Below are 183,318 nucleotides of genomic sequence, written 5' to 3'. Positions count from 1 at the left end.
TACTGGTCCTTGGCGTCGAAAACCATGCGCACGGCACGCTCGACGACCTCGGGGGAGAACTTGGGTGACTTCCTCATATGGCTCCATACTCTATCGAAGGAGCCTCCTCAAATCCCGGGGCGGTTCAAAGAGTCTGGCGCGCGACCTCCTTCGTGTCAGCTCCAAAATTTATGTCATCCATCCAGCGCACAAAGTGATTCGCTGTTCTCTTCTTCAGGACTTCATCAGCATCGAAGAGAAACACATGTGCAAGGAATCGGAATGACTCCAAATGAATCACAGGCAGTCCCATTTGGCGGCGAGGCAGGTAGTCAGGCATCCAACCCAAGTCGTCAACAATTGTCATCATCAGATCGATCAAAACCTCCGGGGCCTTTATCTTGTGGACGATTGCAGTACGAAGACTCTTAAGATCTAATGAGTCAAAATAGTTGCTGAGATCGGTGACTACCAAGTACTTTTTCGCTTGGCTAAACTTGTATATGTCTTTCTGAAACTTTGGCCAAAGTTGCCACCAAAGGTCATAGGGAGATTTCTTGATTTCGTGAGGCAGCTTCAGGTGGTGCTTGTCGCGACTGTAGTAGGCATTTCTTGAGGGTTGGGACTGCTCTAAACGGATTCGGACTGCCTCCACAATTGCTTGAAGCACCAGTGCGTCAAAAGGGGACGCAATTGTCATGTGACGCTTGATCCCGTGCTTCTTTTCCAGCCTGTAGATCAAAGGCTTGCTTGCACGGAAACGTCCCGCTAGAACAACGTCACAGATTTGCTTTGTCCGCGCGTCGATGGACCGTGTGAAGTCATAGTAGTCGTGCAAATCAACTAGGTCGAAGCTTCGCATCTGAGTCTTCACGACCGACTTCCAGAGAGTCTTCAATTTTTTCGGAGTGAACGCGCGCCGCAGTTCCTGGATGCGGTGTGCATGAAAATGGGCCGTAATATCACTCATGAAGCGCTCCGATTGGTGGTGATCATCCCAGCTTGCCGCTAGGAAGGCGAGCACTGGGTCTCGGCGCAGCACGTTCGTCCGGACGCCGCACATGTTCGGCTGTGGCAAGGCTACACGGCGAGGTCCAGGTTGTCTGCCGCCAGCCGCTTCATGCTCTCCTGTGACGTCAGCACCTGGACATGCACATCGACGCCCGGGTGGTCGCGCGCCAAGCGCTCCGGAGTCGTCGGCAGCAGGTGCCAGCGAAGCGGTGCTGGGCCGCGCCCGGCGCTTGCTGCCGCAGGCCGAGTTCACGCAGGCCTACGGCATGACGGAGATGGCGCCCACCATCCGGCAGCGCCCGGCCCAAGTTTGTTTTGCACAGAGTGAGGTCGCGCTAGAATCCAAACAAGGCGCCCGCCCTACTTGCACGCGAGTAGAAACAGGCAATCTCCCTTCACTGTCATCGATCAGCCTTCTGACCTCGTCGTCGGGGACTTAAACGCGTGCACTAACCCGATTCGGCGAGGCTGACTGAAGGAAGACTCATGACTGTGAAAGAACTTGCGCATGCTGCGCAGCAAACTCTCCAAACTCATGCCGGCTGCACCGTAAAGCGCAGCCATGTGCATGAACTTCTGGCCGCTGCGTTCGGCTTTTCCTCGTGGGCCGCATTTCTGTCGGCAGCGGTGCTGGCTGACGGTGGCGTGGGCGAGCCGCCATCGGCTGGATTGTCACAACTGAACGGCCGGGCTCTGCATCTCGGCTACGCGTCGGACACCGCATCAAGGCTGGCCAGCGCCATGCAAAAATTTATCGCTGAGCGGCAACTTTCGCTCATCCGGTGGGCGACTTTGGACGAGGTGCTCGCCTCCGCCGTGCGACCACCCGATGACGAGCAGCTGGACGACGAAGACGATTGGGACGACGACGAGAGGGCGCCTGCCAACGGGACGGTCGCTGTGGATCGGGATAGGCTGCTGCAGTCGAGGTTGCTTCTGGACACCTTGGAGGTCGCAGCGCAGGGGAAGGACGCGAAGGCGCATCACCGTCTGGCGGCGCTCTACCAATGCAAGCTCCCGAGCTCGTACCTCTATGAGGAGTCGCTGAAAGGCAGGACTCTCACAACCATGGAGAGGCGCTGGGCGGACGACTATCTGCGGTTGGAACTGCAGTTCCGGCGGTACGAGGCTCACCTCAAGGCGGCGGCTTTAGGCGGCATCCGAGCTGCTGCACTCGAGTATGCGAATGCATTCGACGATTGGGAATTCTTCCGACTCGCCGAGCGCTTGCTTGGTGATGTGGACGCGGAAGCGATGGCGGAAGCGGCCCCGACCTCGGAATCGCGAGCTTCATGGTTGCACACGGCAGCGAAGCAAGGGTCCATATGGGCGCTGGAGGAGCTGGCTCAGAGTGGCGATGCGTGGGCTGAAGAACGCTTGGCGGAATCAGGTGACGAGCAATGGCTGCGGTCTGCAGCGGAGCGGGCCTTGGCCAAGGGGGATTCCTTGAAGGCGTGGATCTGGCAGTACGTCGCGCTTTCGCACGGAGAAGATCTCACCCGCTCAACCATGGCTGCGTATCACGACGGAGGTCAACGCGACGGTGCGTTTTACGACAGCGACTTCGGTGGTGACATGCATGCGGCTGGCGACGAGGGGCTCAAGTTACCGGACTTGGGGCCCGGCGATCACCGGATCGCAAAGCGGATGGCTCGCGAGCTCGTCAACCGCGCGCAGTAGGGAGGGCCGGCTCGAGCCTACAGCCCGCGCACCCGGCAAGCCACCAGCAAGAGCCCGAACCCCAGGATCCAAGACCAGCTCGCAAACGGCTCCGGAATCCGGACGACGCCGAATTGGGCTACCACCGCGACGATGAACAGCACGAGCGAGATGACCCAGACCACCATCGTTGGAGCCTTGCCGGTATTGAAATTGCGCATTGCGGGTCCTTGGTAATTGCCGGGATGTTGACCGGACGAGGCGGCGCCGTCTGTGCGCTGCCGCTCAGTGGGTCCGCAGAAACGGGCATGAAAAAAGGGAGCCGCGGCTCCCTTCTGGCGCAAGGCGCATCAGCCCTGCATCTGCTCGCTGTCTTTCGGCGATTCCGGATCCGGCACCTTGTCCTCGACCACGGGTTCCAGGTGCGGCTTCTTCCCAGGCTGCACCGCGTGGGTCGCGCCGGGGGCGATCTCCTCGTGGCGGTGCTTCTTCTCCTGCTGCACCTTCTTGTCGTGCGCCACGTTGCGCGGGTCGGTCACTTCGTCGCGTCCTTGACGATTTCCTTGGCGTCGCCCAGCGTCTCCTGGGTCTTGCCTTCGACTTGCTTCAGGATGCCCTTGGCCTCCTGCTCGCGGTTGCCGGTGACCTGGCCCGCGGTTTCCTGCACCTTGCCGGCGATATCCTTGGCGATGCCCTGTGCCTGGTCCTTGTTCATTTTTTGACTTTCGTGGGTGTGGGCCGAAGCCGCCGGAGGCGTCCTAGGGCCCGCATCCGGATCGTGTCCCACGGCAGAGCCGCCCGGCGACAGGATCGCGCCCGGGTGATGGTGGGAGTAGTCCCACCTGTGCCGCTCGACGTTCTGGTCCTGGCCAGCCGGGTCGGTGGCGTCACTGCGGGTCGCGCACCGGCGACTGGTCTCCACCCAATCCGACATGAGCCGCGGGTCGTAGTGCCCGTCGACCTTGCTCGCCATCAGGCGTGCCCATGCATCTCGTTCGCGGGCGAAGAGCAGCGCGTAGTCGCACAATTCATGGCCCATGCCGGACCGTAGCAGCTTCGCTCATTCCGTGCGGGCAATCGCCAACTAAATCGTCGCGCCTCCGCCGCCCACGGATGAGGCAGCGACCTAGCGTGGTGGTGCCGCATCCGCCAGCAGCGCCTGCCGGACAAACGCGGTCGGCCCGCCAAGATCGTTCTCCCTGAGCGCCACCCCCAACTTCCGCCACAGCGCGGGCATCAATGGCCGCGTGACGATCCGCGCATCCAGCAGCGGCTCCCGCGCCTCCTGCGGCAACAACGCGGCCCCATACCCCGCAGCCACCAGCGTGCGGATCGCATCGTTGTAGTTCAACTCGATGCGCGGCCGGCAATGCTCGCCGGCGGCGGCGAACCACTCCGCGGTCAGGCGATACAGGCGCGTGGACGCATCGTTCAGGATCAGCGGCCGCTGCGCCAGCCAGGCCGGCGTCAGGCGCTTTGGCGCCTCCCAACTGGCCGGCAGGAACGCGAGCACCGGGTCCCGGCGCAAGGCCGTCACGCGCACACCGCGCATGTCCGGCTGGGGCAAGGCCACGATGGCCAGGTCCAGGCTGCCCGCCGCCAGCCGGTTCATGCTCTCCTGCGACGTCAGCACCTGCACATGCACTTCCACGCCGGGATGGTCGCGCGCCAGCCGCTCCAGGGCTTGCGGCAGCAGGTGGGCGATGACGCCGGTCGATGCGCCCACGCGCACGCGGCCGGTCTGGCCTGCCAGCTGCCGGCGCACGTCTTCGACCGCGTCGTCGGCGTCGGCCAGCAGGCGGCGGGCGCGCGCGATGAAGCGCTCGCCCAGCGCCGTGGGCACGGCGGGGCCGCGGCCGCGGACCAGCAGCTGGCCCGCCAGCCGCGACTCCAGGTCGGCGATGTGCACCGTGACGGTGGGCGGCGCCAGATGCAGGGCGCGGGCCGCGGCGGCGAGCGAGCCCAGATCCGCGATGGCGACGAGCGTCCGCAGGTGGTCCAGGCTGAGTTCACGCATGGCATCAAGTTTAAGGATTCTGAATCTGGCCTTCAGGATATTCAGCTTTGCCTTTGGTCGGGTGTTGCCTAAAGTCCCGCCATGGACCTCCAACTTTTCATCGACGGCGACCAGGGCACCACCGGCCTGGACTTGCGCAACCGGCTGCGCGATCGCGCCTTCCAGCTGCGCACCCTGCCTGCTGAATTGCGCAAGGATCCCGCTGCGCGCCGTGCGGCGCTGAACGACTGCGACATCGCCATCCTCTGCCTGCCCGATGCGGCGGCGCGCGAGGCCGTGGCCTGGATCGAGAATCCGGCGGTGCGCGTCATCGATGCGAGTTCGGCGCACCGGACGAGCCCCGGCTGGATCTATGGCCTGCCGGAGCTCGACGCCGGGCAGCCGCAGCGCATCGCCCAGGCGCAGCGGGTCACCAATCCCGGCTGCTATCCCACGGCGGCCGTTGCCTTGCTGCGGCCCCTGACCGATGCCGGCCTGCTGCCGCCCGACTATCCGCTGGCAATCCACGCGGTCTCGGGCTACTCGGGCAAGGGGCGCGCGGGCGCCGAAGAGATCGAGGCCACCGGCGGCGCCCCTTCACTGCAGGTGTACGGGCTGGACCTGCAGCACAAGCACGTGCCCGAGATCCAGGCCTATGCCGGGCTCACTGCGCCGCCGATCTTCGTGCCCGCCTATGGGAGCTACCGGCAAGGCATCGTGCTGACGATCGCGCTGCACCTGCGGCTGCTGGCGGCCGACGCCAGCCCGGCGCGCATTCACGAGTGCCTGAGCGAACGCTATCGCGCCAGTGAAGATGTGCACGTGCTGCCGCTGGCCGCGGAAGGCGCTGCGCCTGGACTCGACCCGCAGATCCACAACGGCACCAACGCCATGAGCCTGTCGGTGGCCGCGAACGCGCGCACGGGCCAGGTGCTGCTGTGCGCCGTGCTCGACAACCTCGGCAAGGGGGCCGCGGGGGCGGCGGTGCAGAACCTGGAGTTGATGGCGGGCGCGGAGGCGACGGCAAGCCAAACGTGAGGGACTGCCTCTCTGCGGCCCGACTCGCGCGAGCGTCAACGTTTCAGCCAGCGCGTGCCTTGGCCCGAATCTCCGCGATCGTGGCACGCATCTCCCGCTGCATCAGCTCGGGATCGGTCGCGTAGCGCTGCTCCCGTGCGGCGGCGTCTTCCGCCGAGCGGCGCTGAATCTCGTCGAAGATCGGCCTCATGCCTGCGGCCTCCGCGTCGGACATCTTTGCCAGCTGGGCGTCCATGAATTCGCGGGACTGTGCCTGCGCCGTGCGGTGGCCTTCGCGCACGGCCTCGAGCATCTGTTGCGTCGAGAGCTTGGGGCCATCGAACGCTGCCCCAAGGCGCGAAAGCACGTTGAACACCAACAGCGTGGGGATCAGGAAGATGGCGAACAGGGTGATCGCCTTCAGCACCATGGCGAAGCCGGCGGGGACCGTGACCAGGGCCGCGTCCAGGCGTGTGCGCAGCTGCACGTCCGCCACGAAGAGGTAGTAGCACCATGCGACGCTCAGGAGCAGGGCCAGCGCCAGCATGGCGCGGCGTCCTCCCGAACGTTGGACTTGTCCTGGGGCCTGATCGGGCGGTGGCGTCATCGGTGTCACCCTACTTCAAGTCACGGAGCAAGCGCTCCGCCAATTCCCGCACGCCACGCTTCTCCGCGTCCGTGAGGGCGGGGTCTGATGGCTTCAGCTGCGCCACTTTCGCCTCGAACAGCATGGCCTGCGAATGGCCGTAGTAGCCCAGGCCTTCCGCACCGTCGCCCGCCTCCGAGCCGAGCGTGCTGAAGCCGATGCGGCCGAGGCCGGGTTCGTCAGCGACGCGGAGCGTCTTGATCGCATCGAACAGCTTGCGGTACTTGGCCACTTCCGTCTCCGCATCGGGGTTGCGGCGTACAGCGAGCATGGCGATCCTGCCGCGGCTGGCGTCCGTGGCCGTGCATCCGAACACGTTGGCGTCCTGCTTGCTGCCGCCGCCCTTGAACACGGTCTGCGGCCCGCCCTGGATCAAGGGCTGCAGCAACGCTCGATAGCCGTCACAAATGTTGGGGCCCGGCGCGGCGCCTGCCTTGGCTTGTGCCTGCGGCACATTGGCGGCCGACTTGTTCTCCGCCTTGGCCATGTCCTGCCACTTGCCGTAGAGGAGGAAGCCCACGACGGCCACGGCCACCAGGATCTGCCAGCCCGAGATCTGTCCGGTGAAGAGGCCTTCGGGCTTCTTCTTCTCGGCTTGTGGTTCCTTCTTCTCTTCGCTCGCGTCTTCCATCGTGGTTCCCTCCTTTATCTGTCTTCGGCGGCCGGACTGCTCAGGTCTGGCAGTCCCGCCGCGTCCGCTTCCTCGAACGCCGGACCGAACCCGCGCTTCATCTTGACCTCCGCCCACTTCGCCAGCAGCGGGCCCAGCCAGCGCGCTTCTGCCTGGGAGTTCAAGCCATCGATCGCCAGCTCGCGCACCTTCCTCTCGCCGGGCAACGTGTAGACGACGAACGTCGTCCAGTCGCCAGGGTGGCCGGCGGGGTGCGAGTCACCGGGCGGCGAGTACTGCTGCGTGATGGCGGTGACGGTGTCGCGCGCGATCTCCGTGCGCTTGCGCTGGAACAGGGACTCGCGCGCGTGCGTCAGGGTCCTCGCTCCCAGTACATAGGTGGTGCGCGCCATCAGGGCGATGTCCAGCACATAGACGCCGAACACCGCCACGGCCGCGGGCACCAGCAGGAAGATGTAGCCGGCGACGGTCAGCTCGCCCGAACCTTCGAACAGCCAGTAGATGCCGTAGAGCCCGCCGCACACCAGGGCGCTGCCCAGGGCGACCAGCGCCCATTGCTTGGCGCCTCCGCGCACGGCGAAGGTCAGTTGCGTGCCTTTCACTGTGACATCGGTGGTCCAGCAGGGCGGCAAAGGTCCAGCATTCATTGGCGTCATGGTGACGACTGCCGCAGCGCGCGCAGCCACTCCTTGGTTTCTTCCGGATCACGCAGCAGCTTCGTCTGCTGGGCCAGCAACTCCAGGTCGCCGCGCAGCCGCTGCGCCTCGGCCGTGATCATGCGGTCGGCCTTGCGCGCCGGCATCCCCGATCCTGGCGATGCGCCCATCGCGGCGCGGAACCAGGTCTCGAGCTTGCGGGTTTCCTGTTGCAGCTCCGCCAGTTGCTCCTGCAGCACGGTGATGTAGTGCGCCAGGCGCCGCTGGTCGAGGGATGCGAGCCGCTCCATGTCGATCTGCTCGGCCTGCAGCTGCATTTCGAGCAGGGCCAGCAGGTTGTTGGCCGCGTACGCCTGGTTGGCGTGCTGCATCAGCACGGTCTTGCGTTCGCGCTCCTGGAGGTCGGGCTCGCGATCGGGATGCAGGGCGCTGGCGAGTTTGCGGTAGACGTCGCGCAGCGATTGCGAGGCTTCGGTGGTGGCCTGGGTGTGCTGCTTCTGTTTGCTGGCGGCGCGGCGGTGGGCGGCGCGGCGCTCGCGTTCGGCCGCCGCGGCTTCGCCGGCGGCGCGCCAGGGTTCGTCGTCGTCAGAGGTGAGGTTCGGCGGAGGTGCTGGCGCGTTGGCCGCGGGCGGTCCGGCGTCTCCTTCTTCCTCCTCGTCGCCCAACTCCGCCGTCGCTTCGCGGATCAGTTCGCCCAGTTGGCCACGGTCCCCGCGTGAGAGCCCCGGTTGGAGGCTGGCGGTATCCAGGGCCGCAACCCACCGGCGCAAGGCGACGTGGACTTCCTGCCGCAGAGGCGCCAGCTGCCGGTCGCTGCGGTCGATGCGTTCCTGCCAGGCGGCAAGGGTGGCTCGCGCCGCTGCCACGTCTTGCACGAGGGCGTTGAAGCGTTCCTGCTCCGGCGTCAGGCTGCCGGTCAGTGCCTGGGGCGAAATGCGCAGCGGCGTCGGCTTCATGGGCGGCAGTCTAGAGGCATTGCGCGTCCCGCAACGCACGGGTGCATTCTTTGCGATGGACGCCAGCGCGCCGGGATTCCACAGTCGCATCCACGACGGGCATCGGGTTCCCGCGATGCGCCCCGCCGCCGGCTGCGTGGGGGGGCGCGTTTACTTTCTGCGCGCAGCCATGGAGACCACGGAAATGAACCGACGCGACTTTGTGCTGGCAGCGGCTGCCGGCACCCTCGCCACCCCCTTGCTTGCGGCTCGCACCGAGCCTGGCGTCACCGACACCGAGATCCTGCTCGGCCAGTCGGCCGTGCTGACCGGGCCGCTCAGCCCCGGGGCGTTGGCCCTGCAGGGCGGTGCCCGCATCGCCTTCGAGGATGCGAATGCCAAGGGCATCCACGGCCGGCGGATCAAGCTTCTGGCGCTGGACGACGCCTTCGATCCGGCGCGCGCGCAGACGAACTACCGCGCGCTGGTGCAGGAGCACAAGGTGTTCGCCTGTGTCCTGGGCGTCGGTGGCCTCCCGACGCTGGCCGGCCTGCCTGTGCTGCGCGAAGCCAACGTGCCGCTCATCGCGCCGGCTGGCGTGGTGGACTCCGTGCGAGACAAGACGCAAGGCAGCGCCTACTACACGCGGGCCAGCCAGCAGCGCGAGGCCGATGCGCTGGTGTCGCACTTCGCGACGCTCGGCATGCAGAAGGTGGCCGTCGCCCACATCGCCACGCCCGGCGGGCAGGAGGTGCTGGGACAGGTGCAGGAGGCGATCACGCGGCGCGGCCTGCAGTTCGCGGGCTCCGCCGGTGTAGCGCCCGACGGCAGCAACACCGCCGAGGCCGGCAAGGCACTCGCCGCCGCCGGTGCGCAGGCCGTGATCCTGTTCCTGAGCGGCCCCTCCGCGGCCGCCGTGATGAAGGGCGTGTGGGCGTTGGGCGCCGCGCCCTCTTTCTACGGCATGTCGATCCTGGCCGGCGACGTCACGGCCAGGCTGCTCGGCGAGCAGTCGAAGGGCCTGGCGGTCTCGCAGGTGATGCCGTATCCGTGGGACGCGGCGAACGCCGATGCGAACGGCTACCGCAAGGCTTGCGAGAAGGCCGGCGTGCCCGTCGGCTACCACAGCTACGAAGGCTACCTGGCCGGCGGGGTCGTGGCCGAGGCATTGCGCAAGGCGGGGCGCGACCTGACGCGCGAGCGCCTGCATGCGAGCCTGCGCGCGCTCAAGATGCGCCTGGGCGGGGTGGACTACGACTTCACCAACGGCCGCCACACGGGGACGCAGTTCGTCGAGCTGGTGCGCGTGCGCGCTGACGGCAAGTTCGTGCGCTGAGTCAGCCGAGTGCGCGGACGATCTCGCGGATGCAGGCGATCGAGCGCATCGCCATCGGCGACGGCGTGCGATGGCCCAAGGTGACGATGCCCATTTCGGCGTAGACAGGGGGCAGGTCGGTCACGTCGAGACGCACCAGCGTGCCCGCGCGCAGGTCGTCGAGCACCGCGGCGTCTGCCATGGCGACCACCGCGTCGGTATGCAGCGCCAGGGTCCGCAGGATCGACAAATCGTCGCACTCGATGGCGGGTACCACCGGCTCCCCGGCGGGCCGGTCGAGCAGGCGGCGGATGAGGGCTTCGATCGGCGCCGGCATGCGCACCGTGGCGAAGCCGAAAGCCCAGGCCTGGGCGAAGCGGCAGCTCTTCCCGGCCAGCGGATGCCCAGCGTGCACGAACAGGTGCGCCGGCTGCCGGCCCAGCGGGCTCACATCGAGCTTCGGGTCCGGGGGGACGTCGCGCAGGTCGGCCACAAAGAATTCGATGTCCTCGGCCACCAGCCGCTCGTGCAGCAGCTGCCAGTTGTTCAACTCCAGGCGGATGTTCACCGAAGGGTATTCGCGCCGCAACGCCATCAGGGCGGCGGGCATGATCGTCGCGCCGGGGTAGGGCCCGGCGCCGAAAGCCGTGTCTCCGAGCTGGCTGTCGCGATAGAGCTGCGCATCGCGCTGCAGGCTGCGCGCGTCGAACAGCAGCCGGCGTGCGCGGTCGGTCATGAAATCGCCGGCCGGCGTGGTCTTGACGGGGCCGCTCTCGCGGTCGAACAGCCGCATCCCCAGATCCTGCTCGATCGACTGGATGCTGCGGCTGAACGCGGCCTGGCTCAAGTGCACCCGCTCCGCGGCCCGGGCGAAGTGCAGTTCTTCCGCGAGCGCGACGAGATGGGCGAGCCGCTTGAGGTTGAGCATGGTCCGATGCTCTCCGCGCAACAGGCCGTTGTCAACGTTGCATTGGACCCCGCCGGTGCGCCGGCCCAAGAATGCGGGTTGACCAGACAGGAGACAAGCGGATGAATCCGTTGCTGCAGAACACATTGATCCTGGCGCTCATCGCCGGCTTCGCGTGCATGGAATACGTGTCGCGCCGCTATCGCGATACCGTGCAGGCCACGGCCAACGACACCAGGCTTGAAGTGCTGATGTTCCTGAGCCTCATCGCCATCAGCCAGCCCCTGGCGCTGTTCGGCTCGAACGCGCTGTGTGCCTGGCTGATGCCGGCGCAGCGGAACGTGTTCGCGGACCTGCCCTGGTGGGCGATGGTGGCGGCTTTCCTGGTGGCCGACGACATGACGCAGTACTGGTGGCACCGGCTTTCGCACACGCCGCTGTTGTGGCCCCTGCACCGTGCGCACCACTCGGCCAATTACATGAGCATCCGCATCACCTATCGCAACAACTTCTTCTACTACCTGATGATGCCGGGCCTGTGGCTGGGCGGCGTGCTGCTGTACCTGGGCATGGGCCAGGTCTATGTGACCTACCTGGTGGTGAAGATCGCCGTCATCCTGGGTGCCCACAGCGCGTGGCGTTGGGACGAGCCGCTCTACCGCGTCAAGGCCCTTGCGCCCGTGATGTGGGTGGTGGAACGGACCATCTCGACGCCGGCCACGCATTGGGCCCACCATGCGCTGACCAACCGGGACGGCATCGGGCACTACAAGGGCAACTTCGGCAACCTGCTGTTCTTCTGGGACGTGCTGTTCGGCAGCGCCCACATCACGCGGCAGTATCCGCCGGCCGTGGGCCTGCAGGACGACCGTCTGTTCGGCGCTGAGCATTGGGCGCACCAGATGTTCTATCCACTCGCCCGGTCGAAGCGGGAGCACTCGGCCCTGCGGCCCGGCGGGCGGCCTTATGAAGACGGGCAGCAGGAAGTACAGGTCGAGGCGCACGACCTGGGCGGCCGCATGCAGTCAGGGGCGCAATAGCCGGAGGGGAAGCGTGTCCGAAAGCGGCCGGTCGATTCGGGGGGATCGCGCGATGATTCCCCGATGCCTTCGTTCCCCGCTTCCTTCCACCGCCTCGCCAGCGCCAACCTCGCCGCACAGTCCGCCGAACAACTGAGCCTCGCGGCCGTGCCGCTGGTCGCCGTGCTGGTGCTGAACGCGGGGCCGGGCGAGATCGGCTTGCTGGCGGCGGTGCAGACGCTGCCCTTCCTGCTGCTGTCGATTCCGCTGGGGCTGCTGGCCGACCGGCTGCCGCGCCGCTCGTTGATGGTGGCGGCCGAGGCGCTGCGGGCGCTCTCGCTGCTCGTGCTGCTGGCGATGCTGCTCACCGGCGCCCTGTCGATCGCCGGGCTGGCCATCGTCGGCTTCGCCGGCGCGGTGGGGACGGTCGCCTTCAGCGTGGCCGCCCCTGCGTTGGTCCCCGCGCTGGTGCCGCGCGAATCGCTCGGCCGTGCCAACGGCCGCATCGAGCTGGCGCGCAGCACGGCCTATGCGGCGGGCCCGGCGCTCGCCGGTGCGCTGGTCGCCTGGGCGGGTGGCGCCACGGTGTTCGTGCTCGGCGCCATCCTGTCGGCCGCGGCGGTGGTGCTGTTGTTCGGTATCGCGGAGCCCGCGCGGGCCGTCGGCCCCGCGCGCCATCCGCTGCTGGAGATGCGCGATGGCGCCCGCTTCGTCTGGCGCCACGAGCACCTGCGGCCGATGGTGCTGTGCGGCATCGCCTGGAACATTTCGTGGTTCGTCCTGCAGGCGGCGTATGTGCCGTATGCCGTGCGCACGCTGGGGCTGGGCTCCCAGGCCGTGGGGTTCACGCTGGGGTGCTATGGCGCGGGCATGGTGCTGGGCGCGTTGCTGGCGCCGCGCCTGGTGGGACGCATGGCATTCGGGCGTGCGATCCAGTTCGGGCCGGCGGTGTCGGTGCTGGCGGCGGGAGCGATGGCGGGGACGTTGTTCGTGCCCAGCGGGGTGCTGGCCGGCGTGTCGTTCTTCCTCTTCGGGGCGGGGCCGATCATCTGGACGATCACGACGACGACCCTGCGGCAGGCGGTGACGCCGGCGGGGATGCTGGGCCGGGTCGGCGCCGTGTTCTTGACGATCAATGCCGGGGCGCGGCCGGTGGGCGCGGCGCTCGGTGGAGCCGTCGGGGCCGCGTGGGGCGAGGCGGCTTGCCTCTGGCTGGCGTTCGGCGGATTCGTGCTGCAGGCCGCGGTGATCTTCGCGTCGCGGCTGAGTGGGCTGAGGGCGTTGCCGGAGGGGGAGGCGGCTTGAGCGGAACGGCTTCTAAGCTGGCAAAGGCAGAGCAGTCTTGTACCTCACCTGCTTCAACGCGAACGAACTCCGGATCTTCTCGATCCCCGGGATCGGCGTCAGTTGCTCCAGGATGAATTTCTCCAGCGCGCCCATGTCCGCCACGGCCACGCGGATCAGGTAGTCGCTGTCGCCGGTCATCAGGTAGCACTCCATCACTTCGTCGTGCTCCGCGATGCGGCGCTCGAACTCGGCCAGGGCGGCCTTTGACTGCTCTTTGAGGCTGATGTTGATGAAGACGTTGAGCCCGAGGCCCAGCGCCTTGGCGCTGGCGAGCGCGACGTAGCGCTCGATCACGCCGGCCGATTCGAGCGCCTTCACGCGCGCCAGGCAGGGGCTGGGGGAGAGATGGACGCGGCGCGCGAGCTCCACGTTGGTGAGGGCGCCGTCCTGCTGCAGTTCGGCCAGGATACGCAGATCGAGCGTGTCAAGTTGCATTTGGCGGCATTTTATGCTGCTGAACTTGCTCAACACGTTCTTTTCGACACCCTATTTCGCACCGCCGTGCCTACAGTCAGGCATGAGCGACCAAAGCCTGACCCGTTACCTCCAAGCCGAAACCGGCGACATCGACCCCGCCGAAACAGCCGAATGGCGCGAAGCCTTCCAGGCGCTGGTGGCCGCCCATGGGTCGGCGCGGGCTCGCTTCGTTCTGGATCAATTGGCGGTGCTCGCGCGCAGCCCGCAGGTGGGCTGGTCGCCGGAGCTGGTCACGCCTTACGTGAACACGATCGCGGTGGAGCAGCAGCCGCCGTTTCCTGGCGACCTGGCGATCGAAGAGAAGCTGGCTTCGCTGATGCGGTGGAATGCGCTGGCGATGGTGGCGAAGGCGAATGCGGCGTATGGGGAGCTGGGTGGGCACATCGCCTCGTACGCGAGCGCGGCGGATTTGTTCGAGGTGGGATTCAACCACTTCTTCAGGGGGCAGGGAGCCCTGGATTCCCGCCTTCGCGGGAATGACGGCGGAGGCGGCCGCGACGGGTCGCAGGGCGGCGACCTTGTTTTCTATCAGCCGCACAGCGCACCTGGCGTGTATGCCCGCGCTTACCTCGAAGGCCGGCTGACCGAGAACGACCTGGCCCACTACCGCCAGGAAATCACCGCGCCGGCCGACGGCGCGCGCGGCCTCTCCAGCTATCCGCACCCCTGGCTGATGCCGGACTTCTGGCAGTTCCCCACCGGCTCAATGGGCATCGGGCCCATCAGCTCGATCTACCACGCGCGCTTCATGCGTTACCTCACGCATCGGCGTTTGCTCGATTGCGGCGCACGCAAAGTGTGGGGCGTGTTCGGCGACGGCGAGATGGATGAACCCGAGAGCATGAGCGCGCTCACGCTGGCCTCGCGCGAAAAGCTCGACAACCTGGTGTGGGTCGTCAACTGCAACCTCCAGCGGCTGGACGGCCCGGTGCGCGGCAATGGCCGCATCGTCGACGAATTGGAGAAGCTGTTCCGCGGCGCCGGCTGGCACGTGATCAAGCTGCTGTGGGGCAGCGACTGGGACGGCCTGTTCGCGCGCGACACCACGGGTGCGCTGGCCAAGGCCTTCTCGAATACCGTCGACGGCCAGATGCAGACCTTCGCGGCCAAGGACGGCCGGTTCAACCGCGACACCTTCTTCGGCCAGAACGCCGAATTGAAAGCGCTGGCCCAGGGCATGACGGACGAACAGATCGACCGCTTGAAGCGCGGCGGCCACGACCTGGTGAAGATCCACGCGGCGTATACCGCGGCGGCGGCGCACACCGGGCAGCCCACGGTGATCCTCGCGCATACCAAGAAGGGCTACGGCATGGGTGCGGCTGGCCAGGGGAAGATGACGACGCACAGCCAGAAGAAGATGGACGAAGCGGCGCTGCTGGAATTCCGCAATCGGTTCAACCTGCCGCTGTCCGACGAGCAGGCGACCACGCTCGCATTCTTCAAGCCCGCGGAGGACAGCCCGGAGATGCGCTACCTGCACGCGCGGCGCGAGGCCTTGGGTGGTTATGTGCCGCAGCGGCAGACGGCGTGCGACGTGGTGCCGGTGCCGGAAGCGAGCGGCTACGCGCAGTTCGCGCTGCAGGCGGGCGGCAAGGAGATGTCGACCACCATGGCCTTCGTGCGGTTGCTGGGCAATCTCTTGAAGGACCCGGCGCTGGGCCCGCGCGTGGTGCCGATCGTGGCCGACGAGGCGCGCACCTTCGGCATGGCCAACCTGTTCAAGCAGGTGGGCATCTATTCGTCGGTGGGGCAGAAGTACGAGCCGGAAGACATCGGTTCGGTGCTGTCGTACCGCGAGGCGCTGGACGGGCAGATCCTGGAAGAGGGCATCTCGGAAGCTGGCGCCATCGCCAGCTGGACGGCTGCGGCCACCAGCTACAGCGTGCATGGCTTCGCGATGTTGCCTTTCTACATCTACTACTCGATGTTCGGCTTCCAGCGCGTGGGGGATGCGATCTGGGCGGCGGCGGACCAGCGGGCGCGCGGGTTCCTGCTGGGCGCGACGTCGGGCCGCACCACGCTCGGTGGCGAAGGTCTGCAACACCAGGACGGCACATCGCACCTGGTCGCCGCGACCATCCCCAACTGCAAGGCCTACGACCCGGCGTTCGCGGGCGAGATGGCGGTGATCGTCGACCGGGGCATGCGCGAGATGCTGGTGGAGCAGCGCGATGTCTTCTATTACGTGACGCTGATGAACGAGAACTACGCGCAGCCGGATTTGCCGGAGGGGGCGCGGGAAGGGGTGATTCGTGGAGGCTACCGGTTTGGTGTCTACGGATCGGGAGAACCGCGTGTGACGCTCATGGGCTCGGGCGCGATCCTCACAGAGGTGATTAAGGCGGCGGAGGTGCTGGCCACTGAAGGCATCACCAGCGAGGTGATCAGCGTGACGAGCTGGAGCGAACTCGCGCGTGGCGCTCAAAAAATGGATGTCATTCCTGCGAAGGCAGGAATCCAGGGCGCCCTGGATCCCAGCCTCCGCTGGGATGACAACCACTATTTGGGCCACCTTCTCGGCAACTCTTCCACTCCAATCGTTGCCGCCACCGACTACGTCCGCGCCGTGCCGGAATCCATTCGCGCCTTCCTTCCTGAAGGCCGCCGCTACACGACGCTTGGCACCGACGGCTTCGGCCGCAGCGACACACGGGCGGCCCTGCGCGCCTTCTTCCAGGTGGACGCCACCAGCATCGCGAACGCGGCGCGTCAGGCCCTCACCTGAACCGTCATTCCCCCGGAGGCGGGCATCCAGGGCTTCCTTTCCCCTACAACGCAATCCCCTCCACCAGCGCCTGGTACACCGTCGCGATCCGCCGCAGGTGCCGCGACTCCGGGTGCGCCAGGATCCACAGCTCCGACTCGCAGCCTTCCAGCGGGTCCGAGATCGGCTTCAACCGCGTGTCCGCAGCGGCCACGAAGAGCGGCACGATGCCGATGCCGACGCCCGCGGCGATGGCGTCGGCCACGCCGGTGATGCCGTCCGCCAGCAGCCGCGGCTGCAGCTTCGGCAGGTGACGGCGCCGCCATTGCACCGACGGGTGATCGGGCAGAGCCTCGTCGGGGGCGATCCAGTCCTGCTCCGCCAGTGCGGCGGTGCCGCCGCGCGTGCGCGAAGCGGTGCCGCGCTTCGCTGAAGCCGCGACGACGAAGCGCATCGTCCCCAGGTGCCGCCCGACCACGTGCTCCGGCGGCTTGCGCGTCGCGCGCAGCGCCAGGTCGGCGTCGCGCCGGGTCAGGCTGACCAGTTCGTTGCCGGTGCGTACTTCCAGGCGCAGTTGCGGATGCGCTTTCGCCAGCGCCGGCAGCAGCGGCAGCACCAGTCCGCGCATCACCGAGTCGGTGGTGGAGAGCTTGACGCGGCCCGTGACCGCGTCCGCCGGGCTGGAGAGCGCGGAGCGTGCGGCTTCGAGTTCCGCTTCGATGCGCTCGGCATGCTTCGCGACTTCCGCGGCCGGCTCCGACGGCAGGTAGCCCGCGCGGCCGCGCTCGAAGAGGCGCTGGCCCAGCGCCTTCTCGATGCGCTGCAGGCTGCGGAACACGGTCGACGGATCCGCGCCCAGCCGAGCGGCCGCCTCCGCCAGCGTGCGTCCGCGCACCAGGGCCAGCACCACCTCCATGTCACCCAGCGACAGGGCTTGGGCGTGCGACGCGGTGGCGCCCTGGGCTTGCGTTCGTGCAATCGGCATTTGTCTTCCTGCGTATTCCGTTGGCGGCAATGCAATCCTACATTCACGTCTCCCGTTCACCAAAGGAAACCCCATGAAGCTCTATTTCTCCCCCGGCGCCTGCTCCCTCGCCGTCCACATCGCCCTGCGCGAAGCGGGCCTGCCCTTCGACCTGGCCAAGGTCGACCTGGCCACGCACAAGCTGGCGGACGGCTCGGATTTTTTCGCCGTCAACCCGCGCGGTTACGTGCCGGTCCTGGAAACCGCCCCCGGCGAGCGCCGCACCGAAGTGACCGCGTTGCTGCTGAAGGTGGCTTCGCTGGCGCCAGCCAAGGCGCTGCTGCCGCCGGCGGGCTCGCCCCAGCACGACCAGGCCTTGCAGTGGCTGGTGTTCGTCGCGACCGAATTGCACAAGACGTTCAGCCCCTGGCTGTGGCACAAGGAGACGGCCGCCAGCACGCGCGATGCCGCCAAGCAGAAGCTGGCCGCCCGGTTCACCGACATGGATGCCCACCTCGCGCAAGCGCCCTGGCTGGCGGGCGAGGCCTTCAGCGTCGCCGACATCTACGGCTTCACGATCGTCAACTGGTCCAACTTCCTGGGCATCTCGCTGAAGCCGTATCCGGTGCTGTCGGCCTGGATGGACCGGGTTCGGGCCCGGCCGGCCGTGCAGGACGCCTTGGGCGCCGAGGGGCTGCTGTCATGAGCGGTCTGCGCCTGGTCAGCCACGTGCTGTGCCCCTACGTGCAGCGAGCCGCGATCGTGCTGCTGGAAAAGAACGTGCCGTTCACGCGGGTCGACGTCGACCTCGCCGCCAAGCCGGCCTGGTTCCTGTCGATCTCGCCGCTGGGGCGCACGCCGCTGCTTCTGGTCGACGAGACCGAGGCAACGCCCTACGCCCAGCCGTTGTTCGAATCGGCCGTGATCTGCGAGTACCTGGACGAAACCACGCTGCCTCGCCTGCACCCGGCCGCTCCGCTGGTGCGGGCCAGGCATCGGGCGTGGATCGAGTTCGGCTCGACGGTGCTGAATGACATCTGGGGGTTTTATACGGCGCCGGATGCCGCAGCCTATGAGGCAGCGCGCGACCGGCTGGCGGGGCGGTTCGCGATTCTGGAAGCTGCGCTGCACCCGCAAGGCCCCTGGTTCGCCGGCGAGACTTTCTCGATGGTGGATGCGGTGTTCGCGCCGGTGTTCCGCTACTTCGATGCCTTCGAGCGGCTGGGCGTGGATGGCTTCTTCGATGGCACGCCGCGCATCGCCCGCTGGCGCGCGGCGCTGGCCGACCGGCCTTCCGTCCGGCAGGCGGTCGCGCCGGATTTCGCCGAACGGCTGGATGCCTTCCTGCTGTCCCGCGAGTCCGAACTGGCGCGGCGCGCCCGCCAACCGGAGACAAGCCTCTAAGATGGCGCCATGAGCTTGCCCTCGCGCTTCTGGTCCGAGCTGACCACCACTGATTTCGCCGCGCTCGACCCGGCGGCGACGGTGGCGGTGCTTCCGGTCGGCGCGACGGAACAGCACGGCCCGCATCTCGCCCTGTCGGTGGACCAGGCACTGGTCGACGGCATCGTGGCGCAGGCCCTGCCGCAACTCCCGGTAGACCTGCCCGTGCTCGTGCTGCCCACCCAGCAGGTCGGCTACAGCCCCGAGCATTCCCAATTTGCCGGCACGCTCACGCTCTCGGTCAACACCGTGATCGCCACCTGGGTGGAGCTCGGGGAATGCGTGGCCCGCAGCGGCGTGAAGAAGCTCCTGCTGTTCAATTCCCACGGCGGGCAGGTGAGCCTGCTGGACATCGTGGCGCGTGAACTGCGCACGCGCTGCGGCCTGATCGTCTACAGCTGCAGCTGGTGGAACCTGCCGCTGGGCGACGCGGTCCATGGCCTGTTCGGCGCCGAGGAGCACCGCTTCGGCGTGCATGGCGGCGAGATCGAGACATCCATGATGCTGGCGCTGCGGCCGGAGGCGGTCCGCATGGCGGATGCCGCCAATTTCGCTTCCAGTTCGCAGGAGCGTGCGGCCAAGTACCCGATCCTCGGCAACGGCCGCAGCGCCAAGCTGGGTTGGCAGATGCAGGACTACAACCCGCACGGGGCAGCCGGCAATGCGGCAGGCGCCAGCGCGGACAAGGGCCGCGCCCTGCTGGACGCGGCGGGGCAGCAGCTCGCCTTGCTGCTGCAGGAAATCTCCTCACTGCCCCTTTCGACGCTGGTCGCCCGACCAGCACGCTGATCCGTCGTTCCCGCGAAGGCGGGACCAGGGCTTCCCCATCAGAGAAAGCTCTGGATTCCCGCCTCCGCGGGAATGACGGCGCGGTATCTAGACCAGTCTATATAATGGTCTCATGGACGCCCGCCTCCTCATGGACTCCCCCCGCGACCGCATGGTCACGGCGGCGATCCAGGGCATGCGCAGGAACGGCCTGGCCGGCGCCGGCATCAACCAGGTTGTCGCGGCCAGCGGCGCGCCGAAGGGTTCGCTGTACCACTACTTCCCCGGCGGCAAGAACCAGCTCGCGCAGGAAGCACTGGAGCGCTTCGGTGAGGAGCGCCGGGCCGCCCTGATGAAACTGGTGCAGGGCGCGGGCGATGCGCCAGCCCGGCTGCGGCGGCTGTTCGCCTCGCTCGCCAAAAGCCTGGAGAAGGAGGACTACGCCTTCGGCTGCGCCGTCGCGGGCGTCGCGCTCGACCTGCAGGCCGACTCCGCTCCGCTGGGGGCCGTCTGCACGGCCCAGCTCGACCTGTGGACGGAGGCGCTGGCGCCGGCCTTCGATCCGCTGCCACCCGCCCGGCGCCAGGCCTGGGCCCGATTGACCATCACCACGTTCGAAGGCGCCCTGATGCAAGCGCGCGCCCGCCGCAGCCGCGAGCCCCTGCTGGAAGCCGGGGAGTTGCTGGCCGAAGCCGTGCGCCACGAAATCTCATTGGCCTGAAGGAGGAACCCCCTTGTCCGCATACCGCCCCGAACTGACCCCCGATTTCTTCAACGGCCGCAGCCCCGGGCACCTGCCCGGGCTGCTGGGCATCCGCATCGTGGCGGTCGGCCAGGGCTTCCTGCAGGCGGAGCTGCCGGTGCGCAAGGACCTGATGGCGCCCAACGGCTTCCTGCACGCAGGCACTGTCGTCACCCTCGCCGATACGGCCTGCGGCTACGCGTGTTCCGCCCATCTGCCGGCCACCGCCAAGGGCTTCACCACGATCGAGCTGAAAAGCAACCACCTGGGCACCGCCCTCGAAGGCGTGATCGAGGTCGACGCGCGGGCCGTCCACCTGGGCCGGACCACCCACGTCTGGGACGCCACGGTCAAGCACCGCGACACCGGGAAGACGATCGCGCTGTTTCGCTGCACGCAGATGGTCCTTTGAAGTCGACGGCGGCGGCGTCCTACGTCCACCCGCGCGGCGGACCACAACGCGCGCCACCGGGCCGGCCGATAGTGGGCGGACCGCCGGCGCTTCGCCGCGCGGATCCCAAGGAGAGATGCGAATGACCACAGTGGCCGAAGTCATGACCCGGGGCGTCCGGACCCTGACCCCCAACGATTCCGTGGTTCAGGCTGCGCAGGCGATGGACGAGCTGAACGTCGGCGTGATCCCGGTTTGCGAAGGGGAGAAGCTGGTCGGCATGGTGACCGACCGCGACATCGTCGTGCGCGGCGTCGCGCAGGGGGGGGAGTTGAAGACGACCAAGCTGGCCGACGTGATGAGCGCCCATGTGCGCTGCGCGCAGGAGACCGACGACGTCGAGCAGGTGCTCAGCGAGATGGCCGAAGCGCAGATTCGCCGTCTGCCGGTGGTGGACGGCAACCAGCGGCTGGTGGGCATCGTCAGTCTGGGTGATATCGCAGCCAAGGGCGGCAGCATGGACGACACCGAGGTGGCCGCTTCGCTCGGCGACATCTCTTCGCCGGCGGAGCCCGATCGCGGCTAGCAGCTCGCGGATGCGAGGGAGCCGCGTTGGCGGCTCACCACAGGGCGCACGGTATTCGCGTGCGTTGTGTGGAACTTCACAGCACTGAAATACAGGCATGCCTAAAATTCAAGCATAGGCAAGCACATGCGTTTCTCCTCCATCTTCCATCTCCCCCTGACGCAGCGTCTGCCTGCGCAGGCGGCGCAGCATGCGTTGACGGAGCCGGTGCCTTCCGAATTCCGCACGTCCGACGCCGCGCCCCTGGGCGCCGACCTGCCGGACGACCTCGACCAGCGTGTTCGCCTCATTGGCGAATGGCAGCTGGGCGAGGGCTGATTCGCCTCCGTCCTCACTTCCCGCGTCTTCCGTTTTCTTGATCCCGCGCATGGGACCGGGTTTTCCCTGCATGGCACAGTCCGCGCATGGACACCAAACCCCCACTGCCGCCCTTCACCCCCGAAACCGCCGCCCGCAAGGCCCGCATGGCCGAGGACGCCTGGAACACGCGCGACCCCGACCGCGTGGTCCAGGTCTACACCGAGGACACGCGCTGGCGTAACCGAGCCGAGTTTCCGGTTGGCCGTGAGCAGGTGCGCGCCTTCCTGCAGCGCAAGTGGGCGAGGGAGCTGGACTATCGCCTGATCAAGGAGGTCTGGGCCTGCACCGGCAACCGGATCGCCGTGCGCTTCGCTTACGAGTGGCATGACGATTCGGGCCAGTGGTTCCGCAGCTACGGCAACGAGAACTGGGAGTTCACCGACGCCGGCTTCATGGCGCGGCGCTTCGCCAGCATCAACGACCTGCCCATCGCCGAAGCCGACCGCAAGTTCCATTGGCCGCTGGGCCCGCGCCCCGACGCCCACCCGGGTCTGAGCGAACTCGGGCTCTGAGCGGTGCGCGCCACCGCGGCGCGCACCAAACTGGCACAGGCCTTGCACGCCACGGCGGGATGACCGCCAGCGCCCAAGTGCTCGACCCTGCCACCGCCTTGCCGGTGCCGGCGGCGCAGCCGCTGTGGCAGCACCAGCTGGGCCTGTTGCTGGAGTCCACTGGCGAAGGCATCTTCGGCATCGACCTCGGCGGCCACTGCATGTTCATCAACCGCGCCGGCGCCCGGATGCTCGGCTACGAAGCGGCGCAGGTGCTTGGCCAGAACATGCACGAGCTCACCCACCATTCGCACGCCGACGGCTCGCACTACCCCGACACCGACTGCCCGATCTTCAACGCATTCCGGCGCGGTCTGCCCTGCCGCATCGACACCGAGGTGTTCTGGCGGCGCGACCACACGGCGTTCCCGGTGGAGTACTCCAGCCACCCCATCGTGGACGGCAGCGAGGTGCGCGGGGCCGTCATCACCTTCGTCGACATCACCGAGCGCAAGCGCGCCGCCGACGCCCTGCACCAGGTCAAGACCGAGCTGGAGCACCGGGTGGCCGAGCGGACGCGGGAGCTGTCGGCTGCGCTGGACCAGCAGCGGGAGCTGGCTGCCTACTCGGAAAAGGTACGCGAAGAGGAGCGCACCAGGATCGCCCGGGAAGTGCACGACGAACTGGGCAGCCTGCTGGTGGCGCTGAAGATGGACGTGAACTGGCTGGACAAGCGGCTGGCGGAACAGCAGGCGCGCGCCGCGGACGAAGCGCAGGCCATGCGCGAACGCATGCGCAGCAAGTGCCAGAACATGAGCCGGCTGATCGAGAACGCCGTCGACAACGTCGGCCGAATCATCACGGACCTGCGTCCCAGCATCCTGGACCACCAGGGCGTCTGGGCGGCGCTGGAGTGGCAGGCGCACGACTTCGTGCAGTCGGCCGAGTTGGCGCTGGACTGGGACATGCGCGTTCCCGAGGCGCCCGACCTGCCGGAGCCCATGGCCATGGCGGTGTTCCGCATCTTCCAGGAGATGCTGAGCAACGTCGGACGGCATGCCAGGGCGAACCGCGTCACGGTGCGGATCGCGGGTGACGCCGAGCTGTTGCGCATCACCGTGGAAGACGATGGTTGCGGCGCCGCGCCGGAAGCCTTCGAATCGCCCACGGCCTATGGCGTGATGGGCATGCGCGAGCGCGCCAGGCACTTCGGCGGCCACATCGCCATCGCCAGCGAAGTGGGCCAAGGCTCCACCTTCACCCTCGTGATGCCTTTGCCCCATGCCGCCTAAGCGAATCCGCGTCCTGCTGGGGGACGACCACCGCATCGTGCGCGAAGGCCTGAAGCAGGTGCTGGCGGACGCGCCGGACATCGACGTGTGCGCTGAAGCCGTGGACGGGGACGAGGTGCTTCGCCAGGTGGAGGCTCGCATCGGCGACGTGGGCCTGGACGTCGTGCTGCTGGACATCGCCATGCCCGGCCGCGATGGCCTGGAAGTGCTGCAGGCGCTGCGCAAGGCCTGGCCCCGGCTGCCGGTGCTGATGCTCTCCACCTACCCGGAGCGCCAGTACGCCGTGCGCTGCATCAAGCTGGGCGCGGCAGGCTACTTGAACAAGAGCGCCGACCCGGATGACATGGTCGCCGCCGTGCGCAAGGTGGCGGACGGTGGTGTCTATGTCACGCCGGCCACGGCCGAAGCCCTGGCCAGCGTGGTCGGCGGCGCGAGCGCCAAAACGGGGCCCGAAGCCTTGTCGCATCGGGAATACCAGGTGTTCCGGCTCCTCACTTCGGGGCACAGCGTGAGCGAAATTGGTGCGCAACTGCAGCTGGCGCCCAACACGGTGAGCACCTACCGGGCCCGCATCCTGGAAAAGACCGGGACCAAGAACGACGTGGAGCTGGCGCTGTATGCAGAACGCCACGGAAAGTAGTCCCCCGGGCCTGTCATTGCGGGCTTGACCCGCAATCCATCAGCGCACGCCACGATGGATCCCGGATCAAGTCCGGGATGACAGCCCCTTTGGACAGCCATTTTGTAGGGCTGCCACTACAAGCCCTCGTGCCGGCTTCCGCGATTTGCCGAATGGGGGCCGGGCAGGCGCAACGCTTGCAAGTGCTGGCACATCTTCTTCGAAAAGGTGCGCCCCATGTCCCAACGCTACGACGCCTACGACGCCGACCGTCCCCTGATGCTGCGCTGTGCCTGCGGCGAGGACCACGCGCCCACCGAGCACGGCGCCGCCGCTGCTGCGACGCCGGACCAGTTATCGGCCCAGTTCGTCGAGGCCAGCCTGATGAAAGCCATGTTCCCGGTCGATGCGGTCCGGCGCGGCTTCCTCAAGGCCGTCGGCGCGAACACCGCGCGCGCCGCCATCGCCTCCGTGCTGCCGATCGGCGCCTTGCAAGCCATGGCGCAGGACCGCGGCCCGCTGGAGAAGAAGGACCTGAAGATCGGCTTCATCGCCATCACCTGCGCCAGCCCGCTGATCATGGCCGACCCCCTGGGCTTCTACAAGAAGGAAGGCCTGAACGTCCAGCTGAACAAGACGGCGGGCTGGGCCCTGATCCGCGACAAGATGATCAACAAGGAGCATGACGCTTCGCACTTCCTGTCGCCGATGCCGCTGGCCATGACCATGGGCCTGGGCTCCAACCAGGTGGGCATGAACGTCGCCAGCATCCAGAACACCAATGGCCAGGCGATCACGCTGCACGTGAAGCACAAGGACAAGCGCGATCCCAAGTCCTGGAAGGGCTTCAAGTTCGCGGTGCCGTTCGAGTACTCGATGCACAACTTCCTGCTGCGCTATTACCTGGCGGAGCACGGCATCAACCCGGACACCGACGTGCAGATCCGCGTGACACCGCCGCCGGAGATGGTGGCCAACCTGCGCGCCGGCAACATCGACGGCTTCCTCGGCCCGGACCCGTTCAACCAGCGCGCCGTGTACGACGAAATCGGCTTCATCCACATCCTGTCCAAGGAGATCTGGGACGGGCACCCCTGCTGCGCCTTCGGCGTCAGCGACGAATTCATCAAGCAGAACCCGAACACCTTCGCGGCGCTGTACCGCGCGATCCTGACCTCGTCGTTCATGGCCAGCCAGCCCAAGGACCGCGACCTGATCGCCAAGGTGATCGCGCCGACGCAGTACCTGAACCAGCCTGAGACCGTCATCGCGCAGGTGCTGACCGGCAAGTTCGCCGATGGCCTGGGCAACATCAAGAACGTCCCGGACCGCGCGAACTTCGACCCGGTGCCGTGGCAGAGCATGGCCGTCTGGATGCTCACGCAGATGAAGCGCTGGGGCTACGTGAAAGGTGAGGTCAACTACAAGCAGATCGCCGAGAAGGTGTTCATGCTGACCGACGCCAAGAAGCAGATGGCTGTTGCCGGCTTCAAGCCGCCGGAAGGCGCGTACAAGAAGTTCAAGGTGATGGGCAAGGAGTTCGACCCGATGAAGCCCGAGGACTACGTCAAGAGCTTCGCCATCAGCAAGGCGAGCGCTGCGTGAAATCGATCAACGTGAAGGCGGCGCTGGTGTCGGTGCTGCTGTTCCTGGTGTTCCTCGGCATCTGGCATGTCGCGACGCGTTCGTCGGCCACCGCGGGCCCGGGCGCGGCCATGACGGCCGAGCAGATCGAGTACGCCAAGATGATGGGCAAGGACGTCGGCTCGCAGAAAACCACCGGCTTCCCGACGCCCGCGCAGATGGGCGGAACCTTCGTCAAGCAGCTGTCGGACCCGTTCTACGACAACGGACCCAACGACAAGGGCATCGCCATCCAGCTGGCGCATTCGCTGGGGCGCGTGGGCCTGGGCTTCCTGCTGGCGTGCCTGGTGGCGATCCCGCTCGGCTTCGTCATCGGCATGTCGCCGCTGCTGCAGAAGGCGTTCGACCCGTTCATCCAGGTGCTGAAGCCGATCTCGCCGCTCGCCTGGATGCCGCTGGCGCTGTACACGATCAAGGACTCCAACGTCTCCGGCGTGTTCGTGATCTTCATCTGCTCGGTGTGGCCGATGCTGATCAACACCGCATTCGGCGTGGCCTCGGTCAAGCGCGAATGGCTGAACGTGGCGCGCACGCTCGAAGTGCAGCCGCTGCGCAAGGCCTTCCTGGTGATCCTGCCGGCGGCGGCGCCGACCATCCTGACCGGCATGCGCATCAGCATGGGCATCGCCTGGCTGGTGATCGTGGCGGCCGAGATGCTGGTCGGCGGCACGGGCATCGGCTACTTCGTCTGGAACGAATGGAACAACCTCTCGCTCACCAACGTCATCTTCGCCATCCTGGTCATTGGGGTCGTGGGGATGCTGCTGGATCTTTCGTTCGCGCAACTGCAGAAGATGGTGACGTATGTGGAGTGAACGCAAAGAAGCGGCCGTCATCCCGCAAATGAATGTCATCCCGGGCTCGACCCGGGATCCATCGGGGAGTGTCGACATGCCACCATGGATTGCGGGTCAAGCCCGCAATGACAAGGTCTCGGGTTTCCTGAAGATCGAAGGCCTCGCCAAGACCTTCGTGCCGGGCAAGCCCGTGTTCGACAACGTCAGCTTCACGCTGGACCAGGGGGAGTTCGTCTGCATCATCGGCCACTCGGGCTGCGGCAAGACCACCATCCTGAACGTGCTGGCGGGGCTGGACCAGGCGAGTGCCGGCCACGTGTTCATGGACGGCCGTGAAGTCGTGGGCCCGGGCCTGGAGCGCGGCGTGGTGTTCCAGAGCCACGCGCTCATGCCGTGGCTCACCGTACGCAAGAACATCGCGTTCGCGGTGGAATCGCGCTGGCCCGAATGGACGCGCGACGCGGTCAAGACGCACGTCGAGAAGTTCGTCGCGATGGTCGGCCTCTCCGGCGCGATCGACAAGAAGCCGGCGCAGCTGTCGGGCGGCATGAAGCAGCGCGTGGGCATCGCCCGCGCCTTCGCCATCCAGCCCAAGATGCTGTTGCTCGATGAACCTTTCGGTGCGCTGGACGCGCTCACGCGCGGCACCATCCAGGACGAGCTGATGTCCATCGTGCGCGAAACGCACCAGACCGTCTTCATGATCACGCACGACGTGGACGAGGCCATCCTGCTGGCCGACCGCATCCTGCTGATGTCCAACGGCCGCGAAACCCCTTCGGGCTATGCGCCCGGCGGCATCGCCGAGACCGTCACCAACACGCTGCCGCGCTCACGCAACCGCGCGGGGCTGCACCACTTGCCCGGCTACTACGAGCTGCGCAACCACATCGTCGACTTCCTCGTTTCGCGTGCCAAGGCGGGCGAGGACCACTGAACCCCAGAAGGAGCCAACATGAACCGCAACGACGTCACCGAGAAGATCATCACCACCAAGGTGCAGAAAGGCATCAGCTGGGCCGACGTGGCCAGCAAGGTCGGCGAGTCCAAGGAATGGACGACGGCCTTGTGCCTGGGCCAGATGACGGCGAATGCCGAGCAGGCCAAAGTCCTCGGCGACATCTTCGGCCTGACCGAAGACGAGCAGAAGTGGCTGAAGGTGGTGCCTTACAAGGGCTCGCTGCCGACGTCCGTGCCGACCGACCCGCTGATCTACCGCTGGTACGAGATCGTCAACGTCTATGGCGCCACGATCAAGGAGTTGATCCACGAGGAGTTCGGCGACGGCATCATGAGCGCGATCGACTTCTCGATGGACATCAAGCGCGAACCCGATCCCAAGGGGGACCGGGTGCGCGTGGTCCTGTCCGGCAAGTTCCTGCCGTACAAGACCTACTAGCCTCAGTTCGAGCTGCTGCTGTCGCTGCCGTTCGACGAATTCGAACTGCCGCTGCTCGACGCATTCATCGCGTTGCGGCGGTTCTGGCTGCGTGCCTGGCCGCCCTTGCGTCCGGCTTCACGCGCCTCTTCGGACGTGAACTCATGGGCCGTGCCCTTCTCGTGCGCGGCGCGCCCGCCTTCGCTGGCGATTTCGCGCTGGCGCTGCGGGTCCATCGAGGCGAAGCCCCGGTTGGATTTGCCGCTCGAGCTGCCCTGGTTGTTGGAAGCCATGTGTGAATCTCCTTGAAAGCAAAAAAAAGTTGGAAACTGCATGTCCGGGCTCGGCCGGTCCATGGTCTGATTGAGCTTGCAAGTACGCACTGCGCTCGTCAGGCGCGTAAGCAGGCGCATGTAGGATCGCCCCTACCCCATCAGGTGGAAGTTCGGGGCAGTACTTCTGGTAACAGGCGTTCAAGCAGCGCCTGGGCGTCGCCCGGCAGTAGTGCCGGCTGGTTCTCGAGGGCGGAAGCGAGACGTTCCAGCGCCGCCTGCGATGGCCCGATCGCGCCGAAGAACAAGGCTTCTCGCCCGCGCGCGATCAGCACGGAAGGGAAGGTCGTGATGTCGACGCCGCCCATGGCTTCGTCCTCGTCCTCCACGTCCACCCAGGCGAAGCGCCATTCGGGATGCGCCCGCGCGGTGGCGAGGAAGGCAGGGCGCCAGTCACGGCAGACGCCGCACCATCCGGCGCACAGGGCGATCACCCAGAGCCGTGGCCCGATTTCCCGCGTTCCTTCGTCCATGCCGGCAGTTTGCCAGCGATCAATGGGACGCGCAGCCCGCGTACGCGTCCAGCGGCCTCCGGTAATCCGCCGTGCCCACCTGCACCAGGCCCAGGACGGAGTGGAAGTAGTGGTCGTGCGTCACGCGCGCGGCCGCGTGGGCGCGCAGGCACTCCGTGGTCATGCCGCTGCGCTGCTCGAAGGCCGGTGACAGCCAGGTGATCCAGGGGACGTGCTTCTGCACGTCCGGCGCGATCGCGTAGGGCATGCCGTGCAGGTAGAGGTTGTTTTCGCCCAGCGACTCGCCGTGGTCGGCGACGTAGACCATCGCGCCGGCGTAGTCGTCGCGGCGCTTCAGCCAGCGGATGGTGGTCCCGAGAACGTGGTCGGTGTAGGCGATCGAGTTGTCGTAGGCGTTGCGCAATTGGTCGCGCGTGCAGTCCTGCAACTGCACGCTCCGGCATTCGGGCAGGAACCGCTTGAAGGCCGTGGGTGACCGCGCCGCATAGTCCGGCCCGTGGCTGCCCATCTGGTGCAGCACCAGCACGACGCCGCGGGCGCTCCGTTCGGCCGGCAGGGCGGCCAGGCGTGCGTCCAGGCCATCCAGCAGGACCTCGTCGAGGCATTCGCCCTGGGGGCACAAGGTGGGGTGGGACGCGTGCGAGGTGTTCGCGCTGGCGACGCGATCGCAGACCCCTTTGCAGCCGGACTGGTTGTCCAGCCACAGCACGGCCAGGCCGGCGCGCTGCAGAACGTCGAGGAGGTTCTCGTGGTCGTTGTTCCGCGCCTCGAAGGCTTCCTTGCCCAGGTGGGAGAACATGCAGGGCACGGATTCGGCCGTGCTGGTGCCGCATGACCAGGCGTTACGCCAGCTCGCCACGCCGGCCGCCGCCAGTTCCGGTGTGGTGTCCCGGGCATAGCCGTTCACGCCGAAGTTGCCGCTGCGCCCCGTTTCACCGAGCACCAGCACCAGGAGCACCGGTGGCCCGGAGGCGTCCAGCAGCCGCGCGTCCGTGCCGATGGACTGGATTCGCGTCCGGTCGCGGCGCCACGGCTGCGCGGCCACATGGCCGAACGCATAGAGGGTGTTGAGCGGGTTCAGCAGGTAGCGCAGCGGCTTGTGGTTGCGCATGGTCGAAGCCAATGGCTGGAACGAGGCGAAAACGACCAGGGCTGCCACGAGCAAGCCGAGGGCCGCGACACCGAGGTTGCGCAGGGCCTGTTGGGGAACGGGCGCATAGGCGGCCGGGCGCCACAGGATCCAGGCCGCGGGAGTGCCGGCCAGCACGGCGAACGTCAGCAACAGCGCGGGCGTCCACAGCGCGCCGGCTTCGCCGCGGTCGGTTTCCAGGGCGCTGCGAACCATCCCGGCGTCGATGACGACGCCGTACGCCTGCATGAAGTACGCGCCCGCGGCGGCGGTGGCGAGCACCAGGAGCAGCGCGGGCTTCAGCGTCCAGCGCCAGGCCAGCAGACTGAGCAGCGCCACCAGCGTCCCGCCCATGGCAGCCGCGAAGGCCAGGGCCAGCCACCAGCCGCCCGGGCGTTCGAGCAGGCCGAGACGCGACAGCTCTGTCCAGAGCGGGACGTTGGCCGCGGTCGCGAGCCACGCGCTGGTGCCCAGGACGAGTTGCAGCGGCCGTCGGGGTCGGGGCTGCGTCATCTCAGTCCGCCTTGCGCGGGCGCGCGGGAGCCCACCTGGACGGCCCAGGTCACGCACCAGCAGATCCACGCCGTCCACAGCGTGTGGCTCAGAAAATGCGCGCCGCGCGCCTGTTGCGCCAATCCGAAGACCAGGCCGGTGCCCAGGGCGCCGGCCAGCCAGATGCGGGCGACGCGAGCGTCGAGGTCGCGGAAAGCGAACCAGCCCCCGACGAAGCTGAAGCCCGACGCCGCATGGCCCGCGGGGAAGCAATGCCCGCTGCCGCCGTCCGGCATCCACTGCCAGTGCGGGACGAAGTGCGCGACACCGCCGAAGGCGTTCAGGTCCCAGGGACAACTCGCCGGGCTGAGGCGCTTCAAGGCAGTGACGGTGAACGCCGCGGCCAGCGCCCCGCCGGCCAGGCGCAAGCGTTCGCCCGAACGCAGCCGGGTGAGCGGCCCGAGGGGCCACCACACCCCCACGCTCAAGACGACGGCCACGAGCCAGCCGAGGCGCCGTCCGCCGTCGTGCAACACGTCGACCAGCAGCCAATGGTCGCGCAGCGCGAAGCCGTCAACGCCGCTGGCCAGCCGGGCCACCGCCATGTCGAGGCCCGATGCATCCCAGGCCAGCAAGGCGGTCAACGCGGCCAGCGTCCACACGCCATCCCGATGCCGGTGCCCCGGCGCAAGTCTTCCTTCCGTCATGGGCGGGATGCTCGACAGGTCCGCTTAAGCCAGCCTTAAGGCGCTGCCGGACAATCGGCCCATGCGCGTGCTGGTGGTGGAAGACGATCCGGGCATTGCGGCGGGGCTGCAGGCACACCTGCGGGCGCAGGGCTGGGCGGTGGATACCGTGGAGGGCATCGCGCCGGCCTGGGCGGCGCTGCTCACGGAGGATTTCGACCTGATGCTGCTCGACCTGGGGCTCCCCGACGGCGACGGCCAGGACCTGTTGCGGCGCTTGCGGGCCAACCCGGCGGGCCGCCGCCCGGACAACGGCATGCCGGTTCTGATCATGACCGCACGCGACCAGGTCGCTTCGCGCATCGCTGGCCTGGACTCGGGCGCCGACGACTACCTCACCAAGCCGTTCGATGCCGACGAACTGGCGGCCCGCATGCGCGCGCTGCAGCGGCGCGCCGCCGGCCGGGCCCGGGCGACGATCACCTGCGGCGAACTCGAAATCGATCCGGCCGCCCGCAGCGTCCTGCGCGCGGGCGCGCCGGTGGACTTGTCGGCGCGTGAGTTCGCGGTCCTGCAGGCGCTACTGGAGGCGCGGCCGCGCGTGCTGTCGCGGGCGCAGATCGAAACCAAGCTCTATGACTGGGACCACGTGCTGGACAGCAATGCCATCGAGGTCCACGTGCACCACCTGCGCCGCAAACTGGGCGAACAGGTGATTCGCACCGTGCGCGGCGTCGGCTACTACGTGCCCGCGGAGGCCGCGTGAGCAACGCCCCCACGCTCACCCGGCACCTTCTCACGTGGACGCTGGGTGCGCTGGTCCTGGTCTGGGCAACCTTCATCGGCGTCGGCTACCTCACCGGCCAGCACGAGGCCGATGAACTGACGGACGGGCACCTGGCGAGCGCGTCCGCCTTGCTGCTGGCTTATGGCGGCAACGGTTTCGTTCCCACCACCCCGGTGCCGGCCACCACCCCGCCCGAGCTGAAGGCGCACGACTACCAGCAGTCGATGAGCGTGGTGGTCTGGGATGCGGCCGGCAAGGTGGTGACGCGATTCGGTGCGGCCCCGCTGCCGGACTTTTCGGCCGATGAGGGCTTCGCGACTTTGCCACTGGGCCGGCCGGCCGCGGACTGGCGCACCTTCTCGCGCTGGGACGCGCGGCACGACCGCAAGCTGATGGTGCTGCTCTCCCTGCGCGAGCGCGACGAACTCGCCGCCGACATCGCGGAGCAGGTCAGCGAGCCGGGGTTGTGGCTGCTGCCCGTCGTCGCGATCGTGCTGGGCCTGGCCATCCGGCGGGGACTGCGCCCACTGCACGACGTGACGAGCGCCATCCATGCACTGGATGTCCACCACGCGCAGCCACTGGCACTGCAGCCGCGGCACCGGGAACTGGCGGGCACGGTGGAGGCGATCAACCTGCTGGTGGAGCGCTACCACGCCGGCCTGGCGCGCGAGCGGGCGCTGGCGGGCGAGCTCGCCCATGAATTGCGCACGCCGCTGGCGGCGCTGGCCCTGCAGGCGCGCGCGTTGCGCGATGCGCCCTCCGGCCAGGTGTCGGCGCAGGACTTGGCGCGGCTGGAGGCGGAAGCGCTGCGCGCGGGCGACGTGCTGTCGCACCTGCTGGCGCTGGCGCGTGCCAGCCGCACCGAATTCGAGGAGGCGGCGCAGCCGGTGGACCTGGCGGCCTTGGCGGGACGGCTCGTGGCTGAATACGCGCCGCGCGCCCACGCGGGTGGGCGCGAACTGGCGTTGCTGGAGGGCGGCGCGCTGGAGGTCGACGGCCATGCGCTGTTGCTGGAACTGGCGCTGCGGAACCTGGTCGAGAACGCGCTGCACCATTCGCCCACCGGCAGCCTGGTGGAAGTGCAGGTCAACGGACCCGGGCGCTGGGTGCAGGTGAGCGATCAGGCCGCGGGTCCTTCGGCGCCGGCCCCCGGGGGCGGCGAGGCCGTCCAGGTGCTGGGAATGGGGCTCGGCCACCGCGTCGTCGAGAAGATCGCGGCCGTGCACGGCGCCCGCTTGGAACTCGACGACGGCACGCGTGGGCGCACCAGCTACCGGCTCGTCTTTGCCTGACGGCGGGCCGGGACCGCGAGGCACAACATCAGCCAGAGCGTTCCCAGCAGCATGCCCGCGAGCACATCGCTCACGAAATGCACACCCAGGTAGAGCCGCGACACGCTCACCCACAGAGTCATGAAGACGGCGGCCACCACGACGGCTGCGCGCCACGCGAGCGGCCTGCCGCGCAGCCGTGACAACAGCCAGGCCGCGGCGAAGCTGTAAAGGGCGGCGGTGCCAGCCGCATGGCCGCTGGGGAAGCCGTAGGTGTCCAGGACCAGCAGGGGCTGCTCCACGACCGGCCGCGCGCGCTGCACCACGTTCTTGACGCCGACGTTCAGCAGCATCGCTCCCGGCACGCCGGCGACCAGAATGGGGATCCAGCGCTTGTCCCCGGTGCGCCAGAGCACACCCGCCAGCGCCGTGACCATCGCCAGCAGGCCGAGCGTGCCATGCACGTACGTCACGAACAGCATCGCCTGCGTGGCCCACGGCACGCGGTGCGACTGGAACCAGGCGTGAACGATGTCGTCGATCATGGGCGCGCTTGCTGCGCCCATTCTGCCGCGCAGGTCCTAGGAGTATGTGACCCAGTCGTTGTATTTCGCGTCGTCCAGGTGCGGGATCCCGTTGTAGGTCAACAGCATGTGGCGCTTGGGCGTGAACGCGAACTCGGTGATCGAGGTGTTGCGGATGCGCAGGTTCAGCTCGATCGTCGTTTCCGCCGGCGTGCCCAGCACGTAGCCGACCGCCGTGGAGATCGGCCCGCCGCTGGTGACCACCAGCACGTTCTTGCCGTAGTGGTTGGCGCGCACGTGGTCGAGCGCGCTGGACACGCCGGTCACGAAATCGGTGTAGCTGGGCATGCCGCGCGGGCTGACCACGCCGGACATCCATTGCGACAAGCCGTCGCGCAGCAGGCGGAAGTGATGCCGGTACATCTCGGGCGAGGTCGGCTTCTCCAGCTTGTGCGGATGCACGGTCGCGATGACGGCCTCGCTGTCGTACTCGTTCAGGCCCTCCCACGAGAGGTGCTCGCCCGCGCGGTTCATGCCCTTCAGGATGCCTTCCAGCGTCTGCTTGTGGCGGCGCAAGGTACCGGCGATCAGGCCATCGAAGTGGATGCCCTTGTGCGCGAAGTATTCCCCCACGCGCACGCTCTGCTTGTGGCCGAGCTCGCTGAGGTTGTCGTAGTCGGCGGCGCCGAAGGACGCTTGGCCATGGCGGACGAGATAGAGGGTGCCCATGCGGCAAATTCTGGCAAACCTGCGCGCCGCCGCAGTCCCGGCCGCGACTGGTGAGGCGAAAAGGGCGTCCCGCCCGCGACTGTCCGGGATTCAGGCGCCGGGGGGCCGTGAAAGGAGCATGCGCAACCCCGCGTAACCGAAAATCAGCGCCAGCGCGCCCTCGAACCAGCGCCGCAGGCGGGCATAGACGCGTCGCGCCGGCGGTGCCGAGAACAGGAGCGCATAACCCATGAACACGCACAGGCCCAGCACGGCGCAACCGGCGACGACCCGCGCCGCATCACTCGCGCGCGCGCCGGCGGGCAACGCCATGGACACGATGGACATCCACACGAAGATGGCCTTGGGATTGGTCAGGTGCATGGCCGCGCCGCGCAGGAACTCGCGGCCCGGGCTCTCGCTGCCGGGTGCCTGCGCCGGCGCCGGCGCGTGCGAGGACCAGGCCGAGCGCGCCGATTTGAGCGCCAGCCACAGCAGGTAAAGCCCGCCAAGGATCTTGAGCGCGACCAGGGCCTGCGAGTACGCGGCCAGCAGCGCCGACAGGCCGAACAGGGCGGCCAGGCCCCAGAACCAGGAGCCCATGACCACGCCGGCTGCCAGGTACAGCGCCGGCCCGCGGCCGGCGTTCATCGCCGTCGCCATGATCGCCAGGTTGCTTGGCCCCGGGCTGGCGGTGCCGACCAGATAGGCCGACCAGGCCAGCAGCAGATGCGCGGGGAGCTCGGCCACCTTCAGCCGCCGGCCAGGACCTTGGCGAACACGGCGCTGTCCACGTTGCCGCCGGTCAGGGCGAAGCCGACGGCGCGGCCCTGCAGGCGCTCGCGTTGCTGCATCGCGGCCGCCAGCCCGGCGGCACCAGCGCCTTCGGCCACGTTGTGCGTGTCGGCGAACAGGATGCGCATGGCCTCGGCCACTTCGGCGTCGGTCACGGCCACGATCTCCTCGGCCTCGCGCAGCACGATGTCCAGCGCCTCCTGGTCGGCGATGCGGCAGGCCATGCCGTCGGCCAGCTCCGTGGTCACGGCGGCTTCAACGACGCGGCCGGCGCGGAAGGAATCCAGGAAGGTCGTCGCGTGGGCAGATACCACGCCCACCAGCTTGCTCTTGCGGCCGGTGGAGGCACGCGCGGCCGCGGCGGAACAGAAGCCGGAACCCTGGCCGAGCGGCACGTAGACGACTTCAGGCTCCTCGCCAGCCGGAAAGCTCTCGAAGAACTCGACCCAGTAGGTCATGACGCCTCGCACCAGCTCGCGGTGGAACGAGGGCACCATGTGCAGCCGCTGCTCTTCGGCCAGTGCGATGGCGAATTCGCGCGCCGCCTGGAAGTCGTCGCCGTGCTCGAGGAGCGTGACGCCGAGCGCACGCATGGCCGCGTTCTTCTCGACCGAGTTGCCGTATGGCACGACGATGGTGGCGTCCAGGCCGTAGCGGCGGGCGCCCCAGCCGACCGACTGGCCGTGGTTGCCGCGCGTGGCCGACACCACGCCGCGCAGCGTGGGCTGCTCGCGGGCCAGCCAATCGAAGTAGGTCATGCCGCCGCGCACCTTGAAGGCGCCGGCCGGCGTGTGGTTCTCGTGCTTCACCCAGACCTTCATGCCCAGGCGCTGGCGCAGCAGGGGCCAGGCGAACTGCGGGGTCGGCGGCACGAACGCGGCCACGGTGGCGCGGGCGGCCGCGACTTCCTCGCGGGTGAAGATCATGTTCATCGAGGCTCCAGCAAGGCCATGCGAACGGCGAGCACGCCCAACACGCTGCCCATCAGGTAGCGCTGGACCGCCAGCCAGCGGCTGCGGCGCGCCAGCACGTCCGCGATGCGCGCGGCGCCAAGCACCAGCAGCGCGTTGACGCTCCCGCTCACCAGCACCTGGATCATTCCGAGTTCCAGGCTCTGGACGAGCACGCTGCCACGCTCGGGGTGCAGGAACTGCGGGAAGAACGCCAGGTAGAACATCGCGACCTTTGGATTGAGCAGATTGGTGAGCAGGCCCATGCGGAACAGCCGCCCGGGCGAATCCAGGGCCAGCTTGCGTGCCTCGAAGGGCGTGCGGCCCCCGGGGCGCAGCGCTTCCCAGGCCAGCCAGAGCAGATAGGCGGCGCCCGCCAGCTTGATGGCGTCGAAGGCAATGGGCGCGGCGAGCAGCAGCGCGGTGAGGCCCAGCGACGCGGCCAGCAGGTGCACCACGAAACCGACCAGCACGCCGCCCAGCGAGATGAGGCCCGCTCTGCGGCCCTGGCTGAGTGAGCGAGACACGCAATAGACCATGTTGGGGCCGGGGGTCAGCACCATCACCAGCGCGGCCACGGCGAACCAGCTCAGTTCAGTCAACGTGAGCATCAGAGTCCCTTCGATTCGAGCTTGATGCGGCCGCGCGGCGTGTCGAGCGCGGCGCAGAGGTTGGGCGGGCCGTCGTGCACGGGGACGCCTTCGAGGCCGATGGCCGCGTAGGCGGCCCGCAGGCGCGCCGCGTCCGGATGGCTCACGCCCAGCGAGTGCAGGGTCACGCGCGATTCCGGCATGCCAGCGGCGGGATGGGCTTCGCCCCATTCGATCAAGGTCGGCAGCAGCCCTTGGCAGAGCCGCTGGCCGTCGTCACGCACCGTGATCTGCCACTCGAGCAGGCCGCGCGGTGTCATCCGCGATGCGCGCACCACCTCCCCGCGCTCGAAACCGGCTTGGCCGAACGCCTGCAGCGCTTGCGGCAGCTGCGGCACGTTGGCCACGAAGTGGATCAGCCGCGGACCATCCCGCTTCACGCTGTCGCGCAGCGACTCGTCGTCCAGGTCGAACCACCGGTGCGCGCGCTGTGGCTGCTTGCCGGGATGAACGGCGATGATCTCGAAGTAGGCCCGCGGGTAGTCCACTGTCGCGATGCGCAGCAGGCGGTTGTGCGTGCCCATCAGCGGGTGCTCGCCGCCTGGGCCGGGGGCGACACCCAGCGTGGCTTCGCACCACGCCGCGCCTTCGTCGAGGCTGGCCGCCGCGACCACCAGGTGATCGACGCGGGCGGTCATCTAGAGCTCCACCGTGCCGTCGATGCACGTGACGGAACTGCCGCCGATCCAGATGTCGCCGGCGGCATCCCTTTGCACGTGGACCCGGCCTGCGCGGCCGAGTGCCGTGCCCTGGCTCGCGATGTAGCTGGCCGGCGCGTGCCCCGCACCGATCAGCCATTGCGCCAGCGCGGCGTTCAGGCTGCCGGTGACGGGGTCCTCGGCCATGCCGTTGTTGCCGGGGAAGAAGGCGCGGACTTCGAAGGCGCATTCGTCCCCAGGGCTGCGGGACCCGACCACGCCGACCTTGCCGCGCGGGCCGACCACACCGATGTCCAGGCCGGCCAGCACCGTGGCGTCCGGCTGGAGGGCCAGCACCTGCTCCGCCGAGCGCAGCATCACGCCGCGCCAGTTCGGTCCGTTGTCGCACCAGGCGTGGTCGGTGATGTCGTCGCGCGCCACGCCGAGGCCTCTGGCGATCAGCGAGACATCGGCTTCGGGCAGGGGGCCGCTCTTGCGCAGCGGCGGCGCGGCGAAGGCCAGGCGGTCCCCGTCGCGCTGGAGCTTCACCAGGCCGATGCCGCATTCCTGCACGACGTGGCCGGCCTTCGGTCGCCCCCCTGCTTGCAGCCAGGCGTGGCAACTGCCCAGCGTGGGATGGCCGGCGAAGGGCAGTTCGCGGCCCGGGCAGAAGATGCGCACGCGGTAGTCGGCGCCCGCCTGGGTCGGCGGCAACAGGAACGTGGCTTCCGACAGGTTGGTCCAGTTCGTGAAGTGCTGCATGTCCTCCGTCGAGAGGCCCTGGCCGTCCAGCACCACCGCGAGCGGATTGCCCAGATAGGGCACCGCCGTGAACACGTCGACTTGCTTGAAGGGTCGTGTCGTCATGGTCAGCTCAGGGGAACGTCGAGGGCGCCGCGCGCGGCGGGCCGCCCGCACAGGCCTTCGTACCAGCGTTGGAGATACGGACGGTGCGGACGTTGGAGCGGCAGGCCCCACCAGCGGTGGATCTCGCAGGCGATGGGCACGTCGGCCATGGTCACCGCACCGCCGGCCATGTACGGCCGGCTGGCGAGAAGCGCTTCCAGCATGTCGAGAAGCGGCTCCGTCGCGGCAATGGACGCGTCGATCGCGGCCTGGTTGCGCTGCTCCGGCGCCACCCGGATCAACTGGATGAAGGCCTCACGCCCCGCCGGGTTCAGCGTGGTCTGCTGCCAGTCCATCCAGCGCTCGGCGTCGAAGCGCTGGCGCAGGTCCTGCGGGTAGAAACCGCTGGCGCCATGGCGCGCGGCCAGGTAGCGCACGATGACGTTGGACTCCCACAGCGTGAACTCGCCGTCTTCCAGGAGCGGCACCATCGCATTCGGGTTCTTCGTCAGGTACTCCGGCGTCTTGACGATGCCGAAGGTCGCGCCGGCATCGACGCGCTCGAACGGCACTTCGAGCAATTGCGCCGCGAGCACGACCTTGCGGACGTTGATGGAGGAGATGCGGCCCCAGATCTTCAGCATCCTCACGCTCCCTGCGCTTCGCGGATGGCCGCGGCGAGTGCCGCGATGCCGGTGGCGATCTGCTCTTCGCTGGCGGTCACGAACGACAGGCGCAGCGCGCGCGCGTCGGGCTCGTCGGCGTAGAAGGCGGCACCCGGGACGAAGGCCACGCCCCGGTCCACCGCCTCGGGCAGCAGGTCGACAGCGTTCATTCCGGCGGGCAGCCGCGCCCACAGGAACATGCCGCCGTCAGGCGTGTTCCATTGCACGTCCAGGCCGGCCATCTCACGCCTCAGGGCGGCCAGCATCGCGTCGCGCTGTGCCTTGTAGAGCGCACGGATGGTGGGCACGTGGCGGTCCAGGAAGCCGTCTTTCAGGACCTCGGCCACCATGCGCTGGTTGAAGCTGGGGCTGTGCAGGTCGGCGGCCTGCTTGGCCTGCAGCAGCTTCGGCAGGATGGCCGCGGGCGCGACGAGATAGCCGAGGCGCAGGCCCGGCGCCAGCACCTTGGAGAAGGAGCCGAGGTAGATCGAGCCCTCCGGATTGCGCGCGGTCAGGGGCGCCGCGGGCGGAGCGTCGAACCACAGGTCGCCGTAGGGGTTGTCTTCGATCAGTGGCAGGCCGAGCCGGGCCGCCGCGATGCTGAGCGCGGCGCGCCGGGCCTCGCTCATCGTGCGGCCGGTGGGGTTCTGGAAATTCGGCAGCACGTAGAGGAAGCGCGCGCCCGGTGCCTTGCGCTCCAGGTCGGCGACGTCCACGCCTTCGGCGTCACTCGCCACGGAAACCACCTTCGGCTCCATCGGCGTGAAGGCCTGCAGCGCGCCCAGGTAGGTGGGCGTCTCCACCAGGATGCGGCTGTCGGTATCGATCAGGACTTTGGCGACCAGGTCCAGGCCTTGTTGCGAGCCGGTGGTGATGAGCACCTGCGCCGGATCGACGTTCCAGGGCAATTGCGCGGCGACGGCTTCGCGCAGGGGCCCGTAGCCTTCGCTGGCGGCGTATTGCAGCGCAGAGCGGCCGTCTTCCCGCAGCACCTTGGCGCAGGCTTCGGCAAAGGCATCGACCGGGAAGGTCTTGGGCGAAGGCAGGCCGCCGGCGAAACTGATGATGCCGGGCCGCTCCGTGACCTTGAGGATCTCGCGGATGACCGAGGGGTTCATGCGCTCGGCGCGGCGGGCCAGCGTCCAGGTGGCGGAGGTGGTCATGGGCAGGTCGTTCAGTTTCATGGCAAGGCCTCAGTCGACGATGAAAAGCGTGGCGCCGCGGGGCGCGGTGGAACGGTGCGGCTCGGCGTGGTCGGCCACCTGGTAGCTCATGCCGGGCGTCAGGGTGAAGGTGCGGCCGTCAGCGAGTTCGGTGTGCAGTTCGCCGGCCAGGCAGAACAGCACGTGGCCCTTCTCGCACCAATGGTCGGACACGTAGCCCGGCGAATAATCCACCATCCGGACGCGGATGTCACCGAACTGCTGCGTGCGCCATTGGACAGCGCCGGCTTCCGCGCTCTTGGTCTCGCGCGGCACGGTTGACCAGTCGGTGGTGGCGAAAGGGAATCCGGTCATGTTCATGCGGGGGCTCCGGCGCGAACCGGCATTTTCTTGCCGAGGAAGACGACCGCGATGACGGCCAGGGCGAAGCCGAGGGTGACGGCGTCGAGCTGTTCGCCCAGCAACGGCACGGCGAAGAGCATGCTGAGGAACGGCTGCACCAGTTGCACCTGGCTCACGCGCACGGTACCGCCGAGCGCCAGGCCGCGGTACCAGGCGAAGAAGCCGATCCACATCGAGAACACCGCGACATAGCCGAAGGCCCACCAGGCGGAGGTGGCCAGCGCCACTTGCGGGCGTGCCCAGGCGGCCAGCGGCAAGGTGAGGGGCAGGGCCATCACGAGCGCCCAGCAAATCACGTGTTCGGCGCGCATGTGCTGCGACAGGCGTGCGCCGTAGCCGTAGCCGATGGCGGCGCAGGCCATCGCAGCCAGCAGCAGGGCGTCGGCCGCATGCAGGCTGAGGCCGCTGCTGGATTTGCTGATGGCGAAGGCCACCACCAGAGCGCTCCCGAGGCCGGCGCAGAGCCAGAAGCCCATCGACGGACGCTGGCGGTGCAGCAGTGCGCCGACCAGCGCCGTCGCCAGCGGCAGGACACCCACGATCACACTGGCATGCACCGCTTCGACGTAGCGCATGGCCACCGAGGTGAACAGCGGAAAGCCGAACACCACGCCGGCGGAGGTGAGCGCGAGCGGCACCCAGTCTTCGCGGCGCGGCCAAGGCGCCCGCGTCGCCACCAGGAAGGCGGCGGAGAGGACGGCCGCCACCACGGCGCGGCCCAAGGCGATGAAGACGCCGGACATCTGTGGCGCTTCGGGTGTGCCCACGGCCAGGCGCGTCATCGGCAAGGTCAGCGCGAAGATGACGACGCCGGCGAGGCCGAGCCACAGGCCCTTGATCTCTTGCGGCTTCATACGGTGAGCATCCAGCCGGCCGTCGCGACCAGGACCAGGGCCAGCAAGCGGTTGAACCAGAGCAGGCGCTTCCCTTCGGCCAGCCAACTCCGCAGCAGGGAACCGAGCACGGCGTAGGTCAGGTTGCTGCTGAAGGCGAACCCGATCATCACCACGCAGATGATGGCGAGGCGTTCTCCGGGGTTGGGCGCCGGCTGGCCGGCGGCATTCACCACCCAGCCGGCGGTGAGCGTCAGAGCCAGCATCCAGGCCTTGATGTTGAGGAACTGCAGGCCCACGCCCTGCAGGAAGGTGACGTCCAGCCGCTTCTCGTCCACCTGGGTCAGCTGGCCCGACCGCGAAAGTTTCCACGCGAGCCACAACATGTAGGCCACGCCGGCCAGCTTGACGCCCCAGCGCAATGCCGGCACGCCGAGCACCAGCGCGCCCAGGCCGAGGCCGCTGCCGATCATGAGGATGGTCCAGCCCGTGGGCACGGCAAAGCAGAAGCGCAGCGCGCGCCTCAGGCCAAGGTTGGCCGCCAGCGCGGTGGAGAGCGTAGTGTTCGGCCCCGGCGAAAAGCTCATGGCGGTGCAGAACACCAGCAGGGCGGTGAGCTCGGCGGCGGTCATCTGCAGCAGGGGACTTGCGGGAACATGCGCTCCACTGTAATGTCGCGCACCAGTACACAGCCAGTACAGTTGTCCAACTCACCCGGACATCTGTATCGGCCCTGATGCCAGTACACGAGGAGCACACCACCCATGTTGATGAAGGCTTCGGCCCAGTCCCTCACCGAGCAGCTGGCCGCGCGCTTTGCCGAGCGCATCCGCGACCGCCTGCTGGCGCCGGGCGCCCGGCTGCCCTCGGTGCGCCAGTGCGCGGAACTGCAAGGGGTGAGCCCGTCCACCGTGGTCGCGGCTTACGACCAGTTGCTGGCCCAGGGGCTGGTGGAGGCGCGGAAGAACCGCGGCTTCTTCGTGCGTGAGGCCGTGCCGGTGCGCGCGGAGGGCTCCGCCGAATCCGCCGGCGCATCCGGCGAAGCGATCCCGGCGGGCTGGAGCACGGCCCATTGGCTGGCCGCGCGCCGCAGCCAGGCACCCGTGAACGCGACGGCACTGATCCGCGGCATGTTCCACAAGATCAGCAACAAGCCGCAGCCGGGCATGGGCGTGTTCCCGCCCGACTGGCTGGAATCGACCTTCATGCCGGCGGCGGTGCGCAAGGTGACCAGCACCAAGGCGCTGCACGACTTTTCGCTGCAATACGGCGAGCCCATGGGCGACAGTGGCTTGCGGCGCTCGCTGGTGACCAAGCTGGCGGCGCTGAACGTGCCGGCCACCATGGACCAGATCATCACGTCGGTGGGCGCGACGCACGCGCTCGACATCGTGAGCCGCACGCTGTTGCGCCCCGGCGATCCGGTGATGGTGGAGGAACCCGGCTGGGCGGTCGAATTCGCGCGGCTCAACGCGCTGGGCATGCGCCTGCTGCCGGTGCCGCGGCGTGCCGACGGGCCGGACCTGGAAGTGATGGCGCAGTACTGCGCGCTGCACCGGCCCAAGCTCTATGTGAGCGTGAGCGTGTTCCACAACCCGACCAGCTACTGCCTCTCACCGGGCAGTGCGCACCGCATCCTGCAACTGGCCAACCAGTACGACTTCCACATCGTCGAGGACGACACCTACAGCCACATCGCGCCGCCCCACGCCAGCCGGCTGAGCGCCCTGGACGGCCTGCAGCGCACGATCTACGTGAGCGGCTTCGCGAAGATCCTCGCGCCCAATTGGCGCATCGGCTTCCTGGCGGCGCCCCCGGCGCTGGTGGAACAGTTCCTGGACACCAAGCTGCTGGCGACGCTGACCACCCCGGCGCTGCTGGAGAAGGCGTTGGCGCTGTGCATCGACCAGGGTCAGCTGCGGCGCCACAGCGAACGGATCCGCACGCGGCTGGACGTCGCCCGCAGCCGCAGCGTGAAACTGGCGCTGAACGCGGGCTGCCGCTTCGAGGCCGAACCGGCAGGCCTGTTCGGCTGGGTGGATACGGGGGTGGACACCGACGCGCTGTCGCAGCGCATGCTGGACGAGGGCTACCTGCTGGCGCCCGGCGCACTGTTCCATGCGGAGCACCGGCCCAGCACGCTGATGCGGATCAATTTCGCGACCACGCAGGACGCCGTCTTCTGGAAGAAGTACGCCGAAGTGGTCCGGCGCATGTGAGTGCGGTCAGAGCATCTCGTCGGGCGCGAACGGTGCGACCAGCCGGACGATCAGCCTGAGCTTGGCGCTCGCGCCGGGCTCCTTGTCCTCGTCACCGAAACTCGCTCCCTTCGGCGCGGCCCAGTGCAGTTTGCCTTGCCGCTGCTCCACGCGATAGGCGCCGCCTGCCAGCATGGCTTCGATCTGCCGCGTCAGTTCCTGCGCGACGGGGGACCCGCGGATCACCAACGCAACTTCGCTGTTCTTCAGCTGCGAGCGCAAGTCCAGGTTCATGGAACCGATGATGGACAGCCGGTTGTCGATGACGACCGCTTTCGAATGCAGGCTGGCCCGCGAGTCGGGCTCTTTGCCCGCATCGGATTTCGGCCGCTGGTCGCCCCCTGAACCCACGAGTTGCTTGGCGGACTCCGGGTCCGAGCGCATCTCGTACAGCTCCACACCCATCGCCAGGAGGTCCTTGCGATAGCGCTCATAACCCGCGTGGGCGGCCGGGGCGTCGTTGGACGCGAGCGAGTTGGTCAACACGCGGATTCGCACGCCGCGCTTGCGCAGCTCCTCGTACACGGCCATCATCTGCGTGCCGGGCACGAAGTAGGGCGAGATGATCAGCACGTCCTTCTGTGCAAGCCGCAGGGCGGACATCAGGCCGTCAATCACCGTGTCGCCGGCGTCGACCTCGTCGTCGCCGGGGCCGATCTTGCCGGGCTTGTCCACCAGCAGCGTGGACGGGGCCCAACGCAATTCGACTTTGCGCAGGTCCATCGAGGGGCGGTCGGCTTGCCTGACCTCGGCGGCGGTGACGCCGGGAAGCACGGCGCCCGGGGCGGGTGCCGCCGCTGCCGCCGGAATGACCCCGCCGGACTTCACGCTTTGCGCGCCGGGCACGGCCAGCTCGCGCAGCTTCTCCAGGTCTTCCTTGTCCAGCAGCGTCTGGACGGGATAGGCCAGCTCGTTGTTCCAGTAGCGATCGAAGCTGGCCGACATGTCGCGCACGATGCGGCCCGCGGCCAGGACGTCGAGATCGACGAAGTTCTGCTTTTCGCCGGCGCCGAAGTAGCGGTCGCCGAGGTTGCGCCCGCCCGTGATGCCCCAGGCGTTGTCGGCGATGAACACCTTGTTGTGCATGCGCTTCTGGATCCGCGGCACGTCATGCAGCGAGGTCAGGATGCGGCCCACCAAGGAGTTGCGCGAGCCGGGCAGCGGGTTGAAGAGGCGGATTTCGATGTTGGGCTCGAAGGCCAGGCGCAGCACCTGGGCATCCGGCCCGACGGAGTTGAAATCGTCGAGCAGGATGCGCACCCGCACGCCACGCCGCGCCGCATCGCGCAGGCGCTGCAGGATCACTTCGGTGCTCGCATCGGCGTGGATGGCGTAGTACTGCAGGTCGAGGCTGCGCTGGGCACCGTCGATCAGTGCCAGCCGGCTGGTCAGTGCGATCTCCACGCCGTCCAGCAGGTAGAAGCCGGAGTCGCTGCGCGCGCCGGCCTGCGCGCGCCGGGCGTGCACCAGTTGCCCGAGCGGTGTCTGGTCCGGGGCGTTGAAGGCCGTGGACGCCCGGCGGTCGGTGTTGGCCGGCAGGCTCGCACACCCGGTCGCCCAGGACAGGAGCGTGATCATGGCAAAGCAGCGCCAGAACGTATGCCAGGCGCCGGAGCGGGCGGTCGGGTGAGTGGCGTGGGAGGAGTGCATGGGCTGCAAGCAATGTAGCCCCGCACCCCGTGCCGCGGGGCGCGCGGAAGGTCAGCAGGAGCCGCCAACTGCTGACGGCGCCTGCCTACAGCCCAGGTTGCTTCAGGCGCCGCCCAGCGCTTCCCAGCGCTCCAGTGCCGCCATCAGTTCATCTTCGATGCGAGCGTTGCGAGCCGTCAAGTCGGCGGCGCGCTTCGGGTCGTCGCGGTACACCGCACCCGCGGCAAGTTCGGCCAGGATCGCCTTCTGTTCGGTTTCCAGTTCTTCGATCTTGGCTGGCAGGGCCTCGAGTTCGCGCTGTTCCTTGTAGCTGGGCTTTTTTCTTGGTGAGGCGCTGGGCGTGTCACTGCGCTTTGCTGCCGTCGGCGCTGGCACCGATGCAGCCGCCTGAGCCGCGGCGGCGATGGTCTTCGCGCGGGCCGACTGCGTGAGCCAGTCCTGCACGCCACCCTCGTACTCGCGCCACAGACCGTCGCCCTCGAAGGCGATGGTGCTGGTGACCACGTTGTCCAGGAACGTGCGGTCGTGGCTCACGAGGAACACGGTGCCCTCGTAGTCCTGCAGCAGTTCCTCGAGCAACTCCAGCGTTTCGATGTCGAGGTCGTTGGTGGGTTCGTCCAGCACCAGGACGTTGGCGGGCCGCGCGAACAGGCGGGCGAGCAGCAGGCGGTTCCGTTCGCCGCCCGAGAGCGAGCGCACGGGCGAGTTCGAACGCGCCGGGGAGAACAGGAAGTCGCCCAGGTAGCTCTTGACGTGCTTGCGCTGGCTGCCGATCTCGATCCATTCGCTGCCGGGGCTGATGAAGTCTTCCAGCGTGGCGTCGAGGTCGAGCGCCTCGCGCATCTGGTCGAAGTAGGCCACCTGCAGGTTGCTGCCCAGGCGCACACGGCCGCTGTCTGGTTGGAGTTCGCCCAGGATCAGTTTCAGCAGCGTCGTCTTGCCCGCGCCGTTGGGGCCGATCAGCCCGACCTTGTCGCCGCGCAGGATGGTGGAAGTGAAGTCGCGCACGATGACGCGCCGGCTGCCGTCGGCGGCCGGATAGGACTTGCCGACCTTCACCAGCTCCGCGACGATCTTGCCGCTGGGCTGGCCGGTGGCGAGGTCGAGGTTCACGTTGCCGAGGGCGTCGCGCCGGGCCGCACGCCGCGCCCGCAGTTGCTGCAGGCGGACGACGCGGCTTTGCGAGCGGGTGCGCCGGGCTTCCACACCTTTGCGCACCCAAACTTCCTCCTGCGCCAGCAGCTTGTCGGCCTTGGCCTGGATCACGGCTTCCTGCGCCAGCTGGTCCTGCTTCAGGGTCTGGAACTGCGTGAAGTTGCCCGGGTAGGAGCGCAGGCGGCCGCGGTCCAGTTCGATGATGCGGGTCGCCACGCGATCGAGGAAGGCGCGATCGTGCGTGATGAGGACGACGCTGCCGCGGAAGTCGATCAGCAGGTTTTCCAGCCACTCGATGGAATCGAGGTCGAGGTGGTTGGTCGGTTCGTCCAGCAGCAGCACGTCGGGACGGCGCACCAGGGCCTGGGCCAGGGCGACGCGCTTGCGGTTGCCGCCGGAGAGGCTGGCCACCGGCGCGGCGGGATCGAGATGCAGCCGCTGCAGGGTTTCGTCCACGCGCTGGCGCCACATCCAGCCGTCCTGGGCCTCGATCTGCGCCTGCAGGGTGTCGAGGTCGCCGGTGCCGTGGCTGTAGCTTTCCACCAGGGCGATGACGTCGGCCAGGCCCTCCTGCACCGCGTCGAACACCGAGTCGGCTGGGCGCAATTGCGGTTCCTGGGCCACGTAGGCGATGCGCAAGCCCTGCTGGAATTGCAGGGTGCCATCGTCGGGGCGTTCCATGCCGGCAAGGATCTTCAGCATCGACGACTTGCCGGCGCCGTTGCGGCCGATGAGGCCGATGCGCTCGTTTTCCTCCAGCGAGAAATCGGCGTGGTCGAGAAGGGGGAAGTGGCCGTACGCGAGCTGCGCGTCGGCGAAGGTGATCAGGGCCATGGGGACTTCGAGTGAGGCGCCGAGGTTATCACCGGCCCCGCTTGGCTATAGTCGGGTTCCGAAGCAGCTAGGGGTGACCGTGGAGCTGAAGATCAACGGCAGGCCGCTGCAGGCGGACGTCGACGCGAACATGCCTTTGCTGTGGGTGCTGCGCGATGTCCTGAGCCTCACCGGCACCAAGTTCGGGTGTGGCGTGGCCGCCTGCGGTGCCTGCACCGTGCGGGTGGACGGGCAGGCGGTGCGTTCCTGCGTGACGCCAGCCTCGTCGGTCGCGGGCAAGAACATCCAGACCATCGAGGGGCTCGGCGCCCCCGGCAAGCCGCATGCGCTGCAGGCGGCCTGGATCGCCGAGCAGGTCCCGCAATGTGGCTATTGCCAGAGCGGCATGCTGATGGCGGCCGCGGCGCTGCTGGAGAAGAAGCCCAAGCCGAGCGATGCGGACATCGACGAAGCGATCACCAACATCTGCCGCTGCGGCACCTACCAGCGGGTGAAGCTGGCGATCAAGCGCGCCGCGGGAGTGAAGGCCGGAGCCACGACATGAGGCGCCGCACCTGGCTGCTGGGTGGCACTGCCGCGGCGGGCGCGCTGCTGGTGGGCTGGGGGGTGTTGCCGCAGCGCTCGCGCATGGGTGCGGCGGCCCTCCTGAAGGCCGCCAAGGGCGAAATTGCCCTGAACGGCTGGATCAAGATCGCGGAGGACGGGTCGGTCGTGCTGGCGATGCCGCGCAGCGAAATGGGGCAGGGCGTGCACACGGCGCTGCCGATGCTGGCGGCGGAGGAACTCGACGTGCCACTCACTTCGGTGCGGATCGAGCAGGCGGGCCCCGACACCATCTACGGGAACGTGGCGATGCTGGTGGCCAGCCTGCCGATCCATCCGCTCGACGAGGAGCACGAAGACGGTTTCGGCCGCGTCAAGGCGAGCCGCTGGGTGGTGGGCAAGGTCGCGCGGGAACTGGGGATCAATGCGACCGGGGGATCCTCGAGTGTTTCGGACGCCTGGGAAGTCGTCCGGATGGCTGCAGCGACCGCGCGGGCCTCGCTGCTGGGGGCGGCATCGCTGCAATGGAAACAGCCGATCGAGGAATTGACCGTGGTGGATGGCGTGGTCAAGCATGCCGGGTCGGCAAAGTCCGCCACTTATGGAGAGCTCGCCCGCTTCGCGGCCGCGACGCCGCCCGGCACGGTGACGTTGAAGTCGCGCAAGGACTGGAAACTGATTGGCCGCCCGGCGCCGCGGCTCGACATCCCCGCCAAGACGGACGGCAGCGCACGATTCGGGCTGGACGTGCGCCTGCCGGGCATGCGCTTCGCCGCACTGCGTCTTTGTCCCATGCTGGGCGGGTCACCGGGCCGAATCGACCCGGCCGCCGCCTTGGCCATGCCCGGCGTCGAACGGGTGGTGCAGATTCCTGCTTATGCAGGCTCGACGGCGGGGATCGCGGTCGTCGCGAACAGTACTTGGCTTGCTCGCCGGGCCGTGGATGCCGTCCACGTCGAATGGCAGGCGCGGCCGGGCGGAAACCTGGACAGCGAACGCATAGCGCAGGAATTGACGGCCAGCGTCAAGGACGGGTCGGGCTTCCGGTTCCATGAACGCGGCGACCTGGACGCTGCGGAGAAGTCGGCCCGCGTGATCGAAAGCTGGTACAGCGCCCCCTACCTGGCCCACGCGACGCTGGAGCCCATGAATTGCACGGCGCAGGTGCAAGACGGTCGCGTGCAGGTGTGGGCCCCGACCCAGGTGCCGGAAATGTGCCGGGCCATGGCGGCCCGTGTCGCCGGCGTGCCGCCTGCGGCGGTGGAAATGCATGTCACGCTCCTGGGCGGCGGTTTTGGCCGCCGGCTCGAGGTCGACTACGTGGCGCAGGCCGTGCGCGTGGCGATGGACTGCGGCGGCGCGCCCGTGCAGCTGGTCTGGTCCCGCGAAGAGGACACGCGGCATGATTTCTACCGGCCGATGCATGTGGCGCGCTTGCGAGCCACGGTGGATGCGGCTGGGCAGCCCCTCAGCCTGCATATCAAGTCGGCCGGGGATGCGATCTCGCCGCGCTGGATGGAACGCGGGATTCCCGCCTTGACCGGCCCGGTCGACCTGCCCGACAAGACCACGTCCGAAGGCCTGTTCGACCAACCCTATGGCGTGCCGGCCCAGCGCATGGAGCACGTGGCCACCCGCATGGGAGTGCCCGTGGGTTTCTGGCGCTCCGTCGGGCATTCGCACAACGCCTTCTTCTCGGAGTCGTTCATTGACGAGCTGGCCGTTGCAGGCAAGGCAGACCCGCTGGAGTTCCGGCGCAAGCTGCTGGGCAAGGCGCCACGTTACCTGGCCGTCCTCGACCTCGCCGCGGAGAAGGCGGGCTGGAAAAGTCCGGCGCCAGCCGGGCGGGCCCGCGGGCTGGCTCTCCATGAGTCATTCGGCTCCATCGTGGCGCAGGTGGCGGAGGTGTCGCTGGGGCCTGCGGGTCCGCGCGTGCACCGTGTGGTTTGCGCCATCGACTGCGGCACGGTCGTGAACCCGGGCATCGTGGCCCAGCAGATGGAAAGCTCGGTGGTGTTCGGGTTGACCGCTGTCCTGCACGGCCGGATCGACATTCACAACGGGGTCGTGCGCCAGGGGAACTTCGCGGACTATCCGATGGTCCGAATGGCCTCGACACCGCAGGTGGAGACCTGGATCGTGCCCAGTGAGCGCCCCCCGGGCGGCGTGGGCGAGCCGGGTGTTCCGCCTCTGGCGCCTGCGGTGGCCAATGCGCTGTTCGCCCTGACGGGCGAGCGGCACCGCAAGCTCCCATTGGGGAGTGTCTGAGTCTCAAGATTTTTTGAAGCCGCGTTTGCGGACCCCAAAAATCTCGTGCTATAGTCGATGGCTCTGCTGAACACAGCGGCAAACAAACCGAAAGGCAGTTTGCAGCCGGGGCAGCAGGGAGTCAAAGCCGGTGGCGGCTGACAGGGAAAAGAAAGCTTCGAAGTTTGACCAACGATCAAAAGTTGGTATAGAATTCAAGGCTCCGCTGAACACAGCAAAGCAAACGATCCGAACCACGGATCAGGCGCAAAGCGAATCAGCAAAAACCCTGGCAGTTGACAGGGATTTGAGAAAAGTCAGATAATTCAAGGCTTCGCTGATCGCAGCGAAAGCAGGCAAAAACAGAAGACGCAACGTCCGATGTGCTGCCAGGTTCCTTAAAAATATACAGCCGATAAGCGTGGGCGTTTGATGGCAATTGCCAAGTTCTTCGGAACAACAAACGCTCATGAGAATAGAAGTGAAGTTCACTTCAATTCCTTTTTTGTGAGTAGCCCCGCAAGGGGCAAATTATCAAGATCGAACTGTAGAGTTTGATCCTGGCTCAGATTGAACGCTGGCGGAATGCTTTACACATGCAAGTCGAACGGCAGCACGGGGGCAACCCTGGTGGCGAGTGGCGAACGGGTGAGTAATACATCGGAACGTGCCCAGTCGTGGGGGATAACGTAGCGAAAGCTACGCTAATACCGCATACGATCTACGGATGAAAGCGGGGGATCGCAAGACCTCGCGCGATTGGAGCGGCCGATGGCAGATTAGGTAGTTGGTGGGGTAAAGGCTCACCAAGCCGACGATCTGTAGCTGGTCTGAGAGGACGACCAGCCACACTGGGACTGAGACACGGCCCAGACTCCTACGGGAGGCAGCAGTGGGGAATTTTGGACAATGGGCGCAAGCCTGATCCAGCCATTCCGCGTGCAGGATGAAGGCCCTCGGGTTGTAAACTGCTTTTGTACGGAACGAAACGCGCTGTGCTAACACCACGGCGTAATGACGGTACCGTAAGAATAAGCACCGGCTAACTACGTGCCAGCAGCCGCGGTAATACGTAGGGTGCAAGCGTTAATCGGAATTACTGGGCGTAAAGCGTGCGCAGGCGGTTATGTAAGACAGGTGTGAAATCCCCGGGCTTAACCTGGGAACTGCATTTGTGACTGCATAGCTAGAGTACGGTAGAGGGGGATGGAATTCCGCGTGTAGCAGTGAAATGCGTAGATATGCGGAGGAACACCGATGGCGAAGGCAATCCCCTGGACCTGTACTGACGCTCATGCACGAAAGCGTGGGGAGCAAACAGGATTAGATACCCTGGTAGTCCACGCCCTAAACGATGTCAACTGGTTGTTGGGTCTTCACTGACTCAGTAACGAAGCTAACGCGTGAAGTTGACCGCCTGGGGAGTACGGCCGCAAGGTTGAAACTCAAAGGAATTGACGGGGACCCGCACAAGCGGTGGATGATGTGGTTTAATTCGATGCAACGCGAAAAACCTTACCTACCCTTGACATGTCTGGAATCCCGCAGAGATGCAGGAGTGCTCGAAAGAGAGCCAGAACACAGGTGCTGCATGGCTGTCGTCAGCTCGTGTCGTGAGATGTTGGGTTAAGTCCCGCAACGAGCGCAACCCTTGTCATTAGTTGCTACATTCAGTTGGGCACTCTAATGAGACTGCCGGTGACAAACCGGAGGAAGGTGGGGATGACGTCAAGTCCTCATGGCCCTTATGGGTAGGGCTACACACGTCATACAATGGCCGGTACAAAGGGTTGCCAACCCGCGAGGGGGAGCTAATCCCATAAAACCGGTCGTAGTCCGGATCGCAGTCTGCAACTCGACTGCGTGAAGTCGGAATCGCTAGTAATCGTGGATCAGCATGTCACGGTGAATACGTTCCCGGGTCTTGTACACACCGCCCGTCACACCATGGGAGCGGGTTCTGCCAGAAGTAGTTAGCCTAACCGCAAGGAGGGCGATTACCACGGCAGGGTTCGTGACTGGGGTGAAGTCGTAACAAGGTAGCCGTATCGGAAGGTGCGGCTGGATCACCTCCTTTCTGGAAACCGCAATTAAAGTTAAACGCCCACACTTATCGGTTGTTGGAAGATGTCGCCTACCGACGTTGGCCTCGGCCCGTGTCGTTCTGCGACCGGCTTGGGTCTGTAGCTCAGTTGGTTAGAGCACCGTCTTGATAAGGCGGGGGTCGGTGGTTCGAGACCACCCAGACCCACCATCCCACTCCAATTTCGGATCTGGGGGATTAGCTCAGCTGGGAGAGCACCTGCTTTGCAAGCAGGGGGTCGTCGGTTCGATCCCGTCATCCTCCACCATCGACACTTCGACAACAACAAATCAACACCTAAGCGGCTTGTTCTGAAAAGACCAGGCTGCTTAGTTGTTGACTCCGGGATCTCCCGGAATCAATCGGCTGTTCTTTAACAATTCATAGAGTTCGAATCAGCGTTGTTGGCGGAAACTGCTTCATGGCAGACCGTGCCGCCAATGACGATTTTTTGATTGCGTCAACCAGACTTCAATTTCGGATCAAACCGAAAGTATGAAGACGGCATAACGCGCGAGGTGAAAGACCTCGCGAACATTCCTTGATTGACTGAGATTTTCGCTGCCGGCCGTGAGGCTCGCTGCGAGAGGTCAAAGTTATAGGGTCAAGTGAATAAGAGCATGTGGTGGATGCCTTGGCGATTACAGGCGACGAAGGACGTGATAGCCTGCGATAAGCTTCGGGGAGCTGGCAAACAAGCTTTGATCCGGAGATTTCCGAATGGGGAAACCCACCTCGCAAGAGGTATCGCATGATGAATACATAGTCATGCGAGGCGAACCGGGTGAACTGAAACATCTCAGTAGCTCGAGGAATAGACATCAACCGAGATTCCGAAAGTAGTGGCGAGCGAAATCGGAACAGCCTGCTAGTGATAGCGCAGAACTTAGCGGAACGGCTTGGAAAGGCCGGCCATAGCGGGTGATAGCCCCGTACGCGAAAAGATCTGCGTGGTACTAAGCTAGCGAAAAGTAGGGCGGGACACGAGAAATCCTGTCTGAAGATGGGGGGACCATCCTCCAAGGCTAAATACTCGTAATCGACCGATAGTGAACTAGTACCGTGAGGGAAAGGCGAAAAGAACCCCGGGAGGGGAGTGAAATAGATCCTGAAACCGCATGCTTACAAAAAGTAGGAGCCCGCAAGGGTGACTGCGTACCTTTTGTATAATGGGTCAGCGACTTACATTCAGTGGCAAGGTTAACCGAATAGGGAAGCCGTAGAGAAATCGAGTCCGAATAGGGCGATCAGTCGCTGGGTGTAGACCCGAAACCAAGTGATCTATCCATGGCCAGGATGAAGGTGCCGTAACAGGTACTGGAGGTCCGAACCGACTAGTGTTGCAAAACTAGCGGATGAGCTGTGGATAGGGGTGAAAGGCTAAACAAACTTGGAAATAGCTGGTTCTCTCCGAAAACTATTTAGGTAGTGCCTCAAGTATTACCTGCGGGGGTAGAGCACTGTTTTGGCTAGGGGGTCATGGCGACTTACCAAACCAAGGCAAACTCCGAATACCGCAGAGTACAGCTTGGGAGACAGAGCACCGGGTGCTAACGTCCGGACTCAAGAGGGAAACAACCCAGACCGCCAGCTAAGGTCCCTAAAATTGGCTAAGTGGGAAACGAAGTGGGAAGGCTAAAACAGTCAGGATGTTGGCTTAGAAGCAGCCATCATTTAAAGAAAGCGTAATAGCTCACTGATCGAGTCGTCCTGCGCGGAAGATGTAACGGGGCTAAGCCAGTTACCGAAGCTGCGGATTTGCACGCAAGTGCAAGTGGTAGGAGAGCGTTCTGTAAGCCTGTGAAGGTGTCTCGAGAGGGATGCTGGAGGTATCAGAAGTGCGAATGCTGACATGAGTAGCGTTAAAGCGGGTGAAAAGCCCGCTCGCCGTAAGCGCAAGGTTTTCTACGCAACGTTCATCGGCGTAGAGTGAGTCGGCCCCTAAGGCGAGGCAGAGATGCGTAGCTGATGGGAAACAGGTCAATATTCCTGTACCGATGTGTAGTGCGATGTGGGGACGGAGAAGGTTAGCTCAGCAGACTGTTGGATGTGTCTGTTCAAGCCTGTAGTCGTGCCTGGTAGGTAAATCCGCCGGGCTTAGATGAGGGGTGATAACGAGGAGGCTTGCCTCCGAAGTGAGTGATACCCTGCTTCCAGGAAAAGCCACTAAGCTTCAGCTACACACGACCGTACCGCAAACCGACACTGGTGCGCGAGATGAGTATTCTCAGGCGCTTGAGAGAACTCGGGAGAAGGAACTCGGCAAATTGACACCGTAACTTCGGAAGAAGGTGTGCCTTTAGTAGGTGAACCTGTACAAGGGGAGCCCAATGAGGTTGCAAAAAATCGGTGGCTGCGACTGTTTAATAAAAACACAGCACTCTGCAAACACGAAAGTGGACGTATAGGGTGTGACGCCTGCCCGGTGCTGGAAGATTAAGTGATGGGGTGCAAGCTCTTGATCGAAGTCCCAGTAAACGGCGGCCGTAACTATAACGGTCCTAAGGTAGCGAAATTCCTTGTCGGGTAAGTTCCGACCTGCACGAATGGCGTAACGATGGCCACACTGTCTCCTCCCGAGACTCAGCGAAGTTGAAATGTTTGTGATGATGCAATCTCCCCGCGGAAAGACGGAAAGACCCCATGAACCTTTACTGTAGCTTTGTATTGGACTTTGAACGGATCTGTGTAGGATAGGTGGGAGGCTTTGAAGCCGGGTCGCTAGATCTGGTGGAGCCAACGTTGAAATACCACCCTGGTGCGTTTGAGGTTCTAACCTAGGCCCGTTATCCGGGCCGGGGACAGTGCATGGTAGGCAGTTTGACTGGGGCGGTCTCCTCCCAAAGCGTAACGGAGGAGTTCGAAGGTACGCTAGTTACGGTCGGACATCGTGACGATAGTGCAATGGCATAAGCGTGCTTAACTGCGAGACTGACAAGTCGAGCAGATGCGAAAGCAGGACATAGTGATCCGGTGGTTCTGTATGGAAGGGCCATCGCTCAACGGATAAAAGGTACTCTGGGGATAACAGGCTGATACCGCCCAAGAGTTCATATCGACGGCGGTGTTTGGCACCTCGATGTCGGCTCATCTCATCCTGGGGCTGTAGCCGGTCCCAAGGGTATGGCTGTTCGCCATTTAAAGAGGTACGTGAGCTGGGTTTAAAACGTCGTGAGACAGTTTGGTCCCTATCTTCCGTGGGCGCTGCAGATTTGAGGAAGCCTGCTCCTAGTACGAGAGGACCGGAGTGGACGCACCTCTGGTGTACCTGTTGTCACGCCAGTGGCATTGCAGGGTAGCTAAGTGCGGAAGAGATAACCGCTGAAAGCATCTAAGCGGGAAACTCGTTTCAAGATGAGATCTGCCGGGGCCTTGAGCCCCCTGAAGAGTCGTTCTAGACCAGGACGTTGATAGGTCAGGTGTGGAAGCGCAGTAATGCGTTAAGCTAACTGATACTAATTGCTCGTGCGGCTTGACCCTATAACTTTGATCGTCAGATCAGGGTGTTATGCCAGGGTTGAACGCAATCGAAAAGCGCATCGTGACCGCGATGCGTGCTGATTCAAAACTCTATGAATTGGTCGTCTAGTCCCATGGACTGGATGGCAAAAAGTTATGCCTGATGACCATAGCGAGGTGGTCCCACTCCTTCCCATCCCGAACAGGACAGTGAAACGCCTCTGCGCCGATGATAGTGCGGGTTCCCGTGTGAAAGTAGGACATCGTCAGGCTATTAAAGCGAGAAAAGCCCAGCAGAAATGCTGGGCTTTTTCTTTTGGCGCGCGCCTTTCATGCATTCAGCAGAATGCCGTTCTCCAGCTTGGCCGCCCCTGATCGAATCAGGTCGAGAGACAGCGACTCGATCCACGCGCCCATCCCCACATCGGCGAACCAGCGCTCGTGGACGACTCCGAAATACGCGGTTGAGGCCGCCCAGGCAACACATTCGGGCATGGTGACGGACTGCAGCTCCAGCAGCTTGAACTTCAACAGCACCTTCGCAGCGTGTGTCGCGTGCCTGACGGGATCCGACACATAGCCTTCGAGCCGCCGGCGCGCGCGGGCCAACGCCTTTGCAGCGTCGGAAAAGATGGCGCCGTGTCCGGGGATCACGCAGGTCGGGTCAAGACGTTCGATCAGATCGAGCGTTCGAGCGACTTCGTCGAACGCATCAACACCCTCCAGCTCGGGAAAAACGACGCCGAAACCGTTCTCCCACAGCGCATCCGCAGAAATCAGCACCCGCGAACCAGGTTCAAACAGCACGACGGAATGTGGATCGTGGCCCGGCGCCGCATGAACTTGCCAACGCATCCGGCCAAGCTGGACTTCCGAGCCGGGTGCGAGGACTCCATCGAAAGAAAACCTAGGGCACTGCTGCCCCGTCGGCTCGAACGTCAGTGCAACCGGATCCCATGCGCGCACCTGATCGGCCTGACCTGGCGGAATGAGCGTCCGCATCGCCGGATACTCTCGCTGCAACCCGGCATTGCCGCCGCAGTGATCGCTATGCAAGTGGGTGTTCACCAGCAGCGCCGGGCGCGTACTCCCGAAAGCGCGCCGCACCAGATCCAACGTCAACCCGGCATGCGTCGCGTACCCGCTATCGACGATGGCCGGTTGATCCCCATCGACAAACAGGATGTTGTTGGAGGAGAGCCATCCGCGCTCGAGCACCCGCACGCCCGCTGGCAGGACAGGCATGCGGCGTCCGCTACTTTCCGGCCCGCAACTCGCGGCGCAGGATCTTGCCGACGTTCGTCTTCGGCAGCTCGTCGCGAAACTCGATGTACTTCGGTACCTTGTAGCCGGTGAGGTTCTGCCGGCAGTGCGCGGCGACCTGCTCTTCCGATACGCCGTGATCGTTCCTCACGACAAAAACCTTGATCGCCTCGCCCTGCTTCTCGTCCGGGATGCCGATCGCCGCGCATTCCACGACGCCGGGGCAAAGCGAAATCACCTGTTCCAGTTCGTTCGGGAACACATTGAAGCCACTCACCAGGATCATGTCCTTCTTGCGGTCGACGATGCGGGTGTAGCCGCTCTCGTCCATGATGCCGATGTCGCCCGTGCGCATGAAGCCGTCGCTCGTGAACGCCTTGGCGTTCTCCTCCGGCTGCCGGTAATACCCGCTCATCACATTCGGGCCGCGGATGCAGATCTCCCCCGATTCACCGACGGGCAGCGACTTCCCATCGTCGTCCTTGATCGCGATGTCGATGCCAGGCAGAGGCAGCCCGATGTTGCCCGAGAACTCGCGGCTCGTGATCGGGTTGTTCGTGCCGATGGCGCAGGTCTCGCTCATGCCCCAGCCCTCCACCATCGCGCAGCCGGTCAGCTGCTGCCATTGGCGTGCCGTCCCTTCCGACGCCGCCATCCCGCCAGCCTGCGAGACGCACAACTGCGAAAAGTCGATGGTCTTGAACTGAGGATGCTGCATCAGCGCATTGAAAAGCGTATTCACAGCGGGCAACAGGTGGAATGGCCGCTTCTTGAGGACTTCGATGAACTTCCCGATGTCCCGCGGGTTCGGCACGAGCGTCAGGTGCGCTCCCCAGCGAATGGCCAGCAGCGAAAGCGTGAGCGCGAAGATGTGATACAGCGGCAGCGCCGCGATGCTGTTGGTCCGGCTCACGTCACCAATGCGCTTCAAGGCGGGCGAGAACCAGGCTTCCGCCTGCAGAATGGCGGCGACGATGTTCCGGTGCGACAGGACGGCACCCTTCGACAAGCCCGTCGTGCCGCCGGTGTACTGCAGGAAGGCGATCGAGTCCAGCGTTTGCGGCATCGGCTTCAGGCTCATGCCCGTCCCGTCCGCAATCGCGCGATTGAATGGCGTCACAGTGCGTCCACCATCCAGAGGCAGCTTGAACGGTGGCACCATCTTGGCCAGGTGGCGAACGGCGAACGTGATCCACTGGCCGTACCAGAAGCCCAGCTGGTCGCCCATGGACGCGAGCACGACATGCTTGATCTGCGTGCGGTCGATCACTTCCTCCAGCGTCTTGCCGAAATTCTCGAGTACGACGATCGCCGTGGCGCCGGAATCCTTGAGCTGGTGCTCGAGTTCGCGCGCGGTATAGAGCGGATTGACGTTGACGCAGGTGTATCCGGCCCGCAGCACCGCGGCCATCGTCACCGCAAACTGGGGAATGTTCGGCAGCATGATCGCAACGCGCGCTCCCGATTCCAGCCCTCGCGACTGCAGCCAGGCGCCCAGCGCCTTGGAGAGCGAGTCGAGCTGGCCGTAAGTCATCCATCGCTCCATGCACACGGAGAACGGACGCGATGCGTTCTTCCTGAAAGACTCCTCGAGCAGTTGGGTCAGAGACCCGTACTGCTGGGGATGGACGTCAGGCGGGACGCCCTCGGGATAGCTTTTCAGCCAATGCTTCTGCTCCATGCGTTCTCCTTGCCGGGCCATTGTGCGAATGGCCGCGCTCCGCAGCTAGCGGGCTTGTCCTAGGATGCGCGACAACTCCGTCCCGGCCGCGACAGGCTCCACATCGAAGAGCAAGGCGATCAAGGCCGATTCCCTTTCCCTGATGGTGTCCAGGAAGTTCTCCGCGCCGCGCGGCCGCCGCGCCATCGCGGCGAAGGTGTCGAACCCCGTCTCCAGGAAGCGCTGCAGCGAGCCGAGCCCGGCCGCCGACGCGGGGCCGCGCATCATCTTCAGCATGAAGCGCAAGCCCGGCGCGCGGGTCAGCCGCGCCATCTCGACCCCGATCGCCAGCACCATGACCAGCTGCCGGTCGCGGTCGACCCGCCGGCCCACGGCGCGCCAGGCCGAGACGTAGCGCTCGGTGTCCGGGTCCGGCTCCGCAGTCCGCAGCCACTCCACCGCCATGGCGTGATCGAGCGCTTCGGTGAGCGCGTGCAGTTGGGCGAGCGCGACGGCGGTGTGGGCCACATCGACGGGGAAGAATTTCTCGACCGCGCCGGCGATCCGGGCGAACTGGGAATCCCGCTCGGCGTAGTCCTTGTCGCTGTACAGCTCCTCCAGGAAGAAGCGGGCGGCCGAGACGTACGGGCCGGCGCTGAGCAGGTCGGCATACGATCCTGCGAAACGCCGCGCCTGCAACCGCTTGAGCCGGCGCACCGCTTCTCCGATCGCGGGCGTGGCCAGTCCCTCCTGACGCAGCAGCGCAACCTCGGCGACGGCCTGACGGATCTTCTGGGCAGTTTCCATGCTTACCACTAGTCTATCTAGGCGGCGGCCTCTACAGGCACGCGCCTCGCCCGTGCCATAGTGCCTGACATGCAAAGAAGAAGTCTGTTGAAGCTGGGAGCGGCTTCGGCGGCGCTCCTGCTCGTCGGCGGTGGAGCATTGGCCGTTTTCCAGCCCGGACTCGTCGACGGGCGTCTTTCCAGCGGTGCGCGCAAGGTGTTTCTGGCCCTCGGCGGCGCGATGCTCGACGGCCTGCTGCCTCCGGCCGACCGTGCGCGCGCGCTCGAAGCGCTGGTGCAGCGCGTGGATGCCCTCGTCGCCGGCTTGCCTCCGCATGCGCAAGCCGAGCTCTCGCAACTGCTGGCACTCCTCGAAAGTTCACCCGGGCGCCGATGGCTGGCCGGGCTGGAAGCAGACTGGCCGCAAGCGTCCGCCACCGAACTGCAGGCGGCCCTGCAATCGATGCGCTTTTCGGGCTTGTCCTTGCGCCAGCAGGCGTACCACGCGCTGCACGACATCGTGAATGGCGCCTATTTTTCGGAACAGGCGACGTGGGTCGCCCTGGGCTATCCCGGCCCGGCCGCGATCTGAGGCCCGGCATGAGCAAACTCCCCGATCCCATCCTGGACGGCCTGCGCCGCGGCTGGAAGGTGCTGGGCGGCCGGCACGGCGCCGCCCCCGCTGAAATCGCGTGCGACGTCGCAGTGATCGGCTCCGGCGCCGGCGCCGGCATCACCGCGGAATTGCTGGCGCATGCCGGCTTGTCGGTGGTCATCGTCGAGGAAGGGCCCCTGCGCAGCAGCACCGACTTCAACCAGAGCGAAGCCGTTGCCTACCCGACGCTCTACCAGGAGAGTGCGGCCCGCAAGACGGAAGACAAGGCCATCAACATCCTGCAGGGCCGCTGTGTGGGCGGATCCACGGTCGTGAACTGGACCAGTTCATTCCGCACGCCGGCGAGCACGCTGGCCTATTGGCAAGAGCACTACGGCCTCGCAGGTTACGGCAACGACGAGCTCGCTCCCTACTTCGCGCAGGCCGAAAGCCGCCTGAACATCGGTCCCTGGCTCACCGCGCCGAACGAGAACAACGACCTGCTGCGCCGTGGCGCGGCATCGCTCGGCATCCCCGCAGCCGCGATCGCGCGCAACGTCAAGGGCTGCTGGAACCTGGGCTCGTGCGGCATGGGCTGCCCGACGAATGCCAAGCAGTCGATGCTGGTGACGACCTTGCCGGCCGCGCTGGAGCGCGGGGCGACCCTGCTGGTCGAAACGCAGGCACGAAAGCTGGAAATCGCGAATGGCGAGATCCGCGCGCTGCACTGCCTGCCTTGCCGCCCCAACGGTGAAGTCCCCGACGCTGGAACGGGCGGAACCCGCATCACCGCCCGCCACTACGTGCTGGCCGCCGGCGCCATCAATTCGCCGGCCGTGCTGCTGCGTTCGGAGGCGCCCGACCCGCATGGGCGGCTGGGCCAGCGCACCTTCCTGCATCCGGTGGTGATGTCGGCCGCCGTGATGCCGCAGAAGGTCGAAGGCTGGCAAGGCGCACCGCAGACGATCTACACCGACCATTTCCTCGAGACGCAGGCGATCGATGGACCGATCGGGTTCAAGCTCGAGGCGCCCCCGCTGCATCCGGTGATCTTCGCCTCCACGGTCCCGGGCTTCGGCGCCGGGCAGGCCGGGCTGTTGCGTGGTTTTGCCCAGACCCACGTGTTGCTGGCCCTGCTGCGCGACGGCTTTCACGCCGAAGCGGCTGGCGGCCGCGTGAAGCTGCGCGGCGACGGCTCGCCCGTCCTCGACTACCCGTTGACCCCCTTCGTGATGGAGGGGGCGCGCCGCGCCTTGTTGGCCATGGCGGAGATCCAGTTCGCCGCCGGTGCGCGCCAGGTTCTGCCCGTCCATGAGAAGGCTGAGCCATACCGGAGCTGGCAGGAAGCCAAATCGGCCATCGCGGCGCTCCCCATGCAGCCCCTGCTCGCCAAGGTGGTGAGCGCGCACGTGATGGGTGGCTGCGCGATGGCGGGACAGCCGCAGCTGGGTGTGGTGCGGCCCGACGGCACGCATTGGCAGATCGGCAACCTCTCCGTGCATGACGGTTCCATCTTCCCCACCAGCATCGGCGCGAATCCGCAGCTCTCCATCTACGGCATCGTGAACCGGCTGGCGCAGGGCCTGGCGAAAAGGCTGAGCGGGCGCGATGTGATACTCGCCTGATGCCGGCCACCTCCAGCCTCGCGCGCCTGCAACAGGTCCTCTGCGCCCTGGTGGTGCTGGCGGCGGTCGGCTGGTGGACTTGGCGCTGGCCGGCATCGCCGCTTCAGGCCGTGACTGGAAGCCTGGCGATTCTGGGAGTCGCCGTGATCGTGCTGGCGGCGGAGTTCGTGCTGCTCGCATTCGTTGCCCGGACCGACACGGCGCCGGTCCCCACGACCCGCGAACTCGTGCGGGCTTGGATCGGCGAAACCCGGCAGTTCTTCCAGGTGTTCTGCTGGCGCCAGCCGTTCCGATGGCGCGAAGTGGACGATCATCTGGCACCCGAAACGCGCTCGAAGCGCGGCGTTGTGTTCATCCACGGGTTCGTGTGCAACCGCGGCTTCTGGACGCCGTGGATGCGGATGCTGCGGGCCCGCGGCCACGCGTATGTCGCGGTGAACCTGGAGCCGGTGTACGGGAGCATCGACGACTATGCGGCCACCGTCGACAGCGCGGTGGAACGCGTGATCCGCGCGACCGGCCTGCCGCCCTTGCTCGTGTGCCACAGCATGGGCGGCCTCGTGGCCCGGGCCTGGCTCCGCCATGCCGGATCGGCGGAGCGGGCATACGGCGTCGTCACCATGGGCTCACCGCACGGCGGGACCTGGCTGGGGCGGTTCAGCCGGCGGGCCAACGGGCTGCAGATGCGCCTGGCCAGTCCCTGGCTGGCCGAACTCGGCCGCTACGAATCCGGGCGGTCGATGCCGTTCTTCGTCTGCTGGTACACCCCATGCGACAACATCGTGTTTCCGGCTTCCACGGCCACGCTGCCCGGCGCGGACAATCGGCTGGTGCGCGGGGTCGCCCATGTCGACCTGGCCTTCCAGCCGGAAGTGATGGACCACACAATGTCTTTGCTGCAGGCGGCCAATTCCAAAAGTTGAACCTTCCTTACTACCGTGATAAAGTATTTCGAGGGAGGGGAGAGACATGCTGCACACGAGGAATGGCGTGGATTTCGAGAAACTCATCGGTGGGCTGGACCCGGCCATCGGGCGTCTGGCGGCGCGCGGGCTGGTCCGCAGTTACCGCAAGAACACGGTGCTCCTGAACGAGGGTGAGACAGGCGACTCGCTCTACGTCCTGCTGGAAGGCCAGGTCAAGGTCTATGCCATCGACCAGAACGGCCGCGAGATCACTTACGGCACCATCGACGCCGGCGACTACTTTGGCGAGATGTCCCTGGATGGTGGTCCGAGGTCGGCGTCGGTGATCTCGGTGGGCCCGGTGGTGTGCTCTCTGGTGTCGAAGCAGGCGGTCGAACAGCACATCGTCGACGAACCTGCGTTTGCGATGCGCCTGCTCAGCCAGGTGATCCGGCGCGCGCGCGGCGCCACCGACAAGGCCCGCCAGATGGCGCTGCTGGACGTGTATGGCCGCGTCGTCCAGACCCTGGAAAGCGACCGCGGCCCCGTGAACGGCCAGGGACCCATCGAACTCAAACCGATCACGCACCAGCAGATTGCCAGCCGGGTCGGCGCTTCTCGCGAGATGGTCAGCAGGTTGCTGAAGGATCTCGAGAAGGGCGGCTACCTCGAACTCGGCGTCAAGCGCATCACGCTGATGAAGAAGCTGCCGGCGCGCTGGTAGCGCCGAAAGTCAAACCGGGGAATCGAAAACGCCGGTCACGCCGGCGCGTCGAGCACGCCGCGCCGCATCTGGTCGAGCTCCATCGTCTCGAACAGCGCCTTGAAGTTGCCTTCGCCGAAGCCTTCGTTGCCCTTGCGCTGGATGAACTCGAAGAACACCGGGCCGAGCTGGTTCTCGCTGAAGATCTGCAGCAGCAATTCCCCCGGCCGCCCATCGACCAGGATGTTGCGCTGCTGCAGTTCCGAAACATTTTCCGTCAGGTCCGGGATCCGCCTGGGCAACAGCTCGTAGTAGGTTTCGCTGGTGGAGAGCAGCTTCACGCCGGCAAGCTGCAAGGCATCCACGGTGTCGTACAGGTTCGTGGAACCCAGCGCGATGTGCTGGATGCCCTCCCCGCGGTACTGGTCCAGGTATTCCTGGATCTGGCCGGACTTCTCGTTGCCCTCCTCATTGATCGGGATGCGGATCTTCCCGCAGGGGCTGGTCATCGCCTTGCTCTTCACGCCCGTGGCCTGGCCTTCGATGTCGAAGTAGCGCACTTCACGGAAGTTGAAGAGCCGCTCATAGAAGTCCGCCCATTCCTTCATCCGGCCGCGGTGCACGTTGTGCGTCAGGTGGTCGATGTAGGTGAGGCCGAATCCGGGAGGCGCCAGCGCTTCGCGCCCCGTGCCGCCCGGCAAGGGTTCGAAGTCGACGTCGTAGAAGCCGATGTTCCCGATCTCGCCTTCGGCCGCGCCGTTCTTGCCGCGCCAGCGGTCGATCAGGTAGATGACGCTGTCGCCGATGCCTTTGATGGCCGGGATGTTCAGCTCGCCCGGGCCCGCCTGCCCGGCATAGCCCCACGCCCCCAGTGCGATCGCGCGTTCGTAGGCTGCCTTGGCGTCCTGCACCCGGAATGCAATCGCACAGATGCTCGGTCCATGCATCCGCGCGAAGCGCTGCGCGAAGGAATCCGGTTCGGCGTTGACGATGAAGTTGATCCCGCCCTGTCGGTACAGGACCACGTTCTTGTGGCGATGCTTCGCGATGGGCCGGAAGCCCATGCGCTCGAACAGCGCGCCCATGGCTTGCGGATCGGGTGCGGCGTATTCGATGAACTCGAAGCCGTCGGTGCCCATGGGGTTGTCCCAGGCGGCGGGAGCTGCTGCGGTCGGCGTTTTGTGCATCGCGCCAGTCTACGACCGGGCGCGCGCAAGATGTTGCCGCAATGGCGCCGCCTCGTTCCGGCCGGCGCAGGAAAACTGCGCCACGAGGCGGTGGCTAGCGCGAAGCCGCGCCCGGGCCGCGGAGCGCGAGGGCGGCGTCGAGACGCAACTGTTCCTGCGGTGTGAAGAGGCGTTGCCGCGTTGCTTCCAGCTGCGGCTGCGACTGTGACTGGCGGGCCGCCGCGTACTCGCTCAGTCGGCCCTGCCATTCACGTTCCTCACGGTCCAGCTGCGCGAGGTTGTGGGCAGCGGCATCGCCGTACAAGGCGCGCCGTTGCGCGTGGCGTTCGACGTCGCCCGCACCCTGGGCGTCGAGGCTGGCCGTTTGGGCGGCTGCCGCGATGTGCTGGACCGCTTCGGCACGCACCGCCCGATGCTCGGCGCCCAGCTGCCGCTCGGCGTCGCGCAACGCAGTGTCTTTTTGCGCCGCGCCCAGCTGCGTGTTGCGTTCGATCTCGATGCGGGCCAGCGTGTACCGGTCGAGCTCCTCTTCCTGGGCGAACAGGGCGTCATGCTCCTCGGGCGTGAAATGGCGCGCGCGCACCTTCTGCCGCGCCTCCAGGGCCTGCCGCAAGGCGTGCGGATCGCTCCAGTCGGCCGGCGGCTTCAAGCCGCTCAAGGCGACGCGGTAGTCGACGTAGCGCTCGAGCAACTGCGCCGCACGGACGGCATCGTTGGCGCTGAAATGCCTGGGCACCAGCGCCAGCAGGCGTTGCTTCAAGGTCGCCGGGTCGCCCACCTCGCCCGCCTCCAGCCAGAGCGCTTCCAGTTGGAAGCGCAGGCCGGGCGCGAGGAAATGGTCCACCGGGCCGGATGCTGCCTGGCCACCGGAACGCGTTGCGATCGGCGTGCCCCGCATCGACGCATGCTCGCCTGAAATTTGCGGGCCACTCGCGGCAGCGTTCTGGCCACGATCGCCGGCCGAGAAAATGCCCTGGCCCGGCCACAAGGCAGCGCCAGCCAGCAACAGGGCGACAGACGCGACGGCTGCGGCGAGTGCAGCTTTCTTCACAGCCCGGCTTGCTTCAGGCGGTTGGCGTGCTGGCGGTACAGCGTGACCGGGTCCACCGAGAACCAGTCGCGCAGGCCGACGACCTGGTTGACTTCGTCGAGGTGGTTCTGGCGGTAATCGCCCAGGTGCGTGCCCAGGCGGGAGGAGCACGCCGACACCAGGCCGTCGTTGGCTTCACCGAACACCAGGCTCATGATGCCGAGCGGGCCGTCGCTCACGTCCAGCAGGTTGGTCACCGGCTGCGTGCCGGTCCATGAGTAGTAGCGAACACCGTTGACCATGGCGGCACCGCTGCCGCACCCGGCTGGCACCGCTTGGGGAAATCGCTGGTTGAAGGCTGCGGAGCCGGTGGTCGTCAGCGAGTTGAGCGCGGCGGTCGGCGTCTGCGGCAGGCTGGTGCCACCCGAGCCCAGGTTGATCAGGGCCACAAACGCCTTCGCGGCGTTGTTCACCAGCGTTTCGGACAGCGTGCCGGCCGGGACGGTGCCGCGCAGGATGTCGGCGACGCGCGAGCCCTTGTTGACGCCGCCGATGGAAGTCGCCGACGCCACCAGGTGCGGGGCCACGCCGGCGACGTAGCGGATGGTGGGGCCGCCATGCGAGTGGCCGACCAGGTTGACCTTGCTGGCGCCGGTCAGCGCCAGGATCGTTTTCACCTGCGCCAGCAACTGCTCGCCACGCACTTCCGTGCTGTTCGCGGCCGACACCTGCGCCACGAACACGCGGGCGCCGTCCTGGCGCAGCGCAGAGGGGATGCCGTAGAAGTAGTCCAGGCCGAGGAAGGAGTCGAATCCGAAGAGCCCGTGGACCAGCACGACGGGATAGCGGGTCTGGGTGTAGCCGCTTTGCGCCTGCGCGGGCAGGGCGGTCATCGCGAAGCTGGTCAGCGCCAGCAGCAGCCAGCGCCGCAGGAAGCGCAAGGAGTGGGAAAGAGCCATCGGAATCTCCTGGGTTAAAAAAGAACGGTCGTGCTTTTAACTGGAGTGCATTCTTACTACTCGTCGCAGGGGTGACATCAGGATTAACCCGGTACCTGTACGTACCAGTACCAGACTGGCGCGGGCCCGCAGCACACTAAGATTGCGCCATGCTTCCCCAGCACGCACTCGACAAGCTCGACAAATCCATACTGCGCTGCCTTCAGGACAACGGACGGGAAACCTACGAGGTGATCGGCGAGCGCATCGGCTTGTCGCCGAGCGCCGTTCTCCGGCGCGTCAAGCGGCTGGAGGAAGCGGGTGTCATCGCGCGCTACGTCGCGATCGTCAAGCCCGAATCGGTGGGCCTGGGCCTCACCGCCTACCTGAACGTGCGCCTGGAGAAGCAGACCGAACACCACAAGCGCAACCCCATGGACTTGTTCCGTGCCGCGGTTCAGACTTGGCCTGAGGTCGTGGAGTGCGCGGCCCTGACAGGCGACATGGACTTCCTGCTTTGCGTGCTGGTGGAGGACATGGCGCACTACAGCCGCTTCATCATGGAGACGCTGCTGAAGCATCCCAGCGTCCAGGATTGCAAGACCAGCTTCGTGCTGGACCGGGTGAAATCGACGACGGCCATTCCTGTGTGAACCAGGAAAGGCGAACTATGGTGTCGTTTTCCGGTAGGTAGAAGTACGTCAGGCTCGTCTTTAGAGTGCGCGCCCGCTTGGTAAGTAGGGGAAAACCCGTAAATTGAGTGCATGGCTGAAAACGCGAGCGGTCCGTCCGCTTTCTCCACGGTTCTCGTGCCCATCCGGTCTCTGGGCCCGGGCCACCGCGACCGCATCGCCACGCACCTGCTGGCGCTGGATGCGCACGACCGCTATCTGCGCTTCGGCTATGCCGCCACGGACGAACAGGTCGGAGCCTACGTCGCCGGCCTCGATTTCGACCGGGACGACATCTTCGGCATCTACAACCGCAAGCTCGAACTGATCGCGATGGCCCACCTGGCTTTCTTGCGCGAAGCAGACGCTCCGGCTGGCGCGGAATTCGGCGTCTCGGTGCTGAAGAAGGCCCGTGGCCGCGGCTACGGTGGCCGCCTCTTCGAGCGCGCGGTCATGCACGCACGCAACGAAGGCATCGAGTTGATGTTCATCCACGCGCTCTCCGAGAACACCGCGATGATCAAGATCGCCCGCAATGCCGGCGCGACGCTGGAACGCGCGGGCAGCGAAACCGATGCTTACCTGCGCCTGCCGCCGGCCACCCTCGACAGCCGGATGAGCGAAATGGTGGAAGAGCAGTTGGCGCAGACCGACTACCGGCTCAAGGTGCAGGCCCGCAATTTCCTCGACTTCCTGGGCCAGGTGCAGGAAATCCGCCAGGGCGTGCGGGACGCCCTCCGCAAATCAGGTCCTTGACCGCCTTGCGGCGCAAATCGGTGTCCTGAGCGGCCACCCGGCCGGCGGCGGCCCGCGGCACGGGCAATCCGCTATCCTATCGGTCCCCCCACTCGCCTCCCGGCTGTGTCAGAACCCCACCCAGCGCGCTCGCACGAAAAGCAGGACAAACGGACCTTCCTGCAAAAGGTCGCCGAGTTCATCCACCCCGGACCGGACTCCAAGGCGGAGCTGATCGAAACCCTCGCGGATGCCGAGGACAACGACATCATCGGCGCCGAGTCGCGGGTGATGCTCGAAGGCGTGATCCGGATGGCGGAACTCACCGCCGGCGACGTGATGGTGGCCGCGCCGCGCATGGACCTGGTCAACATCGACGCGCCCTACGACGACATCCTGCACGTCGTCATCGACACCGCGCACTCCCGTTTCCCGGTGTACGACTCCGACCGCGAGAACATCATCGGCATCCTGATGGCGAAGGACCTGCTCAAGCTGCAGCGCGCGCCCGAGCTGAACATTCGCGCGCTGCTGCGCCCGGCCGTGTTCGTGCCGGAGAGCAAAGGCCTCAACGACCTGTTGCGGGAGTTCCGGGGCAACCGCAACCACTTGGCCATCGTCATCGACGAGTTCGGCCGCGTGGCCGGCCTGATCACCATCGAGGACGTGCTGGAGCAGATCGTCGGCGAGATCGAGGACGAATTCGACATCGCCGAGGACGAGGGCGACATCTTCGGCCTCGCCGACCGCACCTACCGCGTGAGCGGCGACACGTCCATCGAACGCGTGGAGGAGGCCTTCGGCGTCAAGCTGGTGACCGATGAAGACCATGAGTTCGACACCATCGGCGGCTTGATCGCGCACGAGATGGGCCATGTGCCCAAGCGCAGCGAGCACACCACCCTGGCCGGCCTCGACTTCGTGGTGCTCCACACCAAGGGCGGCGCCGTCCGCTGGTTCAAGGTGTCTCCCACCCGGACCGAGGGCAGCAAGGCCTGATGCCGGCCGTGCGGCTGGCCGCCCTGGCCGCGGCCGTGCTGGCCGGCGTCCTGCAGGCTTTCGCGATCGCCTGGCCGTGGGGCGGGCAGCCCTTGTGGTGGTTGCAGATCGCCACGCTGGCCATCCTCTGCTTCGCGCTGCGGCGCGAGACATCGCCCTGGCATGGCGCGTTGCTGGGCTGGCTGTTCAGCATCGCCTGGCTGGCCGCCAATTGGTGGTGGCTCTACATCTCCATGCACGTTTACGGCGGCCTGCACCCCGCCGTGACCGTGGTCGCGGTGCTCGGGCTCGCCGCGTTCCTGGGGCTCTACTACGCGCTCGCGGCGGGACTGTTCGTGCGATGGGGTGCCGGCACTCCGACCTGGACCGCTGCCGGCCTGTTCGCCAGCGCCTGGTTGGCCGCGGAACTGATGCGCAACACCTTGTTCACCGGCTTTCCCTGGGGCGCTGGCGGCTATGCGCACGTCGATGGGCCACTTGCCTTCCTCGCGCCCTGGGTCGGGGTCTACGCGATGGGGGCGGTCGCCGCGTGGATTGCCGCCGCGACGGCCATGCTGCTGCTGGCGCGGCAGTTCAAGCGGCTGGCCGCCATGCTTGCGGGCGTCGCCGTGTTCGCGGCGGCAGGGCACCTCGCAAGCTCCACGCTCGACGCGCCCGGCGCCGGCCGGCTGAGCGTCGCGCTGCTCCAGGGCAACATCCCGCAGGACGAGAAGTTCCAGGGGGGCACCGGCATCCCGCTCGCGCTCGACTGGTATGCCGCCCAGATGCGTAGCGCCCGAGCGTCCCTGGTGGTCGCGCCCGAAACGGCCATCCCCCTGCTGCCCAAGCAACTGCCCGACGGGTACCTGCAGTCGCTGCGCGCCGAGTTCAGCCGCGGGGACCGGGCCGCGATCACCGGCATCCCGCTCGGTGGACTCGAAGAGGGCTACTCCAATTCCGTCATCGGCCTGCGGCCGGGTGGAGCGCCCTACCAGTACGACAAGCACCACCTGGTGCCTTTCGGCGAATTCATCCCGCCCTTCTTCAAGTGGTTCACGCGGATGATGAACATCCCGCTGGGCGACTTCAACCGCGGCGGCGTGGGCCAGGCGCCGTTCGAGTGGCAGGGCCAGCGGATCGCGCCCAACATCTGCTACGAAGACCTGTTCGGCGAAGAGCTGGGCGCCCGCTTCCGCGACCCGGCACAGGCGCCGACCATCTTCGTCAACGTGAGCAACATCGGCTGGTTCGGCAACACTGTGGCCATCGACCAGCACCTGCACATCAGCCGCATGCGGGCGCTTGAATTCCGCCGGCCCATGGTGCGCGCCACGAACACGGGCGCCACCGTGATCATCGACCGCCACGGTGTGGTCACGCACAGCCTGCCGCGGCACACCCGCGGCGTGCTCATGGGCGAGGTGGAGGGCGGCACCGGCCTCACGCCCTTCGCCTGGTGGGTCTCGCGCTTCGGCTTCTGGCCCTTGTGGCTGCTGGCGCTCGGCGTTCCGTTGCTGATCGTCCTGCGGCGCCGCCGCGCTAACGGCCCATCCGCACCAGGCGTCCCGGCCGGGCGGGGGTGACTGCGCCGTCGCGCGCCACCGCTTCGCCGCGCACCCAGGTCCCCACGTAGCCTTGCGCCTTCTGCAGGAAGCGCTTGCCGCCCGCCGGCAGGTCGTTCACCAGGCGCGGCGTGTCCAGCCGCAGCTGCGCCGGATCGATGAGGTTGAAGTCCGCGCGCAGTCCGGGTGCGATGCGGCCCCGGTCGTTCAGGCCGAGATAGCGGGCATTGCGGGCGCTCATCATCTCCACCGCCTGCTGCACCGGCAGGCGTTCTTTCGCCCGGCCCTGGACCCAGTGCGTCAGCATGAAGGTGGAGAAGCTGGCGTCGCACACCGTGCCCACGTGCGCGCCCGCGTCGCCCAGCCCGAAGAGGGCGCGCGGGTGATCCAGCATGGCACGCAGGGCGTCGAGAGAGCCGGCGTTGTAGTTGAAGATGGGGAAGTAGATCAGCCCACTGCCGTCGCCCGCCGCCAGATGGTCGTACAACGCTTCGAGCGGCCGGATGCCGCCCTGCTTGGCCCGCACCAGGAAGCTCTGCATGACGCCCGGCTCGTAGTCGAGCTTGCCCTCGAGAGGAAACATGCGGCCGCTGATCAGGTCGATCCGCAGCAGCAGCAGATCCACCAGGGGCGGAATCGCCGTCCCATCGCCCGCCAGCCGGTCCGACTGCTGCGAGAGGATGCGTGCCTTGCGCTCGGGTTCGCGCAGTGCCGCGGCCCGCTGCGCCAGCGGCAGGCCGGCCACTTCCTTGTAGCCAGGGAAGCCCATGAACGGGTGGAAGCTGGCCTCCAGCCCGATGATCACGCCGATGCCGCGTGCCGCCGCCTGCAGGTAGAGCGGGAGGCCCTCCGCGACGGCCTGGTCCGTGCGTGCCCGGATCGCTTCCATCTGCTCGCCGCCCGGGTCGCGCTGCAGCCAGGTCATCGACAACGGGCGGCCCGACGCGCGCGCCAGCTGCTCGACCAGGTCGAATTCGGCGTCGAACCGCTTCGCATCGCGCAGCAGGTCGAAATCGCTCACCAGCTGCACCACGCCATGCGCCAGGCCGGCGAAGGCTTCACCCAGGCCCACCAGTTCGGCGGCGCTGGCCTCCGCCGCCGGTGTTTCCTTGCCCTCGGCCGTCCGGTGGTTGTCGCTGCGGCCGGTGCTGAAGCCGGCGGCGCCGGCTTGCAGCGCTTCACGCAGCAAGGCGCGCATGGCGGCGATGTCGTCGGCGCTCGCGGGTTGCTGCGCCACCGCGCGCTCGCCCATCACGTACATGCGCAGGGGATCGTGCGGCACCTGCACCAGGTAGTCCAAGCTGCGCGGCGAGGCTTCCAGTGCATCCATGTATTGGGGAAAGCTTTCCCAGTTCCAGCGGATGCCTTCGTGCAAGGCCGCCCCGGGAATGTCCTCGACCCCCTCCATCAGCTTGATCAGCCCGTCCTGTCCCCCGGGACGCACCGGCGCGAAACCCACGCCGCAGTTGCCCATCACCAGCGTGGTGACGCCGTGATGGATGCTGGGCGAGAACGTGTCGTCCCAGGTGGCCTGGCCGTCGTAGTGGGTGTGGATGTCGATGAAGCCGGGCATCAGCCAGGCGCCGGCCGCGTTCAGCGTCTCGCGCGCCTGCGTGCGCAGAGGCTGCCGGCTGACCTCCAGGATGCGGCCGTCCCGCACCGCCACGTCCGCCGTGAACGGCGCGCCTCCGCCGCCGTCGACGACGGTGGCGCCTTCAATGAGCCAGTCGAGCATCCTTGCGTCTCCAATAAAGCGCCAGCGACAGGCCGCTCACGATGTGCCAGATGCCCCACAGGCTGGCGATGACGACCATGCCGAGATCGCTGCCGAACTGTAGCGCGACGATCCCCAGTGCGAGCCCCGAATTCTGCATGCCGCCTTCGATCATCACGGCGCGGCGGTCGCGTTCCGCCACACGCATGGCCGTCGCCGTGAGCCAGCCGAAGAGCAGGCCGCACGCGTTGTGCGCGATCACCAGGGCCAGCATGGGCAGCAGGCCGAGCGTGAGCATCTGGCGCTGCCGGAACAGACCCAGGACGATGAATGCCAGCAGCGCGAACAGTGCGAAATTGCCGAGCGGTTTGCGGATGCGTTCGGTGAGCGCCGGGAAGCGGTAGGCGACGCAGAGCCCAGCCGCCATCGGCGCCGCCAGCAAGGCCAGCAGGCTGACCCAGATGCCGGACGGGTCGATCTCCAGGGTACGCAACCACCCCGCGGTGGCTGGGTTGCTGGCCACCATCCAGGCGAAGTTGAAGGGCGTCGCGACCAGCGCGATCAAGCTGGCCACCGCGGAAATGCTGACCGACAGGGCCGTGTTGCCCCGGCCGAAGTGGGTGATGACGTTGCTCAGGCTGCCGCCGGGGCAGGAAGCCACCAGGATCATGGCCGCCTCCACGTTGGGCGGCAAGTCCAGCGCCAGGGTGGCCGCCCAGGTGCCCACGGGCAGCAGGATGAACTGCGGGATCAGCCCGCAGACCACCGCCCAGGGCGTCTGGCCGACCCGGCGGAAGTCGTCGAGCTTGAGTTCCAGCGCCACCGAAAACACCATGGTGGCCAGCACCAGGCTCAAGACCAGTTGTGAAATGCTCATCCCTGCTCCTCCTGGCGGAGCGTAGCCGGGCCTCACGCCCTAAAATCGAGGGTTTACGCGGCCTTCGCCGCGGCGCGGGCCCATGCTCACCTTCCAACAGATCATCCTCAAGCTGCAGTCGTACTGGGACGCCCAGGGCTGCGCGTTGCTGCAACCGTACGACATGGAAGTCGGGGCGGGTACCTCGCACACCGCCACTTTCCTGCGCGCGATCGGCCCCGAGCCCTGGAAAGCCGCCTACGTGCAGCCCAGCCGCCGCCCCAAGGACGGCCGCTATGGCGAGAACCCCAACCGGCTGCAGCACTACTACCAATACCAGGTCGTGCTGAAGCCGGCGCCGGCGAACATCCTGGAGCTCTACCTGGGGTCGCTGGAGGCGCTGGGCTTCGACCTGAAGAAGAACGACGTACGTTTCGTCGAAGACGATTGGGAGAACCCCACGCTGGGCGCCTGGGGCCTGGGCTGGGAGGTCTGGTTGAACGGCATGGAAGTCACGCAGTTCACCTACTTCCAGCAGGTGGGCGGCATCAACTGCAAACCCATCACCGGCGAGATCACCTATGGCCTGGAACGGCTGGCGATGTACCTGCAGGGCGTCGACAACGTCTACAACCTGACCTGGACGGACGGCCTGTCGTACGGCGACGTCTACAAGCAGAACGAAGTCGAGCAGTCCACGTACAACTTCGAGCACAGCGACGCCGAATTCCTGTTCACGGCCTTCGGGGCGCATGAAAAGCAGGCCAAGCACCTGATGGAGCAGCAGCTGGCGCTGCCGGCCTACGAGCAGGTGCTGAAAGCGGCCCATACGTTCAACCTGCTGGATGCGCGCGGCGCCATCAGCGTGACGGAGCGGGCCGCCTACATCGGGCGGATCCGGAATCTGGCGCGCAGCGTGGCGCAGAGCTACTACGAAAGCCGCGAGCGGCTCGGATTCCCGATGGCGCCACGCGAGTGGATCGACGATCTTGGCAAGAAGGCTGCGTAAGAGATGTCCGTGCAAAACCTTCTCGTCGAACTGTTCGTGGAAGAACTCCCGCCCAAGGCGCTGCGCAAGCTGGGCGACGCGTTCGGCAACGTGCTGCTGGAGCAGTTGCGAGCGCTTGGACTCGCCACGGGCGAATCCGTCCTGACCCCGTTCGCGTCCCCACGCCGGCTGGCCGCTCACGTCACGGCGGTCGCGCCGCAGGCCGCTGACAAATCTGTCTCGCAGAAGCTCATGCCCGTGAGCGTCGGTCTCGATGCGGCAGGCCAGCCCACGCCCGCCCTGCTGAAGAAGCTGCAGGCGCTGGGCGCCGACGCCTCCGCCGTGGCCGGCCTCCAGCGCGCGCCCGACGGCAAGGCGGAAGCCTTGTTCTACGACAGCAAGGTCAAGGGCGCCACGCTCGCCGATGGTCTGCAGAAGGCGCTGAACGAAAGCCTGGCCAGGCTGCCGATCCCGAAGGTGATGACCTACCAGCTGGCTGATGGCTGGAGCGACGTGAAGTTCGTGCGGCCGGCGCACGCGCTCGTGGCGTTGCATGGCTCCGAGGTGGTGCCCATCCAGGCGCTCGGCCTGCAGGCCGGCCGGACCACCCAGGGCCACCGCTTCGAAGCAGCCATGCCGAAAGTGAGCTTTGCCAACGCCGACAGTTACGCCGAGACGCTGGCGAAGGACGGTTCGGTCATCGCCGGCTTCGACGCCCGGCGCGCGGAGATCGCGCGCCAGTTGGCGGCTGCAGCCACCCAGGTCGGCGGCGGCGTCCAGCCCATCGAAGACGATGCACTCCTCGACGAAGTGACGGCGCTGGTCGAGCGCCCCAATGTCGTCACCTGCCAGTTCGAGCCCGAGTTCCTCGACGTGCCGCAGGAATGCCTGATCCTCACGATGAAGGCGAACCAGAAGTACTTCCCGCTGCTCGACCCGGCCGGCAAGCTGACGAACCGCTTCCTGGTGGTGAGCAACATCCGCCCGGACGACGCGAGCGCTGTCATCGGCGGCAACGAGCGGGTGGTGCGCCCGCGCCTCGCCGATGCCAAGTTCTTCTTCGACCAGGACCGCAAGAAGACGCTGGAGTCTCGGGTCGCCGGCCTGTCCAAGGTCGTCTATCACAACAAGCTGGGCACGCAAGGCGAGCGGATGGAACGCGTGCGGGCCATCGCCAAGGTGATCGGCGCGCAACTCGGCAGCGATGCACTGGCGCAGAACGCGGATCGCGCTGCGCGCCTGGCCAAGGCAGACCTGCTGACCGACATGGTGGGCGAGTTTCCGGAGCTGCAAGGCATCATGGGTGGCTACTACGCCCGTCATGACGGCCTGGGCGACGACGTCGCCTTCGCGATCGAAGACCACTACCGCCCGCGCTTCGCCGGCGATGCGCTGCCGCGCAACGATGTCGGCCTGGTCGTCGCGCTGGCCGACAAGCTGGAAACGCTGGCGGGGCTGTTCGCCATCGGGCAGCTGCCCTCCGGCGACAAGGATCCTTTCGCGCTGCGCCGCCATGCCCTCGGCATCATTCGCATGCTGATGGAAAAGGACCTGAAGCTCGACCTGGGCGCGCTGGTCACCGAGGCGCTCGGCCTGTTTCCCCAGGCGGGCGCCGAAACGGCGCAGCAGCTCACGGATTTCATCTACGACCGCCTCGCGGGCTCCCTGCGCGAACAAGGCTACAGCGCGCAGGAAGTCGATGCCGTGCTGGCGTTGCGTCCCCAGCGGCTGGGCGACGTCGCCAAGCGCCTGGCCGCCGTGCGCGCTTTCGCGGCCCTGCCCGAGGCACCCGCGCTGGCCGCGGCCAACAAACGCATCGGCAACATCCTGAAGAAGGCCGACCGCGCTGACGCACACGTCAACGAAGCCTTGCTGAAGGAAGTCGCCGAGAAGGCGCTCTTCGCGGCGATGCAGAAAACCGCGCCGCAGGCGGGCAAGCAGTTCGATGCCGGCGACTACACCGGCTCCTTGCAGACCTTGGCCGCACTGCGCGCGCCGGTGGATGCGTTCTTCGATGGCGTGATGGTCAATGCGGAGGAGGCCGATCTGCGCCTCAACCGCCTGGGGCTGCTGGCGACCCTGCACCAGGCGATGAATCGCGTGGCGGATCTTTCCCGCCTGGCCACATGAGGGGCCGCCCATGAAACTCGTCATCCTCGACCGCGACGGCACCATCAACGCCGACAGCGAAGAATTCATCAAGACCCCCGACGAGTGGCAGCCGCTGCCCGGCGCGCTGGAAGCCATCGCGCGCCTGAACCACGCCGGGTGGCACGTGGCGATCGCCTCCAACCAGTCCGGCCTCGGCCGCGGCCTGTTCGACGTGGCGTCGCTGAACGCCATCCACGTGAAGATGAACAAGTCGCTGGCCGCCGTCGGCGGCCGCGTCGATGCCGTGTTCTATTGCCCGCACAGCCCCGACGAGGGCTGCCAGTGCCGCAAGCCCCTGCCTGGCCTGTTCGAGCAGATCGGGGACCGCTTCGGTGTCGACCTGAAGCTCACGCCGGTGGTGGGGGATTCGCTGCGGGACCTGCAGGCGGGTGCTGCGGTCGGCTGCGCGCCGCACCTGGTGCTCACCGGCAAGGCGGGCGTGCTGCGCGGCCAGCCGCTGCCCGACACGTTCCCCGCGAACACGCAGGTGCATGAGGACCTGGCCGCTTTCGCCGACTGGCTGATCGCGCGTCCGCCCGCGCCCCGGCCGGCCTGAGATACTTCAGGCATGGCTTTCGTTCGTTCGGTCCTGCATGCCTTGCTCATGCTGGTGACGGTGGTGCCCTGGGGCATCTGGATGGTGACGGCGTCGCTGTGGGCCAGCGGCGAGGAGATGTACTGGAAGGCCGCGCGCTGGCTCGGATGGCAGATCGAGGGCGCGCGCGTGCTCTGCGGCATCCAGGTGCGGGTCACCGGCATGGAGAACCTGCCGACCGGCAAGACCAGCCCCGCCATCCTGCTGGTGAAGCACCAGTCGACCTTCGAGACCTTCCTGATGCCCACGCTGATGCCGCACCCGCTGGCCTACGTGTTCAAGCGCGAGCTGATCTACGTGCCTTTCTTCGGCTGGGCGATGGGCCGGATGGACATGATCCACATCGACCGCAGCGCCAAGGCCCAGGCCTTCAACAAGGTCGTGGAGCAGGGCAAGCGCCTGCTGGCGCAGGGCATCTGGGTGATCATGTTTCCCGAAGGCACGCGCATCCCGCGCGGCCAGAAGGGCAACTACAAGTCCGGCGGCACGCGGCTCGCCGTGGCCACCGGCGCGCCGGTGATCCCGGTCGCGGTGACCTCGGCCAAGTGCTGGCCGCGCAAGGCCTTCATCAAGCACCCGGGGATCGTCGATGTCTCCATCGGCAAGCCGATCCCGAGTGAAGGCCGCGAGGCCGACGAATTGATGCGGGAAGTGGAGGCCTGGATCGAAACCGAGATGCACCGGCTCGACCCGGAGGCTTACGCGAAGGAGCCCCAGCTCCCACCCACCGCCGGGTAAACTCGCGGCCCATGCAGTCCCCGTTTCAGCTCTTCCTCGACCTGTTCGACGAGCCGAAACCCCCCCTTCCTGAAGCCACTCCCGCCCAGCCTGCCCCCACGGCCGCGCCGCGCCGCGCCGGCCCGCCCGCGGAGCCCCTGGCCGACGTCATCGCGCCCCAGGTTTTCCGTCACCCCGAGGCCAACCGCGAGGCGCTGCTCGGCGACGTGCTGGTCGCCTACCTGTTCCGCCGCGGCAAGCGCAAGAGCATCGGCTTCGTCATCGGCCCCGAAGGCCTGGTCGTCAGCGCGCCGCGCTGGGTGACCATGGGTGACGTCGACCAGGCGGTGCGCGACAAGACCCGCTGGATCGTCAGCAAGCTGGGCCAGGCGCGCGAGCGCCAGGAGCGGCTGGCCTCGGCCCGCATCGAATGGAAGGACGGCACGACCATTCCTTTCCTCGGCGAGTCCGTCATCGTGGTGCTGGACCCGCGCCATGCGTTCCAGGAACAAAGCGCGGTGCTGAACACCGACGCCGAGGCGCTGCCCGGCGTGCCGCGCCTCACGCTGCACGTGGGGCTGGCGCACAACGCGCAGCCGGCGCAGATCCGCGATGCCGTCCAGGCCTGGCTGATGCGCCAGGCCCGGCGCATTTTCACCGAGCGCCTGGACCGCTACGCGCCCCAGCTGGGCGTGCAATGGCGCAAGCTGACACTCACCAGCGCCGGCACGCTCTGGGGCACGGCAAAGAGCGATGGCGCGATCCGTCTCAATTGGCGGCTGGTCCACTTCCGCCTGCCGGTGATCGACTACGTCGTGGCGCACGAACTGAGCCACCTGCGCGTGATGGACCACAGCCCGCGCTTCTGGGAGACCGTGGCTTCCGTGGTGCCGGACTATCCGCTGCTGCGCCGGCAGCTGAAGGACGAGGCGCTGCCGGTCTGGAACTAGGCGCTGAAACGCCAGACGCCTTCCGCATCCCGCGCGCGGTGCAGCGTGCCGGCATGCCACAGCTTGTGCAGGTGCGCGACCGCCTCCCCCATCGCAAAGGTCGTCTGGTGCAGATCCAGTCGGCGCTTGAACAGCACCGGCAGCACATCCGCCGCAGAACAGGGCTTCTCTGTGCAAGCGGTGACGACCTCGGCCAGCCGGTCGCGGTGGTGGTCGTGCAGCTGGCGGATGCGCGCATGCAGGCCGCGGAACGGCTTGCCGTGCGCGGGCAGCACCAGCGTGTCTTCGGGCAGCGGTGCGAACTTGTCGATGGAGGCCAGGAACAGCCTGAGCGAATCCGCCTCGGGCTCGATGTCGTACACGCTCACGTTGGTCGAGATGCGCGGCAGCATCATGTCGCCGCTCACCAGCACGCGCTGCTTCTCCGCGAACAGGGCGATGTGTTCCGGCGCATGGCCATACCCGCTGATGCAGCGCCAGGCGTGCCCGCCGATGTCGATGCGGTCGCCCTCCATCAGGCGGCGGAAACTGGGTGGCACCGCCGGCACCATGCTGGAGAAGTAGTTGACCCGCCCGCGGATCTTCTCCATGGATTCCGGGTCCACGAGGCCGTGCGACGCGAAGAAGCGCGCCGCGCCTTCACCGCCGAAGCCCGTGGTGCTCTGCGAGGCCAGCCGGGCCGCGTTGTAGTCGGTCGCGCTGATCCACAGCCGCGCGTCCCAGCGCTCGCACAGCCAATGGGCCAGGCCGATGTGGTCCGGGTGCATGTGGGTCACCAGCACGCGCAGGATGGGCAGCCCCTCCAACTGGGTGGCCATCACCGCTTCCCATTGCTCTCGCGACTCCGGCCGGTCGATGCAGCAGTCGACCACCGTCCAGCCCTCGCGGCCCTCGATGCGGTCGCGCAACAGCCAGAGGTTGATGTGGTCCAGCGCGAACGGCAGGGCCATGCGGATCCACTTCACGCCTTCGGCCACCGGCAGCGTCTCGCCGGGCGCGGGCAGGGTGTCGGCGAAGGGGTAGTCGAGCTCGTGTTCCAGGGTGTTCATGCGGCGCGCTCCGGATTGACGTTGACGTAAACGTCAGATGTAATCGGCCCATTCTAGGGAGGGCCCCCCGGGCTTTCCTGTCTCCAGGCATACAGCACACCCATGGCGCCGTCCGCATCCACTTTCACCATCAGCGACCTGGCCCGCGAGTTCGACCTCACCACGCGGGCCATCCGGTTCTATGAAGACATGGGGCTGCTGCAGCCCGAACGCTCCGGCCCGGGCGGGCGCAACCGGGTCTACAGCGCCCGCGACCGCACGCGGCTCAAGCTCACCCTGCGCGCCAAGCGGCTGGGCCTGTCGCTGACCGAGGCGCGCGACATCATCGACACCTACGACAGCCCGCGCGACACCGGCCCGCAGCTGCGCAAGTTCCTCGCCATCCTGTCGGCGCACCGGCAGCAGATCGAGGAGCAGATGGCCGAGCTGCAGGCCAACCTGGAAGAGGTGCGCACGCACGAAAAAGAGGCCAAGGCGCTGCTGGTGCGCGTGGAAAAAGGCGGGGCCAAGGAAGCGAAGGGGGATCGCGGGCATAATTGACGTTGACGTAAACGTCAATTGCCAGAGTTCTCAAGGAGTCGCACATGGACGCCCCGCGTTTCGAGCCTGCGGATGCCGGCTATGCCGCCCGCGTGCGTGCCAGTTTCGACCGCCAGCCGGCCATGGCCACCATCGGCGCGGCGCTCGCCGCCGTGGAGCCCGGCCGCGTCGTCATCGAACTGGCCTGGCAGCAAGCGCTCACCCAGCAGCATGGCTTCCTGCATGCGGGCATGGTCGCCACGGCGCTCGACTCGGCTTGCGGCTATGCCGGGTTCAGCCTGATGCCCGAAGAGGCCGCGGTGCTCACCATCGAATTCAAGATCAACCTGCTGGCGCCGGCGCAGGGCGAACGCTTCCGCATGGAAGGGCTGGTCATCAAGCCCGGCCGCACCGTGACCGTGACAGAAGGCCGCGCCTACGCGATCGCCGGCGGCCGCGAGAAGCTGGTCGCCACCATGGGCGCGACGCTGATGGCCGTGGTGGGCCGCGAAGGCATCAAGCACTGAAGAACGAGCAGAGAGCGACAAGGAGTTTTCCATGGACTTACCCGGCCTGAATTTCGCATTGGGCGACGACATCGACGCCCTGCGCGACGCCGTGCGCGGTTTCGCCGAAGCCGAGATCGCGCCGCGCGCCGCCGACATCGACCGCAACGACCTGTTCCCCGCCGACCTCTGGCGCAAGATGGGCGAACTGGGCGTGCTCGGCATCACGGTGCCCGAGGAATACGGCGGCGCCAACATGGGCTACCTCGCCCACATGGTGGCCATGGAGGAGATCTCGCGCGCCTCGGCGTCGGTCGGGCTCTCCTACGGCGCGCACAGCAACCTGTGCGTGAACCAGATCAAGCGCAACGGCAATGAGGCGCAGAAGCGGAAGTACCTGCCCAAGTTGGTCTCCGGCGAACACGTGGGCGCGCTCGCCATGAGCGAGCCGGGCGCCGGCAGCGATGTCATCTCGATGAAGCTGAAGGCGGAGGACAAGGGCGGCTATTACCTGCTGAACGGCAGCAAGATGTGGATCACCAACGGGCCGGACGCCGACACGCTGGTCGTCTATGCCAAGACCGAACCCGAACTGGGCGCCCGCGGCGTCACGGCATTCCTGATCGAAAAGGCCATGAAGGGCTTCTCGGTCGCGCAGAAGCTCGACAAGCTGGGCATGCGCGGCAGCCACACCGGCGAGCTCGTGTTCCAGAACGTCGAAGTGCCGGCCGAGAACGTGATGGGCACCCTCAACGGCGGCGCCAAGGTGCTGATGAGCGGGCTGGACTACGAGCGCGCCGTGCTGTCGGCGGGGCCGGTCGGCATCATGCAGGCAGTGATGGACAACGTCGTGCCCTACATCCACGACCGCAAGCAGTTCGGGCAGAGCATCGGCGAATTCCAGCTGATCCAGGGCAAGGTGGCGGACATGTACACCATGCTGCAGGCCTGCCGCGCCTACTGCTACACGGTCGGCAAGAACCTGGATGCGCTGGGCTATGAACACGTGCGCCAGGTCCGCAAGGACTGCGCCTCGGTGATCTTGATGACGGCGGAGAAGGCCACCTGGATGGCCGGCGAGGGCATCCAGATCTTCGGCGGCAACGGCTATATCAACGAATACCCGCTCGGGCGCCTGTGGCGCGACGCCAAGCTGTACGAGATCGGCGCCGGCACCAGCGAGATCCGCCGCATGCTGATCGGGCGGGAGCTGTTCGCGGAGACGATGTGACCTGGTCTGTCATCCCGGACTCGATTCGGAATCCACGTTGGCACGCCAACATGGATTGCGGGTCGAGCCCGCAATGACAGGGATGCCGGACAATCCTCCCATGAGCTCCATCCAAGACCTGTTCACCCACAACCGCGCCTGGGCCGCGGAGATGGAACGCACGCGCCCCGGGTTCTTCACCAGCCTCACGCAGCAGCAGAAGCCCAAGTACATGTGGATCGGCTGCTCCGACAGCCGGGTGCCGGCCAACCAGATCACCGGCCTCGAGCCCGGCGAGGTGTTCGTGCACCGCAACGTCGCCAACATCGTCGTGCACTCCGACCTGAACGCGCTCTCGGCCATCCAGTTCGCGGTGGAGATGCTCAAGGTCGAGCACATCATGGTCGTCGGCCACTACGGCTGCGGCGGCGTGATGGCGGCCCTGCACGGGGCGCGCATCGGCCTGGCCGACAACTGGATCCGCCACATCCAGGACGTGCGCGACCGGCACCGCCAGTTGCTGGACCACATCGCGCCGGAGAAGCGGGCCGACGCGCTGGTGGACCTGAACGTGATCGAGCAAGTGGTCAACGTGTGCGTCAGCACCGTGATGACGGACGCCTGGGCGCAGCGGCAGAATATCAGCGTGCATGGCTGGGCCTACGGTGTGCACGACGGCCTGCTGCAGGACCTGCACATGGCGGTGGGCAGCGCGGACGCGCTCGAGCCGTTGTACCGGTCCGCGGTGCAGGGCGTGATCGCTGCCCGCAGCTAGACACGAGCGGGCGCCCCAGCATGTTTCCGCAACGCCTCGATTCGCCGCTGGCCTACGACGTTGCCAAGGCCATGATGGATGGCTTCAACCGCCACTACCGGTTGTTCCGCACCGAATCGGCGCGCGCCAAGCACCGGTTCGAAACGGCGGACTGGCACGGCCAGCAGCGGGCGCAGCGCGAGCGCATCGAGTTCTACGACCTGCGCGTCAAGGAAGCCGTGACGCGGCTGGAGAAGGAATTCAAGGCCGGCGACCAGCCGATGGAGGTCTGGCAGCAGATCAAGCTGCACTACATCGGCCTCTTGATCGACCACCACCAGCCGGAGCTGGCGGAGACCTTCTTCAACTCGGTCACCACCAAGATCCTGCACCGCACCTACTTCCACAACGACTTCATCTTCGTCCGGCCGGCGGTGAGCACGGAGTACATCGAGAACGAGGAGCCGGCGGCGGCGCCGACCTACCGCGCCTACTACCCGGCGCGCGAAACCATGCACGAGAACATCGTGCGCCTGGTCGACAATTTCCGGCTGCAGAAGCCTTTCGAGGACCTGGACCGTGACGCGCAGCTGGTGGTCGAGGCCATCAGCGGCCGCCTGAACCAGGTGAAGCTGCGCGCCAATTTCCAGATCCAGGTGCTGTCGTCGCTCTTCTTCCGCAACAAGGGCGCCTACGTCGTCGGCAAGATCATCAATGGCTTCAATGAGCTGCCGTTCGCCTTGCCCATCCTGCACAACAAGAAAGAGAAGCTCTTCATCGACGCCTGCCTGTTCGGCGAGGACGACCTGCAGATGCTGTTCTCCTTCGCCCGGGCGTATTTCATGGTGGACATGGAAGTGCCCTCGGCCTTCGTGCAGTTCCTGCGCTCGCTCATGCCGCGCAAGCCGCGCGCCGAGATCTACAACGCCCTCGGACTGGCGAAGCAGGGCAAGACGCTGTTCTACCGGGATTTTCTCTACCACCTGCGCCACTCCAGCGACAAGTTCCGCATCGCCCCCGGCATCAAGGGCATGGTGATGCTGGTGTTCGACCTGCCGTCCTTCCCCTACGTATTCAAGGTCATCAAGGACTATTACCCGCCGCAGAAAGACACCACGCGCGAGCAGATCCAGGGCAAGTACCTGCTGGTGAAGCAGCACGACCGCGTGGGCCGCATGGCCGACACCCTGGAGTACAGCGAAGTCGCCTTCGCGCGTGACCGTTTCGAGGACGAGCTGATCGAGGAGATCCGCAAGTTCGCGCCGAGCCAGCTGGAGATTTCCGACCGCGACGGCGATGGTGTGGAGGAGGTGATCATCAAGCACCTCTACATCGAGCGGCGCATGATCCCGCTCAATATCTACCTGCAGGAAGCCTTCGACGCCAGCGCGCTGGAACAGATCGAGCGCGCGGTGCTGGAGTACGGCAACGCCATCAAGGACCTGGTGGCGGCCAACATCTTCCCGGGCGACATGCTGTGGAAGAACTTCGGCGTCACGCGCAACGGCAAGGTCGTGTTCTACGACTACGACGAGATCGAATACATCACCGACTGCAATTTCCGCAAGGTGCCCGAGGCTCGGAACGAAGAGGACGAGATGTCCGGCGAGGTCTGGTACAAGGTCGGCCCCAAGGACGTCTTCCCGGAGACCTTCGGCCCCTTCCTGCTCGGCAACGCCGCCGTGCGCGAGGTGTTCATGAAGCACCATGGCGATCTGCTGGATCCCGCGTTCTGGCAGTCGCACAAGGAGCGCATCGTGGCCGGCCACGTGCATGACGTCTTCCCCTACGAACGCGACAAGCGCTTCGGCCGCCGTCAGCAGGCGCATCATGCGTGACGCCTGGCGCACAGGAGGCTCCCATGCGTGACGCCTGGGAGCTCGCCAGCTACATCGTCACGGCGCTGGGCCTGCCCGTGGCCATCGCCTTCTTCGCCTGGGAACAGCGCAAGGAACGCGACAACGAAGAGGAAGAGGCGTACCAGCTGCTGTCCGACGCCTACAACGATTTCCTCAAGGTCGTGCTGGCCCACCCCGACCTCCACCTTCGAACCAACGAGCCGCTGCTGAATCCAACCACCGAGCAGAACGAGCGCATGCTGGTGATCTTCGACATGCTGATGTCGCTCTTCGAGCGCGCCTACCTCGTCGCCTACAAGCCCGTCATGACGGAAACCGAGCGGCGCCGCTGGAACAGCTGGGACGACTACATGCGCGAGTGGTGCCACCGCGAGGATTTCCACAACGCCCTGCCGCTGCTGCTGCGCGGCGAGGATCCCGAATTCCAGACCTACCTGCGCCGCATCGCCCAAGAGGAGCGCGGCACCCTCATCCTCCAGACCACCTAGCCAAGCAAGGAGCAAATACCATGGCTGATTCCATCGTCATCGTCGGCGCCGCCCGCACCCCCATGGGCGGCTTCCAGGGCGACTTCTCGTCGCTGGCCGCGCACGACCTCGGCGGCGCCGCCATCCGGGCGGCCATCGAGCGCGCCGGCGTTCCCGGCGACGCCGTCGGCGAACTGCTGTTCGGCAACTGCCTGATGGCGGGCCAGGGCCAGGCGCCGGCCCGCCAGGCCGGTTTCAAGGGCGGGCTGCCCAAGAGCACCGGCGCCGTCACGCTGTCCAAGATGTGCGGCTCCGGCATGAAGGCGGCCATGTTCGCCTACGACATGCTGCTGGCCGGCACACACGACGTGATGGTGGCAGGTGGCATGGAAAGCATGACCAACGCGCCGCACCTGCTGCTCAAGGGCCGCAGCGGCATCCGCATCGGCCACGACCGCATCTTCGACCACATGATGCTGGACGGCCTGGAAGACGCCTACGAGCCAGGCCGGGCCATGGGCACCTTCGGCGAGGACTGCGCCGCCAAGTACAACTTCAGCCGCGAGGCGCAGGACGCCTTCGCGGTCGCCTCTGTGCAGCGCGCCAAGAAGGCCACCGAGTCCGGCGGCTTCGCCGCCGAGATCACGCCGGTCACGGTGAAGGATCGCGCCGGTGAGCGCCTGGTGTCGATCGACGAAGGCCCGGGCAAGGTCAAGCTGGACAAGATCCCGACCCTCAAGCCCGCCTTCAAGAAGGACGGCACGATCACCGCGGCCTCGAGCTCGTCCATCAACGACGGCGCCGCGGCGCTGGTGATGATGAAGGAGAGCACGGCGGCGAAGATGGGCGCGAAGGCCATCGCGCGGATCGTCGGCCATGCCACCCATGCCCAGGAGCCGAACTGGTTCACCACCGCACCCGTGGGCGCGACGCAGAAGCTGTTCGCCAAGACCGGCTGGAAGGCCGCCGACGTCGACCTCTGGGAAGTGAACGAAGCCTTCGCCGTGGTGCCCATGGCGCTGATGGCCGAGATGAAGGTCGCGCACGAGATCGTCAACGTGAACGGCGGCGCCTGCGCGCTCGGCCACCCGATCGGCGCCTCGGGCGCGCGCATCATGGTCACGCTGATCCATGCGCTGCAGGCGCGCGGCGGCAAGCGCGGCGTCGCCACGCTGTGCATCGGCGGCGGCGAGGGCACGGCCGTGGCGCTGGAGCTGTTGTGATGACTTGGCTCCCTCTCCCTCTGGGAGGGGGCTGGGGTGAGGGCGCCGCATGCTGCTGACGCAAGACCAGGAAATGATCCGCGATGCCGTGCGCGATTTCGCGCGCGAGCAGCTGTGGCCGCACGCGGCCCAATGGGCCCGCGAGCGCACCTTCCCGCGCGAGGCGCACCGCGGCCTCGCGGCCCTCGGCGCCTACGGCATCTGCGTGCCGGAGGAGTACGGCGGCGCCAACCTGGACTACGTCACGCTGGCGCTGGTGCTGGAGGAAATCGCCGCCGGCGACGGCGGGACCAGCACGGCCATCAGCGTCACCAACTGCCCGGTCAATGCGATCCTCATGCGCTACGGCACCGAGGCGCAGAAGCAGCAATGGCTGACCAAGCTGGCGCAAGGCGAGATGCTGGGCGTGTTCTGCCTGACCGAGCCGCACGTGGGCAGTGACGCCTCGGCGTTGAAGGCGACCGCGCGCAAGGAGGGCGACAGCTACGTGATCAACGGCGTCAAGCAGTTCATCACCAGCGGCCGGAGCGGCCACCTGGCCGTGGTGATCGCCGTCACCGACAAGGGCGCGGGCAAGAAGGGCATGAGCGCCTTCCTGGTGCCGACCAACACGCCAGGCTACGTGGTGGCGCGGCTGGAGGACAAGATCGGCCAGCACTCGAGCGACACCGCGCAGATCAACTTCGAAGATTGCCGCATCCCCGCCGAAAACCGCATCGGCGAGGAGGGTGAGGGCTACAAGATCGCCTTGTCGGCGCTGGAGGGCGGGCGCATCGGCATCGCCGCGCAAAGCGTGGGCATGGCGCGCAGCGCCTTCGAAGTCGCGGTGGGTTACGCCAAGGAGCGGCAGAGCTTCGGCACCGCGATCTTCAACCACCAGGCCGTGGGCTTCCGCCTCGCGGAGTGCGCGACGCAGATCGAAGCCGCGCGGCAATTGATCTGGCACGCGGCCAGCCTGCGCGACGCCGGCCGGCCCTGCCTGAAGGAAGCCGCCATGGCCAAGCTGTTCGCCAGCGAAATGGCCGAACGCGTCTGCAGCGCGGCGATCCAGACGCTCGGCGGCTATGGCTACGTGAACGACTTCCCGGTGGAGCGGATCTGGCGGGATGTGCGGGTGTGCCAGATCTACGAAGGCACGTCGGACGTGCAGAAGATCATCATCCAGCGGGCGCTTTGACATGAGCGACACCCCCGACGAGGCCCTGCACGCCGCCGGCTACCGCTGCGGCAACCCCGCCTGCCGGGCGCCGCTGACGCTGGACACCCATCAGTTGGTGGCGCTCGGCGGCGACGGCAGCGGCGGTGCCATTTGCCTGTGCGCGGGCTGTCACGCGATGCAGTCCAGCGGCGCGATCCCGGTCCGGACGCTGCGCGCCTGGAAGCTCGTGCAGCAGTCGTTGACCGGCGCCTTCGGCGCGGGCGCACCCGACACCCTGCTGCTGCTGCGTGTCGTGGACGAAGTTTCCGTCGATGGTGATGGCTTGCTGCGCTCCGCGGGCCTGCTCAATTCCGGCCTGCTCGAGATCCGCCAGCGGGTGAGTGCGCTCGTCAGCGGCCAGGGCAGCGACACCTTCAAGCTGCGCCTGTCCACCAAAGGCCGGCAGTTCGTCGAGGCCTGGATCAACGGCCGCCAGGGCTCAGACACCTCGCTATGATGGCGGCGCGCCGGCCCGCCGGCGCACCAAACCATGCGAATCATCATCCTGGGAGCCGGCCGCGTCGGCGAGAGCGTCGCTGAAAGCCTGGTGTCGGAGCGCAACGACATCACGGTGATCGACCCCGACCCGCAGCGCCTGCGCGAGCTGGAGGAAAAGTTCGACTTGCGCGGCGTCCCCGGCAACGGCATCCACACCGAGGTGCTGCGGCGTGCCGGCGCCGAAGACGCGGACATGATGATCGCCTGCGCCTCGCTGGACGAAACCAACCTGGTCGCCTGCAAGCTGGCCCACGATGTCTTCAACGTGCCCTCCACCATCGCCCGGTTGCGCGCGACCGAGTTCAAGGAAGGCCACGCGCTGCTGGGCAAGGACGGCTTCGCCGTCGACCACGTGATCTGCCCCGAGGAATCGGTCGTCCAGTACATCCAGAAGCTGATCGACTACCCCGAGGCGCTGCAGGTGCTGGAGTTTTCCGGCGGCAAGGCCCTGCTGATCGCCGTGCGGGCGGCGGCGGGCAGCCCGGTGGTGAACCACACCATCGCGGAGTTCCGCACCCTGTTCCCGGACGCGCCCATGCGGCTGGTGGCGCTGTACCGCCAGGAGGCGCTGCTCAGCTGCGAAGGCGGCACGCGCATCCTGCCGGGAGACGAGATCTTCCTGCTCGCGGCGGGTGACAAGATCCGCCAGGTGCTGCGCGCCATGCACCGCTCCGACGCCCCGGTGCGCCGCGTGATGATCTCCGGTGGCGGCAAGGTCGGGCTCCGGCTCGCCCGGCGGCTGGCGGACCAGTACCAGGTGAAAGTGATCGAGCGCGACCTCAAGCGGTGCGAGTACCTGGCCGGCCAGTTGCCCGGCGAGATGCTGGTGCTGCAGGGCGACGGCACCGACGAGGAGTTGCTGGCCGACGAGAACGTGGACGACATGGACATGTTCCTCGCGCTCACCAGCGACGACGAGGACAACATCCTCTCGGCCATGCTGGCCAAGCGGCTGGGCGCGCGGCGCGTGCTGTCGCTGATCAACCGCCGGGCCTATGCGGACCTGATCCAGGGCAGCACCATCGACATCGCGCTGTCGCCCGCGCAGACGGTCATCGGCGAGCTGCTGGCGCATGTGCGCCGCGGTGATGTGGTGGCCGTGCACAGCCTGCGCCGCGGCGCCGCCGAGGCGCTGGAAGGCGTCGCCCGGGGTGACGCCAAGACGTCGCGCCTGGTGGGCCGCCGGGTCGAGCAGGTCTCCCTGCCCGCGGGCGTGACCATCGGCGCCATCGTGCGTGGCAGCGGCGAAGGCCAGCAGGTGGTGCTGCCCCACCATGACACCGAGATCCACGCCGACGACCACCTGGTGATGTTCATTCCACACAAGCGGCAGGTGCGCGAGGTGGAGCGCCTGTTCCAGGTGTCGGCCACCTTCTTCTGATGGACAGCCTGCAGCCCGTCCTGGCCGTGCTGGCCCGCGTGCTGGCGGGCTTCTCGATCGCCTTCCTCGTGCCCCTGCTGTGGGCTCTGGGCGATGGCGAGGACCGCTCCGCCCAGGTCTGGGCCACCGGCTTCGTGCTGACGCTTGCCGTGGGGTGGTCCATGGGCTGGGCCGTGCGCCGGCACCGGCGGGAACTCCAGCCGCGCGACGGTTTCCTGCTGGTCAGCATGGTCTGGATGGCGTTGCCGGCCTGCGCGGCCGCCCCCTTGATGTGGACCGTTCCCGGCATCGAATGGGCCGATGCCTATTTCGAGGCGATGAGCGCGCTCACCGCCACGGGAGCAACCGCGCTGAGTGGTCTCGACCGGCTGCCGCTGTCGGTGAACGTCTGGCGCTGCTTCCTGCAGTTCGTGGGCGGCCTCGGCATCATCCTGCTGGTGGTCGCCGTGCTGCCGCTGCTGGGGCTGGGCGGCATGCAGCTGTACCGCGCCGAGACGCCCGGGCCGCTGAAGGACGACAAGCTCACGCCACGCATCGCCGAAACCGCGCGGGGCCTGTGGACGGTGTACTTCGCCATGTCGGCCTTGTGCTTCCTCGCCTACAAGCTCGCCGGGATGGATTGGCCCGACGCCTTCATGCACATGTGCACCACCATGGGCCTGGGCGGCTTCTCGTCGCACGACGCCAGCTTTGCGCACTGGAACTCGCCGCTGCTGGAAGCGGTGGCCATCGTCTTCATGACGCTGGCCGGCGTCAGCTTCGCGCGCTACTTCGCGGTGTGGCACCACCGTTCGTGGCGCATCCTGCTGCGGGATGCGGAAGTCCAGGCCTATGCGCTGGTCCTGCTGGCATCCATCGGGGTCCTGAGCCTGGTGCTGGCTGCGCATGGCACGTACGCAAGCTACCTGGAAAGCCTGCGCGCCGCCGCGTTCAACGTGGTATCTCTCGCCACGACCACCGGCTACGCTTCCACCGACTATGCCTTGTGGCCGCCGTTCGCGCCGGTGCTGATGATCTTCCTGGGCTGCTTCGCGTCGTGCGCGGGTTCCACCGGCGGGGGCATCAAGATGGTCCGGATGATCCTGCTGCTCAAGCAGGCCCGGCGCGAGCTGGTGCGCATCATCCATCCGCGCGTCGTCAATCCCGTCACCCTCGGTGGCGGCACCGTGCCGGCCACCGTGCTGGCCGCGGTGCTGGCGTACATGCTGATCTACGGCGCCAGCATCGTCGGCCTGACGCTGCTCATGCTGCTGTCCGGACTCGACCTGATCACGGCCTTCTCCGCCGTGATCGTCTGCGTCAACAACATCGGCCCCGGGCTGGGCGCGGTCGGCCCGGCCAGCAACTTCGGCGTGCTGAACGATTTCCAGTTGTGGATCTGCTCCTTCGCCATGCTGATCGGCCGGCTGGAACTGCTGTCCGTGCTGGTGCTGTTCACGCCGCAGTTCTGGCGCAAGTAACCATGGCCAAGCCCGGCGAGAACTGCCTTTGCGGCCGCCCGGTGCCGCTGGCGCATTGCTGCGGCCGTTACCTGGCCGACTTCGCGGGCACGCCGGCGCCGGACGCCGAGGCGCTGATGCGTTCCCGCTACACGGCCTTTGTCGTGGAAGACGCGGCCTACCTGCTCGCGACCTGGCATTCGTCGCACCGACCCGTGCGGCTGCATTTCGAGCCCGGCGTGAAGTGGCTGGGGCTGGAGGTGCGGTCGCACCGCGTCGTCGACGCGGACCTGGCCGAGGTGGAGTTCGTGGCGCGCAGCCGCTGGGGCGGCCGGGCCACGCGGCTGCACGAGAGCAGCCGCTTCGTGCGCGAGAATGGCCGCTGGTTCTACCTGGATGGAGTGATGCTTTGACCCCGCGCTTCGACGCCGTGCTTTTCGACTGCGACGGCGTGCTCGTCGACAGCGAGCCCATCACCAACGGCGTGCTGCGCGACATGCTGGAAGAACTGGGCTGGAAGCTGACCCCGGCGGAATGCATGCACCTGTTCGTCGGCAAGGCCGTGAAGGACGAGATGGCCCTCATCGAGGCCCGCACCGGCCGGCCGCTGACCGACGACTGGCTCGCGCAGTTCCGCGAGCGGCGCAATGAGGGCCTGGTGCGGGGCTTGGCGGCCATTCGTCACGCCGACGTGGCGGTGAAGCAACTGCACGAACGCCTGCAGGGGCGGATCGCCTGCTGCTCCGGGGCGGACCGCTTCAAGGTGGAACTGCAGCTGGAAAAGTGCGGGCTCATGCCGTACTTCCAGGGGCGCATCTTCAGCGGCCACGAGATGCCGCGCTCCAAGCCGGCGCCGGATGTCTACCTGGCCGCCATCCGGCAGCTTGGCGTGCCCGCCGGCCGCTGCGCGGTGGTGGAGGACACCATCACGGGGGTGACCGCCGGCGTCGCGGCCGGCGCCACGGTGTTCGGGTACAGCCCGCCCGAGGCAGGGCACGATGCGCCGCTGGCGCTGCGCGCGGCCGGTGCGCAGGAGGTCTTCACGGACATGGCGGACCTGCCCACGCTGGTGCGTTGAGGCTTTGGGCGGCTGAACGCGCCGTCCGCCAAAAGTTGCAGACACCCACGAAAGTGCAACCGGTTGCTACCACGGCGGCCAACCCCATATCGCGCGGCGCCGCACCTCCCTAGAATTTCGGGCAGGGAGCTCCTTCCAACATGAGACGGCGACGCCGCCTGAGGAACACGCGAGATGGAAAGAATCACCGGCCCTTACCGTGGCTATTTCATCGCTGCCTACGCCGTGCCGCAGGAAAGCCGGTTCGCGGGCCATGCCTGGATCTGCACCGACAAGCCGGAGACGATCCGCGATGCGCATCGTGTCGAGCAGGTCTCCAGCGTGGGCGTCTACGCCGACCAGGAACGCGCCGTGCAGGCCGCCGAATACCAGGCGCGCTTCATCATCGACGGCCTCGATCCGAACTGGGAACCCTTCACCAATCCCGGCTTCCTGGTTTCGCGCTAGCGCGTAGCGGCGCCTCTCACAGAACGACCTCTTCCTGGTGGTTGCCGATGTGCATGCTGTGCGCCAGCGCATAGTCGGCCTTGCTCAGGTCGCCGTACGCGAAGTGCGGCTTCAGAACACCTCGATGCCCCTGGAACCTTGCGATCGCCGCGTGCAACCGGTTGATCGCCGCGGGCCGCTCCGACGATGCCATCAGGGCCGGCGCGCCCGGAATGGGTTCGTTCAACGCGTGGCTCATGCGGCCGCGCCATTTGAAGAAGGCGAAGGCGGCGCTGCCCGCCGTGTGCTGGAACACGGCGCTGCGCGGCGCCGGGTAGCCGTCGATGCTCATCTCGATGCTTTGGGCCAGGTGCTGCAGCACGGTGCCGATCGGCCAGGCGCCCGTCGTCCGGGCGTTCGGGCTGCGTTCGACCCGTTCCAGCCAGCGCAGGGCTGCGTCCAGCGAGCGGACGCGGGCATCGGCAGCCTGCGCGAAGGCCCAGGGAGCAGCCACAAGGGCGGGAACGGCGAGGACGAGGGAGCGGCGGCGCATGCGCCAATGGTAATCCGTTGGTATGCGGCGCATGCGGCGAGGGTGCGCGACACCCGTGAGGCTACAGCTTCGCGATCGACACCTCCGTCGATTTCACCAGGGCGACGACGTCCGAGCCCACCCGCAGCTGGAGCTCGTCGACCGAGCGGGTGGTGATGACGGAGGTGACGACGCCCCAGGGCGTCTGCACGTCGACTTCGGAGACGACGTCGCCGCGCAGGATCTCCTTGATCTGGCCCTTGAACTGGTTGCGCACGTTGATGGCTTGGATCGGCATGTCGATGTTTTCCTTGGGTTGAGAGAAGAGGGAAGAAGGGTCAGACGGCCCAGCGCAGCGCATGCGCCGCGGGCTGAAGCCAGCTGGTGTCCGGTTCGCCGTGCTCGCGGCCTGGCTGCCTCAACACGCGATCCAGGATGCGTTTTTCGACCGCCGCGAACGCCGCGTCGCCATGCGAGCGCGGCCGGGGCAGGGCGATCCGTTCGTCCAGCGCGATGCGGCCATCCTCGATCAGGATGACGCGGTCCGCCAGCGCCACGGCCTCCTGCACGTCGTGGGTGACCAGCAGCGCGGTGAAGCCGTTGCGCCGCCACAGGTCCTCGATCAGGCGGTGCATCTCGATGCGCGTCAGCGCGTCCAGCGCGCCCAGCGGTTCGTCGAGCAGCAGCAGCCGCGGGTTGTGCACCAGCGCTCGGGCCAGCGCCACGCGTTGCCGCTGGCCGCCTGAGAGTCGGGCCGGCCAGTCGTTCCCGCGGTCGCCCAGGCCGACTTGCTGCAGCACGGTCGTGGCGCGATGCTGTTGCGCGGCCGGCAGGCCCAGCGTCACGTTGTCCCAGACGCGGCGCCACGGCAGCAGGCGCGCCTCCTGGAACATGATGCGGGTGTCCGGCCGCAGGCCCTGGACCTCGGCGTCATCCACTTGCAGGGAGCCGCCGCTGGCGCCGTCCAGCCCTGCGATCAACCGCAGCAGCGTGCTCTTGCCGCAGCCGCTGCGCCCGACGATGGCGACGAATTCCCCGGGCCGCACGGTGAGCTGCGTGTCGCGCAGCACTTCCCGTGCGCCGAAGCGCTTGGTGAGGGAGCGGGCCGCGATGCGGGCGCCGTTGGTCGATTCGGTCATGTCCATGTCTCCGGGTTTCACGCGGCCTGGTAGCCGGGGTGCCAGCGCAGCCACCAGCTCTCCAGGCCGCGGGCGAACACGTCGGCCAATTTGCCGAGCAGCGCGTAGAGCAGGATGCCGACCAGGACCACGTCGGTCTGCAGGAACTCGCGCGCGTTCATCGTCAGGTAGCCGATGCCGGCCTGGGCCGAGATGGTTTCTGCCACGATCAGGATGACCCACATCAGCCCCAGCGAGAACCGCAGGCCGACCAGGATCGACGACAGCGCACCGGGCAGGACGACCTGCCGGTACAGCTGCCAGCGCGTCAGGCCGTAGGTGCGGCCCATCTCGATCAGCCCCGGGTCGACGTTGCGGATGCCGTGGAAGGTGTTGAGGTAGATCGGGAAGAACACCGACACCGAGATCAGGAATAGCTTGGCCGTCTCGTCGATGCCGAACCACAGGATGACCAGCGGGATCAGGGCCAGTGCCGGGATGTTGCGCAGCATCTGGAAGCTGGAATCGAGCAAGGTTTCGGCGAAGCGGAAGGAGCCGGTGAGCAGGCCGAACAGCAGGCCGAGGCTGCCGCCGATGGCCAGGCCCGCCAGGGCGCGGCCGGCGCTGACCTTGACGTGCGTCCAGAGTTCGCCGGAGGCGGCGAGCGTCCAGGTGGCCTTCACCACTTCGGCGGGGGCTGGCAGGACGCGGGTGGACAGCCAGCCGAGGGCGGAGGCGAGTTGCCAGATCGTGATCAAGGCGACTGGCACGAGCCACGGAAGCAGGCGCTGGCCGATGCCGCGCCACACGGACCATGGATCCCGGCCGACCTTGTCATTGCGGACTTGATCCGCAATCCATGCCTCGTTCGTGATCTCCTGCGTCATGACTGCGACACCCGCGGCACATAGCTGTTGGCCACCACCTCACCGAACGGCCCGTTGAGCGACCGGCCCGGCAGGCTGTCGCGCAACTGGCGCGGCAACAACGGGAACACCAGCTCGGCAAACCGGTAGGCTTCCTCCAGATGCGGGTACCCCGAGAGCACGAACGTGTCGAGCCCGATGTCCGCGTACTCCTGAATCCGCGCTGCCACCGTCTTCGGATCGCCGACGAGCGCCGTCCCGGCGCCGCCGCGCACCAGGCCCACCCCCGCCCACAGGTTGGGGCTGATCTCCAGGTCGGCGCGCGTGCGCTTCTTGCCGCCACCGTGCAGGGCCGCCATGCGGCGTTGCCCTTCCGAATCCATCTTCGCGAAGGCAGATTGCGCGCGCACCACCGTCGCGTCGTCGAGGCGGCTGATCAGGTCTTCGGCGGCGTTCCAGGCGGCGGCGTCGGTCTCGCGCACGATCACGTGCAGGCGGATGCCGAAGCGGACCGTCCGACCGCGCTTGGCCGCGCGGGCGCGGACGTCGGCGACCTTGCGAGCCACGTCAGCCGGCGGCTCGCCCCAGGTGAGATAGGTGTCGACCTGTTCGGCGGCAAGCTCGTGTGCCGCTTCCGAAGAGCCGCCGAAGTACACCGGTGGGTGCGGCCGTTGCACGGGCGGAAACAACAGCCTGGCGCCGCGGACGCTCAGGTGTTCGCCATCGTGGTCATAGGCATCCTGCGTGTGGCTGCGCGCCAGGATTTCGCGCCAGATGCGGATGAATTCCGCCGATTGCTCATAGCGCTTCGCGTGGTCCAGGAAGACGCCGTCGCCTTCCAGCTCCGCCTGGTCGCCACCGGTCACCAGGTTGATCAGCAGCCGGCCGCCCGAGAGGCGGTCGAAGCTCGCGGCCATGCGTGCGGCCAGGCTGGGCTGGTGCAGCCCGGGCCGCACCGCGACCAGGAACTTCAGCTTGCGCGTGACCGGCAACAGGCTGGAGGCGACCACCCACGGGTCTTCGCAGGAGCGGCCGGTGGGGATCAGAACGCCTTCGTAGCCGAGGCTGTCCGCGGCCTGCGCGATCTGCTTCAGGTAGTCGTGGTCCAGCTGGCGCGCGCCTTCGCTGGTGCCCAGGTAACGGCTGTCGCCATGGGTGGGGATGAACCAGAACACTTGCATGTTGCGCGCTTCCTATTTGTTGCCATCGGGGCGCCACACGATGTCGGCGACCTGGATGCGTTTGGGGATGAGGCCCAGCTGGTGGAAGGCATCTGCCACCCGTTGCTGGTCCGCGGTGATGGCGGCGGTGAGAGGGCCCACCGGCGACTTGGGGCGGCGCTGGATGAACAGGCTGACCACGCCGGCATCGAGCCCGCTGAAACCGGCGACCAGCTTGATCGCGGCGGGCCGGTCTTCCTGCACCAGGCGATCGGCCCGCGTCAGCTCCTCGAACAGCGTGGCCAGCACCTTCGGGTGCTGCGTCGTGAAAGCGCGGGAAGCCAGGTAGAAGGAGTTGTTGCTGGAGAGGTCCCGCCCCGTGGCCAGCACGCGCGGCTTGAGCGCGAGTTCGACGGCGGCGTAGAACGGGTCCCAGATGGCCCAGGCGTCCACGCTCCTGCGCTCGAAGGCGGCGCGCGCATCAGCCGGCGCCAGGTAGACCGGCTGGATGTCGGCCCATTGCAGGCCGGCCTTCTCCACCGCGCGCACCAGCAGGTAGTGCGCGCTGGATCCTTTCTGCAGCGCGACGCGCTTGCCTTTCAGGTCCGGCAGCCGGCGCAGCGGCGAATCGGGTAGAACCACAATGGCGGAACTGTCCGGCTTGGGCGGCTCCGCGCCCACGTAGAACAGGTCCTTGCCGGCCGCCTGGGCGAACACCGGTGGCGAATCGCCGGTGAGGCCGAACTCCAGGCTGCCTGCGGACAAGGCTTCCAGCAACTGTGGGCCGGCGGGAAATTCGACCCACTGCACGCGGGCCTGCGGAAAGCGCTTCTCCAGGATGCCCTGTTGCTTGATCAGCACCAGGTTGATGGCGGCCTTCTGGTAGCCGATGCGCAGCTCTTTCAGAGGTTCAGCGCCGGCTTGCGCGCGGGCGCCGACGCCCCAGAGCGCGGCGGTGGTCGCCAGCAGCCGGACGAAGTGGCGGCGGGCGATCATTGCGCGGCCTTCCACGATGCTTCCTTGACGGAGATCGCCTTCGGAATCAGCTTCAGCTCGAAGAAGGTGTCGGCGATCTTCTGCTGCTCGGCGATGACGCGATCGCTGAGCGGCTGCACGTTGAACTCGTAGCGGCGCAGGCTCAGTTCAGCCACGTCGACCGGCAGGCCCTGCAGTGGCGCGATGATCTCCGCGGCCTGGCGGAGGTTGGCTTTCACCCAGCGGCCTTTATCGACCGAATCGTCGAACACCGCGCGGACCACCTGCGGATGCTTTTCGACGAAGCCGCGCTCGCCCAGGTAGTACTGGTGGTTGTTGGCGATGCCGGTGGCGTCGGCCAGGATGCGGGCGCCGATCTGCTTCTCGGCCGCGGCGGTGAACGGGTCCCAGATCACCCAGGCGTCCACGTTCCTGCTCTCGAAGGCCGCGCGCGCGTCGGCCGGCGGCAGGTACACCGGGGTGACGTCCGTGAGCTTCAGGCCGTTCTTCTCCAGCAGCTTCACGAGCAGGTAATGCACGTTGCTGCCCTTGTTGAGCGCGACCTTCTTCCCCTTGAGTTCCGCCACCGACCTGATCGGAGAATCCTTGGGGACCACCAGCGCTTCCGCCTTCGGCGCCTGTGGGTCGTGACCGATGTAGTAGAAGCGCGCGCCGGCGGCCTGGGCAAAGATCGGCGGCGCTTCGCCGACGAAGCCGATGTCGACCGAGCCCACGTTCAGGCCTTCCAGCAGTTGCGGGCCGGCCGGGAATTCGACCCACTTGACGCCGAAGCCCAGCGGGGCGAGCTTCTTCTCCAGGCTGCCCTCGGCCTTCTGCAGCACCAGCAGGCTGGCGCCCTTCTGGAAGCCGATGCGCAGTTCGCCTTTGGCGGAGGATGGCGCTTGAGCCTGCGCGGCGGGCAGCAGCAACGCGGCAGCTGTGAGCAGCAAGGCGGTGCGGCGGGCGATGTGGTGGCGAAAACGGTTCATGGTGGTTTCCCTTCTTTCGTTGCTGTCTTGGGGCGCAGGCAAAGCGGTGCCGTCGCCGCCTGCGCGGGCGGTTTTCTGGTTGGAGGGTGATGGGGGGTCGGCGGTCCGCGTCAGACGCTACATCGCACCTGCGCGAACGGGACGGCCTCGAACGCCACGCTGGCGTGCGGTGCGCGCTGGCTCTCATGCAGCAGAGCCTCGACCGCCTCGTCCAGGCGGGCCGCGACTTCGGCGCCCAGGTGGTGCGCGCCTTCCGGCGCCAGCGTCACCTGCGAATCGGTGGCGTAAACGCCGGGCAGGATGTGGCGGGCGGAAAGCGACTGCAGCACCGGCCGCAGCGCGTAGTCGAGCGCCAGCATGTGGTGCGGGCTGCCGCCGGTGGCGAGCGGCAGCACGACCTTGCCTTTCAGCGCCGTCTGCGGCAGCAGGTCGAGGAAGACCTTGAGCACGCCGCTGTAGGCGGCCTTGTAGACCGGGGTGGCGACGACGATGGCGCGTGCGCGCACCACCTGGTCGACGGCGGCCGCGATGGTGCGGTGGGCGGTGTCGCCCAGCAGCAGCGCTTGCGGCGACAGGTCCCGGATGTGCAACCGTTCGACCGGCGCGCCGCGCCCCGCGAGACGCAGGCTGACCGAGTCGAGCAGCGCCGCCGAACGCGAGCGTTCGGACGGGCTGCCGGCGAGCAGGAGGATGGACATGGAGGAGCTTCCCTGGCTTCGATGTGTGACGGACGGACTCTAGGCGCGGCGCATGCGAATGTGAACGACGAAGAATTCACATGCATATCCGCATATGCTCACGCCCCCCGGCGCGCGCGGCGAGTGCACTGCTAATGCGCGGCTAAGCAATCCCGCCTATCCTGCGAACATCGAAGAGCGTGGGGAACAACAATGGATGGCAGAACCTGCGGGCGCCTGGCGGCCGTTTTCACGGCATTGGTCTCCGGTGGTGCGCAGGCGGCCGACTGCGATCCGCGCTTCGCGGCGTCGCCGCAATACGTGGCGGCGGAATGCAAGTTCCAGAACCCGCCCAATCCCAACCTCAAGCCGCAGCGCAGCACCTGGGACATCTGGTCGCGCCTGCTGACCGAGACGAAGGTAGGCACCGTGCCCGTCGACCCGATCCCGGTGCGCACGCTGGACCGGGCGGCGCTGGATGCGATCGACGTCAACGCCAACCACATCATCCGGCTCGGCCACTCGTCGCACCTGCTCAAGCTGCGCGGCAAGTGGTGGCTGATCGACCCCGTGTTCGGCCCGCGTGCCTCGCCCGTCAGCTGGGCCGGGCCGAAACGCTTCCACGCTTCACCGGTGGCGCTGGCGGACCTGCCTCCCATCGAGGGCCTGATCCTGTCGCACGACCACTACGACCACCTCGATGTGCCCACGATCGAAGCGCTGAAAGACCGGGTGCAACGCTACTTCGTGCCGCTCGGCGTGGGCAAGCGGCTGCGCGACTTCGGCGTTGCGGCCGACCGCATCGAGGAACTGGACTGGTGGCAGGAACGCAAGCACGGCGACGTGGTGGTCACGCCCGCGCCGGCGCAGCACTTCTCGGGCCGCACGCTCTGGGACCGCAACCGGACGCTCTGGGCTTCCTGGTTGATCCGCAGCGGCAACGAGCGCATCTTCTACAGCGGCGACACGGGCTATTTCCCGGGCTTCAAGGAAATCGGCCAGCGCCTGGGCCCCATCGACATCGCGCTGATGGAAAACGGCGCCTACGACGCGTATTGGCCCGCGGTGCACATGGCGCCCGAGGAAACGGTGCAGGCGTTCCAGGACCTGGGCGCCAAGACCCTGTTCCTGGTGCACAACAGCACCTTCGACCTGGCCTTCCATCCCTGGCAGGAGCCGCTGCAGCGCGTGGCCGACCTCACGGAGAAAGCGGGCATCACCCTCGCCACGCCCGAGATGGGCGAGGTGCTCACATTGGGCAAGGCCCGCGAGAACAAGCGCTGGTGGAAGGACCTGAAGTAAGGCATCCGCGCTCGCAGGGACAATGGCCGGATGCAATCCGGCATTCTTTACCTTGTCGGCGGCCTCTGGCTGCTGTCCACGCTGGACGCCTCCGGCAAGCTGCTGGTGATGGCGGGCGTGCCGGTGCTGATGGTCAGCTGGTTCCGCTACGCCGTGCACACGGCCCTGATGTCGGCGGTGCTGCTGCCGTCGCGCGGCAAGGCACTGCTGCACACGCGCTCGCTGCCGCGCCAGCTGGTCCGCGGCGCGCTCATGATCCTGAGTTCCGTGCTGTTCTTCAGCGTGCTCAAGCGCGTGCCGCTGGCCGAAGGCACGGCGATGAACTTCATGGCGCCTTTCTTCGTGATGGCGATGGCGCCGTGGCTGTTGGGGGAGCCGCACCGGCTGCATCGCTGGCTGGGCGTGGCGGTGGGGTTCGCCGGCATGCTGGTGGTGGTGCGCCCGGGCGGCCAGCTGGACCGCGTTGGCGTCCTGCTTGGCGTGTTGACCGCTTTCACTTTCGCGCTGTTCCAGATCAGCACGCGCCGGGTGGCGCATGACGACCCGCTCACCACCAACTTCTACGGCGGGCTGTCGGGCACCGTGGTGCTGACGCTGGCGCTGCCGCTGTACTGGGAGACGCCGCAGCTGGCGCCCTGGCAATGGGCCTTGCTGATTTCGACCGGGCTGACCGGTTTCCTGGGTCACTGGCTGCAAGCCGCCGCCTATGCGCGGGCACCGGCGACGCTGCTGGCGCCCTTCGTCTACCTGCAGATCATCTCGGCGGCCGGGCTGGGCTGGTTGATCTTCGGGCAATTGCCCGACCAGGTGACCTGGGCGGGTTTTGCGCTGATCGCGTCCGCGGGCCTCGGCGTCGCGTTGTGGGAGGCGAGGCTGGCGCGCGCCGCCGCGGCGCGCCAGTCCTGAAACATCACTTCCTGGTGTAAATCTGGTCGAAGCTGGCGTTGTCGGCGAAGTGTTCCTTGTCGGCCTTGGCCCAGCCCCCGAACGCCTGGTCGATGGTGAACAGGTCCAGCTTCGGGAACTGCTTGGCGTATTTCGCCTGGGCCTTGGCTGAAACGGCCGGCCGGTAGAAGTGCTTGCCGATGATGTCCTGGCCTTCTTCCGTGTACAGGAACTTGAGGTATTCCTCGGCGACGGCGCGGGTCTTCTTCTTGTCGACGTTCTTGTCCACCACCGCCACGGCCGGTTCGGCCAGGATGGACACGGAGGGCACGACCACATCGGTCTTCGAGCCGAATTCCTTGTCCAGCAGGTAGGCCTCGTTCTCCCACGCGATCAGCACATCGCCCTGGTTGCGCTGGGCGAAGGTGATGGTGGAACCACGCGCGCCGGTGTCCAGCACGGGCACGTTGCCGTAGATCTTGGCGACGAATTCCTTGGCCTTGGCATCGCTGCCGTACTTGCGCTTGCCGTATTCCCAGGCCGCGAGGTAGTTCCACCGCGCCCCACCCGAGGTCTTGGGGTTGGGCGTGATGACGCTGATGCCCGGCTTGGCCAGGTCCTCCCAGTCCTTGATCCCCTTGGGGTTGCCATTGCGCACCACGAAAACGATGGTCGAGGTGTAGGGCGATGCGTTGTGCGGCAGCTTCTTCTGCCAGTCGGGCGCGAGCCAGCCGCCATTCTTCACCAGTGCGTCGGTGTCGCCAGCCAGCGCCAGGGTCGCCACGTCGGCGTCCAGGCCATCGATGATGGACCTTGCCTGCTTGCCGGAGCCGCCGTGCGACTGCTTGATGCTGACGTCCTGGCCAGACTTCGCCTTCCAGTGCTTGGCGAAGGCCTGGTTGACGTCGACATAGAGTTCGCGCGTCGGGTCGTACGACACGTTGAGCAGCTGGACCGATTGGGCCTGCGAGGGCAGCACGGTGAGGGTGAGCATGGCGCCCAGGCCGGCAGCCAGGGAGAGCTTGACGAGGTCGCGGCGGGATTGCATGGGGAGAGTTCCTGTTCTTGAGGCGATGCAGGCATTCTGGGAGCCGCCCGCCGGAACGGGAACGACAGAGTTTTCATCTGCTTATGGCCATAAGCTCATTCGCGTGCCCGCCCCGGCCTGGTTGTTCCTATGATGGCGGCATGCTGACCCTCTACTACGCGCCCGCCACCTGCGCCCTGGCTTCCCACCTCGCCCTGGAATTCGCGGGCGCCGATTACCAGGCGGTGCGCCTGGATTTCAAGGCGCAGCAGCAGCGCTCGCCGGAGTACCTGGCCGTCAACCCGAAAGGCCGGGTGCCGGCCCTCGTGACGGAACGGGGCGTGCTCACCGAAACCCCGGCCTTGCTGCTCTACATCGCGCAGACTTTCCCGCAGGCCGGGTTGGCCCCGCTGGACGACCCCTTCGCGCTGGCCCGCGTCAACGAGTTCAACAGCTACCTGTGCGCCACCGTCCACGTCGCGCACGCCCACAAGGGCCGCGGCTACCGCTGGGTGGACGACGAAGCCGCCATCGAGGCCATGAAGAAGAAGGTCGCGCAGAACATGACCGACTGCTTCGCGCTGATCGAGTCGCGCATGCTCGCGGGGCCCTGGGTGCTGGGCGAACGATTCAGCATCTGCGATCTCTACCTGTTCACGCTCTCCACGTGGCTGCCGGGCGACGGCGTCGATCCAGGCCAGTTCGCCAAGGTGACAGCCTTGCGGGAGCGCCTGCAGCAGGAATCGGCGGTGCGCAAGGTGCTGGCCCTACACTAGGAAAATCATCTCGACGAGGAGCTGCGATGGGTGAGGAGAACCGCGACTACCTGGAGCTGGCCTACCGCTCCATCCAGTGCTTCTCGGACGACGGCAAGCTGCTGCTGCCCGAACTGAACCAGCTGATGGACATCGCGCTGAAGGACGGCGTGGTGGACGACAACGAGAAGCGCGTGCTGCGCGCCATCCTGCGCCGGCTGGTGCCTGCCGAGCTGACGCCGGAGATGCTGGCGCGGGTGAAGGAACTGCAGGCGAGGCACGGCCTGTGAGCGCGCCGGCCATTGCGCACCCACCGGCCCTCGCCGCCTGGCATCGCCTCGTCCAGTCGCAGGACGCCGCCGGGCTGAACACGCTCGTCGCCGACGACGCCGTCTTCCACTCGCCCGTGGTTCACACGCCGCAGCGCGGCAAGCCGCTGGTCGTCGCCTACCTGAGCGCGGCCTTCCAGGTGTTCTTCACCGACAACTTCCGCTATGTGCGCGAAGTGGTGGGCGCCAGCGATGCCGTGCTGGAGTTCGAGCTGGAGATCGATGGCACCCGAATCAATGGGGTCGACATGATCCGCTGGAACGAGGCGGGCCTGATCACGGACTTCAAGGTGATGCTGCGCCCGCTGAAGGCCGTGAACCTGATCCACCAGAAGATGGGGGAGATGCTGCAGCGGCACGCTGCACAGCAGCAGCAATAGAGAGAGCGCCTGCGCTCACGGCTGCCAGAGCTGCCGCGTGTCGAGCCACTCGCTCGAGCCCCCCTTGGCGCGCATTTTTTGCATCAGGTCCTCCGTGCCGCCTAGTCCGTCCGCTCCCTGGCCGTTCCACAGGCACAGGAAGGTCACGTTGCCGCCGCCCCAGCGCCACGCGGCCTCCAGCATCCACAGATTGACGCATTCGTAGGGGTCCTCGCCTTCGGCAAGCGGCCGCTCGCGCGGCATCAAGTGCACGTCGGCCCGGGCGCAGGCCGCCTCGAAGCGCGCGTGCCAGCCCTCACCGGCGAAGTCCACCGAGCCGCGGGCGAACTCTTCGGGCTCGAACGGCAGATAGATCTCCAGCCGCGCGCCGCGCGCCAGCACGGCCTCGGCGAACAGCAGGTCACCTCCGCAGGCGCCGCTGCTGATCGCCACGTCGTCCGGCCCGGCGCCATGTTGCGCAAGAATGTCCTGGATGGCTTCGCGCGCGATGGGCTCGCAGGCCGCCGGAAACCGCGGCTTCGGCCGGCCGGGCGCGTCGATCATGTGGCCGCTGAACAGGAACACCTTGCGCGGCGTCGGATCATCTTGCATCGCCCCATCTTGCCGGGGTTGGCGCCGGAACACAATCGCGCGCAGGACGCGCCGGTTTCCTACGCACGCGAGCCGGCAGCTTGCCTAGCATGCTGGCAGCAACAGGGAGAAGACGCATGGCCGACAACGTGCTGCAGGAGATCAAGCGGGCCGACGACGCGCGGCCCGGGTTTCCGGGCGAACACTGGCTGGTGCTGGCCGCCGGCATCGGCGCCTGGTGGCTGACGCGCAACCATCGTTCCGCCGTGGTGCGCACGCTCGGGATGGTGGCCGGCACCGCGCTGGTCGGCCGTGCGGCCAGCGGCCGCGACGGCCTGAGCCGCGTGCTGCGCTACACGCCGGTCGGCGGGCGGATCAAGCGCATCGCCCGGGCTTGATGGCGCCGGCGGCTCACCAGACCGCCATGGCGACCAGCACCACCCCCACAGCGGCCAGGACCGCATGGCCGAGGACGATGGGGATGGGCAGCGGGATCTCGTTCATGTGGTACCGCAGGTTCAGGAACACGCCGCCGAGCGCGGCCAGCGCGAGCAGTGCGAGCCCCAGCCAGGCCTGCCCCGAAAGCGTGCTGGTGAAGCCGGCATAGGCGATCAGGGTCAGCGCCGAGCCGGCCAGGAGCCCATGCAGCATGGCGAGCCAGTGCGGCGGCCGGGCCTTGCCGGCGAATCGCATGGCCGCCATCAACAGGCCGCCCCCCGCAGTCAGGACGAGCAGGACGACGGCGGTGCGAAGCATCAGGAACGGTTCGGTCATCCGGGTCTCCCGTGGTGGACAATGGCCCAGCTTAGGCGCTGCCCCGGCCTGCCGGCGTAGGAAAGATGCAGTTTCCGACGGACGCTCGGCAATCATGAATCCTTTTGCGCATTCCGCCCCTCCTTGTCTGCGATGCCCGCCGTGTCCGGGCAGCCACGAGGTGTCCCGATGCTTTACCGCAAGAATGTCAGTCCCCTGGAACGCGCCGCCCGCCTGCTGGGCGGTGCGCTGATCGTGGCCTGCGCACTCACCCAGGTTGGCTTCACGCCGCTCGGCCTGGTCTTGGCTGCCAGCGGGGTCGTCACTGCCCTCACGGGCCTGTTCGGCTTCTGCCCCGCCTGCGCGATGGCCGGGCGCCGCCCGCTGGAGGAACCGCGATGATCGCCGTGGACCGGGTGATGTTCGCGGCGGCGCAAGCCGGCGATGGCGCCGCCCTCGAACGCCTGCTGCGTGAGCTGCAGCCCGACATCCGCCGCTATGCGCGGCGCCAGTGCCACAAATCCTCCGCCATCGAAGATGTCGTGCAGGAGGCGCTGATCGTGCTCTACCGCCGCGTCGGGACCGTGCGCGATCCGCTCGCGCTGGCCGGCTGGATCCTCCGCATGGTCACGCGGCTGTGCATGCTGCCGGTGCTGGGCCTCATGCGCGGCGTGGAGGAGCTCACGGAACGGCATGAAGCCGAGTACTTCGCGCGCCTGCCACAGGACGAGCTGCGCATGGACCTGGCGCGCGCGCTGGAGTCGCTGCCGCCGATCTACCGCGAAGTCATCCTGTTGCGGGACATGGAGCAGCTGACCATCAGCGAAGTGGCGGCGCGCCTGGCCGTCACGCGCGAGGCGGCCAAGAGCCGCATCCATCGGGGACGCGTCCTCCTGCGTGAATACCTGCATCCACAAGGATCCACCGGGAGCGCACCGTGATGCGCTGGCTGGGCCGGAGCGACACCGGCCTGTTCGCCACGCGCACGCTGAGCGGGCACCTGCTGCGTGGCGCAGCCGCCTTCGCGTTGCTCTACCACGCCATCGCGCAGCAGCAGGCGCACCCGGGATGGGCCCTCGTGGCCGGGCTGGGAGCGCTGGTCGTCCTGCGCGGCTGCCCGATGTGCTGGACCATCGGTTTGGTCGAGACTGTTGGCGCGCGCTGGCGGCGCGGCACGCCGGTGAACGAGCCCTGACCGCCGCGCGCCGGCATCGCAGTTGCGCTAGAGTGGCAGGTGATGACCCCGTGCCCGCACTGCCGGCTTGCCACCATTTCCGATCGCGCCAAGGCGCGGTCCAGCCGCGAGACTCCCACCGAATGCGCGAAGTGCGGCGGCCTGTCGCACGTCATCACGAGCACGGGCAGCGGCATCCCGATGGCAACGCTCCTCATCCTGCTGGTCGGCGCCGTCGCGGGTGCCGGATCCGGGTCCTGGCTTTGGGCCTTCCCGGCCATCGCGGCGGCGGTCACCTACAACCGGTGGGCTTGGCGGCGCGCCGAATTGTTCCCGATCTTTCCGCGCAACGCAGCCAACGCGCGCAGGGCGAACTGGGCGGTCACGCTGGCCTGGATCGCCAGCTTCTTCGCCTCGTAGCGCGGCGTCTGCTCGCCGCAACACTTGCGGCGCATCCGGGCCGAACCCTCTTGCGCGCCGCGCGCGCTGCTCCCAGAATCGCGCCTTCGCCGGTTGAGAGCGCCACGCAACGAACACCCTTGCATGGCCAACCCCTTCGCCGGATGAACCCGATGATTTCCTTTGCCCTGACCTAAGTCCGCTCCATCTGCCGCCCCGGCTGGATGCGCGAGCGCCATCCAGCCAGCAAGCGCGGCAACGCAGCCCTGGCCCTGATTCGTTTCAGCCGGGGCTTTCGCTTTCTGGAGCCGCACATGAGTGCGAAGACAACGTCGCGCGATTTCGCGCAGGGGCGGGTGAAGAAGCTGCGGCGCATGCGCCCGCCCTTCGCCCAGCAGACACTGACCCAACTGCCGCCGCGCAACTTCGTCGCGCGCGCCGCCGCCTTGCGCGCCGTTTCCGGCGCGGCGGGTGCGCACGTGCGCAGCCAGGGCGCCGCGCGCCGCGCCGACAAGGTGGCGCTGGCGCGGCTGCTGCGCTCCGCGGACCTGGGCCGCGGTCACAACGATTGAAGAAAAGAAGAACGACATGAACAAGGAAAACGAGATCCAGACCCGCATCGCCCACCGCAGCGAGCAGCTGCGCGCCGTGCGCGAGGAACTGAAGGCCGAGCTGTTCGGCATCGACGACATCATCGACCGCGTCGTCGAAGCGGTGCGCGCGTGGTACGTGCTGCCCGAAATCGTCCAGCGGCCGGTCATCGTCTGCCTGTGGGGCCTCACCGGCACCGGCAAGACGCAACTGGTGCGGCTGCTGGCGCAGAAGCTCGGCTTCTACGACCGCTTCGTCGAAGTGCAGATGGACGGCTTCTCGCACGGCTCCGGCTACTGGGTGAGCAGCATCTCCGGCATGCTGGCCGAGTCGGGCGTCGAGGAAGGACAACCGGGCATCCTGCTGCTCGACGAGTTCCAGCGCTTCCGCACCATGAACGACAAGGGCGCCGACATCAAGGTCGAGCGCTACCAGGACGTGTGGGCGCTGCTCTCGGACGGCCGGTTGCCGCCGCAGCTGTCGTTCATGAACGACCTGGAGTCCTCGCTGGCGAGCGCGGAGTATGGGCGCGAGCCCGCCGACGATGAAGCGCCGGCGGAAGGGGAAGAGGCCGCACCGGCCAAGCCGCGCCGGCCGCCGCGCTTCGTCCTCACGCCCTACGAGGCGGCCGAGGTCAAGCGCAGCCTGAAGCGGCGTGAGTCGCTGCTGGAGATCATGCGGTGGACGCCGGCGCAGCTGCAGGAGCACCTGCAGGCCTTCCGCGAGCAGCCCGAGCGCTGGGGCACGGACTACAGCCGGCTGCTGGTCTTCGTCGCGGGCAACCTGGACGAGATGTACCAGGGCGTGGCGACGCGGGTGGAAGACTGCGACACCGACGCCGACATCTTCCACGCGTACACGCGCCGCCTGTCGGTGATCGACGTGAAGAAGGCCCTGGGCCACCGCTTCCGGCCCGAGCAGATCGCGCGTCTCGGCAACAACCACCTGGTCTATCCCAGCCTCGCTCGTGCCACGTACGAGCGGCTGATCACGGCGCTGTGTGCGCGCTACAGCGGCGAGCTGGAAGGCACGTGCGGCTTGCGGGTGGAGATCGACGCGGCGATCCGCGCGGAGATCTATGCCAACGCCGTGTTCCCGGCGCAGGGTACGCGGCCGCTGTTCTCGTCCGTGCAAGCCATGCTGAGCGCCAGCCTGGTCGCGGCGGCGCTGTGGGCGCTGGAGCAGGGTGCCGCCGCTGGCGACGTGGTGAGGCTGCGGCTGGATGCAGATCGCACGCAGTTTCGCGCGGAGTGGAACGGGCGCAGCCAGGCGCTGCCGGCCCGCTTCGAGCTGAACGGGCTGAAGCAGCGCACGCACGCGGACTTCCGCGCGCTGCTCGCCGTGCACGAGGCCGGCCACGCCCTCATCTATGCGCTGCTGCTCAAGCAGGTTCCGCTGGAAGTGAAGATCAACGTGGCCTCGTTCGACGGCGGCTACAACAGCTTCCAGCCCTTGCGCGCCAAGTCGCGCCAGGACACGCTGGACATGATCTGCGTCGGCCTGGGCGGGCGCGCCGCCGAGTCGCTGGTGTTCGGCCCGAACGCCTGCACCACCGGCGCGCAGAGCGACCTGAAGCAGGCGACCGCCGACGCCTCCGCGTTCGTGCGCAAGCACGCCTTCGCCGGCCGGCTGAGCCGCACCGACGTGGGCGTCGATTCGGATTGCGAGGTGAATACCGCGGTGGACGCCACCAATGAGCTGGTCGAGCAGATCCTGTCGTCGCAGTTCAGCCGCGCGCACGCGCTGCTGCAGGAGAACGCGGCACTGCTCTCCGAAGTGGCGGGGCTGCTGTCGCGCGACGGAGAAGTGTCGCGCGAACGCATGGCGGCGCTGTTCGGGCTGGCGGTGACGCAGGATCCGGCGGTGCTGGCGCCTTACGCGGCTCGGCTGGCGGAGTTCGGGCGGCGGTACGCGCCGCACGAGGAGGCGGTTGGCGCCTGATGGACGGACGCCAGTCGTCAGAGCGGCAACAGTCCCTGCTTCCAGGCGAGAGCGCCCGCCACGGCGACGCAGTGAAGGATGACCGTGGCCCAATAAGCGGTGCGGAATTCCGCCTTGCGCGACTTGTGCCGCAACACCTGTTGTGCGCACCACGCACCGGCCCAACCGCCTGCCAGGCTCCAGAGATGCAGCGTGGCTTCGCTGGTGCGCCATTGACGGGTGCCCGCCGCGTACTTGTCGAACCAATAGACCATGAAGGTCACCAGATTCACGGCGACCGAACCGGCAAGAACCCACCAGGGAAGTTGGCGCGTCCACGCGACCGCCCACGCCAGCAGACCGGCGTACGCCAGCATCAACGGCAGTGCGAACAGCGCGCCAGAGCCGACAGTTGCGCCGGTGTCGCCAGACTTGCGGCTGCGGGACGGAGTGCGACTGCGGGCGGACACCCGCCCCGCACCATCAGCTTGTCCAACAGGCCCGGAGGGTTGGACCGCCATGGCGCGTGGTCCCTTGCCCCCTACATGAATCTCTTCGAACGACACGGCCATGCCTTCGCGCGGCGCGCCCCCGGCTCTTCCACGGAAGTCTCGGATGTGAAAGAAGATGTCGGCGCTGGTGCCGGCACTTCGGATGAAGCCGAATGCGCGCACCTCGTCCCAGCGCACCACGCTCCCTTGCTTCCTCACTGGCGGCTCAAAGGCGGTAGGCCCGTCGATGTTCCTCGGCCACCAGGTCCAGGTACTCCGGATGCTTGCGGATGTAGCCGGCGATGAACTGGCACTGCGGGATCGCGTGCACGCCGCGCTTGCGCACCTCTTCCAGCGCGAACTTGGCGAGCTTGGAGCCGAGGCCCTGGCCTTCGTAGGCGGGCAGCACCTCGGTGTGCGTGAACAGCAGCGCGTTCTTCAGCACGTTGTATTCCGCGTAGGCGGCGACTTCGCCCGCTTTCTTCAATTCGAAGCGGTGCTGGCCGGGGTTGTCGCCGAGGGAGATATCGTCCATCGTGCTCATTCCGGCTTGACGTTCCGTTCCTTCACGATCTGCGCCCACTTGGTGGATTCCTTCTGCATGAAGTCGGTGAGTTCGGCGCGCGTTGTCGGGTGCGCCGACAGGCCGTGCTTGGTCAGCGCATCGCGAATCGCCGGGTCATTCAGCACCTTCACGATCTCCTGGTTGTACCGGTCGAGGATGGGTGCCGGCACTTTGGACGACGCCACGAAGGCATACCAGTTGAGCGCCTCGAAACCGGGCAGGCCGGACTCGGCGACGGTCGGGATGTTGGGCATGTAGGAGGGCCGGGTCAGCCCGGTCGTCGCCAGCGGGATCAGCTTGCCGGCTTCCACGTGCGGCAGCGAGGTGGGCGGGGCCGAGAAGTACCCGGTGAAGCGGCCGCCCAGCAGGTCGTTCATGGCCGGTGCGCCGCCCTTGTAGGGCACGTGCAGCATCTCGGTGCCGGTGCGCGCGGCGAACAGTTCGCCGGCCAGGTACGAAGCGGATCCGTTGCCGGTCGACGCATAGGACACGTTGTTCGGCGACTTCTTCGCGGCGGCCAGGAAGTCGGCCATGTTCTTGATGCCGGCACCCGGGTGCACCACCAGCAGGTTCGGGAAGTTCACGCCGCCGGAGATCGGCGCCAGGTCCTTGAAGGGGTCGTAGCCCACTTTCATCATGTGCGGCGCGATGGTCAACGGCCCGATGGAGCCCAGCAGCAACATGGTTCCGTCCACCGGCCCCTGGGCGACCTGCTGGTGCGCGATATTTCCGCCGGCGCCGGCCTTGTTCTCGACCAGCACGTTCTGCCCGATGTTCTCGCCCAGCTTCTTGGCGATCAGGCGGGCGGCCGCGTCCGCGGCGCCGCCGGGCGCGAAGCCGACGACGAGCGTGATCGGCTTGGCGGGGGGGAATGCCGGCGCCTGGGCCCAGCTGGCATGGGCCAGCAGCAGGCCGGGGAGGGCCAGCGCGCCGGCGCGCAGCAACTTGCGTTTGTTCATGGTGAGGGGGGCGCGATGGCCTGAAGCAGGTTGGGGAGGTTGTCGTTCCATTGGCGGCACCAGGGCATCACCTCGGCGGCGGGCATGGGGCGGGCGATGAAATAGCCCTGGCCCAGGTCGCAGCCCAGGCCGCGCAGCAGCATCCAGTCGTCGATGGTCTCCACGCCCTCGGCCACGGACACGATCTTCATGCGCTGGGCGGTCTCGAAACTGGAATGCAGGATGGCCAGGCGGGACGCGTTCTTGGACGCATTGCGCACGAACGACTGGTCGATCTTCAACTCGGTGAAGGCGATGCGCGTGAGCTGCTGCATCGACGAATAGCCGGTGCCGTAGTCGTCGAGCGACAGCCCGAAGCCTTTCAACCGCAGCCGCGAGAGGTTCTCGAGCACGTAGCCGAGCTCGGAGGTGACGGTGGCCGACTCGGTGACTTCCAGGGTGACGTAGCGGGGTTCGAGGCCGACCTCGTTCACCACGGCCGACAGCTCGTCGGCAAACTGCACATGCGCCAGCGACCGCACCGAGATGTTGACCGAGATGGAGAAACCGGCGCCGCCGGCCTGCCAGGTCTGCAGGGACGCGGCCGATTTGCGCAGCATCGAGCGCGTCAGGCCGTCGATCAGCCCGTGGCCTTCCATCAGGGGGATAAAGACATCCGGCGCGATCAGGCCCTGGCCGTCGCGGTACCAGCGCGCCATGGCCTCGAAGCCGATGATCCGGCCGGTCGCCAGCTCGACCTTGGGCTGGAAGAACGGCTGGAATTCATCGTCGCGCAGGGCGCGCACGATCTCCTCGACGAGCACCCGGGGCTTGTCCGGGTTGGCCGGAGGCCGCACGGCCGGCGGCGGCTGGTAGCGGCCGAGCAGCGCTTCCAGGTCTTCCGACCGGACCGGCTTGTGCAGGGTGCCGAGCAAGGTCACGCCGTAAGCCGCGGCGACGTTTTCCACGGCGGCCAGCACCGCTTCGTCGACCGCGCTCGCCAGCACGATGGAAACGGGCGTGCCGGTCTCGCCCACCCGGCGGATGAACTCGATGCCGTCCATGCCGGGCATCTGCAGGTCCGAAATGATGATGTCCACCGGCGGCGAGCAGCCGATGAAAGCGTCGAGCCCGGCCCGGCCGTCCACCGCCGCCTGGATGTGGCGGGCCTGCAGGTCTTCCAGCAGGATGGCCAGTGCTTCGCGCTGGAGCTCGTCGTCCTCGACGATCAGGAAGCGCAGGCTGGAGAGATCCATGGTGTCGCGGTAGGGCAGTGTCGACGCCGCCCGCGCAGGAGGCGGACGACGCGCCCATTGTGCCTTCTCGGCGCCCGGCCGGGCTGGGCTGGCCGGGCTCCAAAACCCGGGATTCACCCCTTGCGGGCCGTTCGTTCGGGGACAATCCGGCGATGAAACGCCGATCCGCTCTTCTTTTCGTGCTCCTGGCATGCTCCTTCGCGCACCGGGCAGCCGCCGACTGCATGCCCAACGGCAGCGGCAAGATGGTCTGCGGGCCGCCGGAGTCCAGCTGCATGCAAGACCGCTACCGCGAGGTCGTCTGCTCGCCCTCGGGCGGCGGGATCGCGCTGGACCGCTACCAGAACCCGGTCTGTGGCGCCGGCGCTTGCGTGCGCGACGTGCGCGGGGACATCCACTGCTCACGCACCGCCCGCGGATCCGCGGCCATCGACATGAACGCGGCCGCAGCCTGCACCGATGGTTGCGCGCCGGCCAGCGCGGCCATGTGCGTCAAGCCGGCGCCGTCGAACTGATGAACCTGCCCCGCCTCATCCTGACCCTGGCCGAGAGCCGCATCGAAGCCCTGGTCGCCCGGTCGGAGGAGGACCGGGAGCAGGGCTTGATGGAGTGCCGCTCCCTCGGGCCCGATGAAGGCATGCTCTTCGTGCAGGACGAAGCGAAGGAAGCCTGCTTCTGGATGAAGGACACGCCGCTGGACCTGTCCGTCGCCTTCATCGACGAGCAGGGGAGGATCCTGAATGTCGAGGACATGGAAGCAGATTCCCTGGAAAGCAAATGCGCGGCCGGGCCGGCACGCTACGTGCTGGAAATGCGCCTCGGCTGGTTCGGCGAGCACGGCATCCGGGCCGGCGACACGATCGAGGGGCTGCCACCCCTCGAGGGCGTCACGCCCCCGGCTTCGCCAGCTGCAGCCGCATGAAGCTGTAGATCAAGGCTTCCCGCAGCGCGTAGATGTTCGGGTCGCTGCGCCCGGAATGCCCGCCGCTGGTTTCCTCGTAGAGCCAGGTGCTGCCATGACCCAGGCTGCGCATCTGCGCCACCATCTTGCGCGCATGTGCCGGGTGCACGCGGTCGTCGTTGCGGTTGCCGATGAAGAGGGTGGGCGGGTAGGTCTTGCCGCCATCCGCCTTCGTGGCGTTCTGGTAGGGCGACCACTTCGCCAGCACCGCGCGGTCCGCGGGGCGCGCCGGGTCGCCGTATTCCTCGATCCACGAAGGCCCGGCGAAGAGCCGCGTGAAGCCGAGCATGTCGGTGAGCGGCACGCGCGACACGACGGCACCGAACAGCTCGGGCCGTTGCACCAGGACGGCCGTGACCAGCGCGCCGCCATTGCTGGCGCCGTAGATGCCCAGTTGCTTCGGCGTGGTGATGCCGCGCGTCACGGCGTCCTGTGCCACCGCGATGAAGTCGTCGAAGCCGACCTGGCGCAGCGGTCCCTTCGCGGCGTTGGTCCAGGCCTGGCCGAACTCACCGCCGCCGCGGATGTGGGCGAGCACCAGCGCCCCGCCGTATTGCAGCCAGTTGATGCCCGCCATGCGCTGGTATTCGAGGTCGACAGTGAGGCCGAAGCCGCCGTAGCCGTACAGCACGGCGGGCACGGGGCCGGTGCGGTTCTTCGGAGCGACCACGGTGTAGGGCACTGGCGTGCCGTCGGGCGCGCGCGCTTCGAACTGCTGCACGGCCAGCGCGGAGGCGTCGAAGGCGTGCGGGGCCGACTTGGCCAGCACGGGTGCCGCAGGCGCCTCCGCGTCCACCAGTGCATAGAGCTGCGGCGAGATCGGTGCCTGCGTCGTCATCCAGAAGCGATTGCTCTTGTCCGGCTGGTCGGCATTGATGTTGAGCACCCCGAATTCCGGGGCCGGCAGCGGCGTGGCGCGGAAGCCTTCCGCGGTGCGCCGATGGAACACGAGCTGCGGCCGCAGGTTGTCGCTGGCCGCCACCACGAAGCCGCTCTTCACCCGCTCGGTGCGCACCAGGCGCCGGCGCCCGGCCCCTTCGAACAGCAGGTGGATCTCGCGCTTCGCTTCCAGGGCCTGCGCCAGGGGAATGGTGAGCAGGCTGCCTTCCGGGTAGGTGCGTCCTGCGGTGGTCCAGGGGTTGCGCAGGCCCACCATCAGCCATTCGCCATCGAGCCAGGCGTTGCAATCCAGCGGCAGGTCGACTTGCCGCGCGGGCCCGTCGGCTTGCAGCAGGAACCGCTCGTTCTCGAAGAAGCGGATGCGCCGGTGCAGCAGCGCCGCGGGCGGCAGCTGTTCGCCGCGGCGGGCCCAGCCCCAGACCTGCACGTCACCCGGCGCGCAGCGCAGGACTTCAGGCGCGGCCAGCAGGTCGGTGCCGCGTTTCCAGCGGCGCAGCACCATCGCATAGCCGCTCGTGGTCTGGCTGTCCGGCGTGGCGCGGGCGATCAGCAGTTCGTCGGGGCCGAACCAGCTGATGGACTGCTTGGCCGTGGGCGCCTTGAAGCCATCGGCGACGAAGCCGCGCTGCTTCAGGTCGAATTCGCGGAGTTCCAGCTTGTCCTCGCCGCCCGAGGAGAAGTAGACCAGCGCGCGCTGGCTGCCGGCGTCGACGTTGGCACCTTCGTAGACCAGATTGCGGGCTTCCTCGCGCGCCAGGTCGTCGACGTTCAGCAGCGTCTGCCAGGACGGCTGTTCCCTGGCGTATTCCTCCAGCGTGGTGCGGCGCCACATGCCATGCGGCCGGCGCGCGCTGCGGAAGAAGTTGTAGAGATGCTCGCCCTGGCGCGAGACGAACTGGATGTTGCTGGACGACGAAAGCGCGGCCAGCGTCTCGCGGCGGCGCCGGGCGAAATCCGGATCCTTGGCGATCAGGGCCAGCGCATCGGCGTTCTGGCCGTTCACCCAACCGAGCGCTTCCGGGCTCTCGAGGGTTTCGAGCCAGGCATTCGGGTCGGGGTTGGCCTGGCCCCAGGTGCTGGAGACACCGGCAGTGAGGGACCATAGGAGAAGGTCGCGGCGTTGGATCATGCGGAATTCTCGCGCAACCATCCTTAAGGGAAGCCAAAGAATGGAAGCTCTGGATTCCCGCCTCCGCGGGAATGACGGCCTTTCGGTCTTTGGCTCCCGTTAAGGCGCGGCTTGCACAATCGTGCCATGCACATCCTCCTGATCGAAGACGACCTGGACCTCGGCGGCGCGCTGCAGTCCGCCCTGAAGGTGGAAGGCTTCAGCAGCGAATGGCGGCGCCGTGCCGCCGATGCGCCGGCCAGCGTGGATGCCGACACCGTCGACTGCGTCCTGCTCGACCTCATGCTGCCGGACGGCAACGGCTTCAACGTGCTCGCGCGCTGGCGCGCCCAGGGCAACAAGGTGCCGGTGATCGTGATCACGGCGCGCTGCGCCATCGAAGACCGGCTGCACGGCCTCGACGGCGGCGCCGACGACTTCGTGATCAAGCCCTTCGCCACGGCCGAACTGGTGTCGCGCATCCGCGCCGTCCTGCGGCGCAGCGCGCGCCAGGCGTGCGAGCGCTGGGCGCTGGGCGACCTGGTGATCGAGCCGCGCCGCCACCAGGCGACGCGTGGGGGGATGCCGCTGGAACTGTCGCCCCGCGAGTTCAATCTGTTGCTGGAACTCGCGCGTGACCCCGGCGCCGTGGTGCCGAAGGGCGTGCTGGCGCAGCGGCTCGACCCGTTGGGCGACCCGGTGGACTTCGGCGCCATCGAGGTCCATGTCTCGAACCTGCGCCGCAAGGTGGGTGCGGAATGCATCCGCACCGTGCGCGGCGTGGGCTACATGCTGGAGGCGACATGAATCGCGCAATGAATTTCCTGCAGGCGCTGCGCGCGCCGACCTTGCAGCGGCGCAGCGTCGGTGCCGTGCTGGCCGCATTCCTGCTCGTGTGGATCGTGCTGGTGGCCTACCAGTTCCACAAGTACCACCGCTTCCTCGAGGAAGACCAGCCGTACCAGAAGTTCGGCAATGCCGTCTTGCTGTCGGTGGACGACATCCCCGACGCCGCGCAGGCGGCCGCGGCACTGCGCGCGTCGGCGCGCTGGATCAACATCCGCCGCAAGGAGATCGGGCGCCTGCCGGGCGAGATCCAGTTCGAATTGCGGGACAAGCAGGGCCGCTTGGTCTACGGTTTCATCGACGCCGACCACGGGCCGCACCTCAGCTACCAGGGCACGGGCAAGCACTGGACGCTGCGTTCGGTGGAGCCGATGCGGACCGCCCAGCGCTTCATCACCTACAACACGCCCTTCATCGGCGAATACCTGCTGCTGGCCATGCCCTTCGTGTTGATTCCGGTGTGGCTGTCCGTGCGCACCGGCCTGAAGCCGCTGCAGCGCTTCGCGCAGGGCATCGCGTCGCGGCACCCGGACGACCTGCGTCCGCTGGCCGAGCAGCCGAAGCACCAGGAGCTGAAGCCGCTGGCCAGCGCGCTCGATGGCATGCTGGACCGGTTGCGGCATCGCTTCGACCGCGAGCGCCTGTTCGTGCAGGACGCCGCGCACGAAATCCGCACGCCGCTGGCCGTGGTGACGACGCAGGCGCACGTGATGGCGCATGCCGAAAGCGCCGAGGAGCGGGTGCGCGCCTACGGCCTGCTGAACCAGGCGATCGCCCGCGCGTCGCACCTGGCGCAGCAACTGCTGATGCTGGCCACGCTCGACGACTCGCAACGTCCGCCCGCGCGCCACATCGACGTGGCGCAAGCCGCGCGCGAGATCCTGGCGCAGGCGGTGCCGCAGGCGATGGCGCGGCGCATCGAGTTGTCGCTGGAAGCGCCGGACCACCTGCTGATCGCGATCGACGAGCCGGCCTTCACGTCGATCCTGCTCAACCTGGTGGACAACGCCATCCGCTATGGCCGCGAGGGCGGCAACGTGGTGGTCTCGTTGCGCGGCGACGAGGAGCGCATCCACCTGCAGGTGCAGGACGACGGTCCGGGCATTCCAGAGAGTGAGCAAGCGCTGGTGTTCGAACGGTTCTACCGGGGCGCGGGGCAGGAGGTGTCGGGTTCCGGCCTGGGGCTCGCGATCGTGAAGCAGGCGGCATTGCGAATGGGTGGACGGGCGCTGGTCACCGCGGGCCTGGCCCGGCAGGGGGTCGGCTTCCTGGTGAGCTTGCCGGTGCCGGGGTTCGTCGCGCGCTGAGCGGGTGCCCCTCAACCCGGCGTGGCGCTGCGTCCCAGCGACTGCGCCATGAAATCCACGAAGGCGCGGACGCGCGCCGTCGCCTGGTGGCGCTGCGGATAGACCGCGTAGATGTCGGCGTTGGGCGCGCTGTACTGGGGCAGCAGGGCCACAAGGCGGCCGTTGCGCAAGTACCGCTCGATGTCCCACTCGGCGCGCAGCAGGATCCCATGGCCGTCGAGGGCCCAGCTGACTGCGATCTCGCCGTCGTTCGTCGTCAGGCTGCCCCGGACCTTGATGTTCTCCGGCTTGCCCGCGCGTCCCCGCGTGAGGCGCAACACGCCGTAAGCCTCTTCGCCTTGCCGGATGCTGATGAAATTGTGGCCGGCGAGTTCGGTGGGTGACTTCGGTTCGCCGTGGCGCGCGAGGTAGGAAGGCGCGGCGCACAGCAAGCGCCGGTTGGGCGCGATCATGCGGGCGATCACGCGCGCGTCTGGCGGCGGCCCGAACCGGATGCACACATCGAAAGCGTCCTCCGTGAGCGGGGGCGGATCCACCGAAAGCTGCAGGCGAACTTCCACCCGCGGGTACTTGCGCCCGAATCGCGAAATCACCGGTCCCACGTGGATGCGCCCAAAGCCCAGGGTGGCGTTGACCCGCAACAGGCCGCTCGGGGTGGACTTCGACTGGCCCAGCAACTGGTCCATCTCATCGAGCTCGCCCAGGATGCGCTGCGCGTGTTCGAGGTAAATCTCCCCCTCGGCGGTCAGGCTCATCCGCCGCGTCGTGCGGTTGACGAGCGGCAACCCCAGCCGCGCCTCCATCTGCGAGAGGCGCTTGCTGACGGCGGCGGTCGTCAGGCCCTGCTCGCGCGCCGTCGCGCTCAGGCTGCCGGATGCGGCCAGCAGGGCAAAGAAGCCGAGGTCGGCCGGGAGAACGCGGGAGGGCATGGGCGAAACGATTATTGAATCAGATTTGACAATGGTTCAAATCTAGACGCGGTTGCAGCGTGTGTCCAGGCCCTACATTCGCAGCCACCTTTTCCCGGAATCGCAACCATGAAGACTTACGCAATCGCCACCATCCCCGGTGACGGCATCGGCAAGGAAGTCGTGCCGGCCGGCCAGGAAGTCATGCAGGCGCTGGCCTCCGGCAGCAGCCAGTTCCGCTTCGAGTTCGAGAACTTCGACTGGGGCGGCGACTGGTTTCGCGCCCACGGCGTGATGATGCCGGAGGACGGCCTGCAGGCGCTGCGCGGCAAGGACGCCATCCTGTTCGGCTCGGCCGGCGACCCGCACATCCCGGACCACGTCACGCTGTGGGGGCTGCGCCTGAAGATCTGCCAGGGCTTCGACCAGTACGCCAACGTGCGGCCCACGCGCATCCTTCCCGGCATCGACGGCCCGCTCAAGCGCTGCGGCCCCGACGACCTGAACTGGGTGATCGTGCGCGAGAACTCCGAAGGCGAATACGCCGGCGTGGGCGGGCGTGTTCACCAGGGCCATCCGATCGAGGCGGCCACCGATGTTTCGATGATGACCCGCGCCGGCGTCGAGCGGATCATGCGCTTCGCGTTCAAGCTGGCCCAGTCGCGACCGCGCAAATTGCTGACCGTCGTCACCAAGAGCAACGCACAGCGCCATGCCATGGTGATGTGGGACGAGATCGCCGTCCAGATCTCGAAGGAATTCCCGGACGTGACGTGGGACAAGGAACTGGTCGACGCCTGCACGGCACGAATGGTGAATCGCCCCGCCACGCTGGACACCATCGTCGCGACCAACCTGCACGCGGACATCCTGAGCGACCTGGCCGCGGCACTGGCCGGCAGCCTGGGCATCGCGCCCACCGGCAACATCGATCCCGAGCGCCGTTACCCGTCGATGTTCGAGCCGATCCACGGCTCGGCCTTCGACATCATGGGCCAGGGCCTGGCCAACCCGGTGGGCACCTTCTGGTCGGTCGTGATGCTGCTCGAGCACCTGGGCGAGCAGGAGGCCGCCGGCCGGCTGATGCGCGGGATCGAGCGGGTGACCGCGGACCGCTCATTGCACACCCGGGACCTGGGCGGCACGGCGACCACGGCGGACGTCACGCGCGCCGTCTGCGATGAACTTGTCGGTGCGCGGAAGTTGGCCGCGTGAACGCAGGAGACAAGAGCATGAAACCGTCCATCCCGTTCGCGCGTCGTGGTGTCTTCAAGGCTGCCTTCGGCGTCATCGCGGCGTTCGCCGCGCAGGCCGCATTCGCGCAGTCCTGGCCGGCGCGGCCCATCACCCTGGTGGTTCCGTTCGCCACCGGCGGGACCACCGACGTGCTCGCGCGCGCCGTGGGCCAGGAACTCTCGACCGCCCTGGGCCAGCCGGTCGTCATCGAAAGCAAGCCGGGAGCCGGCGCTACGCTGGGTGCCGACTACGTCGCCAAGGCCAGGCCCGACGGGTACACCTTCCTCATGGGCGCGGTCCACCACACGATCGCGACCAGCGTCTACAAGAAGCTGCCGTACGACTTCCAGAAGGACCTGGCGCCCGTCAGTGTCGTCGCCCTGGTGCCGAACGTGCTGGTCGTCCATCCCAACGTCGCGGCCAAGAGCGTCGCGGAGATCGTGGCGCTGGCCAAGGCCAGCCCGGGCAAGCTCACCTACGGTTCCAACGGCAACGGCACGGGCCAGCACCTGATCGGCGCGCAGTTCGAAGGCATGGCGGGGATCGATCTCCTTCATGTCCCGTACAAGGGCAGTGGCCCGCTCACCACCGATCTGCTGGGCGGCCAGATCGCCATGTCGTTCGACACCATCACGCCGGTGCTCCCGCACATCAAGGCCGGCAAGCTGCGCGCGCTCGCGATCACCACGAACAAGCGTTCGGTGGCACTGCCCGACGTCCCGACATTGGACGAGGCCGGCCTCAAGGGTTTCAATCTCGGCACGTGGTTTGGCGTTCTCGCGCCCGCGGCCACGCCGGCGCCGATCATCGATCGCGTCAGCAAGGAGATCCAGCGCATCGTGAACCAGCCGGAGTTCAAGAAGAAGATGGAAGAACTCGGCGCCGAGACCATCGGCAGCACGCCGGTCCAGATGGCCAGGCAGATCAAGGACGACACCGAACGCTTCGCCAGGCTGGTGAAGGATGCGAAGGTCACGATCGAGTAAAACGAACGTTGCGGTTCTCTTCAACGAGCCCGGCATCGAACCGCCATGGGAATACACAAATTGCAAATTCGTGCGGTGCGGTGTCGCGGCATCGCACAGCGCCCGTAACAAGCTGCATCTGACGCGTAACTTTCAGCTCCTCGCCCGCTTAGGGGAAACCGTGCTTTCCTGCTCTCCTTTTGAGAGCAGACGCAATCGCTAATCGCAACTCCTCGTAAGAGCCGTAACCCCGCGGTTTTGCGCTTGGCGTTACTCATCCGTTGGCAGAGACTTCGCTGCGTGCGCGAGAGGAGGAACGCGATGCGTTCCGCTCCGCACAGCACGGAGCAGTCCCCATGAAACGTCGTCACCTTCTTGTCCGCAGCGCCGCCTTGGGTGCCGCCACCGTCGCCGGCCCCTGGGCCACGGCGACCGCCGCCAGCCCCGTCGTCGTGGGGCAATCCGCCGCCCTCACCGGGCCCCAGGCAGGTTTCGGCACCGCGATGCGCGACGGCATCCTGGCCGCGTTCAACCGCTACAACCGGCAGGGCGGCTGGAACGGCCGCCCCGTGCACCTCGTCTCACTCGATGACAAAGGTGACAAGGCGCAGACGGAAGCCAACGTCACGGCGTTCGTGGGCAACAAGGACATCCTCGGCCTCACCGGCTTCACCACGCGGCCCTGTTCCGAGGCCGGTGCCGTGATGGCCGCGAAGGACGGCATCGCGCTGGTCGGCGCCTTCTCGGGCACGCCGCTGCTGTACGGCGAAAAGGCCGCGACGACCTTCACGACCCGCGCCAGCTACGAGCGGGAGCTCGAAGCCATCGTGCGCCACTACCGCTTCCTCGGCGCGACCAAGTTCGGTTTCGTTCACCTCGAGGACGCGCGCGCCACCAACGTGCCGCTGCTCGAATCCATCCTGGCGCGCAACGGCGGCCAGCTCACGGTGACAGCCGCGGTCGACCGCAAGGGGCCATCGCTGAACGCAGCCGCGATGAAGACGCTCGAGACCAACCGGCCTGAAGTGCTGATCATCCTGGCCAACAACGCGCCGCTCACCTCCTTCCTGCGCGAGTACGCGCCGCGCGAACTGGTGCTGCCCAAGATGGTCATCTCGTTCGTCGATCGCGAGAAGCTGCTCGGCGAACTGGGCAAGGACGCCGCGGGCGTCGGCTTCAGCGTCGTGGTTCCGGAATACACGAAGGAGAAATACTGGGTGGTGCGTGACTTCCTCGCGCAGGCGAAGGAGCAGAAGTTCACCATCACCCCGGTCGCGCTCGAAGGCTACGTCACGGGTCTCGCGGTGATCGAGGGCCTGCGCAAGTCGGGCAACGACAGCCGGCTGGGCTTCATCGACGGCATGGCGCGCGTCGGCGGGCTGGACCTGGGATACACCAACATGCGATTCGGCCGCACCGACCGTACCGGGTCGCGCTTCGTGGACCTGTCCCTCGCCTCGCGCGGATCCGGACTGGTCTAGAGTGGCGGGCATGACCCTCACGCATTCCCGCATCGCCCCCGCACTCGGAGTCCTGGTCGACGGCGTTGCCCTCGCCAGCCTCACCCCGCAGGAGTTCGATGCGCTCTACCGCCTCTGGGGCGAGCACCACGTGCTGGTGCTGCGCAACCAGGAACTGACCAACGCCGGGTTCGAGCGTTTTTCGGCCATGCTGGGCGAACTCGACCCGCCGCCCAACCAGGGCGCCGGGCGCAAGAGCGTTCCCGGCCATCCGAACCTCTATGTCGTGTCGAACCGCAAGTCGGAGCAGGGCGAGCCGCTGGGCGCGCTCGGCGACGGCGAGGCGCAGTGGCACACCGACATGTCGTACCTGGAGCGGCCGCCGTTCGCGTCGATGTTGTGGTCCATCGAACTGCCTTCGGAAGGCGGCGACACCTGGTTCGCGAGCATGCCGGCGGCGCTGCGTTCCATGCCGGCGGACCTGGTGCAGCGGATCGAGCGGCTGTCGATCAAGCACGACGGCACCTACGACAGTGGCGGCAACGTGCGCAAGGGCATGACCGCCAATGACGACCCCACCCAATCGGTCGGTACGCTGCATCCCATCGTGATCCGCCAGCCGGAGACTGGCGAGCGCACGCTCTACCTCGGCCGCCGCCGCAACGCCTACATCCCGGGCCTGTCTTTGCCGGAGTCCGATGAATTGCTGGACACCATCTGGGCGTACGCCACCGCGCCGGGCGTGACGCTGCGGCACCGCTGGCAGCTCGGTGACGTGGTGCTCTGGAACAACTTCACCACCATGCACCGGCGCGACGCCTTCCCGCCCGACCAGTTCCGCACCTTGCATCGCTCGCAGATCAAAGGCCGGAACATTCCCCAATCCGCCAGTTCCACCCCATCGCCCAAGGAGTTCGCATGATTTCGCGCCGCCACTTCACCCAGGGCCTCGCGGCTTCCGCCGTCCTGGCCGCGCCGGGCGTGCGCGCGCAGGATCCGTTTCCCAACCGGCCGATCCGGCTGGTGGTGGGGCTGGCTCCCGGCGGCATCGCCGACATCACCGCCCGCATCATCGCGCCGCGCCTGGGTGAAGTGCTCGGCCAGTCCGTCGTGGTCGAGAACCGCACGGGCGCCGGCGGCGCCATCGCCACACGCGCGGTGGCGGCGAGTGCCGCGGACGGCCACACGCTGCTGATGGCGTTCGACGGCACGCACGTCACCATTCCGGCCGCCAATCCGGCGATCGGATTCGACCCGATCGGCGAGTTCGCACCCATCGGCAAGGCGGTCGACGCGCCGGTGCTCATCACCTCGCACCCGACGTTGCCCGCGCGCGACTTCGCCGAGTTCGTCAAGCTGTCGCGCCAGATGCTCACCACCGGCAGCGCGATGGGCCGGCTGTACGACTACGGCACGGCCGGGGTCGGGAGCACGGGGCATCTCACCATGGAGTTGCTGAAGCAGCGCCTGGGCTTCTTCGCCGTGCACATCCCTTACCGTGGTGGTGGCGAAGCCCGGGGCCAGGTGCTGGGCCGGCAGATTCCGCTGATGCTCGCGGCCGTGCCCACGACGTCCGGCGACATCAAGCACGGCGCGCTGAAGGGCCTGGCCGTGACGAGTGCCAAGCGGTCGGCCGCGCTGCCCAACGTCCCGGCGCTGGCCGAGCTGATGCCGGAGCTGAAGGGCACCGACATCAATTCGTGGGTCGGTGTGGTGGCGCCCGCCAGGACGCCGTCCGCCGTGATCGCCCGGCTCGATGCCGCGCTGAAGCAGACCCTGGCGCACGACGACGTCCACTCGCGCCTGCTGAATGCGGGGTCGACACCGGTGCGCAGTTCGCCGGAGCTGTTCGCGTCGCAGATCGCGGAAGATTTCGCGCGCTGGAAGCGCGTGATTTCGGACGCCAAGCTGAAGCTCGATACGTGAACCAGCGGCCGCCGCGAACGATCACTGCGGCGGCCCGGCGCGCAGCAGACGAACCTGCTGCAGCACCTTCACCTTCTTCATCCTTCCCGCATCCGAAGCCTGCATGGCGCGCTGCACCTGCGCCTTCGGTGCGCCCGTGGCCGCCAGCGAAAACGCCGACCTCAGGCCTTCGGCCTCCTCGGCGAGTGCGGCTTCGAGCGCCATGCGCGCGGCATGAAGTTCCGCGGACAGGCATTGCTTCACGGGCTCCGGCGCGTGCTGCATGGGTCGATCCGATTGGGGCTTCATTGGTTTGTACCTTCAGCCCACCATGCCCCATCGCGGCTCACCTGTGCGTAGGACGCAACTGATCATGGGCATCCTCAGCAGGCTTGCATTGCAAAGCCGGCCGGATGCGTGCCACGGATGAGGACAGACTGCGTAAGATGCGCGCCGTGACCAACGCCGATCCACCCGAGGAGGCGCCGCCCGCCCCGCCAGGTTCCCGCACCGGCGAGGGCTCGGCCAGCGTGTTGCCGCATCTGCAGCGGCAGCAGACCGACGTGCCCGACGACAAGTTGCCGGACGGGGAACGCGAACGCGAGGGCCCGGGATGATGCGCCCTATCATCGCTGCCCATGTGCGCCAACTATGTCCCCGTCACCAGCGGCGACCACATGCTCACGTTCTTCGGGGTGGAGCGCGACTTCAAGAACGAACTGCCGCCAGAGGCCTGGCCGCTGGGCTTCGCGCCATTCATCCGCCGGGCGCCCCCGGGCAGTGAGACGAGGCGGGTCGCCGAGTCCGGCATGTTCGGCCTGCTGCCGGACTTCACCAAGGACCTCGCTTTCGGCCGCCGCACCTACAACGCCCGCTCCGAAACCGTGCACCAGCTTCCGAGCTTTCGCGAAGCCTGGCGCAAGGGCTGGCGCTGCATCATCCCGGCACTCGCCATCTACGAGCCCAACTACGAAAGCGGCAAGGCCGAGCGCTGGATGATCCACCAGCCCGGTGCGGTGCCCATGGGGCTGGCCGGCATCTACCGGGCCTGGCGCGGGCCGGACGGCCGCGAGATGTTCACCTTCGCGATGCTGACCGTGAACGCCGACGACCACCCGTTCTACCGCCGCTTCCACAAGCCCGGCGAGGAAAAGCGCATGGTCGTCATCCTGCATCCCGGCGACTACGACCGCTGGCTGGAATGCGAGGTGGAGGAGGCGCCGCAGTTCTTCCGGCAATGGCATGGCACGCTGGAAGGCTATGCCAAGCCCTTGCCCCCGCGGGCGCCGGCCCCCAAGCGCGGCAAGCCCGCCCCGCCCCAGGATCCGGGCCTGTTCTGAGAAGCCCGCACAATCCGCGCATGCAGCTCAAGGTCGGTGAACTCGCCCGCTCGTCCGGCCTCACGGTGCGGACGCTGCACCACTACGACGAGATCGGCCTGCTCAAACCGTCGGGCCGCTCCGATGCGGGCTACCGCCTGTACAGCCAGGAAGATGTCGCGCGCCTGCACGGCATCCAGGCGCTGCGGCACCTGGGCCTGGCGCTGAACGACATCGCTGGACTGCTCGATGGCCAGCAGGCGGCGCCTGATCTGATCCTCGAGCAGCAGATGCGCGCGCTCGACCGCGAGATCGCGCAGGCCACCGAACTGCGCGGCCGCCTGGCCCTGATCCGGGACGGCATCCGCGAGGGCACGGAACCGGCCATGCAGGACTGGTTGAAGGCGCTCTCCCTGATGGCGACCTACGGCAAGTACTTCAGCTCCGCCGAGCTGAAGGCCATCTTCAGCGGCTTCAAGAAAATCGAGCGCGAGTGGCACGCGTTGCTGGACGAGGTCCGCGTCGTGATGGATCGAGGCGCCGAGCCCGCCAGCGCCGACGTGCAGGTTCTGGCCCGCCGCTGGATGGGCCTGGTGCACTACTGGATGGAAGGGGACTTCGTGCTGATGGAGCGCTGGGGCGACATGTACCGGCGCGAGCCCTCGGCGCACGGCCACAAGGGGGGTCCGCCGACGGACATGTTCGCCTTCATGCAGGCCGCCATCGAGCTCCGCATGGGGCTGATGCTGCGCCACCTGACCAAGGAAGAACTGGGCCGCATCCGGCCCCTGCCGGAGGCGGAGTGGGCAGCCCTGAATGCCGACGGCCTGGCGCTGCTGGCCACGGGGGCGCTCACCGACAGCCCACAGGCCCAGGCCCTGCGTGACCGCTGGCTCGACTTGCAGAACCGCCTGGTGGGCGGCGACCAGGACATGCGCCGCAAGCTCCTGCTGGCGCAGCGCAGCGAGCCCCTGCTGCTGGCCGGCTCGCCGCTCGCCGCCAAAGTGCGCGATTTCCTGCTGCAAGGCGAAAAGACGCTTGACCCTCACGTGACGTGAGGCCCCACAGTCGGCGTCACCATGAACGACCGACCTGCTCCTTCCACGCGCGGTGCCGTGCTGCGCGACCGCAACTTCCTCTGGATGATGGTCGGCGGCGCCATCTCGCTGCTGGGCGACCAGTTCACGCTGATCGCGCTGCCGTGGCTGGTGCTCCGGATGACCGGCGACACCATGGTGCTGGGCACCGTGCTGGCGTTGATCGCCGTCCCGCGCGCCGTGTTCATCCTGGTGGGCGGCGCGATGGTGGACCGCTATTCGCCCAAGACGGTGCTGATGCTCACCAAGCACGCCAACACCCTGCTGCTCGGCGTGCTGGCCGTGGGCGTGTTCACCGGGGGCCTGAGCCTGCCCGTCATCTACCTGTTGTCGCTGGGCATCGGCGTGGCTTCGGCCTTCAGCATTCCCTCGGGCACGTCGATGCTGCCGCACGTGGTGCGGCCGGAGCACCTGGCCGCGGCCAACGGCGTGATGCTGGGGATGCGCCAGGTCAGCATGTTCCTGGGCCCGCTGGTGGCCGGCGTGCTGATCGCGGTGTTCGGCGACGGAGCGGGTGGCGACATGGCCAATGCGAAAGGCATCGCGATCGCGCTGGCCTTCGACGCTTTCAGCTTTGCCCTGTCGGCGTGGACGCTGTCCAAGGTGGTCACGATCGCCACGGCCCCGCGCCCTGACGGGCCGCAGCTGGGCGTGTGGAACTCGATCGCGCAGGGCCTGCGCCACGTGCGGGGCGACGCGGAGCTGTTCACCTGCTACTTGTACTGGGCGGCGGTGGCAGTGCTGGTGATGGGGCCGCTGCACATCGCCTTGCCGGTGCTGGCCAGCAGCCGGCCGGAGCTGGGCGCCTCCGCCCTGGGCCTGATGCTGGGCGCGCATGGCGCGGGCACCCTGGCGGGGATGATCCTGTCCGGCATGCGCCCCGACCTGCGGCTCGGTACCCTGGGCACGACCATGCTGGCGATCGACGTGGTCATCGGCCTGATCACGATCCCGTTCGGCTATGTCGAAGCCGCGTGGCAAGGCGCGTTGATCATGGGATCGATCGGCCTGCTGGCCGGCTTCATGCAGGTCGGCGTGTTCACCTGGCTGCAGAAGCGCGTTCCGCCGGCGCTGCTGGGCCGCGCCATGAGCCTGTTCATGTTCATCTTCATGGGCCTGGTCCCCATCGCCGCGGCCGCCACCGGCTGGCTGCTGCGTGCGATCACGCTCCCGCAGCTGTTCGCCGGCTGCGGTGTGTTGCTGGTGCTGGTGGCGGTGGCGGCGATGCTGGTGTCGCCGCTGCCGAGGATGCGCGACGCGCGGGGGCCGACCGCCGCGTGAGCGGTCAGGGGGCGAGCAGGCCCCGGGCGGCCAGCTCGCGCCGCACGTCCTCCGGCTCGCGAAACAGCACGGCCTGCAGCCCGCAGGCCGCGGCGCCCTCGACATTTTCGGCGAGGTCGTCGAAGAACAACACCTGTTCCGCCGGCCGGCCGATCTTTTCCAGCACGTACCGGAAGGCGGCCGCCTGCGGCTTGCGATGCCCGATCTCGTGGGAAGCGAAGACGTGTTCGAAGCGCTGCAGCACGTCCGCGAAGTTCTTCTGCATTTCGTCCATGTGCAGCTTGTTCGTGTTCGAAAAGGCGAAGCAGGGAACGCGCTCGCGCACCTGGTCGATCAGTGCCAGCGTGCCGGCCACCGGCGCCCCGAACGTCGCGTTCCAACCTGCCAGCACGGTGGCGTCGTCGCAGTCCAGCCGCAGCTGGCCGCGCAGGTGCGCGAAGTATTGCGGCGTGGCCAGCACGCCGACTTCATGCTGCCGGTACGGCTCGTCCATGCCGAACCTGGCCTTCAGCTCCGCCAGCGACAGCGCTGACGACTTCTGCCAGGCGGTCAGCGTGCGCGCGAAGTCCACATCGATGACGACATTGCCGATGTCGAACAGCAGGGCCGCGACGGGAGCCGCCATCAGGCCCGCCGCCGCTGCATGGTGCGCGCGGAGGCCGCGCCGGCCAGCATGGCTTCGGTGGCGGCCAGCGTCCGCTTCGCCTCGGCCACCAGCCAGTCGACGAAAGCATGGATGTCCGGGTCGTCGGCCTTGGCCGAGGGCCAGCGCGCCACATGCCGCTTGACCGAGGCCATGGGCGTGAAGTCCCGCACCGCCGGCACCAGCCGGCCTTGCGCCAATGCGTCGTGTGCGAGCAGCGACCGGGTGAGCGCCACGCCCGAGCCGTTGACGGCGGCCGACATCAGCAGGCCCATGTCGGCGAAACGCAGCTCGCTGTCACCTGCCGGTGCCGGCGTACCCAGGCGCTCCAGCCACAGCGTCCAACTCCATTCGCCGGTGGCGTGCACGGCCTTGTGCAGCAGCGGAAAGCGGCTGAGCGCCTTGGCATCCGGCAGCGGATGGCCGCCCGGCAGCAACTGCGGCGCGCAAACCGGGAACACCTGCTCGGCGAACAGCGGGGCCTGGGTGGGGCCTGGCGCATCCTCACCGGGCGCCACCCAGAGCACGCGCACGTCGACCACCGGGATGGGCGATTGCGGGCTGTCGATCGGTACCAGCTCCACCGACACGCCGGGCCGTTGGGCCATGAAGTCCGCGAGCCGCCCCGCCAGCCACCAGGTGCACAGCGCGGTCCCCGCGGCCACGCGCAACCTGCGCTCGCCCCGCTGGCCAAGCTGCGCCAAGCCGTCGAGCGCCGCGGCCAGCTGCGGCAGCAGCGCCGCGCCGGCCGGCGTGAGCGCGATGCCGGGGTTCAGGCGCTGGACGAGGGCCGTCCCGAAATGGCGCTCCAGCCGGCGGATGCGATGGCTGACGGCGCTCTGCGTCACGCACAGCTCTTCGGACGCGCGGGTGAAGCTCAGGTGGCGCGCCACGGCCTCGAAGGCCACGAGCTCGGCAAAGGGGGGAAGGCGGCGCATGCGGCCATTCTCCGTCAAGGCGCGGCATGACGCCACGTCATGCGGCCGCTGCATTCGTCATTCGCCAGCGGCGGGGCGCCCGCGGACACTCGGGTCCATGCCACGCCGCATCAAGCTTCAATTCAACGGCTGCCCTGTGCAGTGCGACGTTGCGGACCACACGACGTTGGCGGAACTGATCCGCGATGGACTCGGGGCCATGGGCACCAAGGTCGCCTGCAACCAGGCCGCCTGCGGCGCCTGCACGGTGGTGCTCGATGACGAGGCGGTGTTCGCCTGCCACACCCTGGCGGCACAAGCCGACGGCGGCGTCCTGCAGACGATCGAAGGGCTCGCGTCCGGTGGCACGCTGCATCCGCTGCAGCAGGCGTTCATCGAGCACGACGCTTTGCAGTGCGGCTTCTGCACGCCGGGCATGCTGATGACGCTGAAGGCCTCGTTCGATGCCGGCGTGCCGGCCGACCGCGACCGGATCGCCCGCGCGATCAGCGGGAACATCTGCCGCTGCGGCGCTTACCCCTCCATCCTGGACGCCGCCTGCGATGCCTTCGCCCAGCGCGCCTGATTTGCTTGATCCGTGGCCCGCCGGTCCCTTGGACACCGTCGGCCGGAACGCACCCCGCGCTTCGGCATGGGCCAAGGTCACCGGCGCCGCGGAATTCCCCTCGGATGTCGTACGGCCCGGCATGGCGCACGCCGTGCTCGTGCGCTCGACCATCGCACGTGGCCAGGTCGTCCGCTTCGATGCTTCCACGGCGCTGGCCGTGCCCGGCGTGCTCGCGGTGTTCGGCCCGCAAGATGGTCCCTGGCCTGCGTATCCCCCGCGCGTGCGCCGCGCGATCGCAGAGGACGTGCGCTTTGCCGGCGAGGAGATCGGCGCCGTCGTGGCCGAGACCGAACGGGCCGCGCGGGAAGCCCTGGCCCTGCTGCGGGTCGAGTACGAGCAAGCACCCGCGTGCATGACCCTGCACCAGGCGCAGCGTGACGGCGCCCCCGACCTGACCGGCAAGGGCAACCTCCCGCTGGGCATCGAGGTGCTGCAGCACGGCGACCTGCAGCAAGCCGAGGCCTCCGCCGACGTCATCGTCGAAGCCTCGTATTCGACGCCGGCGCAGCATCACAACCCGCTGGAGCCGCATGGCTGCGTGGCCGAATGGACGGGTGATGAACTGACGCTGTGGGACGGCAACCAGGGCGGCCACCTGATCCGCGAGTGGCTGGCGCGCGCGCTTTCGATCGACGTAGCGCGGGTGCGCGTGCACAGCCGCCACGTGGGCGGCGGCTTCGGCAGCAAAATCCACCTGAAGCCCCACCACGTGATCGCCGCCGAACTCGCGCGGCGCATCGGCCGCCCGGTACGGCTCTTCATGGGCCGGCGAGAGGAGTTCATCGCCAGCCACCAGCGCGCGGCGACGCAGCGCCGCATCCGCATCGGCGCGTCACGCGATGGCCGCCTGCGCTTCATCGATGAACAGGTGATGGGCCAGGCCGGTCCCTGCGCGTTCCTGGCCAGCGTCTCGGCCGGTGCCGCCAACGGCCTGCGGCTGCACCGCGTGGATGCCGTGCGCGCGGAAATCCGCCGGGTCGCGACCAACACGCAGGCGCCCATCCCCTTCCGCGGGCCGACGACCGCCGAAGACGTCTTCTGCCTGGAGCAGGCGGTGGATGAATTGGCACAGGCAATGGGCATGGACCCGCTGGTGCTGCGCCTGCGCAACCTGGCGGAGATCGACGTTTTCCAGCAATTGCCTTATGCGGGCAAGGCGCTGGAGCAGTGCTATGCGCAAGGGGCCGAAGCGTTCGGCTGGCGGCATCGCGCGGCCGGCAGCGAGCGCGCGGGCGATCTGGCGCGTGGCATCGGCCTGGGCGCGGCCGCGTACGACGCGACGTTGTACGAGCCCAGCCGCGCCGAGGTTGGTCGATTGGCCAACGGCCGCTTCGAAGTGCGCATCGGCATCACCGACATCGGGTGCGGCGCGGACACCGTCTTCGCGCAAATTGCCGCGGAAGAACTGGGCGTGCCGTTGCACCTGGTGGACACGCACTTCGGCGACACCGCGACGACGCCGCGCTCGATCGATGCCAGCAATCACAGCCGCACGAGCGCAGTGGTGGGACCCTCGGTCCGCGCAGCGGCACGCGCATTGAAGCAGCGGCTGGTGCAAGCGCCGGCAGGTGAAGTGATCACCTGCGGTGCCGACCGTGAGCAGGCCCCCGCTGGCGTGTTTCCCTGCATGTTCGCCGCGCATTTCGTCGAAGTCGAGGTCAACGTCCGGTCCGGCCGGGTGCGCGTGGTCCGCGCCGTCTGCGCGCACGACGCCGGCCGCATCCTCAACCCACTGCTGGCGCGCGGCCAGGTCGAAGGCGGCTTCCTGCAGGGCATGGGCATGGCGCTGCAGGAGGAGCGCCTGCTGGATCCGCGCACCGGCCAGATGCTGAACGCCACCATGTGGGCCTACCGCACCCCGGGTGTGCTGGAGGCGCCGGAACACATCCACTTCGTCGATGCGGGAGTGCCGGACGGCGCCAACAGCCTGGGCGTCAAGGGCATCGGCGAGCCGCCCCTCATCGCCAGCGGGGCGGCCATTGCCAATGCGGTGCACAACGCGATCGGTGTCCGGGTGCGGGACTATCCGATCACGCCGGCCAAGGTGCTGCGGGCGCTGGGGGAGCGCGGTGCATGACGCCGTTCCGGCTGATCGATGCGCGCAGCGCACCTGAGGCCGTGGCGCTGCTGCGTGCCCACGGTCCGCGCGCCCGGGTCATCGCGGCCGGTGCCGACCTGCTGGAGTTGTACAAGGAGGGCATCGCCGGGCCGGCGTTGCAGTCGCCCGAAGTCCTGGTGAACCTGGCGACCGTGCCCGAACTGGCCCGGCTCGCATGGGCCGACGACGGGCTGCACCTCGGCGCGATGGCCCGGCTCTCGCAGCTGCGGCGGTTCGCTGGCGCGCCGCCCATGCTGCACGAAGCCATTGACCACATTGCCTCGCCGCAGTTGCGCGCCCGCAGCACGCTAGGCGGCAACCTGCTGCAACGGCCACGCTGCCTCTACTTCCGGCATCCCGACATCTCCTGCTTCAAGAAAGGTGGCCAAGGTTGCCCGGCGGCGGCAGGACCGGCGGAGGCCTACCCTGGCGCGTTGTTCGGCGGCGCCTGCCACGCGGGACATCCCTCCGACCTCGCCCCAGTGCTGCTGGCGCTGGATGCGCAAGCCCGCATCGCGGGTCCGGATGGCGAACGCCGCGTCCCGCTGGCGCGGCTCTACGACGGCGCGGCCGACAACCCGCAGGGCGAGACCGTGCTGGCGCCGGACGACCTGCTGGTGGCGCTGGTCGTGCCGCGCTGGCCTGCCCGGCAGGCCTACGAGAAGGTCGCGCCGCGAGCCGCCAACGAGTTCGCCTGGGCGAGCGCCGCCGTGACGATCGACGAACGCGGCGCCGTCCGCATCGCACTGGGCGGCATCGCGCCCGGCCCGTTGCTGCTGCCCGCGGGCGCGGGGCTCGAATGGCTGGAAGGTGCTCGGCCGCCGCGCGCCGGGGCGCATCGGCTGCCGTTCGCGCGGCTGGCCCTGGAGCAAGCCCTGCGGCGTGCGCGGGCGAGCCACGCTTGATACCATGGAGGGCTATGACGACCTCCTACCCCTCCACCCAGCTCTTCATTTCCGGCGAATGGCAAGACGCCGCCGACGGCCGCACGCTCGCCGTCTTCAACCCGTCCTCGGGCAAGGAGATCGGCCGCGTCGCCCACGCCGGCAAGGCCGACCTGGACCGCGCGCTGGCCGCGGCGCAGAAGGGCTTCGAAACCTGGCGCGACATGACGGCCGCCGACCGCAGCAAGATCATGCGCAAGGCCGCCGGCCTGATGCGCGAGCGCGCGGCCGACATTGGCGCCCTGATCACGCAGGAACAGGGCAAGCCGCTGGTGGAAGCCAAGGGCGAGGCGATGGCCGCCGCCGACATCATCGAGTGGTTCGCCGAAGAGGGTTTCCGCGTCTACGGCCGCATCGTGCCTTCGCGCGGCAACCTGGCGCTGCGCCAGATGGTGCTGAAGGACCCGGTGGGCCCCGTCGCCGCGTTCACGCCCTGGAACTTCCCGATCAACCAGGTGGTGCGCAAGGTCGGCGCGGCACTGGCGGCCGGTTGCTCGATGTTGGTGAAAGCGCCGGAAGAAACCCCGGCGGGCCCCGCCGCGCTGATCCGCGCTTTCGCCGACGCCGGCATCCCGCCCGGCGTGCTGGGCCTGGTCTACGGCAACCCCGCCGAGATCTCCGAGTACCTCATTCCGCACCCGGTGATCCGCAAGATCACGTTCACCGGCTCCACGCCGGTGGGCAAGCAGCTGGCCGCGTTGGCCGGCAAGCACATGAAGCGCGTGACGATGGAACTCGGTGGCCACGCCCCGGTGATCGTCTGCGAGGACGCTGATATCGCGCTGGCCGTCAAGGCCGCGGGTGCCGCCAAGTTCCGCAACGCGGGCCAGGTCTGCATCTCGCCCACGCGTTTCCTGGTGCACGAGAGCATCAAAAATGAATTCGCCCAGGCGTTGTCCAAGCAGGCGCAAGGCCTGAAGGTGGGCGACGGCCTGGCCGAAGGCACGACGATGGGCCCGCTGGCGAACCCGCGCCGCCTGACCGCCATGGCGGAGTTCACCAAGGACGCCATCGAGAAGGGCGCCACGGTGCTGACCGGCGGCGCGCGCATCGGCGACACGGGTAACTTCTGGCAACCCACCATCCTGACCGACGTGCCGCTGGAAGCCAAGGTCTTCAACGACGAACCCTTCGGACCGATGGCCGGCATCCGCGGCTTCGAGAAGCTGGAAGACGCGATCGCCGAAGCCAACCGCCTGCCGTACGGCCTGGCTGGCTATGCCTTCACCAAGTCGCTGAAGAACGCTGACCTGCTGGCGCGCCGGGTGGAAGTGGGCATGCTGTGGATCAACATGCCGGCGATGCCTTCGGCCGAGATGCCGTTTGGTGGCGTCAAGGATTCGGGGTATGGGTCCGAAGGCGGGCCGGAGGCGGTGGAGGCGTATCTGAACGCGCGGGCTGTCGCGGTCATGAACGTCTAGTTCAGCCGTCATCCCCGCGTGAGGAGCGAAGCGTACGTGGGGATCCAGGGCTTTGAGGTTTGGCTGTCATCCCAGCGAAGGCTGGGATCCAGGAAAGCGCGCCGCGGCGCGCTTCTTTGTTTGCGCGCCACCTCTTGTAGCCACCCCTTCGCCCCATCCCACACCCACCCCCGCCTCATACTGTGGCGGCCTGCGCTACGCCTTCGGCTCGCTCCGGCTTCGCTGCGATGTTCGGCCTGAAGCCGGTCCGTCAGAACTCACTGCGTGCTTGCTGCGCAACCACTCCGTTCAAACAACTGACGGAAGTCAGATCACGATGCGCGCTACGCGCGCTCCGGCTTCAGGCCGAACATCGCAGCCGCCCCAGAAATCGGCGGGGACGGGTCGGGGATGGGGCGATGGGGAGAAGGGGAGGGGTTGCGGGACGGGTGACGGGCTGCAAGGCTGCCTTGGCCGAGAGCGGACATCCATACCCGCAGCCTGTCCAGCAATTGAATGACGCCTTCAGACTGATTGCAGGTGTTCGGCGACGTGTAGCTGGACGACCGCACTTTGGCCGGAAGCGGACCAGCACGGATCTATGGATGTGCGACCGCCCGAGCGGGACGAGCCGGGCGCGCTGCACCAAGACCATGGTTGGACGCCCGAAGGGGCGAGGGAGGAGTTGGAGAAGGGAGGCGTGGACTTCGACGAGGAAGTCGCAAGCTCCACCGGCTTGCGCGCAGCTGCGCGAGAAGCATCTAGACCGCGCCGGCGGCGCGCGGACGGCGCTCTTTCCCGCCGAGCCCGAGTCGACTTGAACGTCCTTCGGTTCGATGATCATCGCCTGCGCTCCTGTATTGGGTCTAGGAGCGGTTGCTCGCCGGTCGGCGACCCCGAAGTTATCCCTTTTGAAGGATGTGACCCTTGAGCAGAGGGCACGCGGGCCAATTGGGGTTCAAGATGATCAGGCCGTCGCGAGCTCGGGTGGCGGCGACGCGGACAAGCCTGCGGCTCTTCGGGTAGGGCGGCTGGTCGCCCCGCCAGATGAAGCTCGATTCGAGCCCCCCGTCGCCGAATCGGCCCTCCCGCAGCAGGATCACGGCGTCGAACTGCTTGCCTTTGGCCTTGTGCCAGTTCATCACCTGAACTCCACGCGGCGGCTCGGCTCCGTCGAGGATTTGCTCCTGCGCGAGCGCGCTGTCCAGAGCGGCCCGCGCGCGCGTGTAGGCGCCGTCGCGGAGCCACTCCGCGGAAAGGGCCGCTGAGATTCGGTGTCCGCGCTGAAAGGCCACCATGAAGTCGAGCTGTCGTGCCGCGCGCTGCAGCGCGGCTTCGCCGGACTCGCGCAGCGCGCGCTTGGCAGTGAGCCAGTCCGCCGGCGGGTCTCCGGTGAATGGCGAGCTCCGAAGCGCCGCGAGCGCCGCGCGGAAGGCTTTGACGATGTTCACCTTCGGAGGCTTACCCGCCCTGATCTGCTGCGCGCGCAGCAGATAGTTCGCGACCTCTGCCTTGCCGGTGCCGGTGGCGCGCCTCGCGTTGGCGAGCAGCTCAATGCACGTGGCCACGTCGTCGTCTTCCCGCGCTGGGTCCTTGGGCTCGAGCAGAAACGCCGCAAGCCTGGCGGTGAGCAGAGCCTCGGCCTCGTCGAAATGCAGCTTGTGCGGGACGCGCTTTCCGTCCGGCGCGTCGACGGCGTTGAGCGCGTTGGAGGCTTTCAAGGCGTTGCGAGTGGTGTCGGCGAGAACCGCGATCGTGTTGGGCCGCGCGCCCCTGGAAGACTCGGCCGCCTTGATCGCCGCGCCGATTGCCCGGCGCAGCAGCGCATTCCAGTTGACGGTCTTCGGCTCGTATCCGATCTGCGCCACTCCCTTGTAAGGCTTCCCTCGCGGGCGGGCGGTGAGGATGTCGTTGGCGAAGGCCAAGATCTCGGTGTCGGGGCTACGGCCGTTGTCGCTCCCGAGATCGACTTCGAACGGATCGAGCGCGGCGCGGATCTCGACCACGCGCTCGGGGCCGACGCCCGGCAGGAAGTCGGCGTAGATCTGCTGCTCGAGGTCCGCCAGGCACAGGATCTGCGCGTTGGGAGCGAGCAGCTCGACGCAGCGCCAGGCGTCGCTCCCCGTGTCCTGCGCTTCGTCGACGATGATGAGCGGATGGGCGGCGCCGAACAGGCTGGGAAGGTGCCGGCAGCGCGCCAGAAGCTCCGCGGCGTTGGGCGCGAAGAGGTCGAACGCCACGCGGCCGTCCTCGCGGAACATCCGCTCCCTCTCGGCCACCCACTCGTTCCAGCCCTCGTCGCCGCGCTTGATGCCGCCGCACATCGCCTTCTCGTCCTGCGGCAACAGGAGGTCCAGCCGCTTGGGCGCGCCCAGCAGGTATCCGTGGGTTTTGAGCACGCTCCAGAAGAACGCATGGAAGGTCTGCACCGAGAGCAGGGACAGTTGCTTCTTGGGCACTTCCAGCCGCGCGGCGTCGAGCACGCGCGTCACCGCCGCCCGCGAGAAGCTCAGGAACAGCACCTTCTGCCCCGGCCGCATGCCGATTTGGATCCGCGCCAGGGCCTTGCGCAAGGCGACGGTCGTCTTGCCGCTGCCCGGCCCTCCAAGCACGAGGGCGTGGCCAGGGCACGCGACGACGCTCGCGCGCTTGGGGCAGTTCGGATCGATGGCCACCGCCGCCCTTAGGCCGGGTCGCTCGCGTCCGCCGCGGTCGCGGCTTCGTCGTCGGGATCCGGCTTTTCCTTGATCTTGGGCATGGCGGAGAACACTTGGGACAGGAACTTCATGACCGACGTCGGCAAGTCCGCGTAGTCGCACTCCTCGAAGAGCCGCGCCGCCCAACCGGCGCCTTTCCCGCTGCGCAGGGCCACGGCCGCGAGCTTGCGCACGGCCGCGTCGTCGGCCGGCTTCGACGCCGGGATGCCAAGCTCCACCCCCTCGCCGCCGTCGCGCAGCTGGTCGAGAAAACTCCACAGCGTGCCGGCGGGCATCTCCTGGGCGACCAGGTTCTCGAAGCCCTTGTGTTCGGTCTCGAAGTCGACGTCGTAGCTCGCGGCGAGCGCGGCCTTCGTCTTCTCCGAGCGCTTCTTGTCCAGATCGTAGAAGCCGAACGTCTTGAGCCCCAACGTCTTGAAGAACTTGCCGAACTTGGGCATGTTCGACTCGCCGCCCGCGTGGAAGAACGTGGCTCCGAGGATGTCGAGAGGCTGGCCGCCGGTGGCGGCGGAGTCTTCGGCCTCCATGCGCGCGGCGGCCACCGGCAGCGCGTGGAACTCGGTGAGCCCTTCCACGACGATGGCGCCCTTGCCGAGCATGCATTCGCATAGGCCCCAGCGCGCGAACTGCTTGAACTCCTTGTCGGTGAGCCCGGAGGCGTCTGACACCTTCTGCGACGACACGACGCCCGCTTGTCGCGACAGCAGCAGCGTATGCGAGGGCTCGAAGCGCTCGATCACGAAGGGCGAATGCGAGGTGACGAAGGCCTGGCTCGTATTGGTGAGCAGGTAGTGCGCGATGCGCCGCTGGGTGGGCGGGGGCACGGCGATCTCCGGCTCCTCCATCGCGAAGATCACGCTGTCGGGTTTGAGCTCCGCGATGACCGACAGCAGCGCGAGGACGAGCGTGTTCAGGGTGCCCGTTCCGGCGTGCGCGAACGGGACGTGGTCCTGGTCGGCCGACAGCGCCAGGAAGAACGACATCGTCTTGCGCAGGTGGTCGCGCGTGAGCTCGGAGACGTGCAGCTTCGTGGCGTTGCCCGGCGCTTCGAGGGGGATGTAGCGCGCCAGGCGCTGCTCGATGTCGCGCAGCACCGGCGCGATCTCGGTGGCGTCGGACTCGACGTCGAGCTCGCGCAGGCGCCGGATGGACTTCTCCCAGAGCGTCGTCCGGATGCCTTTGGTGCGCAGGATGATGTCGAGAAGCGTCCCGCGCTCGAGGCTCAGCGCGCGCGAGCCGGTGCGCAGCGCGCGAAGGTAGAGAAACCCGAACTCCCGCTTGATCTTGCGTGAGACCGGCGTGAGCTCGCCTTCGTCGGCGTCGGGGCTGCGCGAGAAATACGTCTTCGCCTCGAACTCGTCCTCCTCCGGGTTGTAGGCGCCGATCGTCTCCAGGCGCAGGCAAGGGATCGACGTCGGCGGGTTGGCGAGGTCGGCCTCCGCCTCCCCGAGCACCCGTCGCTCCTCCACGTGCCAGAACTCCAGGTGCCCGCCGCACAGGTTCAGCACCGCCTCGCTGGGCTCGACCAACACGACCTCGATGCGGAGCGGGATGGGTTTGGGCTCCTCTCCCTCCGCCGCCGGCTCGAGGTATTGGGCGTTGTAGAAGTCGAACTCGTCGATCGCCGGAGTGCGGTTCAGCCTGTCCGGGCCCAGCGCCAAGTCGAGCGCTTCACAGATGGTGCTCTTGCCGACGTTGTTGGATCCGACGAACAGCGTGTGCCCCTCGAACAGGAGCTCGGCGGATTTGACGCCGCGATAGCTGGTGATCGAAAGTTTGACGACCTTCATGGACCCTCCCTTGGGCTACGGGCGCTCGCCGCGTTGTTCTGCGGTCCCAGCGGACATTCTGCCCCCGTTGCGGGCTGGTATCGGCCGAAAGGGGACATCCGGCGACTTGCCGCGACCGACTGCAACCGCTGCGAAGCAGTAACTGGAGACTTGGCGGCCCAATGTCCTCTTCCGACCCCCCAAGACGTCCGCGCTGCGTCGCCGAGGAGACGCGCGTCGCCGACAACTCCTAAGCAGCCTCACCTCCCGTGAGCCGCCCCACCAAAAACTCCACCGCCACCCTCACCTTGGGCACCTGATACCTCGCCTGCAAATACAGCAGATAAATCCCCGCCTCCCTCCCCCTCCCAACCGCCACCGGCTGCTCCAGCTCCACCCTCACCAGCTCCCCGCTCGCCAGCGCATCCCGCAACCCCCACTCCGACAACAGCGCCAGCCCCCTGTGCTTGCGCGCCATCGCCACCAGGCTCACCCCATCATTGCTGATGAACCCAGCCGGCACCGCCAGCTCGCGCCACGCGCCGTCTTCCTGCCCTTGCCACTTGATCACCGCATTCGGCCCGCGGTAGTACAGGGCGCTGTGCCCCTGCAGCTCCAGGTCCTCCAGCGTCTTCGGCGTCCCCCGCTCGGCCAGGTACTTCGGCGAAGCCACCAGGATGAACCGGTTCGGATCCAGCCTGCGCGCCACCACGCGGTCCTGCGGCTGGGGCCCGCCACGGATCGCCAGGTCGATCTGGTCGCGCCCCAGGTCCACCAGCGAATCGCTCAGGTGCAGGTCGATCACGATCCCGGGATAGCGGTCGCTGAAATCCTCCAGCGCCGGCAGCAGCAGCAACTGCCCGTACGAGGGCATGGTGCTGATGCGCAGCGTGCCGCTGGGCGTGCTGCTGCGCTGGCCGACCAGTTCTTCCGCGTCGTCCAGCCGCGAGACGCCGGCGCGCACCTGCTCCAGGTACAGCGCCCCCAGTTCGGTCAGGCGCACGGTGCGCGTCGTGCGATGCAGCAGCTCGACGCCCAGCTCCTCCTCCAGGTCGGAGATGCGCCGCGAGATCGACGAGGCCGGCACGCCGAAGGCCCGGGCCGCGCCCGAGAAGCTCAAGGTGTCGGCCACCTTGATCAGGTATTGCAAGGCCCTGAGTTTGTCCATGGCGCGCGGCCCTCCTGCGCGCATTGTTGCCGGATCGGCAAATGAATTTGCGCATTGCGATGGATTCACGCGGCAATGGGTTTTCCCTAGCATTCATGCATCCCAACCAGCGCCGGTGAACGGCGACGAAAGACAACGCGATGACCCGCATGCTCAAAGCCCAATACACCCAGCGCGGCCCGGTGCCGCAGGACGTGATTTCCGCCGTGCCGTTCGACCGCCCCGCGCTGGCCGAAGGCCAGGCCCTGGTGGCCGTGCTCGCCGCCCCCATCAACCCCGGCGACGTGCTCACGCTCACCGGCCATTACGGCATGCTGCCGCCGCTGCCCGCGGTGGGCGGCAGCGAAGGTGTGGGCCGCGTCGTCGAGCTCGCGCCCGGCACGCCCGGGCCGGCCGTCGGCCAGACCGTGCTGCTGCCCCCGGGCTCCGGCACCTGGTCCACGCACGTCGTGGTGCCGGCCGCGCGCCTGATCCCGTTGCCCAACGAGGCCGACGCGAAGCAGCTCGCCATGCTGACGGTGAACCCGCCCACGGCCTCGCTGCTGCTCAGCGACTTTCGTGAGCCTGCAGGCAGGCGACTGGGTGATCCAGAACAGCGCCAACTCCGGCGTCGGCAGCTATCTGGTGCAGCTGGCCAAGTTGCGCGGCTTCAAGACGGTGAACGTCGTGCGGCGCGAGTCAGCGGTGGCCAGCGTACAGGCGCAAGGCGGTGACGTCGTGCTGGTCGACGGCGACGATCTCGCCGAACGCGTGAAGGCCGCGACCGGCGGCGCCGCGATCAACCTGGGCGTCGACGCGGTCGGCGGCAAGGCCACGATGCGCCTGGCCGCGTGCCTGGCCGAAAGCGGCACGGTGGTGAACTACGGCGCGCTGAGCGGTGAGCCGTGCATGGTGTCGCCGCGCGAGCTGGTGTTCCGCGATGTCTCGCTCAAGGGGTTCTGGCTCGCCAAGTGGTTCCGCACCACGCCGCCGGCCAAGCAGGTCGCGCTGCTCACCGAACTGGCAGGCCTGATTGCCTCGGGCAAGCTGAGCACCGCCATCCAGGCGACCTACGACGTCGCGCGAATCAAAGAGGCAGTGGCTGCGGCGGCAGCCGGAGAGCGGCAGGGGAAGATCCTGGTCGAGCCTGCGCAGGCGTAGTTTCGCTACCTTGCGTACTGCAGCCGGCTCGCGGCATCCAGGGAGACCCGCTTCTGCTTCACCAGGGCGTCGATGTGCGGCTTCATCGGAAAGAAGTCGGGCGTCGGGGTCTGCCTGGAGCAGATCTGCTCCACCGCGCCCCAGTCGCCAGCCTGCAATGCCTGGGCAACCGTGGTCGTCCCCATCAAGGTCTCGTTCACCAGCGAGAACTGCTTGCCGTCCGTGTGCGCAACCAGGTCGAGGCGCACGATCCCGATGAGGCTGCCGGCCAGGACGGAACGGAAGGCGTCGCTGCCGCCGGACAATGCCAGGATGCGCTTGATGGTCCCGACGATGGAGCTGCCGTGCGTGGTCACCAGCATCAAGGCGCCGGACTCACCGCCCAGGATGGCGGTCTGGGCCGCGTCCTGGTCCCGCACTTCGCCGGCCAGGACGGCTTCCGGGGCCTGCCGCATGGCCGCCAGGAGGCCTTCATAGAAGGACACGGTGTCGTACCCCACCTCGCGCTGGGTCACGACGCACCCAGCGGACTTGATGTTGAGTTCGATCGGATCCTCGATCGTGAGGATGTGCCCTTGCGAATGGTGATTCAGGTACTGGAGGATCGAATAGGCTGTCCTCGTCTTGCCTGAGCCGGTGGCGCCCGTGATGATGATCAACCCTCTCGGGTTGGTCTTGATCCGGTCGACCAGCGGTTCCGGCAAGCCGACCGATTCCAGGTCGGTCGGTTGCGTCACCAGACGGATGGACATGGCCAGCCGGCCGCGAGCATGAAGGAAGAGGGAGATCCGCAGCTGGGCGGGTTCCTGGTTCTTGCTCGCCGGCGGAATCGGCAGCGACCGGTTGATCGACTCCTGGCGATCCAGCCGCGGCTGGATGTGGCGTTCCCAGTATTCGTTCGCGCTCGCCGTTGTCGGCATGTTGTCGACATAGCTGGCCAGGAAGTGCTTGATCTCGTCGGCGTGGATGACCAGGTCGGCGTTTGGCAGGTTCCCCACACGCGAAAGCGGGACGACGCCCGCGGCGGTTTTCGCGCGGATCACTTCCCCTTCGTGAACGAGCAGATCGGTGATGCCGGCGGCGAAGTGCTGGCATGCCCAGAGCGTCGTTGCGAGTGCGGAGCGCTTGTTCTGTGGCAGGGCGACTTCATTGACTTCAGTTGGCATGTTTGGCTTTTTCAGGGGAGGGATCGCATGGGCGCGAGGCACCATTCTCCCAGCACGCCGGCTCACCCCCCAGCCGGCACCGCTACAGAGTCGCTCCCCAGCGCATCCAGCAGATCAGGCAGCAACCCCGCCAATTCCCCCGTGAGGATGGCCGCGTCCGCGTCGAAGCCATCTTCGTCCTTCCCCGGCTTGTCCACGCCTTCCATCACCACGTCCAGCATCTTCATGCGGCGTACCTGGCCCGTGTCGCTCAACACGAACGAGACACGGTCGTTCCAGGTCATCGCGAGCTGCGTCGGCACCTTGCCGGCTGCGATGTGTTGCGCGACTTCGTCGATGTCGAGGGTGTGGCGCGCGTAGCGGACGCTGGATTTCTCGTCGTCCGGCGTCTTCAGCTCGCAGTCGCGGTCGATCGTGAAGTTGGAGGGGGCCTCGCGCGTGCTGAGCCAATGCGCCATCGCCGCCGATGGCGACAACTCGGTCTGGATCAGCTGCAAGTCCAGCGCGGAACCGACACCCGGGATCTCGAGCAACGCGGCCAGCAAGGCCGAGACGATCCGGTCGGCGCCGGCCAGGGTGCCGCTGTCGACCACCAGGAGCTTCTGCTCCGGCGCGAGCCAGAGCAAGGTGTTGGCGCGCTTGGTGAAGGCGCGCGGCAGCAGGTCCAGCAGCACCTCCTCCTTGAATTCCTTCTTGGCCCTGGCGCCCACGCGCTCCTGGCCCGTTTCCTTCTTGTAGCGCTCGATCTTCTCTTCGACGCCCGCCTTGATCGCCGACGAGGGCACGGCGCGCTTCTCCGTGCACAGCTTCAGGATCAGCTGGCCGCCGACCAGCTCTGCGAGGTGGGAGTGCTTCGCACCGCGTGGCGGCACCCAGCCACTGGACTCGGCTTGGGTCGGTCCGGTGGGAACGAAGCGGGTTTTCTGGAGCGCCTTTTCCAAGGCGGGAAGCGGGGGCAGCTCGAAGCCGTCCGCGATGCGGAAGTAGCAGGCGTTCTTGAACATGAGGGGCGCATTCTAGGGCCGGCGTCCGCCCTCGCCCCAAAGCCGACGAAACAGGTCTCCGCAGCTACCGGCCCGCGCCCGGGATGCCTTCGCTGATGTGACGCTCGGTCTCGACGCCGACCTCGGGCGCTGCCTCTGGATCCGACGCGTCCTGGCGGGGGCGATGGTCCCCGTCAGCCCGGTACTCGTGCTCCTTGCCGCTGATCGGTGTGGACTCCATGGCCTCGGTGGCCTCGGCACGTTCACCGGCCGGATCGAGCTTGTTGTCGCTGGGCATGTCGGGTCTCCCAAGAGTGTCGTTGGAGACTAGGGCCTGGGAGCCGGCGACATGTCGGACGCCGGCTCGAATACCGATCAGCGCGCGGCCCGAGAGGTCTCCGTCGACTGGTTCTCCGTGGGCCCCACTTCTCGTTCACGATTCAATGCACCCGCAGGACCTCGAACCGCTTTTGCAACGGCCCGATCTCGATCGACACCTCATCCCCCTCGAATTTGCCCAGCATGGCCCAGCCCAAAGGGGCTTCGCTGCTGATGACCTGGACGAGCTGAGTGCCGATGTCCAACTTCATGCTGCCCCCATCCGGGCCAAGAAAGAGGTATTGCCGCTGGCCGCCGGAATCCATCAGGCAGACCAGCGCGCCGAGCTGTACACCTTTGCGGGCATCGTAGGGATGCGGGCGGAATTTCCGCCAATCGGCCAGCGCCAGGCGGATGGCTTCGGTGCGCCGAACCAGGCCAGTGGCCAGGTAGGCGGCTTCGAGTCCCAATGTGTCGTACTTGTTTTCAGCGATGTTTTCTTCGTGGGTCGCCGTTTCATAGGCCGCCCGCACGGCCTGCTCGGCTTGCAGCAGGTCTTCGGCGAGCCGCTTCACCACCTGCTGATGCAGCAAGAATTTATCCATGACGGAAGGCAGGCATCACAGAAGCCGATCATCGCGCGAGCCGCGCGATCAGCGCCTCGAGTTCGTCCAGGTCGAAGGGCTTCATCAGCGGATGCACGGTCGGCCCGAGCGACCGGGCGACGTCCTTCAAGTCATTCCCGGAGCAGACGATCACCGGCAACGTCGGGTCCTGCTGGAGCGCCTCGCGCGCCACGTCGAGGCCCGAGCCGTCGGGCAGGTTGATGTCGGTCATCAGCAGGTCGACGTGCTGCTCGCGCAGCGCCGCGCGCGCGCCGGCGCCATCCGCCACACCTACGATCCGGCGATCGGCAGTGGCGAGCAACTCGGCGAACGACTCGCGGATCATGTCGTTGTCTTCGACGTAGAGGATGACGAAGGGGTTGGCGGTCATGGCTGGCGGGCTGCTCGATTCTGTGCGAAGGAACTATCTGGTTTCCGATGACCAGGGAAAATTGATGTAGTTTTCGCGCGTATCGAAACAGATATTGCCGTACATCTTCAGATAAGACGCGCGCCGCGCCGGGTCGGCATAGACCGGGCCAGGGTTGGCCGTATCGCGTTCATAGTCCGCGATGTTGCTGCTGGTGAGCGCCTTGGGCAGGATGTCCATGGCCTGGGGGATGGACTTCCCGTCCAGCCAATCTGCGGCCTGCTGGCCCATCGCATAACCGAAGATGGATGAAGCAAGGCTGATGCTCGCCTTGTAGGGGCTGTCGCCCTTCTTGATTTCGACGACCGCTTCCTGCTCGCCATCGATGCCGCCCAGGAACTGGTCCGACCGTGCCTTGCCCGCTTCGCGCAAGGCCCTGAGTGCTCCCAGCACCACCGTGTCCGCGCCGAGCACCACATCGATGTTCGGTTGCGCCAGCAGGATCGTCTTCATGGTGCGATACCCGCCCTCCTTGTCGACCGTGGCGGGCGAGATGTCGGCCACGATCGTCACGCCCGGCAGTGTCCGCAGGGTGTCGCGCATGGCGGTGAAACGCGGCGCCAGGAATTGCAGGTTGTCATGCGTCAGCAGAACCACCTTGGCTTTTCCGCCAAGCCGCGTGCGGATGTAATTGGCCGCCGCTTCCGCCAGGACCTTGCCGGTCAGATACTGCGGTGCGTTCAGCACCGTCGTCGCCGGCGGCGCCACGATGGCGCCCACATAGGTGCCCGCGCCGATGACCTTCTTCAAGGCCGGCGCCAGCGAAGGTGGATCGATCGGCGCGACCACGATCGCGCCCGTCTTGTCGGTGGCAATGCCGCCCACCTGTTTGACCATCAGCACAGGATCATTGTCGGCAAGGGCAACGCTGTAGCTGATGCCCCGCGCCCGCGCCGCGGCTTCCAGCCCGCGCCCGACGCCTTGCATGAATTCGCGCTTGTTGTCCTGCACGAAGACCAGCTTCTTCTGCAAACCAGGCGGCGCCCTGCAGGCGGCCCGTGCCGCGTCGTACGCGGGCAGCTTGACCGGCGTGGTCAGTCCCTCGCCACCGGCGGCCAAGGGCGCGATGAGACACGCCAGTGCAGCTACCGCGGACAGTCGAAATTTCATCGCGGATCCTAGGATGCAGTCGCCGTCGTCAGCACCAGACGCGCCACCGTCCCGGGCGCGCGATTGATGTATTCCACCTGGGTCTTCAGCGCGGACGCCATGGTCTGGATGATCTTGCTGCCCAGCCCCGTGCCGGCGCGCGGCGCGTTCGGCGCCATCCCCACGCCGTCGTCCTCCACCGTCAGTTCGGCCTTGCCGTCGTCCAATCGCTTCAGCCGCACCCGCACCTCGCCGGGCTTCTCGTCGGGATAGGCATATTTGAAGGCGTTGGTGACCAGTTCCTGGACGGCCACGCCCAGGCTGACGCTGGCGTCGGTGCTCAGCGAAATGGGCTCCAGATAGCATTTCAGGATGGCGGTGTGGCCGTCCTTCTTCATCGCCGTTTCCAGGTTGCCCAGCATGGCGCCCAGGTAGTCGTTCAGTGCGACGTTGGTCACGTCGCCTGACGTGTACAGGCTCTTGTGGATCAGCGAGATGGCATTGATGCGCGATTGCGTTTCGCGCAATGCATCCTTGGCCGCCGTGTCGGTGACGGAACGCATTTGCATCCCCACCAGCACCGCCACCAGCTGCAGGCTGTTGGCCACGCGGTGATTGACCTCGGTCAGCAGGACTTCCGCGCGTTCCCGGGCCATGGCCAGATCGGCCGTGCGGGTCTTCACACGTTCTTCCAGGGTCAGGTTGATGGCCTGCACTTCGTCGCGCGCCAGTTTCAGATCCTGCCCGTTGCGGTAGACGGTGAAGGCCACCACCAACACGACCAGGACGATGACCACGGCGGCGCCCGCCGAGATCCAGCGCAGCAACGATGCATTGCGTTGCTGTTCTGTGCTGTTGAGCGCGCCGCTCTCGTCGGCCGTCAAGATCGCGCCATAGAGAAAGACATTGATTTCATCCATCAGCGTCTTGCCGCGATTGCGCTGGATCAATGCCATGGCTTCGGCATCGCGGCCTGCGCTTTTCAGCGCTATGCTGTTGTCCATCTCGGCGATCTTTTCGCTCACCGCTTCCGACAACCTGGGCAGCATGGCCCGGTTCGGGGCATCCGGCGCAATCATCCGGCCCAGATCCTCCAGCTTCTGCCGAGCTCGCGTCTTGGCCGTGTCGTAGGGGGCCAGATAAATCTGGTTGCCGGTCAGGAGAAATCCGCGCTGGCTCGACTCCGCGGTGCGCAAATCATCGCGCAGATCCACCGCGATGATGCGGATCGAGCGCTGCAACGCCGATTGCTCGAACAGGCTGTTGCCGCGTTCCACCAGCCAGATGGTGGCGCCCACGATCACGATCAGGGCGAGAAAACCGATCGTCAGGCCCGCGCCAACGCCTAGCGCCCACCGGCTTCGTGCGAACATCAATCAACTTTCAAAGGGCTGGGTGTACAGAAAGGGCGCGCTTGCATGATGCCCGACCTTTGGGAGCCCCGTCTGCGATTGGGCCAGAAATACCCGGGCTGTGCAATCGCCGCCCAAGTTTCTTTGCTGATCATTCCATCAACGCCACCACCGGATAGCGCTGCCATTCCGGCTCGGCATGGCGCCGGCCCTGGGTGAACAGGAACCAGAGCACCGCTTGCGGGTCTGACAGCTGAGCTGGATGCGCGGCCTTCCATTCGGCGAACGCGTGCCGCAGCTGCGGCTCGTCGGCCAGCATCTGCAAGGCCGTGTCTTCGAAGGCATAGGCGGAGATGGAGGCCTGCTTCCGCTCCAGCACGCTGTTGAAGAACCCCCACCGGAAGAAGCTGTCGTGCGCTTCGGGCTCCAGGGTCTCGACCGCGTAGCGGGCCTTGGGCTGGTCGAGCGGCACGAGCACGTCGCCGGCACGCGCCTGGATGGCCTCGGTGTGCGTGCTCAGGACCACTCGGTCATGGAACATGTGGCCTTCGTAAGCCGTCGCGCGCGTGTCGACGTCCAACACCCGGTAGACGCGAGCATCGAACAGCCGGTCGGCCGCCAGGCGCTGCAGCGCGACGCCGTTCCATTCCAGCCGCTCGATCACCTCGCGCCAGGCCTGGGGCACCAGGTAGGCTTTCGGTGCGGTCACCACCAGTTCCTCCACGCACCGGTCGTAGTGGACGATGTCCTTCTCCCACGGCTGGCCGCGGTCGTAACTGAGCCTCAGATAGTCACCCAGTTGGCTGGGCGTACGCACCGCCGCGTAGCCCTTGAAGGAAAGGCGCGCCGGCCGGGCGTGGTCGTTGCGCCAGCGCAGCGGCCACTGCGTGCGGCGCCCGGCTTCCGCCCGCGCCTCGCGGCGCAGTTGCTGGATGCGCCCCGCCTGCGCCACGGCGAAATCCAGCACCACCTCGACCAGCGCGCGCGTCGCCGCCACGCGGTCGGCGAAGGGCTTGAGCATGTGGGTCTCGGGCATGAAGCCGATGGTGTGGTGCAGCGCGGCATACCCGGTGGAAAAGCGCGGCAGATCGAGAAAATCCTCGATGCCGTCGTCCGGCGTTTCGGCCAGCAGGTTGACGTAGGGGCAGGTCGGCCAGCCGCGCCGCTGCATGTCGCCGTAGATCGCGGGCAGCATACGCTCGCGCAGGAAGTCGCCGAGGCCCCCGCCCAGCTTGTCCGGCTGGGTCGGGATCAGGGTCATGGTGTACGCGTAGTCGGCACCGTTGGAAGTGTGGGTGTCGACCATCACATCCGGATCCCAGGTGGTGAAGAAACGGTTGAACACCTGGGCGGCCAGGCTGTCGCACTTGATGAAGTCGCGGTTCAGGTCGAGGTGCCGGCCGTTGCCCCGGAAGCCGAACGACTCGGGGCCGAGCTGGTTGGCACGCGACGTGGACTGGCGGTTCGCGCAGCCGTCGACGTTGTAGACGGGGATGAAAAGGAAGGCGGTGCCGCCGAGTCGCGCCAGCCGCTCGGGCTCGACGCAGAAGTCGCGCACCAGGGCCATGCAGGCATCGATGCCTTCGGGCTCGCCCGGATGGATGCCGTTGTTGTTGAAAAATACGGGACGCCCCTGCGCGCGCAAGGTGTCGCGGTCGAACACGCCGTCGGCCGTGACCAGGCCGGCGTGCATCGGCAGGCCGGTGTCGGACGTGCCGATCCGCCACCATCGCAGAACCCCCGGGAATCGCTCGGCCAACTGCTCATAGAAGGCGATGCACTCGGCCCAGGTGGTCGTCTGGTTGCCATTGCCGAGTTCGAAGGGCGTGCGATCAGCCAGGCTGGTCAAGGACGACATGGGTGACTCAGGGGGTCGCCACCGCGGTGGGCCGGGGCTGTGCGGGTTTCCACACCGCCGGCAGGACCAGCCGGCGGATGAACGCCGCGGTCCGCCCGCCCTCGTCCTGGTCGCTCAACGCCACCACCACCAGCGATTGCGCCGGCACCACAAAGATGTATTGGCCGCCGAAGCCCGCCGCGGAATAGGCAGGCGTGTCAGCGAGCGAGTGCGTGGGCCACCACAAGTAGCCGTAATCGGGGGCGTCGGCGAGGCCGGTCGGGACCAGTTTGCTGACCGCATCCGCCGCGTACCCGGCGTCCAGGATCCGACGGCCTTGCCAGACCCCACCTTGCAGGTAAAGCTGGCCGATCTTCGCCATGTCGCGTGGCTTCAGGTACAGGTCGTGCGAGCCATAGCTGTGGCCATCATCGTCACCGAACCAGTTGTAGCCCGAGATGCCCAGAGGGGCGAAGAGCTTGCGCTCCGCATACTGCCTGGCCGGCGCGCCGGTCTGCTGGGAGAGGATCACCGACAGCAGATGGTTGGCGGAGCTGTTGTAGTTGAAAGACGTGCCGGGCGCGGCGGTGAGTTGCTGCTTGAGCGTGAGCGCCGCGCTGCTCACGCCGCCGGGCCCTTTGCGGTGCAGGCCCGAGCGCATCGTCAGCAAGTGACGCACGGTGACCTCCTGGAAGCGCGCGTCCGCCGGCGGAAGGATGGCGGGTGGCAACAGCGCGACGGCCTTCTGGTCGAGGCCTTTCACGATGCCATCCTGGAGGGCCAGCCCGATGAGCGTCGCCATCACGCTCTTGGTGACGGATGCCACGTTGTGCAGGTCGTCGGGACCGTATCCGTCGCGGTGGTACTCGAACATCAGCTGGTTGTCGCGCACGACCAGGAGCACCTTCACTTGCGGAGTCTCGGACGTCAACAGCGCGGGCAGCGCCGCGACGCGTTCCCGGGAGAGCCCCAAGGCTTCGGGCCCGGCTTGCTGCCATTCAAAAGGCGCGACATCGGCCACGCTTCGCGCAGGAATCCTGAAGGGCTTCGGAGCACCCTGTGCATGCACCGTGCTGACCGCGACCACCAGGAGTGCCGCCAGCCAGGCGTTGCGCGCGCTCACGGCCGGCTCGCCTTCTCGAACGGCTCCAGATCCGGAATACCTTCCTCCACCGTCGCCGTGTAGTTCAGGTTCTGTGCCAGATCGATGATGCGGATCAGGTTGCGATTGTCCTTGTGGCGCTGGAAGCGGAAACACAGGGTTGGGCCGGAATCCAGCGTCGCGCAACCGAGGTCGTTGCCGCGAACGAACCATTTCCGGCCGAGGGGTTTCGTGTTCGGCACGATGAGAAAGCCGCGGCCGTCCCCACGGTAGTAGCCCACGAAGCCCAGGCTCCGGATCGTCTTGTTCGTGTAGAGGTCGGCGAGGTCCTTCGGATCCGTGACGGGGATCCAATCCTCGGCCTGGGCGAATGCGGGTCCCGCGGTCAGCAGGCAAGCCATGGCAAACATGCCGGCGCGAAGCTTCTTCATGGACTCCCCTGTTTGAGCACGCCCCATTCTTCCTGATCAGCAGGAGCTTGTCATCAGGCGCAAGCGGGTACCAGGACCGAACGCAGACAATGGCCTCTTTCACGAAAGAAACCTGCCATGAGCGCATTTGTGATCTTCGACGTCGAGATTCGCGATCCCGCCCGCTACAGGGAGTTCATGGAGGGCGTCAAGCCGGCGTTGGAACTCGCGGGCGCCCGCTACCTGGCCCGAGGTGGCGCGCACAAGGTTTACGAGGGCGACTGGGCGCCAAGGCGCATCGTCATCCTGGAGTTCCCCTCGGTCGCCGCGTGGGAAGCGTTTTATGAGGGCCCGGTCTACCAGGGCTTGAAATCGATGCGGGACGAATGCAGTTCGGCACGCCTCGTGAGCGTCGAAGGACTCGCGTCCTGAGCGCGTCACGTCCGCTTCCGGCGCCGCTCAACGCACCGTGAGGGAGGAGGCGCGTCGCTCAGATCAACTTGTCGGCCCGTACCAACAGCGACTGCGGCAGTTGCACGCGCAGCACCGATTCGACGCTGCGGTTGACCACCAGCACGTAGTCGGATGCCTGCTCCACGGGCAGGTCCTGCGGCTTGGCGCCGCGCAGCACACGGTCCGCGTATTCCGCGACTTTGCGAAACATGATGTGCTGGTCGGAGCCGAAGGTGAGTAGTGCCCCGTTGCGTGCCAGCTCCTCGTCGAAGCCGCCGACGGCCAGCCGGTGCCGCATCGCGAGTTCGCCGATCTGGCGGCTCTGCTGGATGAACAGGCCATCCCGCGGCACGACGGCGGCATCGACGCTGTCCTTGGCCATGGCGGAAAATGCCTGCTCGATCTCCTGTGGATTTGCCGCCTTGTAGGGCATCAGCCGAACCTGGCGCCGTTCCGCCATGGGCGAAAGGCTGGCGACAAAACCCGCATGCGAGACTTGCTGCGGATTCATCAGCAGCGCGAGGCGCGAGGCCTTCGGCATGGCTTCGAGCATCACCTCGACCAGTTTGGGCATCAGCACGGTGAGCTGGCTGGTCACGCCGGTCATGTTGGTGCCGGAGCGGTGGAAGGACTGCACCAGACCGAAGCCGACCGGGTCCGACACGTTGCCGAAGATGACGGGGATGGTGGTGGTCGCCTTGCGCATCGCGACGGCCGAGAGCGTTCCCGCGGCGATGACGATATCCGGGGTGCGGGCGACGATGTCACTGGCCAGGCGGGGCAGGCTGTCGACGTCCCCATTGGCGAAGCGCCATTCGATCGCCATGTTGCGGCCCTCCACGTGGCCCAGCTGGCGAAGTGACTTGGCGAGCGTGCCGAAGATGTGCGGCTCCATCGGCTCGGGCCGGGCGATCTGCGCCAGGAAGGCGGCGCGCGACACCCGCGCCGTCTGCGCGAGTGAGGGCAGCGTCACGAAAGAGGCCGTGGCCACAAAGGCGCGGCGGGTGATCGAGTGGGTCATGTGAACCTGTTTCATGCCTGCAGCATCGCTTCGTCGACGCTGCGGGCCAGCCTGCCGATGTCCGTGACCACCAGACCCTGCGCCGTCTTCTCCAGCAGCCCGGCCCGGCTGAGCGCCGACAGTTCGCGCGTGACCTGTTCACGCGTCGTGCTGATGCGCGCCGCGATGTCCGCGTGGCGCGGCGCCGGAGAGATGACACAGGCGCCGCCGTCGGTGGCCGTTGCGCGGGCCAGCCGCAGGATTTCACCGTGGATGCGATTGCGCACGCCAAGCGTGCTGAGCTCCACCACCTTGTCGGAGAGCAGCCGGATCAGTTGCACCAGGTGCTGCATGAATCGGTCGCCCACCTCGTCATGCTCCGCGAGCAAGCGCCGGAAGGCCGCTGGCGCGATGGCGGCGGCCAGGCCCTGCGTGAGGGCGGTGACGTCGGCCGAGTGGCGCCCGCCGTCGATGGCCGCGATCTCGCCCACGATGTCGCCTTCGCCCAGGTCGCGGAAGGCGACCTGGCGCCCGGCGGCCGTATAGATGTCGATGCGCACCTGCCCCTGCACGATCAGGAGAACCCCGCCGACCGGCGCATCCCGGCGCAGCAAGACCTGCCCCGCCGTGAAGCGCCGCCAACTGCAGTTGGCGGCGAGCCGCTCCAGCGACTCGGCGGGCAAGCCCTCGAGCAAGCGGATCCGCTGGAGCCCGAGGCCGGAAGGTGGGGCTGTCGCTGTTGCACGGGCCATGCGCCAATTCTCCGGCCTTGGCGGCAGCGCGCAGTACGAAAGCGCACATCGGGCATGAGAAACCGGCGCTACCTTCGGCATGCGCGCCACATCCGGGCACTGCCGGCTTGAGCGCACGTCACCGATTCATCCACACTCAGGGGATGCTGGGAATGCAGGGTTCGTTGGGGAGAAAGTATGCGGTCTACTTCGTGACCGTGGTCGGCCTCGCCCTTGTGGTCATGGGGCTCGTGCAGCTCACTTTTACCGAGCGCGAGAACCGCGAAGCGGTGCTGAACCTGCAGCAAGAGCAGGCGACGTTCGCGGCGGCCCGCATCGAGGCTTACGTCCGCGAGATCGAGCGCCAGCTCGGTTGGGTGCGTTTCGCCCGCCCGGGTGGCGCGCAGCCCGAACAGGTCCGCATCGACTTCCTCAAGCTGTTGCGGCAGGTCCCCGCGATCACGGACGTGGCCTACGCCGATGCGGGCGGCCGGGAAGTGGCGCGCGTCTCCCGGGTCACGCTCGACGCGGTCGCTTCGCGGGCCGACCTGTCCAGCCACCCCGGAATGAAGGCCTCCAACGCGCCCGAGGCGTGGTTCGGCCCGGTCGAATTCCGCAAGGACACCGAGCCCTACATGACCGTGGCCGTCTCGCAGATCGGCGGCCCGGAAGTCATCCTGGCCGATGTGAACCTGAAGTTCATCTGGGAGGTGGTTTCGCGGATCGCTGTGGGCGAAACGGGCGGAGCCTACGTGGTCGACGTCCAGGGCCGGCTCGTCGCCCACCCGGACATCGCCAACGTGCTGCGGCAACGCGACCTTTCCGCGTTGCCGCACGTGGAAGCCGCGATCACCGGGGCACCCCGGCAGGCCACGGTTGCCACCGGGCCCTCCGGCGCAAGCGTGCTGACGGCCCACGCCCGGATCCCTTCGCTCGGCTGGACGGTGTTCGTCGAACAGCCCGTCGCGGAGGCGCTGGCGCCGGTGGTCGCGGCGGTCCGCCGCACGGCCCTCCTGCTGTTGCTTGGCCTGGTCCTCGCGGTGCTGGCCAGCGCCTATGTGGCGCGGCGCATGGTGCGGCCGATCCGCGCGATCGGCAAAGGCGCGCTGACCCTGGCCGAGGGCAACCTGGCGCACCGCATCGACGTCCGTACGGGCGACGAGCTGCAGGACCTCGCGCAGCGCGTCAACCACCTGGCGGAGCGGTTGCAGGACATGACGGGCAACCTCGAGCGCAAGGTCGAGGAGCGCACGCGCGAGAGCGCACGCCTGGTCACCGAGATCGAGCACAAGAGCGCGCAGCTGGCGCTCGCCGGGCAGCACAAGAGCGAATTCCTGGCCAGCATGTCGCACGAACTGCGCACGCCGCTCAACGCGGTGATCGGGTTTTCCGAAGTGCTGCTGGAGCGCATGTTCGGCGAACTCAACGACAAGCAGGCTGAGTACCTGGTCGACATTCACGGTTCCGGCAAGCACCTGTTGTCCCTCATCAACGACATCCTCGACCTGTCGAAGATCGAGGCCGGCCGGATGGACCTGGAACTGGCGCGATTCAGCGTCCCCGACGTGCTCCAGGGAACGGTCTCGCTGCTGCGCGAGCGCGCCGGCAGGGGGCGGGTCGGGCTGACCCTGGTGTGCGATCCCGAATTGCACGAGTGGGTGGCGGACGAGCGCAAGTTCCGCCAGATCTTGCTGAACCTGCTGAGCAACGCGATCAAGTTCACACCGGCGGGGGGCAGCGTGCAGGTCGAAGCGCAGGAGGCGGACCGCGGATTGCAGGTGTCGGTGAAGGACAACGGAATCGGCATCCGCGCGGAGGACCGCGAGGTCGTTTTCGAGGAGTTCCGCCAGGCGAGTGGCAACCACCTGGCCAAGGCGGAGGGCACAGGCCTGGGCCTGGCCCTCACGCGGCGCCTCGTCGAGTTGCACGGGGGAACCATCACGCTGGCCAGCGAGCCCGGCCAGGGTTCGACTTTCGTGTTCAGGCTGCCGCAAAGGGAGGCCGCATGAAGCGCATCCTGGTGGTGGAAGACAATGAGCGAAACATGAAACTGTTCCGGGACATCCTGGGATTCGCGGGCTTCGAGGTGCTGGGCGCGGGGACCGGCCGCGAGGGCCTGGCGCTCGCGCTCGCGGCGCCGCCACCCGACCTGATCCTGCTGGACATCCGCCTGCCCGACATCGACGGCGTGGAGGTGCTGCGGGGCATCCGTGAGGCGCTCGGCGACGGCCTCAAGGTCTTCGCGGTTTCGGCCTCGGTGATGCCGGACGAACAGCAGCGAATCCTGGCGTCGGGATTCGACGACTTCATCACCAAGCCGATCCAGATGCGCAGCTTCCTCGACACCGTGCGGCGAGCGCTGGGGGAAAGCGCATGACGATGCGCCGCATCCTGGTGGTGGACGACACGCCGACCAACGTCAAGCTGCTGGTCGACCTGCTGCAAGCGGCAGGTTATGAAACGGCCGCGGCGAGGAATGGCGAAGAAGGGCTGGAGATGGTCGCGCAGGTCCAGCCCGACCTGGTGCTTCTCGACGTGATGATGCCGGGGCTGAACGGCTACGACGTCTGCGCGCGGCTGCGTTCGGATCCAGTGACCGCCCTGCTGCCCATCGTGCTCGTCACGGCGCTGGACGGCAAGGACGAGAAGGTTCGTGGCCTGGAGGCCGGCGCCGACGATTTTCTGACCAAGCCGATCGACCGGCACGAACTCCTGGCCCGCGTTCGCTCGCTTCTGCGCATCCGGGCGTTGCACCAGGAAGTGGAGGCGCAGCGGCTCACGCAGCTCAAGCGATTCTTCTCGCCACCTGTGGCCGCGATGATCGCCAGCGGCGAACTCGATCCGATGAAGAGCCACCGCAGCGAGATCACGGTGGTGCACCTGGACCTGCGGGGGTTCACGGCCTTCTCCGAATCGGCCGACCCGGAAGACGTGCTCGGCGTGCTGCGCGAGTACCACGCGTCCATGGGAGCGCTGATCGTCCGCCACGAAGGTACCGTCGAACACTTCGCTGGCGACGGGATCATGATCTTCTTCAATGACCCGCTGCCGGTGGAGAACCCGGCGCTGCAGGCCGTGCGCATGGCACTGGCCATGCAGGAGGCCTTCGCCGATCGGGCGCACGCCTGGCGCAAGCTGGGGTTCGAACTGGGGCTGGGCATCGGGATCGCGCAGGGGCACGCGACGATGGGCCTGGTGGGGTTCGAGGGCCGCTTCGACTACGGCGCCGTCGGTGCCGTCTGCAACCTCTCGGCCCGCCTGTGCGCCGAGGCAAAGGCCGGCCAGACGCTGGTGCACCAGCGCGTGGCCGGGAAGCTCGATGGCCAGGTGCAGGGCGAGCCGGTCGGCCCGCTGGAGCTGAAGGGGTTTCCGAGGCCCGTGCCGGCGCTGCTGGTGACCGCCGTGACTTGACGCGGCAGGTGCGATTTCGCACCGACCCGGCGCGGGGGGTGGCCGAGACTCCAGGCTCTTGTCCATCCCACTGAGAGCCACCATGTGGAGACGCCGCTCCTTCCCTTCCGTCGCCGTCCCGCCCGCCTCCGCGGGATTTCACCGCCGGCATCCTGAAAGCGGAGCGTGGTGGACCTCCTGACGCTATTCGCCTCGTCGGCGCAGGCGATGGCCAGTCCACGCGGCGCGGCCATCGGGCTGGCGAGTCTGCTGGGGCTCGGTCTCGTGTTCCTGGGAACTTTCGCCCGCACCATGGTGCGGTTGCGCGCGTTGACGGCCTGCAGCAACGTCTTCCTGCTCGTTGCGGCGCTGCTCATGCCGAACCTGGTGGCGGTCCTGCTCTATGTCGTGCTGTTGCCGCTCAACGTCTGGCGCTTGCGGGAAATCTTCTGGCTCACCCGCAAGGTGGAGCACGCCGCCAGGACCGGCGACCTCTCCGGCCTCTGGCTGAAGCCCTACATGCGGATAGAGCGCCATCCCGGGGGGCACATGCTGTTTCAGAAAGGGGATGCCGCGCAGACGCTCTACCTGCCGGTGGAGGGACAACTGGAACTCGTCGAAATCGGGAAACCGGTGCCACTGCACGAACTGCTCGGCGAAGTGTCGTTCTTCGCCGCCGACCGGCGGCGCACGCTCAGTGCGCGCTGTCTGACCAGCTGCGTGGTGCTCGGCATCGGCGAAACGGACTTTCGGCAGCTGTATTTCCAGAACCCGCAGTTCGCATTCCTCGTGACGAACCTGATCGCACAGCGGCTTGGGGCCGATATCCAGAGGCTGCAAGCGCATGTTTCGGAAATGGAGGTTTGCGGACGCGGATAGCCGCGATCAATGACATCCGATTCAATGAGGCGGCCCGTCAGTTTCCGCCGCCCGGCAATTTTTCTTGGAGACACTATGCGGACCTTCATCCTTTACTTCCTCGCGGCTTTTCTGACCACCTCGGCCATTGCCCAATCGACGGTTGGCGAATTGCTGGACAAAGGCGCGAAGAAGCTCGCGAAGGAAGACTACCTCGCGATGATGCCCATGCGGGTGCAGTACCAATGGCCGAACCGGCAGGGCGAAGGCGACCTGGTCTTCAGGGCTGATGGAAGTTTGAGCGGATCGGAACACCACTACTCCAGCCGCAGCGAGAGTCCTGCAACCGGGACACACGTGCTTGAAGACGATGGAAAGTGGTGCATGAAAAAACACATGCCCGTCTGGAACAGCCGGACCGATCAGTGCTGGCACAACTACAAACTCGGCGACGACTACTACGGGGCTCTCTCGGACGACAAAGGCGCTCGCGCCATCAAGGTCAAGTCGATCTCCAGGGTTCAATAGTGGGGCCGCAAGAGGAGCCAGCTGCAGCACGGCGTGCGAAAGCGCACCCCCCCGGCGGCGCGAGTTCGGGTAGCCTTGGCGGAATGCGAACGATCCTCCCTGCAATGCCAGCTCTCGCAGGATTGACAAGGCGCCGCCTGGTGTTGTGGGCGGCCGCCGCCTCGCCTGTTGCATTTGCGCAGCGGCCGGACGTTGCCCGCCGGGTCTGTTTCCTCTTCAGCAGCGCATCGGGCCGCAACATGCTTCCCGCCCAGCTTCTGCGCGAAGGTTTGGCAGAAAAGGGGTGGGTGGAAGGCCGCAACCTGGTTCTCGACGTTCGCGTCACCGACGTGCGCAACCCCGCCGGCACGGCAATCGCGGCTCGCGAGTTGCTTGCTGCTCCATGCGATCTGATGGTCACCTCGACCGATCAACAGGCCGCGGAGGTTGCCCGGTATTCCGGCTCAGTGCCGGTCGTGTTCGCCTACGGGCTCGATCCGGTTGGCCTCGGCGTCGTCCGGTCCCTGGCTCGCCCGGGGGGGAACATCACGGGGTACTCGGCCATGGATCGCGAAATCGCTGCGAAGCGCATCCAGATCCTGAAGGAGCTGATACCGCGACTGAACAGGTTGGTCGTCCTTCATCCCGTTGCCGACGACGGCGCGCGGGCGTCCGCGGCGGGGCTGGCGGCCATCGCCCAATCTCTCTCGATTGCCGCAACACCGACGCCGTATACCGCGGCAAATCTTGGCCTCGTGTATGCGGACATGTCTCGCACCGGCATCCAGGCGACCTTGAGCGTGCCGAGCCAACTGGCGTTTGCGGTGCGTCGCGAACTGGCCGCGCTTGCCATCCAGCATCGCATTCCCGGGATCTTCGGGTCTCCCGAGTTCGCCGACACCGGAGCCCTGGTTTCGTACGGAGTGAGCCTCAACGCCGCCTTCCGTCGCGCCGGCACCCTCGCCGACAAGATCCTCCGTGGCGCCAGCCCGTCGAATGTGCCAGTCGAACAGATCAACGTCTATGAGTTCGTGCTGAACATGAAGACGGCGACGGATATGGGGCTGCGCATCCCCAACCACGTCATGTTGCAGGCCACTCGTGTGGTGGGCTGATCCCTCATTGAGGCGTCTGCATGGCGACGTACGAAACGGCACATGCGCCAGACAGAGATCCCGCTAACCTTGTTGGAAGCCAATACCGAGGCCTGTTCCACTCAAGGAGACATTCATGCGCACGACGACAGCCTTCTTCCTTTCGACGCTTGTTTCCGCGGTAGCGCTGATGGCGCTTGCGCCACCTGCCCTGGCGCAGCGTGCCGGCGTCACCTCCAAACCGTTGCTGCGTACCTCACTGAGCGGTGACAGCACGAAGGAGTCAGTTCTCATCGCCATCGAATTCTCTCCCGGCGCCACCACGGGCCGTCACTCGCATCCCGGAGATGAGTACGCAGCGGTGCTTCAAGGCACATTGGAACTCCGGCTGGAAGGGCAGCCCCCGCGTCGCGTCACCGCCGGCGAGGCTTATCACAATCCGCAGGGCGTGGTTCACGAAACCATCAATGTTGGAGAGACTGTCGCCAAGACGGTCGCCACGTTCGTGGTCGAGAAGAACAAACCTGTCGTCGTTCCGGCTCCGTAGCTGCGTCGCGGCGGCGGCGCGCTGGACCGCCAGGCGGTAGAGCATCGGAATGGGTGACTCGAGCGCGCTACTGCCTGCCCGCACGCCCCACCCACCAGCAAGCGGCGAAGATCACCAGCGCGCCAAGCCACACCTGGGGGCGCACCGCTTCCGCGAACAACAGCCATCCAAAGAGCGCCGCCCAAGGCAGCGCAGTGAACTCCAGCACGCCGAGCGACTGTGCTTCGGCGCTGGCGTAGGCGCGGGCAAGCAACTGGATGCCCAGGTTGCCGAACAACCCCGCAAGCAGCGCCAAGCCCAAGGCCTCCCAGGTCGGCAAGGGAGCGCCCACGGCAGCAGGCGAAAGCAAGACCATCGGGATGACTGCGCTGGTGAGCGTCAGCAGCGTGGACCCATCCTTGGCAGCGCGCGCCCGCATCACGATTGCAGCCAACGCGTACGCCAGCGCCGCACCAAGGACCGCGCCGAGTGCCAAGGTGCGATCGCCGTCGAAGCTCGGCGCGCCCTGCAGGGTCAGCAACACTCCCGCAAAGCCCACGAAGGCGGCCAGCACCACCGGCCCGCGCATCTTCTCGCCGAGAAACAGGTGGGCGAGCGGCGGGATGAGTAGCGGCGCAACGAAGGACAGCGTGATTGCCTCAGCCAGGCCCAGCCGGGTGAGGGAGAAAAAGAAGAGAAACGCGGTGATGGTGATCAGGGTTCCTCTCAAGAGGTGAGCGGGCAGCATTTCCCGGGTCAGGCTGGGCCGGCCTTGCCACCACCAGACCGCCAGTGCGAAGACCGTGCCGAATACGTACCTCCCGAGCACCGCATAAGCGACCGCCGACCGGGTCAGTTCCTTCACCGCGGCGTCGAGCGCACAGAGTGCGGCGATGCCTGCAGCCGCAAGAACAAAGGGGCGAGGCGACGACATGCAGGCAGGCGAACCAGGTGAAAGAAAATGCGGTGGCAGCAGACAGTGTGCCAAACCCGGCGGGCCTGCCATGGCGCTGGTCGCCTTGTGGATCGCATGGGCCCGGCAGCAGCAACGGCGCATCGTCATCCTGGCCCGCTACCTGTCCGGCCATGACATCGAGAAGCACATCGAGACGCTCTCGCAGGGCTACTCGCGCGCCCTTGGCGAATCGGACCCCGCCCGCAGCGAGCAGGTCTGGGGCGTGCTGCGCGGGACCGAGGACGCCCTGTGCCGGCAGGTCCGCAAGCTCGCGGAGGACTTCTCGGGCGTCGAGCCTGCGGCCACGCGCGTGAGCAAGTTCCCGATCTGGCTGCCCCGCTCGCCCGCGTTCGACAGGTCCTTCGACATGCGCGAGGCGCTGCGCATGCACGCTCGCGGCATCTGCCGTGCCATCGATGAACAGAGCCCACCAAAAGACCGCGCCTTCGTCATCCTGGCCGAGATGCTCCTGATGCAGCACACCTGCCACTGGTATTGCCGTTCGAAATCCGTGGCGTCGGGCCGCATGCTGGCCCGCCATCGCACGTCCTACGAGCAACTCGTCGGGGCCGTGTTGCCGCAGACGCGACAGGCGTACCTGGGGCTGGTGTCCTGACGATGGCAGGCGGCGTTTCGCGGTGCCTGCCAAGGTTCAAGACAGGTTGGAACCAGTTCCAAGCGCGTGCCCGTCGCGAAGGTGCCCGGCGTGTTAACCTCGGTGCTGCTGAACGTTGAGCAGATCGTCGCTCTTCCAGGTAGGACTGTCTCCCTCCGGCGAACTTGCATCCCGCCGCGTCGTTGTCTGAATCCCTCTCGATGTCTTCTGACGTTGCGCACCGCGCGGCAGGTTGCTGCGCGGCACCTGTGCGCACTGCGGCGCGCCATTATTGAGAAAGGCTCAGCATGAGCACCAAGATCTACGTGGGCAACCTGCCCTACTCCGTGACCCATTCCATCCTGGAATCCAACTTTGCCGAGTTCGGCAGCGTCTCCTCCGCCAAGGTCATGATGGACCGTGAAACTGGCCGCTCCAAGGGCTTCGGTTTTGTCGAAATGGCCTCGGCCGAATTTGCCGAAGCTGCCATCAAGGGGCTCCACGGCATGTCCGTGGATGGCCGCTCGATCAACGTGAACCTGGCCCGCCCTCGCGAGGAAGGCCGTGGCCCCGGCGGAGCCGGTACGGACGGTTTCAAGGCCAGCAACCGGGCGGACGTTGGCTATGGCAATGGCGGGTTCGGCGGCGGTCGTTACTGAGACCGGCGCTGCCTCTGAAAGCCGGCTTTGCCGGCTTTTTTTGCGTTCGAACCAGGCGCAGTGGCCTGGACTTGTCGTCGGCGCCAGTGATGAGCCGCGGCAAGGCGGCCGATCACAGCCGCGCATTTGCCGGAGCCCTCCCGCGCCGGCGTTGTGAACCCAGCACTCACGCCTTCGCGATCGCGGCGCGGGCGACCTCCAGGAAGCTCGCCACCACCGCCGCCTCGAACTCCGGGTTCCAGGCCAGCAGCGCTGGCGATTGCGCGCGCAAGCCGCGCACGCGCACGAAGCGCACGCCATCCACCTTCGAGCGCGAGAGCGAGCGCGGCACCAGCGACACACCCAGCCCGTGCGCCACCATCGCGATGATGGTGAGCCACTGGCGCGCGGCATGCACCGTCGTCGGGTGGATGCCGGCCTGGCTGAAGATCGCGATCACGTTGTCGTGGTTGGCCGGCGCCACGTCGCGCGAGAACATCACGAACTGCTCGCCGGCCAGGTCCTGCAGTTTCACTGACGCCGCGCCCGACCGCGGATGGTCGACAGGCAGGCACAGCACGAACTCGTCGGCGGCGAGCGGCATGGATTGCAGTTGGGGTGGCACCGCGGCGGCATTGATGAAGCCCGCGTGCAGCTGGCCGTGCAGCAGCGCGGCCGTCTGGTCGGCGGTCGACATCTCGCGCAGCACCACGTCGACGCCAGGCATCTCGCGGCGGAACGCCTTCACGATGGCGGGCACCTTGCGGTAGATCAGCGAGCCGGTCACGCCGACTTCCAGCCGCCCGTGCATGCCGCGCGCAACCGCCTTCGCCACGCTCGAAGCCTTGGCGACGCGCTCCAGGATCTGGTTCGCCTCGACCAGGAAGGCGGCGCCCGCCGGCGTCAGGCGCACGCGCCGGCTGTCGCGCTCCAGCAGCTGCACCCCCAGCTCCTGTTCCAGGGACTTGATGGCGCTCGACAGCGGTGGCTGCGTCATCGCCAACCGCTCGGCCGCGCGGCCGAAGTGCAACTCCTCCGCGAGCACGGAGAAGTAGCGCAGGAAATGCAGTTTCATCGGTCGCTCCGGGCGGCTGCGGCGATTCGCAAAAGCAATCCATCGAGCCGGAAAAAGGATTGGACGTGAATGATTGGCCGCCAGATGATAGGCCCGCTTCACCTTGCAGGAGACATTCACCATGCGAACCATCCTCACCCGCCTGTTGGGCGCCGGCTTGCTGTGGACCGCCGCGCTGGGCGCTTCGGCGCAGGAGTACCCCGCCCAGCAAATCACGCTGATCGTCCCGTTCGCGGCCGGCAGCGGGACCGACGCCGTGGCCCGCATCGTCGGCATGAAGCTCGCCGACCGGCTGAAGCAGCCCGTGGTGATCGACAACAAGCCGGGCGCCAGCGCGCAGATCGGGGCGCAGGCCGCGGCCAAGGCCAAGCCGGATGGCTATACCTTGTTCATGACGACCAACACGTCCCACTCGGCCAACCCCAGCCTGTTCCAGAAGCTGCCCTACGACCCGGTGAAGGATTTCACGCCGGTCGCGCGCGTGGGCGAGCTGCCGTTCGCGCTGGTGGTGCCGACCTCGCTGCCGGTGAAATCGATGCGCGAACTGATCGCGCACGCGAAGGCCAATCCCAACAAGCTCTCGTATGCCACGCCCAACAGCACTTCGCTGGTGGCGTCGGAGACCATCAAGCGCATTGCCGGCCTGGACATCGTGGGCGTGCCCTACAAGTCCAGCCCGCAGGCGATGACCGACCTGATCGCCGGCTCGGTGCAGGTGTACGTGACCGATTTCGGCTCGGGCCTGCAGATGATGAAGTCCGACAAGGTGCGCACGCTCGCCGTCACCACGGCCAAGTCGTCGCCACTGCTGCCCGGCGTTCCTTCGATGGCCGAGGCGCTGCCCGGCTTCGACTTGACGTCGTGGAACGGCATCTTCGGCCCGGCCGGCATGCCGGCGCCCATCGTCGATCGCCTGAACCGTGAATTGCAGGTGGTGCTGGCCGACGCCGAAGTGCAGGAGAAGCTGGCCGGCCTGGGCTTCCAGGTCTGGCCGTCGAAGACGCCGGGCGAATTCGCGAGATACGTGGAAGACCAGTTGACGCACTGGAGCACGCTCATCAGGCAGGCCGGCATCAAGCCGGAGTAGCGCGATGCCAGAACGCTTGCAGCCGGCGGCGGGGCCGCTCGCCGGCGTGCGCATCCTCGACCTCACCACGGTGGTGATGGGGCCCTTCGCCACGCAGATCCTGGCGGGCCTGGGCGCCGAAGTCACCAAGGTGGAGCCGCCCGAAGGCGACAACATGCGCCACGTGGGCCCCATGCGCAACGCCGGCATGGGCCACATCTTCCTGCAGGCCAACCAGGGCAAACGCTCGATCGTGCTGGACCTGAAGCGCCCGGATGGCGTGGAGGTGGCGCACCGCCTGGCCGAACGCAGCGATGTGCTGATCAGCAACGTGAGACCCCAGGCCTTGCAGCGCCTCGGCCTCGACGACGCCTCGGTGCGCGCGCGCAATCCGCGCATCATCCACGTCAGCTGCTGTGGCTTCGACCAGGAGGGGCCGTACGCGGCACGCCCCGCTTATGACGACCTGATCCAGGGCGCGACCGGACTGCCGTGGCTGATGCAGCAGGCGGGCGCGGACGCGCCTGGCTACGCGCCGGTGACGCTGGCCGACCGCGTGACGGGCCTGCATGCCGTGTATGCCGTGACGGCGGCGCTGTATGCGCGCCAGGTCAGCGGGGTCGGGCAGGCCGTGGTGGTACCGATGTTCGAGGCGATGACGCAGTTCGTGCTGGGAGACCACCTCGCGGGCCTCGCGTTCGATCCGCCGCAAGGAGGCGCAGGCTATCCACGCCTGCTCACGCCGCACCGCAGGCCGTACCGCACCCAGGATGGCTACCTGTGCGTCCTGATCTACAACGACAAGCAGTGGAAAAGCTTCTTCGCCGCGATCGGTGACGCCGGCCGGCTGGAGCGCGATGCGCGCTTCGCCACGCACCGCCAGCGCGCCGACAACATCGATGCGGTCTACGAGGAGTTGGCTCGCATCCTGCGCGAGCGCGGCACCGCCGAATGGCAGGCCTTGCTCGATGCGGCCGACGTTCCCAACATGCCGATGAACTCCCCGGCCGACTTGCTGGACGACCCGCATCACGCGGCGACCGGCTTCATCCGCATGGTGGAGCATCCGACCGAAGGCACCTTGCGCATGCCACGCCAGCCCACGCGCTGGGGTGCGACGCCGCCCAGCCCCGATCTTTCCCCCGCGCCGGCACTGGGCCAGGACACGCGCGAGGTGCTGCGCGAGCTGGGCTACGCCGACGCCGATATCGCCCAGCTGCTGCAGTCGGGCGCCTGCCACGTGGCCCCCGCACCCCAGGAGCCCGTGACACCATGACCACCAGCCAGTACCACGTGCGGGGCGCGCAAGTGCCCGCCTACCATCCGGCCAACCATGAGGGCACCAGCAACCAGCGCCTGATCGGCCCGGCGATCGGCGCGCGCAACATCGAGGTGGTGCTGGGAACGATCGCCCGCGGTGGCGGCGCCTTGCCGCACGCGCACCCGGGGGTCGAGCAGGTCTGCTACCTGCTGGAGGGCAGTGCGCGCGCCGAGGTGGGCGGCGACAGCTTCGACCTCCAGCCGGGCGACGCCTGCTTTTTCCCCGCCGACTTGTTCCACGTGTTCACGGTCACCAGCGAGCAGCCCGCGCGCGTGCTGGTGATCTACAGCCCGCCGTACGGCGAGGATCCGAGCCGCGTGGTGCGGCCATGATGGACTTCGCGCAGGACGAATCGCAGCGCCAGATCGTCGACGCGGTTGCGCGCGTGTGCGCGCCGTTCGACGACGCCTACTGGCACGCGCGCGACGAGGACGGCCGCTTCCCCGACGAGTTCCACCGCGCGCTCGCCGGCTCCGGCTGGCTGGGCATCGCCATGCCGGAGGCCTTCGGCGGCTCGGGCCTGGGCATCCGCGAAGCGGCGCTGATGATGCACACCATCGCGGCCACCGGTGCCGGGCTCTCGGGCGCATCGGCGGTGCACATGAACATCTTCGGCTTGCACCCGGTGGTCGTGTTCGGCACGGCGGAGCAGAAGGCGCGCTGGCTGCCGCCGCTGATCGCGGGGCAGGACCGCGCCTGCTTCGCGGTCACAGAACCGAACTCCGGCTTGAACACGCTGAAGCTGCGCACGCGCGCGGTGCGCAACGGCGACCATTACGTGGTGACGGGCCAGAAGGTGTGGATCTCCACGGCGCAGGTCGCCAACAAGGTGCTGTTGCTGGCACGCACGACGCCGGTGGAGGAATCCAAGGGGACGCATGGCCTGAGCCTGTTCTATACCGACCTGGACCGTTCGGCCATCGCCGTGCACGAGATCGCCAAGATGGGCCGCCAGTGCGTGGACTCCAACCAGCTGTTCATCGACGGCCTGAAGGTGCCGGTGGCGGACCGCATCGGTGAGGAGGGCCGCGGCTTCGAATACATCCTGCATGGCCTGAACCCGGAGCGCATCCTGATCGCGCACGAGGCCATCGGCCTGGGCCGCGCCGCGCTGCGCAAGGCCACCGGCTATGCGCAGGAGCGCGTGGTGTTCGACCGGCCGATCGGCATGAACCAGGGCATCCAGCATCCGCTGGCGCGCAACTGGATGGAACTGGAGGCGGCGCACCTCATGGCGCAGAAAGCCGCGCATCTCTACGACCAGGGACAGCCGTGCGGGGCCGAGGCCAACGCGGCGAAGTACCTGGGTGCGGAGGCATGTTTCCGCGCCTGCGAGAACGCCATCCTCACGCACGGCGGCATGGGCTATTCGCGCGAGTTCCACGTCGAGCGCTACCTGCGCGAAGCGTGGATCCCGCGGCTCGCGCCCGTGAGCCCGCAGCTGATCCTGTGCTTCATCGCCGAGAAGGTGCTGGGCCTGCCCAAGTCGTATTGAGCGGCTGCGCCAGCCATGTCGCCCCGAGGGCTTCCGCTATCGCCGTGCATGCCGGCGAGCGCGATCCTCCAGGCGCGACTGCTCGAGTGCCAACAAGCGGCTGACCTCCCTCAAGCTGCGAATCTGCTGCTCGACACCTCGACGCTTCTCGGCCAGGAGCTCGGCGCCTGCTTTGCACTGGATGCCGCCGGAACGCAATCCGTTGAGCACTTCCTGGATCTCGTCCAGGGAAAAGCCAAGCGACTGCATGCTGCGAAGAAGCTTGATTTCCTTCACGAGCGACGCAGGATAGTCCCGATAGTTGTTCGAACCGCGAGGGATCTTGCCCAGCAAGCCGCGGCGCTCGTAGTACCGGATGGCGTCACGCCCAAGACCCGTCTGCGCCTCGAGCGCGGAAATTTCCATGAAGTTTTCTTGACTGTGGACCCGGGTCCACACTCTAGCATCGCCTTCCAGCAAGGAGGTGCCCATGTATTCGCTCGCCAGCACAAGCGTCGTGATCGAACGCCCACGAGTGGTTGTCTTCGACTACGTGTCGAACCACACGAACTTCGCCGAATGGTTCCCCGGGGTCGTGGAAGTCAAGTCACGTGATCAGGTTGCGCATGCCACTGTGGGAAAGGAGTACGACGAGACCCTTCTCACTCCACTTCGTGGCAGGCAATCCGTCGTCATTCGAGTGACTGAAGTGGCGCCGCCGCGGAAATTTGTGACCGAGGGGTCGCTGCCGCTGTTGATGCCGCGCATGGAGATCGAGCTCCACGATATTGAACTGAACACGTGCCGGGTCCAGTGGCGGATGCTGAGCAGAAGCACGACGCCCCTTGCTCGCTGGACGGTCCTGCCCCTCGCTGGGCTGGCGACGCAGAAGCGCGCCGATGCGGCCATGCGTCGTCTCAAGAAAATACTCGAATGCGCCTTCGACCCAAAGCAGCCTTGCACCGCGCAGGACCGGAAGAATGTCAGCGGCTCCTGATGCTCACAGATGGCAAAAGTGGCCCTTGGCAGAGTATCGAAGCGGGGCTTGGCTCCAAGCGGATCATGCTGAGCAATGGGCGGGCTGGGGGTGGCAGGCGCCGGCGGCAATCGCTCTATGTAAACTAGGTGCTCCGAGTTGCCGGGGCATCCGCTCGGTTGGACCTAACGCCCGTGCCCGACATCCTCTCCACTGCGTTCGTCGAGCGTGCAAGCGAACAGCTGCCCTGGTTTGCCGTGGCGCTGCTGGTTGCGGTGGGCATCACGTCCCTGGTTTCCCGCGAACGCCGCCGCCGGCTTGGCCTCACCAAGTTCCTGCTCGGCTACCTGTGCATCGCGGCCGTACCGCTCTTCGGCGTGATCGTGCTGCGGTCGGCGCTGCGGGAGGGACTGGAGCAAGCCAGCCACGGGTGGTGGGCCGCGTTGTGGCTCAGCCTGTTCTGGATGATGACCTTCATCGTCGTCGCGCAGTGGATCGTGCGCCGCATGCCGCCGACCCGCGGGTGGCTGCGGGACTATCGTCAGGCCGGCCGCGACATCTGGCGCGAGCGGCTGGCACGCTGGTTCGGCATCCGTTCACGCGATTGACGACGGCGTCTTGCGCTGCATGACATGCAATGGCCAGAGAGCGGCCTGCGCTCTACATGCGCTCCCCCGGCTGCCCTCAACGCACGGTGAGGTGCAGCGAGCGCGCCAGTTCCCGCATGCGCTGCGCCTCGCGCTGCACATGCTCCTGCAGTTCGGGGCCCGCCAGCGCGAGTGGTTCCATCCCGCTGGCGCGCGCCGCCTGCTCATACGCAGGAGTCTTCATGACGCGCTGCAGGATGCGGGTCCATTCATCCAGGTCCTTCGCCGGGACACCGGGCCCCATGTAGATGCCACGCACCGTGGGCCAGACCAGATCCACGCCCTGCTCGCGTGCGGTCGGCACACCGGCCAAGGTTCCGCGCTGCCGTTGCGGCGCCAAGACCGCCAGCAGCCGGATCTCGCCCGCCGCCAACGCCGGCATCGCCTCGCCCGCGTCGCCGCAGAACACATCGACGTGGCCGCCGCGCAGCGCCGCGATCGCCTGCCCGCCACCTTCGAACGACACGAAGCGCATCGTCCGGTGGTCGCGTCCCGCGGCGCGCACCAGCAGTGACGCCTTCACCCAGTCCTGGCTGCCGACGGCGCCGCCCGCGCCGAACACCGCGCCGCTGGCGTTCTCGCGCAGGCGCTGCATCAGCGCGGGCAGGGTCGCGAAGCGCGAGTCCTTGCGGACGGCGACCACACCGTACTCGGTGCCCAACGTGGCGAGCCAGCGCACGTCCTGCGGGCCATGCGGGCCGAACTTGCCCTGCACCAGGTTCAGCAGCGACCCGGTCGAGAAGGCGACGAACACGGCGGGATCGCTCCAGTTCTGCGTGACCGCGCGGTCGAAGACGACAGCGCCGATGCCGCCCGGCATGTAGCGGACTTGCACGTCGGTGGCCGGTCCGGGCGGCAGCGCCAGTGCCTGCTTCAGGAGCTGGCAGGTCAGGTCGAAGCCACCACCGGGCTTGGCCGGCGCGATGCACTCCACTTGCGCCGGTGCGGCTGCGGCCAATTGCGCCAGCGCGCCGATCATCAGCCCTATCGCGAACTGAAAATGCCGCATCAAGATTCCTTTGAAGCGCCGGCGGTGCTTCGCGGCCACCAGAGCGCCGCATGCAGGCCCGTCCCACCTTCGCGCGGCTCCAGCCGCAGCACGCCCTGGTGCCTCGTTGCGATGGCGCGTGCGATGGAAAGGCCGAGGCCGGAGCCGCCCGACGACGCGCCGGGCACCCGCGCGAACCTGCTGCCGGCGCCGGCCGCGAGCGAGGCGGGCAGGCCCGGCCCGGTGTCCTCCACCGAGACACTCCAGCCCATGGTATCGCCCGCGGCGCCCAGCGTGATCGCGCCGGCCGGCGTGTAGGCGATCGCATTCGCCACGAGATTGGTGAGCGCCTCCCGCAGCAAGGGGGGGTCACCGAAGGCTTCGAGCGGCTCGCACTCCACGCCCAGATCCAGGCCCTTCTCGCGCGCGCTGCGCAGGAACTGCCGCGCGACGTCGTCCAGCAGTTCGTGCACGCGAAACCATTCCGGCTGCAGCTGCACCGCTTCGCTGCGCGTGAGGCTCAGGAACTGGTTGGTGCTGCGGGTGGCGCGCTGCAGTTCCTGCATCAGTGCGGCCAGCGCCTGCTGGACCGATTCCGCATCCTGCTGCCGCACGGCGAACTCCACCTGCATGCGCAGGGTGGTCAGGTGGGTGCGCAACTGGTGGGACGCATCGTCCAGGAAAGCGTGCTGCTGCGCCATGCGCTCCTGTGTGCGCCGCAGGTGCTGGTTGATGGCATCGACCAGCGGGCGCACGTCGGGCGCGGCGCCGTCGGCGGGGATCGGCTGCAGTTCCCCCGGCGCCCGCGACAGCACCTCGCGCGAAAGCCTTCCGATCGGGCGCAGCACGAACAGCACCGCGCCGATGCACAAGCTGACCGCGAGCACCAGGAACAACGTGCTGTTGAACGCAGCGCGCCGCACGAACACCTGCCGGAAGTCATCGCGCGAGCGCGTGCTCTCCGCCACCTGGATGACCAATTGCCGCGAGGGGGAGCCGGCCGCCAGCCGATTGAGCTCGCGGCTGTTGGCGACGACCCGCACCGGGTCGCCGAAGTACACGCCGTCGTAGAACTGCGGCACGCCGGGAACGAGGCGCCGCGGTGGCGCGGGCAGGTCCGCGCTGCCGAGTTCGACCAGACCATCCGCCGTCGCCACGCGGTAGTGCACGGCGCCGCTGGCGGTCAGTTCGAAGAACTCGAACATGCGGTAGGGCAGCTCCATGGCCAGGCCGCCGGATTCGGTGGAGACGTTCGCGTCGATCGCCTTCAGCGCGCCGAGCAGCGAGCGGTCATAGGCCGCGTCGGCCGCGCGATGCACGTCCAGCGCCGTCCAGCGCAGTTCGGCCAGCGACAGCAGCAGCAAAGCCGGCAGCAGGAGCAGCAGCAGCTGCTGCGCCAGCGTCAGCTGGCTAAGCCGCTTCCAGCGCATAGCCGAGGCCGCGGTAGGTCTTGATGGCCAGGCCGCGGCCGTCCACGCGCTTGCGCAGGCGGTGCACGATGACCTCCACGGCCTCCGGGTGGATGTCCGTGTCGTCGGAGACGACGCGTTCGAGGATGTGCTGCTTGGCCATCGGCTCGCCCGCATGCTGCAGCAGCACGCGCAGCACGGCGGATTCGCGCGGGGGCAGGGCCAGCGTTTCGCCGGCGAGCGTGAACCGCTGGGTGGCCAGCTCGTAGCTGAGGGGACCGCAGGACAGGCGCGCCGCCTCGGCGCCGCGCGCGCGGCGCAGCAATGCATGCAGGCGCACCTGCAGTTCCTCGAGTTCGAACGGCTTGGCGAGGAAGTCGTCGGCACCCGCGTGGAAGGCCCGCACCTTGTCGCCAAGACCGTCGCGCGCGGTGAGCACCAGCGCGGGGATGTGGCGGTCACGCTGCCGCAGCTCGGCCAGCACCTCCTGGCCATCGCGGTCCGGCAAGCCGAGATCCAGCACGATGGCGTCGTGGTGGCCCGCGGCTGCCGCGGCCAGCGCGGCCCGGCCGGTGTCGACCCATTCCACGATGATACCCGCGCTCTCCAGGGCTTTGGACAGCCAGGTGCCGAGGCTGTGTTCGTCTTCGACCAGCAGGATGCGCATGGGCTCAGCCTGCGAGTCGAGGACGGCAGGGAAGGATCAGTCAGCCTCGATTTTCGCCCGTTCCACCACCTGCTTCCAGCGCTTCTGTTCGGCAGTGATGAACTGCGCGAACTGCGCCGGCGTGCCGCCGACCGGCTCGGCCGCGTCGCCGATGAGGCGCTCCGTGCCCGCCGGCGAGCGCATTGCCTTCTGCGTCTCGGCAGCCAGCTTGTCGATGTTCGCCTGCGGCATCGAGGCCGGCGCCATCATGCCGTACCACTGCGTCATCTCGAAGCCCGGGAAGCCCTGCTCGGCGACCGTGGGCACGTCGGGCAACTGCGCCAGGCGCTTGGTCGAGCCCGTGGCGATGCAGCGCAGCTTGCCCGCCTTGATCTGCGACAGGATGGCCGAGGCGCCCACCGAGGCCGCGTCCAGCCGGCCCGCCAGCAGGTCGGTGAGCTGCGGGCCCGTGCCCCTGTACGGGATGTGCGTGATGAAGATGTTGGCAGTCATCTTGAGGTATTCCATCGCGAGATGGCCGGCGCTGCCGTTGCCCGCCGAGCCGTAGTTCATTCGGCCCGGCTTGGCCTTCACGAGGGCGATGAACTCCTTCAGGTCCTTCGCCGGCAGGTCGGGGTGCACGACGTACAGGCTCGGCACCTTGGCCAGCAGGCTGACCGGCTTGAAGTCCTTGTTGGCGTCGTACGGGAGCTTCTTGAACATGTACGGGTTGACCGCGAGCGTGCCGATGTGGCCCAGGATCAGCGTGTGCATGTCGTCGGCGCGCGCGACCTCCTGCATCGCGATGTTGCCGGAGGCGCCGGGCTTGTTGTCGACGAAGACGTTCTGCCCGATCGTCTTGCTCAGTTCACCCGCGGCGGAGCGCGCCACGATCTCCGAGCTGCCGCCCGGCGCGAACGGCACGACGAAGCGGATCGGCTTGGAAGGCCAGGCCTGTGCCATGGCCTCGAAGGGCAGGGTGGCGGCGAGCGCCGCGCCGGCGCCCAGAAGGTCTCGTCTCGTGATGGTCATGGGTGTCTCCGTCTGCGCATGATGCGCCAGGCCGTGAAGGTACGCGGCAGTGGCTTTCAGGACGCTTTCACGCATGCTGCACTGCAAGGCCGTGAACGGCCGGACTTCGCTAGCATGTGGCCATGCCCGCTTCGGGAGAGCCAGCGATGGCCTTGCGCAAGTTTGGACGAATGGCCGCGGCCGCCCTGTGCCTCGGTGCCACGGTGGCCGCGCAGGCCGCGTGGCGCCCGGTGCCGGGCGCGCCCGACCTGGACATCGAGCTCGGCTCCATGCAGGCGGAGCATTCGCTGGTGGCCGTCTGGGTGCGCTCCTGGGGCCGGCACGCCCTGCTGCCCGATCTGGCGACGCACGGCGCCCGGCCGCCCCGCATCCAGCGCACGGCCTTGCGCCTGGAGTTCGATTGCAGCCGCCGGACGATGCGCGTGCTGGCCGCCAATGCTTATGCCACGACGGGTGCGCCGGCCTTCATGACCTCCACGCCGGGCCCGGTGCTGCCCGTCACGGGCGACGACCTCGGCTGGGCCTACGACGCCGTCTGCGAAGCAGCCCGGTCCGACCGGCGCCTGTAGCGGCTAACTGGGGGTCGATGCCAGCGCCGCGGCGGCGCGTTCGCGCAGCTTCGCGATGGTATGCGCCGCCTGGTGTTCCAGGTGCTGCAGCCGGATGCAGGTGGAGCTGGTCTGGGCCAGCCACATCTGGAGATTCTTGCGGCCTTCTTCGGCCAGCTCCAGCGCATCGCCCGCCGCCGGCCGGGCCGGGCCGGGCGCCACCGCCTGCAGCCGCTGCAGCCTTTCATGGAAGCGGTCCGCATGGCGGGTCAGGTCGTTCTGCAAGACCGTGGCCAGTGCCGCCCGCCTGGACGTGATGTCCTGGGCCAGGCGGTGCACCTGGTGCGCCGTGCGCGGCACAGCTTCGTAGAGGCGCAGCCGCGCGTGAATGGCCTCGGCGCGTTCCCCCATCGCCTGCAGTTCCAGGTGTGCCACGCCGGTGTCCGCCAGGGTGCGCTCCTTGCGCATGGCGCGCTTCATGTCCCGCAGCAGCTTGGCGGCCGTCACCAGCGTGCGCTCCAGCGCCTGCACTTCGACCACGAACTCGACCAGCATGCGGCGCGCGGCGGCAGCGTGCGCGTCCCAGCGGCCCAGCACTTCGCGCGCTTCCGCTTCGACCTGGTCGCGCTCGCTCTCGAATTGCAGGCATTGCGCGGCCACGTTCCCGCGCGCATCGCGGTCCTTGCCGCTCGCGCGGGCGAGCCAGCCGGTCTGCGGGTCGGCCGCACCGAGGCGCATGGCGTCGACGCCTGCCTGGAGGGTTTCGACGGCTTCCGGCAGGCGTGAGTCTTCCCCCAACGCCGCGAAGCTGGCCACGTCTGCGGCGAGCTTCGCCACCTGTTGCACATGGCCGGCGCTGGTGGTCACCAGCAGCCGGTAGGCCGCGCCGGCCAGGCTGCCCGCTGTGGCTGGGGGTTTGGGCGGTGACGTCCCGGAAGCGCTCATGGGGCGCCAGGCGCCCCCGGCTTGCCATGGCGCGTGAGCCACTTGACTGCGAAGTCCATGCCGGACAAGGCATCGCCCAGGGCCGGGCCCTGGCCGTAGGGCGCCTGCAGCTTCTGCAGGAAGGCCAGCTTGAGCGGGTGGTCCACGCCACAGACGATCGCGCGCAGCCCCATGCGCTCCAGCATGCGCAGCACGCCGCGCAGCAGGTTGGCGGTGGCGACTTCCGTGATGCCGTCGAGGAAGCGCGGATCGAGCTTCACTTCATCGAAAGGCAGCTCCCGCAGGATCAGCGGACCGGCCGAGCCGGAGCCGAAGGCGTCCAGGGCCAGGCGGAAGCCGACGGTACGCAATTGTTCCAGCGCCTTGCGGTCGGCCGGCAGCAGTTCCATGACCCCGCGGAACTGCTGCAGCTGGATGGCCAGGTGCTTGGGCTCCAGGCCGCTGCGCGTGGCCTTGCGCAGCATCTCCGCGAGTTCGCGCGCGCGCACGTGCGCCAGCGACAGGTTCACCGAGATCGGGACCAGCGGCAGGCCCGCGGCGGACCAGCGCCGGACGTGGCCGACCACCTGCTCCAGCGCCCACTCGCTCATGCCGGCGAACATGTCGTTGGTGGCGGCCAGCGCCAGCAGCTCCTGGCTGGCCACCACGCGGCCGGAGGGCTGCTTCCACTGGATCACGGCTTCGGCGCCCGCCAGCTTGCCGGTGGCGAGCTCCACCACGGGCCAGTACAGCAGTTCGATCTCGTTGCGGCCGAAAGCGCGCCGCAGGTCGGCACCGGCGGTCAGCCGGCTGCGTGCCAGCTCGTTCATCTTCGACGAGAAGAATTCGAAGGTGTTGCGTCCGCTTTCCTTGGCCTGGCTCAGCGCGACGTTGGCATTGGTGACCACCTCCTCGGGCGTGCGGCCGTCCTGCGGGAAGGCGGCGATGCCCACGCTGCAGGTGATGAAGAGATCCTGGCCGCCGCGGCTGAAGGCGAAGCCCGATTCCTCGACCAGCTTGCTGATGAAGGCGGCCAGCAGATCCGTCTCTTCCGCCTGCGGCACCAGCACGGCGAAGGCGTCGCCCTCGAAGCGGAACAGCATGGGCGACTGGCCCCCCGTGCTCAGGTCGCCGCCGACTTCCGTCTCCACGCATTGCGCGAGCCGCTTGGCCAAGCGCTGCAGCACCTGGTCGCCGACGCCGCGGCCCAGTGCGTCGTTGATGGCGCCCAGCCGGTCCACGCCCACGTGCAGCACCGCACCGCGGTGGCCGGCGGTGCGGGCGACCTGCAGGACTTCGGCCAGGGCCGACCGGTAACGCAACTGGTTCGGCAGGCCGGTGAGCGCGTCGTGGTGCGCCAGGAAGTCGCGATACGCCGTGGCGCCCAGCGTGTTGCGGATGCGCAGGGCCAGCTCGCTGGGGTCCACCGGTTTCGACAGGAAGTCCATCGCGCCCTGCGACAGCGCCTGCAGCTTGACGGCCGGGTCGGTGGTGCTGGTCAGCACGATCACCGGCAGGTGCCGCAGGTCGGGGTCCTGCCGCATCGCATCCAGGATTTCCAGGCCGCCGATGTGCGGCATGCTGAGGTCGAGCAGCAGCACGCTGGGCTGCCGCTCGCGCATCATCGGCAGCGCCCGCCGCGAGTCCGTCGTGTGGACGAAGTTCTGGTACCCCGCCTCCGTCAGGAACGCCTCGGTCATCTCGATGTTGAGCGACTCGTCGTCGACCATCATGATGACGGCCTGTTCCATCGCGCTGGTGGAGCGCCGGCTCCAGGCGCCGCTCTGCGGCGCGAGCTTTTGCAGCACTTCCTCGGCCAGCTTCTCGTCGCCGGGGGAGAACACGGTGATGGGCGGCGTGTCGTGGGTGCCGGAGGACGCCAGGTCGTGGCTTGCCGGATCGGGTTTCGTGCTCATGCCGGCGCCCTCGTCACCAGCTCCGGCACCTGCACCCGCCCCGCCATCTGCTCGATCACTGCCAGCAGCTCGGCCGCCCGGCCCGCATTGCCGGCATGCGCCTGCGATTCCAGCTCGCGCGCCGGCTCGGTGAACTCGTCGTAGCCGACGGTGCCAGCGGAGCCGGCCAGTGCATGCGCCACCTTCGCCAGCTGGTCGAGGTCGTTGCTGGCCATCGCCTGGCGCGCGGTTGCGAGCTGCTCGGCCAGGCGCGCGGCGAATTTGCGCACGATGGGCACCAGCCGGGCATTGCCGGCGTGGCGCGAGAGGATCGGCGTGGCGGGTACAAGGGCGGCTGCTGGCTCCACCTCGGCCGTGGGCGCAGCCGCCGTGGTGGTGACGGGCGCCACGGTTTCCGCGGCGGGCGTCCCGCCCAGCAGGCCGGCAACGGTGGCGACCAGCCGGTCGATATCGACGGGCTTGGTCAGGTAGGCAGTACAACCGGCGGCGAGCACTTCTTCATCGTAACCCTTCATCGCGTTCGCCGTGAGCGCCATCACCGGCGTTTTGTCGCCGCGCGCCCGCAGCCGGCGCGTGGCCTCGAAGCCGTCGAGCACGGGCATCTGCATGTCCATCAGCACCAGGTCGAAGCCGGCGCGCTCCAGCATGTCGAGCGCCACCTGGCCGTTCTCGGCCTCCTCGACCCACAGGCCGTGGTCGGCCAGCACCAGCGCGACCAGCTCGCGGTTCTCCGGGCCGTCGTCGACGACCAGCACCCGCGACGGCGGGATCTGCCAGCGGTTGCGCGCCGCCAGCACCGGCGCGGGCGCCGCATCGGCCAGCACTTCGTCGGCCGTGAGCCAGCGCGCGCCGGCCAGCGGCCCCGGATCGAAGCTGAAGAGCATGCGCGTGCCGACGCCCAGCGTGCTGGTCGCCGTCAGGTCGCCGCCCAGGGCGCGGGCCAGCCGGCGGCTGATGGCCAGGCCCAGGCCGGTGCCGCCGAAGCGGCGGGTGATGGAGGCGTCGGCTTGCGTGAAGGGGTCGAACATGGCATCGACCTTGTCGGCGGCGATGCCGATGCCGCTGTCGGCCACCTCCACCGTATAGCGGCCCTCCGTACAAGCCAGGCGCACGCGCACGGCGCCCCGTTCGGTGAATTTCACCGCGTTACTTAGCAAGTTCAAGACCACCTGGCGCAGCCGGCCCGGGTCGGTGGCGACTTGCGCGGGCAGCTTGCCATCCACGTCCAGCAGCAGGGCTATGCCTTTTTCGCGGGCCTTGGGTTCCAGTTCGGCGACCGCGCCCCGCACCACGTCGTGCGCGGCCGCCGGCATGCTTTCGACCGTGAGCTGGCCGGCTTCGACCTTGGACAGGTCGAGGATGTCGTTGATCAGCGCCAGCAGGTGGCGGCCGCTCTGGTGGATGGTGGCCAGGTAGCGGCCCGACTCCTGCTCGCTCTTGCCATAGCCGCGCCGCAGCAACTCGGTGAAGCCCAGGATGGCATTCATCGGGGTGCGGATCTCGTGGCTCATGTTGGCCAGGAATTCGCTCTTGGCGCGGTTCGCGGCGTCCGCTTCTTCCTTGGCACCCTGGAGGGCGACCTTGCTTTCCTCCAGCTGGGTGATGTCTTCCAGGCTGACCAGGGCGCCGCCGGCGCGGCCGCCGGCATTCAGCACGGGAGAGCAATTGACGACGAAGGTGCGCGGCAGTCCCTGCGCGTCCAGCAGCTTCATGTGGACGTCGCGCTGGACCGTGCCTTCCTGCAGGGCCCGGGCCCAGGGGCGGCCCGCCGCCGGCAACGGCAGCCCGAGCGCGTCGCGCCAGGGCAGGGCATCGATGGGCGTGCCCATCATCTGCTCGTTGCTCTTGCCCACCAGCTTCACCAGGGCCTGGTTGGCCAGCACCACCGACTGCTGCGGGTCGATGACCAGCAGCCCCTCGGTGAGCGAATCGAGGGCCGAGCGCACCCGCCCCGGGATGGCCTGCGAAGGATCGAGGTGGCGCAGCACGCGCCCGAGGTAGACGGTGAAGCCGACGAAGCAGATGGTGGCGCAGAAGGCGATGAGGATCAGCAGCGGCGTGTGCAGCAGGCCCAGGAGGCCGGGCACGACCGTGGGTTCGAAGCGCAGCTCCATCTGCCCCCAGCGCTCGCCCTGCGCGTACAGCACCACCTGCACCTGCGCATCGGAAGCGGAGCCGGTCTCCAGCGGCACCCATTGGCGCGCGTGCTCGCCCACCGCCATCACCAGCCGGCCCTCGCGGCTGCGCAGGCCGACGGAGCGCAAGTCCTTGTTGCGCGCGCGCGTGAAGCGCAGCACCTCCTCCATCCGGCGCGGGTCGCTGCCGCTCAGGATGACGGTGGCGGACGCCGCCAGCGATTCGGCGAGCGCGATGCGGCCTTCGCGCACCGCCTGCGCGCGGTCCGGGATCAGCCCCAGGAACGACGCGGCGAGCAAGGCGCTGCTGACCAGCGACACCAGGCCCAGCGCGATGTAGGTGCGGGTGCCGAGGATCTTCACTGGAAGCCTCGCAGCGGGTCCTGCGCCTGGGTGACACCCGGCTCGAGCTCGGCGTCGTCGTCGTCTTCCTGCTCTTCGGGCGTGCGGGCCAGCACGGGCAGCGGGTCCAGCATGCGCCACGCGGGCAGCGCCGACAGGTAGCTGCCCAGCAACACGCCACCGCGGATCAGCCACAGAACATAGAGCACCGACATGCCGAGCGTGACGCCGGCCACCGAGATGCTCACCGTGCGGTCGAGGTCGAACTCCTCGCGCACCTGTTCGCGCACCCGGTCCATCTCTTCGAGGAAGGCGACTTCGCGCAGGCCGCGCCGCGCGTCGTCGTCCCCTGAATCGCTGCCGCTGCGGGCGAAACCCATGAGCCCGCCCAGCTGCAGATCGGTGGACATCTCGGCGGGCAGCATGGCGAATTGCAGACGCTCCAGCGGTGCTGTGACCGGCTGCAGGCGCGGCGTGACGTCCAGCTGCGCCGGGACGAGGTCGTTGGCGCGGAAGAAAGCGGCCGGGGCGCCGACCAGCGGCGCGGCGGCGCCACCGAGCACGGCCGTGTCGATTTCGCTGCCGGCTGCTGCGGCAGGTGCCCGCACCACCACGGTTTCGGCCGGCCGGGGCGCCGGTGCGGGTGCCGGTTCCGCCACGGGAGCGGCGCCGCTGGGCGGCACGGCTTCGACAGGCGCCGGGGCGGGCTGTGGCGCGGGGACGGGCGCAGGGGCGATGGATGGTTCGCCCGGCCCGGCGGAGGGCGCGGGGGCTGGAGCAGGTGCCGGCTCGGGTGCGGGCGCCGGCCCCGGCGCGGGGGTGGGCGCGGGCGTCGGGGTGGGCGTCGGGGCGGGCGTCGGGGCAGGAGCCGGCGGCAGCGTCGGCACCGGCGTCGGCACCGGCGTGGGTGCAGGGGCCGGCGTCGGTGCCGGTGCGGGCTCCGGCGCCGGTGCCGGTGCCGGGGCGGGCGGTGCCGGAACCGGCGCGGGCCCTGGGGCCGGTGCCGGGGCGGCGCTCACGGTGACGGTGACCGACTCCGACAGCCGCGAGACACCCGGCGTGCCCCCGCTGTCCTGCACGTCATAACTGAAGGTCGCCGGACCCACCGCGCCACCGGCGGCCGCGCGGAACTGCATGCCGCCCAGCTGGGCGATGCTGTAGCTCGCGCCCGTGTTCACCACGGTGCTGCCGTCGGCGAGGAGAACGGTCCCCGTGGCGGCGTTCGGCACCGCCGTCACGACGACGCTCAGCACCTGCGCACTTTCGTCGGCGCCGCCGCCCGCGGAGTACGTGAGCGCGCCCAGGCCGAGCGCCGCGGCAGGGGCGCCTTGCGTGAAGCCCGGCGCCGGCATCGTGCCCGCTGTGCGCACCGGCGCGTCGTTGACGGCGGTGACCGTGACGCCGCTGCTGGCGCTGGCGCTGCTGAACGCGGTCGCGCCACCCGTGACGGCGGCATTCGCCACACCGCCCGCCACCCCGGCGCTGCGATCCCATGCATGGAAGCTGATGCCGGTGGCGACGCTGCCGTTCCAGTCCGCGGCAGGGACGAAGCGCACGCGGGTCTGTGCGTCCGCCGCGAGCAGGCGCGCCGTCCCCGTCCCCGCGCCGGCCAGTGAAGACCAGTTCGCCCCGCCGTCGGTGGAGTATTCCCAACTGCCGTTGGACGCGTCCGTCGCCACCACGGCGATGCCTTCGACCGCCGCCGCGTTGGCGTCGGTGATCTGGCCGGCGACCAGGCTGGCCACCGTCACCCCGTTGTTCGGTGCCGCGTCCTCGGCGACATCGGCCAGCGGGTTCGCCCCGGCCAGCACCGGCGCCTGGTTGGTGGCGGCGATGCGGATGGCCAGCGATTCGGTCATGCTGTCGATGCCGCCGTCGGTGGTACCGCCGTCGTCCTGCACGCGGAAGCTGAAGGTCTGCGGGCCGCCGCTGGCGCCCGCGGCGGCGCGGAACTGCATGCCTTCGATCTGCGCCAGCGTGTACGCGGTATTCGCCGTCACCACCGTGGTTCCATCGGCCAGCACCACGTCACCGATCGTGGTCGGCACGGTCAAGACGGTGTAGGTCAGCGTCTGGGCGACTTCGTCGGCCCCGCCCCCGGCGCCATGCGAGAGCCCGGTGAGGCCCAGGGAAGTGGGGCCCGCGTTTTCCAGCACGGTCAGGTCCGCCACGGTGCCGGACGCGCGGAACGGTGCATCGTTCACCGGGGCCACGGTGAGCGAGCTGCTGGCGGAAGCGGTGCTGAACGCCGTCGCGCCACCGTTCACCGAGACGTCGGCGGTGTCGCCCGCCGTGCCGCTGGTGCGGTCCCACGCATGGAACGTGATGCCGGGGCTGAGCGTCCCGTTCCAGTTCGGCGTGGGCACGAAGCGCACACGCGTCAGCGCGTCGGCCGAGAGCAGCCGCGCGGCACCGGTGGAGACGCCACCCAGCCCCTGCCAGTTGGTGCCGCCGTCGGTGGTGTACTGCCATTGGCCGCCGGAGTTGTCGACGGCGACCACCGCGATGCCGTTGCTGGCGTTGTTGTTCGCATCGCTGACGCGGCCGGCGATGAGGCCGGTGACCAGCAGGCCCGTGTGGCCGGTGACGTCTTCCAGGATGTTGCCGAAGTTGTTGGCGCCAGCCAGCACCGGCGCCTGGTTCACCGTCGAGATCGAGATGTCGAGCGACTCGTTCAGGCTGTTGACGCCGCCGCCGGCCGTGCCGCCGTCGTCCTCCACCCGGAAACTGAAGCTCAGGGGGCCGCCGTTCGCACCGGCGGCCGCGCGGAACTGCATGCCCCGCAGTTCGGTCAGGTTGTACGCGGTGCCGGAGGTGACCACGGTGCTGTTGTCCGCCAGCACGATGTCGCCCAGTGTCGCGCTGGGCACCGCCGTGACGGTATAGGTGAACGATTGCGTGCCTTCGTCCGCGCCGCCGCCGGGGGCGTAGCTCAGGCCCGCCAGGCCGAGCGTGGTGGTGCCGGAATTTTCCAGCACCGTGAGGGGCGCCAACGTGCCGGCCGAGCGGAACGGCGCGTCGTTGACCGGATCCACGGTGATGCTGCTGCTGGCGGTGGTGGCGCTGAACGCGGTGCCCGCTCCGTTGACCGAAACGTCGGCCAGCGCGCCGGCCGTGCCGCTGGTCTGGTCCCAGGCCCGGAAGGTGAGGCCGGCGGCGACGGTGCCGTTCCAGTCGGCCGCGGGCAGGAAGCGCACGCGGGTCAGCGCATCGGAGCCCAGCAGGCGGGCGCTGGTGGCCGACACACCCGCCAGTGGCGACCAGTTGCCGCCGCCGTCGGTGCTGAACTGCCAGACGCCGTCAGTCATGTCGACCGCGACGACGGCGATCCCGCGCAGCGCGCCGGCGTTCGCGTCGGTGACCTGGCCGGCGATCAGGCTGCTGACCAGCGTGCCGTTGTTGGTGGCTGCGTCTTCGAGCGTGGCCGTCAGCGCATTCGCACCGGCGAGCACCGGCGCCTGGTTCGATGCCGTGATAGAGATGGCGAGCGATTCGGTGATGCTGTCCACGCCGCCATTGGCTGTGCCGCCGCTGTCCTGCGCCCGGAAGCTGAAGGTCTGCGGGCCGCCGGTGGCGCCGGCCGCCGTGCGGAACTGCATGCCTTGGAGCTGAGCCAGGGAGTAGCTCGTGTTCGCCGCGACGGCCGTGGTGCCGTCGGCCAGCACGATGGTGCCGAAGGCGGCCGTGGGCACGGCGGTGACGGTGTAGGTGAAGGTCTGCGCGCTTTCATCGATGCCACCGCCCGGCACGTAGGCCAGGCCGGTCAGGCCCAGTGGCGTGGTCCCGGAGTTCTCGAGCACGGTGAGGTCGGCCACGTTGCCGCCGCTGCGCACCGGCGCGTCGTTCACCGGCGTCACCGCGATGCCGCTGCTCGCCGTCGCGGCACTGAACGCCGTGCCGCCGCCGTTCACCGTCACGTCGGCCACGCCGCCTGCGGTGCCGCTGGTCTGGTCCCAGGCCCGGAACGTGATGCCGGCGGCCACGCTGCCGTTCCAATCGGTGGCAGGCACGAAACGCACCCGCGTGAGCGCATCCGAGGCCAGCAGCCGCGCGTTGCCGGCGTTGGCGCCGGCCAGCGACGTCCAGTTGGCGCCGCCATCGGTCGAGTACTGCCAGGCACCGTTGGTGCCGTCGGTGCCCACGACGGCGATGCCGCTGCTTGCACCGGCGTTGGCGTCGCTCACCTGGCCGGCGACCAGCGCGCTGACGAGGGTGCCGCTGTTCGCCGCCGCGTCCTCGAGGATGCCGGCCAGCGCATTCGCGCCAGCCAGCACGGGCGCCTGGTTGGCGGTGGAGATGGTGATGGCCAGCGATTCGGTGAGCGTGTCCGCGCCGCCGTTCGCCGTGCCGCCGTCGTCCTGCACGCGGAAGCTGAAGGCCTGCGGCCCCCCGCTGGCGTTCGCTGCCGCGCGGAACTGCATGCCACGGAGGTCCGCGAGGCTGTAGAGGGTATTGGCCGCCACGACGGTGGTGCCATCCGCGAGCACGATGTCCCCGAGCGCCGCGCCCGGCACGGCGGTGACCACGTAGTCCAGCGATTGCGCGGCCTCGTCCGTGCCACCGCCCACCGAGTAGGTCAGCCCAGCCAGGCCGAGCGAACTGAGACCGGAGTTCTCGGGCACCGCCAGATTGGCGACGCTGCCGGCCGTCCGCACCGGCGCGTCGTTCACCGAGGTGACGGCGATGCTGGTGCTGGCGGTGGCCGTGCTGAACGCCGAGGCGCCGCCGTTGGTCGTGACATCGGCCACGCCTCCTGCCGTGCCGGCCGCTTGGTCCCACGCGCGGAACGTGAGTCCGGTGGCGACCGCGCCGTTCCAGTGGGTGTCCGGAACGAAGCGCACCCGCGTCAGCGCGTCGGCGCCGAGCAGGCGCGCGCTGGTGGGCGACGCGCCCGCCAGCGACACCCAGTTGGCGCCGCCATCCACGGAATACTGCCAGGCGCCGTGCGCCGTATCCGTGGCCACCACCGCGATGCCGCTGGCTGCGCCAGCGTTGGGGTCGTTGATCTGGCCGGCGATGAGCGTGCTGACGAGGGTGCCGTTGTCGGCGGCCGCATCTTCGAGCAGCGTCGCCATCGGATTCGCGCCCAGCAGCACCGGGGCCTGGTTGGCGGTGGAGATGGTGATGGCGAGCGATTCAGTCAGGCTGTCCGAACCGCCATTCGCGGTGCCACCGCCGTCCTGCACCCGGAAGCTGAAGGTCTGCGGGCCGCCGCTGGCGTTGGCCGCCGCGCGGAACTGCATCCCTTCGATCTGGGCGAGCGAATAGAGCGGCCCCGCGGTCACCAGCGTCGTGCCGTCGCCCAGCAGGATGTCGCCGAGCGACGCGGCGGGCACGGCGGTGACCGTGAAGGTCAGCGCCTGCCCCGCCTCGTCCGCGGCGCCGCCCGGGCCGTAGCCCAGGCCGGCCAGTCCCAGGGAAGTCACGCCGGAGTTTTCCAGCACGGTGAGGTTGGCCACCGTTCCGCCGGTGCGCACCGGGGCGTCGTTGACGGCGGTCACCACGATGCTGCTGCTGGCCGTCGCCGCGCTGAAGGCCGAGCCGCCGCCGTTGGCGGTGGCGTCGGCGAGCCCGCCCGCGGTGCCTGAGCTCTGGTCCCAGGCGCGGAACGTGATCCCGCTCGCAACGTTGCCGTTCCAGTCCGCGTCCGGCACGAAGCGGATGCGGGTTTGCGCGTCCGAAGCGAGCAGACGCGCATTGGCATCGGAGCTGCCCGCCAGCGACGCCCAGTTGGTGCCGCCGTCGGTGGTGTACTGCCAGGCGCCGTTCGCCGTGTCGACGGCGGCGACCGCGATGCCCGTCACGGCGCCCACGTTGCCATCGCTCACATGGCCCGCGACCAGCACGCTGACGAGCGTGCCGGTGTTGGTGGCCGCGTCTTCGAGGATGTCCGCCATCGCATTGGCGCCGGACAACACGGGCGCCTGGTTGGCGTTCGAAATGGTGATCGACACGGACTCGACCAGGCTGTCCGCGCCGCCATTGGCCGTGCCGCCGTTGTCCTGCACGCGGAAGCTGAAAGTCTGAGGACCGCCGGTGGCGTTGGCGGCACCGCGGAACTGCATGCCCTCGAGTTGCGCCAGCGAGTAGCCCGTGGTCGTGACCACCGTCGTGCCATCGGCCAGCACGATGTCGCCGAAGGCCGCCGGCGGGAGCCCCGTCACGGTGTACGTCAGCGTTTGCGCCGCTTCGTCCGCGCCGCCGCCCGCGGAATAAGCCAGTCCGGCGAGGGGCAGCGGCGTCGTGCCCGAGTTCTCCAGCACCGTCAGGTTGCCGGCCGTCCCGGTGATTCGCGTGGGCGCGTCGTTCACCGCCGTGACGGCGATGCCGCTGCTGGCGCTGGCACTGCTGAAGGCCGTGCCGCCGCCGGTCGCGCTCGCATCGGCCAGCGCACCCGCCGTGCCCGTGGTCTGGTCCCACGCGCGGAAGGTGACGCCGCTGGCGACCGTGCCGTTCCAGTTCGCATTCGGCATGAAGCGCACACGCGTCTGTGCATCGGCCGCGAGCAGGCGTGCGCTGGCGTTCGAGGTGCCGGCCAGCGACGTCCAGTTGGTGCCGCCATCGGTGGAGTACTGCCAGGCGCCGTTGGTGGCATCCACGCCAATGACGGCGATGCCGCTGGTGGCACCGACGTTGCCGTCGCTGACCTGGCCGGCGATCAGCGCGCTGACGAGCGTGCCGGTGTTGGTGGCGGTGTCTTCGAGGATGCCAGCCATCGCATTGGCACCGGCCAGCACCGGCGCCTGGTTCGCGTTCGAGATGGTGATCGACAACGATTCGACCAGGCTGTCCACGCCGCCATTCGCCGTGCCGCCGTTGTCCTGCACGCGGAAGCTGAAAGTC

Annotated in this window: 186 protein-coding genes, 2 tRNA genes and 3 rRNA genes (1 of these 191 running past the window's edge); 105 read left to right on the top strand and 86 right to left on the bottom strand. The window is 67.6% G+C overall.

Features of this window, described 5'->3' with window-relative positions; translation table 11 throughout:
• Positions 1-124: 124 nt before the first annotated feature.
• Positions 125-949: an RNA-directed DNA polymerase gene (locus FN976_RS14785; RefSeq protein WP_145893801.1), complete on the bottom strand. Its 825-nt coding sequence runs from the start codon at positions 947-949 to the stop codon at positions 125-127.
• 527 nt (positions 950-1,476) lie between these two features.
• Between FN976_RS14785 and FN976_RS14775 the strand changes: the two genes are divergently transcribed.
• Positions 1,477-2,670 (top strand): hypothetical protein, encoded by a 1,194-nt coding sequence (locus FN976_RS14775; RefSeq protein WP_145893800.1) that lies wholly within the window; start codon positions 1,477-1,479, stop codon positions 2,668-2,670.
• Between the two features lie 17 nt (positions 2,671-2,687).
• Here FN976_RS14775 and FN976_RS14770 read toward each other — a convergent pair whose 3' ends face one another.
• From FN976_RS14770 to FN976_RS14755, 4 genes are all read right to left on the bottom strand, one after another.
• Complete coding sequence (locus FN976_RS14770; RefSeq protein ID WP_145893799.1) at positions 2,688-2,870, bottom strand: hypothetical protein; 183 nt, start codon at positions 2,868-2,870, stop codon at positions 2,688-2,690.
• Positions 2,871-2,999: 129 nt separating this feature from the next.
• On the bottom strand, positions 3,000-3,188 hold the full coding sequence (locus tag FN976_RS14765) for a hypothetical protein (protein ID WP_145893798.1): 189 nt from the start codon (positions 3,186-3,188) through the stop codon (positions 3,000-3,002).
• Positions 3,185-3,688 (bottom strand): CsbD family protein, encoded by a 504-nt coding sequence (locus tag FN976_RS29720; RefSeq protein WP_349291381.1) that lies wholly within the window; start codon positions 3,686-3,688, stop codon positions 3,185-3,187. The genes FN976_RS14765 and FN976_RS29720 overlap by 4 nt, the downstream gene beginning before the upstream one ends.
• A gap of 87 nt (positions 3,689-3,775) precedes the next feature.
• Positions 3,776-4,666, bottom strand: a complete 891-nt coding sequence (locus tag FN976_RS14755) for a LysR family transcriptional regulator (protein WP_145893797.1) — start codon at positions 4,664-4,666, stop codon at positions 3,776-3,778.
• 81 nt (positions 4,667-4,747) lie between these two features.
• Between FN976_RS14755 and argC the strand changes: the two genes are divergently transcribed.
• Positions 4,748-5,683: an N-acetyl-gamma-glutamyl-phosphate reductase gene (argC, locus tag FN976_RS14750; protein ID WP_145893796.1), complete on the top strand. Its 936-nt coding sequence runs from the start codon at positions 4,748-4,750 to the stop codon at positions 5,681-5,683.
• Positions 5,684-5,726: 43 nt separating this feature from the next.
• Here argC and FN976_RS14745 read toward each other — a convergent pair whose 3' ends face one another.
• The 4 genes from FN976_RS14745 to FN976_RS14730 all read right to left on the bottom strand — a co-directional run bounded on the left by FN976_RS14745 (position 5,727) and on the right by FN976_RS14730 (position 8,551).
• Positions 5,727-6,209: a hypothetical protein gene (locus FN976_RS14745; RefSeq protein WP_145893795.1), complete on the bottom strand. Its 483-nt coding sequence runs from the start codon at positions 6,207-6,209 to the stop codon at positions 5,727-5,729.
• Positions 6,210-6,279: 70 nt separating this feature from the next.
• Complete coding sequence (locus FN976_RS14740; protein WP_145893794.1) at positions 6,280-6,939, bottom strand: hypothetical protein; 660 nt, start codon at positions 6,937-6,939, stop codon at positions 6,280-6,282.
• 14 nt (positions 6,940-6,953) lie between these two features.
• A complete protein-coding gene (locus FN976_RS14735; protein WP_186510908.1) occupies positions 6,954-7,541 on the bottom strand; it encodes a hypothetical protein in 588 nt (195 codons plus the stop codon).
• Positions 7,542-7,591: 50 nt separating this feature from the next.
• Entirely contained in the window at positions 7,592-8,551 is a 960-nt protein-coding gene (locus tag FN976_RS14730) for a J domain-containing protein (RefSeq protein WP_186510907.1), read from the bottom strand.
• 184 nt (positions 8,552-8,735) lie between these two features.
• On the opposite strand from FN976_RS14730, the gene FN976_RS14725 reads away from it, so the two are divergent.
• Entirely contained in the window at positions 8,736-9,866 is a 1,131-nt protein-coding gene (locus FN976_RS14725) for an ABC transporter substrate-binding protein (protein ID WP_186510906.1), read from the top strand.
• Between the two features lies 1 nt (position 9,867).
• On the opposite strand, the gene FN976_RS14720 is transcribed toward FN976_RS14725, so the two are convergent.
• The gene (locus FN976_RS14720) at positions 9,868-10,773 is read right to left on the bottom strand and encodes a LysR family transcriptional regulator (protein ID WP_145893790.1); all 906 of its coding nucleotides are present in this window, start codon (positions 10,771-10,773) and stop codon (positions 9,868-9,870) included.
• A gap of 101 nt (positions 10,774-10,874) precedes the next feature.
• On the opposite strand from FN976_RS14720, the gene FN976_RS14715 reads away from it, so the two are divergent.
• Complete coding sequence (locus FN976_RS14715) at positions 10,875-11,792, top strand: sterol desaturase family protein (RefSeq protein WP_145893789.1); 918 nt, start codon at positions 10,875-10,877, stop codon at positions 11,790-11,792.
• A gap of 63 nt (positions 11,793-11,855) precedes the next feature.
• Positions 11,856-13,076, top strand: a complete 1,221-nt coding sequence (locus tag FN976_RS14710; RefSeq protein ID WP_145893788.1) for an MFS transporter — start codon at positions 11,856-11,858, stop codon at positions 13,074-13,076.
• Positions 13,077-13,088: 12 nt separating this feature from the next.
• On the opposite strand, the gene FN976_RS14705 is transcribed toward FN976_RS14710, so the two are convergent.
• Positions 13,089-13,553 (bottom strand): Lrp/AsnC family transcriptional regulator, encoded by a 465-nt coding sequence (locus tag FN976_RS14705; protein ID WP_145893787.1) that lies wholly within the window; start codon positions 13,551-13,553, stop codon positions 13,089-13,091.
• A gap of 82 nt (positions 13,554-13,635) precedes the next feature.
• Here FN976_RS14705 and mdeB point away from each other — a divergent pair, with 82 nt between their 5' ends.
• Entirely contained in the window at positions 13,636-16,323 is a 2,688-nt protein-coding gene (mdeB, locus tag FN976_RS14700; protein ID WP_145893786.1) for an alpha-ketoglutarate dehydrogenase, read from the top strand.
• A gap of 43 nt (positions 16,324-16,366) precedes the next feature.
• On the opposite strand, the gene FN976_RS14695 is transcribed toward mdeB, so the two are convergent.
• Positions 16,367-17,287 (bottom strand): LysR family transcriptional regulator, encoded by a 921-nt coding sequence (locus FN976_RS14695; protein ID WP_255440434.1) that lies wholly within the window; start codon positions 17,285-17,287, stop codon positions 16,367-16,369.
• A 73-nt stretch (positions 17,288-17,360) separates the two neighbouring features.
• Between FN976_RS14695 and FN976_RS14690 the strand changes: the two genes are divergently transcribed.
• The 14 genes from FN976_RS14690 to cynS all read left to right on the top strand — a co-directional run bounded on the left by FN976_RS14690 (position 17,361) and on the right by cynS (position 27,798).
• Complete coding sequence (locus FN976_RS14690; protein WP_145893785.1) at positions 17,361-17,972, top strand: glutathione binding-like protein; 612 nt, start codon at positions 17,361-17,363, stop codon at positions 17,970-17,972.
• On the top strand, positions 17,969-18,670 hold the full coding sequence (locus FN976_RS14685) for a glutathione S-transferase family protein (RefSeq protein ID WP_145893784.1): 702 nt from the start codon (positions 17,969-17,971) through the stop codon (positions 18,668-18,670). Before FN976_RS14690 ends, FN976_RS14685 begins: the two co-directional genes overlap by 4 nt.
• Before the next feature lie 9 nt (positions 18,671-18,679).
• Positions 18,680-19,498 carry a creatininase family protein gene (locus tag FN976_RS14680; protein WP_145893783.1) on the top strand — a complete coding sequence of 273 codons (819 nt, stop codon included), beginning with the start codon at positions 18,680-18,682 and terminating at the stop codon, positions 19,496-19,498.
• Positions 19,499-19,610: 112 nt separating this feature from the next.
• Positions 19,611-20,198, top strand: a complete 588-nt coding sequence (locus tag FN976_RS14675) for an LmrA/YxaF family transcription factor (RefSeq protein ID WP_145893782.1) — start codon at positions 19,611-19,613, stop codon at positions 20,196-20,198.
• Positions 20,199-20,211: 13 nt separating this feature from the next.
• On the top strand, positions 20,212-20,631 hold the full coding sequence (locus tag FN976_RS14670) for a PaaI family thioesterase (RefSeq protein ID WP_145893781.1): 420 nt from the start codon (positions 20,212-20,214) through the stop codon (positions 20,629-20,631).
• A gap of 121 nt (positions 20,632-20,752) precedes the next feature.
• A complete protein-coding gene (locus FN976_RS14665; protein ID WP_145893780.1) occupies positions 20,753-21,196 on the top strand; it encodes a CBS domain-containing protein in 444 nt (147 codons plus the stop codon).
• Between the two features lie 126 nt (positions 21,197-21,322).
• The gene (locus tag FN976_RS14660) at positions 21,323-21,514 is read left to right on the top strand and encodes a hypothetical protein (RefSeq protein ID WP_145893779.1); all 192 of its coding nucleotides are present in this window, start codon (positions 21,323-21,325) and stop codon (positions 21,512-21,514) included.
• 86 nt (positions 21,515-21,600) lie between these two features.
• The gene (locus FN976_RS14655) at positions 21,601-22,068 is read left to right on the top strand and encodes a nuclear transport factor 2 family protein (RefSeq protein ID WP_145893778.1); all 468 of its coding nucleotides are present in this window, start codon (positions 21,601-21,603) and stop codon (positions 22,066-22,068) included.
• A 59-nt stretch (positions 22,069-22,127) separates the two neighbouring features.
• Positions 22,128-23,339 (top strand): sensor histidine kinase, encoded by a 1,212-nt coding sequence (locus tag FN976_RS14650; protein ID WP_145893777.1) that lies wholly within the window; start codon positions 22,128-22,130, stop codon positions 23,337-23,339.
• Positions 23,329-23,979, top strand: a complete 651-nt coding sequence (locus FN976_RS14645) for a response regulator (protein ID WP_145893776.1) — start codon at positions 23,329-23,331, stop codon at positions 23,977-23,979. The genes FN976_RS14650 and FN976_RS14645 overlap by 11 nt, the downstream gene beginning before the upstream one ends.
• Positions 23,980-24,195: 216 nt before the next feature.
• A complete protein-coding gene (locus tag FN976_RS14640) occupies positions 24,196-25,563 on the top strand; it encodes a CmpA/NrtA family ABC transporter substrate-binding protein (protein ID WP_145893775.1) in 1,368 nt (455 codons plus the stop codon).
• On the top strand, positions 25,560-26,417 hold the full coding sequence (gene ntrB, locus FN976_RS14635) for a nitrate ABC transporter permease (RefSeq protein ID WP_145893774.1): 858 nt from the start codon (positions 25,560-25,562) through the stop codon (positions 26,415-26,417). Before FN976_RS14640 ends, ntrB begins: the two co-directional genes overlap by 4 nt.
• Before the next feature lie 76 nt (positions 26,418-26,493).
• Positions 26,494-27,336: an ABC transporter ATP-binding protein gene (locus tag FN976_RS14630; protein ID WP_145893773.1), complete on the top strand. Its 843-nt coding sequence runs from the start codon at positions 26,494-26,496 to the stop codon at positions 27,334-27,336.
• Between the two features lie 18 nt (positions 27,337-27,354).
• Positions 27,355-27,798 (top strand): cyanase, encoded by a 444-nt coding sequence (cynS, locus tag FN976_RS14625; protein ID WP_145893772.1) that lies wholly within the window; start codon positions 27,355-27,357, stop codon positions 27,796-27,798.
• Between the two features lie 2 nt (positions 27,799-27,800).
• Here the strand turns inward: cynS and FN976_RS14620 are convergent, their stop codons facing one another.
• The 4 genes from FN976_RS14620 to FN976_RS14605 all read right to left on the bottom strand — a co-directional run bounded on the left by FN976_RS14620 (position 27,801) and on the right by FN976_RS14605 (position 30,910).
• Positions 27,801-28,070 (bottom strand): KGG domain-containing protein, encoded by a 270-nt coding sequence (locus FN976_RS14620; protein WP_145893771.1) that lies wholly within the window; start codon positions 28,068-28,070, stop codon positions 27,801-27,803.
• Positions 28,071-28,210: 140 nt separating this feature from the next.
• On the bottom strand, positions 28,211-28,582 hold the full coding sequence (locus FN976_RS14615) for a thioredoxin domain-containing protein (protein ID WP_145893770.1): 372 nt from the start codon (positions 28,580-28,582) through the stop codon (positions 28,211-28,213).
• A gap of 19 nt (positions 28,583-28,601) precedes the next feature.
• A complete protein-coding gene (locus tag FN976_RS14610) occupies positions 28,602-30,224 on the bottom strand; it encodes a phosphoethanolamine transferase (RefSeq protein ID WP_145893769.1) in 1,623 nt (540 codons plus the stop codon).
• Positions 30,221-30,910: a phosphatase PAP2 family protein gene (locus tag FN976_RS14605; protein WP_145893768.1), complete on the bottom strand. Its 690-nt coding sequence runs from the start codon at positions 30,908-30,910 to the stop codon at positions 30,221-30,223. The genes FN976_RS14610 and FN976_RS14605 overlap by 4 nt, the downstream gene beginning before the upstream one ends.
• Positions 30,911-30,971: 61 nt before the next feature.
• Here FN976_RS14605 and FN976_RS14600 point away from each other — a divergent pair, with 61 nt between their 5' ends.
• Both FN976_RS14600 and FN976_RS14595 read left to right on the top strand, forming a co-directional pair.
• Positions 30,972-31,655, top strand: a complete 684-nt coding sequence (locus FN976_RS14600) for a response regulator transcription factor (protein WP_145893767.1) — start codon at positions 30,972-30,974, stop codon at positions 31,653-31,655.
• The gene (locus tag FN976_RS14595; RefSeq protein WP_255440428.1) at positions 31,652-32,971 is read left to right on the top strand and encodes a histidine kinase dimerization/phospho-acceptor domain-containing protein; all 1,320 of its coding nucleotides are present in this window, start codon (positions 31,652-31,654) and stop codon (positions 32,969-32,971) included. Before FN976_RS14600 ends, FN976_RS14595 begins: the two co-directional genes overlap by 4 nt.
• Here FN976_RS14595 and FN976_RS14590 read toward each other — a convergent pair.
• The 12 genes from FN976_RS14590 to FN976_RS14535 form a co-directional block, all read right to left on the bottom strand.
• Positions 32,950-33,495: a phosphatase PAP2 family protein gene (locus tag FN976_RS14590; protein WP_186510905.1), complete on the bottom strand. Its 546-nt coding sequence runs from the start codon at positions 33,493-33,495 to the stop codon at positions 32,950-32,952. The two genes, FN976_RS14595 and FN976_RS14590, sit on opposite strands and share 22 nt — an antisense overlap.
• Positions 33,496-33,531: 36 nt before the next feature.
• Positions 33,532-34,203: a histidine phosphatase family protein gene (locus FN976_RS14585; protein ID WP_145893765.1), complete on the bottom strand. Its 672-nt coding sequence runs from the start codon at positions 34,201-34,203 to the stop codon at positions 33,532-33,534.
• Between the two features lie 90 nt (positions 34,204-34,293).
• A complete protein-coding gene (locus FN976_RS14580; protein WP_255440427.1) occupies positions 34,294-34,932 on the bottom strand; it encodes a LysE family translocator in 639 nt (212 codons plus the stop codon).
• Positions 34,933-34,934: 2 nt separating this feature from the next.
• Positions 34,935-35,903, bottom strand: coding sequence for a threonine dehydratase (locus FN976_RS14575; RefSeq protein ID WP_145893813.1), 969 nt, complete (start codon positions 35,901-35,903; stop codon positions 34,935-34,937).
• 2 nt (positions 35,904-35,905) lie between these two features.
• Positions 35,906-36,538, bottom strand: coding sequence for a LysE family translocator (locus FN976_RS14570; protein ID WP_145893763.1), 633 nt, complete (start codon positions 36,536-36,538; stop codon positions 35,906-35,908).
• Entirely contained in the window at positions 36,538-37,215 is a 678-nt protein-coding gene (locus FN976_RS14565; RefSeq protein ID WP_145893762.1) for a VOC family protein, read from the bottom strand. The genes FN976_RS14570 and FN976_RS14565 overlap by 1 nt, the downstream gene beginning before the upstream one ends.
• Complete coding sequence (locus FN976_RS14560; RefSeq protein ID WP_145893761.1) at positions 37,216-38,082, bottom strand: PhzF family phenazine biosynthesis protein; 867 nt, start codon at positions 38,080-38,082, stop codon at positions 37,216-37,218.
• 2 nt (positions 38,083-38,084) lie between these two features.
• Positions 38,085-38,705: a glutathione S-transferase family protein gene (locus FN976_RS14555; protein ID WP_145893760.1), complete on the bottom strand. Its 621-nt coding sequence runs from the start codon at positions 38,703-38,705 to the stop codon at positions 38,085-38,087.
• Positions 38,706-38,707: 2 nt separating this feature from the next.
• On the bottom strand, positions 38,708-39,910 hold the full coding sequence (locus tag FN976_RS14550) for an aminotransferase-like domain-containing protein (RefSeq protein ID WP_145893759.1): 1,203 nt from the start codon (positions 39,908-39,910) through the stop codon (positions 38,708-38,710).
• 9 nt (positions 39,911-39,919) lie between these two features.
• Complete coding sequence (locus FN976_RS14545; protein WP_145893758.1) at positions 39,920-40,249, bottom strand: DHCW motif cupin fold protein; 330 nt, start codon at positions 40,247-40,249, stop codon at positions 39,920-39,922.
• Positions 40,246-41,145 carry a DMT family transporter gene (locus tag FN976_RS14540; protein ID WP_145893757.1) on the bottom strand — a complete coding sequence of 300 codons (900 nt, stop codon included), beginning with the start codon at positions 41,143-41,145 and terminating at the stop codon, positions 40,246-40,248. The genes FN976_RS14545 and FN976_RS14540 overlap by 4 nt, the downstream gene beginning before the upstream one ends.
• Positions 41,142-41,756, bottom strand: a complete 615-nt coding sequence (locus tag FN976_RS14535; protein ID WP_145893756.1) for a LysE family translocator — start codon at positions 41,754-41,756, stop codon at positions 41,142-41,144. Before FN976_RS14535 ends, FN976_RS14540 begins: the two co-directional genes overlap by 4 nt.
• Positions 41,757-41,888: 132 nt before the next feature.
• Between FN976_RS14535 and FN976_RS14530 the strand changes: the two genes are divergently transcribed.
• On the top strand, positions 41,889-43,343 hold the full coding sequence (locus tag FN976_RS14530) for an aminotransferase-like domain-containing protein (RefSeq protein WP_145893755.1): 1,455 nt from the start codon (positions 41,889-41,891) through the stop codon (positions 43,341-43,343).
• Between the two features lie 6 nt (positions 43,344-43,349).
• On the opposite strand, the gene FN976_RS14525 is transcribed toward FN976_RS14530, so the two are convergent.
• Together FN976_RS14525 and FN976_RS14520 are read right to left on the bottom strand one after the other, a co-directional pair.
• A complete protein-coding gene (locus tag FN976_RS14525; protein ID WP_255440423.1) occupies positions 43,350-44,960 on the bottom strand; it encodes a phospholipase D-like domain-containing protein in 1,611 nt (536 codons plus the stop codon).
• A 174-nt stretch (positions 44,961-45,134) separates the two neighbouring features.
• The gene (locus tag FN976_RS14520; RefSeq protein ID WP_145893753.1) at positions 45,135-47,021 is read right to left on the bottom strand and encodes an ATP-binding cassette domain-containing protein; all 1,887 of its coding nucleotides are present in this window, start codon (positions 47,019-47,021) and stop codon (positions 45,135-45,137) included.
• A gap of 79 nt (positions 47,022-47,100) precedes the next feature.
• On the opposite strand from FN976_RS14520, the gene FN976_RS14515 reads away from it, so the two are divergent.
• Together FN976_RS14515 and FN976_RS14510 are read left to right on the top strand one after the other, a co-directional pair.
• On the top strand, positions 47,101-47,565 hold the full coding sequence (locus FN976_RS14515) for a (2Fe-2S)-binding protein (RefSeq protein ID WP_145893752.1): 465 nt from the start codon (positions 47,101-47,103) through the stop codon (positions 47,563-47,565).
• Complete coding sequence (locus tag FN976_RS14510; protein WP_145893751.1) at positions 47,562-49,832, top strand: xanthine dehydrogenase family protein molybdopterin-binding subunit; 2,271 nt, start codon at positions 47,562-47,564, stop codon at positions 49,830-49,832. The genes FN976_RS14515 and FN976_RS14510 overlap by 4 nt, the downstream gene beginning before the upstream one ends.
• A gap of 240 nt (positions 49,833-50,072) precedes the next feature.
• Here the strand turns inward: FN976_RS14510 and FN976_RS14505 are convergent, their stop codons facing one another.
• Entirely contained in the window at positions 50,073-50,303 is a 231-nt protein-coding gene (locus FN976_RS14505; protein WP_145893750.1) for a hypothetical protein, read from the bottom strand.
• 50 nt (positions 50,304-50,353) lie between these two features.
• Here FN976_RS14505 and FN976_RS14495 point away from each other — a divergent pair.
• The 5 genes from FN976_RS14495 (at position 50,354) to rrf (ending at position 55,625) form a co-directional block, all read left to right on the top strand.
• Positions 50,354-51,888: ribosomal RNA gene (locus FN976_RS14495) — 16S ribosomal RNA — on the top strand.
• 100 nt (positions 51,889-51,988) lie between these two features.
• Positions 51,989-52,065, top strand: a tRNA-Ile gene (locus FN976_RS14490).
• A 21-nt stretch (positions 52,066-52,086) separates the two neighbouring features.
• A tRNA-Ala gene (locus FN976_RS14485) sits at positions 52,087-52,162 on the top strand.
• A 334-nt stretch (positions 52,163-52,496) separates the two neighbouring features.
• Positions 52,497-55,374: ribosomal RNA gene (locus FN976_RS14480) — 23S ribosomal RNA — on the top strand.
• A 138-nt stretch (positions 55,375-55,512) separates the two neighbouring features.
• Positions 55,513-55,625 (top strand): 5S ribosomal RNA (rrf, locus tag FN976_RS14475).
• The 16S, 23S and 5S rRNA genes sit together here with 2 tRNA genes alongside, the layout of an rRNA operon.
• Before the next feature lie 58 nt (positions 55,626-55,683).
• Here rrf and FN976_RS14470 read toward each other — a convergent pair.
• Genes FN976_RS14470 through FN976_RS14460 form a run of 3 tightly spaced genes read right to left on the bottom strand, consistent with a single transcriptional unit; the run spans position 55,684 to position 59,083 of the window.
• Positions 55,684-56,598, bottom strand: a complete 915-nt coding sequence (locus FN976_RS14470; RefSeq protein WP_145893749.1) for an MBL fold metallo-hydrolase — start codon at positions 56,596-56,598, stop codon at positions 55,684-55,686.
• A 10-nt stretch (positions 56,599-56,608) separates the two neighbouring features.
• Positions 56,609-58,297, bottom strand: a complete 1,689-nt coding sequence (locus FN976_RS14465; RefSeq protein WP_145893748.1) for an AMP-binding protein — start codon at positions 58,295-58,297, stop codon at positions 56,609-56,611.
• 45 nt (positions 58,298-58,342) lie between these two features.
• Positions 58,343-59,083, bottom strand: a complete 741-nt coding sequence (locus FN976_RS14460; RefSeq protein ID WP_145893747.1) for an FFLEELY motif protein — start codon at positions 59,081-59,083, stop codon at positions 58,343-58,345.
• 69 nt (positions 59,084-59,152) lie between these two features.
• On the opposite strand from FN976_RS14460, the gene FN976_RS14455 reads away from it, so the two are divergent.
• From FN976_RS14455 to FN976_RS14440, 4 genes are read left to right on the top strand one after another with little or no spacing between them, the layout of a single operon-like run.
• Complete coding sequence (locus FN976_RS14455) at positions 59,153-59,653, top strand: hypothetical protein (protein WP_145893746.1); 501 nt, start codon at positions 59,153-59,155, stop codon at positions 59,651-59,653.
• Between the two features lie 8 nt (positions 59,654-59,661).
• Complete coding sequence (locus FN976_RS14450; RefSeq protein WP_145893745.1) at positions 59,662-61,281, top strand: GMC family oxidoreductase; 1,620 nt, start codon at positions 59,662-59,664, stop codon at positions 61,279-61,281.
• A complete protein-coding gene (locus FN976_RS14445; RefSeq protein WP_145893744.1) occupies positions 61,281-62,204 on the top strand; it encodes an esterase/lipase family protein in 924 nt (307 codons plus the stop codon). Before FN976_RS14450 ends, FN976_RS14445 begins: the two co-directional genes overlap by 1 nt.
• A gap of 46 nt (positions 62,205-62,250) precedes the next feature.
• Positions 62,251-62,910 (top strand): Crp/Fnr family transcriptional regulator, encoded by a 660-nt coding sequence (locus FN976_RS14440; protein WP_145893743.1) that lies wholly within the window; start codon positions 62,251-62,253, stop codon positions 62,908-62,910.
• A gap of 35 nt (positions 62,911-62,945) precedes the next feature.
• On the opposite strand, the gene hppD is transcribed toward FN976_RS14440, so the two are convergent.
• From hppD to FN976_RS14425, 3 genes are all read right to left on the bottom strand, one after another.
• The gene (gene hppD, locus FN976_RS14435) at positions 62,946-64,076 is read right to left on the bottom strand and encodes a 4-hydroxyphenylpyruvate dioxygenase (protein ID WP_145893742.1); all 1,131 of its coding nucleotides are present in this window, start codon (positions 64,074-64,076) and stop codon (positions 62,946-62,948) included.
• Between the two features lie 94 nt (positions 64,077-64,170).
• Positions 64,171-65,127, bottom strand: coding sequence for a lipase chaperone (locus FN976_RS14430; protein WP_145893741.1), 957 nt, complete (start codon positions 65,125-65,127; stop codon positions 64,171-64,173).
• Positions 65,124-65,999 (bottom strand): esterase/lipase family protein, encoded by an 876-nt coding sequence (locus FN976_RS14425; RefSeq protein ID WP_255440439.1) that lies wholly within the window; start codon positions 65,997-65,999, stop codon positions 65,124-65,126. Before FN976_RS14425 ends, FN976_RS14430 begins: the two co-directional genes overlap by 4 nt.
• Positions 66,000-66,214: 215 nt before the next feature.
• Between FN976_RS14425 and FN976_RS14420 the strand changes: the two genes are divergently transcribed.
• The 4 genes from FN976_RS14420 (at position 66,215) to lnt (ending at position 70,011) form a co-directional block, all read left to right on the top strand.
• Positions 66,215-66,697, top strand: a complete 483-nt coding sequence (locus FN976_RS14420; RefSeq protein ID WP_145893738.1) for an Lrp/AsnC family transcriptional regulator — start codon at positions 66,215-66,217, stop codon at positions 66,695-66,697.
• A 111-nt stretch (positions 66,698-66,808) separates the two neighbouring features.
• Positions 66,809-67,471, top strand: coding sequence for a GNAT family N-acetyltransferase (locus tag FN976_RS14415; RefSeq protein ID WP_145893737.1), 663 nt, complete (start codon positions 66,809-66,811; stop codon positions 67,469-67,471).
• Between the two features lie 105 nt (positions 67,472-67,576).
• Positions 67,577-68,449 (top strand): CorC family transporter, encoded by an 873-nt coding sequence (locus tag FN976_RS14410; RefSeq protein ID WP_145893736.1) that lies wholly within the window; start codon positions 67,577-67,579, stop codon positions 68,447-68,449.
• Positions 68,449-70,011 carry an apolipoprotein N-acyltransferase gene (gene lnt, locus FN976_RS14405; protein ID WP_145893735.1) on the top strand — a complete coding sequence of 521 codons (1,563 nt, stop codon included), beginning with the start codon at positions 68,449-68,451 and terminating at the stop codon, positions 70,009-70,011. Before FN976_RS14410 ends, lnt begins: the two co-directional genes overlap by 1 nt.
• On the opposite strand, the gene FN976_RS14400 is transcribed toward lnt, so the two are convergent.
• Together FN976_RS14400 and FN976_RS14395 are read right to left on the bottom strand one after the other, a co-directional pair.
• The gene (locus tag FN976_RS14400) at positions 69,968-71,725 is read right to left on the bottom strand and encodes an N-acyl-D-amino-acid deacylase family protein (protein WP_145893734.1); all 1,758 of its coding nucleotides are present in this window, start codon (positions 71,723-71,725) and stop codon (positions 69,968-69,970) included. The genes lnt and FN976_RS14400 overlap by 44 nt on opposite strands.
• Complete coding sequence (locus tag FN976_RS14395) at positions 71,706-72,581, bottom strand: bile acid:sodium symporter family protein (protein WP_145893732.1); 876 nt, start codon at positions 72,579-72,581, stop codon at positions 71,706-71,708. Before FN976_RS14395 ends, FN976_RS14400 begins: the two co-directional genes overlap by 20 nt.
• Before the next feature lie 82 nt (positions 72,582-72,663).
• On the opposite strand from FN976_RS14395, the gene glyQ reads away from it, so the two are divergent.
• From glyQ to FN976_RS14370, 5 genes are read left to right on the top strand one after another with little or no spacing between them, the layout of a single operon-like run.
• Positions 72,664-73,569: a glycine--tRNA ligase subunit alpha gene (gene glyQ / locus FN976_RS14390; protein ID WP_145893731.1), complete on the top strand. Its 906-nt coding sequence runs from the start codon at positions 72,664-72,666 to the stop codon at positions 73,567-73,569.
• Positions 73,570-73,572: 3 nt separating this feature from the next.
• Positions 73,573-75,678, top strand: a complete 2,106-nt coding sequence (gene glyS / locus FN976_RS14385; protein WP_145893729.1) for a glycine--tRNA ligase subunit beta — start codon at positions 73,573-73,575, stop codon at positions 75,676-75,678.
• A 10-nt stretch (positions 75,679-75,688) separates the two neighbouring features.
• Positions 75,689-76,255 (top strand): D-glycero-beta-D-manno-heptose 1,7-bisphosphate 7-phosphatase, encoded by a 567-nt coding sequence (gene gmhB / locus FN976_RS14380; protein ID WP_145893728.1) that lies wholly within the window; start codon positions 75,689-75,691, stop codon positions 76,253-76,255.
• Between the two features lie 12 nt (positions 76,256-76,267).
• Complete coding sequence (locus FN976_RS14375; RefSeq protein WP_145893727.1) at positions 76,268-77,032, top strand: lysophospholipid acyltransferase family protein; 765 nt, start codon at positions 76,268-76,270, stop codon at positions 77,030-77,032.
• An 11-nt stretch (positions 77,033-77,043) separates the two neighbouring features.
• Positions 77,044-77,961 carry a M48 family metallopeptidase gene (locus FN976_RS14370; protein WP_145893726.1) on the top strand — a complete coding sequence of 306 codons (918 nt, stop codon included), beginning with the start codon at positions 77,044-77,046 and terminating at the stop codon, positions 77,959-77,961.
• Here the strand turns inward: FN976_RS14370 and FN976_RS14365 are convergent.
• The gene (locus FN976_RS14365) at positions 77,958-79,010 is read right to left on the bottom strand and encodes an MBL fold metallo-hydrolase (RefSeq protein WP_145893725.1); all 1,053 of its coding nucleotides are present in this window, start codon (positions 79,008-79,010) and stop codon (positions 77,958-77,960) included. The two genes, FN976_RS14370 and FN976_RS14365, sit on opposite strands and share 4 nt — an antisense overlap.
• Positions 79,011-79,112: 102 nt before the next feature.
• On the opposite strand from FN976_RS14365, the gene FN976_RS14360 reads away from it, so the two are divergent.
• The 14 genes from FN976_RS14360 to FN976_RS14295 all read left to right on the top strand — a co-directional run bounded on the left by FN976_RS14360 (position 79,113) and on the right by FN976_RS14295 (position 91,589).
• Positions 79,113-79,550: a MerR family transcriptional regulator gene (locus FN976_RS14360; RefSeq protein WP_145893724.1), complete on the top strand. Its 438-nt coding sequence runs from the start codon at positions 79,113-79,115 to the stop codon at positions 79,548-79,550.
• A gap of 44 nt (positions 79,551-79,594) precedes the next feature.
• Entirely contained in the window at positions 79,595-80,056 is a 462-nt protein-coding gene (locus tag FN976_RS14355) for a PaaI family thioesterase (RefSeq protein WP_145893723.1), read from the top strand.
• 31 nt (positions 80,057-80,087) lie between these two features.
• On the top strand, positions 80,088-81,266 hold the full coding sequence (locus tag FN976_RS14350) for an isovaleryl-CoA dehydrogenase (RefSeq protein WP_145893722.1): 1,179 nt from the start codon (positions 80,088-80,090) through the stop codon (positions 81,264-81,266).
• Positions 81,267-81,348: 82 nt separating this feature from the next.
• Positions 81,349-82,020 carry a carbonate dehydratase gene (gene can / locus FN976_RS14345; RefSeq protein WP_145893721.1) on the top strand — a complete coding sequence of 224 codons (672 nt, stop codon included), beginning with the start codon at positions 81,349-81,351 and terminating at the stop codon, positions 82,018-82,020.
• Between the two features lie 20 nt (positions 82,021-82,040).
• A complete protein-coding gene (aceK, locus tag FN976_RS14340) occupies positions 82,041-83,837 on the top strand; it encodes a bifunctional isocitrate dehydrogenase kinase/phosphatase (protein WP_145893720.1) in 1,797 nt (598 codons plus the stop codon).
• A gap of 23 nt (positions 83,838-83,860) precedes the next feature.
• Positions 83,861-84,346, top strand: a complete 486-nt coding sequence (locus tag FN976_RS14335; RefSeq protein ID WP_145893719.1) for a hypothetical protein — start codon at positions 83,861-83,863, stop codon at positions 84,344-84,346.
• Between the two features lie 20 nt (positions 84,347-84,366).
• Positions 84,367-85,548 carry an acetyl-CoA C-acyltransferase gene (locus tag FN976_RS14330; protein WP_145893718.1) on the top strand — a complete coding sequence of 394 codons (1,182 nt, stop codon included), beginning with the start codon at positions 84,367-84,369 and terminating at the stop codon, positions 85,546-85,548.
• Positions 85,549-85,597: 49 nt separating this feature from the next.
• Entirely contained in the window at positions 85,598-86,725 is a 1,128-nt protein-coding gene (locus FN976_RS14325; RefSeq protein ID WP_145893717.1) for an acyl-CoA dehydrogenase family protein, read from the top strand.
• Between the two features lies 1 nt (position 86,726).
• Positions 86,727-87,203: a hypothetical protein gene (locus FN976_RS14320; RefSeq protein WP_145893716.1), complete on the top strand. Its 477-nt coding sequence runs from the start codon at positions 86,727-86,729 to the stop codon at positions 87,201-87,203.
• A gap of 33 nt (positions 87,204-87,236) precedes the next feature.
• Positions 87,237-88,625 (top strand): Trk system potassium transporter TrkA, encoded by a 1,389-nt coding sequence (gene trkA / locus FN976_RS14315; RefSeq protein WP_145893715.1) that lies wholly within the window; start codon positions 87,237-87,239, stop codon positions 88,623-88,625.
• The gene (locus FN976_RS14310) at positions 88,625-90,085 is read left to right on the top strand and encodes a TrkH family potassium uptake protein (protein WP_145893714.1); all 1,461 of its coding nucleotides are present in this window, start codon (positions 88,625-88,627) and stop codon (positions 90,083-90,085) included. Before trkA ends, FN976_RS14310 begins: the two co-directional genes overlap by 1 nt.
• Positions 90,086-90,087: 2 nt before the next feature.
• Complete coding sequence (locus tag FN976_RS14305; protein ID WP_145893713.1) at positions 90,088-90,477, top strand: YchJ family protein; 390 nt, start codon at positions 90,088-90,090, stop codon at positions 90,475-90,477.
• Complete coding sequence (locus FN976_RS14300; RefSeq protein ID WP_145893712.1) at positions 90,474-91,142, top strand: HAD family hydrolase; 669 nt, start codon at positions 90,474-90,476, stop codon at positions 91,140-91,142. Before FN976_RS14305 ends, FN976_RS14300 begins: the two co-directional genes overlap by 4 nt.
• 174 nt (positions 91,143-91,316) lie before the next feature.
• The gene (locus tag FN976_RS14295; RefSeq protein ID WP_145893711.1) at positions 91,317-91,589 is read left to right on the top strand and encodes a hypothetical protein; all 273 of its coding nucleotides are present in this window, start codon (positions 91,317-91,319) and stop codon (positions 91,587-91,589) included.
• A gap of 16 nt (positions 91,590-91,605) precedes the next feature.
• Here the strand turns inward: FN976_RS14295 and FN976_RS14290 are convergent, their stop codons facing one another.
• From FN976_RS14290 to ssuE, 8 genes are all read right to left on the bottom strand, one after another.
• Positions 91,606-92,121 carry a DUF1569 domain-containing protein gene (locus FN976_RS14290; RefSeq protein WP_145893710.1) on the bottom strand — a complete coding sequence of 172 codons (516 nt, stop codon included), beginning with the start codon at positions 92,119-92,121 and terminating at the stop codon, positions 91,606-91,608.
• 61 nt (positions 92,122-92,182) lie between these two features.
• A complete protein-coding gene (locus FN976_RS14285) occupies positions 92,183-92,398 on the bottom strand; it encodes a TOBE domain-containing protein (RefSeq protein ID WP_145893709.1) in 216 nt (71 codons plus the stop codon).
• A gap of 40 nt (positions 92,399-92,438) precedes the next feature.
• Complete coding sequence (locus FN976_RS14280; RefSeq protein ID WP_145893708.1) at positions 92,439-93,245, bottom strand: ATP-binding cassette domain-containing protein; 807 nt, start codon at positions 93,243-93,245, stop codon at positions 92,439-92,441.
• Positions 93,246-93,256: 11 nt separating this feature from the next.
• Positions 93,257-94,105 (bottom strand): aliphatic sulfonate ABC transporter permease SsuC, encoded by an 849-nt coding sequence (gene ssuC / locus FN976_RS14275; RefSeq protein ID WP_145893707.1) that lies wholly within the window; start codon positions 94,103-94,105, stop codon positions 93,257-93,259.
• The gene (gene ssuD / locus FN976_RS14270; protein ID WP_145893706.1) at positions 94,102-95,265 is read right to left on the bottom strand and encodes an FMNH2-dependent alkanesulfonate monooxygenase; all 1,164 of its coding nucleotides are present in this window, start codon (positions 95,263-95,265) and stop codon (positions 94,102-94,104) included. The genes ssuC and ssuD overlap by 4 nt, the downstream gene beginning before the upstream one ends.
• 12 nt (positions 95,266-95,277) lie before the next feature.
• On the bottom strand, positions 95,278-96,240 hold the full coding sequence (locus FN976_RS14265; RefSeq protein WP_145893705.1) for a sulfonate ABC transporter substrate-binding protein: 963 nt from the start codon (positions 96,238-96,240) through the stop codon (positions 95,278-95,280).
• Positions 96,237-97,208: a sulfonate ABC transporter substrate-binding protein gene (locus FN976_RS14260; protein WP_145893704.1), complete on the bottom strand. Its 972-nt coding sequence runs from the start codon at positions 97,206-97,208 to the stop codon at positions 96,237-96,239. The genes FN976_RS14265 and FN976_RS14260 overlap by 4 nt, the downstream gene beginning before the upstream one ends.
• A 110-nt stretch (positions 97,209-97,318) precedes the next feature.
• A complete protein-coding gene (gene ssuE, locus FN976_RS14255) occupies positions 97,319-97,906 on the bottom strand; it encodes an NADPH-dependent FMN reductase (RefSeq protein ID WP_145893703.1) in 588 nt (195 codons plus the stop codon).
• Between the two features lie 192 nt (positions 97,907-98,098).
• Here ssuE and FN976_RS14250 point away from each other — a divergent pair, with 192 nt between their 5' ends.
• A complete protein-coding gene (locus tag FN976_RS14250; RefSeq protein ID WP_145893702.1) occupies positions 98,099-99,187 on the top strand; it encodes an MBL fold metallo-hydrolase in 1,089 nt (362 codons plus the stop codon).
• A 30-nt stretch (positions 99,188-99,217) separates the two neighbouring features.
• Positions 99,218-100,093 carry a DMT family transporter gene (locus tag FN976_RS14245; protein WP_145893701.1) on the top strand — a complete coding sequence of 292 codons (876 nt, stop codon included), beginning with the start codon at positions 99,218-99,220 and terminating at the stop codon, positions 100,091-100,093.
• Between the two features lie 4 nt (positions 100,094-100,097).
• Here FN976_RS14245 and FN976_RS14240 read toward each other — a convergent pair whose 3' ends face one another.
• Positions 100,098-101,120 carry a sulfate ABC transporter substrate-binding protein gene (locus FN976_RS14240; RefSeq protein WP_145893700.1) on the bottom strand — a complete coding sequence of 341 codons (1,023 nt, stop codon included), beginning with the start codon at positions 101,118-101,120 and terminating at the stop codon, positions 100,098-100,100.
• A 140-nt stretch (positions 101,121-101,260) separates the two neighbouring features.
• Between FN976_RS14240 and FN976_RS14235 the strand changes: the two genes are divergently transcribed.
• Genes FN976_RS14235 through FN976_RS14225 form a run of 3 tightly spaced genes read left to right on the top strand, consistent with a single transcriptional unit; the run spans position 101,261 to position 102,563 of the window.
• Positions 101,261-101,875 (top strand): glutathione S-transferase family protein, encoded by a 615-nt coding sequence (locus FN976_RS14235; protein ID WP_145893699.1) that lies wholly within the window; start codon positions 101,261-101,263, stop codon positions 101,873-101,875.
• A 26-nt stretch (positions 101,876-101,901) separates the two neighbouring features.
• Positions 101,902-102,144: a hypothetical protein gene (locus FN976_RS14230; protein WP_145893698.1), complete on the top strand. Its 243-nt coding sequence runs from the start codon at positions 101,902-101,904 to the stop codon at positions 102,142-102,144.
• Positions 102,141-102,563 carry a nuclear transport factor 2 family protein gene (locus FN976_RS14225; protein ID WP_255440420.1) on the top strand — a complete coding sequence of 141 codons (423 nt, stop codon included), beginning with the start codon at positions 102,141-102,143 and terminating at the stop codon, positions 102,561-102,563. Before FN976_RS14230 ends, FN976_RS14225 begins: the two co-directional genes overlap by 4 nt.
• Positions 102,564-102,578: 15 nt before the next feature.
• Here FN976_RS14225 and FN976_RS14220 read toward each other — a convergent pair whose 3' ends face one another.
• The gene (locus FN976_RS14220; protein ID WP_145893697.1) at positions 102,579-103,154 is read right to left on the bottom strand and encodes a hypothetical protein; all 576 of its coding nucleotides are present in this window, start codon (positions 103,152-103,154) and stop codon (positions 102,579-102,581) included.
• Positions 103,155-103,270: 116 nt separating this feature from the next.
• On the opposite strand from FN976_RS14220, the gene FN976_RS14215 reads away from it, so the two are divergent.
• A complete protein-coding gene (locus FN976_RS14215; protein ID WP_145893696.1) occupies positions 103,271-103,531 on the top strand; it encodes a hypothetical protein in 261 nt (86 codons plus the stop codon).
• Positions 103,532-103,544: 13 nt separating this feature from the next.
• Here the strand turns inward: FN976_RS14215 and FN976_RS14210 are convergent, their stop codons facing one another.
• Positions 103,545-103,907: a hypothetical protein gene (locus FN976_RS14210; RefSeq protein ID WP_145893695.1), complete on the bottom strand. Its 363-nt coding sequence runs from the start codon at positions 103,905-103,907 to the stop codon at positions 103,545-103,547.
• Positions 103,908-104,075: 168 nt separating this feature from the next.
• Between FN976_RS14210 and FN976_RS14205 the strand changes: the two genes are divergently transcribed.
• The 6 genes from FN976_RS14205 (at position 104,076) to FN976_RS14180 (ending at position 107,991) form a co-directional block, all read left to right on the top strand.
• Complete coding sequence (locus FN976_RS14205; RefSeq protein ID WP_145893694.1) at positions 104,076-104,288, top strand: YgaP family membrane protein; 213 nt, start codon at positions 104,076-104,078, stop codon at positions 104,286-104,288.
• Positions 104,285-104,827 carry an RNA polymerase sigma factor gene (locus FN976_RS14200; protein ID WP_255440419.1) on the top strand — a complete coding sequence of 181 codons (543 nt, stop codon included), beginning with the start codon at positions 104,285-104,287 and terminating at the stop codon, positions 104,825-104,827. Before FN976_RS14205 ends, FN976_RS14200 begins: the two co-directional genes overlap by 4 nt.
• Positions 104,824-105,081 carry a hypothetical protein gene (locus FN976_RS14195; protein ID WP_222432821.1) on the top strand — a complete coding sequence of 86 codons (258 nt, stop codon included), beginning with the start codon at positions 104,824-104,826 and terminating at the stop codon, positions 105,079-105,081. Before FN976_RS14200 ends, FN976_RS14195 begins: the two co-directional genes overlap by 4 nt.
• A 42-nt stretch (positions 105,082-105,123) precedes the next feature.
• Positions 105,124-105,480, top strand: a complete 357-nt coding sequence (locus FN976_RS14190) for a hypothetical protein (protein ID WP_145893693.1) — start codon at positions 105,124-105,126, stop codon at positions 105,478-105,480.
• A gap of 293 nt (positions 105,481-105,773) precedes the next feature.
• The gene (locus FN976_RS14185; protein WP_145893692.1) at positions 105,774-106,031 is read left to right on the top strand and encodes a hypothetical protein; all 258 of its coding nucleotides are present in this window, start codon (positions 105,774-105,776) and stop codon (positions 106,029-106,031) included.
• Positions 106,032-106,047: 16 nt separating this feature from the next.
• On the top strand, positions 106,048-107,991 hold the full coding sequence (locus FN976_RS14180) for an AAA family ATPase (protein WP_145893691.1): 1,944 nt from the start codon (positions 106,048-106,050) through the stop codon (positions 107,989-107,991).
• 17 nt (positions 107,992-108,008) lie between these two features.
• Here FN976_RS14180 and FN976_RS14175 read toward each other — a convergent pair whose 3' ends face one another.
• Genes FN976_RS14175 through FN976_RS14160 form a run of 4 tightly spaced genes read right to left on the bottom strand, consistent with a single transcriptional unit; the run spans position 108,009 to position 111,220 of the window.
• Positions 108,009-108,662, bottom strand: coding sequence for a DUF1294 domain-containing protein (locus FN976_RS14175; RefSeq protein WP_255440418.1), 654 nt, complete (start codon positions 108,660-108,662; stop codon positions 108,009-108,011).
• 25 nt (positions 108,663-108,687) lie between these two features.
• Positions 108,688-108,996 (bottom strand): GNAT family N-acetyltransferase, encoded by a 309-nt coding sequence (locus FN976_RS14170; protein WP_255440417.1) that lies wholly within the window; start codon positions 108,994-108,996, stop codon positions 108,688-108,690.
• Between the two features lie 5 nt (positions 108,997-109,001).
• Positions 109,002-109,985, bottom strand: a complete 984-nt coding sequence (locus FN976_RS14165; RefSeq protein WP_145893688.1) for a Bug family tripartite tricarboxylate transporter substrate binding protein — start codon at positions 109,983-109,985, stop codon at positions 109,002-109,004.
• Positions 109,982-111,220 carry an EAL domain-containing response regulator gene (locus FN976_RS14160; protein ID WP_145893687.1) on the bottom strand — a complete coding sequence of 413 codons (1,239 nt, stop codon included), beginning with the start codon at positions 111,218-111,220 and terminating at the stop codon, positions 109,982-109,984. The genes FN976_RS14165 and FN976_RS14160 overlap by 4 nt, the downstream gene beginning before the upstream one ends.
• A gap of 152 nt (positions 111,221-111,372) precedes the next feature.
• Here FN976_RS14160 and FN976_RS14155 point away from each other — a divergent pair, with 152 nt between their 5' ends.
• Both FN976_RS14155 and FN976_RS14150 read left to right on the top strand, forming a co-directional pair.
• Entirely contained in the window at positions 111,373-111,735 is a 363-nt protein-coding gene (locus tag FN976_RS14155; protein ID WP_145893686.1) for a hypothetical protein, read from the top strand.
• The gene (locus FN976_RS14150) at positions 111,735-112,142 is read left to right on the top strand and encodes a DUF192 domain-containing protein (protein ID WP_145893685.1); all 408 of its coding nucleotides are present in this window, start codon (positions 111,735-111,737) and stop codon (positions 112,140-112,142) included. The genes FN976_RS14155 and FN976_RS14150 overlap by 1 nt, the downstream gene beginning before the upstream one ends.
• On the opposite strand, the gene FN976_RS14145 is transcribed toward FN976_RS14150, so the two are convergent.
• Entirely contained in the window at positions 112,108-114,210 is a 2,103-nt protein-coding gene (locus FN976_RS14145; RefSeq protein WP_186510903.1) for a prolyl oligopeptidase family serine peptidase, read from the bottom strand. The two genes, FN976_RS14150 and FN976_RS14145, sit on opposite strands and share 35 nt — an antisense overlap.
• 126 nt (positions 114,211-114,336) lie before the next feature.
• Between FN976_RS14145 and FN976_RS14140 the strand changes: the two genes are divergently transcribed.
• Together FN976_RS14140 and FN976_RS14135 are read left to right on the top strand one after the other, a co-directional pair.
• Complete coding sequence (locus FN976_RS14140) at positions 114,337-114,996, top strand: response regulator (RefSeq protein ID WP_145893683.1); 660 nt, start codon at positions 114,337-114,339, stop codon at positions 114,994-114,996.
• Positions 114,993-116,342, top strand: coding sequence for an ATP-binding protein (locus FN976_RS14135; RefSeq protein ID WP_145893682.1), 1,350 nt, complete (start codon positions 114,993-114,995; stop codon positions 116,340-116,342). The genes FN976_RS14140 and FN976_RS14135 overlap by 4 nt, the downstream gene beginning before the upstream one ends.
• Positions 116,343-116,353: 11 nt before the next feature.
• Here the strand turns inward: FN976_RS14135 and FN976_RS14130 are convergent, their stop codons facing one another.
• Entirely contained in the window at positions 116,354-117,271 is a 918-nt protein-coding gene (locus FN976_RS14130; RefSeq protein WP_145893681.1) for a LysR family transcriptional regulator, read from the bottom strand.
• 108 nt (positions 117,272-117,379) lie between these two features.
• On the opposite strand from FN976_RS14130, the gene FN976_RS14125 reads away from it, so the two are divergent.
• The 5 genes from FN976_RS14125 (at position 117,380) to FN976_RS14105 (ending at position 122,837) form a co-directional block, all read left to right on the top strand.
• Positions 117,380-118,465: a tartrate dehydrogenase gene (locus FN976_RS14125; protein ID WP_145893680.1), complete on the top strand. Its 1,086-nt coding sequence runs from the start codon at positions 117,380-117,382 to the stop codon at positions 118,463-118,465.
• A 17-nt stretch (positions 118,466-118,482) separates the two neighbouring features.
• Entirely contained in the window at positions 118,483-119,472 is a 990-nt protein-coding gene (locus FN976_RS14120) for a tripartite tricarboxylate transporter substrate binding protein (RefSeq protein WP_145893679.1), read from the top strand.
• A 335-nt stretch (positions 119,473-119,807) separates the two neighbouring features.
• Positions 119,808-120,932 carry an ABC transporter substrate-binding protein gene (locus FN976_RS14115; RefSeq protein ID WP_145893678.1) on the top strand — a complete coding sequence of 375 codons (1,125 nt, stop codon included), beginning with the start codon at positions 119,808-119,810 and terminating at the stop codon, positions 120,930-120,932.
• 10 nt (positions 120,933-120,942) lie between these two features.
• Positions 120,943-121,833, top strand: a complete 891-nt coding sequence (locus FN976_RS14110; protein ID WP_145893677.1) for a TauD/TfdA dioxygenase family protein — start codon at positions 120,943-120,945, stop codon at positions 121,831-121,833.
• On the top strand, positions 121,830-122,837 hold the full coding sequence (locus FN976_RS14105; RefSeq protein WP_145893676.1) for a Bug family tripartite tricarboxylate transporter substrate binding protein: 1,008 nt from the start codon (positions 121,830-121,832) through the stop codon (positions 122,835-122,837). Before FN976_RS14110 ends, FN976_RS14105 begins: the two co-directional genes overlap by 4 nt.
• A 21-nt stretch (positions 122,838-122,858) precedes the next feature.
• Here the strand turns inward: FN976_RS14105 and FN976_RS14100 are convergent, their stop codons facing one another.
• Entirely contained in the window at positions 122,859-123,125 is a 267-nt protein-coding gene (locus FN976_RS14100) for a hypothetical protein (RefSeq protein ID WP_222432820.1), read from the bottom strand.
• A gap of 137 nt (positions 123,126-123,262) precedes the next feature.
• On the opposite strand from FN976_RS14100, the gene FN976_RS28890 reads away from it, so the two are divergent.
• Genes FN976_RS28890 through FN976_RS14085 form a run of 4 tightly spaced genes read left to right on the top strand, consistent with a single transcriptional unit; the run spans position 123,263 to position 126,513 of the window.
• The gene (locus FN976_RS28890; protein ID WP_186510902.1) at positions 123,263-123,433 is read left to right on the top strand and encodes a hypothetical protein; all 171 of its coding nucleotides are present in this window, start codon (positions 123,263-123,265) and stop codon (positions 123,431-123,433) included.
• Between the two features lie 21 nt (positions 123,434-123,454).
• Positions 123,455-124,156: an SOS response-associated peptidase gene (locus FN976_RS14095; protein WP_145893674.1), complete on the top strand. Its 702-nt coding sequence runs from the start codon at positions 123,455-123,457 to the stop codon at positions 124,154-124,156.
• 20 nt (positions 124,157-124,176) lie between these two features.
• The gene (locus FN976_RS14090) at positions 124,177-125,193 is read left to right on the top strand and encodes a MerR family transcriptional regulator (RefSeq protein ID WP_145893673.1); all 1,017 of its coding nucleotides are present in this window, start codon (positions 124,177-124,179) and stop codon (positions 125,191-125,193) included.
• A 21-nt stretch (positions 125,194-125,214) separates the two neighbouring features.
• Positions 125,215-126,513, top strand: coding sequence for an MFS transporter (locus tag FN976_RS14085; RefSeq protein WP_145893672.1), 1,299 nt, complete (start codon positions 125,215-125,217; stop codon positions 126,511-126,513).
• A gap of 4 nt (positions 126,514-126,517) precedes the next feature.
• Here the strand turns inward: FN976_RS14085 and FN976_RS14080 are convergent, their stop codons facing one another.
• Together FN976_RS14080 and FN976_RS14075 are read right to left on the bottom strand one after the other, a co-directional pair.
• Entirely contained in the window at positions 126,518-127,138 is a 621-nt protein-coding gene (locus FN976_RS14080) for an HAD family hydrolase (protein ID WP_145893671.1), read from the bottom strand.
• Positions 127,138-128,094 (bottom strand): LysR substrate-binding domain-containing protein, encoded by a 957-nt coding sequence (locus tag FN976_RS14075; protein ID WP_186510901.1) that lies wholly within the window; start codon positions 128,092-128,094, stop codon positions 127,138-127,140. The genes FN976_RS14080 and FN976_RS14075 overlap by 1 nt, the downstream gene beginning before the upstream one ends.
• Before the next feature lie 97 nt (positions 128,095-128,191).
• On the opposite strand from FN976_RS14075, the gene FN976_RS14070 reads away from it, so the two are divergent.
• From FN976_RS14070 to FN976_RS14055, 4 genes are read left to right on the top strand one after another with little or no spacing between them, the layout of a single operon-like run.
• The gene (locus tag FN976_RS14070) at positions 128,192-128,659 is read left to right on the top strand and encodes a (2Fe-2S)-binding protein (RefSeq protein WP_145893669.1); all 468 of its coding nucleotides are present in this window, start codon (positions 128,192-128,194) and stop codon (positions 128,657-128,659) included.
• Between the two features lie 28 nt (positions 128,660-128,687).
• A complete protein-coding gene (locus tag FN976_RS14065; RefSeq protein ID WP_186510900.1) occupies positions 128,688-130,778 on the top strand; it encodes a xanthine dehydrogenase family protein molybdopterin-binding subunit in 2,091 nt (696 codons plus the stop codon).
• Positions 130,775-131,704 (top strand): FAD binding domain-containing protein, encoded by a 930-nt coding sequence (locus tag FN976_RS14060; RefSeq protein ID WP_145893667.1) that lies wholly within the window; start codon positions 130,775-130,777, stop codon positions 131,702-131,704. Before FN976_RS14065 ends, FN976_RS14060 begins: the two co-directional genes overlap by 4 nt.
• Before the next feature lie 14 nt (positions 131,705-131,718).
• Positions 131,719-133,164, top strand: a complete 1,446-nt coding sequence (locus tag FN976_RS14055) for an NAD-dependent succinate-semialdehyde dehydrogenase (RefSeq protein ID WP_145893666.1) — start codon at positions 131,719-131,721, stop codon at positions 133,162-133,164.
• Positions 133,165-134,045: 881 nt separating this feature from the next.
• Here FN976_RS14055 and FN976_RS14050 read toward each other — a convergent pair.
• The 3 genes from FN976_RS14050 to FN976_RS14040 all read right to left on the bottom strand — a co-directional run bounded on the left by FN976_RS14050 (position 134,046) and on the right by FN976_RS14040 (position 138,797).
• Positions 134,046-135,818: a UvrD-helicase domain-containing protein gene (locus FN976_RS14050; protein ID WP_255440416.1), complete on the bottom strand. Its 1,773-nt coding sequence runs from the start codon at positions 135,816-135,818 to the stop codon at positions 134,046-134,048.
• Positions 135,819-135,826: 8 nt separating this feature from the next.
• Positions 135,827-137,650, bottom strand: coding sequence for an ATP-dependent nuclease (locus FN976_RS14045; RefSeq protein WP_145893665.1), 1,824 nt, complete (start codon positions 137,648-137,650; stop codon positions 135,827-135,829).
• Between the two features lie 229 nt (positions 137,651-137,879).
• Positions 137,880-138,797: a LysR family transcriptional regulator gene (locus FN976_RS14040; protein ID WP_186510899.1), complete on the bottom strand. Its 918-nt coding sequence runs from the start codon at positions 138,795-138,797 to the stop codon at positions 137,880-137,882.
• Between the two features lie 140 nt (positions 138,798-138,937).
• On the opposite strand from FN976_RS14040, the gene FN976_RS29485 reads away from it, so the two are divergent.
• The gene (locus FN976_RS29485; protein WP_255440415.1) at positions 138,938-139,510 is read left to right on the top strand and encodes an alcohol dehydrogenase catalytic domain-containing protein; all 573 of its coding nucleotides are present in this window, start codon (positions 138,938-138,940) and stop codon (positions 139,508-139,510) included.
• Complete coding sequence (locus FN976_RS29190) at positions 139,422-139,937, top strand: zinc-binding dehydrogenase (protein ID WP_349291382.1); 516 nt, start codon at positions 139,422-139,424, stop codon at positions 139,935-139,937. Before FN976_RS29485 ends, FN976_RS29190 begins: the two co-directional genes overlap by 89 nt.
• 5 nt (positions 139,938-139,942) lie before the next feature.
• Here the strand turns inward: FN976_RS29190 and FN976_RS14030 are convergent, their stop codons facing one another.
• The 10 genes from FN976_RS14030 to FN976_RS28885 all read right to left on the bottom strand — a co-directional run bounded on the left by FN976_RS14030 (position 139,943) and on the right by FN976_RS28885 (position 149,250).
• Entirely contained in the window at positions 139,943-141,103 is a 1,161-nt protein-coding gene (locus FN976_RS14030; protein WP_186510898.1) for an ATPase, T2SS/T4P/T4SS family, read from the bottom strand.
• Positions 141,104-141,165: 62 nt separating this feature from the next.
• On the bottom strand, positions 141,166-142,107 hold the full coding sequence (locus FN976_RS14025; RefSeq protein WP_145893662.1) for a recombination-associated protein RdgC: 942 nt from the start codon (positions 142,105-142,107) through the stop codon (positions 141,166-141,168).
• Between the two features lie 64 nt (positions 142,108-142,171).
• A complete protein-coding gene (locus FN976_RS14020) occupies positions 142,172-142,384 on the bottom strand; it encodes a hypothetical protein (protein WP_145893661.1) in 213 nt (70 codons plus the stop codon).
• Between the two features lie 142 nt (positions 142,385-142,526).
• The gene (locus tag FN976_RS14015) at positions 142,527-143,009 is read right to left on the bottom strand and encodes a GreA/GreB family elongation factor (protein WP_145893660.1); all 483 of its coding nucleotides are present in this window, start codon (positions 143,007-143,009) and stop codon (positions 142,527-142,529) included.
• Between the two features lie 28 nt (positions 143,010-143,037).
• On the bottom strand, positions 143,038-143,400 hold the full coding sequence (locus FN976_RS14010) for a response regulator (protein WP_145893659.1): 363 nt from the start codon (positions 143,398-143,400) through the stop codon (positions 143,038-143,040).
• A 33-nt stretch (positions 143,401-143,433) separates the two neighbouring features.
• Positions 143,434-144,390 (bottom strand): sugar ABC transporter substrate-binding protein, encoded by a 957-nt coding sequence (locus tag FN976_RS14005; RefSeq protein ID WP_255440414.1) that lies wholly within the window; start codon positions 144,388-144,390, stop codon positions 143,434-143,436.
• A 167-nt stretch (positions 144,391-144,557) separates the two neighbouring features.
• A complete protein-coding gene (locus FN976_RS14000) occupies positions 144,558-145,901 on the bottom strand; it encodes a sensor histidine kinase (RefSeq protein ID WP_145893657.1) in 1,344 nt (447 codons plus the stop codon).
• A 130-nt stretch (positions 145,902-146,031) separates the two neighbouring features.
• Positions 146,032-147,738 carry a M14 family zinc carboxypeptidase gene (locus FN976_RS13995; RefSeq protein WP_145893656.1) on the bottom strand — a complete coding sequence of 569 codons (1,707 nt, stop codon included), beginning with the start codon at positions 147,736-147,738 and terminating at the stop codon, positions 146,032-146,034.
• Between the two features lie 7 nt (positions 147,739-147,745).
• The gene (locus tag FN976_RS13990; RefSeq protein WP_186510897.1) at positions 147,746-148,840 is read right to left on the bottom strand and encodes a serine hydrolase domain-containing protein; all 1,095 of its coding nucleotides are present in this window, start codon (positions 148,838-148,840) and stop codon (positions 147,746-147,748) included.
• Positions 148,837-149,250 (bottom strand): hypothetical protein, encoded by a 414-nt coding sequence (locus FN976_RS28885; protein ID WP_186510896.1) that lies wholly within the window; start codon positions 149,248-149,250, stop codon positions 148,837-148,839. Before FN976_RS28885 ends, FN976_RS13990 begins: the two co-directional genes overlap by 4 nt.
• Positions 149,251-149,367: 117 nt before the next feature.
• On the opposite strand from FN976_RS28885, the gene FN976_RS13985 reads away from it, so the two are divergent.
• A complete protein-coding gene (locus tag FN976_RS13985) occupies positions 149,368-149,661 on the top strand; it encodes a DUF1330 domain-containing protein (protein ID WP_145893654.1) in 294 nt (97 codons plus the stop codon).
• 58 nt (positions 149,662-149,719) lie between these two features.
• Here the strand turns inward: FN976_RS13985 and FN976_RS13980 are convergent, their stop codons facing one another.
• Together FN976_RS13980 and FN976_RS13975 are read right to left on the bottom strand one after the other, a co-directional pair.
• Positions 149,720-150,703 (bottom strand): ABC transporter substrate-binding protein, encoded by a 984-nt coding sequence (locus FN976_RS13980; protein ID WP_186510895.1) that lies wholly within the window; start codon positions 150,701-150,703, stop codon positions 149,720-149,722.
• A gap of 11 nt (positions 150,704-150,714) precedes the next feature.
• Positions 150,715-151,434, bottom strand: coding sequence for a Crp/Fnr family transcriptional regulator (locus tag FN976_RS13975; RefSeq protein ID WP_145893652.1), 720 nt, complete (start codon positions 151,432-151,434; stop codon positions 150,715-150,717).
• A gap of 164 nt (positions 151,435-151,598) precedes the next feature.
• On the opposite strand from FN976_RS13975, the gene FN976_RS13970 reads away from it, so the two are divergent.
• The 7 genes from FN976_RS13970 (at position 151,599) to FN976_RS13940 (ending at position 157,809) form a co-directional block, all read left to right on the top strand.
• Positions 151,599-153,422 carry a sensor histidine kinase gene (locus tag FN976_RS13970; protein ID WP_186510894.1) on the top strand — a complete coding sequence of 608 codons (1,824 nt, stop codon included), beginning with the start codon at positions 151,599-151,601 and terminating at the stop codon, positions 153,420-153,422.
• Positions 153,419-153,790, top strand: a complete 372-nt coding sequence (locus FN976_RS13965) for a response regulator (RefSeq protein ID WP_145893650.1) — start codon at positions 153,419-153,421, stop codon at positions 153,788-153,790. Before FN976_RS13970 ends, FN976_RS13965 begins: the two co-directional genes overlap by 4 nt.
• Positions 153,787-154,824, top strand: coding sequence for a response regulator (locus FN976_RS13960; protein ID WP_222432818.1), 1,038 nt, complete (start codon positions 153,787-153,789; stop codon positions 154,822-154,824). The genes FN976_RS13965 and FN976_RS13960 overlap by 4 nt, the downstream gene beginning before the upstream one ends.
• Before the next feature lie 168 nt (positions 154,825-154,992).
• Positions 154,993-155,682, top strand: coding sequence for a Crp/Fnr family transcriptional regulator (locus tag FN976_RS13955; protein WP_145893649.1), 690 nt, complete (start codon positions 154,993-154,995; stop codon positions 155,680-155,682).
• A 75-nt stretch (positions 155,683-155,757) separates the two neighbouring features.
• Positions 155,758-156,189: a hypothetical protein gene (locus FN976_RS13950; protein WP_145893648.1), complete on the top strand. Its 432-nt coding sequence runs from the start codon at positions 155,758-155,760 to the stop codon at positions 156,187-156,189.
• Positions 156,190-156,293: 104 nt separating this feature from the next.
• Positions 156,294-157,283: an ABC transporter substrate-binding protein gene (locus FN976_RS13945; RefSeq protein WP_186510893.1), complete on the top strand. Its 990-nt coding sequence runs from the start codon at positions 156,294-156,296 to the stop codon at positions 157,281-157,283.
• A gap of 115 nt (positions 157,284-157,398) precedes the next feature.
• On the top strand, positions 157,399-157,809 hold the full coding sequence (locus FN976_RS13940; protein ID WP_145893646.1) for a cupin domain-containing protein: 411 nt from the start codon (positions 157,399-157,401) through the stop codon (positions 157,807-157,809).
• Between the two features lie 67 nt (positions 157,810-157,876).
• On the opposite strand, the gene FN976_RS13935 is transcribed toward FN976_RS13940, so the two are convergent.
• The gene (locus FN976_RS13935; RefSeq protein WP_222432817.1) at positions 157,877-158,722 is read right to left on the bottom strand and encodes a DMT family transporter; all 846 of its coding nucleotides are present in this window, start codon (positions 158,720-158,722) and stop codon (positions 157,877-157,879) included.
• A gap of 70 nt (positions 158,723-158,792) precedes the next feature.
• Between FN976_RS13935 and FN976_RS13930 the strand changes: the two genes are divergently transcribed.
• A complete protein-coding gene (locus FN976_RS13930; protein ID WP_145893644.1) occupies positions 158,793-159,359 on the top strand; it encodes a hypothetical protein in 567 nt (188 codons plus the stop codon).
• A 287-nt stretch (positions 159,360-159,646) separates the two neighbouring features.
• Positions 159,647-159,997, top strand: a complete 351-nt coding sequence (gene rbp, locus FN976_RS13925; RefSeq protein WP_145893643.1) for an RNA-binding regulator — start codon at positions 159,647-159,649, stop codon at positions 159,995-159,997.
• Between the two features lie 166 nt (positions 159,998-160,163).
• Here rbp and FN976_RS13920 read toward each other — a convergent pair whose 3' ends face one another.
• Entirely contained in the window at positions 160,164-161,051 is an 888-nt protein-coding gene (locus FN976_RS13920) for a LysR family transcriptional regulator (protein WP_145893642.1), read from the bottom strand.
• A gap of 121 nt (positions 161,052-161,172) precedes the next feature.
• On the opposite strand from FN976_RS13920, the gene FN976_RS13915 reads away from it, so the two are divergent.
• From FN976_RS13915 to FN976_RS13900, 4 genes are read left to right on the top strand one after another with little or no spacing between them, the layout of a single operon-like run.
• Positions 161,173-162,138, top strand: coding sequence for a Bug family tripartite tricarboxylate transporter substrate binding protein (locus tag FN976_RS13915; RefSeq protein WP_145893641.1), 966 nt, complete (start codon positions 161,173-161,175; stop codon positions 162,136-162,138).
• A 4-nt stretch (positions 162,139-162,142) separates the two neighbouring features.
• On the top strand, positions 162,143-163,393 hold the full coding sequence (locus FN976_RS13910) for a CaiB/BaiF CoA transferase family protein (protein ID WP_145893640.1): 1,251 nt from the start codon (positions 162,143-162,145) through the stop codon (positions 163,391-163,393).
• Positions 163,390-163,770, top strand: a complete 381-nt coding sequence (locus FN976_RS13905; protein ID WP_145893639.1) for a cupin domain-containing protein — start codon at positions 163,390-163,392, stop codon at positions 163,768-163,770. Before FN976_RS13910 ends, FN976_RS13905 begins: the two co-directional genes overlap by 4 nt.
• Positions 163,770-164,933, top strand: coding sequence for an acyl-CoA dehydrogenase family protein (locus FN976_RS13900; RefSeq protein ID WP_145893807.1), 1,164 nt, complete (start codon positions 163,770-163,772; stop codon positions 164,931-164,933). The genes FN976_RS13905 and FN976_RS13900 overlap by 1 nt, the downstream gene beginning before the upstream one ends.
• Positions 164,934-164,969: 36 nt before the next feature.
• Here the strand turns inward: FN976_RS13900 and FN976_RS13895 are convergent, their stop codons facing one another.
• Entirely contained in the window at positions 164,970-165,338 is a 369-nt protein-coding gene (locus FN976_RS13895; protein ID WP_145893638.1) for a MerR family transcriptional regulator, read from the bottom strand.
• A gap of 64 nt (positions 165,339-165,402) precedes the next feature.
• Between FN976_RS13895 and FN976_RS13890 the strand changes: the two genes are divergently transcribed.
• On the top strand, positions 165,403-165,909 hold the full coding sequence (locus FN976_RS13890; RefSeq protein WP_145893637.1) for an SRPBCC family protein: 507 nt from the start codon (positions 165,403-165,405) through the stop codon (positions 165,907-165,909).
• A gap of 173 nt (positions 165,910-166,082) precedes the next feature.
• A complete protein-coding gene (locus FN976_RS13885) occupies positions 166,083-166,496 on the top strand; it encodes a hypothetical protein (protein ID WP_145893636.1) in 414 nt (137 codons plus the stop codon).
• A 76-nt stretch (positions 166,497-166,572) separates the two neighbouring features.
• Here FN976_RS13885 and FN976_RS13880 read toward each other — a convergent pair whose 3' ends face one another.
• The 4 genes from FN976_RS13880 to FN976_RS13865 are packed head-to-tail and all read right to left on the bottom strand — an operon-like array spanning position 166,573 to position 170,610.
• Positions 166,573-167,544: a tripartite tricarboxylate transporter substrate binding protein gene (locus FN976_RS13880; protein ID WP_145893635.1), complete on the bottom strand. Its 972-nt coding sequence runs from the start codon at positions 167,542-167,544 to the stop codon at positions 166,573-166,575.
• A complete protein-coding gene (locus FN976_RS13875) occupies positions 167,544-168,953 on the bottom strand; it encodes a sensor histidine kinase (RefSeq protein WP_145893634.1) in 1,410 nt (469 codons plus the stop codon). The genes FN976_RS13880 and FN976_RS13875 overlap by 1 nt, the downstream gene beginning before the upstream one ends.
• The gene (locus FN976_RS13870) at positions 168,934-169,599 is read right to left on the bottom strand and encodes a response regulator (protein WP_145893633.1); all 666 of its coding nucleotides are present in this window, start codon (positions 169,597-169,599) and stop codon (positions 168,934-168,936) included. Before FN976_RS13870 ends, FN976_RS13875 begins: the two co-directional genes overlap by 20 nt.
• A 36-nt stretch (positions 169,600-169,635) precedes the next feature.
• Entirely contained in the window at positions 169,636-170,610 is a 975-nt protein-coding gene (locus tag FN976_RS13865; RefSeq protein WP_145893632.1) for a Bug family tripartite tricarboxylate transporter substrate binding protein, read from the bottom strand.
• A gap of 146 nt (positions 170,611-170,756) precedes the next feature.
• On the opposite strand from FN976_RS13865, the gene FN976_RS13860 reads away from it, so the two are divergent.
• A complete protein-coding gene (locus FN976_RS13860; protein ID WP_186510891.1) occupies positions 170,757-171,179 on the top strand; it encodes a hypothetical protein in 423 nt (140 codons plus the stop codon).
• Positions 171,180-171,182: 3 nt separating this feature from the next.
• Here the strand turns inward: FN976_RS13860 and FN976_RS13855 are convergent, their stop codons facing one another.
• The 4 genes in view from FN976_RS13855 to FN976_RS13840 are tightly spaced (each overlapping or abutting the next) and all read right to left on the bottom strand, a layout consistent with a single transcriptional unit that may run on beyond the window.
• Entirely contained in the window at positions 171,183-172,103 is a 921-nt protein-coding gene (locus FN976_RS13855) for a hypothetical protein (RefSeq protein ID WP_145893630.1), read from the bottom strand.
• Positions 172,100-173,998, bottom strand: a complete 1,899-nt coding sequence (locus FN976_RS13850) for a putative bifunctional diguanylate cyclase/phosphodiesterase (RefSeq protein WP_145893629.1) — start codon at positions 173,996-173,998, stop codon at positions 172,100-172,102. Before FN976_RS13850 ends, FN976_RS13855 begins: the two co-directional genes overlap by 4 nt.
• The gene (locus tag FN976_RS13845; RefSeq protein ID WP_145893628.1) at positions 173,995-176,496 is read right to left on the bottom strand and encodes a hybrid sensor histidine kinase/response regulator; all 2,502 of its coding nucleotides are present in this window, start codon (positions 176,494-176,496) and stop codon (positions 173,995-173,997) included. The genes FN976_RS13850 and FN976_RS13845 overlap by 4 nt, the downstream gene beginning before the upstream one ends.
• A protein-coding gene (locus FN976_RS13840) for a beta strand repeat-containing protein (RefSeq protein WP_145893627.1) crosses the window boundary here: on the bottom strand, positions 176,493-183,318 show its 3' portion. The gene runs 4,544 nt beyond the window's last position; 6,826 of the gene's 11,370 nt are visible here — the last part of the coding sequence; its start codon lies off the right edge, out of view; it ends in the stop codon at positions 176,493-176,495. The genes FN976_RS13845 and FN976_RS13840 overlap by 4 nt, the downstream gene beginning before the upstream one ends.

The sequence above is a fragment of the Caenimonas sedimenti genome (assembly GCF_007833165.1).
Lineage (GTDB): Bacteria > Pseudomonadota > Gammaproteobacteria > Burkholderiales > Burkholderiaceae_C > Ramlibacter > Ramlibacter sedimenti.
Note: the sequence above shows the minus strand (reverse complement) of the source record. Positions and strands in the feature narration are given on the sequence as shown.

Coding starts and splice junctions, on each gene's coding strand:
- FN976_RS14285 (WP_145893709.1), bottom strand. CDS start 92,398: ATGCCGATCCAAGCCATCAACGTGCGCAACCAGTTCAAGGGCCAGATC.
- FN976_RS14240 (WP_145893700.1), bottom strand. CDS start 101,120: ATGCAATCCCGCCGCGACCTCGTCAAGCTCTCCCTGGCTGCCGGCCTG.
- FN976_RS13855 (WP_145893630.1), bottom strand. CDS start 172,103: ATGAGCGCTTCCGGGACGTCACCGCCCAAACCCCCAGCCACAGCGGGC.
- FN976_RS14235 (WP_145893699.1), top strand. CDS start 101,261: ATGCTGACCCTCTACTACGCGCCCGCCACCTGCGCCCTGGCTTCCCAC.
- FN976_RS14365 (WP_145893725.1), bottom strand. CDS start 79,010: ATGAACACCCTGGAACACGAGCTCGACTACCCCTTCGCCGACACCCTG.
- FN976_RS13985 (WP_145893654.1), top strand. CDS start 149,368: ATGAGCGCATTTGTGATCTTCGACGTCGAGATTCGCGATCCCGCCCGC.
- FN976_RS14675 (WP_145893782.1), top strand. CDS start 19,611: ATGGACGCCCGCCTCCTCATGGACTCCCCCCGCGACCGCATGGTCACG.
- FN976_RS14445 (WP_145893744.1), top strand. CDS start 61,281: ATGCCGGCCACCTCCAGCCTCGCGCGCCTGCAACAGGTCCTCTGCGCC.
- FN976_RS14660 (WP_145893779.1), top strand. CDS start 21,323: ATGCGTTTCTCCTCCATCTTCCATCTCCCCCTGACGCAGCGTCTGCCT.
- FN976_RS14180 (WP_145893691.1), top strand. CDS start 106,048: ATGAACAAGGAAAACGAGATCCAGACCCGCATCGCCCACCGCAGCGAG.
- FN976_RS13935 (WP_222432817.1), bottom strand. CDS start 158,722: ATGTCGTCGCCTCGCCCCTTTGTTCTTGCGGCTGCAGGCATCGCCGCA.
- FN976_RS14770 (WP_145893799.1), bottom strand. CDS start 2,870: ATGCGCAATTTCAATACCGGCAAGGCTCCAACGATGGTGGTCTGGGTC.
- FN976_RS14615 (WP_145893770.1), bottom strand. CDS start 28,582: ATGGACGAAGGAACGCGGGAAATCGGGCCACGGCTCTGGGTGATCGCC.
- FN976_RS14125 (WP_145893680.1), top strand. CDS start 117,380: ATGAAGACTTACGCAATCGCCACCATCCCCGGTGACGGCATCGGCAAG.
- FN976_RS13950 (WP_145893648.1), top strand. CDS start 155,758: ATGCGGACCTTCATCCTTTACTTCCTCGCGGCTTTTCTGACCACCTCG.
- FN976_RS14455 (WP_145893746.1), top strand. CDS start 59,153: ATGCAAAGAAGAAGTCTGTTGAAGCTGGGAGCGGCTTCGGCGGCGCTC.
- FN976_RS14190 (WP_145893693.1), top strand. CDS start 105,124: ATGACCCCGTGCCCGCACTGCCGGCTTGCCACCATTTCCGATCGCGCC.
- FN976_RS14205 (WP_145893694.1), top strand. CDS start 104,076: ATGCTTTACCGCAAGAATGTCAGTCCCCTGGAACGCGCCGCCCGCCTG.
- FN976_RS28890 (WP_186510902.1), top strand. CDS start 123,263: ATGCGCGCCGTGACCAACGCCGATCCACCCGAGGAGGCGCCGCCCGCC.
- FN976_RS13965 (WP_145893650.1), top strand. CDS start 153,419: ATGAAGCGCATCCTGGTGGTGGAAGACAATGAGCGAAACATGAAACTG.
- FN976_RS14350 (WP_145893722.1), top strand. CDS start 80,088: ATGGACTTACCCGGCCTGAATTTCGCATTGGGCGACGACATCGACGCC.
- FN976_RS28885 (WP_186510896.1), bottom strand. CDS start 149,250: ATGAAGAAGCTTCGCGCCGGCATGTTTGCCATGGCTTGCCTGCTGACC.
- FN976_RS14400 (WP_145893734.1), bottom strand. CDS start 71,725: ATGCTCGACTGGCTCATTGAAGGCGCCACCGTCGTCGACGGCGGCGGA.
- FN976_RS14525 (WP_255440423.1), bottom strand. CDS start 44,960: ATGATCACGCTCCTGTCCTGGGCGACCGGGTGTGCGAGCCTGCCGGCC.
- FN976_RS14705 (WP_145893787.1), bottom strand. CDS start 13,553: ATGCAACTTGACACGCTCGATCTGCGTATCCTGGCCGAACTGCAGCAG.
- FN976_RS14325 (WP_145893717.1), top strand. CDS start 85,598: ATGCTGCTGACGCAAGACCAGGAAATGATCCGCGATGCCGTGCGCGAT.
- FN976_RS13870 (WP_145893633.1), bottom strand. CDS start 169,599: ATGCGCATCCTGCTGGTCGAAGACGAACACAGCCTCGGCACCTGGCTG.
- FN976_RS14140 (WP_145893683.1), top strand. CDS start 114,337: ATGCACATCCTCCTGATCGAAGACGACCTGGACCTCGGCGGCGCGCTG.
- FN976_RS14185 (WP_145893692.1), top strand. CDS start 105,774: ATGAGTGCGAAGACAACGTCGCGCGATTTCGCGCAGGGGCGGGTGAAG.
- FN976_RS14095 (WP_145893674.1), top strand. CDS start 123,455: ATGTGCGCCAACTATGTCCCCGTCACCAGCGGCGACCACATGCTCACG.
- ssuD (WP_145893706.1), bottom strand. CDS start 95,265: ATGCAAGTGTTCTGGTTCATCCCCACCCATGGCGACAGCCGTTACCTG.
- FN976_RS29720 (WP_349291381.1), bottom strand. CDS start 3,688: ATGGGCCATGAATTGTGCGACTACGCGCTGCTCTTCGCCCGCGAACGA.
- FN976_RS14680 (WP_145893783.1), top strand. CDS start 18,680: ATGAGCTTGCCCTCGCGCTTCTGGTCCGAGCTGACCACCACTGATTTC.
- FN976_RS14170 (WP_255440417.1), bottom strand. CDS start 108,996: ATGGACGATATCTCCCTCGGCGACAACCCCGGCCAGCACCGCTTCGAA.
- hppD (WP_145893742.1), bottom strand. CDS start 64,076: ATGCACAAAACGCCGACCGCAGCAGCTCCCGCCGCCTGGGACAACCCC.
- FN976_RS13875 (WP_145893634.1), bottom strand. CDS start 168,953: ATGCGCTGGAAGCGGCTTAGCCAGCTGACGCTGGCGCAGCAGCTGCTG.
- FN976_RS14150 (WP_145893685.1), top strand. CDS start 111,735: ATGAACCTGCCCCGCCTCATCCTGACCCTGGCCGAGAGCCGCATCGAA.
- FN976_RS14775 (WP_145893800.1), top strand. CDS start 1,477: ATGACTGTGAAAGAACTTGCGCATGCTGCGCAGCAAACTCTCCAAACT.
- ssuC (WP_145893707.1), bottom strand. CDS start 94,105: ATGACGCAGGAGATCACGAACGAGGCATGGATTGCGGATCAAGTCCGC.
- FN976_RS14555 (WP_145893760.1), bottom strand. CDS start 38,705: ATGCTGAAGATCTGGGGCCGCATCTCCTCCATCAACGTCCGCAAGGTC.
- FN976_RS14265 (WP_145893705.1), bottom strand. CDS start 96,240: ATGATCGCCCGCCGCCACTTCGTCCGGCTGCTGGCGACCACCGCCGCG.
- FN976_RS14155 (WP_145893686.1), top strand. CDS start 111,373: ATGAAACGCCGATCCGCTCTTCTTTTCGTGCTCCTGGCATGCTCCTTC.
- cynS (WP_145893772.1), top strand. CDS start 27,355: ATGAACCGCAACGACGTCACCGAGAAGATCATCACCACCAAGGTGCAG.
- FN976_RS13905 (WP_145893639.1), top strand. CDS start 163,390: ATGACCACCAGCCAGTACCACGTGCGGGGCGCGCAAGTGCCCGCCTAC.
- FN976_RS14215 (WP_145893696.1), top strand. CDS start 103,271: ATGGCCGACAACGTGCTGCAGGAGATCAAGCGGGCCGACGACGCGCGG.
- FN976_RS14335 (WP_145893719.1), top strand. CDS start 83,861: ATGCGTGACGCCTGGGAGCTCGCCAGCTACATCGTCACGGCGCTGGGC.
- mdeB (WP_145893786.1), top strand. CDS start 13,636: ATGAGCGACCAAAGCCTGACCCGTTACCTCCAAGCCGAAACCGGCGAC.
- can (WP_145893721.1), top strand. CDS start 81,349: ATGCCGGACAATCCTCCCATGAGCTCCATCCAAGACCTGTTCACCCAC.
- FN976_RS14220 (WP_145893697.1), bottom strand. CDS start 103,154: ATGCAAGATGATCCGACGCCGCGCAAGGTGTTCCTGTTCAGCGGCCAC.
- FN976_RS14165 (WP_145893688.1), bottom strand. CDS start 109,985: ATGAACAAACGCAAGTTGCTGCGCGCCGGCGCGCTGGCCCTCCCCGGC.
- FN976_RS14755 (WP_145893797.1), bottom strand. CDS start 4,666: ATGCGTGAACTCAGCCTGGACCACCTGCGGACGCTCGTCGCCATCGCG.
- FN976_RS14130 (WP_145893681.1), bottom strand. CDS start 117,271: ATGCCCTCCCGCGTTCTCCCGGCCGACCTCGGCTTCTTTGCCCTGCTG.
- FN976_RS14360 (WP_145893724.1), top strand. CDS start 79,113: ATGGCGCCGTCCGCATCCACTTTCACCATCAGCGACCTGGCCCGCGAG.
- FN976_RS14245 (WP_145893701.1), top strand. CDS start 99,218: ATGCAATCCGGCATTCTTTACCTTGTCGGCGGCCTCTGGCTGCTGTCC.
- FN976_RS14425 (WP_255440439.1), bottom strand. CDS start 65,999: ATGACCGCCCTGCCCGCGCAGGCGCAAAGCGGCTACACCCAGACCCGC.
- FN976_RS14655 (WP_145893778.1), top strand. CDS start 21,601: ATGGACACCAAACCCCCACTGCCGCCCTTCACCCCCGAAACCGCCGCC.
- FN976_RS14085 (WP_145893672.1), top strand. CDS start 125,215: ATGAACGACCGACCTGCTCCTTCCACGCGCGGTGCCGTGCTGCGCGAC.
- FN976_RS14045 (WP_145893665.1), bottom strand. CDS start 137,650: ATGAAGGTCGTCAAACTTTCGATCACCAGCTATCGCGGCGTCAAATCC.
- FN976_RS13940 (WP_145893646.1), top strand. CDS start 157,399: ATGCGCACGACGACAGCCTTCTTCCTTTCGACGCTTGTTTCCGCGGTA.
- FN976_RS13890 (WP_145893637.1), top strand. CDS start 165,403: ATGTATTCGCTCGCCAGCACAAGCGTCGTGATCGAACGCCCACGAGTG.
- FN976_RS14260 (WP_145893704.1), bottom strand. CDS start 97,208: ATGAACCGTTTTCGCCACCACATCGCCCGCCGCACCGCCTTGCTGCTC.
- aceK (WP_145893720.1), top strand. CDS start 82,041: ATGTTTCCGCAACGCCTCGATTCGCCGCTGGCCTACGACGTTGCCAAG.
- FN976_RS14110 (WP_145893677.1), top strand. CDS start 120,943: ATGACCCTCACGCATTCCCGCATCGCCCCCGCACTCGGAGTCCTGGTC.
- FN976_RS14305 (WP_145893713.1), top strand. CDS start 90,088: ATGGCCAAGCCCGGCGAGAACTGCCTTTGCGGCCGCCCGGTGCCGCTG.
- FN976_RS14645 (WP_145893776.1), top strand. CDS start 23,329: ATGCCGCCTAAGCGAATCCGCGTCCTGCTGGGGGACGACCACCGCATC.
- FN976_RS14610 (WP_145893769.1), bottom strand. CDS start 30,224: ATGACGCAGCCCCGACCCCGACGGCCGCTGCAACTCGTCCTGGGCACC.
- FN976_RS14010 (WP_145893659.1), bottom strand. CDS start 143,400: ATGACCGCCAACCCCTTCGTCATCCTCTACGTCGAAGACAACGACATG.
- FN976_RS14420 (WP_145893738.1), top strand. CDS start 66,215: ATGCTTCCCCAGCACGCACTCGACAAGCTCGACAAATCCATACTGCGC.
- FN976_RS14055 (WP_145893666.1), top strand. CDS start 131,719: ATGACGACCTCCTACCCCTCCACCCAGCTCTTCATTTCCGGCGAATGG.
- FN976_RS14600 (WP_145893767.1), top strand. CDS start 30,972: ATGCGCGTGCTGGTGGTGGAAGACGATCCGGGCATTGCGGCGGGGCTG.
- glyS (WP_145893729.1), top strand. CDS start 73,573: ATGTCCGTGCAAAACCTTCTCGTCGAACTGTTCGTGGAAGAACTCCCG.
- FN976_RS14015 (WP_145893660.1), bottom strand. CDS start 143,009: ATGGATAAATTCTTGCTGCATCAGCAGGTGGTGAAGCGGCTCGCCGAA.
- FN976_RS14730 (WP_186510907.1), bottom strand. CDS start 8,551: ATGAAGCCGACGCCGCTGCGCATTTCGCCCCAGGCACTGACCGGCAGC.
- FN976_RS14440 (WP_145893743.1), top strand. CDS start 62,251: ATGCTGCACACGAGGAATGGCGTGGATTTCGAGAAACTCATCGGTGGG.
- FN976_RS14375 (WP_145893727.1), top strand. CDS start 76,268: ATGGCTTTCGTTCGTTCGGTCCTGCATGCCTTGCTCATGCTGGTGACG.
- FN976_RS13900 (WP_145893807.1), top strand. CDS start 163,770: ATGGACTTCGCGCAGGACGAATCGCAGCGCCAGATCGTCGACGCGGTT.
- FN976_RS14415 (WP_145893737.1), top strand. CDS start 66,809: ATGGCTGAAAACGCGAGCGGTCCGTCCGCTTTCTCCACGGTTCTCGTG.
- FN976_RS14785 (WP_145893801.1), bottom strand. CDS start 949: ATGAGTGATATTACGGCCCATTTTCATGCACACCGCATCCAGGAACTG.
- FN976_RS14070 (WP_145893669.1), top strand. CDS start 128,192: ATGCCACGCCGCATCAAGCTTCAATTCAACGGCTGCCCTGTGCAGTGC.
- FN976_RS13915 (WP_145893641.1), top strand. CDS start 161,173: ATGCGAACCATCCTCACCCGCCTGTTGGGCGCCGGCTTGCTGTGGACC.
- FN976_RS14395 (WP_145893732.1), bottom strand. CDS start 72,581: ATGAGCATTTCACAACTGGTCTTGAGCCTGGTGCTGGCCACCATGGTG.
- FN976_RS14320 (WP_145893716.1), top strand. CDS start 86,727: ATGAGCGACACCCCCGACGAGGCCCTGCACGCCGCCGGCTACCGCTGC.
- FN976_RS14650 (WP_145893777.1), top strand. CDS start 22,128: ATGACCGCCAGCGCCCAAGTGCTCGACCCTGCCACCGCCTTGCCGGTG.
- FN976_RS14740 (WP_145893794.1), bottom strand. CDS start 6,939: ATGGAAGACGCGAGCGAAGAGAAGAAGGAACCACAAGCCGAGAAGAAG.
- FN976_RS14590 (WP_186510905.1), bottom strand. CDS start 33,495: ATGATCGACGACATCGTTCACGCCTGGTTCCAGTCGCACCGCGTGCCG.
- FN976_RS14630 (WP_145893773.1), top strand. CDS start 26,494: ATGCCACCATGGATTGCGGGTCAAGCCCGCAATGACAAGGTCTCGGGT.
- FN976_RS13865 (WP_145893632.1), bottom strand. CDS start 170,610: ATGACCATCACGAGACGAGACCTTCTGGGCGCCGGCGCGGCGCTCGCC.
- FN976_RS14535 (WP_145893756.1), bottom strand. CDS start 41,756: ATGACCGCCGCCGAGCTCACCGCCCTGCTGGTGTTCTGCACCGCCATG.
- FN976_RS14090 (WP_145893673.1), top strand. CDS start 124,177: ATGCAGCTCAAGGTCGGTGAACTCGCCCGCTCGTCCGGCCTCACGGTG.
- FN976_RS14570 (WP_145893763.1), bottom strand. CDS start 36,538: ATGCTCACGTTGACTGAACTGAGCTGGTTCGCCGTGGCCGCGCTGGTG.
- FN976_RS14160 (WP_145893687.1), bottom strand. CDS start 111,220: ATGGATCTCTCCAGCCTGCGCTTCCTGATCGTCGAGGACGACGAGCTC.
- FN976_RS14145 (WP_186510903.1), bottom strand. CDS start 114,210: ATGATCCAACGCCGCGACCTTCTCCTATGGTCCCTCACTGCCGGTGTC.
- FN976_RS14105 (WP_145893676.1), top strand. CDS start 121,830: ATGATTTCGCGCCGCCACTTCACCCAGGGCCTCGCGGCTTCCGCCGTC.
- FN976_RS14075 (WP_186510901.1), bottom strand. CDS start 128,094: ATGCGCCGCCTTCCCCCCTTTGCCGAGCTCGTGGCCTTCGAGGCCGTG.
- FN976_RS14080 (WP_145893671.1), bottom strand. CDS start 127,138: ATGGCGGCTCCCGTCGCGGCCCTGCTGTTCGACATCGGCAATGTCGTC.
- FN976_RS14715 (WP_145893789.1), top strand. CDS start 10,875: ATGAATCCGTTGCTGCAGAACACATTGATCCTGGCGCTCATCGCCGGC.
- FN976_RS29485 (WP_255440415.1), top strand. CDS start 138,938: ATGACCCGCATGCTCAAAGCCCAATACACCCAGCGCGGCCCGGTGCCG.
- FN976_RS14120 (WP_145893679.1), top strand. CDS start 118,483: ATGAAACCGTCCATCCCGTTCGCGCGTCGTGGTGTCTTCAAGGCTGCC.
- FN976_RS14565 (WP_145893762.1), bottom strand. CDS start 37,215: ATGACCGCCCGCGTCGATCACCTGGTGGTCGCGGCGGCCAGCCTCGAC.
- FN976_RS14450 (WP_145893745.1), top strand. CDS start 59,662: ATGAGCAAACTCCCCGATCCCATCCTGGACGGCCTGCGCCGCGGCTGG.
- FN976_RS14510 (WP_145893751.1), top strand. CDS start 47,562: ATGAGGCGCCGCACCTGGCTGCTGGGTGGCACTGCCGCGGCGGGCGCG.
- FN976_RS14620 (WP_145893771.1), bottom strand. CDS start 28,070: ATGGCTTCCAACAACCAGGGCAGCTCGAGCGGCAAATCCAACCGGGGC.
- FN976_RS14745 (WP_145893795.1), bottom strand. CDS start 6,209: ATGCTGGCGCTGGCCCTGCTCCTGAGCGTCGCATGGTGCTACTACCTC.
- FN976_RS14210 (WP_145893695.1), bottom strand. CDS start 103,907: ATGACCGAACCGTTCCTGATGCTTCGCACCGCCGTCGTCCTGCTCGTC.
- rbp (WP_145893643.1), top strand. CDS start 159,647: ATGAGCACCAAGATCTACGTGGGCAACCTGCCCTACTCCGTGACCCAT.
- FN976_RS14310 (WP_145893714.1), top strand. CDS start 88,625: ATGGACAGCCTGCAGCCCGTCCTGGCCGTGCTGGCCCGCGTGCTGGCG.
- FN976_RS14290 (WP_145893710.1), bottom strand. CDS start 92,121: ATGCGCCGCCGCTCCCTCGTCCTCGCCGTTCCCGCCCTTGTGGCTGCT.
- FN976_RS14370 (WP_145893726.1), top strand. CDS start 77,044: ATGCAGTCCCCGTTTCAGCTCTTCCTCGACCTGTTCGACGAGCCGAAA.
- glyQ (WP_145893731.1), top strand. CDS start 72,664: ATGCTCACCTTCCAACAGATCATCCTCAAGCTGCAGTCGTACTGGGAC.
- FN976_RS14230 (WP_145893698.1), top strand. CDS start 101,902: ATGGGTGAGGAGAACCGCGACTACCTGGAGCTGGCCTACCGCTCCATC.
- FN976_RS14665 (WP_145893780.1), top strand. CDS start 20,753: ATGACCACAGTGGCCGAAGTCATGACCCGGGGCGTCCGGACCCTGACC.
- FN976_RS13945 (WP_186510893.1), top strand. CDS start 156,294: ATGCCAGCTCTCGCAGGATTGACAAGGCGCCGCCTGGTGTTGTGGGCG.
- FN976_RS13980 (WP_186510895.1), bottom strand. CDS start 150,703: ATGACCCACTCGATCACCCGCCGCGCCTTTGTGGCCACGGCCTCTTTC.
- FN976_RS14640 (WP_145893775.1), top strand. CDS start 24,196: ATGTCCCAACGCTACGACGCCTACGACGCCGACCGTCCCCTGATGCTG.
- FN976_RS14560 (WP_145893761.1), bottom strand. CDS start 38,082: ATGACGACACGACCCTTCAAGCAAGTCGACGTGTTCACGGCGGTGCCC.
- FN976_RS13920 (WP_145893642.1), bottom strand. CDS start 161,051: ATGAAACTGCATTTCCTGCGCTACTTCTCCGTGCTCGCGGAGGAGTTG.
- FN976_RS14540 (WP_145893757.1), bottom strand. CDS start 41,145: ATGAAGCCGCAAGAGATCAAGGGCCTGTGGCTCGGCCTCGCCGGCGTC.
- FN976_RS14030 (WP_186510898.1), bottom strand. CDS start 141,103: ATGCCAACTGAAGTCAATGAAGTCGCCCTGCCACAGAACAAGCGCTCC.
- FN976_RS14330 (WP_145893718.1), top strand. CDS start 84,367: ATGGCTGATTCCATCGTCATCGTCGGCGCCGCCCGCACCCCCATGGGC.
- FN976_RS14605 (WP_145893768.1), bottom strand. CDS start 30,910: ATGACGGAAGGAAGACTTGCGCCGGGGCACCGGCATCGGGATGGCGTG.
- FN976_RS13930 (WP_145893644.1), top strand. CDS start 158,793: ATGGCGCTGGTCGCCTTGTGGATCGCATGGGCCCGGCAGCAGCAACGG.
- FN976_RS13975 (WP_145893652.1), bottom strand. CDS start 151,434: ATGGCCCGTGCAACAGCGACAGCCCCACCTTCCGGCCTCGGGCTCCAG.
- FN976_RS14100 (WP_222432820.1), bottom strand. CDS start 123,125: ATGAAGCCCCAATCGGATCGACCCATGCAGCACGCGCCGGAGCCCGTG.
- FN976_RS14000 (WP_145893657.1), bottom strand. CDS start 145,901: ATGTTCGCACGAAGCCGGTGGGCGCTAGGCGTTGGCGCGGGCCTGACG.
- FN976_RS13880 (WP_145893635.1), bottom strand. CDS start 167,544: ATGCGGCATTTTCAGTTCGCGATAGGGCTGATGATCGGCGCGCTGGCG.
- FN976_RS14115 (WP_145893678.1), top strand. CDS start 119,808: ATGAAACGTCGTCACCTTCTTGTCCGCAGCGCCGCCTTGGGTGCCGCC.
- FN976_RS13995 (WP_145893656.1), bottom strand. CDS start 147,738: ATGTCGTCCTTGACCAGCCTGGCTGATCGCACGCCCTTCGAACTCGGC.
- FN976_RS14585 (WP_145893765.1), bottom strand. CDS start 34,203: ATGGGCACCCTCTATCTCGTCCGCCATGGCCAAGCGTCCTTCGGCGCC.
- FN976_RS14685 (WP_145893784.1), top strand. CDS start 17,969: ATGAGCGGTCTGCGCCTGGTCAGCCACGTGCTGTGCCCCTACGTGCAG.
- FN976_RS14545 (WP_145893758.1), bottom strand. CDS start 40,249: ATGAACATGACCGGATTCCCTTTCGCCACCACCGACTGGTCAACCGTG.
- trkA (WP_145893715.1), top strand. CDS start 87,237: ATGCGAATCATCATCCTGGGAGCCGGCCGCGTCGGCGAGAGCGTCGCT.
- FN976_RS14135 (WP_145893682.1), top strand. CDS start 114,993: ATGAATCGCGCAATGAATTTCCTGCAGGCGCTGCGCGCGCCGACCTTG.
- FN976_RS13850 (WP_145893629.1), bottom strand. CDS start 173,998: ATGAGCACGAAACCCGATCCGGCAAGCCACGACCTGGCGTCCTCCGGC.
- FN976_RS14520 (WP_145893753.1), bottom strand. CDS start 47,021: ATGGCCCTGATCACCTTCGCCGACGCGCAGCTCGCGTACGGCCACTTC.
- FN976_RS14280 (WP_145893708.1), bottom strand. CDS start 93,245: ATGGACATGACCGAATCGACCAACGGCGCCCGCATCGCGGCCCGCTCC.
- FN976_RS13960 (WP_222432818.1), top strand. CDS start 153,787: ATGACGATGCGCCGCATCCTGGTGGTGGACGACACGCCGACCAACGTC.
- FN976_RS14355 (WP_145893723.1), top strand. CDS start 79,595: ATGGACGCCCCGCGTTTCGAGCCTGCGGATGCCGGCTATGCCGCCCGC.
- FN976_RS14695 (WP_255440434.1), bottom strand. CDS start 17,287: ATGCCGATTGCACGAACGCAAGCCCAGGGCGCCACCGCGTCGCACGCC.
- FN976_RS14250 (WP_145893702.1), top strand. CDS start 98,099: ATGGATGGCAGAACCTGCGGGCGCCTGGCGGCCGTTTTCACGGCATTG.
- FN976_RS14725 (WP_186510906.1), top strand. CDS start 8,736: ATGAACCGACGCGACTTTGTGCTGGCAGCGGCTGCCGGCACCCTCGCC.
- ssuE (WP_145893703.1), bottom strand. CDS start 97,906: ATGTCCATCCTCCTGCTCGCCGGCAGCCCGTCCGAACGCTCGCGTTCG.
- FN976_RS14020 (WP_145893661.1), bottom strand. CDS start 142,384: ATGCCCAGCGACAACAAGCTCGATCCGGCCGGTGAACGTGCCGAGGCC.
- FN976_RS14470 (WP_145893749.1), bottom strand. CDS start 56,598: ATGCCTGTCCTGCCAGCGGGCGTGCGGGTGCTCGAGCGCGGATGGCTC.
- FN976_RS14060 (WP_145893667.1), top strand. CDS start 130,775: ATGACGCCGTTCCGGCTGATCGATGCGCGCAGCGCACCTGAGGCCGTG.
- argC (WP_145893796.1), top strand. CDS start 4,748: ATGGACCTCCAACTTTTCATCGACGGCGACCAGGGCACCACCGGCCTG.
- FN976_RS13910 (WP_145893640.1), top strand. CDS start 162,143: ATGCCAGAACGCTTGCAGCCGGCGGCGGGGCCGCTCGCCGGCGTGCGC.
- FN976_RS14530 (WP_145893755.1), top strand. CDS start 41,889: ATGTTGATGAAGGCTTCGGCCCAGTCCCTCACCGAGCAGCTGGCCGCG.
- FN976_RS14575 (WP_145893813.1), bottom strand. CDS start 35,903: ATGATCTTCACCCGCGAGGAAGTCGCGGCCGCCCGCGCCACCGTGGCC.
- FN976_RS14690 (WP_145893785.1), top strand. CDS start 17,361: ATGAAGCTCTATTTCTCCCCCGGCGCCTGCTCCCTCGCCGTCCACATC.
- FN976_RS14460 (WP_145893747.1), bottom strand. CDS start 59,083: ATGGAAACTGCCCAGAAGATCCGTCAGGCCGTCGCCGAGGTTGCGCTG.
- FN976_RS14200 (WP_255440419.1), top strand. CDS start 104,285: ATGATCGCCGTGGACCGGGTGATGTTCGCGGCGGCGCAAGCCGGCGAT.
- FN976_RS14710 (WP_145893788.1), top strand. CDS start 11,856: ATGCCTTCGTTCCCCGCTTCCTTCCACCGCCTCGCCAGCGCCAACCTC.
- FN976_RS13860 (WP_186510891.1), top strand. CDS start 170,757: ATGGCCTTGCGCAAGTTTGGACGAATGGCCGCGGCCGCCCTGTGCCTC.
- FN976_RS14465 (WP_145893748.1), bottom strand. CDS start 58,297: ATGGAGCAGAAGCATTGGCTGAAAAGCTATCCCGAGGGCGTCCCGCCT.
- lnt (WP_145893735.1), top strand. CDS start 68,449: ATGCCGGCCGTGCGGCTGGCCGCCCTGGCCGCGGCCGTGCTGGCCGGC.
- FN976_RS14040 (WP_186510899.1), bottom strand. CDS start 138,797: ATGGACAAACTCAGGGCCTTGCAATACCTGATCAAGGTGGCCGACACC.
- FN976_RS14295 (WP_145893711.1), top strand. CDS start 91,317: ATGGAAAGAATCACCGGCCCTTACCGTGGCTATTTCATCGCTGCCTAC.
- FN976_RS13895 (WP_145893638.1), bottom strand. CDS start 165,338: ATGGAAATTTCCGCGCTCGAGGCGCAGACGGGTCTTGGGCGTGACGCC.
- FN976_RS14720 (WP_145893790.1), bottom strand. CDS start 10,773: ATGCTCAACCTCAAGCGGCTCGCCCATCTCGTCGCGCTCGCGGAAGAA.
- gmhB (WP_145893728.1), top strand. CDS start 75,689: ATGAAACTCGTCATCCTCGACCGCGACGGCACCATCAACGCCGACAGC.
- FN976_RS14025 (WP_145893662.1), bottom strand. CDS start 142,107: ATGTTCAAGAACGCCTGCTACTTCCGCATCGCGGACGGCTTCGAGCTG.
- FN976_RS14550 (WP_145893759.1), bottom strand. CDS start 39,910: ATGAAACTGAACGACCTGCCCATGACCACCTCCGCCACCTGGACGCTG.